211 protein-coding genes and 5 tRNA genes (2 of these 216 only partly in view) are annotated in these 230,686 nt (G+C 67.5%); 127 read left to right on the top strand and 89 right to left on the bottom strand.

The features are described 5' to 3' along the window. The 3 genes from ACFXHA_RS08705 to ACFXHA_RS08695 form a co-directional block, all read right to left on the bottom strand. Window positions 1-704 carry the 5' portion of a hypothetical protein gene (locus ACFXHA_RS08705; RefSeq protein ID WP_379354434.1) on the bottom strand. Its footprint begins 61 nt before the window's first position, so only the first 704 of its 765 coding nucleotides appear in the window; it begins with the start codon at window positions 702-704; its stop codon lies off the left edge, out of view. A 2-nt stretch (window positions 705-706) separates the two neighbouring features. Next, window positions 707-853 (bottom strand): hypothetical protein, encoded by a 147-nt coding sequence (locus ACFXHA_RS08700; RefSeq protein WP_379354432.1) that lies wholly within the window; start codon window positions 851-853, stop codon window positions 707-709. Window positions 854-1,151: 298 nt separating this feature from the next. Continuing rightward, the gene (locus ACFXHA_RS08695; protein ID WP_379354430.1) at window positions 1,152-1,970 is read right to left on the bottom strand and encodes a helix-turn-helix domain-containing protein; all 819 of its coding nucleotides are present in this window, start codon (window positions 1,968-1,970) and stop codon (window positions 1,152-1,154) included. A 196-nt stretch (window positions 1,971-2,166) separates the two neighbouring features. On the opposite strand from ACFXHA_RS08695, the gene ACFXHA_RS08690 reads away from it, so the two are divergent. Beyond that, on the top strand, window positions 2,167-3,003 hold the full coding sequence (locus ACFXHA_RS08690) for an MBL fold metallo-hydrolase (protein ID WP_379354428.1): 837 nt from the start codon (window positions 2,167-2,169) through the stop codon (window positions 3,001-3,003). On the opposite strand, the gene ACFXHA_RS08685 is transcribed toward ACFXHA_RS08690, so the two are convergent. Beyond that, window positions 2,988-3,404, bottom strand: coding sequence for a VOC family protein (locus ACFXHA_RS08685; RefSeq protein WP_379354426.1), 417 nt, complete (start codon window positions 3,402-3,404; stop codon window positions 2,988-2,990). The genes ACFXHA_RS08690 and ACFXHA_RS08685 overlap by 16 nt on opposite strands. A 115-nt stretch (window positions 3,405-3,519) precedes the next feature. Between ACFXHA_RS08685 and ACFXHA_RS08680 the strand changes: the two genes are divergently transcribed. Together ACFXHA_RS08680 and ACFXHA_RS08675 are read left to right on the top strand one after the other, a co-directional pair. Next, window positions 3,520-4,716, top strand: coding sequence for a glycosyltransferase (locus tag ACFXHA_RS08680; RefSeq protein ID WP_379354424.1), 1,197 nt, complete (start codon window positions 3,520-3,522; stop codon window positions 4,714-4,716). A gap of 75 nt (window positions 4,717-4,791) precedes the next feature. Then, window positions 4,792-5,487, top strand: a complete 696-nt coding sequence (locus ACFXHA_RS08675) for a maleylpyruvate isomerase family mycothiol-dependent enzyme (protein ID WP_379354422.1) — start codon at window positions 4,792-4,794, stop codon at window positions 5,485-5,487. A gap of 103 nt (window positions 5,488-5,590) precedes the next feature. Here the strand turns inward: ACFXHA_RS08675 and ACFXHA_RS08670 are convergent, their stop codons facing one another. Together ACFXHA_RS08670 and ACFXHA_RS08665 are read right to left on the bottom strand one after the other, a co-directional pair. Then, on the bottom strand, window positions 5,591-6,712 hold the full coding sequence (locus ACFXHA_RS08670) for an acyl-CoA dehydrogenase family protein (protein ID WP_379354420.1): 1,122 nt from the start codon (window positions 6,710-6,712) through the stop codon (window positions 5,591-5,593). A 20-nt stretch (window positions 6,713-6,732) separates the two neighbouring features. Further along, window positions 6,733-7,926 carry an acyl-CoA dehydrogenase family protein gene (locus ACFXHA_RS08665; RefSeq protein WP_379354418.1) on the bottom strand — a complete coding sequence of 398 codons (1,194 nt, stop codon included), beginning with the start codon at window positions 7,924-7,926 and terminating at the stop codon, window positions 6,733-6,735. Between the two features lie 151 nt (window positions 7,927-8,077). Between ACFXHA_RS08665 and ACFXHA_RS08660 the strand changes: the two genes are divergently transcribed. The 13 genes from ACFXHA_RS08660 to ACFXHA_RS08600 all read left to right on the top strand — a co-directional run bounded on the left by ACFXHA_RS08660 (window position 8,078) and on the right by ACFXHA_RS08600 (window position 20,816). Further along, on the top strand, window positions 8,078-8,266 hold the full coding sequence (locus ACFXHA_RS08660; RefSeq protein ID WP_040803134.1) for a ferredoxin: 189 nt from the start codon (window positions 8,078-8,080) through the stop codon (window positions 8,264-8,266). Between the two features lie 45 nt (window positions 8,267-8,311). Then, complete coding sequence (locus ACFXHA_RS08655; protein ID WP_379354416.1) at window positions 8,312-9,214, top strand: 3-oxoacyl-ACP reductase; 903 nt, start codon at window positions 8,312-8,314, stop codon at window positions 9,212-9,214. A gap of 325 nt (window positions 9,215-9,539) precedes the next feature. Continuing rightward, window positions 9,540-10,304 (top strand): MlaE family ABC transporter permease, encoded by a 765-nt coding sequence (locus tag ACFXHA_RS08650; RefSeq protein WP_379354414.1) that lies wholly within the window; start codon window positions 9,540-9,542, stop codon window positions 10,302-10,304. 4 nt (window positions 10,305-10,308) lie between these two features. Continuing rightward, window positions 10,309-11,160: an MlaE family ABC transporter permease gene (locus tag ACFXHA_RS08645; RefSeq protein WP_379354412.1), complete on the top strand. Its 852-nt coding sequence runs from the start codon at window positions 10,309-10,311 to the stop codon at window positions 11,158-11,160. A gap of 16 nt (window positions 11,161-11,176) precedes the next feature. Then, window positions 11,177-12,421, top strand: a complete 1,245-nt coding sequence (locus tag ACFXHA_RS08640) for an MCE family protein (protein WP_379354410.1) — start codon at window positions 11,177-11,179, stop codon at window positions 12,419-12,421. Beyond that, on the top strand, window positions 12,418-13,449 hold the full coding sequence (locus ACFXHA_RS08635; protein ID WP_379354408.1) for an MCE family protein: 1,032 nt from the start codon (window positions 12,418-12,420) through the stop codon (window positions 13,447-13,449). Before ACFXHA_RS08640 ends, ACFXHA_RS08635 begins: the two co-directional genes overlap by 4 nt. After that, entirely contained in the window at window positions 13,446-14,507 is a 1,062-nt protein-coding gene (locus ACFXHA_RS08630) for an MCE family protein (protein ID WP_379354406.1), read from the top strand. The genes ACFXHA_RS08635 and ACFXHA_RS08630 overlap by 4 nt, the downstream gene beginning before the upstream one ends. Continuing rightward, window positions 14,504-15,751 (top strand): MCE family protein, encoded by a 1,248-nt coding sequence (locus ACFXHA_RS08625; RefSeq protein ID WP_379354404.1) that lies wholly within the window; start codon window positions 14,504-14,506, stop codon window positions 15,749-15,751. Before ACFXHA_RS08630 ends, ACFXHA_RS08625 begins: the two co-directional genes overlap by 4 nt. Beyond that, window positions 15,748-16,986: an MCE family protein gene (locus ACFXHA_RS08620; protein ID WP_379354402.1), complete on the top strand. Its 1,239-nt coding sequence runs from the start codon at window positions 15,748-15,750 to the stop codon at window positions 16,984-16,986. The genes ACFXHA_RS08625 and ACFXHA_RS08620 overlap by 4 nt, the downstream gene beginning before the upstream one ends. After that, window positions 16,983-18,392, top strand: a complete 1,410-nt coding sequence (locus tag ACFXHA_RS08615; RefSeq protein WP_379354401.1) for an MCE family protein — start codon at window positions 16,983-16,985, stop codon at window positions 18,390-18,392. The genes ACFXHA_RS08620 and ACFXHA_RS08615 overlap by 4 nt, the downstream gene beginning before the upstream one ends. Next, window positions 18,389-19,246 (top strand): hypothetical protein, encoded by an 858-nt coding sequence (locus ACFXHA_RS08610; RefSeq protein WP_379354399.1) that lies wholly within the window; start codon window positions 18,389-18,391, stop codon window positions 19,244-19,246. Before ACFXHA_RS08615 ends, ACFXHA_RS08610 begins: the two co-directional genes overlap by 4 nt. Then, window positions 19,243-19,731 carry a h domain protein gene (locus ACFXHA_RS08605; RefSeq protein WP_379354397.1) on the top strand — a complete coding sequence of 163 codons (489 nt, stop codon included), beginning with the start codon at window positions 19,243-19,245 and terminating at the stop codon, window positions 19,729-19,731. Before ACFXHA_RS08610 ends, ACFXHA_RS08605 begins: the two co-directional genes overlap by 4 nt. Before the next feature lie 155 nt (window positions 19,732-19,886). After that, window positions 19,887-20,816, top strand: coding sequence for an oxidoreductase (locus ACFXHA_RS08600; protein WP_379355015.1), 930 nt, complete (start codon window positions 19,887-19,889; stop codon window positions 20,814-20,816). Window positions 20,817-20,871: 55 nt separating this feature from the next. On the opposite strand, the gene ACFXHA_RS08595 is transcribed toward ACFXHA_RS08600, so the two are convergent. Then, entirely contained in the window at window positions 20,872-22,353 is a 1,482-nt protein-coding gene (locus ACFXHA_RS08595; protein ID WP_379354395.1) for a trehalose-6-phosphate synthase, read from the bottom strand. A 4-nt stretch (window positions 22,354-22,357) separates the two neighbouring features. Beyond that, entirely contained in the window at window positions 22,358-22,525 is a 168-nt protein-coding gene (locus ACFXHA_RS08590) for a hypothetical protein (protein WP_379354393.1), read from the bottom strand. A 187-nt stretch (window positions 22,526-22,712) separates the two neighbouring features. On the opposite strand from ACFXHA_RS08590, the gene ACFXHA_RS08585 reads away from it, so the two are divergent. From ACFXHA_RS08585 to ACFXHA_RS08565, 5 genes are all read left to right on the top strand, one after another. After that, window positions 22,713-23,546: an alpha/beta fold hydrolase gene (locus ACFXHA_RS08585; protein WP_379354391.1), complete on the top strand. Its 834-nt coding sequence runs from the start codon at window positions 22,713-22,715 to the stop codon at window positions 23,544-23,546. A 155-nt stretch (window positions 23,547-23,701) separates the two neighbouring features. Then, on the top strand, window positions 23,702-23,944 hold the full coding sequence (locus ACFXHA_RS08580; RefSeq protein WP_019931522.1) for an MbtH family protein: 243 nt from the start codon (window positions 23,702-23,704) through the stop codon (window positions 23,942-23,944). A gap of 168 nt (window positions 23,945-24,112) precedes the next feature. Next, window positions 24,113-24,184: transfer RNA gene (locus ACFXHA_RS08575), tRNA-Thr, on the top strand. Window positions 24,185-24,314: 130 nt separating this feature from the next. Further along, window positions 24,315-25,052, top strand: coding sequence for a response regulator transcription factor (locus ACFXHA_RS08570; RefSeq protein ID WP_379354390.1), 738 nt, complete (start codon window positions 24,315-24,317; stop codon window positions 25,050-25,052). A 74-nt stretch (window positions 25,053-25,126) separates the two neighbouring features. Further along, window positions 25,127-26,530, top strand: coding sequence for a sensor histidine kinase (locus ACFXHA_RS08565; RefSeq protein WP_379355013.1), 1,404 nt, complete (start codon window positions 25,127-25,129; stop codon window positions 26,528-26,530). A gap of 60 nt (window positions 26,531-26,590) precedes the next feature. Here ACFXHA_RS08565 and ACFXHA_RS08560 read toward each other — a convergent pair whose 3' ends face one another. Further along, on the bottom strand, window positions 26,591-27,016 hold the full coding sequence (locus ACFXHA_RS08560) for an HIT family protein (RefSeq protein ID WP_379354388.1): 426 nt from the start codon (window positions 27,014-27,016) through the stop codon (window positions 26,591-26,593). A 92-nt stretch (window positions 27,017-27,108) separates the two neighbouring features. On the opposite strand from ACFXHA_RS08560, the gene purD reads away from it, so the two are divergent. Next, window positions 27,109-28,392 (top strand): phosphoribosylamine--glycine ligase, encoded by a 1,284-nt coding sequence (purD, locus tag ACFXHA_RS08555; protein ID WP_379354386.1) that lies wholly within the window; start codon window positions 27,109-27,111, stop codon window positions 28,390-28,392. Between the two features lie 60 nt (window positions 28,393-28,452). On the opposite strand, the gene ACFXHA_RS08550 is transcribed toward purD, so the two are convergent. Continuing rightward, entirely contained in the window at window positions 28,453-29,547 is a 1,095-nt protein-coding gene (locus ACFXHA_RS08550; protein WP_379354384.1) for a M23 family metallopeptidase, read from the bottom strand. Window positions 29,548-29,618: 71 nt separating this feature from the next. Between ACFXHA_RS08550 and ACFXHA_RS08545 the strand changes: the two genes are divergently transcribed. From ACFXHA_RS08545 to ACFXHA_RS08525, 5 genes are all read left to right on the top strand, one after another. Continuing rightward, on the top strand, window positions 29,619-30,779 hold the full coding sequence (locus ACFXHA_RS08545; RefSeq protein WP_379354382.1) for a pyridoxal phosphate-dependent aminotransferase: 1,161 nt from the start codon (window positions 29,619-29,621) through the stop codon (window positions 30,777-30,779). Window positions 30,780-30,848: 69 nt separating this feature from the next. Continuing rightward, window positions 30,849-31,454 (top strand): TetR/AcrR family transcriptional regulator, encoded by a 606-nt coding sequence (locus tag ACFXHA_RS08540; protein ID WP_379354380.1) that lies wholly within the window; start codon window positions 30,849-30,851, stop codon window positions 31,452-31,454. Window positions 31,455-31,574: 120 nt separating this feature from the next. Continuing rightward, window positions 31,575-32,996: an adenylosuccinate lyase gene (purB, locus tag ACFXHA_RS08535; RefSeq protein WP_379354378.1), complete on the top strand. Its 1,422-nt coding sequence runs from the start codon at window positions 31,575-31,577 to the stop codon at window positions 32,994-32,996. A 73-nt stretch (window positions 32,997-33,069) separates the two neighbouring features. Further along, on the top strand, window positions 33,070-33,507 hold the full coding sequence (locus tag ACFXHA_RS08530; protein ID WP_379354377.1) for an HIT family protein: 438 nt from the start codon (window positions 33,070-33,072) through the stop codon (window positions 33,505-33,507). A gap of 128 nt (window positions 33,508-33,635) precedes the next feature. Continuing rightward, a complete protein-coding gene (locus ACFXHA_RS08525) occupies window positions 33,636-34,595 on the top strand; it encodes an alpha/beta hydrolase (RefSeq protein WP_379354375.1) in 960 nt (319 codons plus the stop codon). Between the two features lie 96 nt (window positions 34,596-34,691). Here the strand turns inward: ACFXHA_RS08525 and ACFXHA_RS08520 are convergent, their stop codons facing one another. Next, complete coding sequence (locus ACFXHA_RS08520; protein WP_379354374.1) at window positions 34,692-34,907, bottom strand: DUF397 domain-containing protein; 216 nt, start codon at window positions 34,905-34,907, stop codon at window positions 34,692-34,694. 121 nt (window positions 34,908-35,028) lie between these two features. On the opposite strand from ACFXHA_RS08520, the gene ACFXHA_RS08515 reads away from it, so the two are divergent. Continuing rightward, a complete protein-coding gene (locus tag ACFXHA_RS08515) occupies window positions 35,029-35,238 on the top strand; it encodes a hypothetical protein (protein WP_379354372.1) in 210 nt (69 codons plus the stop codon). 3 nt (window positions 35,239-35,241) lie between these two features. On the opposite strand, the gene ACFXHA_RS08510 is transcribed toward ACFXHA_RS08515, so the two are convergent. Next, a complete protein-coding gene (locus ACFXHA_RS08510) occupies window positions 35,242-36,339 on the bottom strand; it encodes a DUF2330 domain-containing protein (protein WP_379354370.1) in 1,098 nt (365 codons plus the stop codon). Window positions 36,340-36,438: 99 nt separating this feature from the next. Between ACFXHA_RS08510 and ACFXHA_RS08505 the strand changes: the two genes are divergently transcribed. The 3 genes from ACFXHA_RS08505 to ACFXHA_RS08495 are packed head-to-tail and all read left to right on the top strand — an operon-like array spanning window position 36,439 to window position 40,695. Next, on the top strand, window positions 36,439-38,592 hold the full coding sequence (locus tag ACFXHA_RS08505; protein WP_379354368.1) for a S9 family peptidase: 2,154 nt from the start codon (window positions 36,439-36,441) through the stop codon (window positions 38,590-38,592). Window positions 38,593-38,614: 22 nt separating this feature from the next. Then, window positions 38,615-39,391 (top strand): Type 1 glutamine amidotransferase-like domain-containing protein, encoded by a 777-nt coding sequence (locus ACFXHA_RS08500; protein WP_379354366.1) that lies wholly within the window; start codon window positions 38,615-38,617, stop codon window positions 39,389-39,391. Beyond that, window positions 39,388-40,695, top strand: a complete 1,308-nt coding sequence (locus ACFXHA_RS08495) for an anaerobic C4-dicarboxylate transporter family protein (protein WP_379354364.1) — start codon at window positions 39,388-39,390, stop codon at window positions 40,693-40,695. The genes ACFXHA_RS08500 and ACFXHA_RS08495 overlap by 4 nt, the downstream gene beginning before the upstream one ends. 4 nt (window positions 40,696-40,699) lie before the next feature. Here the strand turns inward: ACFXHA_RS08495 and ACFXHA_RS08490 are convergent, their stop codons facing one another. Together ACFXHA_RS08490 and ACFXHA_RS08485 are read right to left on the bottom strand one after the other, a co-directional pair. Continuing rightward, a complete protein-coding gene (locus ACFXHA_RS08490) occupies window positions 40,700-42,265 on the bottom strand; it encodes an amino acid permease (protein WP_379354362.1) in 1,566 nt (521 codons plus the stop codon). Then, window positions 42,262-43,785: a glutamate decarboxylase gene (locus ACFXHA_RS08485; protein ID WP_379354360.1), complete on the bottom strand. Its 1,524-nt coding sequence runs from the start codon at window positions 43,783-43,785 to the stop codon at window positions 42,262-42,264. Before ACFXHA_RS08485 ends, ACFXHA_RS08490 begins: the two co-directional genes overlap by 4 nt. Window positions 43,786-43,916: 131 nt before the next feature. On the opposite strand from ACFXHA_RS08485, the gene ACFXHA_RS08480 reads away from it, so the two are divergent. The 6 genes from ACFXHA_RS08480 to ACFXHA_RS08455 all read left to right on the top strand — a co-directional run bounded on the left by ACFXHA_RS08480 (window position 43,917) and on the right by ACFXHA_RS08455 (window position 51,358). Continuing rightward, entirely contained in the window at window positions 43,917-44,828 is a 912-nt protein-coding gene (locus tag ACFXHA_RS08480; protein WP_379354358.1) for a glutaminase, read from the top strand. 69 nt (window positions 44,829-44,897) lie between these two features. Beyond that, on the top strand, window positions 44,898-46,322 hold the full coding sequence (locus ACFXHA_RS08475; RefSeq protein ID WP_379354356.1) for an APC family permease: 1,425 nt from the start codon (window positions 44,898-44,900) through the stop codon (window positions 46,320-46,322). Next, complete coding sequence (locus ACFXHA_RS08470; RefSeq protein ID WP_379354355.1) at window positions 46,319-46,783, top strand: hypothetical protein; 465 nt, start codon at window positions 46,319-46,321, stop codon at window positions 46,781-46,783. The genes ACFXHA_RS08475 and ACFXHA_RS08470 overlap by 4 nt, the downstream gene beginning before the upstream one ends. A gap of 13 nt (window positions 46,784-46,796) precedes the next feature. After that, a complete protein-coding gene (locus ACFXHA_RS08465) occupies window positions 46,797-48,179 on the top strand; it encodes a dipeptidase (protein WP_379354353.1) in 1,383 nt (460 codons plus the stop codon). Between the two features lie 243 nt (window positions 48,180-48,422). After that, window positions 48,423-50,732, top strand: a complete 2,310-nt coding sequence (locus ACFXHA_RS08460) for an MMPL family transporter (protein WP_379354351.1) — start codon at window positions 48,423-48,425, stop codon at window positions 50,730-50,732. Window positions 50,733-50,764: 32 nt separating this feature from the next. After that, window positions 50,765-51,358 carry a hypothetical protein gene (locus ACFXHA_RS08455; protein ID WP_379354349.1) on the top strand — a complete coding sequence of 198 codons (594 nt, stop codon included), beginning with the start codon at window positions 50,765-50,767 and terminating at the stop codon, window positions 51,356-51,358. Window positions 51,359-51,372: 14 nt separating this feature from the next. Here ACFXHA_RS08455 and ACFXHA_RS08450 read toward each other — a convergent pair whose 3' ends face one another. Then, window positions 51,373-52,017 carry an MBL fold metallo-hydrolase gene (locus tag ACFXHA_RS08450; RefSeq protein ID WP_379354347.1) on the bottom strand — a complete coding sequence of 215 codons (645 nt, stop codon included), beginning with the start codon at window positions 52,015-52,017 and terminating at the stop codon, window positions 51,373-51,375. Window positions 52,018-52,202: 185 nt separating this feature from the next. Between ACFXHA_RS08450 and purS the strand changes: the two genes are divergently transcribed. Continuing rightward, window positions 52,203-52,436 carry a phosphoribosylformylglycinamidine synthase subunit PurS gene (gene purS / locus ACFXHA_RS08445; RefSeq protein ID WP_328601986.1) on the top strand — a complete coding sequence of 78 codons (234 nt, stop codon included), beginning with the start codon at window positions 52,203-52,205 and terminating at the stop codon, window positions 52,434-52,436. Continuing rightward, the gene (gene purQ / locus ACFXHA_RS08440) at window positions 52,433-53,110 is read left to right on the top strand and encodes a phosphoribosylformylglycinamidine synthase subunit PurQ (RefSeq protein ID WP_379354345.1); all 678 of its coding nucleotides are present in this window, start codon (window positions 52,433-52,435) and stop codon (window positions 53,108-53,110) included. Before purS ends, purQ begins: the two co-directional genes overlap by 4 nt. On the opposite strand, the gene ACFXHA_RS08435 is transcribed toward purQ, so the two are convergent. Continuing rightward, the gene (locus tag ACFXHA_RS08435) at window positions 53,107-54,177 is read right to left on the bottom strand and encodes a substrate-binding domain-containing protein (RefSeq protein WP_379354343.1); all 1,071 of its coding nucleotides are present in this window, start codon (window positions 54,175-54,177) and stop codon (window positions 53,107-53,109) included. The genes purQ and ACFXHA_RS08435 overlap by 4 nt on opposite strands. 47 nt (window positions 54,178-54,224) lie before the next feature. Between ACFXHA_RS08435 and ACFXHA_RS08430 the strand changes: the two genes are divergently transcribed. Beyond that, the gene (locus ACFXHA_RS08430; RefSeq protein ID WP_379354341.1) at window positions 54,225-54,662 is read left to right on the top strand and encodes a MarR family winged helix-turn-helix transcriptional regulator; all 438 of its coding nucleotides are present in this window, start codon (window positions 54,225-54,227) and stop codon (window positions 54,660-54,662) included. Between the two features lie 74 nt (window positions 54,663-54,736). Then, entirely contained in the window at window positions 54,737-56,056 is a 1,320-nt protein-coding gene (locus ACFXHA_RS08425) for a M18 family aminopeptidase (RefSeq protein ID WP_379354339.1), read from the top strand. Here the strand turns inward: ACFXHA_RS08425 and ACFXHA_RS08420 are convergent. Then, the gene (locus tag ACFXHA_RS08420; RefSeq protein WP_379354337.1) at window positions 56,053-57,294 is read right to left on the bottom strand and encodes a glycosyltransferase 87 family protein; all 1,242 of its coding nucleotides are present in this window, start codon (window positions 57,292-57,294) and stop codon (window positions 56,053-56,055) included. The two genes, ACFXHA_RS08425 and ACFXHA_RS08420, sit on opposite strands and share 4 nt — an antisense overlap. Window positions 57,295-57,500: 206 nt before the next feature. Here ACFXHA_RS08420 and purL point away from each other — a divergent pair, with 206 nt between their 5' ends. Then, window positions 57,501-59,795 (top strand): phosphoribosylformylglycinamidine synthase subunit PurL, encoded by a 2,295-nt coding sequence (purL, locus tag ACFXHA_RS08415; RefSeq protein ID WP_379354335.1) that lies wholly within the window; start codon window positions 57,501-57,503, stop codon window positions 59,793-59,795. Between the two features lie 85 nt (window positions 59,796-59,880). Here purL and ACFXHA_RS08410 read toward each other — a convergent pair whose 3' ends face one another. Together ACFXHA_RS08410 and ACFXHA_RS08405 are read right to left on the bottom strand one after the other, a co-directional pair. Further along, entirely contained in the window at window positions 59,881-60,408 is a 528-nt protein-coding gene (locus ACFXHA_RS08410) for a hypothetical protein (protein WP_379354333.1), read from the bottom strand. Between the two features lie 93 nt (window positions 60,409-60,501). Continuing rightward, window positions 60,502-60,789: a YiaA/YiaB family inner membrane protein gene (locus ACFXHA_RS08405; RefSeq protein WP_379354331.1), complete on the bottom strand. Its 288-nt coding sequence runs from the start codon at window positions 60,787-60,789 to the stop codon at window positions 60,502-60,504. A gap of 77 nt (window positions 60,790-60,866) precedes the next feature. Here ACFXHA_RS08405 and ACFXHA_RS08400 point away from each other — a divergent pair, with 77 nt between their 5' ends. Genes ACFXHA_RS08400 through ACFXHA_RS08390 form a run of 3 tightly spaced genes read left to right on the top strand, consistent with a single transcriptional unit; the run spans window position 60,867 to window position 63,711 of the window. After that, window positions 60,867-62,669 carry an alpha/beta hydrolase gene (locus ACFXHA_RS08400; RefSeq protein WP_379354329.1) on the top strand — a complete coding sequence of 601 codons (1,803 nt, stop codon included), beginning with the start codon at window positions 60,867-60,869 and terminating at the stop codon, window positions 62,667-62,669. A 1-nt stretch (window position 62,670) separates the two neighbouring features. Continuing rightward, the gene (locus ACFXHA_RS08395) at window positions 62,671-63,318 is read left to right on the top strand and encodes a type II CAAX prenyl endopeptidase Rce1 family protein (RefSeq protein WP_379354327.1); all 648 of its coding nucleotides are present in this window, start codon (window positions 62,671-62,673) and stop codon (window positions 63,316-63,318) included. A 9-nt stretch (window positions 63,319-63,327) separates the two neighbouring features. Continuing rightward, entirely contained in the window at window positions 63,328-63,711 is a 384-nt protein-coding gene (locus tag ACFXHA_RS08390) for a sterol carrier family protein (RefSeq protein ID WP_379354325.1), read from the top strand. Here the strand turns inward: ACFXHA_RS08390 and ACFXHA_RS08385 are convergent, their stop codons facing one another. Continuing rightward, window positions 63,712-65,067 (bottom strand): YhgE/Pip domain-containing protein, encoded by a 1,356-nt coding sequence (locus ACFXHA_RS08385; protein WP_379354323.1) that lies wholly within the window; start codon window positions 65,065-65,067, stop codon window positions 63,712-63,714. Between the two features lie 114 nt (window positions 65,068-65,181). On the opposite strand from ACFXHA_RS08385, the gene purF reads away from it, so the two are divergent. From purF to purM, 7 genes are all read left to right on the top strand, one after another. Beyond that, on the top strand, window positions 65,182-66,747 hold the full coding sequence (gene purF / locus ACFXHA_RS08380; RefSeq protein ID WP_379354321.1) for an amidophosphoribosyltransferase: 1,566 nt from the start codon (window positions 65,182-65,184) through the stop codon (window positions 66,745-66,747). A 259-nt stretch (window positions 66,748-67,006) separates the two neighbouring features. Continuing rightward, the gene (locus ACFXHA_RS08375) at window positions 67,007-68,593 is read left to right on the top strand and encodes an ABC transporter substrate-binding protein (RefSeq protein WP_379354319.1); all 1,587 of its coding nucleotides are present in this window, start codon (window positions 67,007-67,009) and stop codon (window positions 68,591-68,593) included. A gap of 265 nt (window positions 68,594-68,858) precedes the next feature. After that, window positions 68,859-70,457 (top strand): ABC transporter substrate-binding protein, encoded by a 1,599-nt coding sequence (locus ACFXHA_RS08370; RefSeq protein ID WP_379354317.1) that lies wholly within the window; start codon window positions 68,859-68,861, stop codon window positions 70,455-70,457. A gap of 53 nt (window positions 70,458-70,510) precedes the next feature. Further along, window positions 70,511-71,551, top strand: coding sequence for an ABC transporter permease (locus ACFXHA_RS08365; RefSeq protein WP_379355011.1), 1,041 nt, complete (start codon window positions 70,511-70,513; stop codon window positions 71,549-71,551). Window positions 71,552-71,619: 68 nt separating this feature from the next. Next, on the top strand, window positions 71,620-72,564 hold the full coding sequence (locus ACFXHA_RS08360; protein WP_379355009.1) for an ABC transporter permease: 945 nt from the start codon (window positions 71,620-71,622) through the stop codon (window positions 72,562-72,564). Further along, the gene (locus ACFXHA_RS08355; protein WP_379354316.1) at window positions 72,557-74,227 is read left to right on the top strand and encodes an ABC transporter ATP-binding protein; all 1,671 of its coding nucleotides are present in this window, start codon (window positions 72,557-72,559) and stop codon (window positions 74,225-74,227) included. Before ACFXHA_RS08360 ends, ACFXHA_RS08355 begins: the two co-directional genes overlap by 8 nt. Window positions 74,228-74,326: 99 nt before the next feature. Continuing rightward, window positions 74,327-75,406, top strand: coding sequence for a phosphoribosylformylglycinamidine cyclo-ligase (gene purM / locus ACFXHA_RS08350; protein WP_379354314.1), 1,080 nt, complete (start codon window positions 74,327-74,329; stop codon window positions 75,404-75,406). Between the two features lie 258 nt (window positions 75,407-75,664). Here the strand turns inward: purM and ACFXHA_RS08345 are convergent, their stop codons facing one another. The 4 genes from ACFXHA_RS08345 to ACFXHA_RS08330 all read right to left on the bottom strand — a co-directional run bounded on the left by ACFXHA_RS08345 (window position 75,665) and on the right by ACFXHA_RS08330 (window position 78,864). Next, window positions 75,665-75,901 carry a DUF3073 domain-containing protein gene (locus ACFXHA_RS08345; protein ID WP_379354312.1) on the bottom strand — a complete coding sequence of 79 codons (237 nt, stop codon included), beginning with the start codon at window positions 75,899-75,901 and terminating at the stop codon, window positions 75,665-75,667. Window positions 75,902-76,088: 187 nt separating this feature from the next. Further along, a complete protein-coding gene (locus ACFXHA_RS08340; RefSeq protein WP_379354310.1) occupies window positions 76,089-77,051 on the bottom strand; it encodes an asparaginase in 963 nt (320 codons plus the stop codon). Between the two features lie 17 nt (window positions 77,052-77,068). Next, window positions 77,069-77,752, bottom strand: a complete 684-nt coding sequence (locus ACFXHA_RS08335; protein ID WP_379354308.1) for an MOSC domain-containing protein — start codon at window positions 77,750-77,752, stop codon at window positions 77,069-77,071. Next, a complete protein-coding gene (locus tag ACFXHA_RS08330) occupies window positions 77,749-78,864 on the bottom strand; it encodes a YgfZ/GcvT domain-containing protein (RefSeq protein ID WP_379354306.1) in 1,116 nt (371 codons plus the stop codon). The genes ACFXHA_RS08335 and ACFXHA_RS08330 overlap by 4 nt, the downstream gene beginning before the upstream one ends. A gap of 200 nt (window positions 78,865-79,064) precedes the next feature. On the opposite strand from ACFXHA_RS08330, the gene ACFXHA_RS08325 reads away from it, so the two are divergent. The 5 genes from ACFXHA_RS08325 (at window position 79,065) to ACFXHA_RS08305 (ending at window position 86,182) form a co-directional block, all read left to right on the top strand. After that, on the top strand, window positions 79,065-79,991 hold the full coding sequence (locus ACFXHA_RS08325; RefSeq protein ID WP_379354304.1) for an aminodeoxychorismate lyase: 927 nt from the start codon (window positions 79,065-79,067) through the stop codon (window positions 79,989-79,991). Between the two features lie 124 nt (window positions 79,992-80,115). Beyond that, entirely contained in the window at window positions 80,116-81,588 is a 1,473-nt protein-coding gene (locus ACFXHA_RS08320; RefSeq protein ID WP_379354302.1) for a cytochrome ubiquinol oxidase subunit I, read from the top strand. A 9-nt stretch (window positions 81,589-81,597) separates the two neighbouring features. Continuing rightward, a complete protein-coding gene (cydB, locus tag ACFXHA_RS08315; RefSeq protein WP_379354300.1) occupies window positions 81,598-82,647 on the top strand; it encodes a cytochrome d ubiquinol oxidase subunit II in 1,050 nt (349 codons plus the stop codon). A gap of 86 nt (window positions 82,648-82,733) precedes the next feature. Beyond that, on the top strand, window positions 82,734-84,527 hold the full coding sequence (gene cydD / locus ACFXHA_RS08310) for a thiol reductant ABC exporter subunit CydD (RefSeq protein WP_379354298.1): 1,794 nt from the start codon (window positions 82,734-82,736) through the stop codon (window positions 84,525-84,527). Next, on the top strand, window positions 84,527-86,182 hold the full coding sequence (locus tag ACFXHA_RS08305) for an ATP-binding cassette domain-containing protein (protein ID WP_379354296.1): 1,656 nt from the start codon (window positions 84,527-84,529) through the stop codon (window positions 86,180-86,182). Before cydD ends, ACFXHA_RS08305 begins: the two co-directional genes overlap by 1 nt. 332 nt (window positions 86,183-86,514) lie before the next feature. On the opposite strand, the gene ACFXHA_RS08300 is transcribed toward ACFXHA_RS08305, so the two are convergent. From ACFXHA_RS08300 to ACFXHA_RS08275, 6 genes are all read right to left on the bottom strand, one after another. Further along, window positions 86,515-87,192, bottom strand: coding sequence for an FABP family protein (locus ACFXHA_RS08300; protein WP_379355007.1), 678 nt, complete (start codon window positions 87,190-87,192; stop codon window positions 86,515-86,517). Window positions 87,193-87,437: 245 nt separating this feature from the next. After that, complete coding sequence (locus ACFXHA_RS08295; protein WP_379354294.1) at window positions 87,438-87,743, bottom strand: DUF1416 domain-containing protein; 306 nt, start codon at window positions 87,741-87,743, stop codon at window positions 87,438-87,440. Window positions 87,744-87,748: 5 nt separating this feature from the next. Beyond that, a complete protein-coding gene (locus tag ACFXHA_RS08290) occupies window positions 87,749-88,582 on the bottom strand; it encodes a sulfurtransferase (RefSeq protein ID WP_379354292.1) in 834 nt (277 codons plus the stop codon). 54 nt (window positions 88,583-88,636) lie between these two features. Continuing rightward, a complete protein-coding gene (locus ACFXHA_RS08285) occupies window positions 88,637-89,119 on the bottom strand; it encodes a DUF4395 domain-containing protein (RefSeq protein WP_379354290.1) in 483 nt (160 codons plus the stop codon). A 257-nt stretch (window positions 89,120-89,376) separates the two neighbouring features. Further along, entirely contained in the window at window positions 89,377-89,832 is a 456-nt protein-coding gene (locus ACFXHA_RS08280; RefSeq protein ID WP_379354288.1) for a thioredoxin family protein, read from the bottom strand. Then, window positions 89,829-90,695, bottom strand: coding sequence for an LmeA family phospholipid-binding protein (locus ACFXHA_RS08275; RefSeq protein WP_379354286.1), 867 nt, complete (start codon window positions 90,693-90,695; stop codon window positions 89,829-89,831). Before ACFXHA_RS08275 ends, ACFXHA_RS08280 begins: the two co-directional genes overlap by 4 nt. A gap of 247 nt (window positions 90,696-90,942) precedes the next feature. Between ACFXHA_RS08275 and ACFXHA_RS08270 the strand changes: the two genes are divergently transcribed. The 7 genes from ACFXHA_RS08270 to ACFXHA_RS08240 all read left to right on the top strand — a co-directional run bounded on the left by ACFXHA_RS08270 (window position 90,943) and on the right by ACFXHA_RS08240 (window position 98,513). After that, window positions 90,943-91,698 (top strand): winged-helix domain-containing protein, encoded by a 756-nt coding sequence (locus ACFXHA_RS08270; protein WP_379354284.1) that lies wholly within the window; start codon window positions 90,943-90,945, stop codon window positions 91,696-91,698. Beyond that, window positions 91,698-92,594, top strand: coding sequence for a mycothiol synthase (gene mshD / locus ACFXHA_RS08265; protein ID WP_379354283.1), 897 nt, complete (start codon window positions 91,698-91,700; stop codon window positions 92,592-92,594). The genes ACFXHA_RS08270 and mshD overlap by 1 nt, the downstream gene beginning before the upstream one ends. A 229-nt stretch (window positions 92,595-92,823) precedes the next feature. Then, a complete protein-coding gene (pstS, locus tag ACFXHA_RS08260; RefSeq protein WP_379354281.1) occupies window positions 92,824-93,939 on the top strand; it encodes a phosphate ABC transporter substrate-binding protein PstS in 1,116 nt (371 codons plus the stop codon). Between the two features lie 115 nt (window positions 93,940-94,054). Then, window positions 94,055-95,026 (top strand): phosphate ABC transporter permease subunit PstC, encoded by a 972-nt coding sequence (gene pstC / locus ACFXHA_RS08255; protein ID WP_379354279.1) that lies wholly within the window; start codon window positions 94,055-94,057, stop codon window positions 95,024-95,026. Beyond that, the gene (pstA, locus tag ACFXHA_RS08250; RefSeq protein WP_379354277.1) at window positions 95,023-95,922 is read left to right on the top strand and encodes a phosphate ABC transporter permease PstA; all 900 of its coding nucleotides are present in this window, start codon (window positions 95,023-95,025) and stop codon (window positions 95,920-95,922) included. Before pstC ends, pstA begins: the two co-directional genes overlap by 4 nt. A 12-nt stretch (window positions 95,923-95,934) precedes the next feature. Continuing rightward, complete coding sequence (gene pstB / locus ACFXHA_RS08245) at window positions 95,935-96,711, top strand: phosphate ABC transporter ATP-binding protein PstB (RefSeq protein ID WP_379354275.1); 777 nt, start codon at window positions 95,935-95,937, stop codon at window positions 96,709-96,711. Between the two features lie 185 nt (window positions 96,712-96,896). Continuing rightward, a complete protein-coding gene (locus tag ACFXHA_RS08240) occupies window positions 96,897-98,513 on the top strand; it encodes an MFS transporter (protein WP_379354273.1) in 1,617 nt (538 codons plus the stop codon). 21 nt (window positions 98,514-98,534) lie between these two features. Here ACFXHA_RS08240 and phoU read toward each other — a convergent pair whose 3' ends face one another. The 8 genes from phoU to ACFXHA_RS08200 form a co-directional block, all read right to left on the bottom strand. Next, window positions 98,535-99,206, bottom strand: a complete 672-nt coding sequence (gene phoU / locus ACFXHA_RS08235) for a phosphate signaling complex protein PhoU (protein WP_379354271.1) — start codon at window positions 99,204-99,206, stop codon at window positions 98,535-98,537. Between the two features lie 110 nt (window positions 99,207-99,316). Further along, window positions 99,317-101,275, bottom strand: a complete 1,959-nt coding sequence (locus tag ACFXHA_RS08230) for an LCP family protein (RefSeq protein WP_379354269.1) — start codon at window positions 101,273-101,275, stop codon at window positions 99,317-99,319. A gap of 179 nt (window positions 101,276-101,454) precedes the next feature. Further along, window positions 101,455-102,603 carry a tRNA dihydrouridine synthase DusB gene (gene dusB / locus ACFXHA_RS08225; RefSeq protein ID WP_379354267.1) on the bottom strand — a complete coding sequence of 383 codons (1,149 nt, stop codon included), beginning with the start codon at window positions 102,601-102,603 and terminating at the stop codon, window positions 101,455-101,457. A 72-nt stretch (window positions 102,604-102,675) separates the two neighbouring features. Beyond that, on the bottom strand, window positions 102,676-103,500 hold the full coding sequence (locus ACFXHA_RS08220; RefSeq protein WP_379354265.1) for a hypothetical protein: 825 nt from the start codon (window positions 103,498-103,500) through the stop codon (window positions 102,676-102,678). Between the two features lie 4 nt (window positions 103,501-103,504). Continuing rightward, window positions 103,505-104,278: an alpha/beta fold hydrolase gene (locus ACFXHA_RS08215; protein WP_379354264.1), complete on the bottom strand. Its 774-nt coding sequence runs from the start codon at window positions 104,276-104,278 to the stop codon at window positions 103,505-103,507. Between the two features lie 131 nt (window positions 104,279-104,409). Further along, window positions 104,410-105,393, bottom strand: coding sequence for an acyl-ACP desaturase (locus ACFXHA_RS08210; RefSeq protein WP_379355005.1), 984 nt, complete (start codon window positions 105,391-105,393; stop codon window positions 104,410-104,412). A 209-nt stretch (window positions 105,394-105,602) separates the two neighbouring features. Continuing rightward, complete coding sequence (locus ACFXHA_RS08205; RefSeq protein ID WP_379354262.1) at window positions 105,603-106,193, bottom strand: DUF937 domain-containing protein; 591 nt, start codon at window positions 106,191-106,193, stop codon at window positions 105,603-105,605. A gap of 134 nt (window positions 106,194-106,327) precedes the next feature. Beyond that, window positions 106,328-106,400 (bottom strand) — tRNA-Lys (locus ACFXHA_RS08200). 1,114 nt (window positions 106,401-107,514) lie between these two features. Between ACFXHA_RS08200 and ACFXHA_RS08195 the strand changes: the two genes are divergently transcribed. From ACFXHA_RS08195 to ACFXHA_RS08170, 6 genes are all read left to right on the top strand, one after another. After that, complete coding sequence (locus tag ACFXHA_RS08195) at window positions 107,515-108,180, top strand: TetR family transcriptional regulator (RefSeq protein WP_379354260.1); 666 nt, start codon at window positions 107,515-107,517, stop codon at window positions 108,178-108,180. Between the two features lie 92 nt (window positions 108,181-108,272). Further along, window positions 108,273-108,345 (top strand) — tRNA-Glu (locus tag ACFXHA_RS08190). 37 nt (window positions 108,346-108,382) lie between these two features. After that, a tRNA-Asp gene (locus tag ACFXHA_RS08185) sits at window positions 108,383-108,456 on the top strand. A gap of 62 nt (window positions 108,457-108,518) precedes the next feature. After that, window positions 108,519-108,595 (top strand) — tRNA-Phe (locus tag ACFXHA_RS08180). A 102-nt stretch (window positions 108,596-108,697) separates the two neighbouring features. Continuing rightward, window positions 108,698-108,865, top strand: coding sequence for a hypothetical protein (locus ACFXHA_RS08175; protein ID WP_167333406.1), 168 nt, complete (start codon window positions 108,698-108,700; stop codon window positions 108,863-108,865). A gap of 126 nt (window positions 108,866-108,991) precedes the next feature. Next, window positions 108,992-109,693 carry a polyprenol monophosphomannose synthase gene (locus tag ACFXHA_RS08170; protein WP_379355003.1) on the top strand — a complete coding sequence of 234 codons (702 nt, stop codon included), beginning with the start codon at window positions 108,992-108,994 and terminating at the stop codon, window positions 109,691-109,693. Here ACFXHA_RS08170 and ACFXHA_RS08165 read toward each other — a convergent pair. Together ACFXHA_RS08165 and ACFXHA_RS08160 are read right to left on the bottom strand one after the other, a co-directional pair. Then, window positions 109,690-111,207: an HAD-IB family hydrolase gene (locus tag ACFXHA_RS08165; RefSeq protein WP_379354258.1), complete on the bottom strand. Its 1,518-nt coding sequence runs from the start codon at window positions 111,205-111,207 to the stop codon at window positions 109,690-109,692. The two genes, ACFXHA_RS08170 and ACFXHA_RS08165, sit on opposite strands and share 4 nt — an antisense overlap. Further along, window positions 111,204-113,591: a glycerol-3-phosphate 1-O-acyltransferase gene (locus ACFXHA_RS08160; RefSeq protein ID WP_379354256.1), complete on the bottom strand. Its 2,388-nt coding sequence runs from the start codon at window positions 113,589-113,591 to the stop codon at window positions 111,204-111,206. Before ACFXHA_RS08160 ends, ACFXHA_RS08165 begins: the two co-directional genes overlap by 4 nt. A gap of 160 nt (window positions 113,592-113,751) precedes the next feature. Here ACFXHA_RS08160 and ACFXHA_RS08155 point away from each other — a divergent pair, with 160 nt between their 5' ends. Further along, complete coding sequence (locus ACFXHA_RS08155) at window positions 113,752-115,134, top strand: salicylate synthase (RefSeq protein WP_379354254.1); 1,383 nt, start codon at window positions 113,752-113,754, stop codon at window positions 115,132-115,134. 16 nt (window positions 115,135-115,150) lie between these two features. Here ACFXHA_RS08155 and ACFXHA_RS08150 read toward each other — a convergent pair whose 3' ends face one another. Both ACFXHA_RS08150 and ACFXHA_RS08145 read right to left on the bottom strand, forming a co-directional pair. Next, on the bottom strand, window positions 115,151-116,020 hold the full coding sequence (locus tag ACFXHA_RS08150; RefSeq protein ID WP_379354252.1) for an oxidoreductase: 870 nt from the start codon (window positions 116,018-116,020) through the stop codon (window positions 115,151-115,153). Between the two features lie 23 nt (window positions 116,021-116,043). After that, window positions 116,044-117,660 (bottom strand): (2,3-dihydroxybenzoyl)adenylate synthase, encoded by a 1,617-nt coding sequence (locus ACFXHA_RS08145; protein WP_379354250.1) that lies wholly within the window; start codon window positions 117,658-117,660, stop codon window positions 116,044-116,046. A 110-nt stretch (window positions 117,661-117,770) separates the two neighbouring features. Here ACFXHA_RS08145 and ACFXHA_RS08140 point away from each other — a divergent pair, with 110 nt between their 5' ends. Further along, entirely contained in the window at window positions 117,771-121,634 is a 3,864-nt protein-coding gene (locus ACFXHA_RS08140) for an amino acid adenylation domain-containing protein (RefSeq protein WP_379354248.1), read from the top strand. A 52-nt stretch (window positions 121,635-121,686) separates the two neighbouring features. On the opposite strand, the gene ACFXHA_RS08135 is transcribed toward ACFXHA_RS08140, so the two are convergent. Further along, window positions 121,687-122,358, bottom strand: coding sequence for a disulfide bond formation protein B (locus tag ACFXHA_RS08135; protein WP_379354246.1), 672 nt, complete (start codon window positions 122,356-122,358; stop codon window positions 121,687-121,689). Then, window positions 122,352-122,516 (bottom strand): DUF5993 family protein, encoded by a 165-nt coding sequence (locus tag ACFXHA_RS08130; RefSeq protein WP_379354244.1) that lies wholly within the window; start codon window positions 122,514-122,516, stop codon window positions 122,352-122,354. The genes ACFXHA_RS08135 and ACFXHA_RS08130 overlap by 7 nt, the downstream gene beginning before the upstream one ends. A 157-nt stretch (window positions 122,517-122,673) precedes the next feature. Here ACFXHA_RS08130 and ACFXHA_RS08125 point away from each other — a divergent pair, with 157 nt between their 5' ends. The 3 genes from ACFXHA_RS08125 (at window position 122,674) to ACFXHA_RS08115 (ending at window position 125,300) form a co-directional block, all read left to right on the top strand. Beyond that, window positions 122,674-123,555: an oxidoreductase gene (locus tag ACFXHA_RS08125; protein WP_379354242.1), complete on the top strand. Its 882-nt coding sequence runs from the start codon at window positions 122,674-122,676 to the stop codon at window positions 123,553-123,555. A gap of 16 nt (window positions 123,556-123,571) precedes the next feature. Beyond that, entirely contained in the window at window positions 123,572-123,934 is a 363-nt protein-coding gene (locus ACFXHA_RS08120) for a PH domain-containing protein (RefSeq protein WP_379354240.1), read from the top strand. 274 nt (window positions 123,935-124,208) lie between these two features. Next, complete coding sequence (locus ACFXHA_RS08115) at window positions 124,209-125,300, top strand: 3-deoxy-7-phosphoheptulonate synthase (protein WP_379354239.1); 1,092 nt, start codon at window positions 124,209-124,211, stop codon at window positions 125,298-125,300. 147 nt (window positions 125,301-125,447) lie between these two features. Here ACFXHA_RS08115 and ACFXHA_RS08110 read toward each other — a convergent pair whose 3' ends face one another. After that, on the bottom strand, window positions 125,448-126,029 hold the full coding sequence (locus ACFXHA_RS08110; protein WP_379354237.1) for a GNAT family N-acetyltransferase: 582 nt from the start codon (window positions 126,027-126,029) through the stop codon (window positions 125,448-125,450). Between the two features lie 117 nt (window positions 126,030-126,146). On the opposite strand from ACFXHA_RS08110, the gene sigJ reads away from it, so the two are divergent. Beyond that, the gene (gene sigJ / locus ACFXHA_RS08105; RefSeq protein WP_379354235.1) at window positions 126,147-127,076 is read left to right on the top strand and encodes an RNA polymerase sigma factor SigJ; all 930 of its coding nucleotides are present in this window, start codon (window positions 126,147-126,149) and stop codon (window positions 127,074-127,076) included. A 110-nt stretch (window positions 127,077-127,186) separates the two neighbouring features. Here sigJ and ACFXHA_RS08100 read toward each other — a convergent pair whose 3' ends face one another. Further along, complete coding sequence (locus ACFXHA_RS08100) at window positions 127,187-127,693, bottom strand: hypothetical protein (RefSeq protein ID WP_379354233.1); 507 nt, start codon at window positions 127,691-127,693, stop codon at window positions 127,187-127,189. A 295-nt stretch (window positions 127,694-127,988) separates the two neighbouring features. Continuing rightward, window positions 127,989-129,545 carry a cellulase family glycosylhydrolase gene (locus ACFXHA_RS08095; RefSeq protein WP_379354231.1) on the bottom strand — a complete coding sequence of 519 codons (1,557 nt, stop codon included), beginning with the start codon at window positions 129,543-129,545 and terminating at the stop codon, window positions 127,989-127,991. A 232-nt stretch (window positions 129,546-129,777) separates the two neighbouring features. On the opposite strand from ACFXHA_RS08095, the gene ACFXHA_RS08090 reads away from it, so the two are divergent. The 4 genes from ACFXHA_RS08090 to ACFXHA_RS08075 all read left to right on the top strand — a co-directional run bounded on the left by ACFXHA_RS08090 (window position 129,778) and on the right by ACFXHA_RS08075 (window position 134,310). Next, a complete protein-coding gene (locus tag ACFXHA_RS08090) occupies window positions 129,778-131,436 on the top strand; it encodes a DNA repair helicase XPB (RefSeq protein ID WP_379354229.1) in 1,659 nt (552 codons plus the stop codon). Window positions 131,437-131,473: 37 nt separating this feature from the next. Continuing rightward, on the top strand, window positions 131,474-132,142 hold the full coding sequence (locus ACFXHA_RS08085; RefSeq protein WP_379354227.1) for a DUF3239 domain-containing protein: 669 nt from the start codon (window positions 131,474-131,476) through the stop codon (window positions 132,140-132,142). A 60-nt stretch (window positions 132,143-132,202) separates the two neighbouring features. After that, window positions 132,203-132,841, top strand: coding sequence for a LysE family translocator (locus tag ACFXHA_RS08080; protein WP_379354226.1), 639 nt, complete (start codon window positions 132,203-132,205; stop codon window positions 132,839-132,841). Window positions 132,842-132,906: 65 nt separating this feature from the next. Next, entirely contained in the window at window positions 132,907-134,310 is a 1,404-nt protein-coding gene (locus ACFXHA_RS08075) for a M1 family metallopeptidase (protein WP_379354224.1), read from the top strand. A 2-nt stretch (window positions 134,311-134,312) separates the two neighbouring features. Here ACFXHA_RS08075 and ACFXHA_RS08070 read toward each other — a convergent pair whose 3' ends face one another. The 7 genes from ACFXHA_RS08070 to ACFXHA_RS08040 all read right to left on the bottom strand — a co-directional run bounded on the left by ACFXHA_RS08070 (window position 134,313) and on the right by ACFXHA_RS08040 (window position 141,529). After that, window positions 134,313-134,957, bottom strand: a complete 645-nt coding sequence (locus ACFXHA_RS08070; RefSeq protein WP_379354222.1) for a LysE family translocator — start codon at window positions 134,955-134,957, stop codon at window positions 134,313-134,315. 193 nt (window positions 134,958-135,150) lie between these two features. Then, entirely contained in the window at window positions 135,151-136,107 is a 957-nt protein-coding gene (locus tag ACFXHA_RS08065) for a zinc-binding dehydrogenase (protein WP_379354220.1), read from the bottom strand. Window positions 136,108-136,170: 63 nt separating this feature from the next. Then, window positions 136,171-137,358, bottom strand: a complete 1,188-nt coding sequence (locus tag ACFXHA_RS08060) for a pyridoxal phosphate-dependent aminotransferase (RefSeq protein WP_379354218.1) — start codon at window positions 137,356-137,358, stop codon at window positions 136,171-136,173. 94 nt (window positions 137,359-137,452) lie between these two features. Next, window positions 137,453-139,768 (bottom strand): helicase-associated domain-containing protein, encoded by a 2,316-nt coding sequence (locus ACFXHA_RS08055; protein ID WP_379354216.1) that lies wholly within the window; start codon window positions 139,766-139,768, stop codon window positions 137,453-137,455. A gap of 133 nt (window positions 139,769-139,901) precedes the next feature. After that, the gene (locus tag ACFXHA_RS08050; RefSeq protein WP_379354214.1) at window positions 139,902-140,099 is read right to left on the bottom strand and encodes a hypothetical protein; all 198 of its coding nucleotides are present in this window, start codon (window positions 140,097-140,099) and stop codon (window positions 139,902-139,904) included. Window positions 140,100-140,241: 142 nt separating this feature from the next. Next, window positions 140,242-140,871 (bottom strand): transglycosylase family protein, encoded by a 630-nt coding sequence (locus ACFXHA_RS08045; protein ID WP_379354212.1) that lies wholly within the window; start codon window positions 140,869-140,871, stop codon window positions 140,242-140,244. A 427-nt stretch (window positions 140,872-141,298) separates the two neighbouring features. After that, entirely contained in the window at window positions 141,299-141,529 is a 231-nt protein-coding gene (locus ACFXHA_RS08040; protein WP_379354210.1) for a hypothetical protein, read from the bottom strand. Window positions 141,530-141,714: 185 nt separating this feature from the next. Here ACFXHA_RS08040 and ACFXHA_RS08035 point away from each other — a divergent pair, with 185 nt between their 5' ends. Next, entirely contained in the window at window positions 141,715-142,167 is a 453-nt protein-coding gene (locus tag ACFXHA_RS08035; RefSeq protein WP_379355001.1) for a cold-shock protein, read from the top strand. An 87-nt stretch (window positions 142,168-142,254) separates the two neighbouring features. Here the strand turns inward: ACFXHA_RS08035 and ACFXHA_RS08030 are convergent, their stop codons facing one another. The 3 genes from ACFXHA_RS08030 to ACFXHA_RS08020 form a co-directional block, all read right to left on the bottom strand. Further along, on the bottom strand, window positions 142,255-142,890 hold the full coding sequence (locus ACFXHA_RS08030) for a DUF2771 family protein (RefSeq protein ID WP_379354208.1): 636 nt from the start codon (window positions 142,888-142,890) through the stop codon (window positions 142,255-142,257). A 16-nt stretch (window positions 142,891-142,906) separates the two neighbouring features. After that, entirely contained in the window at window positions 142,907-144,913 is a 2,007-nt protein-coding gene (locus ACFXHA_RS08025) for an MFS transporter (protein ID WP_379354206.1), read from the bottom strand. Window positions 144,914-145,087: 174 nt separating this feature from the next. Further along, the gene (locus ACFXHA_RS08020; RefSeq protein ID WP_379354204.1) at window positions 145,088-145,882 is read right to left on the bottom strand and encodes a glutaminyl-peptide cyclotransferase; all 795 of its coding nucleotides are present in this window, start codon (window positions 145,880-145,882) and stop codon (window positions 145,088-145,090) included. A 17-nt stretch (window positions 145,883-145,899) separates the two neighbouring features. Here ACFXHA_RS08020 and ACFXHA_RS08015 point away from each other — a divergent pair, with 17 nt between their 5' ends. Next, a complete protein-coding gene (locus tag ACFXHA_RS08015; RefSeq protein ID WP_379354202.1) occupies window positions 145,900-146,910 on the top strand; it encodes a DUF3027 domain-containing protein in 1,011 nt (336 codons plus the stop codon). 167 nt (window positions 146,911-147,077) lie between these two features. Beyond that, window positions 147,078-150,329, top strand: coding sequence for a sacsin N-terminal ATP-binding-like domain-containing protein (locus tag ACFXHA_RS08010; protein WP_379354999.1), 3,252 nt, complete (start codon window positions 147,078-147,080; stop codon window positions 150,327-150,329). Window positions 150,330-150,418: 89 nt separating this feature from the next. On the opposite strand, the gene ACFXHA_RS08005 is transcribed toward ACFXHA_RS08010, so the two are convergent. Further along, complete coding sequence (locus tag ACFXHA_RS08005; RefSeq protein WP_379354200.1) at window positions 150,419-151,033, bottom strand: TetR/AcrR family transcriptional regulator; 615 nt, start codon at window positions 151,031-151,033, stop codon at window positions 150,419-150,421. Window positions 151,034-151,180: 147 nt separating this feature from the next. Continuing rightward, on the bottom strand, window positions 151,181-151,423 hold the full coding sequence (locus tag ACFXHA_RS08000; protein ID WP_379354198.1) for a DUF2530 domain-containing protein: 243 nt from the start codon (window positions 151,421-151,423) through the stop codon (window positions 151,181-151,183). Window positions 151,424-151,492: 69 nt separating this feature from the next. On the opposite strand from ACFXHA_RS08000, the gene ACFXHA_RS07995 reads away from it, so the two are divergent. Then, window positions 151,493-151,930, top strand: a complete 438-nt coding sequence (locus ACFXHA_RS07995; protein WP_379354196.1) for a MarR family winged helix-turn-helix transcriptional regulator — start codon at window positions 151,493-151,495, stop codon at window positions 151,928-151,930. A 1-nt stretch (window position 151,931) separates the two neighbouring features. On the opposite strand, the gene ACFXHA_RS07990 is transcribed toward ACFXHA_RS07995, so the two are convergent. Next, window positions 151,932-152,321 carry a YccF domain-containing protein gene (locus ACFXHA_RS07990; RefSeq protein WP_379354997.1) on the bottom strand — a complete coding sequence of 130 codons (390 nt, stop codon included), beginning with the start codon at window positions 152,319-152,321 and terminating at the stop codon, window positions 151,932-151,934. Window positions 152,322-152,526: 205 nt separating this feature from the next. Between ACFXHA_RS07990 and ACFXHA_RS07985 the strand changes: the two genes are divergently transcribed. Then, window positions 152,527-154,194, top strand: a complete 1,668-nt coding sequence (locus ACFXHA_RS07985; RefSeq protein WP_379354194.1) for a hypothetical protein — start codon at window positions 152,527-152,529, stop codon at window positions 154,192-154,194. Here ACFXHA_RS07985 and ACFXHA_RS07980 read toward each other — a convergent pair whose 3' ends face one another. The 4 genes from ACFXHA_RS07980 to pdxH all read right to left on the bottom strand — a co-directional run bounded on the left by ACFXHA_RS07980 (window position 154,195) and on the right by pdxH (window position 159,446). Continuing rightward, complete coding sequence (locus ACFXHA_RS07980; protein ID WP_379354192.1) at window positions 154,195-155,403, bottom strand: GNAT family N-acetyltransferase; 1,209 nt, start codon at window positions 155,401-155,403, stop codon at window positions 154,195-154,197. A gap of 448 nt (window positions 155,404-155,851) precedes the next feature. Then, window positions 155,852-157,165 (bottom strand): citrate synthase, encoded by a 1,314-nt coding sequence (locus tag ACFXHA_RS07975; RefSeq protein WP_379354190.1) that lies wholly within the window; start codon window positions 157,163-157,165, stop codon window positions 155,852-155,854. A 188-nt stretch (window positions 157,166-157,353) separates the two neighbouring features. Then, complete coding sequence (locus ACFXHA_RS07970) at window positions 157,354-158,637, bottom strand: MFS transporter (RefSeq protein WP_379354188.1); 1,284 nt, start codon at window positions 158,635-158,637, stop codon at window positions 157,354-157,356. Between the two features lie 83 nt (window positions 158,638-158,720). Further along, the gene (gene pdxH, locus ACFXHA_RS07965) at window positions 158,721-159,446 is read right to left on the bottom strand and encodes a pyridoxamine 5'-phosphate oxidase (RefSeq protein WP_379354186.1); all 726 of its coding nucleotides are present in this window, start codon (window positions 159,444-159,446) and stop codon (window positions 158,721-158,723) included. Window positions 159,447-159,547: 101 nt separating this feature from the next. Between pdxH and ACFXHA_RS07960 the strand changes: the two genes are divergently transcribed. Beyond that, complete coding sequence (locus ACFXHA_RS07960; protein WP_379354184.1) at window positions 159,548-160,690, top strand: citrate synthase 2; 1,143 nt, start codon at window positions 159,548-159,550, stop codon at window positions 160,688-160,690. A 97-nt stretch (window positions 160,691-160,787) separates the two neighbouring features. Here ACFXHA_RS07960 and ACFXHA_RS07955 read toward each other — a convergent pair whose 3' ends face one another. Continuing rightward, entirely contained in the window at window positions 160,788-161,603 is an 816-nt protein-coding gene (locus tag ACFXHA_RS07955; protein ID WP_379354182.1) for an RDD family protein, read from the bottom strand. A gap of 221 nt (window positions 161,604-161,824) precedes the next feature. Between ACFXHA_RS07955 and ACFXHA_RS07950 the strand changes: the two genes are divergently transcribed. Next, window positions 161,825-162,694: a polysaccharide deacetylase family protein gene (locus tag ACFXHA_RS07950; protein WP_379354180.1), complete on the top strand. Its 870-nt coding sequence runs from the start codon at window positions 161,825-161,827 to the stop codon at window positions 162,692-162,694. Window positions 162,695-162,699: 5 nt separating this feature from the next. On the opposite strand, the gene ACFXHA_RS07945 is transcribed toward ACFXHA_RS07950, so the two are convergent. Beyond that, window positions 162,700-163,584, bottom strand: coding sequence for a hypothetical protein (locus ACFXHA_RS07945; RefSeq protein ID WP_379354178.1), 885 nt, complete (start codon window positions 163,582-163,584; stop codon window positions 162,700-162,702). Window positions 163,585-163,739: 155 nt separating this feature from the next. On the opposite strand from ACFXHA_RS07945, the gene serC reads away from it, so the two are divergent. From serC to ACFXHA_RS07930, 3 genes are all read left to right on the top strand, one after another. Next, on the top strand, window positions 163,740-164,864 hold the full coding sequence (gene serC / locus ACFXHA_RS07940) for a phosphoserine transaminase (RefSeq protein ID WP_379354176.1): 1,125 nt from the start codon (window positions 163,740-163,742) through the stop codon (window positions 164,862-164,864). 232 nt (window positions 164,865-165,096) lie between these two features. Continuing rightward, window positions 165,097-166,167 carry a septation protein SepH gene (gene sepH, locus ACFXHA_RS07935; protein ID WP_379354174.1) on the top strand — a complete coding sequence of 357 codons (1,071 nt, stop codon included), beginning with the start codon at window positions 165,097-165,099 and terminating at the stop codon, window positions 166,165-166,167. A gap of 250 nt (window positions 166,168-166,417) precedes the next feature. After that, window positions 166,418-167,155, top strand: coding sequence for a DUF6928 family protein (locus ACFXHA_RS07930; protein ID WP_379354172.1), 738 nt, complete (start codon window positions 166,418-166,420; stop codon window positions 167,153-167,155). A gap of 9 nt (window positions 167,156-167,164) precedes the next feature. On the opposite strand, the gene ACFXHA_RS07925 is transcribed toward ACFXHA_RS07930, so the two are convergent. Next, complete coding sequence (locus ACFXHA_RS07925) at window positions 167,165-167,482, bottom strand: DUF2537 domain-containing protein (protein ID WP_379354170.1); 318 nt, start codon at window positions 167,480-167,482, stop codon at window positions 167,165-167,167. Further along, window positions 167,479-168,282, bottom strand: a complete 804-nt coding sequence (locus tag ACFXHA_RS07920; protein ID WP_379354168.1) for a TrmH family RNA methyltransferase — start codon at window positions 168,280-168,282, stop codon at window positions 167,479-167,481. Before ACFXHA_RS07920 ends, ACFXHA_RS07925 begins: the two co-directional genes overlap by 4 nt. Before the next feature lie 92 nt (window positions 168,283-168,374). Between ACFXHA_RS07920 and ACFXHA_RS07915 the strand changes: the two genes are divergently transcribed. Beyond that, complete coding sequence (locus ACFXHA_RS07915) at window positions 168,375-168,737, top strand: FKBP-type peptidyl-prolyl cis-trans isomerase (RefSeq protein ID WP_379354166.1); 363 nt, start codon at window positions 168,375-168,377, stop codon at window positions 168,735-168,737. Between the two features lie 73 nt (window positions 168,738-168,810). On the opposite strand, the gene ACFXHA_RS07910 is transcribed toward ACFXHA_RS07915, so the two are convergent. From ACFXHA_RS07910 to ACFXHA_RS07880, 7 genes are all read right to left on the bottom strand, one after another. Further along, window positions 168,811-169,446 (bottom strand): RDD family protein, encoded by a 636-nt coding sequence (locus tag ACFXHA_RS07910; protein WP_379354165.1) that lies wholly within the window; start codon window positions 169,444-169,446, stop codon window positions 168,811-168,813. A gap of 53 nt (window positions 169,447-169,499) precedes the next feature. Continuing rightward, a complete protein-coding gene (locus ACFXHA_RS07905) occupies window positions 169,500-169,784 on the bottom strand; it encodes a hypothetical protein (RefSeq protein ID WP_379354995.1) in 285 nt (94 codons plus the stop codon). A 149-nt stretch (window positions 169,785-169,933) separates the two neighbouring features. Beyond that, window positions 169,934-171,094, bottom strand: coding sequence for a YhgE/Pip domain-containing protein (locus ACFXHA_RS07900; RefSeq protein WP_379354163.1), 1,161 nt, complete (start codon window positions 171,092-171,094; stop codon window positions 169,934-169,936). Between the two features lie 26 nt (window positions 171,095-171,120). Then, window positions 171,121-172,533 (bottom strand): sensor histidine kinase, encoded by a 1,413-nt coding sequence (locus ACFXHA_RS07895; RefSeq protein ID WP_379354161.1) that lies wholly within the window; start codon window positions 172,531-172,533, stop codon window positions 171,121-171,123. A 28-nt stretch (window positions 172,534-172,561) separates the two neighbouring features. Continuing rightward, window positions 172,562-173,269: a response regulator transcription factor gene (locus tag ACFXHA_RS07890; RefSeq protein ID WP_379354159.1), complete on the bottom strand. Its 708-nt coding sequence runs from the start codon at window positions 173,267-173,269 to the stop codon at window positions 172,562-172,564. Window positions 173,270-173,294: 25 nt separating this feature from the next. Further along, window positions 173,295-173,684 carry a hemophore-related protein gene (locus ACFXHA_RS07885; protein ID WP_379354157.1) on the bottom strand — a complete coding sequence of 130 codons (390 nt, stop codon included), beginning with the start codon at window positions 173,682-173,684 and terminating at the stop codon, window positions 173,295-173,297. 126 nt (window positions 173,685-173,810) lie between these two features. Continuing rightward, the gene (locus tag ACFXHA_RS07880; RefSeq protein WP_379354155.1) at window positions 173,811-175,937 is read right to left on the bottom strand and encodes an AMP-binding protein; all 2,127 of its coding nucleotides are present in this window, start codon (window positions 175,935-175,937) and stop codon (window positions 173,811-173,813) included. 339 nt (window positions 175,938-176,276) lie between these two features. On the opposite strand from ACFXHA_RS07880, the gene ACFXHA_RS07875 reads away from it, so the two are divergent. The 6 genes from ACFXHA_RS07875 (at window position 176,277) to ACFXHA_RS07850 (ending at window position 184,238) form a co-directional block, all read left to right on the top strand. After that, window positions 176,277-180,305 carry an ATP-binding protein gene (locus tag ACFXHA_RS07875; protein WP_379354153.1) on the top strand — a complete coding sequence of 1,343 codons (4,029 nt, stop codon included), beginning with the start codon at window positions 176,277-176,279 and terminating at the stop codon, window positions 180,303-180,305. Further along, complete coding sequence (locus tag ACFXHA_RS07870) at window positions 180,302-180,715, top strand: roadblock/LC7 domain-containing protein (RefSeq protein ID WP_029930951.1); 414 nt, start codon at window positions 180,302-180,304, stop codon at window positions 180,713-180,715. The genes ACFXHA_RS07875 and ACFXHA_RS07870 overlap by 4 nt, the downstream gene beginning before the upstream one ends. Before the next feature lie 7 nt (window positions 180,716-180,722). After that, a complete protein-coding gene (locus tag ACFXHA_RS07865; protein ID WP_033085504.1) occupies window positions 180,723-181,097 on the top strand; it encodes a DUF742 domain-containing protein in 375 nt (124 codons plus the stop codon). Continuing rightward, a complete protein-coding gene (locus ACFXHA_RS07860; protein WP_174391578.1) occupies window positions 181,078-181,680 on the top strand; it encodes an ATP/GTP-binding protein in 603 nt (200 codons plus the stop codon). The genes ACFXHA_RS07865 and ACFXHA_RS07860 overlap by 20 nt, the downstream gene beginning before the upstream one ends. Before the next feature lie 25 nt (window positions 181,681-181,705). Next, entirely contained in the window at window positions 181,706-183,283 is a 1,578-nt protein-coding gene (locus tag ACFXHA_RS07855; RefSeq protein WP_379354151.1) for a carboxyl transferase domain-containing protein, read from the top strand. Window positions 183,284-183,380: 97 nt separating this feature from the next. Continuing rightward, window positions 183,381-184,238 carry an aldo/keto reductase gene (locus tag ACFXHA_RS07850; protein ID WP_379354149.1) on the top strand — a complete coding sequence of 286 codons (858 nt, stop codon included), beginning with the start codon at window positions 183,381-183,383 and terminating at the stop codon, window positions 184,236-184,238. Window positions 184,239-184,240: 2 nt separating this feature from the next. Here ACFXHA_RS07850 and ACFXHA_RS07845 read toward each other — a convergent pair whose 3' ends face one another. Continuing rightward, window positions 184,241-185,371 carry an NAD(P)-binding domain-containing protein gene (locus ACFXHA_RS07845; RefSeq protein WP_379354147.1) on the bottom strand — a complete coding sequence of 377 codons (1,131 nt, stop codon included), beginning with the start codon at window positions 185,369-185,371 and terminating at the stop codon, window positions 184,241-184,243. A gap of 100 nt (window positions 185,372-185,471) precedes the next feature. On the opposite strand from ACFXHA_RS07845, the gene ACFXHA_RS07840 reads away from it, so the two are divergent. From ACFXHA_RS07840 to ACFXHA_RS07825, 4 genes are all read left to right on the top strand, one after another. Further along, complete coding sequence (locus ACFXHA_RS07840) at window positions 185,472-186,197, top strand: enoyl-CoA hydratase (RefSeq protein ID WP_379354145.1); 726 nt, start codon at window positions 185,472-185,474, stop codon at window positions 186,195-186,197. A gap of 41 nt (window positions 186,198-186,238) precedes the next feature. Beyond that, window positions 186,239-187,360 (top strand): MBL fold metallo-hydrolase, encoded by a 1,122-nt coding sequence (locus ACFXHA_RS07835; RefSeq protein WP_379354143.1) that lies wholly within the window; start codon window positions 186,239-186,241, stop codon window positions 187,358-187,360. A 35-nt stretch (window positions 187,361-187,395) separates the two neighbouring features. After that, window positions 187,396-187,686, top strand: a complete 291-nt coding sequence (locus ACFXHA_RS07830; protein WP_379354993.1) for an antitoxin — start codon at window positions 187,396-187,398, stop codon at window positions 187,684-187,686. A gap of 85 nt (window positions 187,687-187,771) precedes the next feature. Then, on the top strand, window positions 187,772-190,030 hold the full coding sequence (locus tag ACFXHA_RS07825) for an ATP-dependent DNA ligase (protein ID WP_379354141.1): 2,259 nt from the start codon (window positions 187,772-187,774) through the stop codon (window positions 190,028-190,030). Here ACFXHA_RS07825 and ACFXHA_RS07820 read toward each other — a convergent pair. Both ACFXHA_RS07820 and ACFXHA_RS07815 read right to left on the bottom strand, forming a co-directional pair. Further along, the gene (locus tag ACFXHA_RS07820) at window positions 190,027-190,671 is read right to left on the bottom strand and encodes a cysteine hydrolase family protein (protein ID WP_379354139.1); all 645 of its coding nucleotides are present in this window, start codon (window positions 190,669-190,671) and stop codon (window positions 190,027-190,029) included. The genes ACFXHA_RS07825 and ACFXHA_RS07820 overlap by 4 nt on opposite strands. Window positions 190,672-190,733: 62 nt before the next feature. Beyond that, window positions 190,734-191,735, bottom strand: coding sequence for an SDR family oxidoreductase (locus ACFXHA_RS07815; RefSeq protein WP_379354137.1), 1,002 nt, complete (start codon window positions 191,733-191,735; stop codon window positions 190,734-190,736). 88 nt (window positions 191,736-191,823) lie between these two features. On the opposite strand from ACFXHA_RS07815, the gene ACFXHA_RS07810 reads away from it, so the two are divergent. Together ACFXHA_RS07810 and ACFXHA_RS07805 are read left to right on the top strand one after the other, a co-directional pair. Continuing rightward, a complete protein-coding gene (locus ACFXHA_RS07810; RefSeq protein WP_379354135.1) occupies window positions 191,824-192,471 on the top strand; it encodes a TetR/AcrR family transcriptional regulator in 648 nt (215 codons plus the stop codon). Between the two features lie 35 nt (window positions 192,472-192,506). Beyond that, complete coding sequence (locus tag ACFXHA_RS07805) at window positions 192,507-193,268, top strand: dienelactone hydrolase family protein (RefSeq protein WP_379354133.1); 762 nt, start codon at window positions 192,507-192,509, stop codon at window positions 193,266-193,268. 7 nt (window positions 193,269-193,275) lie between these two features. Here ACFXHA_RS07805 and ACFXHA_RS07800 read toward each other — a convergent pair whose 3' ends face one another. Both ACFXHA_RS07800 and ACFXHA_RS07795 read right to left on the bottom strand, forming a co-directional pair. Continuing rightward, on the bottom strand, window positions 193,276-194,088 hold the full coding sequence (locus ACFXHA_RS07800) for an inositol monophosphatase family protein (RefSeq protein ID WP_379354131.1): 813 nt from the start codon (window positions 194,086-194,088) through the stop codon (window positions 193,276-193,278). Next, window positions 194,088-195,086 carry a DUF5919 domain-containing protein gene (locus ACFXHA_RS07795; protein WP_379354129.1) on the bottom strand — a complete coding sequence of 333 codons (999 nt, stop codon included), beginning with the start codon at window positions 195,084-195,086 and terminating at the stop codon, window positions 194,088-194,090. Before ACFXHA_RS07795 ends, ACFXHA_RS07800 begins: the two co-directional genes overlap by 1 nt. A gap of 139 nt (window positions 195,087-195,225) precedes the next feature. On the opposite strand from ACFXHA_RS07795, the gene ACFXHA_RS07790 reads away from it, so the two are divergent. From ACFXHA_RS07790 to ACFXHA_RS07770, 5 genes are all read left to right on the top strand, one after another. Further along, a complete protein-coding gene (locus ACFXHA_RS07790; protein ID WP_379354128.1) occupies window positions 195,226-195,429 on the top strand; it encodes a hypothetical protein in 204 nt (67 codons plus the stop codon). 194 nt (window positions 195,430-195,623) lie between these two features. Continuing rightward, window positions 195,624-195,833 carry a hypothetical protein gene (locus ACFXHA_RS07785; RefSeq protein WP_379354126.1) on the top strand — a complete coding sequence of 70 codons (210 nt, stop codon included), beginning with the start codon at window positions 195,624-195,626 and terminating at the stop codon, window positions 195,831-195,833. Between the two features lie 135 nt (window positions 195,834-195,968). Further along, window positions 195,969-198,044: an ABC transporter ATP-binding protein gene (locus tag ACFXHA_RS07780; RefSeq protein ID WP_379354991.1), complete on the top strand. Its 2,076-nt coding sequence runs from the start codon at window positions 195,969-195,971 to the stop codon at window positions 198,042-198,044. After that, a complete protein-coding gene (locus ACFXHA_RS07775; protein WP_379354124.1) occupies window positions 198,041-198,805 on the top strand; it encodes an energy-coupling factor transporter transmembrane component T family protein in 765 nt (254 codons plus the stop codon). The genes ACFXHA_RS07780 and ACFXHA_RS07775 overlap by 4 nt, the downstream gene beginning before the upstream one ends. Before the next feature lie 148 nt (window positions 198,806-198,953). Beyond that, complete coding sequence (locus ACFXHA_RS07770) at window positions 198,954-199,610, top strand: ammonium transporter (protein WP_379354122.1); 657 nt, start codon at window positions 198,954-198,956, stop codon at window positions 199,608-199,610. Window positions 199,611-199,640: 30 nt separating this feature from the next. Here ACFXHA_RS07770 and ACFXHA_RS07765 read toward each other — a convergent pair whose 3' ends face one another. Next, window positions 199,641-200,831, bottom strand: a complete 1,191-nt coding sequence (locus ACFXHA_RS07765; protein ID WP_379354121.1) for a lipase family protein — start codon at window positions 200,829-200,831, stop codon at window positions 199,641-199,643. A gap of 331 nt (window positions 200,832-201,162) precedes the next feature. On the opposite strand from ACFXHA_RS07765, the gene ACFXHA_RS07760 reads away from it, so the two are divergent. Further along, entirely contained in the window at window positions 201,163-201,801 is a 639-nt protein-coding gene (locus tag ACFXHA_RS07760; protein ID WP_379354119.1) for a YitT family protein, read from the top strand. A 25-nt stretch (window positions 201,802-201,826) separates the two neighbouring features. Here ACFXHA_RS07760 and ACFXHA_RS07755 read toward each other — a convergent pair whose 3' ends face one another. Further along, a complete protein-coding gene (locus ACFXHA_RS07755; protein WP_379354989.1) occupies window positions 201,827-203,293 on the bottom strand; it encodes a flavin-containing monooxygenase in 1,467 nt (488 codons plus the stop codon). A gap of 95 nt (window positions 203,294-203,388) precedes the next feature. On the opposite strand from ACFXHA_RS07755, the gene ACFXHA_RS07750 reads away from it, so the two are divergent. Then, a complete protein-coding gene (locus tag ACFXHA_RS07750) occupies window positions 203,389-204,453 on the top strand; it encodes an AraC family transcriptional regulator (RefSeq protein WP_379354117.1) in 1,065 nt (354 codons plus the stop codon). Here ACFXHA_RS07750 and ACFXHA_RS07745 read toward each other — a convergent pair. The 4 genes from ACFXHA_RS07745 to ACFXHA_RS07730 form a co-directional block, all read right to left on the bottom strand. Next, entirely contained in the window at window positions 204,434-205,213 is a 780-nt protein-coding gene (locus ACFXHA_RS07745) for a metallophosphoesterase (protein ID WP_379354115.1), read from the bottom strand. The genes ACFXHA_RS07750 and ACFXHA_RS07745 overlap by 20 nt on opposite strands. Before the next feature lie 134 nt (window positions 205,214-205,347). After that, window positions 205,348-206,133, bottom strand: coding sequence for an RluA family pseudouridine synthase (locus ACFXHA_RS07740; protein WP_379354113.1), 786 nt, complete (start codon window positions 206,131-206,133; stop codon window positions 205,348-205,350). A gap of 20 nt (window positions 206,134-206,153) precedes the next feature. After that, window positions 206,154-207,512, bottom strand: a complete 1,359-nt coding sequence (locus ACFXHA_RS07735; protein WP_379354111.1) for a wax ester/triacylglycerol synthase family O-acyltransferase — start codon at window positions 207,510-207,512, stop codon at window positions 206,154-206,156. Window positions 207,513-207,697: 185 nt separating this feature from the next. After that, on the bottom strand, window positions 207,698-208,408 hold the full coding sequence (locus ACFXHA_RS07730) for a hypothetical protein (protein ID WP_379354109.1): 711 nt from the start codon (window positions 208,406-208,408) through the stop codon (window positions 207,698-207,700). A gap of 194 nt (window positions 208,409-208,602) precedes the next feature. Here ACFXHA_RS07730 and ACFXHA_RS07725 point away from each other — a divergent pair, with 194 nt between their 5' ends. After that, a complete protein-coding gene (locus tag ACFXHA_RS07725) occupies window positions 208,603-209,457 on the top strand; it encodes an LLM class flavin-dependent oxidoreductase (RefSeq protein ID WP_379354107.1) in 855 nt (284 codons plus the stop codon). A gap of 15 nt (window positions 209,458-209,472) precedes the next feature. On the opposite strand, the gene ACFXHA_RS07720 is transcribed toward ACFXHA_RS07725, so the two are convergent. Further along, the gene (locus tag ACFXHA_RS07720) at window positions 209,473-209,874 is read right to left on the bottom strand and encodes a hypothetical protein (RefSeq protein WP_379354105.1); all 402 of its coding nucleotides are present in this window, start codon (window positions 209,872-209,874) and stop codon (window positions 209,473-209,475) included. A 292-nt stretch (window positions 209,875-210,166) separates the two neighbouring features. Between ACFXHA_RS07720 and ctaD the strand changes: the two genes are divergently transcribed. From ctaD to ACFXHA_RS07685, 7 genes are all read left to right on the top strand, one after another. Then, window positions 210,167-211,903 (top strand): cytochrome c oxidase subunit I, encoded by a 1,737-nt coding sequence (ctaD, locus tag ACFXHA_RS07715; protein ID WP_379354103.1) that lies wholly within the window; start codon window positions 210,167-210,169, stop codon window positions 211,901-211,903. Window positions 211,904-212,026: 123 nt separating this feature from the next. Then, window positions 212,027-212,932, top strand: coding sequence for a zinc-binding alcohol dehydrogenase family protein (locus tag ACFXHA_RS07710; RefSeq protein ID WP_379354101.1), 906 nt, complete (start codon window positions 212,027-212,029; stop codon window positions 212,930-212,932). Between the two features lie 340 nt (window positions 212,933-213,272). Next, complete coding sequence (locus tag ACFXHA_RS07705; RefSeq protein ID WP_379354099.1) at window positions 213,273-214,790, top strand: AMP-binding protein; 1,518 nt, start codon at window positions 213,273-213,275, stop codon at window positions 214,788-214,790. Between the two features lie 69 nt (window positions 214,791-214,859). After that, complete coding sequence (locus ACFXHA_RS07700) at window positions 214,860-217,721, top strand: hypothetical protein (RefSeq protein WP_379354097.1); 2,862 nt, start codon at window positions 214,860-214,862, stop codon at window positions 217,719-217,721. A 29-nt stretch (window positions 217,722-217,750) separates the two neighbouring features. Further along, window positions 217,751-218,137, top strand: a complete 387-nt coding sequence (locus tag ACFXHA_RS07695; RefSeq protein WP_379354095.1) for a hypothetical protein — start codon at window positions 217,751-217,753, stop codon at window positions 218,135-218,137. Beyond that, window positions 218,134-220,629, top strand: a complete 2,496-nt coding sequence (locus ACFXHA_RS07690) for an Hsp70 family protein (protein WP_379354094.1) — start codon at window positions 218,134-218,136, stop codon at window positions 220,627-220,629. The genes ACFXHA_RS07695 and ACFXHA_RS07690 overlap by 4 nt, the downstream gene beginning before the upstream one ends. Window positions 220,630-220,674: 45 nt before the next feature. Then, complete coding sequence (locus ACFXHA_RS07685; RefSeq protein WP_379354092.1) at window positions 220,675-222,543, top strand: protein kinase; 1,869 nt, start codon at window positions 220,675-220,677, stop codon at window positions 222,541-222,543. Here the strand turns inward: ACFXHA_RS07685 and ACFXHA_RS07680 are convergent, their stop codons facing one another. Beyond that, on the bottom strand, window positions 222,544-223,305 hold the full coding sequence (locus ACFXHA_RS07680) for an SDR family oxidoreductase (protein ID WP_379354090.1): 762 nt from the start codon (window positions 223,303-223,305) through the stop codon (window positions 222,544-222,546). Between the two features lie 121 nt (window positions 223,306-223,426). Here ACFXHA_RS07680 and ACFXHA_RS07675 point away from each other — a divergent pair, with 121 nt between their 5' ends. The 5 genes from ACFXHA_RS07675 (at window position 223,427) to ACFXHA_RS07655 (ending at window position 227,130) form a co-directional block, all read left to right on the top strand. Further along, window positions 223,427-224,269, top strand: coding sequence for a helix-turn-helix transcriptional regulator (locus tag ACFXHA_RS07675; RefSeq protein ID WP_379354088.1), 843 nt, complete (start codon window positions 223,427-223,429; stop codon window positions 224,267-224,269). Between the two features lie 27 nt (window positions 224,270-224,296). Continuing rightward, complete coding sequence (locus tag ACFXHA_RS07670; protein ID WP_379354086.1) at window positions 224,297-225,190, top strand: LysR substrate-binding domain-containing protein; 894 nt, start codon at window positions 224,297-224,299, stop codon at window positions 225,188-225,190. Window positions 225,191-225,309: 119 nt separating this feature from the next. Then, the gene (gene dmpI / locus ACFXHA_RS07665) at window positions 225,310-225,495 is read left to right on the top strand and encodes a 4-oxalocrotonate tautomerase DmpI (protein WP_036545806.1); all 186 of its coding nucleotides are present in this window, start codon (window positions 225,310-225,312) and stop codon (window positions 225,493-225,495) included. A gap of 78 nt (window positions 225,496-225,573) precedes the next feature. Further along, window positions 225,574-226,368: an alpha/beta fold hydrolase gene (locus ACFXHA_RS07660; protein WP_379354084.1), complete on the top strand. Its 795-nt coding sequence runs from the start codon at window positions 225,574-225,576 to the stop codon at window positions 226,366-226,368. Window positions 226,369-226,473: 105 nt separating this feature from the next. Beyond that, entirely contained in the window at window positions 226,474-227,130 is a 657-nt protein-coding gene (locus ACFXHA_RS07655; RefSeq protein WP_379354082.1) for a hypothetical protein, read from the top strand. 106 nt (window positions 227,131-227,236) lie between these two features. Here the strand turns inward: ACFXHA_RS07655 and ACFXHA_RS07650 are convergent, their stop codons facing one another. After that, on the bottom strand, window positions 227,237-227,827 hold the full coding sequence (locus ACFXHA_RS07650; RefSeq protein ID WP_379354081.1) for a helix-turn-helix domain-containing protein: 591 nt from the start codon (window positions 227,825-227,827) through the stop codon (window positions 227,237-227,239). A gap of 96 nt (window positions 227,828-227,923) precedes the next feature. On the opposite strand from ACFXHA_RS07650, the gene ACFXHA_RS07645 reads away from it, so the two are divergent. From ACFXHA_RS07645 to ACFXHA_RS07630, 4 genes are all read left to right on the top strand, one after another. Then, entirely contained in the window at window positions 227,924-229,024 is a 1,101-nt protein-coding gene (locus ACFXHA_RS07645; RefSeq protein ID WP_379354079.1) for an aryl-sulfate sulfotransferase, read from the top strand. 45 nt (window positions 229,025-229,069) lie between these two features. Continuing rightward, window positions 229,070-229,246: a hypothetical protein gene (locus ACFXHA_RS07640; protein ID WP_379354077.1), complete on the top strand. Its 177-nt coding sequence runs from the start codon at window positions 229,070-229,072 to the stop codon at window positions 229,244-229,246. Between the two features lie 64 nt (window positions 229,247-229,310). Next, a complete protein-coding gene (locus ACFXHA_RS07635; RefSeq protein WP_379354076.1) occupies window positions 229,311-230,297 on the top strand; it encodes a cation diffusion facilitator family transporter in 987 nt (328 codons plus the stop codon). Window positions 230,298-230,306: 9 nt separating this feature from the next. Then, a protein-coding gene (locus tag ACFXHA_RS07630) for an NUDIX domain-containing protein (protein WP_379354074.1) crosses the window boundary here: on the top strand, window positions 230,307-230,686 show its 5' portion. 94 nt of this gene lie beyond the right edge of the window; the window shows 380 of its 474 coding nt (coding positions 1-380); its start codon is at window positions 230,307-230,309; the stop codon falls past the right edge of the window.

The raw sequence follows: 230,686 nt of genomic DNA, 5'->3' as shown, positions 1-230,686 counted from the left end.
GGCGCGCCCAGGGTGGCGGTGATCGGCACGGACAGCGAGGGCGTCGCGATGATCAGGAAGCGGATCAGCACGACCGCCATGTCGGTGCCGACGGGTGGCCGGGCCGCCGTGCTCACCACGGCGTGCAGGCCGAACAGCCCGCAGTAGTAGACCGCGAGCATCGCGATGCCGTACCCCGCTGCCAGCGCCGCGTCCCGGACCGATGAGGTCGAGGTCGGGCCGAGGGCCAGCAGCGTGAACGAGATCGCGGTGGCGATCACGAAGGCGACCGCGATCGTCCACGGCACGTACTCGACGTGGCCCTGGATGCGGATCGAGGCGAAGGCCAGCACCGTGACTCCGGTCAGGCCCGCACCCATCACCACCGCGGCGAGCGCGAGGCGGATGCCACGCGGCGTCGCCCCGGCGATGATCAGGGCCAACATGACCGAGAAGCCCGACAGTGCGGAGCAGATATTGAGGGTGCCGAGGTCGTACCGGATCCGGCTGCCGCTGACTTCGACACCGAGCAGGCAGATGCACAGCGACATGGCCGCGCCGACACCGCCGAACGCGCCGCCGGCCGCGAACTGCCACAGCAGCAGCACCCGGGTGGAATCGGTGTGCCGGGCGTGGCGCAGGCAGGCCAGCGCGACCGCGGCCGAGACGGTGGACAGCATCAGCGCCAGCCCGGGCACCCAGTAGCCGAGCGCGAAATACGTCATGATCAGCGCCGGTGCTTGCTTCCGACCGGTTCGTCCTCGGGCAGCGGGCTGGTATTGCTGTGGTCGACCGTCATGATGCGGTTCGGCAGCAGGATCAGCGAAAGACCGCCCAGTGCCGCCGATGCGACGACGGCGATGATCAGAAACATGGGTTATCCCCTGCGCGCACGTTGCCCTGATGTATCCGCGGGCCGGTCCCCCCTCCTGCTCATGCATGAAGATGAACCCGGCCCGCGGACCGACCTGGCGCACAACCCCTCTGGAAAATCGAGGGATCCGGTGACCGCTGAACGATCGCCGTTGATCGGGTGGCGGGCAGAGGCTCCGCACGAACTGGCCGGTTCCCCTACCCTTGCCGCGCCACCCGAAACGGTCAAGATCGGCCACACACCCTTTCTGGGTGTCACCCAGGCTGGGTGGCCGGAAATCCCGTGCGGCTCTTGCGTTTCACCACAACACGATGTTGGAGAAGTCCGGATCATCGGTCGCCGGGTCGACATCGCGCGGGCTGAGCGTGAACAATTCGACATCGCGATCGGGGAATACCCAACGCAGGCAATCCAATTGGAAGACCGACAGTGCCCCGGTCGCCGGATCGCGGGCCACGGCGGTGTCATCGGCCATGATCTCGGGCGGGCACGGGTTGTTCCACATACGTTCGAATTCCGGATTGACCCGGCAGGCGTCCCGGATGGCGCGGACCTTCTCGGCCGCCATATTCGCCAGCGAGTACTCCTGCAGCCCGAACACCAGGCGATGCACCACAGCGTCCCAGTTGGCCAGCATCTGTTGTGCGCGTGGGTCGGTCATCATCTGCACGATCACATTGATGGGCCGGTCCGCGGAACCCAGCCGGGGGTCCAGCCACGGAAACATGCGCACGGCCCGCTGATTGGCCGCGATCACGTTGTATTCGGGCACCTGGTGCAGGAACGCGGGGCCGCGCAGATTGCGCATCACGACCAGCATGCCCTCCGACACCCCGTCGGGCGCCTCGGCGGTGACCGCCAGATCGTCCCCGGTCGCGATGGACCACAGCACCCGGCGGCGATCCGACGGCAGTTCGAACAGCCGCGCGAGCGCGTTCACGGTGGTCAGATGCGGAACCCGCTGCCCGTTCTCGATCTTCTCGTAGCCGCTGGTCGACATGTGCAGCGCATCGGCCACGGCGCGCTGGGTCATGTCGTTGCGCAGGCGTTCCCGCTTGAGGTAGGCGCCGAGCGTGATGCCGCTGCCGGCGTCGGGCTCCGGTGAATCGGCCCCCATGGTCCCTCTCCCCACTCTTCCACTCCGGTGACAGCCCTCAATTGTGGTCACCTGCCGGCGGCTGTCCAATCCTGGCCGTCCGCACCCAATCTGGGTGATCACATCCGATTGACACGTCACCCGTTCGACCAAAAACTCTTGACTGGCAACCGAATACGGCAACATCTCAGCTTTTCCGTGTGAACAGGAGTTCCTCGTGCGTGTCCATCATCTCGACTGTGGGCGGCTGCGCTCCCTGGGCGGCCGGCTACTCGGGGATTCCTCCGGCGGCCTGACCCGTGGCAACCTCACCTGCCACTGTGTGCTGATCGAACACCCGAAGGGCCTGGCGCTCATCGACACCGGGCTCGGTACCCGGGCGATCACCCACACCCGGGAATGGCTGCCCCGGCCCTGGGAGGTGCTGGCCGGGCCGGTGCCCGATCCGGAGTACACCGCGGTGGCGCAGATCCGGGCGCTCGGCTACGAGCCGGGCGACGTGCGCGATGTCATCCTCACCCACCTGGACCTCGATCACGCGGGTGGGCTCGCCGACTTTCCGGAGGCCACCGTCCATCTCTATGCGGCCGAACTCGATGCCCTCACCCAGGTGACCGGATTCGAGGCCAACCGCTACCGCAAGGCGCAGTTCGCGCACCATCCGCGCTTCCTGCCGCACGCCGAAACCGGTGAGCCCTGGTTCGGCTTCGATGCCGTGCGCGCACTGCCGGGCCTGCCCGACTCGATCCTGCTGATACCGCTGATCGGGCATTCGCGCGGGCACGCGGGCGTGGCGATCGACACCGGCGACCGCTGGCTGCTAGCGGCGGGCGATTCCTATTACGAAGCGAGCCAATTGGATTGGCGGCGACCCCGCCGTAGTCCGGGGATCGCCGCGTTGGAGACCTTCGGTCAGTCCCTGCCGGAGGAACGCCGCCGCAATCAGCAGCGCCTGCGGGAACTGGTGCACGAGCATTCGGATCGAGTGACCGTGTTCAGCGCCCACAGCCGCTCCCAACTGGAGACGTTGCAGGCGGCTCAGACGCCCGGGTAAGCCATGTAGAAGGGCTCCCACTGGTGTCCGTCGGGGTCGAGGAAGGTGCGGCCGTGCATGCCGACCTCGGCCTCCTGGGCGCGTTTATCGGGATTGACCTCCTCGGTACCGCCGGCGCGCAGGGCAGCCTCGGCGAGCTCGTCGACCTCCTGGGCCGAGGCCAGCGACAGCGCGTACAGGCCGCCGACCGCGGCTCGGGTGTCCGCGAGCGGGCGGCTGCTGAAGGTCGTGAAGAACTCGTGGGTCAGCAGCATGAGGCAGATATTGTCGTCCACCACGATGCAGGCGGCATTGCCATCGGTGAAGTCCTGGTTCACCTTCCAGCCCAGGGCCTCGTAGAACCGCTTGGAACGGTCCAGATCGGCCACCGGCAGGTTCAGGAAGATCATCTTGGTCGGCATGGCGGTTCGCCCCTGTCTCTGCGTTTCGAGTCGCACGTATATCGATGTACCGGTGGGGACGAAGCGGGTGCGGAAAAGTCATCGGTCGTGCGAGAGTGGCTGGTGGAGGTGCCCGATGAACTACAGCTACCTGGTCGCGCTCACCGGTAGCGGCGGAACCGTGCCGCCGGAACTGGGTGTGGTGCGGCGACTGGTGCGACGTGGCCATCGGGTGACGGTGCTGGCGGAGGAATCCCTGGCGGGAGCGGTGGCGGCGACCGGGGCGCGGCTGCGTCCGCGCGCGGGCGCCGGATATGCCCGCGACACCGCCGACGAAATCGATGCCGGGCGACCGGATCTGGTGCTGGCCTCCTTCTTCGCCTTCGGAGCCATGGTCGCCGCGCAGGCCTGCGAGGTGCCGTTCTCGGTGCTGGTGCCCGGCATCTACCCGCTGCCCGTGGAGGGTGGTCCGCCCCCGGGGACCGGTTTCGGGCGGGCGACCGGGCCGCTGGGCCGCTGGCGGGACCGGGTGGTGGGGTCGCTGGTACAGCGGCGCTGGGATGAGGAGCTACTACCCCGGCTCAATACCCTGCGCGCGGACTTCGGGCTGGAACGGCTGGCGCACTATCAGGATCAGGCGCAGCTGGCCCGTCGCCAGCTGGTCTTGTCCAGTGCCGCTTTCGATTTCACCGGTCAGGCCCCGGACGGGGTGCGCTGGGTGGGGCCCATCCTGGACGAACCGGATTGGGCGGGGGAGGAGCCGTGGATCCAGACCGACGGCGGTGAGCCGCTGATCCTGGTGGCGTTGTCCACCACCTTCCAACGCCAAACCGACTGTCTGCAACGGATCGCCGACGCGCTGGCCCTGCTCCCGGTGCGCGGGGTGCTCACCACCGGTCCGGCGATCGAACCGGACGCGATCAACGCGCCCACCAATGTGACCGTCCTGCGGCACGCGCCGCACAGCGCGATCATGCGCCACGCCAGCCTGGTCGTCACCCACGGCGGGCACGGCACCCTGATGAAGTCCTTCGCCGCCGACCTGCCGGTGCTGGTGCTCCCACACGGTCGCGACAATGCCGACAATGCCGCCCGGGTCCGGGCGCACCGCGCGGGAATCGGGCTGCCGCGCACCGCGACCGCGCCGCGCATCGCGCGCGCGGTCCGCCATCTGCTGCGCACCCCCGCCCACTATCGCGCCGCCGCCGAACTCGGCCGCGCCGTCCGCCACGATGCGCGCGGTGCGGCACTGCTGCACGAACTGGAACCCTCCACGGACAATCAGGACCCGGTCGCCGAGCGCATCTTCTCGCTGCGCGAACTCGAATCCTGATGTTTGGCCGAATTTCGCGCATCGCGGACGGGATATGGCTGGCACGCTGGGCTTTCGCGCCTTAGCGTGGGCCGCATGGATTTCATGGCCGTTTTGCGCGAGAAGCTGAATGAGTTCGGGGAGCTGATCACGCCGGAGGCCGATCTGGCCACGCCCGTGCCGAGCTGTGGCGACTGGACCTTCTACGACCTCGCCGACCATGTCGGGCAGGGGAACATGTGGGTGGTGACCGCGATCGCGGAGGGCCACGGCAACTACCAGGGCGAGCCCGCGCCCAAGGACCCGGTCGCCCTGCGTGACTGGTACGACCGGATCGCGAAGACGATGCTCGAATCGCTCGCGGTGGATCCGGCCACCCCGGCCTGGACGTTCACCAGCCAGCTGCCGCGCACCGTCGGGTTCTGGCAGCGCCGCCGCGCCCAGGAGACCCTCATGCACGTGTGGGACGGGCAGGACGCGCTCGGCGTGGCCGAGGAGTTCGAACCGCACCTGGCGGCCGACGGCATCACCGAGGTGTTCGAGCTGTTCGCGCCCCGCATGATCAAGCGTGGCCCGGCCAAGGAGCCGGAGGCCGCGGTCAGCGTGCACACCACCGACACCGGTGACAGCTGGACCTATGGTCCGGGCGCGCCGGTCGCCGAAATCTCCGGCACCGCTTCGGATCTGCTGCTGGCGCTGTGGGGCCGCAAGAGCCTCGACGACGCGGCCCTGACCTGGCAGGGCAACTGGGCGGCGGGCGCTCGGGTGCTGACCGGGCCTCTGGTGCCGTAAACCGTTCCCGGACAAAGAAAAACGGCGAGACGGTGGCTGGTATGGGAACCGCCGTCTCGCCGTCGGCCGCGTTTGCAGGGTCGGCCGAGTCTTGCTACTCCACTTACTCCGCGGCCAGCAGCGAGCCCAGGGCGCGCAGGTGGTCGGTCGCGCCGCCGAGCGCGAACTCGTTGTGCTTGGCGGCGGTGAAGTACTGGTTCACGATGTGGTCGCGGTCGATACCGACGCCGCCGTGCACGTGCACCACGGTGTGGGCGATGCGGTGGCCGGCGTCGGCGGCCCAGAACTTCGCGGTGTGGACCTCCGCGGTGGCGGGGAGGCCCTCGGCCAGCAGCCAGGCCGCCTGCTGCACGGCCAAGCGCACACCCTGGACGTCGATGTAGGCGTCGGCCAACCGCTGGGCCACGGCCTGGAAGCTGCCGATCTTACGGTTGAACTGCTCACGCTCGCGGGCGTAGTCGGCGACCAACTCCAGGCCCTTCTCGACCACGCCGAGCTGGGTGGCGGCCAGGCCGAGCCAGGCCCGCTCGAGCAGCCAGGTGAGGATCTCGCCGCCCTGATCGAGGGTGCCGACCAATTCGGCCGGGGCACCGGAGAATTCGACCTCGGCCGCGGGCGAGCGATCGGTGACGATCTGGTCCTCGACCCGCACCCCGGGGTGCGACGGGTCGACCAGGAAGACGGCGGGGGAGCCGTCGACGCTGGCGGACACCAGGATTCGGGTGGCCTGCGCCGCGAAGGGCACGGTGGTCTTGAGCCCGGTCAGCAGCCAGCCGTTACCCGCGATGGCGGTGGTGACCGGCTTGTCGAGCTCCCAGTTGCGCTCCTCGCTCAGCGCCGCGGTCAGAATGATCTCGCCGGAAGCGGCCTTGGCGGCCAGCTCGCGCTGGGGCGCGGAACCGAACTGCGCGAGCGCGCCCGCACCCAAGACGATCGACCACAGATAAGGCACCGGCGCGACCGACTTGCCGATCTCGCGCAGGATGGCGGTCTGCTCCAGCACGCCGAAGTCGCTGCCGCCCACCGTCTCCGGCAGGGCCGCGGCCAGCACGCCGGTCTCGGCCAGCGAGTTCCACAGCGTGTCGTCGAAGCGTACGGTCGGCTCGCCGTCGGCAGTGACATTCTTGTCGAGTTCACGCAGCCGGTCTGCGGTGACCAGCTTGCCGGTGACCTCGGCGGTGAGGCGGGCCAGATCCTGCTGCGCCTCGGTAAGAGTGAAATCCATGATGGTTACCTTGGTTTCGATTAACGCGCGGCGGCGGGCTGCTTGAGGGCGGTCATGGCGATGATGTCGCGCTGCACCTCGTTGGTGCCGCCGCCGAAGGTGAGGATCAGGCAGGCGCGGTGCATGCGCTCGAGGCGGCCGCGCAACTGCGCACCCTTCGAATCCTGGCGCAGGTAGGCCTGCGGGCCGAGGATCTCCATCAGCGCACGGTAGGACTCGGTGGCCAGTTCGGTGCCGTACACCTTGGTGGCCGAGGCGTCCCACGGGCGCGGCGCGGCGTCCCCGCCCTGGTCGGCGCGCGAGGCGATCTCCCAGTTGGTGAGCTTCAGGTATTCGACCTTGGCGTGGATGCGGGCCAGGCTGATCTGCACCCATTCCTGGTCGATGACCCGGGAGCCGTTGGCGGCCTTGGTATTGCGGGCCCACTCGGTGACCTGCGCGACCGCCAATGCCAGCGGCGCGGAGGAGGTCAGCGCGACGCGCTCGTGGTTGAGCTGGTTGGTGACCAGCGCCCAGCCGCCGTTCTCCGGGCCCACCATGTCGGAGTGCTTGACCCGCACGTCCTGGTAGTAGGTGGCGCTGGTGTCCGGCCCGGCCATGGTGTGCACCGGGGTCCAGGAGAAGCCCTCCGCCGTGGTCGGCAGGATGAACATCGAAATGCCCTTGTGCTTCTTGGCGTTCGGGTCGGTGCGGGCGGCCAGCCAGATGTAGTCGGCGTAGGCGATGAGGGAGGTCCACATCTTCTGGCCGTTGATGATCCAGTCGTCGCCGTCGCGGACCGCGGCGGTGCGCAGCGAGGCCAGGTCGGTGCCGGCGCCCGGCTCCGAGTAGCCGATGGCGAAGTGCAGCTGACCGGCGGCGATCTTGGGCAGGAAGAACTTCTTCTGCTCTTCGGTGCCGTAGTGCATGATCGTCGGCGCGACGGAGTTGATGGTCAGGAACGGCACCGGGGCGCCCGCGATGGCGGCCTCGTCGGTGAAGATCAGCTGATCCATGGTGGACCGGTCCTGGCCGCCGTACTGCTTGGGCCAGCCCAGGGCGAGCCAGCCGTCGCGGCCCATCTCCTCGACGACCTCACGGTAGACATTGCCCTCGCCGTATTCGCCGGTCTGCGCCGAAAGCGCCTGCCGCCGTTCGGGAGTGATGAGCTTGGTGAAATATTCACGTAGCTCGGCACGCAGCTGTTCCTGCTGCGGCGTGTAGGCGATACGCATGCTGTACCTCTGGCCTTCGTTTATCGGTTCAGCCGATCATCGCACGCAACTGAAACATGTTCCAGTATCGGTTCCGGTTAGGGCTACTTTGCTGTTGCACCGCGATCCTGATTGTTAGGCTCGGGCACAACCAGTGGTTAAGGAGAGAAACATGAAGGTCATCGTCGACTTCGATCAGTGTGAAGCCAACGGAATCTGCGTCGGAATCGCCCCTGACGTCTTTGATCTCGATGACGACGACAACCTGTTCGTCAACGAGGCCGAGGTCACCGAGGCCAACCGCCGCGATATCGAGTCGGCCGTCGCCCAGTGCCCCAAGGCTGCTCTGAAGCTGGTCTGAGCGGATGCTTGCCCGCCGGGTGGAACACGTTCTAGAGTCGGCCGCGTGAGCGATTCTGATGTAAGTCTTTCCGGCCGGGTTGCCATCGTCACCGGCGCGGGCGCCGGGCTGGGCCGGGCCGAGGCCCTGGAGCTGGCCCGGGCCGGTGCTTCGGTCATCGTCAACGACCTGACCGAGAACGACGCGGTGAGCGCGACCCTCGCCGACATCCGGGCGCTGGGTGTGAAGGCCGAGTTCGTCGGCGGCAGTATCGCCGAGAGCGCCACCGCGGAGGCGCTGATCCGGACCGCCGAGGAGACCTTCGGCCGGCTGGACATCGTGGTGAACAATGCCGGGATCACCCGGGACAAGATGCTGTTCAACATGTCCGACGCCGACTTCGACGCGGTCGTCGCGGTCCATCTGCGCGGGCACTTCCTGTTGACCCGCAATGCCGCCGCCTACTGGCGCGGTAAGTACAAGGAGACGGGTGCGCCGGTCTACGGGCGCATCATCAACACCTCCTCCGAGGCCGGTCTGCTCGGCCCGGCCGGACAGGCGAATTACGGTGCGGCCAAGGCCGGTATCACCGCACTGACCCTGTCGGCGGCGCGGGCGCTGGAGAGCGTCGGCGTGAAGGCCAATGCCATCGCGCCGCGGGCGCGTACCGCCATGACCGAGCAGGTCTTCTCGGCGGCTCCCGAAGAGGGCCCGGACCCGCTTTCTCCCGATCACGTCGCGCGTCTGGTGGCCTACCTGGCCTCCCCGGCCGCCGAGGCGATCACCGGTCAGCTCTTCGTCGTCTACGGCCCGATGGTGGCCCTGATGGCGGCTCCGGTGGTGGAGAAGCGTTTCGACGCCGAGGGTGAGTTCACCCGCGAGGGTCTCGCCGCGAGCCTGGGCGGTTATTTCGCCGAACGCGGTTCGGACGCTACGTTTTCCGCTTCCTCGCTGAAAGATCTCGGCTGAGGCTTACCTCAGTTTCCCTGCCGGGGTCTGTGCGTTTCTCCAGACACGCCCTCAGACCCCGGGCCTTGCGGTTGATCACGGGTTCGATCGTTGGTAGGAATGGGGATCAACTATGTGTGTCGGCTCACAGTGCGGCATACCCATGACGGTTAGGCTGGCATGAACACGTTCTCGAAACTGGACGCAGGTTCAGAAAGAACGCCAGTTCAAAACCGTCGAAAGCTTCCCGAACCATACGAGAACGTGTTCTAATCTTCGAGCGGGACCGAGATCACATTCAGATCTCGGTTGCTATCGCAAGGCAGGGGCAGGAGGAATAGCGGGAATGAATGAAGTCCTTGCCGTACCGCTGCGGGCGGTCGGAGGGTTCTTCGAACTCGCCGGCGCGGTCGCTCGCGCTGCAGTACGGCCCCCGTTCCAGCGACGGGAATTCATCGATCAGTCCTGGTTCATCGCCCGGGTGTCCATGTTCCCCACCTTGATGGTGGCGATTCCATTCACCGTCCTGGTGAGCTTCACCCTCAATATCCTGCTGCGGGAGATCGGCGCCGCCGACCTTTCCGGTGCCGGCGCCGCATTCGGCACCATCACCCAGATCGGCCCGATGGTCACGGTGCTCATCGTGGCCGGCGCGGGCGCGACCGCCATCTGCGCGGATCTGGGCGCGCGCACCATCCGTGAAGAGATCGATGCCATGAAGGTGCTCGGCATCGATCCGGTTCAGCGCCTTGTGGTTCCGCGTGTACTGGCCTCCATGCTGGTCGCCTTCCTGCTCAACGGTCTGGTGTCGGCCATCGGCATCCTCGGCGGGTTCCTGTTCTCGGTGTTCCTGCAGGGTGTGAACCCGGGCGCGTTCGTCAACGGGCTCACGCTGCTGACCCACCTGCCGGAGCTCGTCATCTCCGAGGTGAAGGCCATGCTGTTCGGACTCGTCGCCGGACTGGTCGCCTGTTACCTGGGCCTGAACGTGAAGGGCGGTCCCAAGAGCGTCGGCGACGCCGTCAACCAGACCGTCGTCTTCGCCTTCATGGCGTTGTTCGTCATTAACGTCGTGGTCACCGCCGCGGGCATCAAGTTCACGGCCCGGTGATCAGATGGCTTTCGTGATCCAAAGTCGTTTCCCGAAGGTAGCCAACCGTTTTCGGCGTTTCACCGAGGCCCTCGACTCGGTCGGCAAGCATGCGGTCTTCTACGCGCGCTCGGTCGGCTCGGTCCCCAAGGCCCTGGTGCACTACCGGACCGAGACCATTCGCCTGATCGCCGAGATCTCCATGGGCACAGGCGCGCTGGCGGTCATCGGCGGCACCGTCGTGATCGTCGGCTTCCTGACGCTCGCGGCCGGCAGCACCATCGCCGTGCAGGGCTACAGCTCGCTCGGCAATATCGGCGTCGAGGCCCTGACCGGCTTCTTCGCCGCCTTCATCAACGTTCGCATTGCGGCGCCGGTGATTTCGGGTATCGGCCTGGCGGCGACGCTGGGGGCGGGTACCACGGCACAATTGGGAGCCATGCGCGTCTCCGAAGAGATCGACGCCCTGGAGGTGATGGCCATCCGGCCCATTCCCTTCCTGGTGGGCACCCGCATGCTGGCGGGCATCATCGCCATCATCCCGTTGTACTCGCTGGCGGTCATCGCCTCGTTCATCGCCTCGCGCTTCTCGACCGTCGTGATCTACGGCCAGTCGGCCGGTGTGTACGACCACTACTTCTCGACCTTCCTGATCCCCAGCGACATCCTCTGGTCCTTCGCCCAGGCGATCTTCATGGCCATGGCCGTCATGCTGATCCACACCTACTACGGCTACAACGCCGCGGGCGGACCGGTCGGTGTCGGTGTGGCGGTAGGCAATGCGGTGCGGGCCTCGCTGATCGCAGTCGTCATGGTGACGCTGCTGATGTCGCTGGCCATTTACGGCACCTCCGGCAATTTCCATCTCTCCGGGTAGGGGCGGGACACACGACATGGTCCAACAGCAAGGCGGCGTGGTGAGCCCGATCGGTTCACCGTTCGTCGAGAAACCGAAGCCCAAGAATTACCTCGAACAGGGGTGGGTGATCCGGCTCGCCGGAGCCGGCCTGGTGCTCAGCATCGTGGCCGCGGTGGCGTTCTGCCTGGTCGCCTTCGCGGGCGGCTTCGACAACACGGTCAAGGTGACAATCGCGTCCCCGCGGGCCGGTCTGGTCATGGACAAGGACGCCAAGGTGAAGATCCGCGGCGTCGAGATCGGCCGCGTCTCCGGCATCACCGACGGGCCGGACGGTGCGCGCATCAACCTCGCTGTCGACCCGGACAAGCTGAAGATGGTGCCCGCCAACGCTTCCGTCGACATCAACTCGACGACGGTGTTCGGCGCCAAGTACGTCAACTTCATCGAACCGCAGAACCCCTCCACCGATTCCCTGAAGCCGGGTGCGGTGGTGCAGGCGGGCGCGGTGACGGTCGAATTCAATACGCTCTTCCAGCATTTGAACGATCTGCTGGCGAAGGTGCAGCCGGAGAAGCTGAACGCCACGCTGACCGCGCTGGGCACCGCCCTGCAGGGTCGCGGCGACAAGCTGGGCCAGCTCATGGTCAACAGCGACGACGTGCTCAAGAGTCTCAATCCGAGCCTGCCCGACCTGCAGCGCGATCTGCAGACCTCGGTCGGCGTCACCAACCTGTACGCCGACGTTGCGCCGGATCTGTTGCGCACCACCGGAAACGTGGCCACCACCGGCGGCACCATCGTCGACGAGAAGGACAACTTCGACAAGGTGCTGCTCAACCTGGTGGGTCTGGCCAACGACACCGGCGGCGTGCTCTCCGACAACGAGAAGGCCCTGGTGGACACTCTCGGCGTGCTGCGCCCGACCACGCAACTGCTCAACGAGTACAGCCCGGCGCTGTACTGCCTGGTCGTCGGCGCGGCCGACGCGCTGCCGGACGGCAACCGGATCTTCGGCGGCGACGGCCCGTGGGTCACGCTGAACGCCGGCTTCATGGGTGGCGGCACGCCGTACTCGTACCCGAAGGATCTGCCGAAGGTGAATGCCACCGGTGGCCCGCACTGCGAGAACATTCTCGACCGGGTGCCGGGCAGCCACTCCAACTACCTCGTCACCGACACCTCCGAGGGCGAGGTGTGGACGCCGCCGACGAGCACCAGCCTCAATGGTCCGCGGGTGTTCCAACTGCTGTTCGGCGATGTTCCGGGGGTGGGCAAGTGAAGTTCAAACCGCATGGCGCCACGGTGAAGCTGAGCATCTTCGCCCTGGTCATGGTGCTGGTGCTGGCCGCGCTCGGGGTGATCTTCAGCGAGATGCGCTTCTCCCGCTCGACCGGATACCACGCGATCTTCAACAGCTCGTCGGGCATCCTGCCCGGTGCGAAGGTGCGCATCGCCGGTGTTCCGGTGGGCTCGGTGAGCCGTGTCTCCGTGGGCAAGGACCATCTGGCGCACGTCGACTTCGACCTCGACCGCCAGTACCGGATCTACTCCGGCACCCAGGCCGCGGTGCGCTACGAGGACCTCGTCGGCAACCGCTACCTGGAACTGATGGACGGGCCGGGCACGGCCCAGGCGCTGGGACAGGGCGCGACGATCCCGCTCGGCCAGACCAAGCCCGCGCTCGATCTGGATCTGTTGCTCGGCGGCATGAAACCGCTACTGCGCGGCCTGAATCCGGACCAGATCAACGATCTGACCGGTGCGCTGCTGCAGGTGTTCCAGGGCCAGGGCGGCACGCTGGTGTCACTGCTCAACAGCGGCGGCTCCTTCAGCAAGACCCTCGCCGACCGGGATGCCCTGATCGGCAGCGTGATCGAGAATCTGAATACGGTGCTCGGCACCATCGACAAGAACAACGCGGACTTCCAGACCACGCTGACCGAATTGCAGCGGTTGGTCAGCGGTCTCGCGGCGGACAAGGATCCGCTCGGTGACGCGCTGCCCCGATTGGCCGGTGCGACAGGTGGTCTCCAGGATCTGCTGATGCAGACCCGCCCGGATCTCAAGGCGGACTTCCAGCAGCTCGGCACGTTGTCGCAGAACCTGGACGACAAGAGCGACGACGTGAACTACGTCCTGAACCTGCTGCCCGAGACCTACAAGAAGCTGATCCGGATCGGGTCCTACGGCTCGTTCCTGAACATGTTCGTCTGTGGTGCTGCCCTTATCGTGGACGCCCCCGGCGGCGGCACCACCCGGATCACCCTGCCGGGCGCTCAGACCACCGGAAGGTGTGCGGCAAAGTGAACCAACAACGCTCACCGCTGATCAATATCGGCGTCATCGGCATCGTGCTGGTGGTCTCGATCTGCTTGACCGCCTTGCAGTTCGACCGGCTGCCGTTCATCCGCTCGGGTGCCGAGCACACCGCTTACTTCGCCGACGCCGGCGGACTCCTGCCCGGCGATCAGGTGCAGGTGGCTGGTGTGAAGTCGGGCAAGGTCGAGGCCGTGTCCCTGGACGGCGCGAAGGTCAAGGTCCGGTTCAGCCTGGACGAGTCGATCGTGCTGGGCACCAAGACCACCGCGGCCATCAAGACCAATACCGTGCTGGGGCGCAAGTCGCTCGAGGTGGTGCCGACCGGTGACGGCGAGCTGCGGGCGGATCAGACGATCCCCTTGGAGCGCACCACTTCTCCGTACTCGCTCACCGACGCCCTCGGCGAGCTGGCGACGGACGTCAAGGGGATGGACACCGACCAGGTCAACAAGACCCTCGACACCCTGTCGGAAGCCTTCAGCGACACACCGGGCCCGCTGCGGTCCGCGCTGGACGGCGTCACCGCGCTCTCACGCAGCCTGAACGCCCGCGACAAGGCGCTCACCGACCTGCTCTCACACGCCCAGAATGTCACCAAGGTGCTGGGCGACCGTGCGCTGCAGATCAATTCGCTGCTGGTCGACGGGAACACCCTGCTCGGGGAGCTGGACGCCCGCCGCTCGGCGCTGAGCCAGCTGATCGTCTACATCAACGGTCTGGCACAGCAGCTGACCGGCTTCGTCAACGACAACCAGGAGCAGCTGAAACCGACGCTGGACAAGCTGAATTCGGTGCTGGCCCTGCTGATCAAGAACAAGGACAACATCGGCAAGGCGGTCGACGAGCTCGGCCCGTTCGAGGCCGCGCTCGGTGAGCAGGTCGGTTCCGGACCGTACTTCCAGGCCTATCTGGCCAACGGCGCGAGCCCGGCCCTGCAGATCCTGGTCGACTCCATGGTCTGGCCGCAGCACCTGCCCGACTCGCTCCAGAACATGCTCAACGGCGCCTTCCAAGTTCAGACCAACCCCCAGGAGCCGCCGCGATGACCGCACTTCGCAAGCTGCCGCGGTGGACCAAACTCACGGCCGTGGCCGTGGTGGTCGCACTGGCCGGGTGGCTGGTCTACGGATTCGCCTCCGATATCGGCAAGAAGCACATCACCGCGTACTTCCCCTCGACCAACGGCCTCTACGCCGGTGACGAGATCCGGGTACTGGGCGTGAAGGTCGGCCGCATCGATTCCATCGATCCCGGCAAGGACCGGGTGACCGTGAAGCTGACGGTCGACCGCGGTGTCGACGTTCCGTCCGACGCCAAGGCCGTCATCATCTCGCCGTCGCTGGTGTCGGCGCGCTTCATTCAGCTCGCGCCCGCCTACACCGGGGGCGCGAAGATGGGCGACGGTGCGTCGATTCCCGTGGAGCGCACCGCCGTTCCGGTGGAATGGGATGACATCAAGGCCGAGCTGACCAAGCTGTCCACCGCGCTCGGCCCGATCGGCGAGGACAAGCAGGGCTCCTTCGGCCGGGCGATCAATACCGCCGCCGACAACCTCGGCAATGGCAATGCCCAGGCCTTCCGCGACACGCTGAAAGAGTTGTCCAGCACGCTGAGCACGCTCTCCGATGGTCGCACCGATCTGTTCGGCACCATTCAGAACTTGCAGAAGTTCGTCGATGTGCTGTCCAAGTCCAACGATCAGATCGTGCAGTTCGGCGGCCGGTTGGCCTCGGTCTCCTCGGTGCTCGCCAGCGTCTCGACCGATCTCGGTTCGGGCCTGGACAACCTCGATTCGGCCATCGGCGATGTGAAGCGCTTCCTCGACGAGCGCGGGGGCGCGCTGACCGAGAGCGTGCAGAAGCTGTCCGACGCCACCCAGGTCCTGGCGGACAAGAAGCCTGAGCTGGAACGGATCATGCATTCCGCTCCGACCGCGCTGGCGAACTTCTACCAGCTCTACAAGCCCGCTCAGGGCACGCTGACCGGCGCGCTGGGCGCGCCGAACTTCGCGAACCCGACCGCATTCCTGTGCGGCGGTGTCGAAGCCGACCCGGTCAACGACTCGGCGCACAGCGCCGAGTTGTGCAGGCAGTATCTGGCGCCGGTCATCCAATCGCTGATGATGAATTACCCGCCGCTGCTGGTGAATCCGGCGACCGAGCAGAACGCGTTCCCGAATCAGCTCACCTACAGCACGCCGGATCTGGCCAACCAGACGCCCGCGGCCGACGGTGCGCCGGTGGCCTCGCCCAAGTCCCTCGCCGATCTGCTGACTGGAGGTGGGCGATGACCAGCCGCCGACGAATTCGCCTGGCGGGAACCGCGATCAGCCTGGTCGCGGTGTTCGGAGTGGGCGGTTGTTCCTGGGACGGGCTCAACTCGGTGTCCATGCCGGGTGCGCCGGGCACCGGAGCGGGCGCCTGGCACGTTCGCGTCCAGATGCCGAATGTGACCACCCTGACCCGTAATTCGCCGGTCATGGTGAACGACGTGGCGGTCGGCTCGGTCACCGGTATCGAGGTCGAGGGCTGGCACGCCCTGGTCACCCTCTCCCTGAACAAGGGAGTCACGTTGCCCGCCAACGCCATCGCGCGCATCGGGCAGACCAGTCTGCTGGGCTCCAACCACGTGGAGCTCGCCGCACCGACCGATCTGCCGGCGCAGGGCCGTTTGCAGGACGGGGACCTGATCCCGCTCGACCGGGCCGGGGCCTACCCGACCACCGAGCAGACGCTGTCCTCACTGTCGGTGGTGCTCAACGGCGGTGGCATCTCCCAGGTGGAGACGATCACCAAGGAACTCGACGCGACCTTCAAGAACCGCACCGATTCCATCCGGGATCTGCTGCCGCAGTTGAATCAACTGACCACCACCCTGGACAAGCAGACGGCCGACATCATCGCCGCCATGAGCGGGCTGGACCGGTTCGCCGGAGTGTTCGCGCAGCAGAAGGACGATGTCACCAAGGCCATCACCCAGATCCACCCGGCGCTGACCGTGCTCGCCGATCGCCGCGAGAACATCACCAAAACCATTACGGCACTGGGTGGTTTGAGCGACACCGTGCAGAAGGTCATCGACCAGGGCGGCGACAACCTCAAGGCGGACCTGGCCAACCTGGAGCCCGCGCTGCAATCGCTGGCCTCGACCGGCGGCAAACTCGCCGATTCGCTGCAGTGGCTGCTGTCGTTCCCGTTCCCGATCAAGAACATCGACAAGGTCATCAGGGGCGACTACATGAACCTGTTCATGACCGTCGACCTCACCGGTGCCCGGCTGGACTCGAACTTCCTCACCGGCACGCCGCTGGGCGGCAGCCTGGGCGGCGCCCAGGCCACCCTCGGCACCGGCATCACCGGCGGCAAGACCCCGCAGGGTATCGGCGATCCGCTCACCGATCCGCTGAAGACCGCGCCGCCGACGACCACACCGACCCCGAGTATCGCTGGGCTGCCGCCGATTCCGGGTCTGCCGGCCATTCCGGGCCTGACCGTGCCCGCACAGCAAGGGGGTGACGGGAAGTGAAGCTCACCAAGTTCGTCAAGGTACAGCTGGCCATCTTCTCGGTGCTGACCGTGATCGGTCTGACCGTCATGGGCGGCGACTACGTGAAGCTCCCGGCCATGCTGGGTATCGGAAGGTACGGCGTCACCGTGCAATTGGCCGCTACCGGCGGCCTCTACCCGACCGCCAACGTGGCCTACCGCGGCACCAATATCGGCAAGGTGGAGGACGTCAAACTCACCCCGGCCGGTGTGGACGCCAAGCTCTCCATCGACAGCGACTACAAGATCCCCTCCGATGTGACCGCCTACGTGAAGAGCGTGTCGGCCATCGGCGAGCAGTTCGTGGATCTGGTCCCGGTCGACAACCCCAAGGGCGGCAACCTGCACGACGGCTCGGTCATCCCGGTGGAGCAGACCAAGCTGCCGCAGGACGTCGGAGCCATGCTCGATCAGGCCGACCGGCTGCTGTCCACCGTGGCGGACACCAAGCTGCAAGAGGTCATCAACGACGCCTTCGTCGCCTTCAACGGCGCGGGCCCGGATCTGCAGCGCTTCATCGACTCGGCGTCGCTGCTGGTGCAGTCGGCCAAGGACAACACCGACGCCACCAAAGACCTGCTGGACAAGATCGGCCCGCTGCTCGACACCCAGAACCAGACCTCGGACGACGTCCGGACCTGGACCAAGGATCTCGCCGCCGTCACCGACCAACTGCGCGAACATGATCCGTCGCTGAAGGCGATCCTGCAGCAGACGCCGTCCACCCTGCAGAAGGTGAACTCGACCTTCCAGGATCTGAAGCCGACCCTGCCGATCATGCTCGCCAATATGCTCAGCGTCGGACAGGTCGGGCTCACCTATCACGCCGGGCTCGAACAGATCCTGGTCCTGTATCCGCCGCTGCTGTCGGGTCTGCTGACCGCCATTCGCGGGCCGGTGCAGTACGGCGCCATGGTCGACTTCATGCTCGGCCTCAACGATCCGCCGGGTTGCACCACCGGCTTCCTGCCGGCGTCGGAGCGACGCTCACCCGCCGACCTCTCGCCGATCGAAACCCCGGCCAACCTGTATTGCAAGGTGCCGCAGAACGCGAAGGAAGCGGTACGCGGAATCCGCAACACTCCGTGTGTCGATGTGCCGGGCAAACGCGCGCCGACTCCCGAGCTCTGCCACGATCCCAACGGCTACCAGCCCGAGGGCGACAACCCGCCGTTCGGTCAGCCGAACAAGGTGGACAACAACGGGCAGCCGCTGGACAAGCTGCTCGGCAACCAGAAGGCACCCTTCATCGCACACGAGGATCCGGGCACCGGTACCTTCGTCGGACCTGATGGTCACGTGTACCGTCGGGGAGACGTCAATGCAGATGGTTCCACCAAGGTGCCGTCGAGCTGGCAACAGCTGCTTCAGGAGCCAACGCCATGAGCGAAACCCCAGCAAATCGAAACCGCACGCGGCGACGCGTCGTCCGGCAGGCGGGCCCGCCCGTCGAGGACGACGCCACGGGCATCGAGGTCCAGCAGACCTCGCTCCCCGTGGTGAGCCCGGAGCCGGCGGTCTCGGTCAGCAAAGTGGTCGCGGATGTCGAGGCGGTCGCGGAGGTCGAGGAGGTCGCGGATGACGCGCCCGCCGCCGAATCCGTCACCGCCGAGCCGGAATTCGTGGTCGCGGTGGTCGAGGACGAGGCCCCGGCCGAGTCCATCGGGGTGCACGCCGACAGTTCCGCCGACACGCCCGCCGAATCCGAAGGCCGCGAACCGAAGTCGGCGTTCGGGCGGGCGCGGGTCGCGCTAGGCCGGGTCGGCTCGATCGCCGCGGTGGTCGCCCTGATCTCCACGCTGGTGCTGATCGGTTCGGGCGGCGTCTTCTACTACCACCAGCAGCACGCCGACGACCTGGCCGCGCGGCGCGCCGAATACGTCCAGGTCGCCAAGCAGGCGTACCTGGACATGGTCACCGTCAAGGCCGACAGCGCCGGGCCCGACCTGGACCGGCTGTTCGCGGTCGCGGGCGGCGGCCTCAAGGACGACCTCGCTGCCAACAAGGACAGCTACAAGAAGGTCTTCGAGCAGATGAAGGTGCAGTCCTCCGGCAAGATCATCTCCGCCGCCATCGAGAGCGACAGCGCCGATTCCGCCAAGGTGCTGCTGCTGGCCCAGCAGACCGTGTCCAATGCCGCGTCCAACGGTCCGATGCAGAAGGACTACCGCTTCCGGGTGACCGTGAACCGCAACAGCAGCGGCACCGTGACCGCCTCGTCCTGGGAGCTCGTGCCGTGAAGATCAATGCCCGTTCCATCATGATCGCCGTCGCCGGCGTGCTCCTCGTCGCCGCCGTGGCGGTGGGATCACTTGTCGCCGACCGCTTCTGGTCCGACCGTACCGCCGAACGAAATCGCGCTTCCGCAGCCGATTTCGCACGGGACACGGTCGAGGACCTGTTCACCTACAACTACGACTCGGCCGAGAAGGAACTCCCGAAGGTCGCCGAACGGTTGTCCGGCGCCTACCGCGATTCCTATATGCAGGTCATCAACGAGCAGGCCATCCCGGCAGCCAAGGAGAAGAAGCTCGACGTCCAGACCGTCGTGCAGGCGACCGGCGTCATCGACTCGACTCGCGACACCGCGACCGTGCTGGTGATTGCGGATCAGCGCTTCTCGAGCACCGATTCGGGCAAGGAAACCCTCGCCAGCGACCGTTTGCAGGTGAAGCTCACCAAGCACGACGACAGCTGGCTGGTCTCCGACATCAAGACCGTCTGAGGCCTCCCACGGTCTCGAATTCCTGAAACCCGACCGCCCACCGCGTGATTCGCGGTGGGCGGTCGGCTGGTACCCGGGTGTAACTCGTTCTAGGCTGCTGGGCAGAACCTCAGGATCCCCAGCACAGTCAGGATCGCACCGTGGGTAGCAAATCGATGCCGTGGACTGCGGCCGATATTCCGGATCTCAACGGGCGCACCGCGATTGTGACGGGGTGCAGTGGCGGGCTCGGGCTCGAGACGGCGCGGCGGTTGGCCGAGCACGGGGCGCGGGTGGTGATGGCGTGCCGGAATGCTGAAAGGGCCGCGGCGGCAGCGGAATCCATTCGGGAGACCGCGCCGGGGGCCGAATTGCCGTTCGTGGAGCTGGATGTCGCCTCGCTTGCATCGGTGCGTAAGGCGGCGGGGCGGATTCGTGACGACTTCGAGCGGATCGATTTGCTGATCAACAATGCCGGGACGCTCAGCCGGGAGCGGAGAGTCACCCTCGATGGCTTCGAAACAACCTTCGGCACAAACCATCTGGGGCCCTTCGCCTTCACCGGGCTGCTGCTGGATCTCTTGCGGGCCGCGCCGCACGGGCGGATCGTCACGGTCACCAGCGGGGTGCCCGCGCAGCAGGGGACCTGGCTCGGGCTCGACGATCTGACCTACGAGCGGCGCAAGTACAAGGGCTATCCGGCCTACGCGCAGTCCAAGCAGGCCAATGCCCTGTTCGCGCTGGAATTGCAGCGTCGGTTGAACGGCACCGGGGGCGAACTGATCTCGGTGCTGGTGCATCCGGGGGCCGCCGAATCCGACTTCGCCCAGAACTTCGGCCCGGTGGTCACCTTCCTGTCCCGGCCTCCGCTCAACCGGGTGTTCCGGATCGTCATGCAGAGCGTCGAAATGGGTGCGCTGCCCACCCTGCGCGCCGCCACCGACCCCGGTGTGCGCGGCGGTGACTTCTACGGGCCCACCGGCACCACCAAGGGCCACCCGGTGCCCAACGAGGCGAGCGCGCAGACCCGTGATCCGCGACTGGCCGCGGCGCTGTGGGACGAATCCGAACGACTCACCGGCGTCACCTACAACTTCGGCGAATAGTCCCGAAACGACGAACGCCCCCGGAATCGTCCGGGGGCGTTCGTGTTTCGCCGAATCAGCGACTCAGATCCGGATCCACATCGTCATCGGTGAGCAGTGCGCTGCCCGCGACCCGATCGGTGGCCAGCGCGTCGAGGAAGGCGCGCGCCCAGCGGTCCACATCGTGGGTCAGCACCTGCCGCCGCAGCGAACGCATGCGCCGGCGACGGGTGTCGCGGTCATCGTCGATCGCGCCGATCAGGGCATCCTTGACACTGTCGAGGTCATGCGGATTGCACAGGTAGGCCTGCCGCAATTCCGCTGCCGCACCGGTGAATTCGCTCAGCACCAGCGCGCCGTTGAGGCCGCCCTGACAGGCCACGTACTCCTTGGCGACCAGGTTCATGCCGTCGCGCAGCGGCGTCACCACCATGACATCGGCGGCCACGAAGAACGAGAGCAGTTCATCGCGCGGGATCGGCCGGTGCAGATAGTGCACGACCGGATAGCCCACCCGGGAGAACTCGCCGTTGATCCGCCCCACCTGACGCTCGATATCCCCGCGCATCTGGATGTACGAATCGACCCGCTCGCGGCTCGGCGTCGCCAACTGCACCATCACCGTGTCCGCCGGATCGATGCGGCCCTCGTGCAGCAACTCCTCCAGCGCGGCGAGCCGGATATCGATGCCCTTGGTGTAGTCCAAGCGGTCGACGCCCAGCAGGATCGTCTTCGGATTACCCAGCTCCGCACGGATTTTCGCGGCCCGCTCGCGGACGTCGCGACGCCGTGAGAACTCGTCCAGCTCCGTGGAGGTGATCGAGATCGGGAACGCGCCCACCCGTACGGTGCGGAAACCCACCTGCACCACACCGAGTTTCGAACGCACGCCGATATTGCCGCGCGAAGTCGGTTGCCCCGCCAGCCTTCTGGCCAGATACAGGAAGTTCTGCGCGCCACCCGGCAGATGGAAGCCGATCAGATCCGCGCCCAGCAGACCCTCGACGATCTCTGTGCGCCAAGGCATCTGCATGAACAGTTCCACCGGCGGGAACGGAATGTGCAGGAAGAAGCCGATGGTCAGATCCGGGCGCAGCATGCGCAGCATCTTGGGTACCAGCTGCAGCTGGTAATCCTGCACCCAGACCGTCGCCCCCTCCGCCGCCACCTTCGCGGTGTACTCGGCGAAACGGCGATTCACCTGCACGTACGCCTGCCACCACTGCCGGTCGTAGACGGGCCGCACGATCACGTCGTGATACAGCGGCCACAGCGTCGCGTTGGAGAAACCCTCGTAGTAGTCGGCGACCTCATCACCGGAGAGCGGGACCGGATGCAGTTCCAGGCCGTCCTCGATGATCGGATCCAGCTCGACGTCCGGAACCCCCGCCCAGCCGACCCACGCCCCCTTGTTGTTGCGCAGCACCGGTTCCAGGGCCGTCACCAGGCCGCCGGGACTGCGCTTCCAGCGGGTGCTGCCATCGGGTAGTCGCTCCAGGTCGACCGGTAGGCGGTTGGCGACGACGACGAATCCGGAACCGGAGCTGTCCGGGTGCACGGCCCTATTCGCCTCGCGTCGGAGCGATGCCCAGCATCGACAGCAGCATGCGGCACTCGTCGGCGTCCGTCGCGTACGCGGCTACCACCTTCTGCGCCTGACGAGCGGTTTCGTCGGCGAGCGGCTCCAGATCGTCGTCCGCGATGTCGTTCGCGCCGGTCTTCGCGGCCATATCGATGTCCTCTCGGGGAAGTCTGCTCTCTTCGAGGGCTCCATCGTATCTGCCAGGAAAGTCGAGCCCGTCCGCTGCTCGTATTGCGAGCCCGAACCGCAATGGTCACGGGGCGAAACATTCGGGTCCCCGATAGCTATACGGTGGACGAACGTATGAGTCGTAATACCTGATGAAGGGACCCAGCATGCCGTTGGCCACGGTGAACGGAATCTCACTGAACTACCAGGTCAAGGGAGACCGGTCACGCGGAACCGACGTCAAGGGGTCCGCGCCGCTGGTCGTCATGATCATGGGCACCGGCAGCGGCGGCCGGGTGTGGGAGCTGCATCAGGTGCCCGCGCTGGTGGCCGCCGGATACCGGGTCTGCACCTTCGACAATCGCGGCATCGCACCGTCCTTCGAGGCGGCCGGCGGCATGACCATCGACGATCTGGTCCGCGACACCGCCGCCCTCATCGAATTCCTGGGCGAGGGACCGGCTTTGGTGGTCGGGCAGTCCATGGGCTCGCGGGTCGCGCAGGAACTCGCGCTGGCCCGGCCCGATCTGGTCCGCAAGGCCGTCTTCATGGCCGGACACGCCCGGCTCGACCAGTTCCAGAAGACGCTCTCGCTCGGCGAACACGAATTCGACGCCTCCGGGATGCGGCTGCCCGCGAAATACGAGGCCGCCATCACCGCTCTGATGAACCTGAGCCCGGCCACCATGGCCGACACGCACGCCGCGCGCGACTGGCTGGACCTGTTCGAATTCACCGGTGGCCCGGCCACTCCCGGCATCCGCGCCCAGCGCCGCATGGACCACGACTTCGATCGCACCGCCGCCTACCGGGGTATCAAGGTCCCGTGCCTGTCCATGGGCTTCGCCGATGACCGCATGATTCCGCCCTACCTTTCCCGCGAGGTCGCGGATATCATTCCGGGAGCCCGCTACCAGGAGGTTCCCGACGCCGGGCACTTCGGCTATCTCGAGCAGCCGGAAGCCGTCAACAAGATCCTGCTCGAATTCTTCGCGTCCTGAACGCCCTGCCTATTCAACGAAGTGCAGGTAACCGCCCAGCGGTAACACCTGCCTTGCTAGGGTCGAATCAACGTCGGGGGCTCGTTCCATCACTGCGGTGACTGGACGATCCGTCTACGTACTCCGTACACAGCGCCAGTATCCAGTGAGGTGAAATGAGCACCAATCCCTTCGATGACGAAGACGGCCGGTTCTTCGTCCTGGTCAACGATGAGGAACAGCACTCCCTGTGGCCCGCCTTCGCCGAGGTTCCGGCGGGTTGGCGAGTCGTCTTCGGCGAGGACAGTCGCGCCGCGTGCGTCGAGTATGTCGAGAAGAACTGGACGGATATGCGTCCCAAGAGCCTGCGTGACGCCATGGCGGCGGACGACGCGGCACGTCAGGCGGCGCAGTCCTGACACCCTGCGGTTAGTCCGATACTGCGCGAACGGCTTCCGAACGCGGCCGGGTGAGGCAACCAGCCTCGACCGGCCGCGTCGCGGTCCGGTCCGTGGCATCGTTCCGACCGGGACGTCGGCTTTTCCGCGCAGCCGACGACCCCGGTTATGATGGGCACCGCAATTTCCGCCTCCTTAGCTCAGTGGTAGAGCACCGCTCTTGTAAAGCGAAGGTCGTCAGTTCAATCCTGACAGGGGGCTCGACGACGAACGCCGGTCGATTCTTCGACCGGCGTTCGTCGTGTCCGGCCGGATCCGCGACACACCCGTTCCCAGGAAACTCCCAGGGAAGGGCCAGGTTCCTCGCGGACGAGGCGCAGAATATGAGCCCATGACAGGTGTGCCCGCGCAGGTGCGTGAACCGGAGGCCAGGGTGCTCGTCGTCGACGATGAGCCCATGATCGTCGAGCTGCTGTCTGTGAGTCTCCGGTATCAAGGGTTCGAGGTCGCGAGTGCCGCCAGCGGCACCGAGGGGCTGGACAAGGCCAAGACCTTCCGCCCCGACGCGCTGATCATCGACGTGATGATGCCGGGGATGGACGGATTCGGGCTGCTGCGGCGGCTGCGGGCCGACGGGATCGATTCGCCCGTGCTGTTCCTGACCGCCCGCGACGATGTGGACGACAAGATCACCGGGCTGACCCTCGGCGCCGACGACTACGTGACCAAACCCTTCAGCCTCGAAGAGGTGGTGGCGCGGCTACGGGTCATCCTGCGGCGCGCGGGCCGCTCCGCGCCCGAGACCAAATCCTCCCGGCTGCGCTTCGCCGATATCGAACTCGACGACGACACCCACGAGGTGTGGAAGGCGGGGGAGCCGGTGTCGTTGTCGCCCACCGAATTCACGCTGCTGCGGTACTTCCTGGTCAATGCCGGGACCGTGCTGAGCAAGCCGCGGATCCTGGATCACGTGTGGCGCTACGACTTCGGCGGCGAGGTCGGCGTGGTCGAAACCTATGTGTCCTACCTGCGCAAGAAGGTCGATACCGGACCGGATCGGCTGATCCACACGCTGCGCGGGGTGGGATACGTGATGCGGGAGCCGCGCGGTAGGACGGCCAACGCGTGATCGCGGCCGCGCTGGCAGAAGGTAAAAGGGCGACACGAACCCTGCGCGGCAAGATCACCGACCGGCTCGCGGCCGTGCCGTTGCGCACCACCCTGGTGCTGGCGTTGGTCTCCCTGGTCGGTTTCGGCCTGCTGGTTTCCGGTATCGCGGTCACCTCGCTGATGCGCAATGTGCTGGTCGAACGCATCGACCGGCAGCTCTACGACGCCGCCCACAGCTGGGCCGCGCCGGGCGCGCAGCGACCCGAACCGCTGCCCACCGTGCGTGGGCGCGAACGGCCCCCGCATCTGTACTGGGTGCAGGTGCAGGACGCCGCCGGGGCGGTCACGCTGAGTCTGTCCGCGGGCGTGCAGCAGCCGTCGGTGCCCGCGGACCTGGGCAACCGGCCGCAGACCGTGGGGTCGGTCGGCGCGTCCACCGAGGAATGGCGGGTGCTGCGGACGGTCAACGAATACGGCACCAGCACCATCGCCCTGCGCATGGACGAGACGAACTCGTTGCTGGACAAGCTGATCGTGCTGCAGTTGGTGATCGGCGCGCTGGTGCTGGCGGCGCTGGCCGCGGTCGCGCGCATAGTGATCAGGCGAAGTCTGCGACCATTGCGGGAGGTCGAACGCACCGCGGCGGCCATCGCGGGCGGTGACCTGCATCAGCGAGTTCCGGTGCGCGGCACCGATACCGAGGTCGACCACCTCTCACAGTCGTTGAACACCATGCTGACCCAGATCCAGCAGGCGTTCGCCGCCACCGAGGCGTCCGAGGAGGCCGCGCGGCGCTCGGAATCCAAGATGCGGCAGTTCGTCGCCGACGCCAGCCACGAACTGCGCACGCCGCTCACCACCATCAAGGGCTTCTCCGAGCTGTACCGGCAGGGCGCGATCACCGATCCGGGCATGCTCATGGATCGCATCGAACGCGAATCCAAGCGGATGAGCCTGCTGGTCGAGGATCTGCTCATGCTGGCCCGGCTGGACGCGCAACGACCGGTGGAACGGCGGCCGGTGGATCTGCTCATGCTGGCCAGCGACGCGGTGCACAGTGCGCGGGCGCTGGCCGCCGCACAGCGACCGGACGGGCCCGAACGCAAGATCGACCTCGAAATCCGGCCCGGCCCCGGCACTCTGGAGCTGCTCGGCGACGAGGCGCGGCTGCGGCAGGTGCTGGCCAATCTGCTCAACAACGCGCTGGTGCACACCCCGCCCGAGGCGGAGGTGACGGTGCGGCTCACGCCGGCCGCGGACGAGGTGGCGATGGAGGTCGCCGACACCGGGCCGGGGTTGGATCCGGAACAGGCCGAGCGGGTCTTCGAACGGTTCTATCGCGCCGACGCCTCCCGCAGCCGGGAGAGCGGCGGTTCGGGACTGGGCCTGTCGATCGTGCAGGCGCTGGTCGCCGCGCACGGCGGCAAGGTGTCGGTGAGCAGCGCGGCGGGGGAGGGCACCGTCTTCACCGTGCGGCTGCCCCGCGAAAAAGCCTGAGGCCGGGCCGAGACGTGCTGAGGCCGGGGGCCTTGCCCCCGGCCGCCTTGCTCGGAGCTGTTACTCCGGGACGTTCGCGCCGTGGCCGAGATCGCGCAGCGCCTGCTTGATCTTGGCCTGGGCCTCGTCGAGGGATTCCTTGCTGGGTTCCGGGTTGGCGCTGGTGATGTCGAAGTTGTCGAGTTCGAAGGCCGGGAACACGTGCATGTGCAGGTGCGGCACCTCCAGGCCCGCGATGAGCAGACCGGCGCGCGGGGCGTCCCATGCCGCGCGCACCGCCTTGCCGATCTTCTGGGCCACCACATTGAGGCGAGCGAAGGTGTCGGGGTCGATGTCCTGCCACTGGTCGATCTCCTGGCGCGGTACCACCAGCGTGTGTCCCTGGGTGACCGGGGCGATGGTCAGGAAGGCGACGAATTCCTCGTCCTCCCAGACGAACCGGCCGGGCAGCTGACCGTTGATGATTGCGGAGAAAACAGAAGCCATGTACGGGAGATTACGCGGGGAACTTCGGGCTCGCCCGAACGCACAACGGACCGCTACCTCTTGCCGCGGGCCAGCCCTTTAAGCTGTCTGCCGTGCGCGTACTCGTCATCGGTTCCGGAGCCCGTGAACATGCCCTCGTCCTGGCGCTGCGGAAGGACCCGGCGGTGACCGCGGTCTACGCCGCGCCCGGCAACGCGGGTATCGCCCAGCACGCGCAGGTGCGTGCGGTCGACGCTTCCTCCGGGGCGGAGGTGACCGCGCTGGCGCAGGAGCTGGCCGCGGATCTGGTGGTGGTCGGGCCCGAGGTGCCGCTGGTGCTCGGGGTGGCCGACGCCCTGCGGGCCGCCGGGATCCCGACGTTCGGGCCGTCCGCGTCCGCGGCGCGCATCGAGGGCTCGAAGGCCTTCGCCAAGGACGTCATGAACGCCGCCGGGGTGCGAACCGCGCACAGCGAGATCGTCGATCACCCGGGCGAATTGGACGCCGCCCTGGATCGTTTCGGGCCGACCTGGGTGGTCAAGGACGACGGGCTGGCCGCCGGCAAGGGCGTGGTGGTGACCGCGGACCGTTCGGTCGCCCGCGAGCACGGCGCGGAACTGCTCGAGCAGGGGCACCCGGTACTGCTGGAATCCTTCCTCGATGGCCCCGAGGTGTCGCTGTTCTGCCTGGTCGACGGCGAGACCGTGGTGCCGCTGCTGCCCGCCCAGGACCACAAGCGCGTCGGTGACGGCGACACCGGGCCCAATACCGGCGGCATGGGCGCGTACACGCCGCTGCCGTGGCTGCCGGAGCAGACTTTGCAGGCCATCGTCGACGACGTGGTGAAACCCGTTGCGGCCGAGATGGTTCGCCGGGGCGTGCCGTTCAGCGGCCTGCTGTACGCGGGGCTGGCCGTCGGTCAGGCCGGGCCCGCCGTGATCGAATTCAACTGCCGCTTCGGCGATCCCGAGACGCAGGCCGTGCTGGCGCTGCTCGACAGCCCGCTCGGTGAGCTGCTGCACGCCACCGCCACCGGCACCCTCGACCAGGTGGCCGCGCCGCGCTGGAAGGACGGCTCGGCCGTCACCGTGGTGCTGGCCGCCGAGAACTACCCGGCTCGTCCGCGCAGCGGCGATGTCATCACCGGAGCCGAATCCACCGGCACCGGAACCGAATCCGAGGTCATGCACGCCGGTACCGCGCAGCGCGAGGACGGTGCGCTGGTCTCCGCCGGTGGGCGCGTGCTCGCCATCGTCGGCCAGGGCGCGGATCTCGCCGAGGCCCGCAAGAACGCCTACGACCGCCTGGCCGCCATCAAGCTGCCCGGCGGCCACTTCCGCTCCGACATCGGACTGGCGGCGGAAGAAGGACGCATCACCATCCCGGCCCAGGTCTGACCCGACGGTCGAAAAAGCGCCCGCCCGAACCGAGTTCGGGCGGGCGCTGTCGTATCCGCCTCAGCCGACGATGATGCCGTGCGCGGCGAGCCAGGGCTGCGGGTCCACGTGCTGGCCGCCGATGATGATCTCGAAATGCAGGTGCGGGCCGGTGGAGTCGCCGCGGTTGCCGACGCGGGCGATCTGCAGGCCGGCCGGAACGCGTTCGCCCACCGAGACCGAGAAGTCGTACATGTGGCCGTACACCGAAATGGTGCCGTCGTCATGGCGGATGCGCACCCACAGTCCGAAACCCGTTGCCGGACCGGCATCGATGACGGTGCCCGCCGCGACGGCGTAGATCGGTGAGCCGATCGGCGCGGCGATGTCGATGCCCGCGTGGAAGGTGCCCCAGCGCGAGCCGAATCCGGAGGTGAACACGCCCTTCGCGGGCAGTGCGAACCCGCCGACGCCGGGGATCACGAACCCGGGCGGCAGTGAGCTGTCCGGGGCCGGTGTCATCCACGGCTGCGGCTGCCCGGCCACCGCGGCCGCGGCCTCCGCCTTGGCCCGTTCCAGCGTCGAGGCCGCGGCCGCCGACACCACGGCCTGTTCGCGGAGATGCTCACCGTTGTTGATGGCGTCCAGATACCGCTTCGAGGTCTCGGGCGTGGCCTGCACCTGCAGCGGGAACTGCACCGGAACCCGCAGCGCCACACCGGGACTCACCGGGGCGTCGGCCGGAATCAATCCGAGTGCCCCGTCCGCGCTCGCGAACACCAGCACCGCCGCCATTCCGCCGAGGAAGACCCGATGCTGAATGCTCCACGCCCGCACCACGGGCCATTGCCGCCGCGCCTCGGCCCGCCCCCGCGCGCCCAGCTCGACCGTCTCGCCCCACGACCGCGGCCGTTCCCGCCACATTCGAATGACCCACGCCCGCACGATCGGCGCGGTGGCCCGCACCCAGGCCGCGATGTGTCCGGTGAGCGCGAGCAGGTCGCGCCCGGCCTCTCCGATGAACTCCCGGGCCCGAGACGGCCGCGGCTCGTCCGCGAGGTACGACCGCAGTCCCGGCGTATAGCTGCCCGTCGATCCGGTGCGAGCGGGGTCCGGGGTTTCGTCGGTGCCCGGCGGTGCCGGGGTGTTCCCGGTGGTTGCTGGTCCCCCCTGCACAGCGGCCTCCTCAGCCATTCGCGCGACCGTTCCCGGACAGTCGGGGGAGCGGGTGCTCTACCGTCTGTCGGGTGCGTATCGAATCTCGCCGGTCGACCATTCCACCTTTTTACGTGATGGACGTCTGGAAAGCAGCTGCTGAACGGGCCCGGACACACGGAGATGTGCTGGTGCTGGCGGCGGGGCAGCCGTCCACCCCCGCTCCGGCGGCGGTGTTGCGGGCCACCAAGGCCGCGATGGACAGTGAATTGCTGGGATATACCGAGACATTCGGGATCCTGGAATTGCGGGAGGCCATCGCCGAGCATCACCGCGGTACCTACGGGGTGTCGGTGAGTGCCGACGATGTCGTGGTGACCACCGGGTCGTCCGGCGCGTTCACGCTGCTCTTCCTGGCCGCCTTCGATCTCGGGGACACCGTGGTGGTGGCCCGGCCGGGGTATCCGGCCTACCGCAATACGCTGACCGCGCTGGGCTGCGATGTGGTGGAGCTGGATTGCGGCCCGGAGACCCGGTTCCAGCCGACCGTGGCGATGTTGGAGGCGCTGCCCGAGCCGCCGGCGGGGTTGATCGTGGCGAGTCCGGCCAATCCGACCGGCACCATGATCGCGCCCGACGAGCTGGCGGCGCTGGCCCGCTGGTGTGATGCGCACGGGACGTTGCTCATCTCCGACGAGATCTATCACGGCATCGTCTACGACGAGGAGACCGAACCGACTTCGTCGGCGTGGGAGACGTCGCGCGAGGCGGTGGTGATCGGCTCGGTGTCGAAATATTTCTCCATGACCGGTTGGCGGCTGGGTTGGATGCTGGTTCCGGAATCTCTGCGTCCGGCGTTGCAGCGCTTGGCTTCCAATATGACGGTGTGCCCGCCCGCTATTTCCCAGTTTGCGGCCGTGCACGCTTTCAGCGCCGAGTCGAAAATTGAACTGGACGGTCATGTGCAGCGCTATGCGGCAAACCGTCAGCTCCTGCTCTCCGGGCTGCCGAAACTCGGGATCACCGACCTGGCCCCGGCCGATGGGGCGTTCTACGCCTACGCGGATATTGCCCACCTGACCGATGATTCGATGCGCTGGTGCACCGAGGTGCTCGACGCGACCGGTGTGGCACTGGCCCCCGGCATCGATTTCGACACCCACAACGGCCATCACACAGTTCGCTTCTCGTTCGCCGGAGCGAGTGCCGACATCGAAGAGGCACTCGACCGGTTGGGACGCTATTTGGCCTGATCTGCCAAGCAGTTTGAACGCGGTGGGCAAAATGAACACAGCGTCGAAGATGACTGGCACGATTGCACCGTGACCACTGCGACGACTCCGAAAGGCGAACGGCGTCGCCAAGCACTGGTTTGTGCCGCCGCCGAGCTACTGCTCGAGGGCGGCTTCGAGGCGGTCCGGCACCGCTCGGTGGCCACCCGTGCGGATTTACCGCTCGCGTCGACCACCTACTACTTCGAATCGCTGGAGGATCTGATCGCCCGCGCGGTCGAATTCTCCGGCAATGCCGAACTGGATGCCATGCGCCGCCGCGTCGGTGAGGTGACGCATCGTCGCCGCGGCGCGGACGCCACCGTCGAACTCGTGCTGGATCTGTTGGTGGGTCCGGAGATTCAGGACGAGGACGCCCGCGGGCAGCTCATCGCCCGTTATGAGCGGTCGGTGGCCTCGGCCCGGCACCCGGAACTACGCGAGGTGCAGCTCCGACTACGAGCGCAGCTCGACGAGCTGCTTGCCGACGTGCTGCGCCGTTCCGACCGGATCGTGCGTGCGGAACAGGCCCGCCGCTTGGTGGCGGTCGTCGATGGGGCGGTGGTGACCGCGCTCGGTGAACTCGACCCGCAGCCTCGCCGGATGGCGCGGGTGGCGCTGCTCGAGATCATCGACATCGTCGCCCCACCGGCATAAACCACGGGGTGTCCCAAAGGCCGAGTGCGGGACAGCAAACAGGGTGTGGGCCGGGAGTTCGGCTGTGGGTGGCGATACTGGGGCAAACCGGCCGGAAACTCACCGGTAAACTGGGACAACGTGACCTTTGTGCCTAACGTCCTCGCCACTCGCTATGCCAGTCCGCAGTTGGTTCATCTGTGGTCGCCCGAGCACAAGATCGTGCTCGAGCGGCGGTTGTGGCTCGAGGTGTTGCGGGCGCAGGCCGAATTGGGGGTCGATGTTCCGGCGGGGGTCGTCGAGGATTACGAGCGGGTCATCGACCAGGTCGATCTGGCGTCCATCGCGGAGCGGGAGCGGGTCACCCGCCACGACGTGAAGGCCCGCATCGAGGAGTTCAACGCGCTCGCGGGGCATGAGCACGTGCACAAGGGCATGACCTCCCGCGACCTCACCGAGAATGTCGAGCAGCTGCAGATCCGGCTCTCGCTCGAGCACGTCTACGACCACGGTGTCGCGATCGTCGCGCGGCTGGCGGAGCGGGCGGCGCAGTACCAGACCCTGGTGATGGCGGGCCGCTCGCACAATGTGGCGGCGCAGGCCACCACGCTGGGCAAGCGATTCGCTTCCGCCGCAGACGAATTGCTGATCGGGTTGACCCGCGTGCGGGAGCTGATCGACCGCTACCCACTGCGCGGCATCAAGGGCCCGATGGGCACTGCCCAGGACATGCTGGACCTGCTCGGCGGCGACGCCGGCAAGCTGGCGCAGCTGGAGCAGAAGGTGGCCGGGCACCTGGGCTTCGCGAACGTGTTCACCAGCGTCGGCCAGATCTACCCGCGTTCGCTGGACCACGATGTGCTCTCCGCGCTGGTGCAGGTGGGCGCCGGCCCGTCCTCGTTCGCGCACACCATCCGCCTGATGGCGGGTAACGAGCTGGTCACCGAGGGCTTCCAGCCCGGCCAGGTGGGCTCCTCGGCCATGCCGCACAAGATGAACACCCGCTCGTGCGAGCGCGTCAACGGCCTGCAGGTGGTGCTGCGCGGCTACGCCTCGATGGGTGCCGAGCTGGCGGGCGCGCAGTGGAACGAGGGCGACGTGTTCTGCTCGGTGGTGCGCCGGGTCGCGCTGCCGGACGCCTTCTTCGCCATCGACGGCATGATGGAGACCTTCCTGACCGTGCTGGCCGAGTTCGGCGCCTACCCGGCCGTGGTGGACCGCGAGCTCAACCGCTACCTGCCGTTCCTGGCCACCACCCGCCTGCTGATGGCGGCCGTGCGCGCGGGCGTAGGTCGCGAGACCGCCCACGAGGTCATCAAGGAGCACGCGGTGGCCGTGGCGCTGGCCATGCGCGAGCAGGGCCGCGAACCCGATCTGCTGGACCGCCTGGCCGCCGACGACCGCATGCCGCTGGACCGTGCCGCCCTCGATGCCGCCCTGGTCGACCGCTCCGCCTTCATCGGCGCGGCGGAGGCGCAGGTCGCCGACGTCATCGCCCAGGTGCAGAAGCTGGTGGACGCCAACCCCGCGGCCGCGCGCTACACCCCGTCTCCGATTCTGTAGGGGTACAACGACTCTCGTCTCTCACCCCTGGCTCGTGCGCGAGCCGGGGGTGAGTGCGTTCTAGGCTGCGGGCATGAATCCTTACACGATCTTCTCGGACATCGTTGCCGGTCGGGCTCCTTCGTCCAAGGTGTACGAGGACGAGGATTGCTTGGCGTTCATGGATATTCGGCCGGTGACGCCCGGGCATGTGCTGGTGGTGCCGAAGGTTCCGGCGCGGAGTCTGGCGGAGTTGGATCCGGCCATGGGGGGCAAGCTGTTTCGGGTGGGGCAGCTGATCGCGGCGGGGCTGCGGGAGTCCGAGGTGGGGTGTGACGGGGTGAATTTCTTCCTGGCCGACGGGGTGACGGCGGGGCAGGAGGTGTTCCATGTGCATTTGCACGTGATTCCGCGCACTCCGGGCGACGGGTTCGGGTTGCGGGCGCGGCCGACGTCGCCGGCGCGGGCGGACCTGGATTACCTGGCCGGATCCATTCGGGGAGCATTGTCCCGAATCCCTTCCGATTCATAGCCGATCGGCATTACCATATGCGAACCGTCTGGTTTGCCAACGACACGCCATAGCCGGATTTCCCCGCGTCACAGCAGCCACTCGAGTTACTTTTGAATGCGATTGTGCTGGGCTGATGGAGGTGGGGCGTGCGTAGAAGAGTCGTTGCCGCAGCAGTTTTGGCGATTGCGGCAGGTTTGCTGTACCCGGTGGCTACGTCACCGGCAACCGCGGGCGCGGCCCAGGTGGTCCGCGTCGATCAGCTGAGCGCCACCCGCTCGGCGATCTTCATCGACTCCGCGGCCATGGGCCGCACCATCCAGGTCCAGGTCCTACATCCGGCCGGTGGCGGCGACCGTCCCAGCTACTACCTGCTCGACGGCCTCGACCCCGGTGCCAGCCAGAGCACCTGGACCAATGCCACCGACGCCGAACCCTTCTTCCAGGGTAAGAACGTGAACGTGGTGCTGCCCATGGGCGGTCAGGCCAGCTACTACACGGACTGGGCCGCCGACGACCCGAGATTCGGTCGTTATCAGTGGGAAACCTTTCTGACACAAGAACTTCCGCCCATCGTCGACGCCTACTTCGCCGGTAACGGAGTGAATGCCATCGGCGGTCTGTCCATGGGCGGCATCGCGGCCTTCGTGCTCGCGGTGCGGCATCCGGAGCTGTATCGCGCGGTGGCGGGCTACAGTGCCTGCCCCGACACCACGATCGCCCAGGGCGCGATGCTGTTCTCGATCGCCAACCGGGGCGGCAATCCGCTCAATATGTGGGGTGGGCCTGCGAGTCCCGCGTGGCAGGAACACAATCCGGCGGTGCTGACCGAGGCGCTGCGCGGCAAGACCATCTTCCTGTCCACCGGCACCGGCATTCCGGGGCCGCACGAGTTGGAGATCAAGCCGCAGCTGCCGGAGAACATCTTCTTCGGCGGGCCCATCGAATTCGGGGTGGACGCCTGCGTCACCGCGTTCGAGCAGCGGCTGCGGTCGATGAATATCCCGGCACGCGTGGAGCATTCGCCGGTGGGCACGCATTCGTGGTCGTACTGGCAGGACACGCTGCACGAGTCCTGGCCGACCATCGGTGGTGCGCTGGGGGCCTGATTACCAAGGCGAAATGACAACCCCGCTAGACGAATTGCGGTGAGCCCGGCTCGGTTCGAGCCGGGCTCCCGTGTATCAGGCTCTGCCCTGCGTGTATCAGGCTCCGGGCCGGTTGAATTCGCCGTCCTTGGCCCCGGCGACGAAGGCTTCCCACTCGCCGGGAGTGAAGATGAGGACCGGCCCGTCCGGGTTCCGGGAGTCCCGCAACCCGATGTTTCCACTGGTCAGAAAGGCGATTTCGACGCCGTCGGCATTGTCGTCGCCGCGTCGCCACACCGCGTCGGCTTCGATGACGCGATTTTTCGATTCCACTGTCGGCCTCCCCTGTGCGGCACCAGCAGTACTGGTCGGTGATGTAGATCGCAATCATCATGCCAGGGTTTGTGAGGGGTTCGGATCGGATATTCCATCTTCTGTCAGCGGAAGGAGGTGCATGGTGCGTACACCATGGTCCGCACAGCGGGCAGCTCCCATCTCCGACAGTTGCGCGGCGGTGCCGGAGCGGTTCACAGTGCAATTGGCGCAGAGCATTCTGCGGATCCATCAGAGTTGTCCGACCGACCAATGCGCTCGCCGCAAGGCGGCCGTCTTCTATCTCTACGACCAGCGCCAGGCCGTCCAGCCGCGTCGCCGGGCTCGTTGAGGGTCAGGCCCGTCCCCGGCGCACCAGTCGCCGGGCGGCGGTGAGCAAGCCCAGCGCCGGCCCGAGCAGCACGATGCCGAGCAGTATCGCGAAACCGGCTGGTATGCCCAAGAACTGGACATACTCCACCCCCCGTTGCTCCTCCCGATAGTCGACGTCGGACGCCGCCGGGGTGAAGCTGAAATCCGAGGTGATGTGCTCGGGCGACCGGATGGTGATCGTCATGGCGGTGAGGTAGTTGCGGCCGTTCGCGCTCAGTTGCCGTAGATCCGCGTCCACCGGATCGACGTGCCCGGTGAAGTAGGTGTTCGTCACCTGGCTCATCATCTGGCTGCTCGAGTCGTCGGGATCATTGCGCTCGACCTCGTGTGCGCCGAGAACGTAGATCCGGACCGTCTCGGCGGCGGTCGCGGCACTGGACATCCGCATGGGATAGACCTCGTGGTCGGCGGCGAAGGTGAGCCGTACCGGATCCAGTGCGCCGTTGAGGGCGGCGGTCGAGGTGAGCCGCATGGCCACGAACGACCAGCCGCCGTCCAGATACGGCTGCAGCGTGGCGATCACCGCGTCGCGCATCTGATATCCGTTGTCGGACAACCACTTGCGAATGCCGGTGAGGTCGCCGCCGGTGAAGGTGGTGGCCTCCATCGGGCCCAGCTGTACTCGATCGAGCACCGTGGGCGCGCCCGCCTCCGCCGCGCCGGTCGGCGCGGCGGATTCGGCGGCGCCACCGAAGGAGAAGAAGTCGAGGTTGAAATTCCCGAACCACTTGCGTTCGGTGACGACCTTGGGCGCGGACAGGCGCTCGAGCTCGGTGAAGGTGCTCGCGTTCCCCAGCGTCACGGTCGCCGGTGCGGGTGTCGGCACGATCAGCGCGGCCTGCTGCCCGGAAGCCTGCAGGCCCAGCCGCATATCGATGGTCTCGTGTTGTCCGTCCCAGGCCACCAATGCGGTCTCGTCGGCGACGCGCCCGTTGTCTCCGGGCTGCCAGGCCGCCCCTCCGCACGCACACGCGTAAGCCGGTGTAGCCAAACCGATTCCCCCCGCACCCGCGACGATCCCGAGGACCGCCAGCAGGCGCGCTGCCCTACGCAACAGCATGTCCGCAGATTAGCCCGGCTCTCGGCGCCGCGCGCGGGAGTTTTCGTCACCCGCCGGGTCGGGGATCGGCGGTGGTGGTTCGCCACTAACGTGGTCCCCATGGCTTTGGACAGTGGAAGCGCGACCTCAGTAAGCGGCGACGTGGTGGCGCCGATCGCCAAGCGGGTGCCGAAGGAGCGCGTGCACCACGGGGACGTCTTCATCGACGAGTACGAATGGCTGCGGGAGAAGAAGGATCCCGAGGTCATCGCGTATCTCGAGGCGGAGAACGCCTACACCGAGGCGCAGACCGAGAAGCTGGCGCCGCTGCGGGAAAAGATCTTCGAGGAGATCAAGAGCCGGATTCAGCAGACCGACTTGTCGCTGCCGTTCCGGATGAACGGCTATTGGTATTTCATTCGCACGTTCGAGGGCAAGCAGTATTCGGTGCAGTGCCGCTGCCCGATCGCGGATCCGTCGGACTGGACTCCGCCGAGCCTGGAGCCCGGCGTCGAGGTTCCGGGCGAGGAAGTCGTCGTGGATGCGAACGAACTGGCGGAGGGGCACGAGTTCTTCTCGCTGGGGGTATCGACGGTCAGCCGGGCGGGGGATCTGCTGGCCTACGCGGTGGATACCGTCGGCGACGAGCGGTACACGCTGCGCATCAAGAATCTGCGGACCGGTGAGCTGCTGGCCGATGAGATCCCGAATGTCGCGGGCGCGCACTGGGCAGAGGACGGCCTGCACCTCTTCTACCTGACCTTCGACGAGGCCTGGCGGGCCGACAAGGTGTGGCGGCACCGGCTGGGCACCGACTTCGCCGACGACGTGCTGATCTTCCACGAGGAGGATGAGGCCTTCTCGGTCGGAATCGGGTCCACCCGTTCGAAGCAGTTCCTGGTGATCTTCACCGGTTCGAAGATCACCGCCGAGGAGTGGATTCTCGAGGCGGACAACCCGACCGGCGAGTTCCGGGTGCTGATGCCGCGCCGCGAGGGCGTGGAGTACTCGGCCGAGCACGCCGTCATCGGCGGCGAGGACAAACTGCTCATCCGGCACAACGACGTGGTGGACGGGGTGAAGGCGGTCAATTTCGTCCTGGCCGAAGCGCCACTGTCGGACCCGTCGAACATGACCGTGTTGATCCCGCACCGCGATGATGTGCGGCTCGAGGATATCGATGCCTTCTCCGACAAGCTGGTGCTGAGCTACCGCAAGGAAGCGATGCCGCGAGTCGCGGTCTGGCCGTTGACCGCCGACGGTTACGGCGAGCTGCGCGACATCGATTTCGACATGGAGCTGTATTCCGCCGGGCAGGGCGCGAACATGGAGTGGGAACAGCCGCTGCTGCGCATCGGGGTGGTGTCCTACCTCACGCCCGCCCGCGTCTTCGACTACGTGCCGGCGACCGGAGAACTGTTGCTGCGCAAGGAACAGAAGGTGCTTGGCGATTACAACGCCGACGACTATGTGCAGCAGCGGGATTGGGCGGTCGCCCCCGATGGCACCCGGGTGCCGATCTCGCTGGTGATGCGCAAGGACGCGGCGGCGGGCCCGAAGTCGTTGCTGCTCTACGGGTATGGCTCCTACGAGGCCGCGATGGACCCGTCCTTCTCGGTGTCGCGGCTGTCGCTGCTGGACCGCGGCATGGTGTACGCGGTGGCGCACGTGCGGGGTGGCGGTGAGATGGGGCGGCTGTGGTACGACCACGGCAAGAAGCTCGAGAAGAAGAACACCTTCACCGATTTCATCGCGGTGGCACAGCATCTGGTGGACACCGGGGTGACCGCGCCCGATCGGATGGTCGCCGAAGGAGGCAGCGCGGGTGGCCTGCTGATGGGCGCGGTGGCCAATATGGCTCCCGAGCTGTTCACCGGCATCCTGACCAATGTCCCGTTCGTCGACCCGTTGACCTCCATCCTGGATCCGAACCTGCCGCTCACCGTCACCGAATGGGACGAGTGGGGTAATCCCTTGGAGCACAAGGACGTCTACGAGTACATGAAGTCCTACGCGCCGTACGAGAATGTCGAGGCCAAGGACTACCCGGCGATCCTCGCCATCACCGGGCTCAACGACACCCGCGTGCTGTATGTGGAACCGGCGAAGTGGGTGGCCAAGCTGCGCGCCACCAAGACCGGCGATGCCCCGCTGCTGCTGAAGACGGAGATGAGCGCGGGCCACGGCGGTGTCAGTGGCCGCTACGAGCAGTGGAAGGAAATCGCGTTCGAATACGCGTGGGTCGTCGACACCGCGGGTGCCGGTGACAACTAGCTAGCTAAACCGTGGCTACCATGTGAACGACAGTCAGGTGATCTCCTCGGCGAGAGGCGGATTCATGCTCGGTCACGTGGTAGCCACCGGCGCGGGCCGGGCGATGATGGATCGGCGCGGCGATCCGCTGCACGATTTCATCCTCGGCCTGACCGGCAAACCCCGCCCGCGGGTGCTGTTCCTGGGCACCGCCACCGGTGACAATCCGGACTACACGGTCAGCTTCTACGAGACCTACAACTCCGATCGGTGCGCGCCTTTTCACCTGCGCCTGTTCTCGCGCGGCATTACCGATCTGCGCGAATACCTCCTGAGCATGGACGTGATCCACGTCGGCGGCGGCAATACCGCCAATATGCTGGATGTCTGGCGACGCCAGGGCGTGGACGTGCTGCTGCGTGAGGCATGGGAGAACGGCGCGGTCATGACCGGCGGCAGCGCGGGCGCGATCTGCTGGTTCCAGGGCGGCACCACCGACTCCTTCGGGCCGACGCTGCAGATCCTGCCGGAGGGGCTGGGCCTGCTGGCCGGCAGTTGCTGCCCGCACTACGACGCCGAGGATCAGCGGCAGCCGCTCTATCACCGGGCCATCCAGAAGGGCGAGCTACCACCGGGTTACGCCATCGACAATATGGTCTCCCTGCACTTCCACGGCGCGGAGCTGGTCGACGCGGTGAGCTCGAATGTGCACGGCCGGGCCTGGACGGTCGCCGCCGAGGGGGACCGGGTGGTCGAAACTCCCATCCCGGTCCGGCATCTGGTGAGCACGGGCGGGCCGATGACGGGACCGAGCACATGATGATGGCCGTCGAAGGCGCGGTCGTCATCCTGGCAATCCTGCTGGGTGTGCGTACCGGCGGCGTCGGGATCGGCGCGTGGGGTCTGGTCGGATTGCTGGTGCTGGTCTTCGGATTCCACGTGAAGCCGGGCAACCCGCCCGTCGACATCATTCTGATCGTGATGACGGTGGTGACCGCGGCCTCGGTGATGCAGACCGTCGGCGGCACCGACTGGATGGTTCGCCAGGCCACCCGGGTGATCATGAGCCGCCCGAAGGCGGTGGTGTTCCTGGCCCCGGCCATGTCATTCCTGTTCACCGTCGGCGCGGGCACCGGGTTCATCTACTATGCGCTGCTGCCGGTCATCTACAGCGTCTCCTACAACCAGAAGCTGCGCCCCGAACGGCCTTTGGCGATGGCAGCGGTGGCCTCGCAGGCCGGGATACTGGCCAGCCCGGTGTCGGCGGCCACGGCGTCGCTGGCGGTATTGCTGGAGCCGCACGGCTTTCCGCTCGGCAAGATCCTGTTGGTGACCTGGCCCGCGTGTATCGCCGGGCTGTTCATCGCGGCGCTCGTCGAGACCCGGGTGGGTAAGGAGCTGGCCGACGATCCGGAGTTCCAGCGGCGGCTGGCCGAGGGGCACATCACGCCCCCCGAACCGATCGATCTGAACGCGAAACTGCCTGCCGCCGCCCGCAATTCGGCGCTCATCTTCCTCGGTGGGGTGCTGCTGGTGGTGGCCATGGGCCTGTTCTCCCGGCTGCGGCCGGTGGTGGGCGGCGATCGGGTCAGCGTCATCACCACCATCGAACTGGTGATGGGCCTGGTGGCGGTGCTGATCTTCCTGATCTGCAAGGCCGATCCCGCCCAGGTGCCCAAGCAGTCCATCTTCGGTCCCGGCATCGTGGGCGCGGTGGCGGTGCTGGGTCTGGCGTGGCTGGCCAATACCTTCGTGGCCGAGAATCACCAGCAGATCGAGCATTCGCTGGGGCAGGCGGTGAGCGATCACAAGTGGCTGTTCGCGGTCGCGCTGGCGGTGGTGGCCATGCTGACCACCAGCCAGTCGAGCACCACGCAGGCGATCGTGCCGATCGGTGTCGCCCTGGGCCTGTCGCCGGTGGTGATCACCGGCATGTGGCCCGCCTGCCAGGGCATGTACATCCTGCCCGCGAACGGTTCCCAGATCGCCACCGTCGCCATGGATCAGACCGGATCCACCCGGATCGGCCGGTTCGTGCTGGACCATTCCTTCCAGCTGCCCAACACCATCTTCATGCTGGTGGCGATCGCAGTCGGACTACCGTTGGGCGCGCTGGTCGGCTGAGCGGTTATCCGGTGGTGCTCAGATGTGAGGTGTCGGCGCTGGGGCCCAGCGCCTTCGCCTTCACATCGTCGGGCGGAATCCACGACGGCTTCTTCATGCGTTCGATGACCAACGGCACCGCGCTGAACACGATGGCGCCGCCCGCGACCAGGGCGATATAGGTACCCGGATTGCCGATCGGCAGCTGCGACGGCGGCACGAAGGCCAGCACGAACGCGAAAGCCACTGCCAGGAAGCCGATTCCGGCGAAGAGCCACATGCCCACCGTGCCGCCCGGAATCTTGAAGGCGCGCGGCAGATCCGGCTGGGTGTAGCGCAACCGGATGGCGGCCGCGTACATGAACATGTAGATGATCAGGTACAGGCTCACCGCCATGGCCGAGATGAGGAAGAACGCCGAACTCACGTCGCTCATGAACAGATAGATCGAGGACAGCGCCGTGACGATGATGCCCTGGATGATCAGGATATTGACCTGCACGCCACGGTTATTCACCTTCTGCAGCACCGGCGGCAGCATCCCGTCGTGCGCGGTGGCCAGCACACCGCGGCTGGGTCCGAGGATCCAGGCCAGCACGCCCGCCAGCGCGCCGTAGGCGATGAGCGCGGACAGGATACGCACCGGCCAGGTGGAGTGGATCATCTCGGTGAATCCGGCACTGAAGGCGTCGAAGACGCCGGTGTTCAGGTCGATCTTGCTGTAGGGCACGATGCCCGCGACCGCCAGCGCGCCGAGGGTGAAGATGCCGAAGGCCACGCCCGCCGCGATCATGATGGCGACCGGGTAGCCCTTGGCCGGATTCTTCAACTCCGTCGAGTGCACGCCCTGCGATTCCACCCCGGCGAAATTGAGCAGAATGCCCGCCAGGAACGACAACCCGGACAGTCCGACGAGGTAGGGGAAGAACCGTGGCGAGTCGTGGCCGTCCTGCACGACCGTGACCGCGGCGTCGTGGGTGTGCTGCCAGCCGATCGAGTGCCCGGTGGAAATCCACCAGACGAAGATGATGACCAGGATGATGCCCGGCAGCGCGGTGCCCGCCAGGAAGCCCCAGCGGGTCACCTTCAGCGCGAACTGATTGCTGACGAACGCTACACCCGTGCACAGCCAGAAGGCCGCGATGGCGAAAATGCCCACATAGATATGGTTTTGGGCGAGATCGGGCCGGTCGAAGGCGAAGGCCACACCGGCGGCGGCGAAACTCATGCCGGTCGGATAGAACACGATCACCTGGATCCAGGACAGGAAGATGATCGCGAAGCCGACCTTCTTGCCGAACGCCCCGCTGATCCACGCGTACAGGCCACCGGCCTTGTCCGCGTACATACTGCCGAGTTCGGCGGCCACCAGCCCGGCGGGGATCAGGAACAGCACGGTCGAGAAGCCGATGTAGAAGAACATCGTCATCTCTTCCTTGGCCATCATGGGCAACCCGCGCAGGCTGGTCACGATGGAGGCGGCGGTGGTGAAGCCGAGCGCTGACACGGTCAGATATTTGACTCCCGCACTGCTTTTCGCCGGGGTGGCGGTGGCAGTACCGGTCGCGGCCGAACGCTCGGCCGCGGTCACTTCTTGCCGCCCTTGGACTTACCGGCGGTCTTGGCCTTCGCGGCGCTCTTGGGCGCGGCCGCCTTGGTCGCTGCAGCCTTGGAAGTAGTTGCCTTGCCGTTGTTTTCGGGCTTTCCGACCGCCTTCCGCACCGGCTTCGCCTTGGGTGTGGGCACCACGGCGCGTGCGTTGTGCGGGAAGCCGCCCGCTTCCTCCTGGGTGAGCGGCACCGTCATCGGGTGCTTGCACAGCACATTCAGGCTGCGGTCCAGATCGGCGAGCAGCAGGTCGGCCATGTCGATGGTGAAACCGTGGCGCAGCACCGCGCGCATGATGGTCTCGTCCTCGCGGTCGGCGGGCAGCGGGTAGGCGGCGATGAGCCAGCCCCGAGTGCGCAGCCGGTCGGACAGGTCGTAGAGGCTGAAGTCCTGGCCCTTGGCCAGCTTCCACGAGACGGCGGTGATGCCGTGGCGCGGGTCGGCGTCGTGAATCATCTCGAACCGGCCGGTCTCGGCAATGCCCTTGGCCAGGTGCTGGCTCGCGGTGTAGATGGCGGTCTGCACCTTGCGGTAGCCGGGACGGCCCAACCGGATGAACTCGTAGTACTGGGTGACGGCCTGCCCGCCGGGGCGGGAGAAGTTCAGATTGAACGTCGGCATATTGCCGCCGAGATAGTCGACATTGAAGATGAGATCGTCGGGCAGATCCTCCTTCGTGCGCCAGATGGCCCAGCCCGCGCCGAGCGGGGCGAGGCCGGTCTTGTGGCCGGAGGCATTGATCGACTTCACGCGCGGAAGCCGGAAATCCCAACAGATTTCGGGTGCGCAGAAGGGTGCGAGGAACGCGCCGCTGGCCCCGTCGACGTGAATGGGAATGTCGAGGCCGGTCCTGGCCTGCAGCTCGTCGAGGGCCTTGCTGATGCCTTCCACATCCTCGAACAATCCGGTGAAGGTCTGGCCGAAGGTGGGCACCACCATGATGGTGTTCTCGTCGCAGTAGGCGGCGACATCGTCGGGGTGCATGGTGTACCGCTCGCCGCGCAGCGGGATCTGCCGGATCTCCACATCGAAGTAGCGCGCGAACTTCTCCCAGCACACCTGGACCGGGCCGCACACGAAGTTGGGGACGCCCTTGCCACCGCGCTTGCGCCAGCGGAACTTCGCGGCCAGCCCGCCTAGCATGGCGGCCTCGCTGGAACCGGTGGTGGAGGTGCCGAGAGTCCCCATCGGATCGGGGGAGTTCCACAGGTCGGCCAGCATGTGCACGCAGCGCTGCTCGATCTCGGCGGTCTGTGGGTATTCGTCCTTGTCGACGATGTTCTTGTCGAGGCACTCGTTCATCAGCCGCCGCGCCTGGTCGTCGACCCAGGTGGTGCAGAAGGTGGCCAGGTTCATCCGGGAGACGCCGTCGAGCAGCAGTTCGTCGTGGATGATCTGGTAGGCGACGGTCGGGAAGATCTCGCTGTCGGGGAATCCCCGGTGCGGCGCGGCCCGTTTGATGCCGGGCATCGCGAAGACGTCGTCGGGTTCCAAGGCGGTCATGCGGCCTCCGATCGAAAAACGGCAGGGGTTTGCCGAGGTGATGGTAGCCAGATACCCATGATCGAAACTGGTTCTGCAAGCTACCGTTTCGTAATCAAGAGATAGTTGCTGAACGGTTACTATTCAGCCTTATGGACTATCAGCATGTCATAGAGCAGGTGATGTCCGCCACGAAGCCGCACCTCGGGGAAGGTGCGGTCGCCGATTACATTCCCGGCCTCGCCAAGGTCGATCCGCAGCAGTTCGGATTCGCCGTCGCGACCGTGGACGGACAGCTCTACACCGGCGGTGACGTGGATGTTCCCTTCGCCATCGAGAGCATTTCCAAGGCCTTCGCGCTGGCGCTGGTGCTCGGCCGCAAGGATTCCGACGTCTGGAAGCGAGTCCGGCGCGAGCCCTCCGGCATGGCCTTCAACGACCTCATCGAATTGCAGTTGGAGAACGGGATTCCGCGCAATCCCTTCATCAATGCGGGGGCCATCGTGGTAGCCGATCAACTGCTGGCCGACACCGGCGATGCCGTGAACGCGCTGCGGGATCTGCTCAGGGCGGAAACAGGGAACTCGACACTCGAGGTCGACAGCGTCATCGCCGAATCGGAACTGCGCACCGGCGACCGCAATCGGGCCATCTCCTACCTGATGTCCAGCTTCGGAAACATGCGCAACCCGGTGGATCTCGCACTGGACCACTACTTCCGGCAGTGCTCGTTCAGCATCACCTGCGCCGAACTGGCCAAGGCGGGCCTGCTCATCGCCCGGCACGGGCTGCGCGCCGACGGCAGCCGCCTGCTCGCCCGCGAGGACGCCCGCCACATCACCGCGCTCATGACCATGTGCGGAACCTATGACGGCGCAGGCGAATACGCGTATCGCATCGGCCTGCCCACCAAGTCCGGCGTGGGCGGCGGCTTGCTGACCGTGGTTCCGGACCAGTGCTCGGTGGCGGCGTGGGGGCCCGGGCTCGACGCCAAGGGCAATTCCGCCTCCGGCGGGGTCGCGCTCGAGGCGTTCGTGCGGGCGGGCAAATTCTCGGTCTTCTGACTCGCCGCGCCACGGATTCGCCTGGCGCTGAGTAGTTCTCGATTGTCGACGGTTCGGAAAGGATCGGTGATGACCGGCACGGTGACCAAGGCGGCGACCGCCACCAAATACATGTCGTGGGTGACGCTCGCGCTCATGACCACCTCCTCGGTGGCGAGTCTGCGCGCCGCGCCGACCATGGCGGTCTACGGTCTGGCCTGCGTCTTCCTCTATCTGCTGCCCGCGCTGCTGTTCCTGCTGCCGACCGCGTTCGTGGCCGCCGAGCTGGCCTCGGGCTGGACCGGCGGGGTGTACAAGTGGGTGGGGGAGGGCCTTTCGCAGCCGCTGGGGTTCCTGGCGGTGTGGTGTCAGTTCGCCATGACCATCTTCTATTACCCGAGTCTCTTGGCTTATGTGGCAAGCACTTTCGCCTACATCATCAATCCGTCGCTGGCCGCCAACGGGACCTATGTGGCCATCGTCATCATCACCATCTACTGGGTCGCGGTGTACGTGTCCTCGCAGGGCACCAAAACCGTTGCGGGACTGTCGAGTATGGGTCTCATCATCGGGACGCTGATTCCCGGGGCGCTGCTGGTGATACTCGGATTCGTATTCCTGGCGCAGGGCAATCCGTCCGCCGCGCCGATGGACAGCGGGCACCTGCTCCCCGCCTGGACCGGCCTGGCGAGCCTGGTGCTCATCGTCAACAACTTCCTGTCGTACGCGGGCATGGAGATGAACGCCGTGCACGTGTCGTCGCTGAAGGATCCGGGCAAGGAATACCCGAAGGCCATGGCCATGGCCGTCGGCCTGGTGCTGCTCATCTTCATCGTGCCCGCGGTGGTGATCAGCTGGGTGGTGCCGTCGAAGAACCTGAGCCTCACCGCCGGCGTCATGCAGGCGTTCGACGGGTTCTTCAGCCACTTCCACATCGGCTTCCTGACCCCGGTGCTGGGCATCATGCTGGTGGCGGCGGCGCTGGGCGGCATGCTCACCTGGCTGGCCGGGCCGTCCAAGGGGCTGCTGCTGATCGGGCGCAAGGAAGGCTATCTGCCGCCCATCCTGACCCGGATGAACAAGCATGGCGTGCAACAGAACATGCTGGTCGCCCAGGGCATCGTGACCACTCTGCTGGCGTTGCTCTACGCCTTCATCCCCGACGTCTCCAGCGCCTACTGGATCCTGTCGGTGATCACCACCCAGGTGTATCTGATCATGTACGTGCTCATGTTCGTGGCCGCGATTCGCCTGCGCCGCAACCAGCCCGACCATCCCCGCGGGTACAAGGCTCCCGCGTTGGTGGCCCTGTGCGGGCTCGGCACCGCGGCCTCCATCGCGGCCTTCCTGATCGGATTCGTGCCGCCCTCGCAGTACGGCAACGGCAATGCCCTGAGCTACGTGCTGCTCATCGGTGCCGGAATGGGCGTGGTCGGCCTGCTCATCCCGTACCTGTTCTTCCGATTCCGCAAGCCCGGCTGGAAGATCGACGTTCCGCAGGAGGCGCTGGCATGAGCGACGGATTCGATTTCGAGGGCGCGCCCGAACGCGCCCGGCGGCTGGTCTACATCTCGGTGGCCGTGGTGCTGGTGGCGCTCGCGGTGGGCGGGGCCATCATCTTCAAGCGGGACCACTCCAGCGACGAGGCGCTGCGCAAGGCGCAGGTGCTGCAATCCCGTTTGGTGGCAGCGGGTTTCGACGCACCGGACCCGCAGGTGATCGCCGATTCGCTGGGTGAGGACGGTGGGCTGGTGTGCTCCGACCCGTCCTCTCCGCTCATCAAGGCCCGCTACAACGAGGCCATCAGCAATGGCGCGTCCGGGCCCGGGAGCCGGCCCGTCATCGCCGACACCGATGTCTTCACCGCCACCTCGCTGGCCATCGAGACCTATTGCCCGGACAAGCTGGCCGCCTATCTGGAAACCACCGGTCACCTCAAAAGGGGTGGCACGCTGAAACCCGATACCGCCAAGTGATCAGGAGGACCTCATGACCACAACCGCAGGGGTGCGGGAGGATTCGAAGGTGGCCGCGCTGCGCGCCGCCGTCAAGGAACTCATGCCGCGCGCGAAGAGTGATCTCACGCAGCTGGTTTCGTTCAAATCCGTCTACGACGCCCGGCAGTTTCCGATCGAGGAGTGCGAGAAGACCGCGCAGTGGGTGGCCGACGCCTTCGAGGCGGAAGGACTCACCGACGTGGGCCTGCACAAGACCCCCGACGGCAGCAATGCCGTGGTGGCGCGCAGCAAGACCCCGGCGGGCAAGCCGACGGTCATGCTCTACTGCCACTACGACGTGCAGCCGCCGCTCGGCGACGACGCCTGGAAGACCCCCGTCTGGCAGCTCACCGAGCAGGACGGCCGCTGGTACGGACGCGGCGCGGCCGACTGCAAGGGCAATATCGTCATGCACCTGACCGCGCTGCGCGCACTGCGCAAGGTCTACGGCGACGACTTCCCGGTCGGGCTGGTGCTGGTGTCCGAGGGCTCCGAGGAACAGGGCACGGGCGGCCTCGAGGAGTTCGTGCCCGGCAATGTGGACCTGCTGCGCGCCGACACCCTGCTGATCTGTGACTGCGGCAATTTCGAGGTCGGCGTCCCGACCTTCACCCAGACGCTGCGCGGCAATGTGAACGTGCTGGTCACGGTCGAAACCCTGTCCGGCCCCATGCATTCCGGCATGTTCGGCGGTCCGGCTCCGGACGCGCTGGCGGCCATGATCCAGCTGCTGGGCACCCTGCGTGACGCCGACGGCAACACCACCGTCGACGGCCTGCGCAACGATCAGGTGTGGGACGGTCACGACTACCCGTCCGCTCAATTCCGTTCCGACGCCGGAGTTCTCGACGGTGTGGACCTGATCGGCGGCGGCCGGGTGGCCGATATGCTCTGGGCCCGACCGGCGCTCACCGTCCTCGGCATGGATGTCCCGCCCGTGGTCGGTTCCTCGGCGGCCATCCAGCCGAAGACCCGCGCCCGCCTCAACCTGCGCATCCCGCCGGGCATCAAGCCCGACGACGCACTGAAAGCCCTGACTGCACACCTGAAGTCGCACGCCCCCTGGCACGCGAAGGTGACCGTGGAGACCGAGGCCACCGGCTCCCCCTTCGTCGGCTCCACCGACGGCCCGGCCCGCAGCGCCATGGAGGCGGCCATGCAGGCCGCCTACGGCCGCCCCGCCACCACCGAGGGCCAGGGCGGCTCCATCCCGCTGTGCAATGTCTTCGCCGACACCTACCCGCAGGCGGAGATCATGCTCATGGGCGTCGAGGAACCCAAGTGCCTCATCCACGCCCCCAACGAAAGCGTCGACCCCACCGAGATCGAGAACATGGCCCTCACCGTGGCCCTGTTCCTCGCCTCCTACCGTTGACGCTGGTGGGAGATCCTTTTTCACAATTCCACCGCTAATCTGTCGCAAACAGTGAAGTATGAACTGGTCGGATCGTCGGTATCTCGACATTTCCCTCCAGCTCGCGCCGCCGGGTGGTGCCTCGACCTGCCCGGCGGTGCGGCCCCAAATCCGCTGCCGCTTGCTTCGATGGCAATTCGATAGCAAACTCGGGTACCGGTAGTACGAAGACCACAGCACGCCCGGCGACCGCTAGGAGAGCTCGTGTCCGTCTATCTGTACCGGTGGGGCAAGTTCGCGTATCAGCGGAAGTGGATTGTGCTGCCGGTCTGGCTGATCCTGTTCGTCGTGCTCGGCATCCTCGGGATCGCCCTCCAGAAGCCGATGAGCAACTCTTTCGACATCCCGAACCTGCCGTCGGAGCGGGCCAATCAGATTCTCGACAAGCACTTCCCGGGCATGTCGCAGGCGTACAAGTTCGACGCGGTCACCGGCGTGTACGTGATCGGCGCACCGGCCGGCACCAAACTCACCTCGGACGAGAACCGGCAGGCGCTCGACGGGCTGGTGCAGAAGCTCAACGAGCTCGGCATCGTCGACCACACCAAGCCGCTCGCCTCCCCGCTCGTCTCGGCCGAGCAGATGGGCTGTCTCACCGGCGACCGCAATGCCCGGGACTTCGTGAGCAAATGCAGCAACGCGCCGCTGAACGTGCTCAACCCCGATGAGCCCGATACCGTCGCCGTGCTCAGCGTGCCGTTCACCATCAAGGATTTCGGGGCGATCACCGCCGACGACCGCAAGGCCGCCTACGACGTGGCCGACGACGCCCGCACTGCCGGGCTCACCGTGGAGCTGTCCGGCACCATCGCCATGGAACAGACGCAGCCGAGCGGTAAATCCGAGATGGTCGGCATGGCCTTCGCCTTCGTGGTGATGATCGTCTGCTTCGGTGCGATCGTCGCGGCCTTCGTGCCGATCATCACCGCCGTCGTCGGCCTCGGCGCGGCCACCATGATGATCTTCCTGGGCACGTCCTTCCTGGACGTCCCCAGTTTCACCACCTTCCTGGCGTCCATGATCGGTATCGCGCTGTCCATCGACTACGCGCTGTTCATCGTGTCCCGCTACAAACATGAACTGTCGGTACAGGATTCACCCGCCGAGGCAGCGGGCGTGGCGCTGGGCACGGCCGGTTCGGCCGTCGTGTTCGCCGGTCTGACCGTGATCATCGCCCTGGTCGGGCTGAGCATCGTGGGCGTGCGGTTCCTGACCTTCATGGGTCTGGGCGGTGCGATCGCGGCCGGTTTCGCCGTGCTGGTGGCGCTGACGCTGATGCCCGCGCTGCTCGGCGCGTTCGGTGGCTCCATCTTCAAACCGAAGTTGCCGCTGGTCGCCCAGGGTGACCCCGAGGACGACACCCAGGTCACCAATGGCGTGCGGGTCGCCCGGGTGATCGGCCGGGTGCCCGTGCTCACCCTGATCCTGAGCATCATCGTGCTGGGCCTGATCGCCGCGCCCGCCACCCACCTGCAACTCGGCCTGCCCGGCGAGGACAGCCTGCCCAAGACCTCCACCGCGCGCAAGGCGTACGAGCTGCGCACCCACGGGTTCGGCGCGGGCAGCAATGGCGTGCTGCAGGTCGCGGTCGACCTGTCGAATGTCGCGCCCGATCAGCGCCAGGCCGCACTCACCGCGCTGCACGACAAGCTCGCCGCGTACTCGGATATGAACTACGTGACCGATCCGGTGCTGAGCCAGGACGGGCAGGGCGCGCGGTTCGAAGGCGTGCCGAAGACCGGACCGAACGACCAGAGCACCAAGGACCTGGTCCGGGACGCCCGCGATGCCGAGGCGAAGCTCAATGCCGACTACGGCATGCAGTACGGAATCACCGGCACCACAGCGATTTACGCCGATATCGACCATGTGCTGCTGGGCAAGATCGTGCCCTATCTGGCCATTGTGGCGGGCGCGGCCTTCCTGCTGCTGATCGCCGTATTCCGTTCCGTCCTGGTGCCTTTGACCGCGGCGCTGGGCTTCCTGCTGTCCATGGCCGCCACCTTCGGCGCGACGGTCGCCATCTTCCAGGACGGCAAACTCGGCATCATCTCCGAACCGCGGCCGATCATCAGCTTCATGCCGATCATGTTGATCGGCTTGGTCTTCGGCCTCGCCATGGACTACCAGGTGTTCCTGGTGACCCGCATGCGCGAGGAGTTCGTGCACGGGCAACCGCCGAAGGAAGCCATGATCAAGGGCTACCACCACGGCGCGCGCGTGGTGACCTCCGCCGCGGTCATCATGATCTTCGTCTTCGGCTCCTTCATGATGGAGCCCGACATCAGCGCCAAGTCCATGGGCTTCGCCCTGGCGGCCGGTGTCTTCTTCGACGCCTTCCTGGTCCGCATGGTCCTCATCCCGTCTCTGCTGGTGCTCATGGGCAAGTGGGCGTGGTGGATCCCGGCCTGGCTGAGCAGGATCGTGCCGGATATCGACGTGGAGGGCGCGCGCCTGCGCGAGATCCAGGCCCGGGAGGCCGAGGCGGGGCAGGAAGAGGTACTTACACGTTGACAATGCATGGTGCTCTGTAAAGACTCCTGAGCGTGCGCGACAGCAGTCATTTCCAGTGGTATGTCATCCCGTTGCTGCTGGTGGTCATCTACATCTATGCGACCGAGGTCGAGCGCCGGAACTGGAACGTGCTGTTCGCCGGGCTGGCGCTGTGGGGCATGGACTGGTTCAACGAGATCTGGAACTCGCTGGTCTTCCACGCCACCGGCCGTGCGCCCGTGTGGGGCACCAGCGGGCCGACGGCCTATCAGATCCTCATCGGCCTCAATATCGAGATCTGCTTCATGTTCGCCATCATGGGCGTGGCGGCCGCGAAGATGCTGCCGCCCAAGGAGACCCGCATCTTCGGCCTCCCCAACCGTCCGGTGCTGATCGCCGCGAACTCGGCCGCCGCCGTGGGCGTCGAAGTCCTGCTCAACAAGGCCGGCGTCCTCACCTGGGACTGGTCCTGGTGGCACGCCAGCTTCCCGTACCTGATCTGGCTGATCGGCTACGTCCCGTTCTTCATCGCCTGCTTCTGGGTGCATGATCTACCCACCGTGCGCTCGAAAGTCCTTGCCGTGGGCGCGATTCTGGGCATCGACGCCCTGGCCCTGCTGGTCTTCGGTTCGCTCGGTTGGCTGTAATGCGCTCGGAATGATCAGAATTCGGCGTGGTCCTCGGGTTCTATGATCTTGAATTCGGTATTCGCGGGCCCCATTTCGTTCAGGCGACCGAAATAGATGCCCTGCGCTTCGGGGACGATGATGCCGTAGTGGATGGGGAAGGCGACGCGGGGATTGACGGCCCGGAGGTAATCCACCGCCTCGCTCATTCGCATCCAGGGTGCGACCGCGGGAATGGCGAGTACGCCCACCGGAGTGGGCGGTACCCACAGGGAATCTCCGGGATGCACGAGTTGTGCCGGATCCTCCGGGGTGCCGAGTTGGAAAACGGTGTTGTCGATGACGGGGATTTCGGGATGAATGACCGCGTGCCGGCCACCACCGCCGGTTATCTGGACATCACCGACTTTTAGGACATTTCCGGCATAGACGGCTTCCCAGGGTTCACCGCGCTGCTGCGCCGTCTGCGGATCCGACAGCAGCCTGGCCTGGGGATTGGCGTCGATGAGCGCCTGGATCCGATTCGGGCAGATGTGGTCCGGATGTTGATGGGTGACCGCGATGGCGTCCAATCCGGTGATGCCCTCGAAACCGTGCGAAAAGGTGCCCGGATCGAAAAGAACCCGGATGCCGTTCATCTCCACGAGAATGCAGGAATGTCCGAAATGGGCTATGCGCATACGTAACCGTAGCTCCGTCCAAGCCGCAGTGCCTGGACTCCGGCCGAGCTTGGAGGTTCCGCTGTGTCGGCGGCCACAACCGGCTTGCCCCGAAGGTTGGGCGCGTAGCCATAGCAACTAGTCTGAGCAGCGAACCAGCCCGGCTTTCTCGTGCCGGGCCCGCCCCACCAGCTGAGGAGCAACGCGTGGCACGTGTCGTGGTCGAGGTGATGCCGAAGGCCGAGATCCTGGACCCCCAGGGGCAAGCCATTGTCGGCGCGCTGGGGCGTCTCGGACATCCCGGTATCTCGGATGTGCGGCAGGGCAAGCGATTCGAGCTCGACGTGGATGACAATGTCACCGACGCCGACCTGGAGAAGATCGCCGAATCGCTGCTGGCCAACGTCGTGATCGAGGACTGGAAGGTCGTCCGGCTGTGAGCGCTCGCATCGGTGTCATCACCTTCCCGGGCACGCTCGATGATGTCGATGCGGCCCGCGCGGTGAAACTGGCCGGGTCCGAGCCGGTTTCGCTGTGGCACGCCGACGCCGACCTCAAGCAGGTCGACGCGGTCGTGGTCCCCGGTGGCTTCTCCTACGGCGACTACCTGCGTGCGGGTGCCATCGCCTCCATGGCCCCGGTCATGGGCGAGGTCATCAAGGCCGCCCAGGGCGGCATGCCGATCCTGGGCATCTGCAACGGTTTCCAGATCCTGTGCGAGGCGGGCCTGCTGCCGGGCGCGCTGACCCGCAACGAGGGCCTGCACTTCCTCTGCCGCGACCAGTGGCTGACCGTCGAACAGACCGATACCGCCTGGACCTCGCGTTATGAGAAGGGCGCGCAGATCCTGGTGCCGGTCAAGAACGCCGAGGGCCGCTTCCAGGCCTCCGAGCAGGTGCTCGACGAGCTCGAGGGCGAGGGCCGCGTGGTCTTCCGCTACGCGGGCGGCAACCCCAACGGCTCGCAGCGCGACATCGCGGGCATCACCTCGGCCAACCGCCGGGTGGTCGGCCTGATGCCGCATCCGGAGCACGCCACCGAGCCGCTCACCGGCCCCAGCGATGACGGCCTGGGTCTGTTCCTGTCCGTGCTGGACAGCCTCGTCTCGGCTTAAATACCGTCCAGAATCTCGAAGTCGACGCCGCCCGCCCTGGCCATCCAGGTCGGGCGGATCGCTTGATTGCCCTCGAAACCGACCTCACCCCAAGGGGTTTCGATGACGGGCCGGTCCGCGACCGCTCGCTGGATGCGCCGCACATCCATCGATCCCGCCAGCTCCGCCATCCCGCGCAGCGTGTGAATGGCCTCGTAGCTGGTATTGCTGAAATTGGTGAGCGAGGGCGCGAACCAGCCGTGCAGCTTGTGATACCGGTCCAGCCGCTCCCGATCGTGCGGCCCGTTGACGAAGAATCCCGACGGCACGAACAGATTGTGGTTGGCCCCGCCGCCCGCGGCCAGCAGGACGTTCTCATCCACCGCCGGACTCACCCGCACCTGCTGATCCGACCGTCCGGTCCGGGAGAACTGCAGGTTGAAGCGCGCGACATCGGCCCCGACCAGCAGCACGATGATGCCGTCGGCCTGATCCAGTAGCGGATCACTCAGGAACCGCCGGAAATCGCGGGTTCCCATGGGCACGAACATCTCCAGCGGAATCAGTTCCGGATCCAGCAGCGTGGCCCGGATGGCCTGCGCGGTGCGCCGCGGCCACACGTAGTCGTTGCCGATGATCGCCCAGCGTCGCGCCTCGAAGGAACGCTGCAGCCAGTCCAGCGCGGGCAGGATCTGATGCCCCGGATCGGCGCCGATCATGAACAGCCCGTCGGGCGCGGCCGCATCCGATCCCTCGTGGTCGGTGGCGAAAAGATAGGGCACCCGGCCCGCCGTGACCTGCTCCACCGCCCGCCGCACCGCCGAGGTGTGCCAGCCGGTCACCGCGGCCACCATGCCCGTCGCCAGCAGCGCCGATACTTCTCCGGCCACCACGTGCGGTTCCCGCCCGCCGTCAATGTGGGTGACGCGCAATTCCCTTCCCAGAATTCCGGCACCGGAGTTGATTTCCGACAACGCCAAAGAAATGGCGGCCTCACAGGAAGGTGCGAAGATTCCACCCGGACCTTGCTGGGGAACTATGTTGATGATCTCGAAGATGTTCTCGGGATTCCCGTCGAACGGGGACATCGGTTACCCTTCCCCTGGTTCAAGCGGTTTTCTGACGGGCGGGAAATATGGCGACAATTCTAGGTGGATTTTCCACCTTGCATGGAGCCCTCCGGGCGGCCGAACGGAGTTGGCTTCGTCACCTGGATGCCGCTCTGTGTGCGCGCCGACTCACCGCGGATCAATGGTGCATGCTCGCGAATCTGTCCGCTGACATCGGCATCACCATGAGCGAGCTGGCCGGCCGCACGCAACTGCCGCCGTCCTCGGCGACCCGCCATGCCGACCATCTCGCCGAGCGCGGCCTCATCTTCCGGGTGGCCGCCGCCGACGACCGGCGTCGCATTCTCATCGGACTGAGCCGTCGCGGTGAGGAACTCGTCGAGGAGGTGCGGGCCGAGGAGGCGCGCGCCGAGGCCGAAATGCGCCGCAGTCTCGGAAGTGACGATTACCTGGAGCTGGTCCGCCTGCTCGGCCGCGTCGCCGAAGCGCCCCTGCCGGAGTAGGCAACCGCCGTTGCCGGAGTGGGCAACGCGAGTCCCCGGGTCGATCTGAGCCGCGGGTGCTTAGGATCGTGCACATGCCCGTTGCCGAGACCACCGCGACCGCCGCCGGACTGTGCGAATTCATCGACGCGTCCCCGTCGCCGTTCCACGTGTGCCGCACTGTCGCAGCGGAACTCGACGATCACGGCTTCACCCGCCTGTCCGAGGCGGCCGCCTGGCCGTCCAGCAGCGCGGGCCGCTACTACGTGGTGCGCGGCGGATCCCTGGTGGCCTGGGCCGACGGCGGGCCGGGCGCGAACCCCGGGTTCCGCGTCGGGCAGTCCACCCCGTTCCGGGTGGTCGGCGCGCACACCGACAGCCCCAATCTGCGGGTGAAGCAGCATCCGGATCTGGCCTCGGCGGGCTGGCAGCTGGTCGGGCTGGAACCCTACGGCGGCGCCTGGCTGAACTCGTGGCTGGACCGCGATCTCGGCATCTCCGGCCGGTTGTCGGTGCGGGACGGAAATGTGGTGCGGGAGCGCCTGATTCGCATCGACGAACCGATCCTGCGGGTGCCGCAGCTGGCCATCCACCTGTCGGAGGATCGGCGCGGGGTGCAGCTGGATCCGCAGCGGCATGTGAACGCGGTCTGGGGGATCGGCGGCGAACCGCGCTCGTTCATGACGTTCCTGGCCGAACGCTGCGGCATCGAAGCCGACGCCATCCTCGGCTGGGAGTTGATGACCCATGATCTGGTGCCGTCCAAGCTGATCGGCCGTGATCTGGATCTGGTGAGCGCGCCCCGGCTCGACAATCAGGTCACCTGCTACGCCGGACTGCGCGCCTTCCTGGCCGCCATCGCCGAACCCGGTGCGGCGGTGCCGGTGCTGGCCATGTTCGACCATGAAGAGGTCGGCAGCCAGTCCGACCGCGGCGCGCAATCCGAACTGCTGCCCACCATGCTGGAGCGCATCGTGCTCACCCGTGGCGGTGGCCGCGCCGAATACCTGGCGGCACTGGCCGGTTCGATCTGCGCGTCCGGCGATATGGCCCACGCGACGCACCCCAACTATCCGGAGCGGCACGAGCCCGCGCACCGCATCGAGGTCAACGGCGGTCCGGTGCTGAAGGTCAACCAGAACCTGCGCTACGCCACCGACGCCACCGGCGCGGGCGCGTTCGTGCTGGCCTGCGCCCAGGCCAAGGTGCCGGTGCAGCGCTACGTCCACCGCGCCGACCTGCCCTGCGGATCCACCATCGGCCCGATGACCGCGGCCCGCACCGGCATGCCGACCGTGGATGTCGGTGCGGCCCAGCTGGCCATGCACTCGGCCCGCGAAATGATGGGCGCCGCAGACGTTCCCGCCTACGCCTCCGCGCTGGCCGCGTTCCTCACGCCCGAAGCGACGCGCTAAGCGTCGACCCGGTCCGTGGCGGGGCGGTACATCAGTGCCGCCACCACGAAGGCCCCGAACGTGAACAGCACATAGCTGTTTCCGATGAGCTGCTGCCACCAGTTCCAGGTGAGTTCGCGATCGCCGTTGTGCGGGAGCAGCCACATCGGGCCGATGGCGAACATGACCACGGCCAGCCCGACCGCGCTCAGGAACCACGGATTGCGGCGGCCGCGGGCGACGGCGTCGGCGGCCACCAGCAGGGCGGGCGCGACCCACACCCAGTGGTGCGACCAGGAGACCGGCGAAACCAGCAGCACCGCAGCGGCATTCACCATCAGGGCGGCGACGGTCTCACCGTCGTCCAGCAGGCGCTTCATCCACATCGCGGCCAGCACGATGGCGATCACCGACAGGATCAGCCACAGCACCGTCGACACCGAGGTGGAGTAGCCGAGCCGGAATACGAAGCCCTTGATGGACTGATTGCCCGCGTACCAGGGCGGTCCGATGCGGCCGGTGTCCGACAGCGTGTGGAACCAGTACTGCACCGAATCGTGCGGGAAGATCGCGAATCCCACCAGGACCGCGCCGAAGGTCGACGCGATCAGGGTGAGCGCGCCCTTCCAGTCCTTGCGCAGCAGGAAGTAGAGCAGGTAGCCGCCGGGGGTCAGCTTCACCGACACCGCGATGCCGATCAGCATGCCGCGCGGCCAGAACGGCTTGCGCGCCAGGCAATCCAGCGCCACCGCCGCCATCAGTACCAGGTTGATCTGCCCGAACCCGTAGGTCTCGCGAATCGGTTCCAGCAGTTGCAGCAGACCCACCGCGCCGATGACGATCGCGATTCGGGTGGGCCGGGGCAGGAACGGCCGCAGCCGATCCAGCACCAGCCACAGCGTCACCGCCAGCGACGCGAGCGACACCAGCAGCACCGCCCACTCGGCGACGGCCAGCGGCATCAGCGCCAGCGGCGCGAAGAACAGCGCGGCCAGCGGGGGATAGGTGAACGGCAGCCCGATCCCGTAGACCGCGGGCATCGGCCCGTACAGGTCCCGCCCGTCCAGCCAGGCCCGCGCACCGTTGCGATACACCCGTAGATCGATGTATCCGTGCCACTTGGTCACATAACTGATCACCGCGGACACCGCGAACAGCGCGACCGCCAGCATCAACAGCTTTCGCTGCTGTGCAGTCAGCTTTCCCGGTGTGGGCATGGCTTTATCGGTCGGATCCGCGACCCCGGATCGATCGTTCACCGGCTCAGAGTAGCCGGTACCCCGTCGCGGTCGGTTTCATGGGCGCGGGTGTGTGAACCTACGAAGAAAGTGGTCTCGAACACAGCGACAGCCGGGGTAAAGCACGAAAACGCAGGCAATTAGACTCCGTTCGTATATCTCGCCGACTTCCAGCAACGCCGGCAATCGCTCTCGACCTGCCCGGCCGAAAGGACTCTGGTATTCCCGTGACCAGCCACGTCGACACGGTCAGCAACGCCGCGGCCACCTCGGACCACCCGCAGCCCTACAAGGAACTCGGCCTCAAGGACGACGAGTACGCCCGGATCAAGGAGATCCTCGGCCGGCGTCCCACCGACGCCGAGCTGGCCATGTACTCGGTGATGTGGTCGGAGCACTGCTCCTACAAGTCCTCGAAGGTGCACCTGCGCTACTTCGGTGAGACCACCACCGAGGAGATGAAGGCGTCGATGCTCGCCGGTATCGGCGAGAACGCGGGCGTGGTGGACATCGGCGACGGCTGGGCGGTGACCTTCAAGGTCGAATCGCACAACCACCCCTCGTACGTGGAGCCCTACCAGGGTGCGGCCACCGGCGTCGGCGGCATCGTGCGCGACATCATGGCCATGGGCGCGCGCCCGATCGCGGTGATGGACCAGCTGCGCTTCGGCGCGGCCGATCACCCGGACACCCGGCGCGTGGTCGACGGTGTGGTGCGCGGCGTCGGCGGTTACGGCAACTCGCTGGGCCTGCCGAATGTCGGCGGCGAGACCGTGTTCGACTCGTCCTACCAGGGCAATCCGCTCGTGAACGCGCTGTGCGCGGGCGTCATGCGGGTCGAGGACCTGCACCTGGCCTTCGCCTCGGGCGAGGGCAACAAGATCATTCTCTTCGGTGCGCGCACCGGCCTCGACGGCATCGGCGGCGTGTCCGTGCTGGCCTCCGACACCTTCTCCGGCGACGAATCCGGTTCCGGCCGTAAGAAGCTGCCGAGCGTGCAGGTCGGCGACCCGTTCGCCGAGAAGGTCCTCATCGAGTGCTGTCTCGAGCTGTACCACGCCGGACTGGTCGTCGGCATCCAGGACCTCGGCGGTGCCGGACTGTCCTGCGCCACTTCCGAACTGGCCGCGGCCGGTGACGGCGGCATGCTCATCGACCTGGACCAGGTCCCGCTGCGCGCCGCCAATATGACTGCCGCCGAGATCCTTTCGAGCGAGTCGCAGGAGCGCATGTGCGCGGTCGTGACGCCCGAGAACGTGGACGCCTTCATGGCCGTCTGCAAGAAGTGGGATGTCAACGCCAACGTCATCGGTGAGGTCACCGACGGCGACCGCCTGCTCATCACCTGGCACGGCGAGACCGTGGTCGACGTGCCGCCGCGCACCGTCGCCCACCAGGGCCCGGTCTACGAGCGCCCCGTGCAGCGTCCCGCGGATCAGGATGCGCTGAACGCGGATTCGGCCGCCGCCCTCAATCGGCCCAAGACCGGTGACGAACTGCGCGCCACCCTGCTGAAGATGCTGGCCAGCCCGCAGCTGTGCTCGCGCAAGTGGATCACCGAGCAGTACGACCGCTACGTGCGCGGCAACACAGTGCTGGCCGAGAACGCCGACGCCGGTGTCATCCGCATCGACGAGGAGACCGGCCGCGGCATCGCGCTGGCCACCGACGCGTCGGGCCGCTACACCAAGCTGGACCCCTACACCGGCGCGCAGCTGGCGCTGGCCGAGGCGTTCCGCAATGTCGCCGTCACCGGCGCGGTCCCGAAGGCCGTCACCAACTGCCTCAACTTCGGTTCGCCGGAGGATCCGGGCGTCATGTGGCAGTTCCAGCAGGCCGTGCGCGGCCTCGCGGACGGCTGTGCGGCGCTGGGCATTCCGGTCACCGGCGGCAATGTGTCCTTCTACAACCAGACCGGCCAGACCGCCATCCTGCCGACCCCGGTGGTGGGCGTGCTCGGCGTCATCGACGATGTGCACCGCCGCATCCCGACCGGCCTGGGCACCGAGCCGGGCGAGACCCTGATCCTGCTCGGCGAGACCCGCGACGAGCTCGACGGCTCGATCTGGGCGCAGGTCGAGCACGACCACCTCGGCGGCCTGCCGCCCAAGGTCGACCTCGCCCGCGAGCAGCTGATCGCCGACATCCTGGTGTCGGGTTCGCGCGACGGCATGGTCTCCGCCGCCCACGACATCTCCGAGGGCGGTCTGATCCAGACCGTCGTGGAGGCCGCGCTGGCCGGCGAAACCGCCTGCCGCATCATCATTCCCGAGGGTGCGGATCCGTTCGTCACCCTGTTCTCCGAGTCCGCGGGCCGTGTCCTGGTGGCCGTGCCGCGCTCGGAGGAGACCCGCTTCAGCAAGATGTGCGACGCCCGCGGCCTGCCGTGGGTGCGCATCGGCGTGGTCGACGACGGCTCGGACTCGGTCGAGGTGCAGGGCCAGTTCACCGTCAAGCTGGACGAACTGCGCGCCACCCACGAGGCCACCCTCCCGGCCCTGTTCGGCAACTCCGACCACTGATCGGGTAGCGCCACACACGACGAAGCCCGCCGAATCCGGTACTCCGCGTATCGGATTCGGCGGGCTTTCGCGTGCTCGGGTACTACTACGAGAGGCTGCCCAGCAGCGGGCCGATGACCGGAATCGAACTCGCGCTACCGGTTCCGCCCGTGGCGGCGGGGGTCGGCGTGCAGCTGGCCCCGGCGGGAGCGGTCTGCACGACGTTGATGTCGGCGAGCATGTCGTCGACGATCGCGTTGGGGCCCTTCACCGAGTCGTAGGCGTTCGCGTTGAGGGTGGTGGCTCCCGCGTAGGTGGGCGTCCATTTCACGGTCATGCCCTGGCCCGCGACGTAGGGCACCGTATCGATGACGACGAGGCCACCCTCCGGATACGTAGCCCATCCGAACTGGATGTCCGCGTAGCCCGACGCTTGGGCCATGAGGGCCGTGGCATCGGCGGCGGCCAGTGTGATCGTGTACGTGGTGCCGACGCAGTAGGCCGTCGAAGGCTGCAACTGCAAGGTGTTGACCACTCCTGCGGAGGCGGTCGAGGCGGTCACGATCGTGGCCACCCCCGCCGCCGCCAGCGCAGCGAACCCGACACTCGATCGACCGAGGACCGACATTTTCATACTTGGCTACCCCATTTGTGCAAGCCCCTCGTCTATCAAAGGGGTCGAGGCAGCTTAGCCAGCCGGTGGACACTCCGTCAGTGAATCGGGACTTCAGTTGATCTTGAACGGATCGTGCTCGGCCATCAGCTTTTCCATCCGGGCCTCGTCGATGCGGTGCGTGACTTTCGAGGACTCATGCTGATCGCGAATGACTTTCGCGAGAGTGAAGCAGCTGCTCACCAGGAACAGCGTTGCCATCAGGAGGAATCCGCGCTGCCACATATCCAGGGGCAGGTAGGCGATGCCGATTATCAAGGCGGAGAAGCTGATTCCGAAGGCGATCATGGCCTGAGCCAGAAACGCGGTGGTGCTCTTGTTCTGGGCGTTCGGGGTGCTCATGGTCGTCGATTCTGTCGACGCGCCCCCATGATCGACCGAGTACAACTACTCGAGCACCGTGGGTAGATACTTGACCGGTGCCCGAACCCGTCGACGCTCTGACACGGTTGCGCACGCGGGGCACCGTGCTCTACGCGCGCGGCGTGGTGGCGTACCGGAAACTGTTCCGGCGCGGGTGGGGTCGCAAGGTCGCGGTATTCGCGCGGCAGGTCGAGGACATCATCGACCTCAATCACACCGGGCTCGTGGTCGCGACCATCTTCTTCGCCTGGTCGGTGACACCGTCGCTGGTGCCGCGCGACTGGCTGTTCCAGGGCTTGATCTCCGGCATCAACGCCGCCATCGGGTACGGCGTCGGCTGTGTGTTGCAGTGGTTGTTCCGCAAGTGGATTCGGCCGCGCATCAAGCTCGAGACGCCGCCCGAATGGGTGCGGTACCTGGCCAAGGTGATCGTGGTGATCGCCTGTGCCCTGGTGGCCTATTACATGCTCGTGCTCTCGGCCGACTGGCAGCGCGAGATCACCACGCTCATGGACATGGAGGGCACCACCCGTGCCGCGTACCTGCGCACGGGCGGACTGAGTTTCGCGGTCGGGGCGCTCGTGGTGGCCGTCTACCGGACCGCGCGCGCGGCCGTACGTCTCACGGCTCGGCTGCTCAGCCGGTGGGTGCGGGTGCCACCCGCCTTCGCCCCCGCCCTCGGCGCGCTGCTGCTGACCGTGCTCATCGTGACCCTGTTCAACGGTGTCGCCACCCGCGCCTTCTTCGCGGTCGCCAACTCGGCGTTCAGCGTGCGCAACGACAAGATGACCCCGTACGCCGTGCAGCCCACCAAACCCGAGCGCTCCGGCAGCCCGGCGTCGCTCGCCAAATGGGAGACCCTGGGCTCGGAGGGCCGCTGGTTCGTCTCGCACGGGCCCGACCCCATGCTGATCAGCGCCGTCACGGGAAAGCCCGCGCGCGAACCGATCCGGGTGTACGTAGGGCTGCAATCCGCGGGACAGGACACCACCGAGGAAGACCTGGCGGTCGCCGAACTCGACCGCACCGGGGCCTTCGACCGCAAGGTGCTGGTGCTGGCCACCACCACCGGCACCGGCTGGGTGAACGGGGAAGCCGCCGCCGCACTGGAATACCTGTGGGGCGGCGACACCGCCATCGTGGCCTCGCAGTACTCGTATCTGCCCAGCGTGCTGTCGTTCCTCGCGGACCGGCAGAAGGTGGCGATCAACGGCCGCAAGATGTTCGACGCGATCTACCGGCGCTGGGAGCAGAAGCCGGCGGACCATCGGCCGAAACTGCTGGTATACGGCGAATCCCTGGGCTCGCAGGGCTCGGAGTCGGCCTTCGACGGCCTCGCCGACCTGCGCTCCAAGGTGGACGGCGCACTGTGGGTGGGCCCGCCCAACTCGAATCGCCTGTGGCAGCAGTTCGTCCAACGCCGCGACCCCGGCACCCGCGAAGTGGACCCCATCTACGCCGACGGTCTGGTGGTCCGATTCGCCGCCACCGCTGCCGATCTCGGCAAACCCTCCCCGGACTGGCGCAAGCCGCGCATCGCCTACCTGCAACACCCCTCCGACCCCATCGTCTGGTGGTCCTCGGATCTCATCTTCTCCCAACCGGATTGGCTCTCCGAACCCCGAGGCGCGGACGTCTCCCCGCAAATGCGCTGGTGGCCCTTCGTGACCTTCTGGCAGGTGGTAGCCGACCTCACCAACGCCCAAGGCGTCAGCGACGGCCACGGCCACCGCTACGGCTCCCTCGTCCTCGACGGCTGGGCCGCCATAGCCGCACCCCCGGACTGGACCCCCGAACTCGGCGAACGCATCCGGGTCCAGATCGAACTGGCCGAAGCCTACGAACGAGCGGTCAAATAGCGTGCGCGCCAAAGCCGTTGCCGCGACGGCGCTCCCGCTGCTGTGGAGCAACCGCGTCCTGCCCGCGCTGAACCTCGATATTCGCGGCCGAACCGCCGCGAACACGGTGTTCGCGCTCGCGTACACGGCCGCGTTCCAGGGCGCGCCGAACTGGCTGTCGCTGCGCGGTTTACGCGCCGGGGCCATCGCGGGCGGACTGGTGCTCTCCGGATACGCGGCGGCCCTTGCCATTCCGGCCACCCGCCGCCACCTGGCCGGGCTCGAGGATCGCGGCCCTGCCGTCCACACCGTTGAATGGACCGCCCTGCACATCCCCGGCGGCACGGTCCTCACCGAGGAACTCGTCTACCGCTCGACGCTGACCCCGCTGCTCGAACAGTCCGCCGGGGAGGCCGGAACCGGGCTCGGCGCACTTGTTTTCGGCCTCTCCCATGTCCGTCCCGCCCGGGCCGCGGCCGATCCCATTGCGGCCACGGTCGCCCTCACCACCGGCGCAGGCCTGCTCTTCGACCGGCTGCGCCGCCACACCGGCAGCGCCACCGCCCCGGCGCTCCTGCACCTGGCTCTGAATGCAGGTGGCGCGTTGGCCCCGCGTCTCGCTCGTCGCCTTCGAGACCAGCCGGACGGTTCCGTCGGGGGTCGGCGGTAGCCTCGCGGGATGGCGCGAGGTGCGGTGAATCCGGCGGAGGTGCGGGCGGCTGTCGCCGTGGTGGGGGAGTGGTTGCGGGACGAGTCGGTGGAGAAGCCGGGGCGGGCCGAGATCGCGGCTGCGGTGCGGGGGACGGCTCGGGCGTTGGCGGGGGATGCACCGGGGCATTCGGTGGAGGTGCGGGTGCCGCCGTTCGTGGCGGTGCAGTGCATCGAGGGGCCCAGGCATACGCGGGGGACGCCGCCGAATGTGGTCGAAACCGATGCTCGGACTTGGTTGTTGCTGGCCACCGGGCTGCTGGGGTTCGAGGCCGCTGTGGAGTCGGGGGCGCTGAGTGCGTCCGGCAACCGGGCGGGTGAGGTGGCCCGCTGGCTGCCGATCGTGCCGCTCTAGCTAGGCGTCGGCGGGTTTGGCGTGTTTGCCGCCGCGGGTCGAGAGGTCCAAGGGCTTGCGTTCCAAGCCTTTTCGGTCGTAGAAGCGGGTGATGAACAAGCCGCCGATCACGCCGATGGCCAGGCCCAGCACCGCCATCCAGACGCCGCGGGTGAGACCGGCCTGGCCGTCACCGTTGAAGTAGAGGATCGAGCGGGTGCCCAGGAACACCTGGTGCATGGGCTCGAACTTGGCCAGCCAGCCGAAGTACTTGGGAGTGGCCTCGATCGGGATGGTGCCGCCCGAGGAGGGCAGGCCCAGGATGACGAAGATGATCAGGTTGATGATCAGCCCGGAGGTGCCGACCGCCGCCAGCATCGAGGTGCAGGTGAAGCCGACCGCGATGATCACGAAGGCGCCGTAGAGGAACAGCAGCAGCGGTTTATCGAGGGGCATGCCGAGCGCGGACGCGATGCCCAGGAACGCGCCCGAGACCGCCAGTGCCATCACCGCCACCGCCGACCACTTGATCAGCAGGGTCTTCAACCGTGAGATGGACGCGCGCGGATAGTGCACGGTCCAGGGACCCCATTCGGTCGGCAGGAAGCCGAGGGCCGAATCGATGAGCTGGTGGATGATCATCGCCCCGACCATGCCGATCAGCAGGAGCAGCAGGCTGTAGAAGAAGGCGGTCAGGCCCTCACCGGAACCGCCGGGCAGCGGCCGGAATTGGCTGACCGTGATGTCCAGCGGCTGCGCCAGCACCAGCCGGGTGGCCGCGGTCAGCTCGGTCGGGGGCGCGCCGGGCGGCGGCGCCAGTTGCGCCTTCACCTGTTCGGTCAGCTGCTTCCCGACCTGGGCGTCCACCTGGGTGAGCGCCTGTTCGCCGAACTTCTGCACCACCGCGGTGGCGAAAGCGCCGGTGCGCGGATTGGTCTGGAGGATGAGCTCCGGTTTGGTGATGTCGCCGGGCACCACACTGCCGACCCCGAGAATGCCCAGCCGCTTGGTGAAGTCGTAGGGAATGATGATGGTGCCGTAGACCTGCGCCGACTGCATGCGCAACTGCGCCTCGTTGATACCGAGCACCTGCAGGTTGATCTGATCCGACGGCACCGCCTTCTGCAGACCATCGGAGACCTGATCGCCGAAATTGACGTGCTTGCCGCCGATATCGTCACCGACATCCTGATTGACCAGCGCGATCGGGAAGTCGTGCAGATTCTTCTCCGGATCGACCACATAGTCGAGGTACATCACGCCCAGCAGCGAGGCCAGCAGAGTCACGACGATGATGGGGAATGCCCACCTGATCGGGCTCAAATGCCGGCGCGGGGGCGAGGGTTCCGTGCCCCCGGTGGTCTCGGTGCTCGTCACGGTCGAACGCTAACAGCAAACGTCACGCCATCTCGGTTATCCCAACGGTGGGTTGCCTTGCGGTTACCCGTAGAATGGCTCACGCCCCCAGCCCGCCGAACAGGGAGCAAACTGGTGTCTCTCCCCCCCGCTGCCACCACCCCCGACCAAGACGAGAACGAACCGCGCGAAGAGTGCGGCGTGTTCGGAGTCTGGGCGCCGGGCGAAGATGTGGCAAAGCTCACGTATTACGGACTTTACGCATTGCAGCACCGGGGTCAGGAGGCGGCGGGTATCGCTGTCGCCGACGGTTCTCAGGTGCTGGTCTTCAAGGATCTCGGCCTGGTGAGCCAGGTCTTCGACGAACAAACTCTGGCAGCCATGCCCGGCCACGTCGCCGTCGGCCACTGCCGTTATTCCACCACCGGATCCACCACCTGGGAGAACGCCCAGCCGATCTTCCGCACCACCGCGGTCGGCACGGGAATCGCCCTGGGCCACAACGGAAATCTCGTCAATACCGCGGAACTGAGTGCGCGCGCACGGGAACTCGGCCTGGTCACCGGCCGGCTGGCGGGCACCATCGCCGCCACCTCCGACTCGGACGTGGTCACCGCGCTGCTCGCGCACGCCGCGGCCGACAAGAGCATCGAGCAGGCAGCCATGGAGTTGCTGCCGACGCTGAAGGGGGCCTTCTGCCTCACCTTCATGGACGAGCACACGCTCTACGCCGCGCGTGATCCGCACGGCGTGCGTCCACTATGTTTGGGCCGCCTCGATCGTGGCTGGGTAGTTGCCAGCGAGACGGCGGCCCTCGACATCGTCGGCGCGTCCTTCGTGCGCGAGATCGAACCGGGCGAGCTGCTCGCCATCGACGCGGACGGCGTGCGCTCGCTGCGCTTCGCCAACCCGACCCCCAAGGGCTGCGTCTTCGAATTCGTCTACCTGGCCCGCCCCGACTCGACCATCTCCGGTCGTTCGGTGCACGCGACCCGCGTGGACATCGGCCGCCGCCTGGCCGCCGAGCATCCGGTCGAGGCCGACCTGGTCATCCCGGTGCCGGAGTCCGGCACTCCGGCGGCCGTCGGTTACGCGCAGGGTTCGGGTGTGCCCTACGGTCAGGGTCTGATGAAGAACGCCTATGTGGGCCGCACCTTCATCCAGCCCAGCCAGACCATCCGCCAGCTCGGAATCCGGTTGAAGCTCAACCCGCTTCGCGAGGTCATTCGCGGTAAGCGGCTCATCGTGGTGGACGACTCCATCGTGCGCGGCAATACCCAGCGGGCCTTGATCCGCATGCTGCGCGAGGCGGGCGCGTTGGAGATCCATGTGCGGATCGCCTCGCCGCCGGTCAAGTGGCCGTGCTTCTACGGCATCGACTTCGCCTCGCCCGCGGAGTTGATCGCCAACGGCGCGGGCCCCGACGGCATCGAGGGGGACAGCCTCGACGAGATGGTGGACGGGGTGCGCCGCTCCATCGGCGCGGACACCCTCGGCTACATCTCCATCGACAGCATGATCGCCGCCACCGAGCAGCCGCGTTCGCGCCTGTGCTCGGCCTGCTTCGACGGCGAGTACCCGATCGCGCTGCCCGCCGAATCGGCGATCGGCAAGAACGTCCTCGAGGGGATGCTCTCGGGCGCGACCGAGTCGGCGTTGCTCGCCGACAATGTCAATGCCTCGGCGTTGAGCCGCCCGTAATACCAGCAGTTTTCGGTGCCCGTCCGCGTAATCGCGGGCGGGCACCGTGCTTTTCCCGCCCTGAACAGGGAAATCCTGTGGCGCAGTTGCGCCATCGGCGTCTGCGCGCGGATGGCGCGATTTATGTACCGATTGTCCAGAAACGCAACACTCCGGTTATAACCGGTCGATACTGTGCCCAGCCAAGAGATGTCCACCGCGGCGCGGCGGGCCCGTGACCCGGCCGCCGCCGCTGCGTGTTCGAGAGCAAGGGCAGTACATGCGCGCGAAAAGAATTGCGGCAGTCGGGTTCGCCGGACTGGCCGTGTTTGCGATAGCCGGATGTGGTTCCGGGAAGACGGGTGGCGGCGGAGGCGGCGCCGGCATCCTGGTCGGCACCACCGACAAGGTCACCTCACTCGATCCGGCCAAGGCGTACGACAATGGTTCGCTGTTGGCCGAAACCCAGGTCTACCAGTTCCTGATGAATTTCCCGGCGGGTGACGCCACCCCGAAACCCGATGCGGCCGACAAGTGCGGGTTCACCTCCCCGACCGTCTACAGCTGCACCCTCAAGCCGGGCCTGAAGTTCGTCAACGGTGATCCGCTCACCGCCAAGAGCGTGAAGTTCTCCTTCGACCGCATGGTCAAGATCGACGACCCGCAGGGTCCGAAGGCATTGCTGGACAACCTCGCCAGCACCGACGCCCCCGACGACAAGACCGTCAACTTCACGCTGAAGCAGGCCAACGACCAGACCTTCCCGGCCATCCTGCCCACCCAGGCGGCGGCCATCGTGGACGAGAAGGTGTTCCCGGCCGACAAGGTGATGGCCGACGAGGACATCGTGAAGGCCAAGCCGTTCTCCGGCCCGTACACGATCTCCAGCTACGACAAGAACAAGCTGGTGGAGTACAAGTCGAATCCCGACTACAACGGCCTGTTCGGCAAGCCCAAGTCCGACACCGTCACGGTGAAGTACTACGCCGAGGCATCGAACATGAAACTCGATGTGCAGCAGGGCAATATCGATGTCGTCTGGCACACGCTGTCCCCGACGGACCTGGACTCGCTGCGCAATGACAGCAAGGTGACGGTGCATCAGTCGCCCGGCGGCGACACCCGCTACATCGTGTTCAACCTCAACACCCAGCCCGGCGGCAACCCCGCGCAGAAGCTGGCCGTGCGCAAGGCCGTGGCCACCGCGATCGACCGTGACGCGCTGGCTTCCAGCGTCTTCAAGGGCACCTGGTCGCCGCTGTATTCGCCTGTCCCCAAGGGTGTTCCGGGCGCCACCGAGGCACTGAAGGATATCTACGGGGCGAAGCCGAACAAGGACGCGGCCGCCAAGTTCCTCGCCGACTCGGGGATGGCCACCCCGGTCGAACTGAACCTGCAATACACCACCGAGCACTACGGCTCCGCCAGCTCGGAGGAGTACGCGGCGATCAAGAACCAGCTCGAGGCCACCGGGCTGTTCAAGGTGAACCTGCAGTCCACCGAGTGGGTCGCGTATCAGAAGGCGCGTTCCTCCGACGGCTACCCGGTCTTCCAGTTCGGCTGGTTCCCGGACTATCCGGACGCCGACGACTACCTGCGCCCGTTCTTCACCGAGGACAACTTCCTGCGCAACCACTTCGGTGATCCCAAGATCACCGCGGAGCTGAATGCCGAACTGACCGAAGGGGATCCGGCCAAGCGGGCGACCGTGCTGGCCACCCTGCAGCACGATCTGATGGCGGACTACCTGCCCATCGTGCCGTTGCTGACCGGTAACCAGATCGCGGTGGCGGGCAAGGATGTGCAGGGCGTGGATTCGACGTTGGATCCGTCCTCGAAGTTCCGTTTCGGTGTGCTGAGCAAATAACCGGCGTCGGGTCCGTCCGTCGCTTCGGGCGGACCCTTCGGTTGGTAGTTATGCACTGCGGCTGGAAGTTATCCAGTTCAGAAAGTTGTTCACCGAAGTTTCAGCTGGTTATAACCAGTTTCGGTAGCTCTCGTTTTATACATCTGTACCCCGGCAACACAGAGGCAACAAACCGTTACTACGGTGCGCCGAGACACATCACGCTATGGCGGTGTGACGTCCGCGATCCGGACCGGCACCGCCCGAGTTTCGAGAGATGAGCACTATGGGTTCGAAGACGAACCGGGCGAGGACCTTCGCCGCGGTCGGCATGGCAGGCATCGCACTCGTCGCCGCGGGCTGCGGCTCCGGACGCACCGGAGACTCCGGCGGCAGCGCGGGAATCACGGTCGGCACCACGGACAAGATCTTCTCGCTGGATCCGGCCCTGGCCTACGACAACGGCTCCCTGCAGGCCGAAACGCAGATCTACCAGACCCTGTTGAACTTCGCGCCCGGCAAGACGGTCCCCGAACCGGACGCCGCGCAGAAGTGCGGATTCGCCTCGCCGACCGTCTACAGCTGCACGGTCAAGCCGGGCCTGAAGTTCGCGAACGGGAACCCGCTCACCGCGGCGAGCGTGAAGTTCTCCTTCGACCGCATCCTGAAGATCAACGATCCCAACGGCCCCGCCTCGCTGCTGGGCAATCTGGACCACACGGACGCGCCGGACGCGCAGACCGTCAACTTCACGCTCAAGGTCGCCAACGATCAGACCTTCGCCTCGGTGCTGCCGAGCCAGGCCGGAATCATCGTGGACGAGAAGAGCTTCCCGGCCGACAAGGTGCTCGCCGACGAGGACGTGGTCAAGACCAACGCCTTCTCCGGCCCGTACACCATCACCAGCTACGAGAAGAACAAGCTGGTCCAATACAAGGCCAACCCGGGCTACGACGGCCTGTTCGGCAAGCCCCGCAACGACGGCGTCTCGGTCAAGTACTACGCCGAGGCCGCCAACCTGAAGCTCGATGTGCAGAACGGCAATATCGATGTCGCCTACCGGAGCCTGACCCCGACCGACATCGACTCGCTGCGAAACGACAGCAAGGTCACCGTGCATGAGGGGCCCGGTGGAGAGCTGCGCTACATCGTCTTCAACATGAACACCATGCCCGGCGGCACCCCGGCCCAGAAGCTGGCCGTGCGCAAGGCAATCGCGTCGAGCGTCGACCGTGACGCGCTGGCGACCGGTGTTTACAAGGGCACCTACAAGCCGGCCTTCTCGTCGGTGGTGACCGGCGCGACCGGCGCGACCGAACCGTACAAGGACATCTACGGGGCCAAGCCCAACAAGGACGCGGCCGCCAAGTTCCTGTCCGACGCCGGGGTCGCCGCGCCGGTCACGCTCAACCTGCAGTACAACTCCGACCACTACGGCGGCTCCTCCTCCGAGGAGTACGCGGCCATCAAGAACCAGCTCGAAGCCACCGGGCTGTTCAAGGTGAATCTGCAGTCCACCGAATGGGTTTCGTATCAGGATGAACGGGTGAAGGACTCCTACCCGCTCTACCAGTTCGGCTGGTTCCCGGACTTCCCGGACGCCGACAACTACCTCACCCCGTTCTTCGCCCCGAACAACACGCTGCAGAACCACTTCGAGGATCCGAAGATCAACGCCATGCTGACCGCCGAGACCACCGAGGTGGACCCGGCCAAGCGGGCGGACATCCTCAAGCAACTGCAGTTCTCGCTGGCCAACGATCACCTGCCGATGCTGCCGCTGCTGGCCGGAACCAATATCGCGGTCGCGGGCAAGAACGTCGCGGGCGTCGCCGACACCCTCGACCCCACCTTCAAGTTCCGCTTCGGTGTGCTGAGCAAGTGACGGCCATCGACGAGACGGGCGGGCCGGAGACGGCCCGCCCCGCGGGAAAGTGTTTGCGCGGCAGCAGTTCCCGCTACAGTGCGCTGCTGCGTTACCTCGGGGTGCGAGCACTGCTCATCATCCCGACCACCTGGATCCTGGTGACCCTGGTGTTCTTCCTCATGCGGGTGATCGGTGACCCGATCAGCGCCGCCATGGGCGGACGCCTGAGCCCCGCGCAGATCCAGGAACGCAAGGAGGCGGCCGGGCTCAACCGGCCCATCCTCACCCAGTACTGGGAGTACCTCTCGGGACTGCTGCGCGGCGATTTCGGCCGCTCCCAGGACAATCGGGCCATCAGCGACGTCATCGTCACCTACGGCGCGGCCACCCTGGAACTCGTGTTCTGGTCGCTCATCGTGGCCTTCGCGGTTGGCGTGCCGCTGGGCAGATACGCGGCCACCAAACGAGATTCGGCCCGCGACGTGAGCCTGCGGCTGTTCGCCATCCTGGTGTACGCCGCACCCGTGTTCTTCGTCGGCCTGCTGCTCAAGCTGATCTTCTCGGTCAAACTCGGTTGGCTGCCCGTTGCCGGACGGGCCAGCACCAATGTCGAGTTGCAGCTGCAGCACGTGTCGCCGAAAACCAACATCATGATCGTGGACGCCATCCTGTACGGCGACACCAGCTACATCGTCGACGTGCTGAAACACGCTGTGCTGCCCGCCATCGCGCTCGGCCTGCTCACCGCGGGCGTATTCCTGCGACTGGTGCGCATCAACCTGATCCAGACGCTGCGCTCCGGGTATGTCGAAGCCGCCCGCGCGCGTGGCCTTTCCGACCGCGTCGTCACCGGGCGACACGCCTTCCGCAACGCCCTCATCCCGGTCGTGACCGTGATGGGCATGCAGATCGCCATGATGCTCGGCGGCGCGGTCCTCACCGAAACCACCTTCGAATGGAAGGGATTGGGCTACCAGCTCGCCTCCTACCTGCAAGCCCGCGACTTCATCGCGGTGCAGGGCATCGTGGCGTTCATCGCGATCGTGGTGGCCGTCATGAGCTTCCTGGTGGACCTGATCGTGGCGATGATCGACCCGAGGGTGAGGTTCTGATGACGGTCATCGAAACGGGCGTCGAGGCGCCCGTCCCGCCCGCCCGCAACAAGTGGCACATCCCCGGAATGGGGTTGGTGCGCATGACCTCCGGGCTGCAGCGGATGACGCTGCTGCTGGGGCTCGCACTGGTCGCGGGCTTCATCCTGGTCGCCATCTTCGCGCCGCTCATCGCGCCCTACGGGTTCGCCCAGAGCACCGCCGACGGCGTCGATTTCGTGCGCCAGCAGGCCCCTTCGGCGGCGCACTGGTTCGGCACCTCGGTACGTGGCGAGGACGTGTTCTCCCGCGTCATCTTCGGTGCGCGTACGGCACTTTCGGTGATCGCGGTCTCGCTGGTGCTGTCGCTGTTTGTCGGTGTGCCGCTGGGACTCGTCTCCGGCTACCTCGGTGGCTGGGTGGACCGCATCCTGGTGCTGTTCATGGACGCCATGTACGCGTTCCCGTCGCTGCTGCTGGCCATCGTGGTGTCGATCGTGGTGTCGGGCGGGCAGTCGTCGAGCTTCGGCGGCATCCTGTCGGCGGCCATCGCCATCACGGTCATCTTTGTGCCGCAGTACTTCCGGGTGGTGCGCAATGCCACCATCTCGGTGAAACAGGAACCGTACGTGGATGCCGCGCGCGTCACCGGCGCGTCCACCACGCGAATCCTGTTCCGGCACATCCTCGCCAATGTCACCCAGTCGCTGCCGGTGCTCATCACCCTCAACGGTGCGGAAGCGATTCTGACGCTGGCGGGCCTCGGGTTCCTCGGCTTCGGCATCGAACCCACCCAGGCCGCCGAATGGGGCTACGACCTCAACAAGGCGCTCTCCGATGTCTCCAACGGCATCTGGTGGACCGGCGTCTGGCCGGGCGTCGCCATCGTGCTCGTGGTGCTCGGCATGACCCTCGTCGGCGAGAGCCTCAACGAGGTGCTCAACCCGCTGCTGCGCACCCGCCGCGTTGCCACCGCACCCGCGGCCGTGGAAGCGGACCCCACCGAATCCCCGAAGGAGGCCGACAATGCCTGAACCCGTCCTGTCCTTCGAGGGTCTGACCGTCTGCTTCGCCACCGATGCCGGATCGGTCACGGCCGTGAACGACGTTTCCTACCAGGTGTATCCGGGTGAGGTCTTGGCCGTGGTCGGCGAATCCGGCTCCGGCAAATCGGTGAGCTCCCGCACCGCCATGGGCCTGCTGCCGCCCACCGCCAGCGTGAACGGCACCGTCGTGCTCGGCACCAAGGCCGTCACCAAGATGAGCGAGCGGGAACTCACCGCGCTGCGCGGCGGAGCCATCTCCATGGTGTTCCAGGAGCCCGGCGCGGCCCTGGACCCGCTGTTCACCGTCGGCTTCCAGATCGGCGAGGCGCTACGCGCCCACTCCGGAATGAAGCGGAAAGCCGCGCGCGACAAGGCGATCGAACTGCTGCGCGCGGTCGGGCTGCCCGACCCGGAGGCGCGGGTGGACTACTACCCGCATCAGCTCTCCGGCGGCCAGAAGCAGCGCGTGGTGATCGCCATCGCCATCGCCTGCGAACCCAAGGTGATCATCGCCGACGAACCCACCACCGCCCTCGACGTCACCGTGCAGGCCGAAATCCTGGAACTACTGCGGGATCTGCGCGACCGCATCGGCGCGGCCATCGTCCTCATCACCCACAACATGGGCGTCGTCGCCGACCTCGCCGACCGCGTGGTGGTGATGCGCGAGGGCCGCATCGTCGAAGAAGCCAAGGTGGACAAGCTCTTCAGCGACCCGCAGCACGAATACACGCGTGCCCTGCTGGCGGCCGTGCCGAAACTGCATGTGCTGGAGACGGCGAAAACCATCGTGCGCGAACCGGTTGCGGCCGACGCCGAAACCGTCCTCGAGATCTCCGACCTGGTGGTGGAATTCCCCGCCCCGCTCGGCCGCCCCACCTTCCGGGCGGTCAACGAGGTCAGCCTGACCCTGCGCCGCGGCGAAACCCTCGGCCTGGTCGGCGAATCCGGATCCGGCAAATCCACCATCGGCCGCTGCGTGGCCGCGCTGCAACGCCCCACCGCGGGCAGCGTGCGGGTCCTCGGCACCGATATCGCGGGGCTGTCCGAACGCAAGCTGCGGCCGCTGCGCCGCCGCTTCGGGTTCGTCTTCCAGGATCCGGCCACCTCCCTCAACCCGCGCCTCACCATCGGCGAGTGCGTGGCCGAACCGCTGCTCGTCCACAAGGAGGCCAAGGGGCAGGCCGCGCGCGATCGCGTCCGCCACCTCCTCGACGACGTGCAACTGCCGGCCGGGGTGGAAAACCGCTATCCGCACGAGCTCTCGGGCGGTCAGCGGCAGCGCGTCAGCCTGGCGCGGGCCCTGGTGCTGAATCCGGACCTGCTGGTGGCCGACGAACCCACCAGCGCCCTGGACGTCTCCGTCCAGGCGCGGGTGCTCGAGCTGTTCGCCGAACTCCAGCGCGAATGCGGCTGGGCGTGCCTGTTCATCAGTCACGATCTCGCCGTGGTGGATCAGCTCGCGGATCGGATCGTGGTGCTGCGCAACGGGACCGTCGTCGAACAGGGCGACAATGACGACATACTTCGCCGCCCCCGCGAGGAGTACACCCGTCGCCTGGTCGCGGCCGTCCCCGTCCCCGATCCGGTCGAACAGCGTCGGCGACGCACCGAAACGGCCGCCCTGTTTGCGGAGGTCGGCACGGTATGACACCGGTCAGGCACCGTAGCGGGTGCGGGGCCGTTATCCGCTTCCGGTACCGTGATCAGGCATCTATCCACCCGATTCGGCTTGGAGCTCTCCCCGACAATGACTGAACAGACCCCCAGCGGTGCCGGTGCCTCCTACGCGGCGGCAGGTGTCGATATCGAGGCCGGTGACCGCGCAGTCGAGTTGTTCGCGCCGCTGGCGAAGAAGGCAAGCCGCCCCGAGGTTCAGGGCGGACTCGGCGGCTTCGCAGGATTGTTCGCATTGAAGGGTGGCTACAAGGAGCCCCTGCTCGCGGCCTCCACCGACGGCGTCGGCACCAAGATCGCCGTCGCGCAGGCCCTCGACAAGCACGACACCGTCGGCCTCGACCTGGTCGCCATGGTCGTCGACGATCTGGTCGTCTGCGGTGCCGAACCGCTGTTCCTGCAGGACTACATCGCCGTCGGCAAGGTGGTCCCGGAACGGGTCGCGCAGATCGTCTCCGGCATCGCCGAGGGTTGCGTCATCGCCGGCTGCGCCCTGCTCGGCGGCGAGACCGCCGAGCACCCGGGCCTGATGGGCGCCGACGACTACGACCTGTCGGCCACCGGTGTCGGCGTGGTCGAGGCCGACGCCGTGCTCGGCCCCGACCGGGTCCGCCCGGGCGACGTCGTCATCGGCATGGGCTCCTCGGGCCTGCACTCCAACGGCTACTCGCTGGCCCGCAAGGTGCTGCTCGACATCGACCGCATGTCCCTCACCGGGCACGTGGAGGAATTCGGCCGCACCCTCGGCGAGGAACTCCTGGAACCCACCAAGATCTACGCCAAGGACTGCCTGGCCCTGATCGCCGAAACCGACGTGCGCACCTTCTGCCACGTGACGGGCGGCGGCCTGGCCGCCAACCTGGCCCGCGTGCTCCCCGCCGGCTTGGTCGCCGAACTGGATCGCGGCACCTGGAACCCGGCCCCGGTCTTCAAGATGATCGCCCAGCGCGGCCGCGTCGAGCGCGCCGAGATGGAGAAGACCTTCAACATGGGCGTCGGCATGGTCGCCGTCGTCGCCCCCGAGGACGCCGACCGCGCCCTGGCCGTCCTCACCGCCCGCCACATCGACTGCTGGACCCTCGGCACGGTGAAGAAGGCCAAGGACATCGACTCGGCCCGCACGGTCCTCGTCGGAGACCACCCGCGCTTCTAGCGCGCACAGCACTCGGCCCCGGTCACTCGCAGGAGTGACCGGGGCCGTTCTGTATGTCCGAAACATGGTGTGGCGCGGCCGATCCCACGCATCGATCCCGCGCACCATGAATACACGAATGAACGTCCCGCCCGATGGTGAGGACGGAACGCTCAGTGCTGTTGGCTAACCTTCAGCATCGCTGTGCTTCTTGGCTCGAGACGACGTGCTAAAGGGGGAAGCCCAATGGCCTCCCCCTGCAATACGTCGAAATCCGAGTCAGCGACGCCAGTCGTCGTAGCTGTCTTCTTCTTCCCAGCTCGTCGACCGCGATTCGCTCGCGTCATGCTCTTCGGAAAGCACACCACTCCGTTGTGTGTCGGACGCACCACTCCGTTGTGTGTCGGAGGGCGCCGCCAGCTCACGCTGAAGACTGGTGAAGTCGGTCGACGGCGAGCTGTACTTGAGCTCCCGTGCAACCTTGGTCTGCTTTGCCTTAGCCCGGCCACGGCCCATGGCTGACCCCCTCGCGTCACTGCGGGGCGGCCTGGGGTGGGTTTGGCGGCCCCGTTCGAATTAATACTCTTCCTGACGAACACTTTAGCGTGTGTCTGGGCGTCGCGCTTCCAGGAGTGGGGGATAAACGTCCGGAGGCCCGGCGCACCGGAGTGCGCCGGGTGTGGAAAAGCCCGCCGACCGGGGACTACAGCGCGCCGGGAATGGCGCGGATGATGCCCACCCGGGCGGCTCCGCCGAGTACCGCGGGCGCTGCCAGCTCGGCGTGCGCATCGGTCCACGGCACGCCCATACGCTGGAGAATCGCGAGGGTCAGCGGAAGTCGCGCGCGATCCGCGCCGTCATCGATCTTGTAGGCGAAGGCCGAACCGTCCGGCAGCGCGCCGGCGTGCACGCCGTCCGCGCCGATCTTGCAGACCAGTCCCGGGGTCGCGGTCATCACTCGAAAATCTGGTCCGTCCGTGCCGGAAATCACTCGCGGATGCGCGCGAATCGCGTCCGCGACACGACGTTCCGGGCTACCTTCCGCGCCCGTGGCGAAGCTCGCGTAGGCGCGCGCCAGATTCACCAGCGAAACCGGCACGATCGGCAGGCCGCAACCGTCGATGCCCAGATCGGTCTCCGGCTCACCGGTCACATCGGCGACCGTCTCCAGCACCGCCTGCTGCAGCGGATGCCCGACCTCCAGGTAGCCGCGGGTGGGCCAGTCGTTGATCTTGCAGGTGGCCAGCATGGCGGCATGTTTGCCGGAGCAGTTCATGAAGATGCGGCGGGCGGCCTTGGCGCGGTCGGACCCGGCCAGCACCTGGGCCCGGGCCTGCTCGTCGAACGGCAGATCCGGCGGGCACTCCAGGTCGTCCTCGGTGAGGCCGAAGCGATCCAGCAGTCGCGTCACCAACGCCACATGGTCGGGCTCACCGAAGTGCGAGGCGGTCGAGATGGCCAGCTCGGCGTCGTCCAGCGGTTCGAAACCGTTGCGCAGCAAGGTGAGCGCCTGCATGGGCTTGTTGGTGGAGCGCGGGAAGATCGGGCCGTGCACCGCACCCACCTCCACCAGCGGGTCACCGTCCGGCCGCAGGATCACCGCCGACCCGCGATGCACGCACTCCCGGAAACCGGAACGCACCACCTCGACGAGATCCACGCTCATTCCTGCGTTCCCTTCGGTCATCGGTCGGCCGCCGCGGTGTGCCGGCGACGGTGACGGTCGATCTGCATGCGCACGTCATCGGAGATGGTCGGCTCGGATTCCAGCAGGGTGTCCAGTCGCTCCGGGTCGGTGCCGGTGAACAGGTCGCGCACGGTGACGCCGTGCGCGGGCACGTGCACCACCCGCACCTCATCACCGGCGGCGATCGCGCCCTCGGTCAGCACCCGCAGGTAAGCACCCGTATCCGCTTGCACGGTGAAGCGTTTCACCCACTGCGGCTCGCCGGTGCGCCACTGGAAGGTGGAACACGGGACGCGCGGCGCGGAGACCTCGAGCAGGGTGTCGCCGATGCTCCAGCGCTCACCGAGCACCGCGTCACTGACGCGAAGACCGGACAGACGCAGGTTCTCGCCGAACCAGCCCGGCGTCAGCTCGCGGCCGAGTTCCCCGGCCCAGCGGGCGGCGTCCTCCTCCGCGTAGGCGTAGACGGCTTGATGGGAGCCGCCGTGATGCTCGGTGTCGCAGACGTGATCGCCGTCCAGGCCGAGCGTGCGGACCGGAACCCGGTGCGGCACCGGACGTTTGTCGATGGCGGTGCGGCCCACCTTGCTGGACTTCGCGGGCACCTCGACCTCGGCGTGCAGCACGCAGACGGCCAGCACGCGGCCGGTGTCGTGCAGCCGCGAAGCGGGGGCACTCATCGGCCGCGGAGCTTCTCGACGGCCAGCCGGCCCGCCTGCGGTTCGTCGTGGGATGGCACCGAATCCGGGTCGATGGCCGCCGCGCACGGGCCCGCGGTGAGTTCGGTGTCGACCGGGATATTGCGCTTGATCAAGGCCAGCGCGATCGGGCCGAGTTCGTAGTGGTCGATCACCGTGCCCAGCACGCCGACCGCGCGACCGCCGGCGGTCACCGGATCACCGGTCGCCGGACGGGAATCCGCGGAACCGTCCAGGTGCAGCAGCACCAGATGCCGGGGCGGCTTGCCGAGATTGTGGACGCGGGCCACCGTCTCCTGACCGCGGTAGCAGCCCTTGTTCAGGTGCACGGCACCGTGTTCGGCGGGACCGCCGATCCAGTTCACCTCGTGTGGGATGGTGCGGTCGTCGGTGTCGAGGCCGAGGCGGGGACGCAGTGCGGCCGTGCGCAGCGCCTCGAAGGCCCACATGCCCGCGGCCGTCGCGCCCGCGTCCCGCAGCTTCGTCCACCAGGTGGCCAGTTGATCGCGGGGGATGAGCAGGTCGAACGAGTCGGCGGTGGGCCAGGGCATGCGGCGCAGGAAGCCGCCGCCGGGCAGCGGCACCGCGCGGTAGGTCTCGGGAAGGGCTGGGACACCCAGGGTTTCGATGAGGTCGGTCGCGGCGGGGCCCAACAGGCTCAGTACCGCATGGTCATTCGCGGCGACGGGCTTGGCGTCGGCCCAGAAGACCATCTTCTGCAGGAAGCTCAGCAGGTCCGGGCCGCGCTCGGCCTCGGTGTCGATCCACTCGGTGCCGTCGAGGTCGGTGAGCACGAAATGGTTGAGGACCCGGCCGTTGAGATCGAGGTCCAGATTCTCCGCGGAATCCCCGTCTCGCAGATCGGCGATGGCCTGACTGGAGATGGTGTGCAGCCAGGTCAGGCGTTCCTTGCCGGTGATCGCGAGCACGAACCGGTGGGAGCGATCCACCACCGCGACCCGCTCTACCGCCGCGCGCTGCTCGCCGAACGGATCGCCGTAGTGCCACGCGACCGTGGCATCGGGTGACCCTGGCAGCCCCGCGACAGCCCCTGGAACTTGCAGAATCGGACTGGGCGTTACCGAGGAGGACACACCCCCACCCTATGCCAACCCGCACGATCGGCTCGTCCGCCTCTACGGGACCTTTGCGTGGCGGCACTCGGTGTCGCTGCCGCGCCGGTTGGCTCTTGTGCGTCGGGGGCGGGGTGGGCGGTCGGTTGCCAGGTGGCTTGACGAGGTTGGCGGCGCGGTTGAACCCACCGCGACGGGCCATCTGTCATAGGGTCGATCGCATGGTGGAACGGGTTCTGGTGACTCTTGACGGCGCGATCCGGGATCCGGACGCGCCGTTGTTGTATGCGGACGATATCGGTGCGCTGCGCGGCGACGGCATCTTCGAGACCGTGCTGGTGCGGGATGGCGTGCCCTGTGCGCTGGAGTTGCACCTGGCCCGGTTGCGGCGGTCCGCGGAGGCGCTGGACCTGCCCGCGCCCGATCTCGAGGCGTGGCGGTTCGCGGTGGAGATGGCGGCCGAGGAATGGGGGAAGGAGCGCGAGGGGGCGCTGCGCATGATCGTCACCCGGGGGCGTGACAGCGATCACGGCTCAGGTAGCGAACGATCAGCTAACAAGAGTGGAGCCCTGGCCGGGGCCGAACCCGCCACTACCGGTTACGTTTTGGTGGTTCCGGTGCAGGAGCGCGTGGAAAAGGCTCGTACCGAGGGTGTTTCGGCGATCACACTCTCGCGTGGCATCTCCGTCGATCTCGCGCAGAACGCGCCGTGGCTGCTGCTGGGTGCCAAGACGCTGTCCTACGCGACCAATATGTCGGCGCTGCGTTTCGCCCAGCGCATGGGTGCGGACGACGTCATCTTCACCAGCACCGAGCATCGGGTGCTGGAAGGGCCGCGGTCGACGGTCGTGGTGCAGCGCGACAACGAACTCATCACCCCGCCCGCGCGAAATGGCGTGCTGCCGGGCACGACTCAGCGCGCACTGTTCACGCAGGCGGAGAAGGCGGGCTGGGACTGCCGCTACGAGCCGCTGTTCGTCGCCGACCTGATCACCGCGGACGCGGTGTGGCTGCTGTCGTCGGTGACGCTGGCCGCGCGGGTCAATTCGCTCGACGGGCTGCGCATGTCCGCGCCGGAGAACGCGGGCGAGATCATCGAGATGGTGAATCGGGGTATCGCACTGCCGGGGAGTCTCGCCGACTGGTGAACCCGGCGTGTCCGTCACATTCCGGCAAATTTCTGGCACGCTGTGGCGAGGCATACGTTGATCTGAGCTTCCGCAGGCGTACTGTCTGTTACTACGTCATGTCGTAGACAGGCAGGGAGGTCGGATGAGCGTCGTAGATCTGGCGCGATGGCAGTTTGGAATTACCACCGTCTATCACTTCATCCTGGTGCCACTCACCATCGGCCTCGCACCGCTCGTCGCGGGCATGCAGACCGCCTGGGTGATCACCGGCAAGGAACAGTGGCTGCGGCTCACCAAGTTCTTCGGGAAGCTCTTCCTGATCAACTTCGCCCTCGGCGTCGCCACCGGCATCGTGCAGGAATTCCAGTTCGGCATGGGCTGGAGCGAATACTCCCGCTTCGTCGGCGACGTCTTCGGCGCACCGCTGGCCATGGAGGCGCTGGTCGCCTTCTTCATGGAATCGACCTTCCTCGGCCTGTGGATCTTCGGCTGGACCAAACTGCCGCAGAAGGTGCACCTGGCCTGCATCTGGCTGGTCGCCATCGGCGTCAACGCGTCCGCGTACTTCATCGTCGCCGCCAACTCGTTCATGCAGCATCCGGTCGGCGCGGAATACAACCCCGAGACCGGACGCGCGGAACTGCACAGCATCTGGGCGGTGCTCAGCAACAACACCACCCTCGCCGCCTTCCCGCACGTGGTGGCCGGATCCTTCCTCACCGCAGGCACTTTCGTGGCCGGCATCGGCGGCTGGTGGATGGTGCGCAACGCCCGCAAGGCCAAGGCCGAGGGCACCGAGGCACCGCTCGAGGACGCCCGCACCATGTGGCGGCCCGCCGCACGCATGGGCCTGTACGTGGTGCTGGTCGCCTCCGTCGCCCTCATCATCACCGGTGACACCCAGGGCAAGCTCATGTTCAAACAGCAGCCCATGAAGATGGCCTCGGCGGAATCGTTGTGCCACACCGAAACCGACCCGGACTTCTCGGTACTGACCATCGGTACCCACAACAACTGCGACAGCGTCGACCACGTCATCAAGGTGCCGTACGTGCTGCCGTTCCTGGCCGAGGGCAAGTTCAGCGACGTCACCCTGAAGGGCGTCAAGGACCTGCAGGTCGAATACAACGAGAAGTACGGCATCGGCGACTACCGGCCCAACCTGTTCGTCACCTACTGGTCGTTCCGCGCCATGATCACCTGGATGGCCGGCTCGATCCTGTTGGCGCTGGCCGGATTCTGGGTCACCCGCCGCGGCCGCGTGCCGGATCAGACCTGGTTCAGCTGGCTTTCGCTGATCGCGATCGCAACGCCGTTCCTGGGCAATATCTCCGGCTGGATCTTCACCGAGATGGGGCGTCAGCCCTGGGTGGTGGCACCCAATCCGACCGGTGATCAGCACATTCGAATGACCGTGCAGCAGGGCGTCTCCGGCGTCTCGCCGGGCACGATCCTCACCTCGCTGATCGTGTTCACGCTCTTGTACGGCCTGCTGGCCATCGGCTGGTTCTACCTCATGCGCCGCTACGTGATCAACGGACCGGAACAACCCGCCGACGACGACACCCCGAAGATGACCGGGGAGCCCGTCGAGAAGCTTTCCTTCGCCTACTAGGAGCCGAGGATGAGTCTCCCTGAATTCTGGTTTCTACTGATCGCGGTCCTGTTCACCGGCTACTTCGTGCTGGAGGGCTTCGACTTCGGCGTCGGCATGCTCATGCCCATCCTCGGGCGCGGCGACGAAACGAAGAAACGCGTGGTGCTCAACACCATCGGGCCGGTGTGGGACGGCAACGAGGTGTGGCTGCTCACCGGTGGTGGCGCCATGTTCGCGGCCTTCCCCGAGTGGTACGCCAGCCTGTTCTCCGGGTTCTACCTGGCGCTGCTGCTCATCCTGGTCGGGTTGATCGCGCGGGCCTGCGCCATCGAATGGCGCGGCAAGATCAACGATCCGCGCTGGCGGGTCTGGTGCGATATCGGTATCGGGCTCGGGTCCTGGATCCCGGCGCTGGCCTGGGGTCTTGCCTTCGCCAACATCGTGCGGGGCGTGAAACTCAACGCGCACAAGCAGATCGACGGCAATCTCTTCGACCTGCTCAACCCGTACGCGCTGCTGGGCGGGCTGACCACGCTGCTGCTGTTCATGCTGCACGGCGCGGTGTTCATCGCCCTCAAGACCGGCAACGAGGTGCGCGACGACGCCCAACGGCTGATCCGGATGCTGTTCGTGCCCACCGCGGTCGTGGTGGCCGCGTTCGGGATCTGGACGCAGCTCGCCTACGGGCACGGCTGGACCTGGATTCCGTTGGTGCTGGCCGTGGTCGGACTGCTGATCGCGGGCTTCGCCGCCAGCCAGGGGCGCGACGGCTGGGCGTTCACCGGAACCGCCATCACCATCGCGGCGGCCACCGTGCTGCTGTTCGGTGCGCTGTTCCCGAACGTGCTGCCCTCCACCATCAATGACGCGTACAGCCTCACCGTGGACGGGCGGAACGGCACCAAGTCGGCGTCCTCCACCCACTACACGCTGGTGGTGATGAGTTGGGTCGCGGTCGCCATGGTCCCGGTCGTGCTGTGCTACCAGGCCTGGACGTACTGGGTGTTCCGCAAGCGGCTCACCATGGAGCAGATCCCCGCGCCGATCGGGCTGCCCATGGAATCCGCGAAGAGCTGAACCGAACGAAACAGGCAGGGCTGAACGAGAACGGGCGTACCGGCGTGACACCCGGTACGCCCGTTCTTTCGCAGAGGAGATCGACCATGGCAGGACCGGTGGACCCGCGACTGTGGCGGCACGCCCGCTCGGCACGCAGGTATCTCGGAGTGAGTGTGGGGCTCTCGCTGGTCACCACCGGCGGCATCGTCATCGCGGCGCTCGCTTTGGCGCGGGTGCTGGCGGGCGTCATCACCCAGCCGGACCAGCGGCGGATCAGTTCCTGGACCGTCGAATTGGTGATCTTCACCATCGCGGTCCTGTGCCGGGTGACCGCCACCTGGTGGCAGTCCCGCCTCGCCCACCGGGCAGGCGCGCAGGTGGTCGCCGAACTCGAGACCGCCGCCCTCGACGCCGGAGCCCACCTGCCGCCCCGCGAATTGGAAAGCCGCCGCACCGAACTCGCGGTAGTGGTCGGCTCCGGACTCAGCGGCCTGCGCGCCTACCTCGCGGGCTACCTGCCCGCCCTCATCCTGACCATGCTGGTGCCGCCCATCGTGCTGGCCGTCATCGCGGTCCACGACTGGGTCTCCGGCCTGATCATCTTCATCACCCTGCCCCTGATCCCGATTTTCATGATCCTCATCGGGCTGCTCACCCAGGGCAAGTCCGCCGACACGTTGGCGGCGACCACGCGGCTGTCGGATCAACTCCTGGACCTGTTCGCGGGCATGCCCACGCTGCGTGCCCTCGGCCGCGAGACCGGCCGCACCGGCAGTGCAGGAGCAGCGGGTAGCACTGCGGCGAAGGATGATTCGCCGCGCAGCATGGCGGGCCGGGTTCGCGAGCTCGGCGACGCCCTGCACAAGCGCACCATGTCGGCCCTGCGCCTGGCCTTCCTGTCCTCCATGGTGTTGGAGCTGCTCGCCACCCTGTGTGTTGCGCTGGTCGCGGTCTCCATCGGCATGCGACTGGTATTCGGCTACATGGGATTGCACGCCGGACTGCTGGCGCTGATCCTCGCCCCGGAGGTCTACCTCCCGCTGCGCGCCGTCGGCGAACGCTTCCACGCCGCCCAGGACGGAATGGCCGCGGCGGAAAAGGCTTTCGCGGTCATCGACACAGATCCGGACGCCGAATCCGAAGATGCCCACCCGGAGACCGCACGCATCCCGATGCCGAACCTGCACGGGCACATCGACATCCACGATCTGACAGTCGCCGCCCGCGACGGCTTCGCCCCCGACGCCCTCTCCGTCACGATCCGCCCCGGCGCGGTCACGGTCCTGACCGGCCCCAACGGCTGCGGCAAATCCACCGCCCTGCAAGCGATCCTGGGCCTGATCACCCCGACCGCCGGTGAAGTACTGATCGACGGCACCCCGGTCCCCGACCTCGACCCCGACGACTGGTGGTCCTACATCGCCTGGCTGCCCCAACGCCCGGTCCTCCTCCCCGGCACCCTCCGCGACAACCTCGACCTCCTCGGCCCACCCGCCGGACCAGCCCACCTCGAAGCCGCCTGCACCGCAACGGGGTTCGACACCGTCCTCGCCGACCTCCCCGACGGCTGGTCCACCGTCCTCGGCACCGGCGGCACCGGCCTCTCCCTCGGCCAACGTCAACGCCTCGCCCTCACCCGCACCCTGGCGGCCCCCCGCTCCATCCTGCTCCTCGACGAACCCACCGCCCACCTCGACGACGCCAGCGAGGCAACGGTTCTCGCCGCCCTGGTCGAGCGCGCCCGCGCCGGCGCCACGGTCGTCGTGGTGGCCCACCGGCCTTCAGTGCTGGCGATCGCCGACCACATCATCGACGTCCACGCCACCCCCACCCCGGACGATCCACATGCCGCTAAACCGGTATCGCCGTCCAATTCGATGATCGAGGTGCCGGTCTGATGAAAGAGCTACTGGCTGATTTTCGGCGGATTCGGGAACTGCTCGAGCTTTCGCGGGGGCGGATGGCGTTGTCGGTGGGGTGGGGGGTGCTGGCGCTCGGGAGTGGGCTGGGGTTGGCGGCGTTGGCGGCGTGGTTGATTGCGCGGGCTTGGCAGATGCCGCCGGTGTTGGATTTGAGCATTGCCGTGGTGACTGTTCGGGCGCTGGGGATTTCGCGGGGGCTGTGCCGGTATCTGGAGCGGCTGGCCACGCACGATGTGGCGTTGCGGGCCATGAGTACGGCGCGGACGAGCACCTATCGGGCGCTCGCGGGGGCCGATATCTGGCGGCCGCGGCGGACCGGGGTGGTGGCCGGGCCGGAGGATGAAGCGCGGCAAGGGGATCCGACGCAGCTGCGGCGGGGTGAACTGCTCGGCCGGGTGATGAACGATATCGACGACCTCGGGGCCGTCGTGGTGCGGGCGTTCGTGCCGATCGCGGTCGCGGTGATCCTGTCGCTGCTGGCCGTCGGCCTGCTGGCGAGTATTTCGGTGCTCGCGGCGGTGATTCTGGCGGTGGCCCTGGGGGTTTCGGGGATCATCGCGCCCTGGCTGTCGGCGCGCGCGGCCCGCGAGGCCGAGTTGGCGGTGCGGGCGGACCGCACCGAGTTCACCGCCGAGGCGCTCACCGTGCTCGACCACGCACCCGAACTGCGGGTCGCGGGACGGCTTTCCACGGCGATCGACGCGGCCGGCGCGGCTGGGCAACGGGCCGTCGCCGCCGAGGATCGGGCGGCGGCACGCAGTGCGTGGGCCGCCGCCGTGCTGCCGCTGTCCATCGGTGCGAGCGTGCTGGGCTCCCTGCTCATCGGAATCGTGCTGTACGGCACCGGAACCCCCATCGCCACGGCGGGCTTCCAGACCGTCGCGCCCGGCGGCATCACTCCGATGGCGTTCACGGTGCTGGTACTGGTACCGCTGTCGGCCTTCGAAGCCGTGGCCGTCCTCCCGGCGGCCGCGCAGGCGCTCACCAACGGGCGCGCGGCGCTGCGCCGGCTCGATCGGCTGGAACGCGGCGAATCCGAGACCGTCACACCCGATCTCCCGGCCCTGCCGCCGGGCCGCCGCATCGCGGTGGTCGGTCCCAGCGGCGCGGGCAAGACCACCCTGCTCATGGCGTGGGCCGGGCTGTTCGATACGCCCCGCCCGGGCGTCACCTTCTTCGCCGAGGACGCGCACCTGTTCGGCACCACCGTGCTCGAGAACCTCCGCGTGGCGCGCGGCGGCATCACCGCCGCGGAGGCCGAATCAGCCTTGCGCGCAGTCGGAGCGGGGGAGTGGCTGGACTCGCTGCCCGACGGTGTCGACACCGATCTGGTCGGCGGGGCCGCCGCGGTCTCGGGCGGTCAGCGCCGCCGTCTCCTTGTGGCCCGCGCCCTGCTCTCCCCGGCCCGCGTACTGCTGCTGGACGAACCGACCGAGCATCTGGAGGCCGAGGCTGGAGCCGAACTGCTGCGCCGCCTGCTCGACGAATCCGACGGCCTGGTCGATCGCGACCGCACCGTGGTGGTGGTCACCCATCAGCTGCCGCCGGACGCCATGCCCGACACCATCGTTCGCGTCGCGCCGAACTCAACGATCACCATTGACGCCTTATTCCCCACAACGCCTGTCTGACCTGCCATTTCGCAGTCCGAGAAAATGCGTTGCCGCGTCTGACTCATCCGACTAACTTCGTTCTTACACAGGAAGGAGGTGGTTCGAGAATGATTTCTAGGACGCGTGAGGTGGCTGCCAGCTAGGCGCTACCGCTGCAATCGGATTCCTGATCGCGCGAGCCCTCGCGAATCCACGGCAGTCACCCGGCCCCCGAGTTACGGTCTGTCCTGACCGGATCCGCGTGAGAGTTGCATCTCCGCAGATATGACTCGGGGGCCGTACCCGTTTCAGAGCCTGGACATGAAAAAGCCCCGTACGACCGACAGGTCGACGGGGCTTCGTTGAATCTCTTACCCGATGTACCGCTGCAACCGCGCCGAGAGCCGCGGCTCCAAAGCGCCATCCGCGGCGATGCGTTCCTCGACGTAACCCAGATCGCCGCCCTCGACAATCCCGTAGAGCCGCTTCGCGCCGCCCACCACGATGCCGGACTGGCTGCGGATCACCACGTCGGTGGCCAGCTCCCAGGAGGACTGGGTGAGCGCCTGACCGTAGAACAGCTCGACAATGCCGGAGGAATGCGTGAGCAGCAGCTCCAGCACCTCATCGTCACCGTCGATGCCGACCCGCCAGAAACCGCTCTCGCGCAGATCCGGACCCGCGAACTCGCCCTTGGCATCCAGCTTCCAGGAGCGCGACTCCCAGGTCAGATAGTCGCCGCCGTCATGCGAGACGATGATCTGCTGACCGAAGCGGTAATCGCCGGTATCGGGTTCGTTGCCCTCACCCTCGCCACGCCACACCCCGACCAGGGGTAGCAGCGCGAGCATGGAGGAACTCAGATCCGGGCCCAGCCGCAGATTCGCGGTGTCCACGGGCAACGGAAGACCCGGGAGCGTCGGAACATTCATCGCTCCGGTCGACTTGGCACGCTCGGCCGCCTCGGCGACCGCCTGGTCACCGCTGCGCCTCGTGCCGTCGTCGTGGCGAACGATCGGCGTCGTCGAGGACGCCGATCCATTGGCCACTCCGTTTTCGATGTTCTCGTGGGCCGGTTCTGTCACGACTCGGTGAACAGCCGGTAGAGGACGTACAGACCGAACCAGGCGATCAGCACGGAGACGAGAACCAGCAGAATCTCGAAGGTAAGCACCACGTCTCGGAGTCTAATCCCACCACCGAGATCACGTGAAAACGACCCCGGGAAAATCTTGTGCGAATACGAGAACGGCCCCGGGATCATGAATCCCGGGGCCGTTCTTGATGTTTCGACTTACTTGGCGACGGTGACGTCCACGTTGTGGATGCCGTTGCCCTCCGGCGACACCTCGACGGTGCCGTTGCCGGACGCCGACAGCGCGCGGATGGTCCACGAGCCCGGCGCGGCGAAGAAGCGGAAGTCGCCGGTGCCCGAGGCCACGACCTCGGCGGTGAAGTCGCCGTTGCCGTCGAGCAGGCGCACGAACGCGCCGCCCACGGTGTTGCCGTCAGCGGACAGGACGCGGCCGGTGATGACCGTCTCCTTCTCCACGTCGACGCCGGCGGGGATGGCCTGTCCCTGGGTAGGTGCAGCACACATATTGATTACGCTCCCAACTCGATCGGTGCACCGACGAGGGAACCGTATTCGGTCCAGGACCCGTCGTAGTTCTTGACGTTCTGGTGGCCCAGCAGCTCCTGCAGCACGAACCAGGTGTGCGAGGAACGCTCGCCGATGCGGCAGTAGGCGATGGTCAGCTTGTCGCCGTCCAGACCGGCCTCCTTGTAGATCTCCGCCAGCTCGGCGTCGCTCTTGAAGGTGCCGTCCTCGTTCGCGGCCTTCGACCACGGCACGTTGATGGCGGTCGGGATGTGGCCCGGACGCTGCGACTGCTCCTGCGGCAGGTGGGCCGGGGCCAGGATCTTGCCGGAGAACTCGTCGGGCGAACGCACGTCGACCAGGTTCTTGGCGCCGATGGCGTCGATGACCTCGTCACGGAACGCGCGGATGGACAGGTCCTGCGCGGAAGCCTTGTACTCGGTGGCCGGACGGACATTCACGTCCTTGACCAGCGGGCGGCCGTCGAGCTCCCACTTCTTGCGGCCACCGTCGAGCAGCTTCACGTCCTGGTGGCCGTAGAGCTTGAAGTACCAGTAGGCGTACGCCGCGAACCAGTTGTTGTTGCCGCCGTAGAGCACCACGGTGTCGTCGTTGGCGATGCCACGCTCCGACAGCAGCGCGGAGAACTGCTCCTGGTTGACGAAGTCGCGGCGAACCTGGTCCTGCAGGTCCTTCTTCCAGTCGAGACGCACGGCGCCCTCGATGTGGCCCAGGTCGTAGGCCGAGGTGTCCTCGTCGACCTCGACGAGGACGACGCCCGGAGTGTTCAGGTTCTCTTCGACCCAGTCTGCGGAGACCAGGACATCGGAGCGAGCCATGTTGTTCCTTTCGATGCGGTGCCGTGGGAAGGCGTTGCGTTCGTTGGTTGAGGGTTATACAGAGGAGTTGGAGGTCGACGGCGTGCGGAACCGCGCGACGAGCGGATAGATCTTGCAGCCCAGGCAGATTCCGAACGCCGCGTTCAGGAAGGCCGCGAACAGGGCGAAACCGGTGAAGATCGCGCCCACCACGACACTGCCCGCCGCGAACCCGAGCACACCCAGCACCGCGAAGGCCAAGCCCACCAGCTGCGCGAACCGCAGCGGCGCAACCGGTTCCAACTCGGACGGCGCACCGATGCGCGGCAGCACCGCGGCGGCGTAGATCCGGCCGTACGGGCTACGACGCGGGCCGTAGGCGGCACCCAGCCCGAACACGATGGCCTGCAAGGCCAGCAGCACGGTGGCGGCGGGGACGGAGAAGACGGCGACGATCAGGACGAGGGCCAGCACCGCGGTGGTGATCCAGGCGGCGAAACGCGGGCCGCGGACATCGACCTGACCGGTGGGTAAGGCAGTGGGTGAGGGGTTCGACATGGGAGTACTCCTGCGCTGAAGGTGTATTGGCCAGATCGCCGGAGGATCGGAAACGATCTCTCGACAGCGGGGACAACTCCGGTCGGCGACAGAGGAATACGAAAGGCCGACCGGCTAGCGGCACAGGCAGCAACAACCACCGAGCCGGCACAGGTCTACCGTGCGGCGTCGGGTGAGCATCAGCTCGCGGTTGGATTGCACGAGAGGGAGTTTACCCAATTTTCGGGGGAAATTGGACCCGGGGTTCGTAATGCTGGTCACTCAGCGCCGTCGGAAACCGACAAAGAGGTCAATGACGTGCGCAGATCCGCCGCCTTCGGGACACCGGAGATCCGGAAGCGTTCCAATCCTCGAGAATCCAATACGAAAGTGGTCGGCAGCGAGAGCACATTCAGCTCCCGGGCCAGCTCCGGATTCGCGTCGATGTCGACCTCGAGATCCAGCGGTGCGGCAACGTCGGCTGCCTCGGCCAGCTCCGCCACCACCGACCCGACCACCCGGCGCACCGCCGCGCACGGGCCGCACCAGTCGGCGGAGAAATGCAGCACGGTCGGCCGCCCGGGCATCACCCCGGCCGCGGCCAGCAGCGCGGTCCGGGCCGACTCGGGCTCGGCCACCGCGCTCGCCCGCACCCGGCCCTCGTTGCGGCGCACCAGGATCCCCACCACGGTGGCCACCACCAGCACCCCCGCCCCGATGGCCAGCGCGATCACGACTGCAGCCGATCCAGATCGACGGTCACATTGCGCGCGGTGCCCTCCACCACGATCTGCCCGCCGATGGCCTCGACCTTGGTGGGCATGATGCCGAAGGGCATGTTCTTGATGTCGATGGTGTGGGTGAAGCGGGCCAGCACCGCGGCCCGATCCTGTTCGGGAATGACGGTCGGCTCGGTGTCGGCGTCGCCCTGCAGATCCCGCCCGGAGATGGCGGTCGCGGTGACCTGCACCTGATTGCCTTCGAGCTTCAGCTCGGCCAGTACGTGGACCTTCTTGGTGGTGATCTTCTCGCCGCCGTCGCCGCGCTGGTCGGGGATCTGTACCGACAGCGCCGGGTCGGTATCGGGGGTGACGGGCACGAAGCCCTCGAGGATGACCGCACCGGTGGTGGTCACGCCGGTGCCGCCGGAACCGCCGGAGCCGTCGGACTTGTCGGTGGGCGGGCCGAAGACCTGCAGGCCCTGAATATTGAACATGCGGCCCAGTTCGGCCGGTTCGATGCGGACTCGCGAGAGCACCTCGTCCACCGGCACCCGGCCCACATTGCCGTCGATGAGATTGCGCATCGACACGCGGGTGCCGCGCAGATTCGCCTCGACGGTGATCTGGCCCGGGATGTCCGGCCGCAACACGCGGGCGCGGACGTCCACGCTGCTGTACTTGCCGTCGAGCGCCTGGATGACGAACGGGTGTCCGATCGACTCGTGGAAGGTGATCTCCGGGTCGGCACTCAGGTCCGAGCCGGTTCGCAGCAGTCGCGACACCCGGTACTCGGAGTAGGCCGCAACTCCGAAATCGAGCAGCACGGCCAGCCCTGCCAAGCAGAGCAATCCGATGAGGAGCCTCCGGAAACGCATAGCCTGCACCCTAATAGGGAGGCGGGTTGTTATCGGTGGTCGCGGTACGACACGGGCAGGTCGCGGACCGGTGAAATGGAAATGAAGAGGGAGTAGACCGGACCAGTCGGTTGCCTCGGTGGCCGCGAATACGAGCCTGTCGGTCCCGACACGCTAATGTAGGCAGCGATTACCTGTGATGACCTGCATGGGGTAGTGGCCGACAGTGCGGTAGCCACACACATGCCAGATGGGATGGAGGGCCCCCATGGAGCTGCTCCTGCTGACCTCCGACCCCAACCCCGAGGCGGTGCTGCCGTCGCTGGCGTTGCTGCCACACCATGTGCGGCCCGCGCCGACCGAGGTGGCGTCCCTGCTTGAGGCAGGTTCCGCCGATGTCGCGCTGGTCGATGCCCGCACCGATCTGGCCGCCGCGCGCGGCCTGTGCCGGTTGCTGGGTAGCACCGGTTCCTCGGTGCCGGTGGTGGCGGTGCTGACCGAAGGCGGCCTGGTCGCGGTGAACGCGGACTGGGGGCTGGACGACATCCTGCTGCCCGGTACCGGACCCGCCGAACTGGACGCCCGGCTGCGCTTGCTGGTGGCCCGCAACGGCGGTGTCGCCAGCCCGGAGAACACCGGCAAGATCACGCTGGGTGAGCTGGTGATCGACGAGGGCACCTACACCGCCCGTCTGCGCGGTCGCCCACTCGACCTGACCTACAAGGAGTTCGAACTCCTCAAGTACCTCGCGCAGCACGCGGGCCGGGTCTTCACCCGCGCCCAGTTGCTGCAGGAGGTGTGGGGTTACGACTTCTTCGGTGGCACCCGCACCGTGGACGTGCACGTGCGACGCCTGCGCGCCAAGCTGGGCAGCGAGTACGAATCGCTGATCGGCACGGTCCGCAATGTCGGCTACAAGGCGGTCCGTCCGGCCCGTACCACGGGTAAGGGTGGTGAGGCGGTCAGCTTCCCGGACGCCGAAGGCGACGACTCCGAACTGACGACGGCGAACGGCACGATCTGATGACTTCCTGGACCGACCGGCTGCCCTCCGAGACAGCCGCGGCGGTGCGGGCGGTGCTGGCGCGGGCCGCGACGGCCGACGGGGTCGACGCGGTGTCGGAGCAGGCCGTGCTGTCGCTCGGAAACGATTCTCCCGCACGCCATCTGGTGGACATCCGGGACGGCGTGGTGACCGGGTACGCGAATCTCGTTCCCGCGCACGGGGAGCACCCGGCGATGGCGGAGGTCGCGGTCGATCCGCGGGCCCGTGGGAACGGCATCGGCGCTGGTCTGGTGGCTGCCGCACTGGCGGCCGGCGGCCCGGACGCCCGGATCTGGGCACACGGTGATCTGCCGCCCGCGCGGGCCGTCGCAGCCCGGTTGGGCCTGTCCGTTTCGCGTGAATTGTGGCAAATGCGGCGGGAATTGGCGAACTCCGAGCTACCGGAGTTGACCGTGCCGGACGGTCTGGAATTGCGCACCTACGCGGGGCCTTCCGACGATGCCGAACTGCTGCGCGTGAACAACGCCGCCTTCTCCTGGCATCCCGAACAGGGCGGCTGGACCGAGTCCGATATCGCCGCCCGCCGCGCCGAATCCTGGTTCGATCCCAAGGGTCTGTTCATCGCGATCGACCCCGCCGATCCGGACCGCATTCTCGGATTCCACTGGACGAAGGTGCATTCCGAGGAAACCCCGCCGATCGGCGAGGTCTACGTGGTCGGCATCGACCCGCAGGCGCAGGGCCGCGGCCTCGGTCGGCTGCTCACCCTGGCCGGTCTGCACTACCTGAAGGATCGCGGCCTCGACGCCGTCCTGCTCTACACCGAGGGTGACAACACCGCGGCCGTCCACACCTACACCCGGCTGGATTTCACTCGATTCCACATCGACGTCGCGTACTCCGGCGCGCCGTAAATTCCGCTCGGCAACAGTGCGGCTAATGTCACACGACGTGCGCCGCAATCTGGGCGGTGTGTTCATCTCCAGTTCACCTACCCAGGTCCAACTGTCAACCAGCCACCCCTACGTTGCAATTGGGCCGCGAACCGCTGCCCGGTGCGCTAGTTCGCAGCGAACAGCCGCCTTCGCGCCCGTCCGACCGTTGAGGGGTTGGACGTGCAACGTGATTCCCCCGGAGGAATTGGTGAATCTCAAGCGCAGCAGCGCCCTGCTCGGTGTGTTGGCCGCGGCCGGTGCCCTTACCCTGACCGCGTGCGGCTCTGACAACAACGGCACCAACGGTGCCGCCAAGATCGACGTCGCCTGTGGTGGCAAGACGTCGCTCAAGGCCAGTGGCTCCACCGCCCAGAAGAACGCGATGGACCGTTTCGTCGCCGCGTACCAGGCCAACTGCTCGGGTGCCAAGCTGGATTACACCGGCTCGGGCTCGGGTGCCGGCGTGAACGACTTCATCGGCAACCAGACCGATTTCGCGGGTTCCGACTCGGCGCTGGACCCCACCAAGGGTGAGACCGACAAGGCTGCCGCGCGTTGCGCCAGCCCGGCGTGGAACCTGCCCGCCGTCTTCGGCCCGATCGCGGTCGCCTACAACGTCCCCGGCATCGACAACCTGGTTCTCGACCCGCCGACCATCGCGAAGATCTTCTCCGGTGACATCACCACCTGGAACGACACCGCGATCAAGGCGCTGAACGCGAACAACGCCGACAAGCTGCCCTCGGACAAGATCGGCGTGATCTTCCGCTCCGACGAGTCGGGCACCACCGACAACTTCCAGAAGTACCTGACCGCCGCCGGCGGCTACACCAAGGGCGCCGGCAAGGCGTTCAACGGTGGCACCGGTGAGGGCGTCAAGGGCTCGGACGGCACCTCGGCCGCGGTCGCGAACACCAAGTTCACCATCACCTACACCGAGTGGTCCTTCGCCAAGGCGCAGAAGCTGTCCACCGTGCGCGTGCTGACCACCGCCACCTCGAACGACCCGAAGCCGGTCGACCTCACCACCGAGACCGCCGCCAAGGCCGTCGACGCGGCGAAGGTCAAGGGCGAGGGCAACGACCTGGTGCTGGACAACACCTCGATCTACAAGCCCGCCACCGGTGGCGCTTACCCGATCATGCTGGCCACCTACGAGATCGTCTGCTCGAAGTACGGCGACGCCGACACCGCCAAGGCTGTCAAGGCGTTCCTGACCTCGGCGGTCGGCAACGGTCAGACCGGTCTGGCGGACGCGGGCTACGTGCCGCTGCCGGACGCGTTCAAGACCAAGCTCACCACCGCGATCAACGCCATTTCCTGATCGCCTGATCGAAAAAACCACGATGACCGTGCACGACGAAGCTGCATCCTCGGGTCTGTCCGTTTCGACCGACCCGAGGGATGACCGTGCCCAAACGCCGGGGGATACTGCGCTGATGCCGACCGATCCCAGCACCAAACCGGCCGCGGGGCGCGGCGCACCCACCAAGTTCGGCGCGGAGTTCGCGTTCCGTTCGGCGGCCACGGCCGCCGGCGGGATCATCGTCGCCGCCATTGCTCTGATCGCATTGTTCCTGTTGATCAGGGCATGGCCCTCGATCATGGCGAACAAGTCGAACTTCTTCACCACCACCGAGTTCAACGTCAAGGACGACAACAACCTGCACTTCGGCATCAAGGACCTGTTCATGGTCACGGTGCTGAGCTCGTTGTTCGCGCTCGCGATCGCGGTGCCGATCGGTGTCGGTATCGCGCTGTTCCTGACGCAGTATTCGCCGAAGGTGCTGGCGCGGCCGTTCTCGGCCATCGTGGACCTGCTGGCGGCGGTGCCGTCGATCGTGTTCGGTCTGTGGGGATTCCTCGTCGTGGCTCCGAAGCTGAGCCCCTTCGAGGATTTCCTCAACCAGCACCTGAGCTGGTTCTTCCTCTTCTCCAACGGCAATGTCAGCATTGCCGGCGGCGGCAATATCTTCACCGCGGGTGTGATTCTCGCCGTGATGATTCTGCCGATCATCACCTCGGTCAGCCGTGAGGTCTTCGGTCTGACCCCGCGCACGCACATCGAGGCGGCGCAGGCGCTGGGCGCGACCAAGTGGGAAGTGGTGCGGTTGACCGTGCTGCCCTTCGGCCGCTCGGGTGTGATCGCCGGTTCCATGCTCGGCCTGGGCCGCGCGCTCGGTGAGACCATCGCGGTCCTGATCGTGCTGCGCACCTCGACGAGGGCGGGGAGCTGGACGCTGTTCGACGGCGGCTACACCTTCGCCTCCCGAATCGCGGCCTCCGCTTCGGAATTCAGCTCCAAGCTGCCGACCGGTGCCTATATCGCCGCCGGTTTCGTCTTGTTCGCTCTGACGTTCGTCGTCAACGCATTGGCTCGGCTCGCGGCGGGCGGGAAGGTGAACGGATGACCGCCACACTCGACAAGCCGATCAAGGCCCCGACCTTCCGGCATGTCAGCTTCGGCCGCCGGATCAAGAACAACATCGCCACCGGCGTGGTCTGGACCTGCTTCGGTGTCGCCCTGGTTCCGCTGCTCTGGGTTCTCTACATCGTGATCCAGAAGGGTGCCGTCGCGCTCACTCGTTCGGGCTGGTTCACCAAGTCGCAGAACGGCGTACTGCCCGACTCGCACGACGGCGGCGTCTATCACGCCATCTACGGCACGGTTGTTCAGGCGGGCATCGCGGCCGTGATCGCGGTGCCGCTGGGCATCATGGCCGCCGTCTTCCTGGTCGAGTACGGGCGTGGCTGGCTGGCCAAGACCACGACCTTCATGGTCGACATCCTGGCCGGTGTGCCCTCGATCGTGGCCGCGCTGTTCATCTTCGCCTTGTGGATCGCCACCCTCGGTTTCAAGCAGAGCGCCTTCGCCGTATCGCTGGCCCTGGTGCTGCTGATGCTGCCCGTGGTGGTCCGCTCCACGGAGGAGATGCTCAAGCTGGTGCCGGACGAATTGCGTGAGGCCTCTTACGCGCTCGGCATCCCGAAGTGGAAAACCATTGTGCGGATCGTCATTCCGACCGCCGCCCCGGGCATGATCTCCGGCATGCTGCTGGCCGTCGCCCGTGTCATGGGTGAGACCGCGCCGGTGCTGGTGCTGGTCGGCTACTCGAAGGCCATCAACTTCGATGTCTTCAACGGCAATATGGCCTCGCTTCCGCTGCTGATGTACCAGGAGCTGTCGAACCCGGAGGCCGCGGGCCGCGAGCGTATCTGGGGTGCGGCGCTGACCCTGATCCTGATCATCGCGCTGCTGTATGCCGCAGCCGCTCTGGTCAACAAGCTGCTGACGCGGAACCGATAGAAGGAAAGACTGATGGCCAAGCGAATTGACGTCAAAGACCTCAATATCTACTACGGCAAGTTCCACGCCGTCGCCAATGTCGGTCTGACGGTGCTGCCGCGCAGCGTGACCGCTTTCATCGGTCCGTCCGGCTGTGGCAAGTCGACCGTGCTGCGTGCGCTCAACCGCATGCACGAGGTGACCCCGGAGGCCCGCGTCGAGGGCGCGGTGCTGCTCGACGGTGAGGACATCTACGGCGCCCAGGTCGATCCGGTCGGCGTGCGCCGCACCATCGGCATGGTGTTCCAGCGGCCGAACCCGTTCCCCACCATGTCGATTCGCGACAATGTGGTGGCCGGGCTGCGGCTGCAGGGCATTCGCAACAAGGCCAAGCTGGACGAGGTGGCCGAGCAGTCGCTGCGCGGCGCCAACCTCTGGAACGAGGTCAAGGACCGGCTGGACAAGCCGGGCGGCGGCCTCTCCGGTGGTCAGCAGCAGCGTCTGTGCATCGCGCGTGCCATCGCGGTGTCGCCGGACGTGCTGCTCATGGACGAGCCGTGTTCGGCCCTGGACCCCATCTCCACGCTCGCGATCGAGGATCTGATCACCGAGCTGAAGAAGGAGTTCACCATCGTCATCGTCACCCACAACATGCAGCAGGCCGCGCGTGTGAGTGACCAGACCGCCTTCTTCAACCTGGAGGCGCAGGGCAAGCCCGGCAAGCTGATTGAAATCGACGAGACCGAGAAGATCTTCTCGAACCCGTCGCAGAAGCAGACCGAGGACTACATCTCGGGTCGCTTCGGATAAACAGACTCTCCGGCGTCTACGACCCCTGCCTTTTGGCAGGGGTCGTTTCATTTGTGCAGGTAGTAGTGCATAAGCGGCTGCTGTGTGGCGTCCGTCATATGGCTGCGCGGTGATTGTGTGCAACCGTTCGTCACAGTTAGTCTGACCTCAATGGTAAACCGATCGGTTTAGTAAGGAGGTGTCGGATGACTGTCTCAACGGCGAGCCTGGGATCCGGAACGACCGCGGCCGGATTGTCGCAGCGGGCGAAGGTGGCGGCGCTGGTCGCGATCTGTCTCGCGGAACTGCTTGTGGTCCTGGACAACACGCTGGTCAATGTGGCCCTGCCGTCCATGGCCGTAGAACTGCAAGCCGATATGAGCGGCCTGCAGTGGATCGTGGACGCGTTCACGCTGGCCTTCTCCGGCCTGCTGCTGGCCATGGGACACCTCGGCGACCGGTACGGGCGGCGGCTGTTCATGATCATCGGCCTGAGCGGTGTGGCGGTCATGTCCGCCGCAGGCGCGCTGTCGTCCGGACTCGGGCAGGTCATCGCGGCCCGCGCGGGCATGGGCGTCTTCGCGGCGGTGGTCTTCCCGGCCACGCTGGCCCTGCTCACCAATATCTTCACCGCTCGGCGTGAGCGGGCCGCGGCCATCGCGCTGTGGACCGCCATGGCGGGCATCGCCATCGCCATCGGCCCGACGGTGGGCGGCTGGCTGCTGCAGTACTTCTCCTGGCACTCGGTGTTCTGGATCAATGTTCCGGTGGCGCTGGTGGCCATCGCGGCGGTGCTGGTGACGGTGCCGGAATCCCGTGCGGCGCACGTGGATCGGCTCGACCGGGTAGGCATCGTGCTCTCGCTGGTCGGCGTGACCGCGCTGGTGTGGTCCATCATCGAGGCGCCCAAGCACGGTTGGCTCGCAACCGAAAGCCTTGCGGGCTACCTGCTTTCGATCATTCTGCTGGCCGCGTTCGTGGGCTGGGAACTGCGTACGCCCACGCCGGTGCTGAATATGCGGCTGTTCCGCAATCGCCGCTTCGCGTTGCCCTCGCTGGCGATCACGGTGTCCTACTTCGCGGCCTTCGGCTTCCTGTTCCTGATCACCCAGTACTTCCAGGGCGTGAAGGAGCTGTCCCCGCTCGAATTCGGCATCCACTCACTGCCTTTCGCGGTGGCGGTCGGCTTCGGTGCACCCATCGCCACCCTGCTGGCCCAGCGGGTGGGCACGACGGCCATGGTGGTTTCGGGGCTGCTGATCCTGGCGGTGGCCATGTACATCGCGGGTAGGACCACCGTCGACACCGCGTATGTGGGGCCGGTGGTGGTGTCCATGATCCTGATGGGGCTGGGATTCGCCATCGTTCAGGGTCCGGCGACCGAATCCATCATGGGCGCGGTGCCTTTGGAAGAGGCGGGCGCGGGCTCGGCGGTCAACGACACCACGCGTGAGGTGGGTGGCGCGCTCGGGGTGGCGGTGCTGGGTTCGGTGATGACGTCCATCTACACCAGTCATATCGCCGATCGGATCGGCGCGATTCCCGCGCAGATCATGAACGCGCAGCAGAAGGAATTGGCGAGCAATACGCCGATCAGCATTATCGGGGTAGTGAAGGCCCCGGTGAATCCGTTGCTCGCACAGGCGAAGACGGATCTGATCCACGCCATGAAGGTCGCGGCCATGCAGGGTTCCACAGTCGCGTCGTACATCGCGGTGGGTGCCCTGGTGGTATGCGCGGCCATCGTGGCCGCGACGCTTCCGTGGCGGGTGGAGAAGGGTGAATCGTTCCTGATGGGGTGGCGCGAGTCCGACGAGGACTGACGCCACCACCGAGGGGGAGAGCTAGATGCTCTCCTTCTCGGAATCCGGGTCGGGCGGCAGCACGCCGGTGACCAGGAAGACCACGCGGCGGCCGATCTCGACGGCGTGGTCGGCGAAGCGCTCGTAGTAGCGGCCCAGCAGCGCCACGTCGACGGCGGCGGCCACGCCGAACTGCCAGTCGCGGTCCATGATCAGCGTGAACAGGTGCTTGCGCAGGTCGTCCATCGCCTCGTCGTCGTCGGTGAGCTTGGCGGCCCGCTCGGGATCGCGGGACTCCAGCACCTCCTTGGCGGTGGCGCCCATCTTGACGGCGACGCGGCCCATTTCGGCGAAGTAGCTGTTGACGGCCTCCGGCACGGCGTGGGCCGGGAAGCGGCGGCGGGTCATCTTGGCGACGTGCAGCGCGAGCACGCCCATCCGGTTCACGTCGGCGACGATCTGGATGGCGCTGACCACCTGCCGCAAATCACCGGCGACCGGGGCCTGCAGGGCGAGCAGCGCGAACGCCTTCTCCTCGGCGAGGGTGATCATCTCGGCGATGCGGTCGTATTCGCTGATCACCTGCTCGGCGAGCTCGAGATCGGCACTGAGCAGGGACTGGGTGGCCCGCTCCATCGCCGATCCGGCGAGCCCGGCCATGCCGCCGAGCAGATCGGCGAGCTCGGCCATTTGTTCGTTGTAGATGACACGCATAGGTCAAGACATTAGTGCGCACCGCTGACCAAGTCACCAACTGCGGGTTAACCGTCGGTGCCGGTCGGTTCCAGCAAAGTCACCGCAGTTCCGCTGAGTGGGACCGGTTCTTACTTACACAGGTCGTCGGCGGCGTTGACGTGCTCCAGATCGGACGGAAGTGTGACCGGCGCCGCACTGGGCCCGCCGGAGTCCGTCGGCGTGTCGGGCAGGGCCTGACCGAAGGCGGTGGGTGCTTTCACCGTGCCCGCGAAGTCGGCGCCCGCGACCACCTCGACAATGCTGCCGAGTCCGGTCGCGGGTTCGAGCGTCGCGCCGGGGATGGCGCTGGCGACGGTGGCGGCCTCGGCTTCGTGTCCGGCGGAATAGCGGACCTTGGTCTTGGCGGAGGTGCCGTCGGCGTAGTTGCCGGTGCTGTAGATCTGGAAGCCCTGATTGGCCAGCTTGGTCGCGGTGGTCCCGGCGATGCCCGCCTGGCCGGACCCGTTGGACACCTGTAGCGACACCGTGCTCGGATCCACCGCCAGCAGTTTGGGTTTGGCGGTGGGCGCGGCGCTGGTGGTGGCCGGCGCCTCGGTCTTCTTCTCGCCGGGCAGCGGCTGATCGTCGATGACGGCCCGGAAGATGGCCTTGATATCGGATTCGCGCGGGATCTCGTTGCCGTACGAAGTGGTGCCGGCGGTCGGGACGGTCAGGAAGGTGATGGCCCCGGCCTGCATCTTCTGCATCGAACGGCCCAGTGTCAGTAGGTCTTTGGTGGTGACGTTGTCCATGAAGGAGTGCTGGGCGAAGGCGTTGATGAACCCGTTGAGCTTGCCCGGGTCGAAGAGCACCTTGCTCGACAGCGCGCTGCGCAGCAGTGAGGACAGGAACCGCTGCTGCCGGTTGATCCGGTCGTAGTCGCTGCGTTCCTCGCCGTAGACGTGCCGGGCGCGCACGTAATCCAGTGCGGTGGAACCGTTCACGGTCTGCTTGCCGGGTGTGGTGAGCACGGTGCCGAGGATCTCGTCGACGAGCGGCTTGGTGGTGCACACCTCGACGCCGCCGACCACGTCGACCATGGATTCGAAGCCGGAGAAGTCGATGCCGACGAAGTGGTTGATCTTCAGGCCGGAGAGTTTGGTGATCACCTTGGTCAGGCATTTCGGCCCGCCGAGGGCGTAGGTGGCATTGAGCTTGTCGCCCACGGCCCCAGGGTATTTCGAGCCGTTGTAGGCGGCCTTGTCGTTGTCCCAGCCTTCGCAGTCGGGCCGGGTGACGTCCAGGTCGCGGGGGAACGATACGGCGACCACGCGCGCCCGGTTGGCGGGGATGTTCACCAGCATGACGGTGTCGGAGCGGGCGCCCTCGGCGTCGTCGACGCTGCCGGCGCCGAGGCTGCCGTTGGCGCCCGCGCGGGTGTCGGTGCCGACGATGAGGAAGTTCTCGTCGCCGGTCTGCCCGTCGGCGTCGACCACGTCGGTGTTGTTGTCGTCGAGGGCCGAAACCTGCTGGAAGTTACTGTCTTTGGCCTTCAGGTAGCTCCAGCCGCCACCGGTGACAACGAGCGCGACGACGGCGATCACCGCGAGGCAGGCGCGCCCGGCGAGGGCGAGGCGGCGGTTGCGGCGTCGGCGGGCCGGTGAGATCCGTTTGGCCGGTTCGGTTCCCACCGGCGCGGGTAGCGCGGTGGTGGGGTAGTCGGCGGGCGAGGTGACCTTGCGGCTCAGCAGTGCTTTGGCGCGCTGGGCGGCCGGGGTCGGTTTGACGGGCGCGTCCGGGGGCGGGGTGGCCGCGGTGACCGCGGGCAGTTCCTCGGTGACGGGGTCGGTGCTCGGGTCGGCGGGGCGCACGGCCCGATTGCTGCCGGTGCCGGGCGCGTTGGCGACGCGGCGCAGATGGCTGGTGTCGCGTGCGGCGCGCGGGGTGCCGGTGGCCTGGGACTCGTTGGCGGCCACGGGGTTCGGTGGTGTGGGCGGCGCGGTGGACTCCGCGTCGACCCGGTCCACGAGGTCCTGTACCGAGATGGGTCGCTCCCAGGGGGCGCGACCTCCGGAGCGTGGCGTCCGCCCGTACCGATCGTCACCCACCAACGAACCTCACTTCGCTCTTGATACCGATCGCCATGATAACGATTTCGCCACGGTGAACCACTCGAACGTATGTCCACCACAGGTGGGGAAGCTTTGCGCAAGTGTGCCAGGGTGTCGGCGCTACGCCCGGGAGCTGCGCCGGGCGTCGTCCGGATCGAGAGCGGAAAGGGCGGGTATCAGCCGCCGCTGTGCATGACGTCGGCGGCGGTCGGCACGGTCGCGTCCTCGGGATCGTCGAGCCAGCCGTCGGGCAGTGCCACCTTGGTCTGCGGCGAACCCTGCCGCCCGCGCGGGCCGAGCGCGTCCTCCGGGAACGGCACCTCGGGATCGAGCTGCCCGACCAGATCGCCGATCTGGTTCAGGCTGGTGACGGTGGCGAACTTGCGGCGCAGCGCCGAACCCACCGGGAAGCCCATCAGATACCAGGCCATGTGCTTGCGGATATCGCGCATCGCCTTGTCCTCGCCGTCGTGCTCGACGAGCAGGGCGGCGTGCCGGTAGAGGATCTCGCCGACCTTGCCGAGGGTGGGGCCCGCCGGGATCGGCTCGCCGCGCAGGGCGGCGCTCAGTTCGCCGAACAGCCAGGGGCGGCCCAGGCAGCCGCGGCCGACGACTACGCCGTCGCAACCGGTTTCGGCCATCATGCGCAGGGCGTCGTCGGCGCTGAAGATATCGCCGTTGCCGAGCACCGGGATGCTGGTGACGGTTTCCTTGAGCCGGGCGATGGCGCTCCAGTCGGCCTGCCCGGAGTAGAGCTGCGCCGCGGTGCGGGCGTGCAGCGAAACCGCCGCCGCGCCTTCGGCTTCGGCGATGCGCCCGGTGTCGAGGTAGGTGTGGTGCTCGTCGTCGATGCCGATGCGGAACTTGAAGGTGACCGGGACATCGCCTGCGGCCGCGACCATTTCGCGCACGATGTCCCGGAACAGCCGCCGCTTGTAGGGCAGTGCCGACCCGCCGCCGAGGCGGGTCACCTTGCGTACCGGGCAGCCCAGGTTCATGTCGATGTGGTCGGCCCAGCCCTCGCCGACCACGATGCGCACGGCCTCGCCGAGGGTCTTGGGGTCGACGCCGTAGAGCTGCATGGACCGCGGCGATTCGTCGGGTCCGAAGGCCATCATGTTGAGCGTTTTCTCATTGCGCTCGACGATGGCCCGCGCGGTGATCATCTCGCACACATAAAGCGAAGTGTCGCTGCCGAATTCCCGGCACAGGGTCCGGAACGCGACATTGGTGATGCCCGCCATGGGCGCCAGCACCACGGGCGGGTCGAGCGGGTAGGGCCCGATCCGCAACTCGGTCTTGGGGGCGTCCAGCGAGGTAGTCACGCCGTCAAGTCTCTCATTCGCGAGGCTGGGCCCAGAGCCGCATACCCCGCGCAGTGCCCCCGGTCACACGGGTCACCACACGTGCAGCCCGCGTCGCCGCACCACGGCGACCGCGATCAGGCTGCCGAGCAGCCACACCGCGAGCCCGACGCCGAGGTGGATCGCGCCGCGTGCCTCGCCGGACATGGTGCGGCCGAGGTGATAGCCGAGGATGGCGCGCTGCTCGCCGTCGATCGGGCGCACGAAGTAGTACAGCCCGTAGGGCAGGACCAGATGCGTCAGCCAGGGCACGGTGCTGCGCCACTGCCACCTGGCGATCCAGCGTTGCCCGAGTGCGCGGGGCCGGACCGCGAGCAGTACGGACACGATATTGCCGACTCCGAGCCAGGCCAGGATGGGCAGCGCGACATCGGCGACCGAGACGCCGGTGCGCTGCATGGTCGGGTGCACGCTGGTCTTCATGGTGAGCGCGGCCGTGGCCAGCAGGGTCGGCAGTCCGACGATGATCAGCAGCGCGAGGTTCTTTACGAGCAGGATCCGGTGCACTCCGAGCCCGGCAGCCAGGCTGAGCCGGGTCCGGTCGGCGTCCACGCCGAGCACGTTGGTGGTGGTGACGTCGGCCAGCACGAAGGTCGCGAAGTAGACGCCGACGAGCACGCCCCAGCCGTGCCGGTGCAGGGTCAGCGGTGAGACGAGCAGAAACAGCCCGGACAGCACCACATTCGCGCCGACGCCTTCGAGCCACAGCGCGGGCGGCGTGAACGACCAGCGCACCTCGCCCGCGACCTGCCGCCACAGCGGTTGTCCCGCGCCGATCGGCCGGGGCGCGGGGTGGCGGCGTTCGGTGTGGAATTGGGTGCGGGCGCGTTCGCGTGCCGCGACCAGGGTGCCGCGCATCGGTTCACTCCAGCGAGTCGACAAAGGCGCCAATCCGAGCGGCCACGACGTCGGGTAGTCGTCGCGGAAGATGGTGGCCACCCCCGCTGAGCAGTTCGATTCGGGCACAGGGCAACTGCGTGCTCAGGGCGTGGGAGGTGGAGATCGGGACGACCTTATCGGCCGGATCGGCGAGGATCAAGGCCGGAATCCGGATCTCGGTGAGTCGGTCCGTCCACCGATCCAGCGTGTCGAACAGTTCGCGCTGTTCGGTCAGGAAACTGCGCCACACGTGGCCGTGCCGGTGGTGCACACCCGCCAGCAGGTCCAGGGCGGCGGGCGTGAAGAGCCGGGACGGGTTGTGGTCGCGGCCTTTTCGAGCCAGCCACGGCAGCACCGACCAGGCGGTCACCGCGAAGGCTTCGCCCGCGACGGGCGCGGCGAGCAGTTCGTCCCAGGCGGACAGGCAGCCGGGTCCGACGCTGGCGACCAGCACCAGCCCGCGCACCCGCTCCGGCGCCAGCAGCGCGACCGCCAGGGCCACGGCTCCGCCGTACGAATGTCCCACCAGCACGGCGTTTTCGATGCCGTCGCGGTCCAGCCGCGCGAGCAGCCAGCGCGCGTTGTCCTCGATGGACCCCGCCGGATCCGGATTGTCCCCGTACCCCGGCCGATCCACCGCCAGCGCCGTGACCGTGCCCGGCAGCCGGGCGCTGACCGTGTCCCAGTCGGACCGATCGCCCGGTTGCCCGTGCAGCAGCACCACATTCGCGGTACCGACCCGGGTCTCGAGGCTCATATCTCCATATTCGCTTCACCACTACCGGCAGGACTGGGGGTCTCCGGTGAGGTTCCTGTGAGTCGCTCGGCGGCAGAGACAAGGCCCCTGAGGATCGAAATCCTCAGGGGCCGTGGTTCTTGTCTGTGCGGCTAGCTTCCGGCCGAAGCCAGTTCCTTTTCGCGCTTGGCGGCCTCGCGGGCCAGCATCTTGTCGCGCTGCTCTTCGAACTTGATGACGTCCTTGCCCAGCTTCTCCAGGAAGAGGCCGAGGCGTTCGCGAGTCTCTTCGCCGCGGGCGGTGAAGTCGTCGCGCTCGAAGATGCGCCACTTCTTGAGGACCGGGTTCACCACCTCTTCGAGGTGCTGACGTAGGTCGTAGATGCCGTGCTTGGCCATCAGTACGCCGTTGCGGCGGAAGTTGGGCATTCCGGCGCCGGGCATCTGGAAGTTCTCCAGGATGAGGGTGATGGCCTCGAGGGTCTGGTCGGGCGAGAGATCCAGGGCCGCACTGCACATGTTGCGGTAGAAGATCATGTGCAGGTTCTCGTCGGCCGCGATGCGCTGCAGCATGCGGTCGGCGATGGGGTCGTCGCAGACCCGGCCGGTGTTGCGGTGGCTGACGCGGGTGGCGAGTTCCTGGAAGGTCACGTACGCGACCGAGAACAGGAAGCCGGCGTTGTCGAGGCTCTCCAACTGCTCTGTGGGAGACGCGAATCCGTTGGTCATGTGGATCATGCGGGCCTGCTCGAGGGCGACCGGGTCGACGCCGCGGGTGACGACCAGGTAGTCGCGCATCACGATGCCGTGCCGGTTCTCCTCGGCGGTCCAGCGGCCGACCCAGGTGCCCCAGGCGCCGTCCTGGGAGAAGTTCTCGGCGATCTCACGGTGGTAGGACGGCAGATTGTCCTCGGTGAGCAGGTTGGTGATCATGGCGGCCTTGGCGAGCTCGCTCAGCTTCGACTGTTCGGGGTTCCAGTCGACGCCGCCCATGGCCGCGAAGTTGCGTCCTTCGTCCCACGGCACGTAGTCGTGCGGGTGCCATTCCTTGGCCAGGGAGAGGTGGCGGTTGACGTTCTCCGCGGCAACCGGCTCCAACTCCCGCAGTAGCTCGAGTTGAGTCAGATCCTTTGCCATATACATGCCCTTCGTGTCGTGCGTCATGCTGTCGTACCCTCGCCGGCCTGCCGCCGCGGCCCATACCTTACGTGACCGTAGGGTGATGTGAAACTCACATGCGCAGCATTGCGGTGTTGGTGAGAGATGTCATAAGCGACGGCCCACAGCGACGGGTCTATCGCTGTGGGCCGCAGTTCGTTAGCCGCACATCACCTTCGATTGTGCGGTCACTTCTTGCCGAGCAAACCGCCCAGCACATTGCCGAGGACGTTGCCGGCGTTCTGGCCCATGGCCTTGCCCAGGATGTCGCCCAGGCCGCCACCCTTGTTTCCACCGGTGGCCCCACCGAGCAGGCTACCGAGAATGTCACCGATGCCGCCGCCACCGGATTCGGCGGCCGCACCGCCGCCGCCACCGCCGAGGGCCTTCTTACCCAGGTAGGCCAGCACGATCGGGGCGAGCATCGGCAGCAGCTTGCCCATCAGATCCTGGCTGATGGCACTGCCGCCGACATTGCCGAGAGCGCTGATCACCGTGTTCTTTTCGGCGCCGAAGGTCTGATCGACGATCTGACTGCCGCCTGCGGTATCCACCTGGTCGATGTCGACCCCGCCGTCGAGTAGAGCGTGCGGCTGGTTGGCGACTTCGTTCTCCAGATTCAGGCCGGTCTCGGGGTTGCCGGCCTGTGCCTGGAATCCGCCGAGTAGCACGGGGACGGCCGCGGTGATCGCCGTCTTGGCGGTCGCCTCGTCGACGCCGAGCTTCTCGGCGATCTGCGAGACGGGGACTTGAGAGAGCAGGTCATCAAAGGAAGTCATGAACTCCGCCTGTGGTGATGGATCCCGGGAAAAGCTCTACTCAGGTCACGGTAGGTGAAATCCGGACAGATTGCCACAGATTCGCGGATGTGGCGAGGGGCCCGGCGGTATGATTCCGGGCCCCTCGCGCAGAGTGCCCCCACCAGGGCTCGAACCTGGGACCTGCGGATTAAAAGTCCGTAGCTCTACCAACTGAGCTATAGGGGCTTGCGAGACGTCAGCTTAATGTGCGGACCCCGCAACTGTTAAATGAGTATCCGATTGTGCTCTGGCAGATGATGTTTGCGCAGGTCATGCGGGTTTAGCCGGGGCCGGGCGCGGCGTGGGGGCCGAGCCGGGGCCGGGGCAGGGATGACGCGATGTGCCGTTGGGGTGACGGGTCGTGCCGATCGGGATCGCTTGGGGAGTCGCGGGGGTGTGTTTGGGGGGACGATGTGGCGCTGTGAGGGTGCGGACCGGTCGGTGCGGCACCGCGAGTAGGTGGACCCGGGGGACGGCAGGGGTCGGCGCGGAGTGTGGGTGGGGTGCGGAGGTGGTGTGGTGCTGTCGCGCCCGCCGACGCCGGGGTGTCCACCGCCCGATCGATTCGACGGCTCCGGGTGAGCGGGCGCTGATTGCCGGTATCGCGGGGTCCGGCAATCGCCTTGCCACTCAGTTTGTTTCGCCGGGCCGGAGTGCGAATATCATCCAATGGTGATGCGTGGCAAGCTTTTTGGGGCAGGGGGTGCAGGCCGGCCGGGACCTTCGCGGATGCGGGGGTGTCGGCCGCTCGGTGATGCGGTGTCAGAGCGGATGTCGCATACGGCAGTGATCGAACTGCCGAACATCGATGGGATATGGGCGAATTCGTCGTTTCAGGCCAAACGTCCATACGATTGCTGGGAAATTGCGGTTTTAGATAGGGGGTGTGCTGGCTAACTGACTCTCCGGTACACCTCACGCTGGGTGCGCTTACCGGGTACGGTGACCGACTGGTGAATTCCCGAAGAACCGGGATTGCCCCGGCGGCACGGGATTCGGCTTATCGTTGATGTGCCCGAACGTGGTCGCGACCGGTCAGGCTGATCGCGGCTCCATCACATGAAGCTGCGGGGAGGCGGACCGATACGACGTGATCGCCCGGGTGCGCACCCCCTGCGGTGCACCCGGGCGGGAAAAACTATACCAGTTGGTGTGTTTCAAGTTTTTCGCGCTTTTTCGTACCAAAGGTTTGGTAATTCGGGGTGTAGCCCCATTTGAAGTATTTGAAAGACACGTAACTTTGCGTCGAGGCCGGGAAGCCGGTCGGCGACGGTTAGCTAGCTTCGGAGGCGTTTCGAGCATGGCACGGCAACAGGAGCGGGCCCGCCGGACACGCGCGGCGATCATCAGGTCCGCCGCCGTTGAGTTCGGGAAGAGCGGCTATGCCGCTGCATCGCTCAACCGCATATTGGAAGGCTCCCGGGCGACCAAGGGGGCCATGTACTTTCACTTCGACTCCAAGGAGGACCTGGCGCGCGCGGTTCTGGAAGCGGCGGTCGACCGCTATCGGGTATCCACCGAAAGGTGGCTCGCCAGAACCGATCTCGGTCCACTCGACGTGCTGCACGGCATGATCGACGAGATCGCGCTGCGGCTGGAGAACGACATCATCATCCAAGCCGAGTTCCGGCTCATCATCGAGCCGGAGTTCTATCGAGATATTCAAGCCGGCGGTGGTCGCATTCTGGGCCGTGCCATTCGGCAGCTCGCCGTGAAGGCCACGGAGCACAAGCAATTGCGCGCCGACGCCGACCCGGACCGCTTCACCCGGACCCTGGCGGCCGCGTTGGCGGGTCAGCGTTATATCGCCGATGTGCTGGCAGGTCCGGCGGATCTGCGTGCCCGGTTCGCCGAGGCGCTCGAGGTGATCGTGGATGCCACCGCGACTCCCGAGTGGATCGAGGAGTTCCGGCGCGTGGGCTGGCGGGTGTCCGCGAAGCTCGAAGATCTCAACTTGGGACTCTGACCAGCTGATTTGGGAATAACGCGGAGCCTGTCATAAGCTATCTCCGCTCCCAACGGAAGCCGTTGAGCAAACGGTCCGGAGAAATCCGGCGGGCCCCCTTCGTCTAGCGGCCTAGGACGCCGCCCTTTCAAGGCGGTAGCGCGGGTTCGAATCCCGTAGGGGGTACAACGGTGGAAACACCGTTGTAGGAGCACAGTAGCAAGGCCCTGTGGCGCAGTTGGTTAGCGCGCCGCCCTGTCACGGCGGAGGTCGCGGGTTCGAGTCCCGTCAGGGTCGCAAGACTTCTCGTAACCAGGAGAAGTGAGTACAAAGTTTGGCATTCGAATCGGGTGCCTTTCGGCCAGGTAGCTCAGTTGGTACGAGCGTCCGCCTGAAAAGCGGAAGGTCGCCGGTTCAATCCCGGCTCTGGCCACCAGTTCTGAGAGACCCCCTCCATCGGAGGGGGTCTTTCGGCGTTCCGGGGGTTCTTCGCGTGTTTTCGAGCTGCTGCTTCTGATCTTGGTGCCATGCTGGATTCATGGCTGACGATCAGTGGTACTACTGCCTCAAGCATCATCGGGCCGAGCAGGGAAAGCAGCATTGGTTCGCCGAACGCATGGGCCCGTATCCCGATAAGGCGACAGCCGAGCGGGCGTTGGATATTGTGCGAGAACGAAATAGGCGCTCGGACCAAGAAGACTCCTGACGCCTGGGTGATGGGGGTGAGCGCGCCTGCTCGGTGCGCTCACGAGGCACTCAGGTGGACCAGGTACGGTTTCGGTGCCAGAAAACGACCAAGCGGGAGGGTAAAGCCTTGAAGGTCACCGTGGTGGTGCCGACCTACAACGAGCGGGAGAACCTGCCGGTGGCGGTGGAGCGGCTGACCGCGCTACCGGTGGCCGACCTGCACGTGCTGGTGGTGGACGACAATTCGCCCGACGGCACCGGTGAGGTGGCCGACAAGCTGGCCGCCGACCTGCCGAACGTGGTGAGCGTCCTGCACCGCACCGAGAAGGACGGCCTGGGCCGCGCGTACATCGCGGGTATCACCAAGGCGCTGGACGAGGGCGCGGACGTCGTCATCCAGATGGACGCCGATCTGTCGCACCCGGCCGAGGTCATTCCGGCCATGCTGGAGAAGCTGGAGACGACGGACGCGGGCGTGGTGCTCGGATCCCGTTATGTCCCCGGTGGTTCCACCGCCGCGGAGTGGAAGTGGTACCGCAAGGCGCTCTCGGCGTGGGCCAACTTCTACGTGAATATGATTCTGCGCCTGGGCGTCAAGGACGCGACCGCCGGCTTCAAGGCGTGGAAGGCGGATACGCTGCGCGCCATCGATGTGGCCTCGATCAAGTCGAACGGTTACTCGTTCCAGGTCGAGATGAACTACCGGACGGTCAAGAAGGGCATCGCCATCGCCGAGGTGCCGATCCGCTTCGAGGAGCGCACCCTGGGCGCGTCCAAGATGAGCCTGAAGGTGCAGCTGGAGTCCGCGGCCATGCCGTGGAAGCTGCTGTTCGGGCGGGCCGTCTAACTTTTCGGCCAGTGGAGCAGGGTGTCGACGAACAGTTGACGGACCTGCTCTGCGTGCGCGTCCAGGTCGGCCGGGTCCCAGCCGCCGACATCGATCGGCGGTAGCACGGCCACGTCCACGTGGCCCTTGCGGATGACGGCCGAGTTGCGCCAGGCGATTTCACCGGCATTGCGGATCACCACCGGAATGACCGGCACCCCGGCCTGGATGGCGATGTGGAACGCACCCTTCTTGAAGGGGCCCACGCGCGGCGTGAGCGAGCGGGTGCCCTCCGGTGCGATGACCACCGACAGTCCGCCGCGCAGGGTTTCGACGACCGGTTCCAGGGCGGCCTTGGCGGCCACCGTGTTCGCGCGATCGATGAAGGTCACCTCGACGAATCGCATGAGGGGACCGAAGATCGGGTTCTTGGTGATCTCGCGCTTGGCGACACCGGTGAATCCGGTGCCGAGCACCTCGGCCAGCACCACGATGTCGAATTGGCTCTGGTGGTTGAAGATGAACACCGCCGGGCGCGGGGCGCGGGTGTGCTCGGCCCCGGTGACGCGGATCTTCACCCCGGTGCCGCGCAGGGTCGAGTCGGCGGCGTGGGTCATCATCGAATCCGCCATCTGGCGACGCTGTTTGGTGTGCGCCTTGGCGGCGACCCCGAACAGCGCCCCACCGAGCAGCCCGGTCAGCCCGGTCAGGGTGCGGATGTAGTCGGTGGCCCGGGGTGACTGCCGGGGCCGGAAATGCAGCACCGGCCAATCCTTTTCGGCGGCCTCCAGCACCACCCGCGGATCCGGGTTGACCGCGACCGGGTGTCCGACCGTCTGCAGCAGCGGCAGGTCCGCGGCACTGTCGGCGTAGGCCCAGCTCTGTGTCAGGTCGAGATCGTGGGCGATGGCGAAACGGCGGACCGCGTCGGCTTTGCCATTGCGCCACAGTGGCTTTCCCTCCACGTGCCCGGTGAGGACGCCGTCCTGCACGGCCATGGCGGTGGTCAATACATGCTGGATCGAGAGCTCGTCGGCGACCGGCCGCACCTGGTAGCGGGTGACCGAGCTGACCAGCACCAGGGTGTGCCCGGCGGCCTCGTGCTCGCGCACCAGCCGCCAGGCCTCGGGATAGATGTGCCCGTACACGCTGTGCGCGAAGATGTCCCGGCCGATCTCCTCGAGGTCGGCTTCGCTGACGCCGGCCCAGCCGTACATGACGTTCTGCAGGAAGCGCTCGTATTCGCCTTCGCTGCGGGCTCCGCGAATGCTGCCCAGCAGCCCGGCGGTGAGCGCGCCCTGGGTGCTGCTGCGCCGCAACAGCCGTCGCGGCCACGGCGGCGGGTTGAAGCCGTTGACCACGGTCCCGCCGAAGTCGAAGACGGCGGCGATGCGCGGCCCCTGCGGTCCGGAGCGCACCGCGGCGAGGGCCTCGTCGAGCTCCATCGCACCGACGGGCCGCTGGGTGACGCCGACGCCGGGCCGGAGCGGCAGCGTGGGACGGCCCGCCGCGACTCCCCGGACCCGGTGTGTCACAGCGCTTCCAGCCGATTGGAGGGGTCGAGGGTGGCGGCGCGGGAGATGCGCGCGCCGATGGCCCGCAGTTCGGCGGCGAAGCGGGCGCGGCGGGCGGCCAGGTCCGCGGGATCCTCGGTGGCGTTGAGCAGTCCGTGGTTGTCGGCGAGTTTGACCGCGCTGCCGAACAATTCGGAGGACACCGATTCCGGGCTGTGCAGCCGTTGTTGCAGCAGCATCTGTTTGCCGACGTGCAGGCATTCGTCGATGAGGGCCTTGCGGTCGACCTCGAGGACGGGGTCGCGGGCGGCGAGCCGTTCGGCCACCACCAATTGCGCGTCGAAGAACGAGCGCAGCACGCGGTGCGCCATCATGAATCCGGATTCGGCCAGCTTGGCCAGGATTTCGGAGCCGACGGTGCCGGCCGCGGTGCGGCGGTGCCATTCCGGGTCGACCAGCAGCATCTCGGTGGTGAGCTGAGCAGTGAACTCGGCGCGTTCGGGGAAGAAGAACTCGAATTTGAGCAGGTCCCGCAGCCGGTAGGCGGCCTCCCACCCGGTTCGCAGCTGATCGCCCTCGGGCGCTTCGACGGCACTGAGGATGGCCAGTTCGAGGATGGCGCGATTGACGAACCAGTGCACCGCGCTGTTGCGATAGAACGCGGCCTCCAGGTGCGCTCCGGCATTGATGGCGTACACCGGTTCCAGGCCGCCGCGATAGACGGTCACCACCTTCGCGATGGCCAGCTGCTCGAGCACCACCGCCAGTCGATGATCCTCACGCAGCGTGGCAATTTCGCCGTGCGGCAGGTGCCGGTTCTCGACGTAGCCGAGCACGGGCTCGATGGCGGTGCGCAGTTCGCGGCGGGTGAGGGCGCGTTCGTGCACGCCCAGCAGGACCAGGGTGGTGAGCGCGTTGACGGTGACCGGGGTGACGTCGTTGATGCCGACCGCGACCTCGAAGGCCAGCTGCTGCACGGCGCGATGCTCGAGTGCGGCCAGGTGCTCGAGTTCGGAGTTGTCGTCGTCGGCCGGAATCGGGTGTGCCGTCAGTGGATCCCCGTGCACGGCCAGCCGGTCGCGCGCCGAGAGCGGGGTCCCGAAGCGGATGTACACGTGCCCGGCGGAGTGCTGCTGGTTGCGCACGTAGCGGGCCAGCCAGGCCAGGCCCTCGGCCTGCTTGCTGCCGCCGGTCTGCTCGTCGGCGATGGCGCCGATCTCGTTGAGCCGCTCGTAGGTGATGGAGACGGGCACCAGCATGACGTCGTCGATGCGTTTCGAACGCAGTGCGGCGGCAAGGTAATTCAGCAGTCCGTAGCGGGGCGGGCGGAGCTTGCCGGTGCGGGTGCGGCCGCCCTCGAAGTACCACTCCAGGTTGAAGCGTTTGGCGAGCAGGTAGGCGAAGTACTCCTCGACGACGGCCTTGTACACCTCGTCGTCGCCGAAACTGCGGCGGATGAACACGGTTCCGGTGCGCCGCGCGATCGGCCCGATCGGCCAGAACTTGAGATTGGCCCCGCCGACCACGTGATTGGGCGGGAAGTCGTTGCGCGCCAGGATGTCCCCGAGCACGAAGGCGTCCACGTAGGAGCGGTGCGAGGGCAGGAACACCAAGGGGTAGCGCCGGTTGAGGGTGCGCAGCCGGTCCAGCCCGCTCAGGTCGGAGTCGACCTTCCAGGTGGAGGCGTGCACGGGCCGCATGGCCTGGGTGAACAGGTCCGACACCAGTCGCGACTGGGCGGCGACGAGTTCCCGCAGCCCCTTCTCCGCGCGCCGGTAGACCTCCCGCGACGCCAGGCCGGTCGCTTCGGCGATGGCGTCGAGCCGCCGCAGGAATTCCGGTGAATCGAGGATCTCCTCCACCACCAGCCGCGGCACCTTGTACCGGTCGCCGATGACCGCGCGTTCGGCGCGTTCCAGGGCGACGATGCCCGCGCGCACGATGGCCCGCCCGAAAGTGCCGGGGGCGGCGGCGGATCCGGGATTGTTGGCGCGCAGCTCGCTGAGCCGGGCGGGCTGTCCGGTCAGTACCAGGTGCCGGTCGGGGGCCTTACTGAGCAGCCGCCGCTGCATGAGCCGGTTCGGTTTGCGGGGGTTGGTGAGGGTGACCAGATCGCTGAAGGTGGTGCGCCGCACGCCGTCTCGCTCCGGTGGCAGCCACAGCACGCGGACCGGCACCACCAGCGGGTCGTCGCTGCGCCCGACCAGCCGGTCGGTGACGGCCACCGGGTCGAGGTCGATCTGGGTGACGGGTGCGGTGGTGCCGAACTCCTGGGTGATGCCGCCCTCGGCGAGCCAGTGTCCGACGAGTTCGCGTTCCACCGGTGAGGTGGCGTCGACGAGTGCGACCACGGAATGCGGAGCGGTGAGCGCGGCCTCGGGGAGCCGGCTGTCATGATCGAGCATCTTCGTTACCTCCGCATGAGCCGCTGATCTCCATTGAATCCCAAACGCGCGCGGCGGGATGGGAGGTCGCGTAATTAGCCGGTCGGGGCGGGGGTTTCAGGGCGGCCGGGGGCTGCGTGATCGAGGTCGCGATCGAGCCTTGCCCACATCTAGGAAGGTAATGCTAACCTCACTCAACAACTTAGGTAAGCATAACCTTGGAGGTCTGGTGTCGGTCGCTGACGAACGGGTACGGGTCGCGGGGGAGCAGCGGTGGGGCGAACACGTCACCGATCCGGTCGCGGCGGTCTCCGCGCTGGCGGCGGCGGATCGCTTCGGTGAGTACGTGGTCTACGAGCGGCCCGGAACCTGGGTGTTCGCGGCCGACCCGATCGGCGGGGTCGAGCTCGACGCCAACGAGCTGCGGGTGAGCTGGGACGGGCACACCACCGCGGGCCCGTGGACCGGCAGCCCCGCGCAGGCCGTCGACCGGGCGCTGGCCGGACTGCCGGTGGGCGACCGGAACGCCTACGGCTGGATCGGATTCGAGTTCTGCGCCTGGTCGCTGGGCGCGACCGAGCATGTGCATCCCCGGGCGACGCTGGCGCACTTGATGATTCCGCGCATCGAGGTGCGCATCGACGCGTCCGGTGTCCGGGTGTCGGGTGCCACGCCCGCCGAAACCGGCGATATCCACGCGTTGATCGCCGCCGCCCAGCAGACCGCTCCGGCGGTGGCGCATCCGGTGGACGTCACCGTGGATCCCACCGGATACCGGGATCGGGTCGCCACCGGCGTCGCCGAGATCGGGGCGGGCAAATACCAGAAGGTGATCCTGTCGCGGAAGGTGGAACTGCCCTTCGCGGTGAACATTCCGGCCACCTACCGGCTGGGGCGCATGCACAACACGCCCGCGCGCTCGTTCCTGCTGCGCCTCGGCGGACTCGAGGCCGCGGGCTTCAGCCCCGAACTGGTGGCGGCCGTGGACGACGACCGCGTGGTCACCACCGAGCCGCTGGCCGGGACCCGGGCCTTCGGGCGCGGCGACGAGGTCGATACGGCGGCGCGCGCCGAGCTGGTCAAGGACCCCAAAGAGATTGTCGAGCACGCCATTTCCGTGCAGACCTCGTTCTCGGAGATCGCCGCCGTCGCCGAGCCGGACACCACCGCGGTCTCCGACTTCATGGCGGTGCGCGAACGGGGCAGCGTGCAGCATCTGGCCTCGACGGTGCGCGGTCGCCTGGCGGCGGACCGCAGCCCGTGGGACGCGCTCGAGATGCTGTTCCCCTCCGTCACCGCCTCGGGCATCCCCAAGGCCGCCGGCGTGGACGCCGTCTTCCGCCTCGATCACGACCCGCGTGGGCTGTATTCCGGTGCGGTGGTCACGGTTTCGCCCGACGGCGCGCTGGAGGCGACGCTGGTGCTGCGCGCGGTCTATCAGACCGGCGCGGGCGCATGGCTGCGGGCCGGCGCGGGCGTGGTCGGCCAATCCCGGCCGGAGCGGGAATTCGAGGAGACCTGCGAAAAGCTGGGCAGCGTAGCGCCTTACGTGGTGCGCGCCTGAGAAACCCGGCGTGGGGTCAGACGCGGAATTCCACGCCGGTCAACCGCTCGGACAGCTCCCAGAGCTGCCGGGCGGTTTTCTCGTCGTGGGAGGCGGCGTTGGATCCGACCCGGGTCGGATTGCCGCGCCAGTTGAACCGGTCCGGGCCGTAGTAGCCGCCGGGCTCCACCTCGGCGGTGGCCGCGTACAGCGTGGGCAGCGCGCCCATCTCGGCGCTCTGCGCGATCAGGCGATTGCCGAGCCCGACAATCTGTTCCAGCACGTTCTGCGTCTCGCCGCTGATCTCGGTGGCCGCGTAGCCGGGGTGCGCCGCCACCGCGAGCTTGTCCGAGCCGGTGAGCGTCAGCCGCCGCTGGAGCTCATAGGTGAACAGCAGCATGGCCAGCTTGGATTGCGCGTACGCGCCGAAGCGGGAGTAGGCGCGCCGCTCCCAGTTCAGATCCTCGAGATCGATGCGCCCGATGAAGTGGGTGATGCTGGAGGTGTTCACGACACGGTGTGAAATCCGGTCCAGCAGTAGGCCGGTCAGGGCGAAATGCCCGAGGTAGTTGGTGCCGATCTGCAATTCGAAGCCGTCGGCGGTCGCGCGCTTGGGCACCGCCATCACGCCCGCGTTGTTGATGAGCACGTCGGCCCGTTCGACGGTGTCGGCGAAGGCGCGCACCGAGGTCAGATCGGCCAGATCCAGTGCCCGGATGTGCACGTCCCCGGGCATGGTGCGGGCCACCGCCTGCGCCTTGATCTCATTGCGGCAGGCCATGATCACCTGCGCCCCGGCGGCGGCGAGGGCCCGCGCGGTGGCCTCGCCCAGGCCGCTGGTGGCGCCGGTGACGATGACGATCCGGCCCGTCTGATCCGGAATGTTCGCTGTGTTCCACCCGCCCATAGATGAACTCTATGACGAGTGCGTCAGATACGCGCGGCGAGGGCCTTCTTGTCGATCTTGCCCACGGCCGTGACCGGCAGGAAGTCGGCCTGCCGCAGCACATCCGGCAGCTTGTAGGTGGCCAGGCCGCGCGCCGTCAGGAAGGTCTTGATCTCCGGCAGCGACGGTAGCTCGCCCGTGGTCACCAGAACGACGCCGACCTTCTCGCCCAGAGCGGGGTCGGCCAGGCCGACGGCGGCGGCGTGGCGGACGCCCGGATAGGCGAGCAGATGCTCCTCGAGTTCGTCGCAGGAGATGTTCTCACCGCCGCGATTGATGACGTCCTTGATGCGGCCCGACACGATCAGATGACCGCTGGGCAGGCGGCGGACCAGATCGCCGCTGCGGTAGAAGCCGTCGGGGGTGAAGGCGCGCGCATTGTGTTCGGGGGCACGGTAATAGCCGCGCAGCGTGTAAGGGCCGCGGGTGAGCAGCTCACCCTCCTCGCCGTCCGGGACGTTGTGGCCGTCCTCGTCGACCACCCGGACCTCGTCGGCGGGTGACAAGGGGCGGCCCTGGGTGGTGCAGACCAGATCGTCGGAGTCCGTGGCGCGGGTGTAGTTGAGCAGGCCCTCGGCCATGCCGAACACCTGCTGCAGCCGCACGCCCAACGCGGGCGTGACCTCGCGGGCGTTCACCTCCGCCAGCTTCGCGCCGCCGACCTGCAGCAGGCGCAGCGAGGACAGGTCCGCGTCCTCCCATTCGACTGCCGCGGACCACAGTTGGGCCAACGGCGGCACCACGGCGGTGACGGTGACTCGGTGGCGTTCGATGGCGGCGAAGGCGCTCTCCGGGCTGGGATCGGTCACGAAGGCCATCGCACCGCCGGTGGCCACGGTGCCCAGCACGCCGGGGCAGGCCAGCGGGAAGTTGTGGGCGACAGGGAGAGTCGCGAGATAGACGTCGTCCGGGCCGAGTTCGCAGACCTCGGCGCTGGCCTTCGCGTTGTAGGTGTAGTCGTCGTGGGTGCGGGCGATCAGCTTGGGCAGGCCGGTGGTGCCGCCGGAGACCAGCATGAGTGCGATATCGGTGGGATCGACCGGTGGCAGGGAATCGCCGTCGGCGGGAATCGAATTCAGGTCGGTGAACGGGCCTGGATCGCCCAGGATCAGCACGTGCCGCAGGGTGGGTACGCGTTCGCTCACCTCCGCGGCCAGGGTGCGGTAGTCGAAGTCGCCGAGGCGGTCGGCGGCCACGTACGCGACGGCGCCGGAAAGCCTTGCCAGATGCTCGATCTCGGCGCGCCGGTGGGCGGGGAGGGTGAGGACCGGAATGATCCCGGCCCGCAGCAGCCCGAACAACATCGGGATGAACTCGGCGACGTTCGGCAGCTGCACCACGACCCGGTCGCCCGGCCGGATGCCGAACGCGAGGAAGCCGTGGGCCATTCGGTCCGCCGCCCGATCGAGTTCGGCATAGGTGGTCGTGGTGTCACCGAGCAGTGCGGGCCGATCGGGCCATGCCCGGGCCGTGTCCCGCAGGAGTTCACCGAGCGGCCGGCCCGCCCAATAGCCCGCCGCCCGGTATTGCTCGGCGAGGTCGGCGGGGAACGGGACGAAGCCGTCGCGGTGGTCCGTGGCGGCGGTTGCATGCGATGTCACAGCTCTGACCTCTAGCTAGTAAGGGTGGCCTTGCAAAGGTTAGGCAACCCTATCTCAGTCGGCTACGCTGCTGTCCAAGCACATTCCTCGAACAAGGAGTACCAGCGGAAATGGAGTCACCCCAGAGGTCTTCGGCGAGCATCGCCCGGGACGAGATCCGCGCCGCCATCGCCGGTCACCTCACCCTCGACCCGTCCGCCATCGGCGACCACGACGACCTCATCCAGCTCGGCCTGGACTCCATCCGCACCATGAAACTGGCCGGCGCCTGGCGCAAACGCGGCCTGGCCGTCAACTTCGCCCAACTCGCCGCCGAACCCACCCTCGCCGCCTGGCACCGCCTCCTCGGCGGAGTGGACGAGCAGGCTCCGGCGACCGAGCCGACCGGCCACCGCGCGGACCGGGCTTACCTGGATGCCATGTCCGGGGCGAATCACGTGGCCACGCACGTTGATTCGGCACCCGCCGCCGCAATCGACAGCCTGGGCGCGGAGGCCGGTGGCGCGACTCGGGCCGGTGGCCACGACGACGGGAGCCCTTTCGCGCTGGCCCCGATGCAGCACGCGTACTGGGTGGGGCGGTCCGCGGGGCAGGAGCTGGGGGCGGTCGCGGCGCATCTGTATGTCGAATTCGACGGGGCCGGTGTGGATCCCGGGCGCCTGGGAGCTGCGGTCGAGGCGCTGGTGCGGCGGCATCCCATGCTGCGCACCCGGTTCCTGCCCGACGGCACCCAGCAGACGCTGGAGCGGCCGGGCCGCGAGGTGTGGAGCGTCACCGATCTGCGGGCGGCCGACCCGGAGTCCGTGGAGCGGACGCTGGAAGCATTGCGGGACAAGCGCATCCACCAGCTCATGGCGGTCGAGGACGGGCAGGTCATCGACATCGCGCTGACCCTGCTCCCGGACGGCCGCTCCCGGCTGCACCTGGATGTGGACATGCTCGCGGCCGACGCCATGAGCTACCGCATCTTGGTGGCGGATCTGGCCCGGCTCTACCACGGCGACCAACTGCCACCCCAGACCTACACCTTCCGGCAGTACCTCGCCGAACACGCCGGTCCCGCACCAGAACACGCGGCTGACCGCGAATGGTGGCAGGCGCGTCTTCCCGAGCTGCCCGGCGCACCCGAACTTCCGCGCTCGCACCAGGCGGCCCGTGCGCCGGCGAATCCGGCCCGGATGGTGGCACCGGACGCGAACGCGGTGCCTGGCGCGGGAGTGGTGCCGGGCGCGACCGGTGGGCGGACCGAGGTCGACGGCTCGGGCGCGGTTCGAGGCCCGGCGTCACCGGCCGCCGCATCCGTGGATGAACCAGGGTCGGCGAGTGATTGTGCGGCGCGGACCATCCGCCTGCATCGCTGGCTCACTCCGGAGGCCAAGGCGCGCATGTTCGCTGCCGCTCACGAGCGCGGGATCACGCCGGCCATGGCGCTGGCGTCGGTGTTCGCGGAGACGATCGGGGGGTGGTCGGCGCAGCGGCGGTTCCTGCTGAATCTGCCGTTGTTCCATCGGGAACCGGTGCATCCGCAGGTGGATGGGGTGGTCGGGGACTTCACCTCCTCGGTGCTGCTCGAGGTGGATGTCAGTGAGCCCGCCACGGTCACCGAGCGGGCCCGCGCACTGCAGCGGGAATTGCACGCCGCTGGAGCGCATTCCGGCTACAGCGGTCTCGAGGTGCTGCGCGATCTCGGCCGCCTGCGGGCGGAACCGGTGTTGGCGCCCATCGTCTACACCAGCGCCATCAACCTCGGCGAACTGTTCGCCGACCAGGTCACCGCGACATTCGGCGACCCGGTCTGGATCATTTCCCAAGGGCCGCAGGTGCTCCTGGACGCCCAGGTCACCGAGGTGCGCGGCGGCATCCTGCTGAACTGGGACGTCCGCTCCGACGCCTTCCCTGCCGACCTGGTCGAAACCATGTTCACCCGCTACATCGACGCCGTCCTGCGCCTGGCGGGTCTCGACGAGCTCGCCGTGGCTGACGTAGCGGCGAGCCCCACACCCGCACAGCATTTCGGTGGCGCGGGGTGGGATGCGGAAGCGGCGGTGCGGATTCCGGTGGAGCAGGCGGTCGTTCGTGCCCGGGTGAACGCCACCGACGGCGAGGTCACCGGGCGTGCCCTGCACAGTGGGCTGTTCGATTTCGCCGCCGCGAATTCCGGTGCGCCCGCCATCATCTGGGAGACGGGCGCGGTCGAACCCGTCGGAGGTGCTGCCTTCGAGACACGAGTATTCACCTACGGTGAGCTGGCCTCGGAGGCGCTGGCCGTGGCCGGTGCACTGCGGGCGGCCGGGGTGCGGCCGGGCGATGCGGTCGCGGTGCAGTTGCCGAAGGGGCCGGATCAGATCGTGGCTACCGCGGGCGTGCTGGCGGCGGGTGCCGTGTATGTGCCGATCGGGTTCGATCAGCCCGCTGCGCGGCGCGCGGAGATTCTGCGCACCGGCACGGTTGTAGCGGCCGTCACCGGCGGTGCTGAGGTTCCCGAGGTGCGGACCGTCGTGCTGAGCGATGCTCGGGTGTATCCGGAACCGTTGGCGGAGGCGGTGATTCCCGATCCGGAGGCCGTTGCCTACGTGCTGTTCACGTCGGGTTCCACCGGGAAGCCCAAGGGGGTCGAGGTGCCGCATCGGGCGGCCATAAACACCATCGACGATCTGAACGAGCGGTTCGGGATCGGCGCCACGGATCGGGCACTCGCCTTGTCGGCGTTGGAGTTCGATCTGTCGGTGTACGACATCTTCGGCATGTTGAGTGCCGGGGGCGCGGTCGTCGCGCTGGATGAGGGACAGCGCGGCGAACCGGGCCGCTGGGTGGAGATGATTCGGCGGCACCGGGTTTCGGTGTTGAACTGTGTGCCGAGCCTGCTGGATATGGTGTTGGAGGCCGCCGCCGGAACACCGCTGGACAGTCTGCGAATGGTCATTCTCGGTGGCGACTGGGTGGATGTGGCGCTGCCGGGGCGGCTCGCGGCGGTCACGCCGGAATGCCGGTTCGCCGGATTGGGTGGGGCCACCGAGACGGCCATCCACTCCACGATCTGCGAAGTCGTGAATGCCGAAGTGCCGCAGGAATGGTCGGCGGTTCCGTACGGGACGCCGCTGCGCAATGTGCGCTGCCGGGTGGTCGGGCCGTCGGGGCAGGACTGCCCGGACTGGGTGACCGGTGAGCTGTGGATCGGCGGGGCGGGGGTGGCCGCCGGGTATCGCGGCGACGCCGAGCGCAGCGCGGACCGGTTCGTCACCCACGAGGGCCTGCGCTGGTACCGCACCGGGGATCTCGCGCGCTACCTGCCGGACGGCTGCCTGGAATTCCTGGGCCGCGCCGATCATCAGGTCAAGATCCGCGGCTACCGGGTGGAACTCGGGGAGGTGGAGAGCGTGCTGCGCGGCCTGCCGGGCGTGCGGCACGCCATCGCGTCGGTGATCGGCACGACGGCGCCGAAACTCTCGGCCGTGGTGGTCGCCGAGGAGGGTGTCGAGCTCGAGGTGGCCGCGCTCACCGACGCCGCAGCGAATCTGTTGCCCGCCTACATGATTCCGAGCCGGGTAGAGCTACTGGCCGAACTGCCCTTCACCGGCAATGGCAAACCGGACCGGAAGGCCATCGCGACCCTGCTGGCCGCGGGCGAGCGAGGCGGCGAATTCCGGTCTCCCCGAACCGATGTCGAGCGCGCCGTGGCCGACATCGTGGCCACCGTCCTGGGCCGGGACCGGGTCGGCCTGAGCGACGACTTCTTCGCCCTGGGCGGCGATTCCGTGCTCGCGACCGCCGTCGTCGCCCGGGTGCGGGACTGGCTCGACGCTCCGGACACGGTGGTGGCGGACTTCTTCGCCGCCCGCACGGTCGAGGGCCTGAGCTCGCGGCTGCTGGACCGTGAGCGGCGCGCAGGCACTCCCGAACGCCTCGACGAGGTGGCTCGTCTCTACCTCGAGGTGGCCGCCATGTCCGACGACGAGATCCTCGCCCTGTCCTGAAAAGCACGATCCCCGCGCCCTTTTCGCCGGGCGCGGGGATCGCGAGCGTTGCTCAGTGGTCGGCGGGCAGGACGCAACCGCCGTCCAGAATGCCGAGATCGTGCAGCAGCTGGTAGCAGGCCGGGTCGTCGGGCAGCACCCAGTGGAAGCCCTCCAGGAAGAACGTCGCCACCAGGTTGATGGCGATCACCAGCCCGAGGAAGCCGATCGCCAGCATGCCGATGCCGCGATGCGGCCCGGTGGTCGGAATGGTCTCCGAGGCTGTTTCGTGCGAGAACGCCAGCACTACACCGATTGTCGTGATCGCGGCGATGAACAGGACGAACGCCCACACGTACAGGTGCAGGCCGAGTACCGCGCCGCCATAGCCCTTGTCGCCGGGCAGGATATGCAGCATGGTCTGCCGCCACGCGGTGAACCCGCCGCCGAAGCAGGCCACGATGGCCAGACCCCAGCCCATCATGTAGTCGCGTCGCACCATGGTTCCGGTCATGGCCTTGCGCACGATGTACGCGCCGCCGAGCGCGGCCAGCATCATGAAATAGCGCTGCAGCATGCACAGCGGACACGGGTAGTCCCAGGTGCCGAATTGGACGCCGAGGCCGCCGCAGACGACGCCGGTCCAGCCGACGATGAAGATCACCGCCAGCCAGTACTGGACCTGGCCGAGGACCCCGCCGCCGCGGGAGGTTCCGGTGGTCTCGGAATCGGTGGCGGTCACCATGTCAGCCCCAATCCGAGGCCGCTGGTGATGTGATACTTCAGCAGCCCGGCGCACAGCAGGGCCACGATCCACCAGGCCGCCAGCACGCGCTGTCGGGATCCCGGTTTCCAGATCAAGTACAGAACGCCGAGCAAACCCGCGAGTATCAGCGTGTCCATAGCGCCGGACGCTACCGGCTGTGCAGGTCAAAGGGGTTTAAGGCGAAGCGGACACGCCGCGCCCGGCCACCGGACCGAGTGCGGGCAAACAGCGAGACGGTGGCCGGTTCCCGCCGACACCGGACGGGCGTGCCCCCGCGCCCCTAGACTCGACCCCGTGAGCGGCTGGGACATCTCCGACATCCCCGATCAAGCGGGCCGGACGATCATCGTCACCGGCGCCAACAGCGGGCTGGGCGCGGTCACCGCGCGAGCGCTCGCGGGCGCCGGCGCGAAGGTGATCATGGCCTGCCGCAATGAGGTCAAGGCGCGCTCGGTGGCCGACGAGATCGGGCCGAACGCTCAGGTCCGTCGGCTGGATCTGGCCGATCTCGCCTCGGTGCGCGAGTTCGCCGACGGCATCGACGGCGCGGATGTGCTGATCAACAATGCGGGCGTGATGGCGGTGCCGCTCAAGCGCACCGCGGACGGCTTCGAAACCCAGTTCGGCACAAACCATCTCGGCCATTTCGCGCTGACCGGGTTGCTGCTGGACAAGATTCGCGACCGGGTGGTCACGCTGTCGAGCGGCATGCACGCCATCGGCCGCATCGATCTCGAGGACCCGAACTGGGAGCGGCGCTCGTATCAGCGCTGGGCCGCCTACGGGCAGTCCAAGCTGGCCAATCTCATGTTCGCGCGGGAACTGCAGCGCCGCTTGTCCGCCGCCGGATCGGCGAAGGTGTCGGTGGCCGCGCATCCCGGTTACGCCGCCACCGACCTGCAGGGGCACACCGAGTCGCTGTACGACACGCTCATGTCGATCGGCAATCGGATCTTCGCGCAGAGCGCCGAAATGGGTGCGCTGCCAAGCCTGTTCGCGGCGACCGCGGAGGTCGAGCCGGGTGGTTTCTACGGGCCGACGGGATTGCGCGGCATGCGTGGCTATCCCGGGCCGAGTACCTCCACCGCCGCCTCCAAGGACGAGGTGACCGCGCGGCGGTTGTGGGAGCTCTCCGAACAGTTGACGAAGATCAGCTACCCCTTCGTGCGCAAATAGCCGGGAGCCGGGAGACATGAACATTCCGATCGACCGGCGCGACCAATACGACAAGATCGAGCAGGGTCTGCTGCCCGGTGAGCAGATCCTGGCGGTCTACGACGCCATCGGCGTGGGCACCGGATTCCTCGGGCTCACCGATCGGCGGGTCATCATTCAGGACAACTCGTTCGTCGGGAAGAAGATCGCCATCACGAGCATCCCGTACGGGCGGATCGCGAGCGTCAGCATCCTGACCAACAAGTCGTTCGCGGGACAGTTCTTCTCCTCCGGGCACATTGCGATCAGCACCGGGCATCACACCTACGAGGTGGAGTTCCGCGGCGACGAGAAGACGCGCCACGTGCACGACGTGATCCTGCACTACATCCTGCGCTGAGCTACTCATTTCCCGTGGCGCTGAGCTGGGGTATCTCAGCATCCGGGACGCGATTCCCAGTGATCGTGGCGCACGCCACAGGCGCGAATCGGGATCTCTGGTACTGTCCGAGCCATGCAGCGTGTGTATTTCTGGTTTAGCCAGCCGGCCCCGAGTGGGTCGCGCGGCGCTGACCTGCGCTGACATCCTCCACCCCGAGCCGGACGAAAACAGACCGGCTCCAAGGGAATTCGAAGCGAGATTCCGCGGGTCGGCCTGAGAACAGGAACCCCCGATGACCAGCATCGATCTCGACAAACACGCCGATCTCGACGATCAGCGCACGCTCAGCGTCAGCCCGCTGAGCTCGCCGCGTGAGATTCGTGCCGCCCATCCCATCGACGACACCCTCGCCGACATCGTGCGCGCCGGCCGCAAGGCCACCGTCGATGTCCTCAACGGCGACGACGACCGCCTCATGGTGATCGTCGGACCGTGCTCCGTGCACGATCCCGAGGCCGCCATCGACTACGCCCGCCGCCTCGCCGCCAAGGCCGCCGAACTCGACGACCGCCTGCACATCGTCATGCGCGTCTACTTCGAGAAGCCGCGCACCACGCTGGGCTGGAAGGGTCTGATCAACGACCCGCACCTGGACGGCAGCTTCGACATCAACACCGGCCTGGACCTGGGCCGTCGCCTGCTGGTCGACATCACCGCGCTCGGCCTGCCGGTGGCGTGCGAGTTCCTGGATCCGATCACCCCGCAGTACATCGCGGACCTGGTCGCCTACGGCGCGATCGGCGCGCGCACCGCGGCCAGCCAGGTGCACCGGCAGCTGTCCTCGGCGCTGTCCATGCCGGTCGGCATCAAGAACGGCACCGACGGTGACGTGCAGGTCGCCGTCGACGGCGTGCGCGCCGCGGCCGCCTCGCACGTGTTCCCCGGCACCGATCTGGACGGGCGTTCCGCGCTCATCCGCACCGCCGGCAACCCGGACTGCCACGTCATCCTGCGCGGCGGCTCCAACGGCACCAACTACGACGCCGCCTCCTGCGCGGAAGCCCTACTGCGCCTGGAGAAGTCGTCGCTGGCGCAGCGCCTGGTGGTGGACGCCTCGCACGGCAACTCCAACAAGGACCACAACAAGCAGGTGGATGTCGTCACCGATATCGCCGACCGCATCGCGGCGGGCGAGCACACGGTGGTCGGCCTGATGATGGAATCCTTCATCGTCGCGGGCCGCCAGGACCTCACCCTCGGGCACTCGGAGGAGCTGACCTACGGCCAGTCCATCACCGACGCCTGCATCGACTGGGACACCACCGCCACCCAGCTCGAGCGGCTCGCCGACGCCGTCACCGCGCGCCGCAACGGCCGCGGCTAGGCCCGGAAATCCCCTGACCCGCACCCACTCGTAGCGAGTTCGTCTCGCGCTGAACGAGTCCGGCGTGCACACTGAGTTCGGCCCACACCCAGTCCGGCGGGTGTGGGCCGAACTTTTTCCCGGCCGCGGCCGCGGCACCGGTTTGGCTCAGACGCCCGGGGGCCAGTTCGGGCCGGGCGTCGAGGGATCCGCGCGCAGCCGTCCCGCCACCCAGATGTCGCGGCGGGTGCCGCGCTGCATGCCGCCGCCGCGGATCAGGCCCTCGAAGTGGAAGCCGCTGCGGCGGGCCACCGCGGCCGAGGCGTGATTGCCCGTGAAGGCACGCCATTCCACCCGTTCGAAGGCCAGTGCGGCCGGATCCAGCGCGGCGGCGGTGACCAGTTGGGCGGCGCGGGTCATCAGGCCGCGACCGCGGGCGGTGGGGGAGAGCCAGAAGCCGATCTCGGCCTGATTGTCGTCGCGGCGCGGATAGAGCGGACTCAGGCCGATCATGCCGACGACCGGGCCGCCGTCACCGGGACGCAGCGCCCAGGTGGGACTGCGGGTGGCCCAGCCCGGACCGACGATGTCGTAGATGAATTTCTCCGCGTCGGCCCGGTGATAGGGGACCGGCATGGTGGTCCACGCGCCGATGGAAGGTTCCTGGCACAGGGTGGTGATGGCGTCGATATCGGAGACGGCCGGCGGCGACAGCCAGACCGCGCCGTCGGAAAGGAATTCCGCGTCCATGCGGTCATGCTGTCACGGAAACGGGCGGGGGCGCACGGTCTTTCCCGCCGGCATTCGGGCCCCGATCGCACCGCCCGGTCGCAAGGGTGTCACCGGGCGGTCGTAGGATCGGGGGCGATGGTTGCCGCTCTTCTTGCCGACTTGTTCGAAACGCATCGGTCGCATCTGCTCTCGGTGGCCTACCGGCTCACCGGCAGCGTCAGCGACGCCGAGGATGCCGTGCAGGAGAGCTGGCTACGCCTGTCGGTGGCCCGCCAATCCGAGATCGAGGATCTGCGGGCCTGGCTCACCACGGTGGTCAGCCACATCTGCCTGGATCGGCTGCGCAGCGCCGCGGTCCGGCGGGAAAAGTATGTGGGGCAATGGCTCCCGGAGCCCATCGTCACCGCGCTCACGCCGTCGAGCACCCCGGATCCGCTCACGGCGGTGGTGCGCAAACAGGAATTCCGTTTCGCCGCAATGGTGGTGCTGGATACCCTCACCCCGCCGCAGCGTGTGGCCTTCGTCCTGCACGACGGCTTCGCGGTGCCGTTCGGCGAAATCGCCGATATCCTCGGCATTTCCGCCGACGCGGCACGGCAGTTGGCGACCCGGGCCCGCAAGGCCGTGGCGGCAGCGCCCGCACCGGTCACCGATGACGAGCACAGTGCCGCCGTGCAACGCCTGCTGTCCGCGCTGGCCGCCGGCAACGTGGATGCCATTGTGGCGGCACTACATCCGGATATCCGCACCGTAGGCGACGGTGGAGGCGTGGTGTCCACCGCCATCAATGTGGTTGCGGGCGTGGACAAGAACGCGCGCCTCTGGATGGGCCTGCGGCGCAGGTTCCGACTCTTCGACCCCGACTACGTCGGACCGGCCCGCGTACTCGAACCGGTCCTCGTCAACGGCCAATGGGGCATCCTCGCCCACGAATTCGCCTCCCACGAGGGCCAACCGGGCAGCCCGCCGCGCGTCTACGGCTTCACCGTCCGCGACGGCCGGGTCTGGGGCGTCTACGACGTCGTCAACCCGGCCAAGTTGAAGGGCATTCGAGTACCGCACTGAGTGATCCTTCGAGTACCGCACTGAGTGATCCGGGGGTATGGGGGGCGGAGCCCCCATAAACGCCCCTGGGGTTTCAGGGGCGAAGCCCCTGAGAGTCCCGAGAGTTGGTTTTACTTCTTGGGGTCGCCGAGGCAGAAGGTGGTCTTCGGTTCCGGGACGGTGCGGAAGGCGATCGTGGTGGCGGTGTCGCAGGCGAATTCGTCGGCCTGGCCGTCGATGCGCTTGAGCACCTTGAACGAGGCCTCGGGGGCCGTGCACGCCACGAACTTGTAGCCGGTGGTCTGGCTCTCGTTGTAGCAGGAGCCTTCCTTGAAGTTCGGGCTCAGGCACAGGAAAGCGACGGTCTTGTTGCCGCCGTCCTTCTCCTCGTAGGAGGTCTGCTGGTCCTGGCAGGTGGCGGTGGCGTCGAAGACCGCGGCCACCTTGTACACGGCCTTTTCGCTGGAGCAGTCGATCGGCGTCGTCTTGGAGTCGGACTGCGACCCCTCGATGACGTTGATGCAGTCACCCACCTTGGACTTGGCGGTATCGGACTTGCTGGAATCCTTCAGCATCGAACAGCCGGATACGGCCAGCACGGCCACGGCCACCGCCACGAGGGCGAGTACGAGGCGCACGAGAGTCCTCGTTCCTGCGAACTTCACTAGCGAAAACCTTTCTCACCGAACAGTTCACGGCTGTGAACGCGGTGAGAATACCTCGTCAGTGCAGCATGGACAGTCCGTGCATCGCCAGCAGCGACATGTTGATGAGGAGTACGGGCAGGGCGCCGAGGAACGTCAGGCTGAGTGTGTTCACTGTCTTGCCTCTCGATCGGAACTATTTTGGGCGCACGTCCAAAACTGTGCACTCGCTGTGTGTCGTTTCCCGTCGATGGCTCGTTACACAAAGCACGTCAACGGGTTTCGCGGATCAGCCCGCCGAGCCGGAGCCGGAACCCGAGCCCGATCCGGAGCTCGAACCGGACCCGGAACCGCTGTCCGCCGAGCCTGTCCCGATCGGGCCACTCGGCACGGTTGCGCCTTTCGATCCCGGCCGATTGACGTAGACGGTGACCGGCGTCGAGGCGTCCGCCTGCACCGTCACCACCCGCGCGCCCGGCGCGGAGGTGACCCGGCCCCCGTCGACCCGCACCGCATACCCGTCCGGGTAGTGCAGATCGGACACGTAGATCTCGGTGACCCCGGCATGCGGGGTGTAGCGGTAGGCGAAATCGCCGGTGTCCGGATCGAAGATCATCCGGCCGGGCGTGCCCGCGGTCGCCCGCGGATAGGTGCGCACCAACTGCTTGCCGATATCGCCGAGGAACGGATCCGGTTTCGGACCGCTCGGCCCGAAACTCGAGGCGTAATGCCAGTACTGCCAGCTCACGAAGCGGTTGTCGGCATTGACGAGGGTATTGCGCAGCACGCTCGCGTCCCCGTCACCGAATTCGGTGACCAGCGTAGGCAGGTGGGTGCGGGCGGTGAAGGCGTCGATATTGCCCCAGGTCTTGTCCTGCTGCGCCGGGCACAGGCCGCGCAGGAAGCCGGGCAGGCCCGAATAGATGGTCAGCTGGCTGGGAATGCAGTAGTCGTGCGGCGCGAACGCGATATCGGGCGCGCTGATCGGCGGATTCTTGCCCAGGTTGGTGGGCATGGTCTCGTTCCAGGTGACATTGGGTTCCCACAGCACCATCAGGTCGCCGTTGCGGCCCCGCACCGCGTCGGTCAGCTTCTGCATGGCCGCTTGATATTTGACATCGAAGCCGGGGCACCCGTTCGGATAGCAGGACAGGAAGGCCGATCCCGGCCACGGCTCGTTGAGCAACTCGATGCCGAGCGCGCCCGGGTGGCCGCTCACCCGCGCCGCGAGCGCGCCCAGCGCGTCGCCCAGGTAGTCGAGCACTCCGTAGGTGTTGTTCCAGACCTCGTCCCAGCCCTGATTCATGCTGGGCATCAGGTAGAACAGCGGGAAGCCCACATTGGGTTCACCGGCTCCGGGCCGGGCGTGAATGGCCCATTCCGGAAAGCCGTTGCCGCCCCACACCTTCGACAGGCCGTCCTGATGGTTGTCGAGCAGGGTGTGAATCCCGTACTGCGCCAGGGTGTCCACGACTCCGGCGATCCGGTCGAGGTAGGCGGTGTCGATGACGCCCTGGGCCGGCATCAGGCCGTCGAACGAGACGCCGAGGCGGACCGTGTTGAATCCGTGCCGTGCGAGCAGGGCCGCGTCGTCGGCGGTGAGGGTGAAACCGTCGCCGGGTTCGATGTAGGGCGGTTCCTTGTCGACATTGTTGACCCCGTGCAGCACCACGGTGCGGCCGCTGTCGTCCACGAACCGGGCCCCGTCGGTGTGGATCCGCTCGATGCCGCTGTCGGCCGTGGCGATCCCGGGCGTGGGCAGTGCCACGGTGAGCACCGCCGCGAGCGCCGCGCCCGCGAATCCTCCGCCGCGTTTCCATCGATTCCGGGCTGTGTTCCTGCGCATTGCCATCCCTGTTCAGTGCAATCAGATCAAGTGTCCAAATGGACGTCTGTCCAAGTTTGGGTGATCGTAGCCACAGAAACTCGGGTCTTGACCGTTTTCGTGGAATCCAATGCCCTCCTGACCGGCCGAAACCTCCGCTCTCAGCGAAAAGGATGCAGGTCACGTGGCCTTGTCGGTCGGTTCCTGGAGAATGGACCAGGCTCATTCGAGCCGAACAAGCCAGGAGGTGCTCGTGACCGACGGTCCACTCATCGTGCAGAGTGACAAGACCCTGCTGCTGGAGGTCGATCACGAGTCGGCCAATGCCGCTCGGCAGGCCATCGCGCCGTTCGCGGAGCTGGAACGCGCGCCCGAGCATGTGCACACCTACCGGGTGACCCCGCTGGCGCTGTGGAACGCGCGCGCGGCCGGGCACGACGCCGAGCAGGTGGTCGACGCCCTGGTCAACTTCAGCCGGTACGCGGTGCCGCAGCCGCTGCTGGTCGACATCGTCGAGACCATGGCCCGCTACGGACGGCTGCAGCTGATGAAGCATCCGGCGCACGGGCTGGTGCTGGTCAGCCTGGACCGCGCGGTGCTGGAAGAGATCATGCGGCACAAGAAGATTCAGCCCATGCTGGGCGCGCGCATCGACGACGACACGATCATCGTGCACCCGTCGGAGCGCGGGCGGATCAAACAGATGCTGCTGAAGGTGGGCTGGCCCGCCGAGGATCTCGCGGGCTATGTCGACGGCGAGGCGCATCAGATCGACCTGGACTTCGAGTCCAGCGAATGGCATCTGCGCGACTATCAGGAAATGGCCGTCGACTCCTTCTGGGCGGGCGGATCCGGCGTGGTGGTGCTGCCCTGTGGCGCGGGCAAGACCATGGTGGGCGCGGCGGCCATGGCCAAGGCGAAGGCGACCACGCTGATCCTGGTCACCAATACCGTGGCCGGGCGGCAGTGGCGGCGCGAACTGCTGGCCCGCACCTCGCTGACCGAGGACGAGATCGGCGAATACTCCGGGGAGCGCAAGGAGATTCGGCCGGTCACCATCGCGACCTATCAGGTGGTCACCCGCAAGACCAAGGGCGAGTACCGGCATCTGGAGTTGTTCGACAGCCGCGACTGGGGTCTGGTCGTCTACGACGAGGTGCACCTGCTGCCCGCGCCGGTCTTCCGGATGACCGCGGATCTGCAGTCGCGTCGCCGGTTGGGCCTGACCGCCACCCTGGTGCGTGAGGACGGCCGCGAGGGTGACGTGTTCTCGCTGATCGGCCCCAAGCGCTACGACGCGCCGTGGAAGGACATCGAGGCGCAGGGCTGGATCGCGCCCGCCGACTGCGTCGAGGTGCGGGTCACGCTGACCGATGCCGAGCGCATGGCCTACGCCACCGCCGAACCGGAGGAGCGCTACAAGCTGTGCTCCACCGCGCGCACCAAACTGCCGGTGGTGGAGGCGATTCTGGCCAAGCACAAGAATTCGCCGAGCCTGGTGATCGGGGCCTACCTCGATCAGCTGGATGAACTGGGTGAGCATCTCAATGCCCCGGTGATTCAGGGTTCCACCCGCACCAAGGAGCGTGAGGAGCTCTTCGACGCCTTCCGGCGCGGGGAGATTCCGGTGCTGGTGGTGTCGAAGGTCGCCAACTTCTCCATCGACCTACCCGAAGCGTCTGTGGCCGTACAGGTTTCGGGCACCTTCGGATCGCGGCAGGAGGAGGCGCAGCGGCTGGGGCGGCTGCTGCGGCCCAAACACGATGGCGGGCAAGCTCACTTCTATTCGGTGGTCGCGCGTGACACGCTGGACGCCGAATATGCTGCGCATCGGCAGCGTTTCCTTGCGGAGCAGGGGTATGCCTATCGCATCACCGATGCAGACGACCTGCTGGGGCCGACGATAGGATAAGTGGAGGAAGAGCCTCCATAAGGCGGGAGGGACGCACGTGCGGCGCTTCGAATTCACGGTGGACCGTGAGCATGCCCGAGCGGTCAACGAGGTCGTCGCATACCTGCGTCGGCTTCGGATCTGGGCATATACCGCGGCCATCGCCCTCGGGCTGGGTGTCGCGTTCCTGGTGTGGGTGAACCATCCGTGGTCGTGGCTGCTGGCGGTGGCATTCCTGCTGGCCGCGGTCACCGCCCTGTTCATCGGGTACTGGATGCCGCATCGCGGGCGGGTCGACAAGCTGTACGCGGCGGGCGACCTGGTGCCCGCGGTGGTGTCGGAGACGCACGGCAACGGGGCGACCCTGCTGGCGCTGGTCGACCTGGCCAAGCCCACCGCGCAGGGGCCGCGCTACGCGCTGGTGACGCGCACGGTCCGCTCGCTACCGGGCCATCGGGCCCGCGCGGGGGAGCGGGTGCCCGCGGTGACCGTGCGGGTGGATCGCGCGCCCGGCCCGGTCGGGGATCTGTGGCAGACGGTGAGCGCCATGCCCATCGCCTGGGGGACCCGGGATCTCAACATCATCGAGCGGGCCCGCGGGTTGATCACCGAGGTCGAGTGGAAACTGCTGACCGACAACCTCGATCTGGCCGACAAGGTGCGCGGGGCCGACGCCAAGCGGCTGCTGCTCGACCCGCAGCAGCTGCCGGAAGAGCTGCGCGGCTGAGCCTTTCGCGCCGACGGAATTCCAGGCGACAGGTCTCGCTCCGGGAAATAGAATGATCGGATGATTCCCGCCGCGAACTTGCTGGCGTTCCTCATCGCCTCCATAGTCATTGTCATAATCCCCGGTCCCGGTGTGCTTTTCGTCATCGGCCGGGCGCTCTCCTACGGGCGGCGCGCCGCGCTGCTCTCGGTCATCGGCCACTCCCTCGGGGTCCTGATCATCCTCGGACTGGTGGCCGCCGGGCTCGGCACCATCCTCGCCGCCTCGGCCATCGCGCTCTCGGTGGTGAAACTGGCCGGCGCGCTGTACCTGATCTACCTGGGCATCCAGGCCTTCCGGGAACGGCGTTCCCTGCGTGAGGCGTTCGAGGCCAAGCTCGAACCCGTCGACAACCGCCGCGCCATGCGGCAGGCCGTGCTGGTCGGGGTCACCAACCCCAAGGCGATCATCTTCTTCTCCGCCGTGCTGCCGCAGTTCGTGGCGCCCAAGGTGGGCGCGGTCCCGCTGCAGATGCTGCTGCTCGGGGCGATCTTCCTGGGCGTCGCGCTCATCTCCGACTCCGTCTACGCCCTGCTGGCCGGCACCGCGCGGGAATGGTTCGCGCGCTCGCCCAAGCGGCTGGAGGCGGTCGGCGGCGCGGGTGGTGTGATGATCATCGGGCTGGGCGCGAGCGTCGCCGTGTCGGGCAGCACCAACTGAGATACCCGCCGATTAGCATCGGCGAGACGGACATCGGCACCGACGACAAGGGGTGGTAGGAACGCATGAGGGCGAACTGGCGGTACATGGTGGTGGGGGCGGTACTGCTGGTGGGCGCGAATGCGGCTCCAGCGCAGGCGGATTCGGGTGATCCCTTCGCGGGCGCGCCGGGAGCGGGTGATCCCTACTATCCGATGGACGGCAATGGTGGCTACAACGCGAGCCATTACGACGTCACGATCTCCTACGACCCCCCGTCGCATCAGCTGACCGGGTCGACCCGCATCGACGCGACGGCCACGCAGGCGCTGCGGACGTTCAACCTGGATTACAGCGGGCCGCAGATCTCCAAGGTGACGGTCAACAACCTGCCTGCCTGGTTCGATCGCACCGACGAGCACGAACTGGTCGTGACACCCCTGATTCCGCTGCTGCCCGGGCTGCCGTTCACCGTGCAGGTCGACTACGCGGGCCCGGTGACCGGCACCGACGGTGAGGGCTGGGTGTTCTCGCCCAGCGGCGGGGCCTTCGTCGCGGGCGAACCGCATTCGGCCAGCAGCTGGTATCCGCTCAACGACATCCCCACGGACAAAGCGACTTTCACGCTGCACGCCACCGTGCCGCAGGAGTGGGAGGTGATGTCGGGCGGTGACAAGGTGTCCGACACCGTGTCGGGTGCGAATCGCACCGTCTCCTGGGAGATGCGGCAGCCGGTGATCGGCTATCTGACCACCATCGCCATCGACAAGTTCGAATTCCTGGAACAGCGGCGCGCCAATGGAACCCAGCTGTTGAGTGCGTTCGCGCCGGACGCGTTGAAGGCCAAGGACATCGAGTCGCGGCTGCCGGAGATCCTGGACTTCCAGGAGGAGCTCTACGGCCCCTACCCGTTCGATGTCGCGGGCGGCATCTTCGTCGACACCGATCTGAATTTCTCGCTGGAGACCCAGTCGCGGCCCATCTACGCGCCCTGGACCGACCTGGACACCGTGGTGCACGAGGTCACCCACCAGTGGTGGGGCGATTCCATGTCGGTCAAGCAGTGGTCGGATGTCTGCCTGAACGAATGCTTCGCCAGCTACACCGCCGACTACCTGTGGCCGGAACGCAAGGACGGCAAGGACGTCGACGCCATGTACCGTGACACGGTCGCGAAATACCATGACGATCCGAAGTTCTGGCAGATCGCGCTGCAGAATCCCGGCAAGGGCAGCGAATTCACCTCGGTGTACTACCGCGGGCCGCTGTTCCTGCACGCATTGCGCCGGACCATGGGTGACGACGCCTACTTCCCGGCCGTGCGCGACTTCGTGATGGCGCACAAGTACGGCAACGCCTCGATGCCGGAGTTCCGCCAGTTCATGCAGACACGCACACCGCACGACCTGACGGGATTCTTCGCCGCCTGGCTGGACCGGACCGACCGGCCTGCCGACGAATTCCTGTACCCGGGCTCGCTGCGCTCCTGACCTCAGGCCGGGAGCGGGCGGGTGCGGTCCGACAGCACCAGGGCCGCCATCGCGCCGAGGACGGTACCGGTGACCAACCGCTGGGCACGCAGCCAGAGCGGCCGTCTCGCCAGGAAGGTCGCGATCGCTCCCGCGCTGAGCACGATGAGCCCGTTCATGACGACGGCGATGCTGGTCTGCACGCCACCCAAGATCAGGCTCTGCAACCAGACCCGTCCGTGCGCGGGCACCACGAACTGCGGAATCAGTGCCATGTACAGCACGGCGATCTTCGGATTCAGCAGGTTGGTGACCAGCCCCATCGTGAACAGCCGCCGCGTCGAATCCGGGGGCAGCTCGATCGGGGCGAACGGCGAAACGCCGCCCGGCCGCAATATCTTCCACGCCAGATAAAGCAGATAGCCCGCCCCCGCCACCTTCAACGCCAGATACAGCGCGGGCACCATGGCGAACACCGCGGTGATCCCGACGGCGGCCGCCACCATGTAGGTCCCGAATCCCACCGCCACACCCGCCAGCGACACCAGCCCGGCCCGCCGCCCCTGAGAGATGGTCCGCGACACCAGATACATCATGTTCGGCCCCGGCGTCAGCACCAGCACCAGTTCCGCCGCCGCAACTCCCAGCACCGCAGTCGTTTCAATCACGCGCCCAATTCTCCGAGCCGCGACTGATTCCTGTCGCGGGCCACTTGCCACCTAGTGGACCGCCAACCACCTGGTGGACCGCCAGCCACCTGGTGGACCGCCACATCGAATGCCATCCCAGCACGCCGGAATAACGAGGTGAGGCGTTGCCGGAATGGCGAGGTGGGGCGCTGCCGGAATGGGGGATCGGGCGTCAGTTGCCCAGGGTTAGAACGGCTTTGCCGCGCAGGGTGCGGGATTCGATGGCTTCGAAGGCTTTCGGGGTTTCGGTCCAGTCCAGGGTGAGCCCGATGTCCGGGGTGAGGCGGCCGTCGGCCACCAGGTTGGCCAGAATGGCGAGATCTTCGCCGAGGGTGTCTTCCGGGACGGGGCTGATGAAGCCGACGATGTGGGCGTTCCAGCCCTGGGCGTAGAAGTCGGCGAGGCGGAGTTCGGCCGCGCCGCCGAGGTTTCCGTACCAGGCGAGGTGGCCGCCGGGGGCCAGGCGACGCACGGCCGGGGCGGTGAGGTCGCCGCCGATGCCATCGAGGACCAGGTGGAAGGGGCCCAGTGCCGGATCCTCGAGGGAGGTGACGGCGTGGTGGGCACCGAGCGAAAGCGCGTCGGGGATGCGTTCCGGGCGGCTGACCAGTGCGGTCACGGTGGCACCGGCCGCCACGGCCAACTGGACCGCGAACTGGCCCACTCCGCCGGTGGCTCCGGTGATCAGGACCTGGCGGCCCAGCAGTGCGCCACCCACCCGCACGGCCCGCAGCGCGGTGATGCCCGCGATGGGCAGTGCGGCGGCCTGCTCGAACGACACCGAATCCGGCAGCACCGCAACGCGTTTCACCGGCACCGGGATGCGCTCGGCCCAGCCTTCCCAGTCGAGGTAGCAAACCACGCGCGCACCGACCGCGGGCCCGGACCCGTCGGCGGCCGCCGCGACCACCACCCCGGCCACATCCTGTCCCGGCCGCCAGCCGTCGGGCCGCCGCCGGATCAGATTGAGCTCGTCGTGATTGATGGCGAAGGCCCGGACCTCGACGATCACTTCGTCCGGTCGCGGCTGCGGCTCGGGCAGATCGGTGGCGAGGCGCAGGCCCGCGGGACCGGAGGGGTCGGTGAGGTAGCCGAGCATGGGGTGTCCGTTCGTCTCGTGGTGCGACAACGGCTCACAACCGTACGGCCCGCCGGATCATTCCGCAGCGCGCGAGTATCCGCCGGGCAACTGTCAGCCGAGAGCCTCCACCGTGTGCCCGGCCCGCAGGCGGCGGACACCCTCGGCGATCGTCTCCTCCTTCTTGCAGAAGGTGAAGCGCACCAGGTGATTCCAGGCGGCCTTGTCATCGGCGAACACACTGACCGGGACGGCCGCGACCCCGAGCCGTGCTGGGAGTTCACGGCAGAAGTCGTAGGCGTCGCTCGCGCCGAGCGGCGTGATATCGGCGCACACGAAATAGGTGCCGTCGCTGCGCTTCACCCCGAATCCGGCCTCGGCCAGCGCGGCCGAGAGGCGAAGTCGCTTCTCCGCGAGGGTGTCCCGCAGCGCCGCCACCCACTGCTGCTCCTTGTTCAGGGCGTGCGCGATGGCGGGCTGGAAGGGGCCGCCGCCGACGAAGGTGAGGAACTGCTTGGCCGCCAATACCGCGTCCAGCAGCGGTGCGGGCGCGCACGCCCAGCCGATCTTCCAGCCGGTGACGCTGAACGTCTTTGCCGCACTGGAGATCACGATGGTGCGCTCGAACATGCCGGGCAGCGTCGACAGGCTGATGTGCTCGTGCCCGTCGAAGGCGAGATGCTCGTACGCCTCGTCGGACATGACGTAGAGGTCGTGCTCGATGGCGATTTCGGCGATGGCGGTGAGATCGGCCCGCGAGAGTACGGTGCCGGTCGGGTTGTGCGGCGAATTCACCAGCAGCAGGCGGGTTTTCGGGGTGATGGCCGCGCGCAGGCTGTCCAGATCGAGGGCGAACCCGTCGCCGTCGGCCACCAGCCGCGCGGTCCGGCGATTCGCCCCCGCGAGGGCGATGGCGGCCGCGTACGAGTCGTAGTAGGGCTCGATCAGCACCACGTCGTCGCCGGGTTCGACGAGTCCCAGCACGGTCGCCGCGATCGCCTCGGTGGCCCCGACCGTGACCAGCACCTGACTGTCCGGGTCGTAATGGGTGCCGTAGCGTCGCGCCCGATCCGCCGCGATGGCCTGCCGCAGCGCGGGCACGCCCCGCCCCGGCGGGTACTGGTTGAACCCGTCGGCGATGGCCTGCCGCGCCACCTCGAGCATGCCCGCCGGACCGTCACTGTCCGGGAACCCCTGACCGAGATTGACCGCACCGTGGCGGACGGCCAGTTCGGTCATCTCGGCGAAGATCGTCGAGGCGAACGGCTGCAGACGGGCGACGGTCGGAATGCGGGACGGCATGACCGGAGGATAGTGAATCGGGCGGCCCTGGTCTCGAACGGGCACGGCTGTCGCCCGTCGAGGACCTCGTCACGGGTTCGACTCCGGGCGATTCCTATTCGACCAGCGCGACCGAGGCGATGCGGTGCAATGTGAAGTGCCGGACCGCGCCCGTAACCGGATCCAGGGCGTCGAGCTGCCCGCCACCCACCTTGAGCGGTTCCACGACTCGCTGCGTGGCGACACCCGACGCGTCCACGTAACCGATGTGGACCGGGCGGCGGGTGCGGGCGGCGAGTTGCAGCAGATTCAGGGTGGCGACGGTGCTGGTGCGCGAGCCGTCCGACCGAACCGCCTGTCCGGGGCGGGCATTGGCGGCCCGCTCGCCCGAGCGCAGTTCGGCCACCAACGATTGCAGCTGCTCGGTGCTCGGCGGGTTGGGCCGCCAGGCCGAGCGCTGCTGGGGCCGGGCGGGCAGCCGGGCCCCGCGCGGACGCAGATCGACGATGGCGCCCGAGGAATCCTCGCCCGCCGGGCTGAATCCGGCCGCGCGCAGGCGTTCCAGCACTTCGCCCAGCGATGCCTGGGAGATCGCGACGGTCGGCGCGACCGCGCGCAACGCGAGTTCCCCGGCCACGGGTGCGGCCAGTACCTCGGCCAGCAGCGCCGGATCCTCGCTGCGCACGAAACTCTGCGCCATCCCCGCGCGCAGGCGGCCGTGGCGGCGGGCCACATCGTCGATGAGATACGACAGCGACTGCGGGACCGGCGTGCGGGAATGGGTGAGGAACAGATTGTGCAGTTCCGCGGCCGTGGCGCCCGCGTCCAGGGCGCGGCGCACCGACAGCTCGCTGACCCGGTACACCGTTGCGGCACCGGCCGATTCGATATCGGTGACCAGTTCGATCCGATCCCGCAGCTCCGGGGTGAGCGGGCCGGGCGCGATCACGGTCAGATCGGCCTGCACCAGCACATGATCCACCGGGGCCGGCAGCGCGATCGCCATCTCGGCCTCGGCGTCCTCCGGGCTGCCGTGCAGCAGGGCGCGGCCCGCCGAGGTCACCGCGCCGCGCGCGACCAGGCCCAGCGTCGCCGCTTCCGCGAGGGTGCTTTCCACCGCTTCGAGCCGGTAGTGCCGTCGCCGGCGGGGTTGCCGCCAGGCCAGGACCCGGCCCAGGTCGGTGGCGGAAACCTCGGTGCCGGGCGGGAATTCGGCGAGCAGTTCGAGCAGGGCGTGCCGATCGCGGACGGCGTGCACGGTGCGCAGTTCGGCCGACAGCGCGGCCAGCGGTTTGTCATTGGCGTCGCGCAGACCGATCATCCACGGGAACCGGTCCAGCTCCAGCCATGCCTGCGCGAGCACCACCCAGCGGCGTGGCGGTACCACCGCGAGCCAGGCGTCGGAGGTGGTGGTGGGGGTCCAGTAGTCGTCGGTGCCGTCGCCCTCGGGTGCGGGTTCGGGGGTGCCCTTGTCGAGCAGCCGTGCCGCGACGAGGATTTCGGCCAGCAGGCCCAGCCGGTTCTCGTCGATACCGGTCTGTTTGGCGACCCGGCGCAGCTCACGCACCCCGAGACCGCCCGAGCGCAGCACCGGGGCGGGCACCCGGGCCAGCACCTCCAGCACGGAGGCACTGTGCCGCAACAGTTCTCCCACCTCGCCCGCGGCCGTGGCATTGATATCGGCGGGGGCGTGCTTGGTGGTGCCGGGGCGCGGGGCAACGAGCGCGTGCGGATCGGTGACCGGCTCGTTGCGCAGCAATTGGCCGACCGCCACCGGCAATTCGACGGTCTCCTCGTCGATCCAGTTCAGTAATCGACGCGCCAGCAGTCGCTGCACCGGCCGGTCGTCCGGGGTGCCGGGCGCTGCGTCGCGGGTGCGGCCGCGCGGGCCGGTGGTGGCCAGCTTGTCCAGCAGCGCGCGTTCCTGCGGCGTGGATTCGGCCAGCGCGGCGGCGATTTCGGGTTCGGTGAGCGCGTCCGGCAGTTCGGTGGTGCTGCCCAGCGGCCAGGGCAGTGCCTCCTGGGCGGCGGGGCTCAGCCGCAGGCCGGTGTCCGGGCCCCAGACCAGGGCGCGGGTGCGCAGTTTCTGTAGCGCGGCATTGACGGTGGCCGCCGGGACGCGATCCGACAGCAGTTTGCGCAGTGTCTTGGCGGGCAGCGGCGCGCCGTGCCGGCCGTCCGCGGCACCCTGTACCACCAGGGTTTCGATGATCGCGAGATCGAGGGTGTCGAGCTCGTCCGCGGCCCGCAGCACCGAGGCGCGCTGTTCGGTGCGCGCGGCCAGCACCGCCATCGAGGCGGGCAGTGGGACGGCGAGATCGGGCCGCAGCTCCAGCAGCGTGACGAGGTCCTCGTCGGCGCGCTTGGAAAGCCATTCGGCCAGTGTGAGATCGGCGCGCGCGGCCGCCGACTTGGATTTGGTTTCGGTCACTTCACCCGATCCAGGGCACACAAGTGTGCGGCCGCCGCGGAGACCAGGCGGGCAACGATGCCTGGAGTCGATTGCGCGGCGGCCGCCCGGAAACGAGCGCCGTTAACCGCATGGTTGTCGGTCGAGCGTCGGATCAGCGGTTGACGACGGTGTGCGGGTGCACGTAGGGCAGCTGATCGGCCGGAAGCGGGAACTCGAGGTCCTCGCCGTACGGGGACAGTCCGCCGGAGCGGCTCGACGAGAGCTCGGTGACCGCGTGATCGCCATTGGCCATCTCCGGCCAGCCGTTGTCGACATAGGGTTTGTTCGATTTGTTCACCACGCCGCTCATTCTGGCATGACCCCCACAAGACCGCCCGCTCCGGCACCCGGAAGTTTGCTCCGGGCACGGCGTTCCGCCAGCTACCCGAAATCACGAATGCCCCGCGTCGTCATTGACGCGGGGCATTCATGGGGAGGGAACGTGGGGTTGCCTACTGGGGGAGCAGGCCCTTGTTCGCCTCGAAGAAGTTCACGATGGCCGGGTCGAGATTGTTGTTGGCCTTGGTGGCGTTGAGGAAGTCCAGGGCGGGCTGGGGGATGTTCACACCCTGCGACTGGGCGACCGCGATGGCGCGGTCCACAGCCTGGAAGACGTCCTGGTTGGCGTTGGTGCCGCCGCCGGGGCCGGCCTGCTGCGGGGCCCACTGCGGGGTCTCGGAGGCGGCGGGCGCGGGGGCGCTGCGCGGGGTGGAGCCGCTGGTCAGTCCGAGGCTCGAGGAGCAGGAGGGCCATGCGCCCCAGCCCTGCGTCGCGAGGACCTTCTCGGCGACCGCGATCTGCTGCTCACGGGTGGCCTGGTTGGCGGTGGGGGCGTATTCGCCGCCGCCGGAGGCGTTCCAGGTGCCGGGCGAGAACTGCAGCCCGCCCTGGAAACCGTTGCCGGTGTTGATGCCCCAGTTACCGCCGGCTTCGCACTGTGCGAGGCGATCCCAGTCGGAGTCGGGTGCCGCGCTGGCGTTACCTGCCATGGCCACTCCGGCGCCGCCGAGGGCGATGCCCGTCAGGGCAACCTTGGCGACGGTGCGGCCGGTGTTGGTCGGCTTGCGATGGCGTCCACTCATTTTCGGGTCTTTCCTCTCGTACGCGCCTTCGAGGATGACTACCGGGGTCGAACTGAGAGGTCGTCCGGCCCGGCGCACGTGATGTGCGCTGTCCTCGTCTTCGCCCCTGATTCCAGTTGGGGGTCCGTACCCGCGGGGCGAAGTTCGGTGCGGCGGGCCGGTGGCGCCGGGCTGACCCGGCTGGTGGTGAACATTACGGCGACTCCCGTGAAAAGTCTCCATTTGGTAACCGTCGTGTCTGTCCGGGTCGCTAACCGGCGCAAGGGGTTCCGGATGGCTTCTTCGCAGGTGGTCACGGCGAGTCTCCGCCGATAGGGGTCTGTCACCGCTTCGTGACCTTCTCGTTATGTGACGAAGATCACAGGCATGCTCGGGTAACGAACGGGGCAATCCCGGTGTCGGCCGGTCGCTCCCCGCGCGGGTTGTTCTAGCGCGCCCGGCGACCGGACAGGAGCGCGAACACGATCGCGAGCAAGAACCCGAGCGGCGCGCACATGGCGAGCAGGTACAGCCACAGCCCCGGCTTCGAATCGGTCAGCCCGGCCACGCCGAAGATTGCGACAACAGCCAGCAATCCAATCGTGAACAGGCCCAAGGCGATATAGAGCAGCCAGCCCGCCGAACCGCGCGGCGACTGCTTGGAAGAGGTGTCGGACACCTCCAGACCGTAAAACTCATGTGCTCGCGCTATTCACACCGGGGTAGACTCGGGGACTATCGCGTCCTGCATAGCTGTGTGGGGCGCGTTCTTTTCGCAAACGGAAAGGTTGCGGGTGTCACTACATCCGTGGCCACTACTTGTGCCCGGCGAGCCCGGGCTTGAATGACGAACGGGTGAGCGCAGTGCCGACCGGCAAGGTGAAGTGGTACGACGTCGAAAAGGGCTTCGGCTTCCTTTCCCAGGATGAGGGTGAGGACGTCTATGTTCGATCGTCGGCGCTGCCCGATGGTGTCGAGGCGCTCAAGCCGGGACAGCGAGTGGAATTCGGAATGGCCGCGGGACGCCGTGGCCCGCAGGCGCTTTCGCTGAAGCTCCTGGAAACCCCGCCCTCCCTGCGCGAGGAGCGCGGCGAGCGCGGTGGCCGGGGTGAGCGCGGAGACCGCCGCGGCGGGCGCAACGACGCTCCGATCAACCGCAAGGAACCCGAAGAGCTGCACGGCCTCATCGAGGACATGATCACGCTGCTGGAAACCAAGGTCCAGCCGGATCTGCGGCGCAACAAGTACCCGGATCGCAAGATGTCCCAGCGCATCGCCGAAGTGGTGCGCGGCGTGGCAAGGGAACTCGACCACTAGGTCGCGGCCGCGAGGATGAACGAAAGAACCCCGATGACTTCGGTCATCGGGGTTCTTTGATTCGAAAGGTGTTCGCGGCCGGACGTTCTACGCCATGGTGGCGACGGACCAGGCGGTGTGCGGAACCTGGCCTTCCTCGCCGGTCTGCGGGTCTCGCCACAGGATGGGCACATCGATCTCCACGCCGATCAGCGTCAGCTGCACCGAGGGTGCGGCGGGCTTGTTCAGGAACTTATGCCCATCTGCCGTCACGTACAACGCCGAAGGGATCGTGATGGCGGTCGTGCCCTGGGCGTAGTCGTCGTGCTCGATGGAAGTCGGGCGCAAGGGTTTGCCATTGGGCAACCGGTACACCACCGATCCCATCCAGGGCGCGTCCGAGATCTCCTTGGGGAACGACAACTGCAGCGGCAAGCCGGGTTTCACCGGCAACTCGGCGGGCACGCCAGTGCGGCAGCCTGTTCCGCCGGTGGCGCAGGCGATGTCGTCGGGCAGATCCAGCAGCTCGGCCGAGGGCAGAGTCCGGCAGTCCTGCATGCGCACATTGCAATCCCAGTACGGCGCGATCGTGATCGATTTGCCGTTCGCGTACGCGGTGATCTGGACTTCCGGCTTGTCGGCATGGCGTACGGCGACTGTGACCACGGCGGCCACGGCCGCCACGAAAACCAGCAGTGCCGCTCCTACCAGGGCGACGATCGTGCGGGTTCGGGTTTGGCTCACCGGGATGTCCTGTCCGTCATGTGGTGGATTCACCCGCGCCGTGCGCGGCGGGGATCTCCTGCTTGGCGTGCTGAGGTCGGTTACCGCCCAAACCGGGCAGTAGCGAATGCCCACGGTAGCTGACCACGGTCTGGATCAAGCCGAGCGCCATGATGACCGAGACCACGGCGAACCCCTTCCACCACATGGTCGGCATCCACAGGGTGGGCAGCAGCACGCCGAGCGCGCCGCCGAGCACCCACGCCAGCTGCAGCACGGTCTCGGAGCGGCCGAAGCCGGAGGCGACGGACTCGGGCGGCAGGTCGTCTTGGATCGCCGCGTCCAGCGACACCTTGGCCAGCGCGCTCGCGCCGGCCGCGATCAGGGTGGCGACGGCCGCACCCAGCAGGCTGTCCAGGACGGCCGCGGCGACCGCGCTGCCGACGCAGGCGATGGTGCAGAGCAACACGATCAATTGCGGGCGGCCGAGTTTCATGCGGGCGCCCGTGGCGTTGCCGGCGAAGTTGCCGATCGCCGCGGCCGCGCCCACGACGCCCAGCATGGCGATCTGCTGCACGCCGTGATGCCCGGTGGTCTTCACCACGAACGCGACATAGAAGGTGAGGAAGCCGGTCAGCACGCGCACCGTGCTGTTGCCCCACAGTCCCGTCACCACCGAACGGCCCAGCGGCTGACGGCGTTTGGTCGGCGGCACCGTGGCGGCCTGGCCCGGGTCCAGCACCTCCGTGTGCGCGTCGTCGCCGTGATAGCCGAAGGTGGCGGGCACCTCGCCCTCGGTGTTCTCCACCCATGACGGGATGCGCAGGCTCAGGAACGCGCCCGCGGCGGCAAGCGCGGCCGCGAAGAGCAGCGCGCCGGTCGAGCCGGTCACATTGGCGATGAGCGCGGCCACGCCGCCCGCGCACAGGGTGCCGCCGACCAGGCCGAACACGGTGAGCCGGGAGTTGGTGCGCACCAGGTCGATTCCCGGTGGCAGCACACGCGGGGTGACCGCGGACTTCAGCACCGAGAAGGACTTGCTGAGCACCATCATGCACAGCGCCAGCGGGTACAGCGCCCAGTTGTCGATATTGAAGATCAGCAGGCCCGCCACCAGCACGCGGATCGCGAACGATCCGGCGAGGGCGATCCGGCGGCCGTGCTGCAGGCGGTCCAGCATCGGGCCGATGACCGGTGCGATCACCGCGAACGGGGCGATCGTGATCACCAGGTACAGCGCCACTTTGGTGACGGATTCGGCGGTCGCGCTCGCGAAGAACAGGGTGTTGGCCAGGGCCACCGCGATCGCCGCGTCGGTCGCGAAGTTCGCCATGGTGGCGTAGACGAGCGCGGTGAGACCCGACTCCTCCGCGCCGTCGGCCTTGGCCGCGCGCTGGAAGGTCGCGAATCCGCTCTGCGTCAGCTCGATACTGCGCCGCGCCGCGACCCGGGTGACGGTCAGCTTGCGGGGCGGTTTGTGCAGGCCTGCGGTGTCATGGGCGTCCGTCCCGGATTCGGGCGAATGCGCTTGCGGATGTGCCCCTTCCGCGTGTCGCGGGTCGGTGTACGAGTCCCGATCGTGGTCGGGCCGGGTCGGATACTGCTCGCGGCGGGCGGGCGGCGCGGATTCCGGCTCGTAGCGGTGCCCGTGCCCGTGGTCCGGGGTGTGCCCGGACTCCGCGTCATAGCGCACCCGGCGCGTGGTGCCGAAGTCGTTGGGCTGCTGCCAGGTTGCCGGTTCGCTCGGCGCGTCCGTCGGTGAGCGGGTCTCGTACGGCCTGGTCGGCGGGTTGCCGGGGTCGGCGGCCTCGCCCTTGCCCTGGCGGCGACGCGCCCAGCGCGAGGTGCGCCCGGTCGAATCACCACCCTGGTCGCGCGCGGATTCGGCACCGCCGCGCTGGGATTCGCCGCCGCCGCGCGGGGCTTCGGCACGGCGGCGGGTGAGGAATTCCGGCACTTCGGGCTCGTTGGAGGCAGGGTCGGGTCGCCGGCCGGCGCGGTTCGCGGGCGGATAGCGGTCGTACCCCGGGTGCCTGTCGATCATGGGGGAGTCCTCGTCGCCCCAGCGACCAGGGTCGGCACCGGGGTCACGGGGAGGAGTCACGCCCCCAATTCTTGCAGTGCTGCGGGTCGGCGGCTGCACTACCGCCGGTGTGGGCCGCCACAACTTCCGTTCGGAACCGGTATCCGGGCCGGTCGGAACACGGGTGCGCGCACGTCAAGCCGGGACGAAACGAACTTCGTAGGAGGTCGGCCATTTCTTGCCGGTGAGCAGGAAGTGGTCGGTGCCGGGGAGATGGGTGATGCCGTTGAGGACATCGGAGTCGGGGGTGCGGGCGCTGGTCGGTAGGAGCCCGGAGGCGTCGATGCTGTCGAGCACCTCGCCGGTGTCGGGGTTGATGCGCAGGATGGTGCTCGAGGGCCAGGCATTGGCGTAGACGGAACCGTCCGGTGCGCAATCGAGTTCGTTGAGCTTCACGTCTTTGTGGCTGGTGAGCGCGGTCTTGCCGGTGATCGCGAAGGTCTGCGGGTCGCGGAAGGCGAGGGTCGCGCTGCCATTGCTCATGACCACGCGATTATCGCGGGTGCACAGCCCCCAGCCCTCGCCGTCGAAGTGGGTGCGTCGGATCTCGGTGAGCGTGGCCGGGTCTCGTGCGATGGCGATGCCGTCCTGGTAGGTGAGCTGCCAGAGCAGGTCGCCGACCTTGGTGATGCCCTCGCCGAACAGGGGCGCGGGCAGTTCAGCCCGGGCGAGTTCGGCCCCGGTGGTGAGGTCGGTGGCCCGCACCCAGGACTGTCCGGACAGCCCGGTGCTCTCGTATAGAACCGAGCCGTCTATTTCTAAGCCCTCGGTGAACGCGCCCGGATCGTGCGGCCGTGTGGCGACGACTTCCACGCGCAGCTTCGGCGTGTTGTCGCTGCTGGTGCAGGCCATAGCGGTGGCGGCCAGGGCCAGGGCCGTGGACAGGATGATCGTGGCGGCCGCTACCGGTGCACGCTGTTTGCGCTCCATACGGCAAAATGTAGGACGTGAGCGCGGTTGGAGTTTCGGAGTCCGGTGTGCGGCCCATCCTGGCGGAGGCGGTCGGGCTGGCGCGCCGCGCGCTCCTGGATCTGGAACCGATCGGAGTGGGCGCGCATCTGGGCGTGACCGCCGAGGACGAATCCTCGGCGACCCACCACTTCGCGGCCACCCTGCCCGGCTATCACGGCTGGCAGTGGGCGGTCGTGGTGGCGGCGCCGCCGGAGGCCACGGTTGTCACGGTGAGCGAGTCGGCGCTGCTGCCCGGCCCGGAGGCGCTCGTCGCCCCCGATTTCATTCCGTGGGAGCAGCGCATCCGCCCGGGCGATCTCGCGCCCGGCGATCTGCTGGCCCCGCCGCTCGGCGACCCGCGCCTGGTGCCCGGCTATGTGGCCACCGGCGACCCGGTCGTCGACGAGGTCGCGCTCGAGCTGGGTCTCGGTCGTACCCAGGCACTTTCCCGTGAGGGCCGGGAGGAGGCCGGTGATCGCTGGTTCTCCGAATACGGCCCCGACACCGACATGGCCCGCGCCGCACCGTCCACCTGCGGCCTGTGTGGCTTCTATGTGCCGCTGGCCGGTGCCCTGCGCGCCGCCTTCGGCGTCTGCGCGAATGCCATGGGCGCCGACGGTCACGTCGTGCACATCGCCTACGGCTGTGGCGCGCATTCGGATGTGGTGCTGCCCAGCGGCAACGGCTCCCCGCTCTACGAGGCGTACGACGACGCGGCCGTGGATCTGATCCCGATCGCCGAGCTCCGCCCGGAAATCGCCACCCCCGCTCCGGAATCCGCTGACGCGACTGCCGAGGCCACGGCCGAGGTCGCCGACACGGCCGAGGCTGCCGAGGTCGCAGCCGAGGTGGTTGAAGTGGCACCGGTGGTCGCGCCCGTGACGTCGGTGGACGATGACGCTGTCGCGCTGTTCGAGGTGCCGGATCCGGATGCGGTGTACGACGATGCCTGGGCCGTGACCGCGGTGCGGGTGGAGCCCGAGTCGGGGGCTTCGGAGGCGCGCTGAGGCGCGGTGGCGTAACCTGCCGCGGCGTCGTGAATTCGCGTGGCAGTGGCGATTTTCGGCGGATTCGTGTCGGAATTCTGTGAAATGACCGGATGCTTGGCCTTGGCGTGCCTGAAAACCGGTCGGCATGCCAAAAAACCGTGGTGCGGGAAGGGATGTAGGGCGTGATCGCGACCGATCTGGGGGATCCGTTCGGGACCGAGGCATTGCGGGCCGGGGTGGTGGCCGCGTGGCGCGGATCGCCCACCCGGCTGCGGGAAGATGCCGCGACCGAGGCCGACCTCGTGCGGGCGGGCTATCGGGACCGGCTGCTGACCGAACTGGCGCAGAACGCCTCCGACGCCGCGCTCAAGGCCGCGGTGCCCGGGCGGGTCGCGGTATGGCTGGACGGCCGGACCCTGCATATTGCGAATACCGGTGCACCGCTGGATGTTTCGGGTGTACACGCGCTGACGGCGCTGCGCGCCTCCGGCAAGACCCTGGACCCGTCCGAGGGTGCGTCCGTCGGCAAGTTCGGTGTCGGCTTCACCGCGGTGCTCACCGTCTCCGACGAGGTCCAGGTGCGCTCGACTGCCGGATCGGTGCGCTTCTCCCGGGCCGAGACGTGGGCGCTGCTGGGTGCGCAGGGCATCGAGATTCCCGAGACGCCGGACGGTTTCGAACCGCCCGCACTGCGGCTGGCCTGGTCGCTCGAGGAGCGCCCCGCGACCGGTTTCGACACCGAGATCGTGCTGCGGCTGCACGAGCATGTGGACACCGTCGCCCTGCTCGCCGAGATGCGTTCGGAGGCGGCCGATCTGCTGCTGGAACTGCCGGTGCTGCAGAGCATTCGCATCGGTGACGACGAGATCTCCAGTGCCACGCAGGAACTCGAACACGGATTGACCGAATTCCGGGTCACCGACTCGAATTCCGGTGAGCGCGTGTGGTGGCAGTTCCGCACCGAGCGGGCCCGCTGGCTGCTGCCGGTGCGCGACGGCCGGCCTGTCGCCACCCACCCGGACGTGCTGCGCGCCCCCACCCGCTCCGACGAGGAGCTGTCCATCCCGGCCCTGCTCATCGCCGACATCCCGATGCAGCCCGACCGTCGCCGGCTGCTCCCCGGTGCCCGCCTGACCGAACTGGCCACCGGCTACGCCGATTTCGCCCGCGCCCTGCCGCCCCGCGACCGCCTGGTCCTGGTCCCGCTCCCCGGCTTCGCCCGCAGCGAGGCCGACAGCGCCCTGCGTGAGGCCCTGATCGCCGAACTCCGCGACAACGAGTGGCTCCCGGTCCTGCTCGCCCGCCCGGACTCCGGCCCCGAAACCGTCTCCGCCCCGGTCGATTTCGATGCCGAGTTCGGATACGTGGACGCGAGCGGCAACGCCGATGACGCCGCCGCGGTGGTCGCGTCTCCGGACGAGTCGGCGGCCGAGGAACTCGCCGATCTCGCGTCGAGCGGCCCGGAGGAGGCTTCCGGCGCGGCCCGGGCCGCCGCCAAGGCCCGCCCCACGCGGCCCGAACAGGACACCCTGCCGCTGTGGGACCTGCCGGAGCAGGACGAATCGCCCTACGGCGCAGTCGAACCCCATGACGCGATCGGCCCGCACGACGTGGTCGCGACCTTCGGCGCGGACGACGGCGCGAAAGTGGATCTCGGCTCGGACGCGTTCGCGGAATCCACCCTGGGGATGGATGTGGATGAATCACCGAACACCGAATTCGGTGCGACGGTCACGCATCCCGACAGCGCGGTCTTCGATTCGCGCGGGCCCGTGGCCTCGCCGCGGCGGGCCTCTGTATTCACCGGCGCGACCACGGAACTGGCCGATCTGCTGGCGGATATGGTGGGGCCGCTGGTGATTCCGGAATTGTCCGGGCGGGCGTACGCCGATGCGCTGGCGGTGCTGGATGTGCATCGCATCGGGCTGGCGCGGATCGCGGAGCTGTCGGGCAGCCTGGAACGCGAACCGCAGTGGTGGTATTCGCTGTACGACGCGCTGGATTCGTTTGCGACCGACCCGCTGTCGGTGGAGGAACTGGGCGCGATCGCCGTGCCGTTGACCGACGGCCGGTTGGTGACCGGTCCGCGCACCACCGTGCTGGACAACCGGCTGGAGTCGGCGGTGCCGGTGCACTGGGCGCGGCTGGTACACCCGGAGGCCGCGCACGAGCTGCTGGGGCGGCTGGGCGCGCGGCCCGCCACACCGGAGGATCTGCTCAACGATCCCGGCTTGCAGGCCGCGCTGGAGGACGATCCGAGCGATCCCGACACCGTCGACGCGGTGCTGGGTCTGGCCGCGCACGCCCTGGTCGCCCCCGGCACGCTGCCGACCTGGCTGGGTCTGCTCGAATTGCCGGATGTCGCAGGCGAATCGACGCCCGCCGACGAACTGCTGCTGCCCGGCGCGCCGCTGGACCGGGTGCTGGTCGCGGATTCGCCGTTCACCACCGTGGACGCCGACGTGCTCGAGCGTTACGGCCCGGAAGCCTTGCGCGCCATCGGTGTCGGCTGGGGTTTCACCCTGGTGACCGAATCGGATCCGACCGGCCCGGACCATCACCTCGACGACGAGGAAACCTGGTGGGACGGCCTGACCGACGATCCGGCCGAACTGATCGCCGTGCGCGACCTGGACCTGGTGGACGACGGTGAATGGCCGGAAGCCTTGCGGCTGTTGCTGTCCGACGCCGCCACCCGCCCGCTGCTCGCCGACCGCGACGGCTACACCGCGTGGTGGCTGCGCCAGCACGCCCACATCGACGGCATCCCGCTGGGCCTGATGCGGCACCCCGACGACACTCTGTTCGCGGGCCTGCTCCCGCAGCTGCCGGGCTTCGACGCGAACGATCTGCGCGTGCTGCGCGGAGTGCTCGCCGATCCGGAGGTACTCACCACCGCGCTCGCCGAAGAACTCCTCGACGCCCTGGCGGATCCGGCCAGAATGCCTGCGCCCGAATCGATTTCGCAGACCTACGCACTGCTGGCCGAGGCGCTGGAATCCGGCCGCCTCGACGCCGGTGAGCTGGTGCTGCCGGGACAGGTGCGCGCCTTGTCCGGTGAGGTGATCCCCGCCGCCGACGCACTGGTGCTGGACCGCCCGTGGCTGGGCCCCGCGCTGCCGGTGGACCGGCTGGTGGTCGGTGACCTGGTGACCGCGAATTCCCTTGCGACACTGCTGGATCTGCCGCTGGCCTCGGAGGCCGTCACGGCCGAGGTGGCGAGCAGCGGCCGCCGGACCAGCTGGGCGGCCGAACCGCTGGGCGTGCTGTTGCGCATGCAGTTCGACTTCACCACGCCGTCGGGCGAACTGGAGGTGCACGACGAGCTGCGCGTACGGCTGACGGGTGCCTACGAGGCCACGGTTTCGGTGGCGTGGTGGCGGGAGGGCGACATCACCCACGTTCAAGCGCAGCCGCAGAACTTCTCGCGCCGTTGAGGATTCGCGCCTGCACCTGACAGGTGCGGTGAGATAGGTTCCGGCGCGGGCGTCTCGATTGCCCGCGCCGGAGGTGAATGAGGCCCGGGTCAGGCCGAGTGGGCTGCCACGGTGGTGGCGAGGATGTCCAATTGTTCCCGGACGGCGGCGCTGTCGTTGTCCACCAGCCACCGCAGCACGATGCCGTCGATGGTGTTGAGGATGAATCGGGACAGGGTGCCGACCGGAACGGTCCACTGGGTGCCGGTGGCCTCGCGCGCGTGCTCGCAGACATCGGCGACGGTGGAGTCGTTGAAGGTGTATTGCTCGCGTGCGATGGCGAGTTTCGCCGGTGTGGCTTCGCCTTCACGCAATGCGTAGGTGGTGGTTTCGTAGGTGAGTAGCTGGCGTTCCGGGGTGGCTTCGATGTTGAGCCACATGAGTTCCAGGCCAGCGCGCACCAATTGTTGAAGCGCTTCTTTTCCGGTTCCGACGTCCTGCCATACCGCTTCGTTGGCATCGACGGAATCACGCAATTCCATCGAGAGCGCCTTGACCAGCTCGGTCATCAGCTGATCTTTGTTTTCGAAACAGTAATGCACCACACCAAGGGAAACACCGGCTGCCTGGGCTACATCGCGCGTGGTAACTCCTGCCACGCCCTTCTTTTCGGCAAGGCCGATGGCCGCCTCGATAAGGTGGGCCCGTCGTTCTTCGACGCTCAATCGGGAGGACACTCCAGGGAGTTAAGCGTCCGCGACGCGTGCAGTCAATTCGCACGCTCCGCAAGTTCGTTTTCCGTTGCCGGTCTGGACCATCGGTCTGCCCGGCATTCCAGACATTCGTTACGCCAAGGCGGAGTTTGTAAAGACTCAGTCCAAGCCGAGCTGCGCGCCTTTGTCACCACGGCGTGCGCCCCGGCGCTGAATGGCGAAGATCGTGTAGGCGAGTAGCCCGACCACCAATCCCATCAGACATACCGGGCGCGCGGTCGCCCAGGCGTCATTCGCCCACACCGCGATCGTCGCGATCAGGAAACCGATCGTGCCCACGGCCAGCACGGGACGCGGGTCGGTGAAGCGCGGGGGAATCTCCGGCACAGGCGGCGTGGTCACCCCATCAGAGTAGTGGGCCGCACGCGAACAGCCGACTCGTACGCGAGCGGTCCCGTATCGTTTGCCTCTGTGACAACGCCTTCCGACATTCGAGCGCTCGCCGGTGAACTTTCGCTGGCGGTGGTGCGCTTGACTCGGCATCTGCGGGGCCGGCGGGCCGATGCCCAGATTTCGCTGACCCAGCTGTCCGCGCTCGCCACGCTGAATCGGGAAGGCGCCATGACGCCGGGCAGCCTGGCCGCCAAGGAGCGGGTGCAGCCGCCGTCCATGACCCGGGTCATCGCGTCCCTGTCGGAATTGGATCTGGTGGAACGCAATCCGCACCCGACCGACGGGCGGCAGATCATCGTGTCGCTCTCGGCGGCCGGGCGGGCGCTGATCCAGGACGAGAACCAGGCCCGCGAGGCGTGGATGACCGATCAGCTCTCCAGTCTGAGCGTCGACCAGGTGAAGGTGCTCACCGAGGCGGTCGGCATCATGAAGCAGATCGTCGACGAGTCGGAATAACTCAGTAGGCGAAACGCCGGTCGCTGTCGACGATTTCGCGCCCCAGGGGGAACAGCGAGACCGGGATCAGCTTGAGATTGGCCCAGGCGAACGGGATTCCGATGATGGTGATCGCGAGCGCGATGCTCGTCATCAGGTGACCCAGGGCCAGCCACCAACCGGCCACGATGATCCAGATGATATTGCCGAGCATGGAGCCCACGCCCGCGCTCGGCTTCTCCACGGCCTCGCGGCCGAAGGGCCACAGCACGAAGTTGGCGATCCGGAACGACGCGATGCCCCACGGGATGGTCACGATCAGCACGCAGCAGATCAGTCCGGCGATCACATAACCGATGGCCATCCAGAATCCGACGAGCACGAGCCACAGGACGTTGAGAATCAGCTGGATGGGTTTCACGCACTCCAGCATGCCAGCGCCGCGCCGCCGCCCACCACCGGGAAAACCCTGACTTCACCCCGGGGGTCCCTCACCCGTATCGGGTGAAATGGCGAAATTGCCCGTTTCGTGAAACGGCTCACTGTTAATCTCTCGCTATCTTGACTCGCCCAGCTCTAACTCTGTTTTCCCCTGTGTGAGAAATCGGGAGCGCATCTTGAGCAAGACAAAGCGACTATCGATCGGCGCGTTGGCGCTGGTTCTGGCGGCGGCCGGTGCACTAACCGCCTGTAGCAGCGACAAATCCTCCGACTCGGGATCGACGACGACCACGAAGAGCGGCGGTGGCAACGATTCCGGCACACCCCGCAACCCCTATCTCGCCGCGGATAAATACGCGGTAACCCATCTCGACCCCGCACAGAGCGACAACTTCGCTGATCCGGTGCCACGCGGCACCTTCCACATCGACCCCGCCCAGATGCCGCGGGTGCCGGGCGGTCCGGTGAACATCATGACCCTGGCCTCGCCGGTCGCCGACCACTGGTGGGTCGCCTCGACCGCGGGTCCACGCTATGTCGATTCGGCCGACGGCGGTTTGAAACAGCTTGCCGCACTGGATACCCCGGGTACCGCGCCGCTGCCCACCGAGTCCCTGGACAAGGTGCTCGACCAGCAGTTCTCCGATACCGGCCAGATCGAGTCGGCCATCGCCCAGGACTGGGGCGGGATGAACTGGCAGCGCCTCACCAATGGCGTCTACACCATGGTGGACAAGGACAATCACCTCTACTACGCCAACCAGAACGCCGACCTGCTCGTCTTCGGGCTGAAGAACAAGGACCGGCCCGAGGACGGCATCGAGGTCGTCGCCCAGCGCGACTTCAAGCCGGTGCTCAGCACCGCGATCACCTCGCTCGGCACCCCCGAGACGCTGGTCGGGGTGGACATGACCTACGACGGGCACGTGGTGGTGCTCGCCTCCCGCGATATCTTCGTGCTGAATCGGGACCTGACCGGCGACCCGCAGCAAATTCGCATCGGCGACGACGAGACCGTGTCGAACTCCATGTCCATCGATCCCGACGGCGGCATCTACTTCGCCTCCGACAAGGTCATGCGCAAGGTGGTGTGGAAGGACGGCAAGCTCTCGACCGATGAGGCCGATGGCGCCTGGTCCTCGCCCTACGATTTCGGACGGCAGCCGCCCGCAGTGAAGTTCGGTACCGGAACCGGCTCCACCCCGACCCTCATGGGCACCGACAAGGACAAGGACGAACTGGTCGTCATCACCGACGGTGCCGACCACATGAAACTGGTCGCCTTCTGGCGCAACAAGATTCCCGAGGGCTTCCAGCAGAAGCCGGACACCAAGTCGAACCGGATCGCCGATCAGATCGGGGTGACCGCCGGACTGCCCGATCCGCTGCCGGAGTTCATCCAGTCCGAGCAGTCCGTCGTAGTGAACGGCTATGGCGCGTTCGTCGTCCAGAACATCGGTGCGGGTGGAGAACCCGACCGCCTGGTCGACGTGCTGGCCAACGGGCCGGTCGCCGAGCCGCCGCACGGCATGCAGCGCTTCGAGTGGGATACCGCGGGCCACAAGTGGAATTCGGTGTGGGCGCGCGGCGACGTCGTCTCCACCTCCATGGTTCCGGCGGTGTCCACGACCTCGGGCATGGTGTTCGTGAACGGTTACAGCAAGGCCGACGGCTGGGAGGTCACCGGTCTGGACTGGAAGACCGGAGAAACGGTGCATCGCACCATCTTCGGCCAGTCCAACCTCGGCAACGGCGCCTATGCCATTGTCGAAGCCTTCCCCAACGGTGACCTGCTGTTCAACAGCGTCGGTGGCCCGTTCCGCGCCAAGATCTCCGGCAAATAATCAGAAGAACCAGCCGAGCTCCGCGTCCCGATCCGAGGCGAACGCCTCGTCGAAGGCGCGGAGCTTTGCTGTGTCTTTCGCCTGAATCCGGTTGGCGGCGGCGAAGACCCGGGCCTGGTACGCGCCGAAGTAGAGGCTGCCGAGTACATCGATGCCGAGTTCGATATCCGGCGTGCGGTCGGTGCGCTCGCATTCCGCGAGGCCGTCGCGCACCCGCAGTGCGAAACTGCCGCCCGCGTCGCGGAACGGATCGTCCACGGACAGCACCACATCCAGGTCCCGCTGGTAACTGCGGGCGGTGAGGGCGGCGGGGACGTCCATGACGCGGGTCCACAGGCCGTCGTGGCGGCCGGTCACCCGGATCAGACGCGGATCGGTGACCAGCCAGGGGAGGGGATCGTGGTCGCCGATCTCGGCTTCGATGGTGTGCACCAGATCCAGGCTCAACAGCACTCGCCACAGCGCGACATGCGCTTCGGGCGTGATGGCGCGAAATTCCCGGACGGTGGCGGTGTTCTTGTCATCCGAACCCCAGGAGCGGCGCAGGATCGCGTAGCCGTCCGCGTGCGCCAGGAAGAACAGGGGTGAGTTCTCCTCCTGCTGGATCGAGTCCGCGAAAACCCGCTGTTGCCAGCGGGCTTCGGGCCGGGCCTGCGCACCCGGGACCAGCCGCCGCCAGCGGTCGTAGATCTCGGGCAGCACGGTCTTGGCCTCGGCGAGTGAAATCACCTGTACGCCACCGGGATCCGGGGTGGTGGAGCGGAATTCGGCCTTGCGACCGGGAATCGAGACGTCATTGACCGCCACGGTCGGGCCGTAGCCGAAACGACCGTAGATGGTGCCTTCGCTGGCGTAGAAGATGGTGAGGGGTAGTCCCTCGGACTCGGTGCGCGCGTGCATCTCGGTGTAAAGGTCACGCAGGATGCCGCGTCGCCGATGCGTCGGTGCGACCACGACATTGGTGACACCGGATGCCTGCACGGTGCGCCCGCCGGGAACCGTGAGCGTCATGACGCGGTCGTTGGCGTGGCCGACGATGCGGTCGCCGTCCACGGCGACCAGGGCCCGATCGGTGGGAAAGACCTGAGAGCCGTATTCCAGATCGGCCGGGCCGACCCGCGAGCCGAAGCAGAGTTCCGAAAGCCTGATGATCTCCGGTCGCTCATCCGCCCGCGCCGAACGCACGGTCAAACCATTCGTCGATGCCATGCCTCGAACATCCCACGAATTTCGGGTGTCCGCACCCCGATTTTCTCCGGTGCCACCTGCCGCCCCCGCCGCGGTAGGTGACACCGGAGTTCGGGTCTCTTTCCCCCCTGCCCCCGTTCCCCCCTCGGATCCCCGTTCCCCCGAACGTCCCCCGGATCCCTGTTCCCCCCGATTTCCCCCCGGTGTTCCCCCGTCCCCCGGATCCCCCGATCCCCCCGCTCTCGGTTCCCCCGAACCGTTTACGAGTCCGTCAGTGCTCCGATGTTTTCCTGCCTTCCCGTATGTCCCTGCGGCCCATACTGTTTCGGCCCCCGTGTGTTCGTTTCCCGCTTACAGGAACAAGATTGCCGTGCCCGGCCATCAAGATCCTTAACAAGTCCTTGCAACGAAAAACCCCGCCCCACGAGGTGTGGGGCGGGGTCTCCGGAGTATCTCAGCCGAAAGCGGCTCAGCGACCGTTGATCTCGACGTAGTCGCGCTCACCGTAGCCGGTGTAGATCTGGCGCGGACGGCCGATCTTCAGCGGCTCGCGGTGCATTTCCCGCCAGTGCGCGATCCAGCCCGGCAGCCGGCCCATGGCGAACAGCACGGTGAACATGCGGGTCGGGAAGCCCATGGCGCGGTAGATGACGCCGGTGTAGAAGTCGACGTTCGGGTACAGGCGACGCTCGATGAAGTACTCATCGGTGAGTGCGGCCTCTTCGAGGGCCTTGGCGATGCCGAAGAGCTGATCGTCGCCGCCCAGCTTGGCCAGGATGTTGTCGGCGTGCTGCTTGGCGATGGTCGCCCGCGGGTCGTAGTTGCGGTAGACGCGGTGCCCGAAGCCCATCAGCTTCACGCCGTCTTCCTTGTTCTTGACCTTGCGGATGAACTCCTTGACGTCACCGCCGTTGGCCTTGATGTCGTCGAGCATCTCCAGCACGGCCTGGTTGGCGCCGCCGTGCAGCGGACCCCAGAGCGCGTTGATGCCACCGGACACCGAGGTGAACAGGTTGGCGTCGGACGAACCCACCAGGCGCACGGTCGAAGTCGAGCAGTTCTGCTCGTGATCGGCGTGCAGGATGAGCAGCATGTCCAGCGCGGCGGCGACCTCGGGGTCGACCTCGTACGGCTCGGCCGGGAAGCCGAACGTCATCCGCAGGAAGTTCTCCACCAGCGACAGCGAGTTGTCCGGGTAGAGGAACGGCTGACCGACCGACTTCTTGTAGGCGTAGGCCGCGATGGTCGGCAGCTTGGCCAGTAGTCGAATCGTGGAGAGCTCGACCTGCTCGGGATCGCGCGGGTCCAGCGAGTCCTGGTAGTAGGCCGACAGCGCGTTCACCGCGGAGGACAGCACCGGCATCGGGTGCGCGTTGCGCGGGAAGCCGTCGAAGAACCGCTTCAGGTCCTCGTGCAGCAGGGTGTGGCGACGGATCCGGTCGGTGAAGTCGTCGAGCTGGGCCTGCGACGGCAGCTCGCCGTAGATGAGCAGGTAGCTGACCTCGATGAAGGTCGAGCGGCCGGCCAGCTGCTCGATCGGGATCCCGCGGTAGCGCAGGATGCCCGCCTCACCGTCGATGTAGGTGATCGCCGACTTGGTCGAGGCGGTGTTCATGAAGCCGGGGTCGTAGGTGGTGTACCCGGTGCTGGCCAGCAGCTTGCCCAGGTCGATCCCGTCGTTGCCCTCGACGGCCTTGGCGACGGTCATCGGGTACTCGCCGCCCGGGTATTGGAGTACCGGCTTGGCGTCGTCGTCGACGTTGATGATGTTCTCAGCGGGCACGGAAGGATCCCTCTCAGGCTTGTAACCGTAGGCACCGGACGCGGTCGGCGCGCGATGCGCTTGACTCAACGCTAGCCGCTGTCCACAACGCCCGACTAATGAGGGTGGCTCTTTGCTACCTCACAGTCACATCGTTCGCAGGTGAGACTAGCGGCAGTCATGTGCTATGCGCATGAACACCGAAAAGCTCAGGCGAGCTGGACCTCCGAATGCGCACGTGCCACCCGGTATCGCACGAATGCCGGGAACGCCACGGCCGCGATCATCATGCCGATCACGACCAGGACGCCACCGCCCGCCGCCGCTGCAGCAGTACCCACGGCCGCCGCCGCGAAACCGTGCGCAACATCACCGATGCGCGGTCCACCCGCCACGACAACGATGAACACGCCCTGCAGCCGGCCACGCATCTCATCGGTCGCCACCGACTGCAACATGGTGGTACGCAAGGCCGCCGAGAACATGTCCACGGCACCGCCGAAAGCCAGGCAGGCCAGCGCGATCCAGAGCGCGAGCGTCACGGTCAGCCCGTGCCCGGCCAGGCCCACGGCCAGACCGAACCCGACCATGCCCGCACCCCACAGCACGATGCAGACCACCACGGCCAGACCCTGCCGACTCACCCGCGTCAGCCAGCCCGAGAACACGCCGCCGAACACCGCGCCCACCGACATGGCCGCGAACAGCAGGCCCAAAGCGGTTCCACCGGAAGCGGAATCACCGAAACTGTCCTGCGCGATCTGCGGGAACAGGGCACGCGGCATGCCGAACACCATGGCCACCACATCCACCGCGAAGGAGGCCAGCAGGATCTTCTGGGTGGCCAGATAGGCGAAACCGTCGAAGACCTCGCGCAGGCCCGCGCGCCGGGACTCGCCGTGCGGCGGGATGGGCGGCAGCTTCCAGATGGCCCACAGCGTGGCCAGCAGTGCGACGGAATCGATCAGATACAGCGTGGACAGGCCCGCGAACGGAATCAGCATGCCCGCCAGGACCGGTCCCGCGATCGCGCCGAACTGCATGACCGTCATGCTCAGCGAGTTGGCGGCCGGGAGCTGCTCGGGCGGCAGCAGGCGCGGGTAGATGGCGCTGCGCGCGGGCTGATTCATGGCGAAGAACGCCTGCTGCACCGAGAACAGGATCAGCACCAGCCACGGATTGTTCAGCCCGGCCGCGGCCTGCGCCCAGAAGGCGAGGGAGGTGATACCGGTGCCCGCGCTGGTGATGAGCAGCATCTTGCGGCGGTCCATGGCGTCGGCGAGCGCACCGCCCCAGAGGCCGAAGACGATGAGGGGGATCAGGCCGAAGAGTCCGGCCAGGCCGACATACGAAGAGCTGTGGGTGATGTCGTAGAGCTGTTTGGGAACGGCTACGACGGAAAGCTGCGCTCCGATGACGGTGACGACGCCGGTGGTCCACAACCGGCGGTAATCAGGATTCCGTAATGGAGTTATGTCGGCGAGCAGCTTCACCGACACGACATTAGCCAGGCGAAACAGTGCTTGGCTATCAGTTTTGGGCCGATCATCCCATCATTTGGAAGTGAAATATCTCATCAAGGCTGGAGCCGTTCGATTTTCATGGCCGACACGTCCGTGTTACCCGGTTCCAAGGTGACCTTGATGCGGTTGTGCATGCGGCTGCGGCGGCCCTGCCAGAACTCCACCGACTCCGGCTGGATCTGGAATCCGCCCCAGAACGGGGGCACCGGGATATCGGCCACCTCCGCGAAGCGGTCGGACGTCAGATCCATCTGCCGATCCAGATCCGCCCGTGAGGCAATGGGCCGCGACTGCTCCGAGGCCCACGCGCCGAGCCGCGAGCCGCGCGGCCGGGACTGCCAGTACACCTCGGTCGCCTCGACCGGCACCCGGTGCACCGGGCCGCGCACCGTCACCTGGCGGCCCATCGCCTGCCAGACGAAAGTGGCCGAGGCATAGGGGGTTTCGGTGAGCTGGCGGCCCTTGAACGATTCGTAATTAGTGTAAAAAGTCACACCCTCGGGAGAGAGCCCCTTGCACAGCACGGTTCGCGAGGACGGCTTCGGCCCGGACTCGGTGAGTTCGACGGTGCTCAGCACCATGGAATTGGGATCGGTCAGGCCCGCGCCGGTGGCGTCTTCGATCCAGTTGCGCAGCAACGGTTCCCAGCCGTCGGTCAGCCAGGTCTCGTCGAGGTCGGTTTCCCGGCCCGGATGATTGTCGCCCTGATCGACTCCGTACTCGACCCGCAAGGCCGCGATGTCAAGGTCCTCAGTGGCGAATTTCTCCTGGTCAACCATGGGGCAGACGTTACTCCGCGGTAATGCTCGCGTTAAGCTCGCAAATGATCGGCGTGGCTGCCCAAGGATCGGGCAGCCCGATTTGCAAGGAGAGTCACAACATGACTGCCAGCGCTGCGGTACCCACCAATGTCGTCCCGGACGGCTTCGTGAGCGGTCTGGAGGGCGTGGTCGCCTTCACCACCGACATCGCCGAACCCGACAAGGACGGCGGTGCACTCCGCTACCGCGGCGTCGACATCGAGGACCTCGTCGCGAATCGGGTCACCTTCGGTGATGTCTGGGCCCTGCTCGTGGACGGCGAATTCGGCCGCGGCCTACCGCCCGCCGAACCCTTCCCGTTGCCGATCCACACCGGCGACGTGCGCGTGGACGTGCAGGCCGGGCTGGCCATGCTGGCCCCGATCTGGGGCTACCAGCCGCTGCTCGACATCGACGACGACACCGCCCGCGAGAACCTCGCGCGCGCCTCGGTGATGGCGCTGTCCTACGTCGCCCAGTCGGCGCGCGGCATCTACCAGCCCGCCGTGCCGCAGGCCAAGATCGACGAGGCCACCACCATTACCGAGCGGTTCATGACCCGCTGGAAGGGTGACCCGGACCCGCGCCACGTCGAGGCCATCGACGCCTACTGGGTGTCGGCCGCCGAGCACGGCATGAACGCCTCCACCTTCACCGCCCGCGTCATCGCCTCCACCGGCGCGGACGTGGCGGCCTCGCTCTCCGGTGCCATCGGCGCGATGTCGGGCCCGCTGCACGGCGGCGCTCCCGCCCGCGTGCTGCCCATGATCGAAGCCGTCGAGAAGACCGGCGACGCACGGGGTCTGGTCAAGGGCATCCTGGACCGCAAGGAAAAGCTGATGGGCTTCGGGCACCGCGTCTACCGTGCCCAGGACCCGCGCGCCAAGGTGCTGCGCGAGACCGCCAAGCGCCTCGACGCCCCGCGCTACGAGGTCGCCGCCGCACTCGAGCAGGCCGCCCTGGCCGAGCTGCGTGAGCGTCGCCCCGATCGCGCCATCGAGACCAATGTCGAGTTCTGGGCCGCCGTGATCCTGGACTTCGCCGAGGTGCCGGCGCACATGATGCCCGCCATGTTCACCTGTGGCCGCACCGCCGGCTGGTGCGCGCACATCCTCGAGCAGAAGAAGCTGGGCAAGCTGGTCCGCCCGGCCGCCATCTACACCGGCCCGGCCCCGCGCCAGCCGGAGACGGTGTCGGGCTGGAACCTGGTCTCGCACAAGTAGATCGAGTGAAATAGCGATGGCCCCCAGCGGAAACCGCTGGGGGCCATCGTTTTTACGGGGTTTCAGGGGGAACCCCTGAGAGCGCCCGAGAGTTGGGCTAAGCCTTGACGACGGTGGTGTTCACGATCTTGTCGGCGAAGGTCTGCTTCTTGTCATCCCACAGCGGCCAGAGGAAGCCGATGTAGCAGGGCAGCGCATCGATGATGTGCAGCAGCTTGCGGCCGATCGCCAAACCGAAACCGACCGGCTGCCCGTCGCTTTCGCGAATCAGCTTGATACCGACGGTCTTCTTGCCGATGGTCTGACCGGTGGTGCCCTCCATGTACGCGAAGTACAGGAAGCCGCCGATGCCGATCACGACGGCCAGCAGCATCAGGATGTAGCCGAAGGCGTTCATCCCGCCGCCGGTGCAGTTGACGTCGTAGCTGGTGCTGGTGGTGCACTCCACCTTCGAGGTGCCCGCGGCGCCCGCGATGAACTCGAGGATCCAGGCGGGCACACCGATGATCAGGGTGTCGATCAGGTACGCGCCGACTCGCGCGCCCCAGCTCGCATACTGTGCCCCGTATCCCCCGAACGGAGCATAGGCGGGCTGCGGTGCGCCGAACGCGGGTTGCTGCGGGGCGCCGTAGGCCGGCTGCTGGGGAGCGCCGTAGGACGGCTGCGCGTCGTAGGCGGGCTTGGGGGCCTCGTACCCGGGCTGCGGGGCGCCGTACGCCGGCTGCTGCGGGGCGCCGTAACCAGGCTGCGGCGCACCGTAACCGGGCTGGGGAGCGCCGTAGGCGGGCTGCTGGGGAGCGCCGTAACCGGGCTGGGGAGCACCATAGCCGGGCTGATCGGCGGGCGGGTAGCCGTATCCGGGCTGCTGCGGCTGTTGCGGCTGCTGCGGATAGGGGTTGTTCGGGTATGTCATTCGATTCCTTGCAAAGGGTTGATTCGGTCGAGCAGGCTACAGTCTGGGGCAATTCGGCCGATGGCATGAACTCGAAGCCGCCTCCACCGTGAATCCTGCGGTCGAACAGTGGATTACAACAGCCCCAACAACCGTGGTGAACCGGTTGCCGGACCGCGACGGTTGAAACAAACCTGATTCAGGTCCTGGCCTATGAGATCGGATTCACATAACCTGCATCGGTGCTCGACGCAGGACTTTCCAGGCGCGGCCTCTTCGCCGCGGGTGCGGCGCTCGCCGCAGGCCTCGCCACCGCCGGATGCGGCGTGGCGAGCGGTAATTCGTCCGATCGCATCCTGGAACCGCCCCGTGGCGGGGCCGATGCGGCCACCGCGCCCGCACGCTTACCCTTCTCGGCCGCCAATCCCGACGCGGTCGCGGCCAAGCACGCCGGGCAGCAGCCGCAGGCGTGGGGCACCGATATCGACGGCATCATCTCCGGATTCAATGCCACCGGTAAGCAGTTCGCGGTCACCTTCGACGCCTGCGGCGGACCCGGCAACAACGACATCGACGAGAACCTGCTGGCTTTCCTGCAGGCGCAGCAGATCCCGGCCACCCTGTTCCTCAACAAGCGCTGGATCGATGCCAATCCGGCGCGTGCCACCCAGTTGGCGAGCAACTCGCTCTTCGAGATCGGCAATCACGGGACCGCGCACTGCCCGCTGTCGGTGACCGGCCGCGCCGCCTACGAGATCAAGGGCACCGCGTCCGCGCAGGCCGCGGTGGACGAGGTCTGGGGCAATCATCAGCGCATCGCCGCGCTCGTCGGTCACAGCCCGCGGTTCTTCCGGGCCGGCACCGCCCATTACGACGATGTGGCCGTGGCCATCGTCAAGGAGTTGGGCGAAACCCCGGTCGGTTATTCGGTCAACGCCGACTTCGGTGCGACCGCGACCTCGGCCCAGGTGCAGCAGAACATGACCGCCGCCAAGTCGGGCGGTATTTCGCTGGCCCACATGCACCGCCCCAAATCCGGCACCGGGGCAGGCATGCTCGCCGCCCTGCCCGTGCTGAAGGCCAATGGCTTCCAGTTCGTTCACCTGCCCTAGCGCGGTCACGCCTCCCGGGAGGCGGCCCAATCGACGGCCACGGATTCGCCGCGGTCGACGGTGAAGAAGGCCACCTCCAGGTGGCGGCCCAGGTCGATCAACTCCATGGCGGACAACGGGACCGGCTGCACCACCCGCACCCGCCACGGGGTCGGCTCGTCCCAGGCGCGCAGTTCCAGATCCAGCCGCAGCACCGGATCGTCGCGCCCGGTGTAGTCGGCGGCCACCGGCGTGGCGGCCAGCACGGTCGCGCGGGCGCGTCGCCCATCGGCCAGGATCTTGGCGATATTGGTGCGCGAAGTCTCCTCGGGCGCGGGCAGATACAACACCACCCGATCATGATCACCGGGATCCACCCGGCAGCACACGATGTCCCCCGGCTGCATCCATTCCCGATCCGCCGCGTTCACCCGCTGCCGCACCCGCGTCTCGTACGCATGCCGATCCTCGAGCTGAACCCGCACCCAGAACTGCTGCCCGGGCTCGACCGCATCCAATTCGCGGCTCTCCGCCCGCCTTTCGGCCGCGGCCCGGGCATCGACCCGCTTCTCGGCCCGAGTCCGAATATCGGCACGGGCGTCCAGGGCGGGCGTCGAATCGGGCTGGGCGGGTGGGGGTTTCGCGGAGCTGCGGACGCTGAGAATGGTGGCGGTGCCCTCGGTGCCGTGCATGAGGAGTTCGCGGCGGGCGGCGTCGTCGAGGGTGGGGCCGCGCCGGGTGAGGCCGCGGGAACCGAATTGGGAGGACAGGCGGGCGAGCAGGCCGAGGGGCGGGCGGGGCAAGGGGTCTTGGCGGCGATGCGACGGTCCGGGCGGCGGGGGCATGCTGGGGGCGGAAGCGGGCGGCAGGTCGGGGGTGGTGCTCGGTCGCTCGTGTGCGGCCATGTCCATGGCGGTAAACCGTAATGGGTGTGTGGTTCGTGCCACAGCGATACGCGCCGTTTCCGGCGGGGCGAAACAAGGGACGCCAAACGTGGGGGTCGGAAGGTTTTTCAGGGCCGGACCCCCTCGCGTACACGGGTGATAGCACCTTTACCCTTGTCGCCATGACCTCTGCTTTCCCGACCATCCCCGACGATCTCAAGCCCGCCGATGGACGGTTCGGGTGCGGCCCTTCCAAGGTCCGCCCCGAGCAGCTGCAGTCCCTGGTGGATACCGGCGCATCGGTGTTCGGCACCTCGCACCGCCAGAAGCCGGTCAAGGACGTGGTGGCGCGGGTGCGCTCCGGTCTGCGCGAATTGTTCTCCCTGCCCGACGGTTACGAGGTCGTGCTGGGCAATGGTGGCACCACCGCGTTCTGGGATGCCGCCGCCTTCGGTCTGATTCGCGAGAAGTCGCTGCACCTGAGCAACGGTGAGTTCTCCTCGAAGTTCGCCTCGGTCGCCAAGGGTAACCCGTTCATCGGTGACCCGATCGTGGTCAAGTCGGAGCCGGGCGACGCCCCCGAGCCGACCTCGGACCCCTCGGTCGACCTGATCGGCTGGGCCCACAACGAGACCTCCACCGGTGTCGCCATTCCGGTGTCGCGTCCGGCGAACTCGGACCACGCCCTGGTCGCCATCGACGCCACCTCCGGCGCGGGCGGCCTGCCGGTGAACATCGCCGACACCGACGTGTACTACTTCGCCCCGCAGAAGTGCTTCGCCGCCGACGGTGGTCTGTGGATCGCGCTGATGAGCCCCAAGGCCCTGGAGCGCGTCGAGGAAATCAAGAACTCGGGTCGCTGGACGCCGGAGTTCCTGTCGCTGCCGATCGCGGTCGACAACTCCACCAAGGACCAGACCTACAACACCCCGGCGCTTGCCACCCTGTTGCTGTTCGCCAACCAGATCGAATGGCTCAATGGCAACGGCGGTTTGGACTGGGCCGTGAAGCGCACCGCCGATTCTTCCTCGCGCCTGTACTCGTGGGCCGAGACCAGCGAGTTCGCGACGCCGTTCGTGCAGAACCCGGCGCTGCGCTCGCAGGTTGTCGGCACCATCGACTTCGCCGACACCGTGGACGCCGCGGCCGTCGCGAAGGTGCTGCGCGCCAATGGAATCGTGGACACCGAGCCGTACCGGAAGCTGGGACGTAACCAGCTGCGCATCGGCATGTTCCCGGCCATCGACCCCGAGGATGTCTCGCAGCTCACCCGCTGCATCGACTGGGTCGTCGAAAAGCTTGGCTGATCAGTAAAAACAGCACCGGTTCACGGTTTCTTCACGATCAACGAGGGACCGTGAAATCGGTTTCGCCACTGAGGCGAATCGCTCACACTAATGCGGCGCGGAAGTCTGGGAACAGATTTCCGCGCCGCGTGTCTTGCCCCATGATTAACAGAAGTGCACTACTGTTCCAGAACGTGGGCGGTGTCGCGAGCCTAGCTATAGCTGTGAGGGACGCAGCGAACAGGAGGTAACGGTGCGTGAACTTCGAGTGATCGGATTGACGCCCGATTCCACGCACATCGTGTGCATCGATACCGAGAGCGGCCAGAAGTACCGGCTCGCCGCCGATGACAAACTGCGCGCCGCTGCCCGCGGAGATCTTGCCCGATTCGGCCAAATCGAGATCGAGACGGAAGCGACGATGCGCCCACGCGATATCCAGGCTCGTATCCGCGCCGGTGCCTCGGTGGAGCAGGTCACCGAAGAGTCCGGCATGCCGCTCTCGCGCGTCGAGCGTTTCGCGTATCCCGTTCTGCTGGAACGCGCCCGGGCCGCCGAGCTGGCGCAGAAGGCGCACCCCGTCCGCAATGACGGTCCCGCCGTGGAGACCCTGATCGAGATCGTGTCGGCCGCCTTCGCCGAGCGCGGCCACAATATCGAGGTCGCGGAATGGGACGCCTGGAAGGACGAGAAGGGCTACTGGGTGGCCCAATTGCAGTGGCAGGCGGGCCGTTCCGTGATCGCCGCGCACTGGCGCTACCAGCCGGACGCGCACGGCGGCTCGGTGGTTCCGCTCGATGACCCCGCCTCGGATCTGATCGACCCGGATTTCGGGCGCGCACTGCGCGGCCTGGCGACCATCCTGCCGGATCAGAACGACGTCGCCGTGGAAGAGGCCCCGGTGGCCCCCGCGCCCGCACCGCGTGAGGAGCGCGCGGCCGACTACGATTCCGCGCCCGCCCGGGTCGCCAAGCAGGCGAACTCGGAGGACTACTTCGAGCAGCGCGCCGCCGTCGGCGACGGCACCGTACCGGTGGTGACGGCGACCGCGACCGCGGCTCCCGCGCAGACCCCGGCGCCGGCTCCGGCCGCGAAAGAGCAGCCCGCTCCGGCGGTTCCGGCCACCCCCGCGCCGGCCGCCCCGACGGCTCCCGCGACCCCGCAGGCACCGGCCGCCGAGGCGCCCGAGGTCGCCGCGGAACCGGCTCCGGCGCCCGCCGCGAAGCCGAACGCGCAGAAGGCGAATCGCGCCAAGCGTGGTGGCAAGGCCCCGATGCCGTCCTGGGAGGACGTGCTCCTAGGGGTTCGCAGCTCCGGCCACTGAGCCATTCGCGATCTTTCGGTTGCTGGGCCATTCGCGATCTTCGGTTGCTAGCGGATTGCCGCTAGCATTCCGTTCTTCGGCGCGCCGGGAAACTACGTCGGCAACAGCGACATTCGGCCGCTCGCCGGGGTAGATTCAATTCCGTTGGCGGTCATTGCCGGGCCGATGCGCGTCGACGCCGACGTTCGGCCGCCTAGTATTGCTCAAAGTTAGCTAGCTTGTGTGCAATGACTAGAGGGAGGTGACGTCGATGCCATCAACGGTCTCATCCCTGTGGTACGTCGACGCCCCCGATCCGGTGGCGGTGCTGCGCGAACACCCGGGCCCCGACCCGGACGCCGCTTTCGCGCTCGCCAAACAACTCAACCCCGACCGCGATGTGGTGCCCGCCGCGTCCGGCACCATGAAGGTGTGGGCCGGGCCCGACCCCGAATCCGTCTACATCGGTTGCTATCCCGGCGTCACCGTCGTGTGCTCCACCCAGGCCGCCCTGCCGCGCCCGACCAAACTGCCGGAGCTGCTGGTACGTCCGCTCGCCTCCGAGGCCACCTACCTCATCTCCTACGACCTGTCGCTGGGCTGGGGCGCGTTCGCCTATTGGGAGCGTGGCGAATTCCGCCGCTCCTTCAGTGCGACGCGGGTCAATATCCTCGAGGACGAGGGCATGCCGCGGGTGTGGGAGCGGCCGCACTGGGCGGGCGAATACCCCATCGAACTCGCGCCGGGGGAAATGCCCGATCCGCAACTGCTGCCGTTCGATCCGCCCGATTTCGCCGATGCCGCCAATCAGGAATGGCTCGGATTCCGCTACCGCGGCAAGGTTTCCGGGGATGCGCTGACCGCCGAGGAGATAGAGGTGTGCGGGTTCTCGCTGTTCCCCAAGGGCGAAGCGCCCAAGCTGCTGGAACCCGAGGTCGCGCCGCCCGCCGAACCCGACGGCAAGCGCGGCCTGCTGCGCTGGCTACGCGGACGTGACCGAGTTTCCTGACCGGACGGCTCAGACGGTATCGACGCCGGGGAGCAACGCGAGCAGCAGGGCGAGCCAAGCCAGCACCACACCGATGCCCAGACCCGCGATCACCCAGCGGGTCACCGGCGCGAACCGCCAGCGCCACGCGGTCGGCGCGGCACCGCCCACCGCGATCAGATTGACCACCACCGACAGCGCCGGATGCACCTGGGCCAGCGCCGCTCCGAAGGCGTAGACGCCCGCCGTGGTCAGCGCGGCCACCAACACCACGGTGGCGATCCCGGTGCCCCACGGGGTCGGTTCGGAATAGCCGTAGCCATAGGGTCCGTCGGGTGGATGGCTCACTGGGTCCGCACTCTCTCGTAGAAGGCCATGGCGGCCGCGGTCGCCACATTAAGCGAATCGGTGCCCGGCGTCATCGGGATGCGGGCACGAATGTCGCTGGCCCGCATGGTCTCCTCGGTGAGGCCGGGGCCCTCCGCGCCGAGCAGCAGGGCGACCCGGTCGCCGGTCATGGCGGTGGCCAGGGTGTCGGCCTTCGGGTTCGGGGTCAGTGCGATGATCTGGAAACCCTTGTCGCGCAGCAGGTCCAGGCCGTCCGGGAAGGGCGGCAGCTGGGCGAAGGGGACGCGCAGCACGTGCCCCATGGAGACGCGCACCGCGCGCCGGTACAGCGGATCCGAGCAGCGGTCGCCGAACAGCACGGCGTCCGCGCCCAATCCGGCGGCATTGCGGAAGATCGAGCCGATGTTCTCGTGATCGTTGACACCCTCCAGCACGGCCACCGTGCGCGCCTGCGCCAGCACCTCGTCCACGGTGAGTTCCCGCGGCCGATATGCGCCCGCCAGCACGCCCCGATTCAAATGAAATCCCACCACCTGCGCCATCACCTCGGCACTCGCCTGGTAATACGGAATATCGACTCCGCCGAGCTCTGCTTCGAGCGCTTCATATCGGCGTTCGACACCCAGCAGCGCGAACGGCGGGAACCGTGAAGCCAGCATTCGTTGCACGACAACGACACCCTCGGCGATCACCAAACCTTTGCCGCCGGGCAGGTCGGGACGCCGATCGGCATTGTTGAGATCACGGAAATCGGCGACCCGCGGATCGGCGGGATCATCGATATGGATTACTTCGGCCATCGACCCAATTCTGCCTCCGCTGCGGTCGGGCGTTTCTTCGGGGCTTAAGGTGATCGAGACCCCGATCCCGATCGAACTGAAGAGGACAGCCCATGAGCAGCAAGCCGGAAATCGAGTTCCAGGACGGCCCCGCCCCCGTCGAGCTCGTGATCAAGGACCTCGAAGTGGGCACCGGTGCGGAAGCCAAGCCGGGCGACAACGTGACCGTCCACTACGTGGGCGTCGAATACGACACCGGCGAGCAGTTCGACGCCTCCTGGGACCGCGGCGAGTCGATCACCTTCCCGCTGCGCGGCCTGATCCAGGGCTGGCAGGACGGCATTCCGGGCATGAAGGTCGGCGGCCGCCGCCAGCTCACCATCCCGCCGAAGCTGGCCTACGGCGAGTCGGGCGGCCACCAGCTCTCCGGCAAGACCCTGGTCTTCGTCATCGACCTGGTCGACGTCCTGAACTGACGCACCGCGTCTGAACAGACAAACATGCCCGCCCGCACTGAAAAGTGCGGGCGGGCATGGTGTTTCGTAGGGCTCAGACCTTTACCACGATGCTGCTGATGATCTTGTCGGCGAAGGTTTGGCGCTTGGCGTCCCAGAGCGGCCAGAGCCAGCCGAGGTAGCAGGCCAGGCTGTCGACGATGTGGCAGAGCTGGCGGACGAAGGCCATGCCGAAGCCGAGGGGCTGGCCGTCGGCCTCGCGGATCAGCCTGATGCCCAACATCTTCTTGCCGGGTGTCTGGCCGGTGGTGCCCTCCATATAGATGAGGTACAGGCTGCCGATGAAGGCGATGGCCGCGCCGATGAGGATGAGGACGAGCCCGCCCGCCGACAGCCCGCCCGAGCACGAGGTGCTGTAGGAGGTGTCGGTGGAGTCGGTGACGCAGTCCGAGTTCTTGAATCCGATGGCGAAGCCGATGCCGTAGAAGATGGCCGCGGGCACGCCCACGATCAGCCGGTCGATGATCAACGCGCCGACCCGCGCACCCCAACTGGCGTACGGCTGTGGGGGAAAGGCGTTGTAGCCGGGCGGATACCCGCCGGGCTGACCGGGATACCCGCCGGGCTGGCCCGGATATCCGCCGGGCGGCTGCTGGCCGAATCCCGGTGGCTGCTGGCCGTAGCCGGGCTGTTGCGGCTGTTGCGAGTAGGGATCGTTGCCGTATGTCATCGGATCCTCCCCAGGGGGATGCGGGGGTATTGCCCCCCGCATTGTCTCCCGAATTACGAACCTACGACGGCATTCATGATGGTTCCGCCGCTGGTGGCGACCGCACCGCCCATCATGGCGTTGGCGATCATCTTGGGCGAGGCCGAGCCGCCGCCCCACTTCTCCCAGGCGAAGCGCCCGCCGCCGTACGTGATCGCCGCGACTCCGGACATCTGGGTGAACCAGGTGAAGTAGTGGAACATCTTCATCATCTTGTCGGCCATGGGCGGGGTTTCCGAGGTGGGATTGCCCATCTGGGCCAGAACAGTGCCGTACATGTCGTGCGCGGCCATCAGCATGCTCACGATCGTTTCCTCTCCGGTACCGGGGCGCTGGGTGAAGCCAGGGAGCGGTTAGAGCGGACGAGATTCTGAAACGGGTCGATTAGAGCAATTCGGGCACAGTTTAACCCGGTGAACCGCCGATTGTTGCCAATTGTTTGCGAACGTTATTCGCGAATGATGTCGACGGGGTCGCTCAGGGCTGCTGAAATGGCCACTTGCTGCGGCACTCCGAGCTGGGGGAGTGCGCCGAGTGCCTGATTTGTCTGATTGCCCAGGACTTTCGTGACCGACTGCAACTGCGTCACGCCGCCGGTGAGCGCCTGGAGGGCCGCTGTCAGCTGGGTGCCCGCCTGGTCGGCGATGGTCGGAATCTGTTTTGCCAGTCCCGCACCCTGATTCAATTGCGCGCTCGCGTCGTTCAGCTTGCCCGCGGCATCGCGCAGCAGCTGCCCCACCTTGGTATCCGGAGTGACCTGCGTGCCGGTCAGATTCGCGAAGCCGCTCAACTGGGCATCGGCCTGATTGGCGATGTTCTGCAAGGCCTGCAACTGGATGATCACATTTGCCAGCTGGGGATCATTCGCGAACGGCAGCGCCTGCAACAGCGGCACCACGAGATTCAGCCCGCCCGACAACGCACCGGCCGACTGGGCGACCTGCCCCATGGTGACACCGGTCGAATCCAACGCCGTGGCAAGCTGATTCGCCTGCGTGGTCGCGGCCGACAGAGTGCCGTTGAGGGCGTCGATGCCGGAGGTCAGCTGCCCCGCACCGGCTTTCGCCTGATTCAGGAAATCCATCATCTGATCTGCCCCGCCCGAGAACTGCGACGCACCGTCGGCGGCCGCCTGCACACCCGCGCTCAACAGCTGCGAGGTCCCCGCGATCTGCGAGACCTGCAGACGCGCGGTGTTCATGGTCGAGAACAGGGTGTCCAGCCCGGCCGCGCTGATCTTCTTGGTCACCTCGTTGACCGCGTCGTTGACCAGATTCGCATCCGCCCGGCGGTGCGTGGCCACCGTGACCTGCGCCTTCTTCGGCTGCGCGGTGGCCAGCGACTTGATGTCGGCGGTCAGATCCGCGGGCAGGGTCACCACCGCGGCGTAATCCTTGGTGTCGGCCTCGGTCACCACGTCCCAGTGCCGGTTCGTGCTGTCCTGCAGCTCCTTCGCGATGCGCGCGCCCAGCGGCCCGCTGTCATGGCTGACGAGCGCGACCGCGGTCGGCGACGAGCGCAGCCGCAGGACGCTGGTGGTGCCCGCGGTGACCGCGGCGGCGAGCAGCAGGACGATCAGGACCCAGCGGGTGCGTTTTCCGAACACCATTCAGACCGTAGAGGTCTCCCATGGCGCTACCTCTGATGGTTGTCTGAGAGTTCGGTAAAGACCGGCCGGTCCGGCAATTCCAGCACCAACCGCGCGCCACCCAGCCTACTGTCCTCGAAATAGGCTCGGCCACCGTGCAATTGGGCCTGCTGCGCCACCAGCGCCAAACCCAGCCCGGAGCCGCCCTTGGCGGCCTGACTGCCGCGGAAGAATCGCTCGAACACCGCGGATCGCTCGTCGAAGGGCAGCCCGCGGCCGTTGTCGTCGACCGCGATCACGATGAACCCGCCCGGCCGGCGATGCGCGGAGACGACCGCCTCTGTCGCCCCGCCGTGCTTGGCCGAATTGGTGAGCGCATTGTCGACCGCCAGCCGCAGCCCGGTGGGCAGTCCCCGGGTGATCAGTTCGGCGTCGGTGTCGATGTACACCTTCAACTGCGGGAAGTGCCGCATGGCGTCGTGTGCGGCGGTATCGCAGAGTTCGGCCACATCGGTGACCACATGGTCGCGCTGATTGGTGAGGTCACCGGCGGCGAGCCGTTCCAGCGCGGCGAGGGTGGTCTCCACCCGATTCTGGCCGCGCTGCAGGTCGGTCAGGATCTCGCGGCGCTGCTCCTCGTTCAGATCCAGCGTGCTCAATACCTCGAGGTCGGTGCGCATGGCGGTGAGCGGAGTGCGCAGTTCGTGCGCGGAGACGGCGGCGAAGTCGCGGGCGGTCTCGAGCGCGGCGGCGGTCTCGGCCTGCGCCCGGTCTACGTGCTCGAGCATGGTGTTGACCGCTTCGGCCAATTTATCGGCCTCTTTCACGCCGGAACCGTCCATGGCCAGCGGGGTGCCCGGTTCGCCGCCGGGACCGCGCTCATCCAGCGCCCGGGTGAGTTTCACGATCGGCCGCACCGCGCGCCCGCCGAACAGCCAGCCCAGTCCGGCCGAGGCGGTCACCGCCAGCGCCGCGGCCAGGTACACCCACTGCCGCTGCTCATGGATGGTCTGCTCGGTCTGATTGGTCGGAATGCCCAGGGAGACAACACGTCCCGCCGGTTGCGCCTCGGTGGTGGTCAGCACCCGATAGGTGCTGCCGCCGACATCGACGGTGGCCCGGCCGACCGGCAACGGCGGCAACTGCACGGCCGTGCTGGCCAGGGAACCGTCCGCGAAGCGCACGGTCAGCGCCATTTCCTTGTTGGGCGCCAGCAATTCGACCACATTGACCGCGAAGACCGGCTGGATGAGCACCAGCCGCGACACCATCGTCAACTGCTCATCGGCCTGCGCCATATTGCTGCGGCCGATCGCGTAGATGGTGATCCAGCTCAGAATCGCGACGATGATGGTCGCGCCCAGCGCCGCCGCGGCGGCGACACGCAACCGCAGGGTGTAGGACCAGCGGCGGCCGGCGACCCGCTCGCCTCGCTTGAAAGCGCCTGCCGCCCACCTCATTCGGGATCCCAGCATTCGGGAGCCCACGTCATTTGGGTGCGCGGAGCACGAACCCCACGCCGCGGATGGTGTGCAGCAGTCGCGGACTGCCGTCGATCTCCAGCTTGCGGCGCAGATAGCCGACGAAGACGTCGACCACATTGGTGTCGGCGGCGAAGTCGTAGCCCCACACCAGTTCCAGCAGCCGCTCCCGGCTCAGCACCACCCCGGCGCTGCGGGCCAGCGTGGACAGCAGTTCGAATTCCCTTTTGGTGAGCTCGATCTCGACGCCGTTCAACAGGGCGCGATACCCGGCGACGTCGACCTCCAAGGGCCCCACCGTGATCGCGCCCGGAATGGCGGAGGCGGGCACATCGGTGCGCCGCCGCAGCAACGCCTTGATCCGCGCCACCAGTTCGGCGAGGACGAACGGCTTCACCAGGTAGTCGTCGGCCCCGGATTCCAGGCCGGCGATCCGGTCGTCGACCGAACTGCGCGCCGACAGCACGCAGATCGGGACTTCGTTGCCCATCGCCCGCAGCGCGGTGACCACGCCCGCGCCGTCCAGCACGGGCATGTTCATATCGAGAACGACCGCATCCGGGGCGGATTCGTTGACGCTGCGCAGCGCCGCCGCCCCGTCCCGGGCGATCACCACCCGGAAGCCCGAGAGCCGGAGCCCGCGCTCGACCGATGCGAGGACGTCCTCGTCGTCATCGACAACCAGGACTGTAGGTACCTCGCTGCGTTCGGCCACGGTCTCCATTCTGGCAGCCGTGACCTCAGTAGTTGTTGCAGACGTCGGCGACCTGCTGGATCGTGGCGGCGATCCCACCGGCACGCGGGTCGGAAGCGGCCTGGTTGGCGGCGTCCGGGTTGTCCGCGAGGTACTGGTCGACCTCGGCCTTGCGCTGCTCCGGACTCTGATCGAACTTGGCCTTCAATTCGGCCTTGGTGTCCGGGTTCTGATCCAGCATGGAAGCCAGCGCCGGGGCCTTGGCGTGCAGGGCGGCATCCACCTGGGCGAAGCTGCAGGTCGAATTCAGCAGCGGCGCAACCAGATCCGCGGGGGAGGCGGACGCGGTGGCGGGGGCGAGAGCGAGGGCCACGGCGGCGACCGCACCGGCTCCGAAGAACACTCCGGCACGGCGATTACGAACGAAGCTCATCATCAGCCTTTCTGTACCCGGCGACTGCCGAGTTTCGGCTGCGGACCTGACGATCCGCGCCCGCCCGACGTTAAACCACCCGGTTGGGACGACGATGAGCGCTCTATGAAAGAACTCTGAGGGCTGTTCTCAGGAGGTCGGAGCGGTCGGATCCGCCGCGGTCGTATCGGCTTCGGCGGGATCGATCCGGCGGATCGGCATGGTCAGGGCGGCGGCGGCATCGGCGGCGGCGATGCTCTCCTTGTCCTCCATCAGGGTGACCGCGTCGCGGATCTGCTTTTCCAGGGTGGGCAGCATGGCGGCGTCGTCGATGGTGGGCGGGACCTCGTAGGAGTCGCCCGCGGCGATCTGGCGCATGGTGCGGCGCAGGATCTTTCCCGAGCGGGTCTTGGGCAGGGCGGTCACCGCGACCACGTCGTAGAGGGTGGCGATGGCGCCGACCCGTTCGCGGACCCGGTCGATGATCTCCGCACGCAACCGTTCGGGCTCCATGTCGACGCCGGTCTTCAACACCACGTAGCCGATCGGGCGCTGGCCCTTCAGCTCGTCGGGGATGCCGACCACCGCGGTCTCGGCGACGGCCGGATGCCCGGAGATGGCCGCCTCGATGCCGCCGGCCGAGAGCCGGTGACCCGCCATATTGATGACGTCGTCGCTGCGGCCGAGGACGAACAGGTAGCCGTCCTCGTCGAAGAAGCCGGAGTCGCCGGTCAGATAGTGGCCGGGATAGGCGGAGAGATAGGAGCGCTCGTAGCGGGCGTCGTCGCGCCACAGGGTGGTCAGTGTGCCGGGCGGCAGCGGCAGCCCGATGACGATGTTTCCTTCTGTATTAGGGGCGACCGCATTGCCTTCGGAATCCAGCACCCGCAACCGGTAACCGGGCACCGGCACGGACGCGGAACCGGCCTTGATCGGAAGCTGCTGCAGCCCGAGCGGATTGGCGCAGATGGGCCAGCCGGTCTCGGTCTGCCACCAGTGATCCACCACCGGGCAGTCCGGATAGTCCGCGAGCAGGGTCTCCACCGACCATTCGTAGGTGGCCGGATCCAGCCGCTCGCCCGCGCAGAACAGGGCCCGCAGCGAGGACAGGTCGTGCCGGTGCGCGGTGGCCGCATCCGGATCGGCGCGCCGGATGGCCCGCAAGGCGGTCGGCGCGGTGAACATCACGTCCACCTTGTACTCGTCGACCAGCCGCCAGAAGGTGCCCGCGTCCGGTGTCCCGATCGGCTTGCCCTCATAAAGAATGGTGGTCGCGCCGACCAGTAGCGGTGCGTACACGATGTACGAATGCCCCACCACCCAGCCGATATCGGAGGTGGTGAGCATGGTCTGCCCCGGGGCGACCTCGTAGATATTGCGCATGGACCAGGCCATCGCGACCGCGTGCCCGCCGTTGTCGCGCACCACGCCCTTGGGTTTCCCGGTGGTCCCCGACGTATAGAGGATGTAGAGCGGATCGGTGGCGGCCAGCGAGACCGGCTCGGCCGGTTCGGCCCCGACCTGCGCCTCGTCCCAATCCAGCCAGCGGGCGGCGATGCTCTCGCTGGAGGCGGGCAGATATTCGGTGGCGGCCTGCTCGGCGGGAAAACGAATGGTGGGGAAGCCGTCTCGCTGCTTGACCAGCACCGTTCTCGGGGCGGTGGTCTGCGCGAGATCGAGGGCGGCCAGCACGATGGGCGGGTATTCGATGCGGCGGCCGGGTTCCAGCCCGCCCGACGCCGTGATAATCAGCACAGGTTCGGCGTCGTCGATGCGGGCCGCGAGTTCGTGGGCGGCGAAGCCGCCGAAAACCACCGAGTGCACAGCCCCGATGCGGGCGCAGGCGAGCATCGCGACCACGGCTTCGGGAATCATCGGCATATAGATGACAACGCGGTCACCGGTCTTGACGCCCAGTCGCAGCATGGAACCGGCAAATCGGGCGACTTCGTCGAGCAGTTCCCGATATGTGTAGATCCGCCTGGACCCGGTCATAGCCGAGTCGTATATTAGGGCCGGTTGTTCGGCGCGACCCCCCTCCTGACCGCCGGAAGTGCCGTCCGGAGTTGTGATCTCGCGCACATGGCGATCCAGGGCGTTGTAGGAGGTGTTGAGGCGAGCGTCGGGAAACCACCGCGCCGTCGGACGGGCCGCGGTATCGAGAATCTGGGTGGGAGGCACATCCCAGCTGATGGCATCGGCCGCGGTGCGCCAGAACTCCGAGGGATCGACCAGGCTCAGCTGATACGCCGGTCGGTACTCGTGCTTCGCGTTCAACCCGGTGACTCCCTAGCTCCGCCTGTTGTCCTTGAGATGCGCTGAGATGCCCGCCTCGATAGATCGACCTGATTGTGGCAGACTTCACGCGACGTCCGGGCGGACGCCGCGACCTTTGATTTTGCCTGCAAATGGCTGGTCAGCGAGCGGTGGTTGCCAAGAGGTCACACAAGAAGTTATTGATCCGTTAGAATCGCATGTCACATATTTCGGCCGTCATGGACGCAATTTCTCGGCCAGCCGCCGTTCTCGGTCAGCTCCGTCTGACGGGCCAAGCGTGCGATCGCGGAGGCTCGCTGATGGCGCGTGGCTGGGGCCAGTTTGGAAAGTGAGTGGGAGATGCGTGACGCCGCTAGGTCCGGCAGCAATAAGCGCTGGGCGCTGAGCAACTGGGACCTGCGATGGAAGGTTACGGCGGTCCTCGCCGTGCCGCTGTTGGTCGCCGTTGTACTGGGAGCGTCCAGGATCTCGGCGGAGTTCGCCGACTCCAGCCGACTCTCCACGGCGACCGACCACGTCGGGGTGATCCCGGCGATCACCGGTCTCAGTGCTGACGCGGCGCAGGTCGCGGGTGGACAGATGGTCATGCTGGGCCCGACCCAGTCGCTGACCTCCGACCCCGAGCTCGCGCAGTTGGACACCGCCATCTCCTTCGCCGAGAAGGCCTCCTCACGGCTGAGTGACCTGCCCAGTGCCCGTCAGGCGCTGGACGAGATGATTCTGGGCGCCAAGAAGATCCGGGCGCAGGGCCTGGCCCCCTCCTCCTCGATTCCGGACACCGTCGCGGCGGTCGAACGCATTCGTGGCAACAGCGTCAAGACCGTGGAAAACATCGTCTCGACCGTCGCCGACAAGTCCGTGGACCAGTCCAAGCTGCGCCTGGTCGACTCGCTGAACTCGCGCTGGATGCTGTTCAACGAGGTCGCCGGCATGGCCGAGGCCCTACGCAACAACCCGAAGGATGGCCTCAAGGACATCCAGATCGGCGTCAATACCGAGCGGCAGATGCTCGCCGTGCTCGCGCATCGCTTCCAGGACGGCGACCAGATCATCGCCGACCTGCAGCGCGGTGCCGACACCCGCGTGCAGCTGGTCAACGGCCCGCAGGCGCAGGCCGGTCAGCTGCCGGTGGCGGAGTTGAAGGATTCGCTGGTCGCGAGCATCAACAGCTATCAGACCATCGCCACCAACGCGACCAAGGACATCGTGTCGCGAGTGGACGAGCTGGCCTCGACCGCGCGATCGGACGCCATCCGCTACTCGATCATTGTCATCGCCACCATCCTCGGCGCCATGGCGCTGGCCGTGTTGATCGCGCGCGCGATGATCGTGCCGCTGCGCCGTCTGCGCCTGGCCGCCCTGCGCGTCGCCGAGTACGACCTCGGTCAGGAAGTCTCCGCGCTGCGTGAGGGCGCCGACCCCGAAGATGTGCCGCTGGAACCGATGCCGGTGCACACCGACGAGGAAATCGGTCAGCTCGCGCGCGCCGTCGACGATATCCACGGTCAGGCGCTGCGCCTCGCCGCCGACCAGGCCGCCATGCGTACCCAGGTCAACGACATGTTCGAGACCCTGGCCCGGCGCTCCAAGTCCCTTGTCGACCATCAGCTCTCGCTCATCGAGGCGATGGAGTACGACGAGAAGGACCCGCGCCTGCTCGAGAACCTCTTCCGCCTCGATCACCTGGCCGCCCGTATGCGGCGTAATGGTGACAACCTGCTCATTCTGGCCGGTACGAAACAGCGCCGGACCAAGTCCGCGCCGGTCGAGATCGCCGACGTGCTGCGTGCCGCCATCTCCGAGGTGGAGGACTACGAACGCGTCAAACTGGGTGCGACCCCGCGCGGTTCGCTCGTCGAGCCCGCCGCCTCCGACCTCGCGCACCTGTTCGCCGAGCTCCTGGACAACGCGCTGCGCGCCTCTCCGCCGGAGACCGACGTCAAGTTCACCTTCGCCCAGGCCCACGATCAGGGTCTGCTGATCGAGGTCGCCGACCGCGGTATCGGTATGCCCCCGGCCGAAATGGCCGAGATCAACCGGCGACTGGAGGCCGTGGCCGAGGTCGGCCCGGACACCGCACGCCACATGGGTCTGTTCGTGGTCGGCCGCCTGGCCGAGCGCCACGGCCTGACCGTGCGCCTGCGCCCCACCTTCGACACCGCCCGCGACCCGGGTGTGACCGTCACCGTGCACGTGCCCAAGCCGCTGATCGTGTCGGCGGGCGGGCCCATCTCGGTGCCGCCGCAGCCGCAGGACGCGCCGCAGCGCCCGCAGCCGGCTCCGGCCGCGCAGGGCGCGGGCAACCAGTCCGGTGCCGCGGCTTCCATGCAGATGCGCGCGGTCACCCGCACGGCGACCGGCAATGTCATGGTCACCGTGGATCCCGGTGTGAGCGGCCCGATTCCGGCGGGTACGGCGGCTCCGGCCGGCCCGGCCCCGGCCGCGGCCAGCGCCTCGACCGGACTGCCGACCCGCCAGCCGGGCGCGCAGGTGCCGGGCGGTCTGCCCACGCGCCAGCCGGGTGTGAACGGACCCACCGTCAAGCACACCGTGTCCGCCCCGGGCGGCGCGAGACCCGGTGGCCTACCCCAGCGTGATCCGGGTGCGCACGGTCCGGCCGGACCTGCCGCCCAGCCGGGTGCGAATCTGCCGCAGCGCGGTCCGGGCGAGGGTCCGGCAGCGCCGCGAGGCGGCCTCGCCGCCAATATGCTCAAGCGTCAGGGTGCTCCGGGCGGCATGCCGCCGCGGCCGGGCGCCCCGGGGGAGCCGGGACCCGCGCAGCGCGGACCGGGCCAGGGGAATCTGCCGCAGCCGGGTCAGTCCGGTGCGATGCCGCAACGCAATCCGTCCGTCGGCCTGCCGCCGCGCGATGGTGCTCCGGGTGGTCTGCCGCAGCGTGATTCGGCCTCGGGTGGTCTGCCCACCCGCCAGCCGGGTGCCAATGGTGCGCCGGGCCGGGAGTCCGGTTTGGGTCAGCCGCAGCGTCCGGCCGCCCCCGGCGGCCCGGGTGGTCTGCCGCAGCGTGATCCGGGTGCCAATGGCGCTCCGGGCCGGGAGTCCGGTCTGGGTCAGCCGCAGCGTGGCGCGGATTCGGGTCCGACCCGTCGCGACCCCGCCGCCGGTGGCCTGCCCCAGCGCGATGCCGCCCCGGGTGGTCTGCCCCCGCGTGATGCTGCCCCGGGTGGTCTGCCGCAGCGTGATGCCGCTCCGGGTGGTCTGCCGCAGCGTGATTCGGCCTCGGGTGGTTTGCCCCGCCGCGAGCCGGGTGCCAATGGTGCGCCGGGTCGGGAGTCCGGTTTGGGTCAGCCGCAGCGTCCGGCCGCCCCTGGCGGCCTGCCGCAGCGTGGAGTTCCCGGGCCGCGAGATGGGTCCAACGGTCTCGCCGCACAGCAGGATTCGGACAAGCCGGGTCTGCCGCAGCGTGACGCCATTCCGCCCCGCGATGGTGGTCTGCCGCAGCGCGACGGTGGCTTGCCCCAGCGTGAGGGGATTCCCCCGCGCGACGGTGGTCTCCCGCAGCGTGGTGCCGCCGCCAACGGTGGTCTGCCGCAGCGCAGCGCTCCGGGCTCGGATCCGTTGTCGGGCGGCCTGACTCAGCGTGATCCGCTGTCCGGTGGACGGGATCCGCTGTCCGGTGGCTTGCCGCCGCGCGGACCGGGTGGCTTGCCGCAGCGTGATAACGGCCTGCCGTCGCGTGACTCGGGTAATGGTGCGCCGCAACGGGAATCCCTCGGTGGTCTCCCGCAGCGTGCGCCCAAGCCGGATCCGTTGTCGGATCCGTTGCCGCAGCGGGATCCGCTGGGCGGCCCCCTGCCGCAGCGCGGCCTCAACGGTCTCCCGCAGCGGGATCCGGGTTCGGTGCTGCCGCAGCGTCCGAATCCGATTCCGGGAGTCGGCCTGCCGCAGAACGGTTCCGACGGTGTCAAGGAGCCCGGACGCCACAGCTTCCGTTCCAATCCGCAGAAGGCGGCCTCGTTCTTCCAGACCCGGCTGCAGCCGGCGGAGGACGGCGCCGACCCGATCATGGGCGGCACGCCGATTTTCGCGGAGATGATGTCGGCGTGGCTCTCGGACCCGAATGCCGATCGTTCCCAGGTGGCCTCGTCCTTCGAGTCACCGGGTGATGAGGGCTGGCAGGCGGCTCAGCGGGCCATCGAGGTCACCCCGGACAAGCGGACGGCTGCCGGTCTGCCGCAACGTGATCCCGGTAACCGACTTGTGCCCGGCGGTGTCAACGGAAACGCTGACAAGGCGGCCCACCGAGACCCAGAATCCATCAGGTCAAGTCTGAGTCGTCATCAGCAGGGCGTCCGGGATGGCCGCGCGATGAAAGCTATGAACCTAACCGGAGATAAAGGAGACCGATGAACCCCGATCTAGGTGGTACGAAGCGTCAGCTGGATTGGCTGGTTTCGAATTTCGCCAATGAGGTTCCCGGCGTTGCGCATGCGGTCCTGGTATCCGCTGACGGCCTGCTGATGGCCGCGAGTGCGCAGCTGCCCGTGGACCGCGCCGAACAGCTGTCCGCGGTGACCGCGGGGCTCGCGAGCCTCTCGGTGGGTGTGTCGAACTTGTTCGAGGGCGGCACCGTGTTGCAGTCGGTGGTCGAGATGGAACACGGCTACCTGCTGCTCATGGCTGTCGGCGATGGCTCTTACCTGGCGGTGCTCACGAACACCTCGTGCGACATCGGCCAGGTGGGCTACGAGATGGCGTTGTTGGTCGAGCGAGTGGGCCAGACAGTCCAGGCCACACCTCGCGTCACGATGGGTTCCTGATGGCGGGATGGACATAGACAACGAACGCGTTGGGAGCGCCGAACCGAGCCTGGTTCGCCCATATTCACTGACGGCCGGTCGCACCCGGCCGAAGGTGGAGCTCGCCCTGGAGGCGCTCGTCGCATCGCATCCGGTCGCCCTCGAGCGGCAGTTCGAACTCACCAATATCGAGACGTCAATCGTGGAGTTGTGCAGAGAATCGCCGTCGGTTGCCGAAGTAGCCGCGCGCCTGGGCATTCCGCTCGGTGTGGCGCGGGTGCTGGTCGCCGACCTCATCGATGCCGGACACGTGCGGGTATCGGCGACATTGAAAGACGATTCCAGCGACGATGAACGTCGCGAGCTGATCGAAAGGGTTCTCAGTGGACTCCGGCGTATTTGATTCGACGACACAGGTCGACACGCGCACCAGCAAGCCCACGTCGGCCAAGATCGTCGTGGCCGGTGGTTTCGGTGTCGGCAAGACCACCCTGGTCGGTGCTGTGTCGGAGATCGTTCCGCTGCGCACCGAAGCTTTGGTGACCAATGCGAGTGTCGGCGTGGACTCCCTGACCGGGGTTCCGTCGAAGGCCACCACCACGGTGGCCATGGACTTCGGCCGTATCAGCCTGGCCGATGACCTGGTGTTGTATCTGTTCGGTACGCCCGGCCAGTACCGCTTCTGGTTCATGTGGGACGACTTGATCAAGGGTGCCATCGGCGCGGTGGTGCTGGTCGACACCCGCCGGTTGGAGGACAGTTTCGCGGCCGTCGACTACTTCGAGGCGCGCAACCTACCCTTCCTGGTGGCCATCAACGAATTCGATGATGCGCCACGGTATCCGGTCGAGGACATCCGCCAGGCCCTGGCGGTGCCCGCGGACGTGCCGATCCTCTCGATCGACGCCCGTCGCCGGGAACCGGTGAAGCAGGCCCTGGTCGCGGTCACCGAGTACGCCCTGCGCAAGGTCGTGCAGGGGTACTGAACACACCCGGCCCCCGACGTCGGCGATGGCGACGTCGAGGCCGGTTAAGCTCGCGCCCGTGAAGATCTCGGCGCGGGAGCTGCTCGGCGAACTGCTCGATCCTGGTTCCTTCGTGAGCTGGGATCGGCCACCGGTCGTCGTCGCGGCATCGCCCGAGTATCGAGCGGACATGCTGGCTGCCGTGGCGACTGCGGGTACCGATGAAGCGGTGCTCACCGGGGAGGGGTTGCTGCGCGGACGGCGGGTTGCCGTGATCGCGTGCGAGTTCGCCTTTCTCGCGGGTTCGATCGGGGTGGCCGCGGCCGAACGCATCGTGTCGGCGGTGGAGCGCGCCACCGAGCTGGGTCTGCCGCTGCTCGCCTCACCGACCTCCGGTGGTACCCGAATGCAGGAGGGCACAGTCGCTTTCGTGCAGATGGTGAAGGTGGCGGGGGCCATCGCGGTGCACAAGGCGGCGGGGCATCCGTATCTGGTGTACCTGCGCGATCCCACTATGGGCGGGGTGTTCGCCTCGTGGGGATCGTTGGGGCACATGACTTTTGCCGAGCCGGGCGCGCTGGTCGGGTTTCTCGGGCCGCGGGTGTACAAGGCCCTGTACGGCAAGAAGTTCCCCGAGGGTGTGCAGACGGCCGAAAACCTTTATCGCAGTGGGGTTATCGACGGTGTCGTGTCGGTGCCGATCTTCCGCCGGATCGCGCATCGGGTACTCACGGTGTGTTGCGACGGTCCGTCGCCCCTGCCCGAGAACACCGGCGGCCCAACGCCACCCGGGCGCGGATCGTTCCTGGCGGGTCCGCAGGAGCGCAGTGGTCCGGCCGTGCTGGACACCGTCGAGGTGCATGCCTGGCAGACGGTGCTGATCTCCCGGCGCGCCGATCGGCCCGGCATTCGCGAACTGTTGCGGCACGTCACGGATCGGGTTCCGTTGTCCGGCACCGGTCAAGGCGAGGCCGATCGCACGGTCGTGCACGCGCTGGCCCGCTTCCGGGGCCAGCCCTGCGTGGTCTTCGGTCATGATCGTGCCGGGCAGTCGCCGGAGCACACCATGGGCCCGGCGGCGTTGCGGGAGGCCCGCCGCAGCATGCATCTGGCCGCCGAGCTGCGAGTTCCGCTGGTGCTGGTGATCGACACCGCGGGCGCGTCGCTGTCGCGGGAGGCGGAGGAGCGCGGTCTGGCTCCCGAGATCGCCCGGTGCATCGCCGATCTCGTCACCCTGGACACGCCGACGGTGTCGGTGCTGCTGGGGCAGGGCAGTGGCGGTGGCGCGCTGGCGCTGCTGCCCGCCGATCGAGTGCTGGCGGCGGCCAATGGCTGGCTGGCCCCGCTGCCGCCGGAGGGCGCCAGCGCCATCGTGTACCGCGATACCGGTCATGCCCCGAGATTGGCTGCCGCGCAGCGTATCCGGGCGGTGGACCTGGAGGCCGACGGCATTGTCGACCGGATCGTGCACGAATACCCGGACGCGGCCGAGGAGCCGGTGGACTTCGCGCAGCGCATGGTCGGCGCGATCGCGGAGGAGTTGGCGGCCCTGGCCGCGCTGCCCCTGGAGAATTTGGTGAGCCAGCGTCATCGCCGCTACCGCCGACTGGGTTTGCCGGAGTGATCGAGCCAGGCTCCGGGACGTAATTCGGGCCACATCCGGCACCGTCAGGCCAACGCTAGAAATTAGCTGTGGCTGGATGGCTGCTACGGTCGGAGTGGTGACTTATCGGTTCGAGACCAGCCAGATCCCGGCAATTGTGCTCAGCGACGGTCAGGTCATGCCGAAGCTGGGCTTCGGTGTGTACAAGGTCGTCGGTGACGAGGCGGTCGGCACCATTTCGACGGCCCTGGAGCTCGGTTACCGCAGCATCGACACCGCCTCGTTCTACGGCAACGAGGAAGAGGTGGGCCGCGCGATCCGCGAGTCCGGTCTGCCGCGCGACCAGGTCTTCGTCACCACCAAACTCTGGAACGCCGATCACGGCTACGACGCCACGCTGCGCGCCTTCGACGAGAGCAACAAGCGGCTCGGCCTCGACACCCTCGACCTGTTCCTGATTCATTGGCCGGTGCCGTCGGCGGATCTGTACGTCGACACCTTCCGGGCGCTGCAGGCGCTCAAGCGGCAGGGCCGGGTGGTCTCGATCGGCGTCTCCAACTTCACCCGCGCGCACCTGGAACGCGTGATCGGCGAGACCGGCGAGGTTCCGGCGATCAATCAGGTTGAGCTGCACCCGTATTACGCGCAGTCGGAGTTGCGGGCGTTCCATGCCGCGCACGGCATCGTGACCGAGGCGTGGAGTCCGCTGGGACGTGGCGCGGAGTTCAATGATTCGGTCATCATCGGCCTGGCCGACAAGCTCGGCCGCACGCCCGCGCAGATCATCCTGCGCTGGCACATGCAGCTGGGGAATGTGGCCATCCCCAAGTCCATGACGCCCGCGCGGATGGCCGAGAACCTGGCGGTCTTCGACTTCGAGCTGACCGGGCGCGAGATGACGCAGATCGCCGGCATCGACAAGGGCGGGCGGCAGGGTGCCGACCCCGACGTGATGGATATGGACGCGCCCGCCTGAGCTCAGACCGCCGCGTGCGTGGGTAGGCCCAGGTAGGAAGTCAATTCGACGGCGGCAGCGCGACCTGCGCGGTTCGCACCGATGGTGCTCGCGGAGGGGCCGTAGCCGACCAGATGAATGCGGGGGTCGGCGTCGACCTGCGTCGCCAGGTGGCCGGCCATCTTGATGCCGCCGCCCGACCCGCGTAGTCGTAGCGGCGCCAGGTGGTCGAGGGAGCTGCGGAAGCCGGTGGCCCACAGGATGACGTCGGCGCGCTGGAAAGTGCCGTCGGCCCAGCGGATTCCGTCGGGTTCGATCCGGTCGAACATGGGGCGACGGTCGAGCACGCCCCGCGCCTGCATGGCCTTGACCCGCGGATCCTCCCGGAGGCCGGTCACCGAAACCACCGAACCGGGTGGAAGTCCTTGCCGCACACGGTCTTCCACCATGGCAACGGCCGCGCGGCCCTCCTCGGCCGCGAATGCTCCACGGCGGAAGACGGGTTCGCGACGGGTCACCCAGGTGGTCGTCGTGACCTGCGAAATCTCATCGAGCAGTTGGACGGCCGTGATTCCACCGCCCACCACGACCACGTGTTTTCCGTCGAATTCCATTGCGGTGCGGTAATCGTGGGCGTGCAGTTGGCGGCCCGCGAAGGTCTCCGCGCCCCGGTAGTAAGGAATGAACGGCTTGTCCCAGGTGCCGGTCGCGTTCACCAGGCCGCGCACCTTGACCGTCTCGCCGGGGCGGATCTCCGCGTGCAGCAGCCCGTCCACTTCCTCGTTCGGGCAACTGGCGGCGGTGGCGCGGTCGCACACGACGGTGACCGACACCGGCCGGTGCACCCGCAGATCGAAGCGCTCCTCGTACAGCGCGAAGTAGTGCGGTACGGCCGTGGCCGCCTGTGCGTTCTCCGCGCCCGCGGGCAGCGTCTCCTCGAAGGGCATGCCGGGAAGATCGTGCACCCGGTTGACGTTGCTCAATGTCAGTGAAGGCCACCGGAACTGCCACGCTCCACCCGGTGCGGGTGAGTGGTCCACGATGAGAAAATCGTGCTCCGCCCGCAAACCGAGGCGGTGCAGGTGGTAGCCGACCGACAGTCCGGCCTGCCCGGCACCGATTACGAGGATGTCGACATCGGGTGTTGCGGTCACCGACCCGACGGTACGCCCACTTAGAGTGAACGCTGATCATGGCTAGGTAGCGCAGGTGAGTTGCACAGTGCAGGTAAGTGGCACAGTGGGGAAGGGACAGATGCTGGGAATCAGCCGCGATGGCGAGGTCGTCACCATCGAACTGCAGCGTCCGGAACGCCGGAACGCCCTGAACGAGGAGCTCATCGGGGAGCTGCGTGCGGCCCTCGAGGAGGCCGCCACATCGGCGCGGGTGATCGTGCTGACCGGTCAGGGGCCGTTGTTCAGTGCGGGCGCGGATCTGGACGGCGTGTATTCGGACAATTTCTTGAACGGCCTGCTCGACATGCTGCGCACCATCGAGACGATCCCGGTGCCGGTGATCGCCGCGATCAACGGTGGCGCGTTCGGCGCGGGCGTGCAACTAGCCCTGGCGTCGGACCTACGGGTCATGACGCCGGATTCGTTCGTCGCGGTTCCGGCCGCGAAACTCGGTATCTCCGTTGACCGTTGGACCGTGCGGCGGCTGTCGAACCTGATCGGTGCGGGTCCGGCCCGCACCATTCTGCTGGGCGCGGAGCGGGTCTCGGCCACCGACGCCTACCACTTCGGATTCGCCAACAAGCTCGGCACGCTGGCGGACGCGCAGGCCTGGGCCAAGCAGATCGCCGAGCTCGCGCCGCTGTCGCTGCGGCATCTGAAGCTCGTCTTCAATGACGACGACACCCGCGGCCCCGACACCCGCGAGCAGACCGCGGCCCTGGACGCGGCGTGGCGCAGCGACGACGCGCAGGAGGCGCGCGCGGCTCGCCGGCAGAAGCGGGCCGCGAAGTTCGAGGGCCGATGAACGGGGAGCGCGTGGCCGCGAAAACGCGGAAACTGGTGGGTATGGCAGCGGGTGCTTTCGGTATTTCCTGGTTGGTCCGGGCGGCGTGGGGGATTCCCTCCGCCATGGGCGCGTCCATTTCGGCCATCGCGCCGACGGCGCGCGGCGCGACCACCTATCGCGATCGGCAGTTCCACAACACCGAGCCGAGCAGTCAGATCACCGGTTCGCCGGTGGAGCTGATGTATCAGCTGGTCACCCAGCGCAACAACGGCCGCCCGGCGGGCGAGATCCCGCTGGTGACACCGGAGTTGCCCGCGCAGGCCGGGGATCTGGCGGTCACCTGGTACGGGCACGCCACCTGCCTGGTGGAGGTGGACGGATATCGGGTGCTGGCCGATCCGGTGTGGAGCGAACGGGTCTCGCCGTCGCAACTGGTGGGCCCGGCCCGGCTGCATCCGGTGCCGTCGCCGTTGTCGGCGCTGCCGAAGCTGGACGCGGTGCTCATCTCGCACGACCACTACGACCATCTCGATCGTGACACCGTGGTCGGTCTGGTGGACAGTCAGGATTGCGTGTTCATCGTGCCGATCGGCATCGGCGCGCACCTGCGGCACTGGGAGGTGCCCGAGCAGCGCATCGTCGAATTGGATTGGGCCGCTTCGGTTTCGCTGTCCGAACTGGAGCGCGATCATGGTGACGGCACCGATCTGACGATCACCTGCACGGAGGCGCGGCACTTCTCCGGGCGTGGGCTGGTGCGCAACACCACGCTGTGGGCGTCGTGGTCCATCGCCGGTCCGACCCGCCGCGTCTATTTCGGCGGCGACACCGGCTACACCAAGGCGTTCGCGGAGGCGGGCGCGCGGCTGGGCCCGTTCGACCTGACCCTGCTGCCCATCGGGGCCTACGACCGGCACTGGCCGGACGTGCACATGAACCCCGAAGAGGCGGTGCGCGCCCATGCCGATCTGTGTGTCGGCGATCCGGGTTACGGGCTGTTGGTGCCGATTCACTGGGCCACCTTCAATCTGGCCTTCCATGGCTGGTCGGAGCCGGTACGCCGACTCGTGGACGCGGCCAACGCGGCCGGGACACGCATCGCCGTGCCGAAGCCGGGACAGCGGATAGATCCCATTGGACTCCCACCACGGGATACCTGGTGGGAAGATGTTCGCCAATAACGGACCGAGATTGAAGGAGCAGAGCTGTGAGTCTCATGGACACGCTCAAGGGCTTGGTCGGCAAGGGCAAGGAAGTGGCGGCCCAGAACGCCGAGAAGATTGAGCAGGCGGTCGACAAGGCCGGCCAGGTGATCGACGAGAAGACCGGGGGGAAGTTCTCCTCCCAGATCGACAAGGGCGCGGAAGCGGTCAAGAACGCCATTCCGACCGACGCGGCCGCCGAGGCTCCTGCCGAGTCCGCACCCGCCGAGGCGGCGGCCGAACCCGCCCCGGAGCCGGCAGCGGCCCCGGAACCCGCTCCCGAAGGCGACAAGCCTGCGGAGTAGTAGCACCGGGCTTTCCACGGGCCGTTCGGGAGTGGCGGATCTCCGCCGCTGACCCGAACGGCCCGTTGGCTTCTAAACTGCTGGGATGGGTTCCCGGCGCGATTTCGGGGGTATCGAGGTTGGGCTGACCAACCTCGACAAGGTGCTGTACCCGGCCACCGGGACCACCAAAGGCGAAGTCATCGACTATTTCACGGCCGTCGCCCCGGCCCTGCTGCCGCATATCGCCGAGCGGCCGGTGACCCGCAAGCGGTGGCCGAACGGGGTGGACGAGCAGTCGTTCTTCGAGAAGAACCTGGCCGAGCACGCGCCGAAGTGGTTGGAGCGCAGAACGGTTCAGCATTCCGACCGGCCGGTCACGTACCCGATCATCGACAGCCTGGCCGGGATGGCGTGGCTGGGGCAGCAGGCGGCGCTGGAACTGCATGTGCCGCAATGGCGTTTCGCCGGTCCCGAGGTCGGGGACATCACCCGGCTGGTGTTCGATCTGGATCCCGGGCCCGGGGCCGGGCTGGCCCAGTGCGCGGAGGTGGCGCTGATCCTGCGGGACGTGGTGCACGAGGTGGGGCTGTCGGCCTTCCCGGTCACGAGCGGTTCCAAGGGGATTCACGTCTATGTGCCGTTGGATCGGCGGCTCGGGCCGAACGGGGCGTCGGCGGTCGCCAAACAGGTCGCCACCAATCTGCAGCAGCTGCGGCCGGAACTGGTGACCGCGACCATGGCCAAGTCGGCGCGTGACGGGAAGGTGTTCCTGGACTGGAGTCAGAACAATCCGGCCAAGACCACCATCGCGCCGTATTCGCTGCGCGGGCGCGCCGAGCCGTGGGTGGCCGCGCCGCGCGCCTGGGAGGAGATCGAGAAGCCGAAGAAGCTGCGGCACTTGCGCTTCGACGAGGTGCTGCGCCGCTGGCAGCGCGACGGCGATCTGCTCGTGGGACTGGATGAGCCACTGCCGCAACCGGACTCGCTCGACACCTACCGCTCCCTGCGCGACCCGCACCGTACCCCCGAACCGGTGCCGCCGGGCCCGCCCACCGCCGGGCCGGGGGATCGGTTCGTGGTGCAGGAGCATCACGCGCGGCGGCTGCACTGGGATGTGCGGCTGGAACGTGATGGGGTGCTGGTCTCCTGGGCCGTGCCCAAGGGCCCGCCGGTCGATACCGGCGAGAACCGGCTGGCCGTGCACACCGAGGACCATCCGATGGAGTACCTCACCTTCCACGGTTCGATCCCCAAGGGTGAGTACGGCGGTGGCGAGATGACCATCTGGGATACCGGCACCTACGAGACCGAGAAGTGGCGCGACGACGAGGTCATCGTGCGGTTGCACGGGCAGCGGCTCGACGGGCGGTACGCGCTGATCCAGACCAATGGCAATCAGTGGCTCATGCATCTGATGAAGGATCAGTCGCGGCCGGAAGGCAATGGGGCGAAACCGGTTTCGGTACCGCGCACCGCCGCACCGATGCCGCGCGGGCTCACGCCGATGCTGGCCACCGCGGGTGACGTGACGACCCTCGACGCCGAGGGCTGGGCCTTCGAAACCAAATGGGACGGGTTCCGGCTGATCGCCGAGATCGACGACGGCGCCGTGACCCTGCGCAGCCGCGCCGGGCTCGTGGTCACCGGAAAATACCCGGGCGTGGCGGTGCTGGGTGACGAATTGGCCGGGCACAGTGCGGTTCTCGACGGTGAGGCCGTCGTCTTCGACGATCACGGCGGCGCGAATCTCGGTCTGCTGCGCGAGGATTCGAAGCGGGCGGTGTTCCTGGCCTTCGATCTGCTGTACCTGGACGGCACCTCGCTGATCCGCAAACGTTACGACGACCGGCGACGGGTGCTGGAAGCCCTGGCGGCGCAGGCTCGTTCGCTGATCGTGCCGAAACAGCTGGCGGGTTCGGGCGCGGAAGCCCTGCGCTACAGCCAGGAACACGGCATGGAGGGCGTGGTCGCCAAGCGCCGGGATTCGATCTACCTACCGGGGCGGCGCGGGCAGTCCTGGGTCAAGACCCGCAACTGGCGGACGCTGTCGGTGGTGGTCGGCGGGTATCGGCTTTCGGAGGTGCGGCAGTTCGCCTCGCTGCTGGTCGGGGTGCCGCACGAGGGGGAGCTGTACTACCTGGGCCGGGTGGGGACCGGCTTCAGCGAACAGGAGATGAGCGAGCTGGCGGCTCGCCTGCGCCGCCTGGAGCGCAAGACCAGCCCGTTCGGCAATGAGCTCACCGCCGACGAGCGCAAGGACGCGATCTGGGTGCGCCCCGAGCTCACCGGCACGGTTCGTTTCATGAACTGGACCGAGACCGGACGCCTGTGGCATCCGGCCTGGATCCCCAGCACCGATTAACTCGTCTTCTTCAGCAGCGGCACGATGGTGTCGATATCGGTGACGAGGGCGTGCCCCTGGAATTCGAAATCGTCCCAGGCGCGCTGCTTTCCGGGTTCGTCACGCCCGCCGACCCCGTCCTTGATCACGACCGGCAGGAAGCCGAGATCGGTGGAATGCGTGACGGTCGGCGCGATGCCGATCTCGAGCGCCACCCCGACGATGGCGTACGCGCCGATGCCGAGATCACGCAGTGTCGAGGCCAGGGGAGTGCCCTCGAAGGCGGACATCGAGGTCTTGTCGAAGACCACCTCGCCCTCCTGCGGCTGCAACTCCGGGACCAGATGGAATCCGGGTGTGTCGCGTTGCAGGATGGGCACGACCGCATCGACGGAGTCGGCCCCCTGCCAGGTCATGGCCATGCGGAGCGCGAAGCCGCCCATGAGTCGCTTGGGCAGGAAGAAGTGCCGCAGGAAGATCACCGGATAGCCGCCGCGTCGGGCCGCGTCGACCACCTTCGCGACCCGTTCGGTGATCTGCGGCCCGTCGTCCAGTTGCCCGAGCACCCCGACCTGCATGTCGTACACGATCAGCGCCATTTTCTCCGGTGCGCACACATCCTCGAGTGTCTCCGGAATCTCGAGCCCGTTCCCGTGCCGCATAAGCCCTCCGCAATCGTCCTCTGCCCCACCCTCTTTCGCCCCACCGTACGCGCGCCCCAGGATCAGGCGGCGCGGGTCCTGGCTGCGCCGGGGTCGGCGACGAGCCCGAATTCGATGAGGCTGGCGGCGGTGTCGAGGAGGGTTTCGGCGACCGGGCGCTGGTGCCAGCCCAGGTCGCGTTCGGCCTTGGCGGCGCTGAGGTTCGCACCCCGGCCGAGGAAGCGGGCCGCGAGGCGGGCATCGGGATTGAAGCGGGCGACCAGGCGGATGAGCCAGTCGGGCAGGACCCGGGTGGAGACGCGGTAGCGCTGCGCGAGGATCTCCGCCATGGCGGGGAAGCTCACCTCGGGTCCGGCGCAGATGTAGCGGCTGCCGGCGGCCTCGGGGACCTCCATGGCCAGTCGGTGGGCGACGGCCAGATCGCGGACGTCGACGGTGGCGAAGTTGAGCCGGGGCACGCCGGGCATGTCACCGGCCAGCACGGTGCGAATGCCCCCGACCGAGGTGCCCGCCTCGGCGCGCAGGACCGGGCCGATGATCATGCCCGGATTGATGACGGCCAGTTCGGTTTCCGGGTGTTCGGCCGCGAAATCCCAGGCGGCGCGCTCGGCCAGGGTCTTGCTCTTCTGATAGGCGTCGCACTGCGCGGTGTCGGACCAGTCGGCCTCGGTGAGCAGGTGGCCCTCGTTCCCGACCTCGACCGCCGCGATGGAGGAGGTGACCACGACCCGGGCGACCCCGTGCGCCGCCGCCGCGCGCAGTACCCGCAGCGTGCCGTCCACGGCCGGGCGGACCAGTTCGTCCTCGTGCTCGGGTTCGGCGGAGGGGAAGGGGGAGGCGGTGTGCAGCACGTAACGGCAGCCGGCGACGGCGTCGGCCCAGCCCGCGTCCGACCCGAGATCGGCCTCGACCAATTCCAGGCCGGGTAGCACCGCGGCTACGTCGGCAGCGCGCGCGGCCGAGCGCACGGTGCCGCGCACCCGGTAGCCCTGGCTCAGTAGTTCTTGAATGACATGGCCTGCGACGAAGCCGGAAGCGCCGGTGACGAGAACGAGATCGGACATGGGCCGTACCCCAATCTGAGCAGTGTTTAGAATCTGAACAATGTATAGATTGCGAGGCCGTGAGCCGTCAACCCCTTACGCTCGACCCATGCCGCCGACCAAGGACCGCTATCACCACGGAGACCTCCGCGAGGAACTACTGCGCGCCTCCCTGCAGCTGATCGAGTCCGAGGGCCTGGCGGCTGTCAGCCTGCGCAAGGTCGCCCGCGAGGCCGGTGTCAGCCCCGGTGCGCCCTACCACCACTTCGCCGACCGGGCCGCCCTGATGTCCGCCCTCGCCGCCCGCGGCTTCGAAATCCTGGGCGCGGCAATGACTTCCGCTTGCGAGGCCACCACCGATCCGCGCGCCGCCCTGATCGCCATGGCCACCGGCTACGTCGACTTCGCCCGCGACCACGCCGCCTACTTCCGAATCATGTTCCGCCCCGAGCTTTCCCAGCCCGAGAAGCATCCGGACACCGAGGCCGCGGGCGACGCCGCCTTCGCCGTCCTGGAATCCGCCGTCGCCGATGCGGTCGCCTCCGGCTTCCTCCCCGCCGCCGACGCCGAAACCATGGCCCTCGCCTGGTGGTCGCTCGCCCACGGCATGGCCGCCCTCACCGTCGACGGCAAATTCGCCCTCCGCGCCACCCAATCCGGCACCACCCCGGCCGCCCTCACCGCCCGCATCACCGGCATCTTCGCCGACCTCATCGACCGCGGTGCCGGGGACCGCGGCGGGTCCGGAGTTGGGTAGTGTTCGAAAGATCCAACGTGGCAGGAGGATTCGAAATGTCCGCAGTGCACGGTGAATCGGTCGAGATCACGACACCCGACGGTGTCGCCGACGCCTATGTGACCCGCCCCGACGACGGCGCGCCCCATCCGGGCGTGCTGGTGATCCAGGACGGTTTCGGTTTGCGGCCCAGCCTGCGCGCGCTGGCCGATCGCATTGCCGCCCACGGCTACACGGTGCTGTTGCCCAACGCCTTCTACCGGCACGGTCCCGCCCCCGTGGTCGAACTGCCGGAATTCATCGACCCGTCGGAGCGCCCGGAGATCTTCCAGCAGGTCTTCCCGATGATCCGCGAACTCACCACCGACCGCCTGCGCGCCGATGCCGGCGCCTACCTCGGCTGGTTGGCGGCCTCGCCCTTCGTCACTCCCGGCAAGGTCGGCGTCACCGGTTACTGCATGGGCGCCCGCCTCGCGGTCGTGACCGCCGGTCTGTTCCCCGACCGCGTCGGCGCGGTGGCCGGGTTCCACGGCGGTCCCCTCGTCACCGACGCCCCCGACAGCCCCCACCGCCTGGCCGAGAACATCACCGCGGAACTGTATTTCGCGCACGCGGGCGAAGACCAGCACATGACTCCCGAGCACATCGCCGACTTCGACAAGGCCCTCACGGCGGCCGGTGTCAGCTTCCGCACCGAGACCTACGCGGGCGCTCAGCACGGCTACACCCAGGCCGACACCTCCGCCCATGATCCCGAATCGGCCGAACGCCACTACCGCGAGCTCTTCGCCCTCTTCGATCGCGCCCTGCGCGGCTGACGTCCGGCTACGCCTGCTCTACGCAGTCGGCCGCCTGCTGGACAAGCTCCAGCAAGGCGGCCGAAATCAACGGTGCGGCCGCGATTGTATGGGCCGCGGTCAGGCTGTGCGGCGCACCATTCGAGTCGGTGACGACCGCCCCGCTCTCGCGTGCGATCAATACCCCCGCGGCGGTATCCCAAGGCTTGTTCGTCAACAGCACACATGCGTCGATGCGTCCTTCGGCGACCCACACCAGATCCAGTGCTGCCGAGCCGAACATACGAACCCGCTCGACCTGATCGGCCAACCCGGCTGTCACCGCAAGCCTTACCCGATTCTTCGCCGCAGCCTCGGCTCCGACACCGTAATCGCCGATGGAAACGATTGCCCGAGACAGAGCACCGGTGCCACGGTGGCGTATCGGACGACCGTTGACGAAGGCCCCGCCGCCTTCGGCCGCGTAATACTCGAGCGCAAGAAACGGTGCCCCGACCACGCCGATAACCGGAGTTCCATCGCGCACCAGTGCAAGGGATACCGCGCAAAACGGTAGGCCGTGAATGAAGTTCGACGTCCCGTCGATGGGATCGAGTACCCAGCACAAGTCCGGCACGCGGTCTTCGAGACCACCGGGCTGAGCTTCCTCACCCAGAAATCCGATCTCCGGCGTCTCGTCGGCGAGATGAGTGCGCACTGTCGCCTGAATCAGGATGTCGAGTTCGGTGACGAAATCACGATCGCCCTTGGCCTGCACAGCCCCCGGTTCCGACGTACTCAACAGCTTGCAGCCGAGCGCTACTGCGGAACGGGCGACATCCAGGAGAACCGCATGCTCCATTATTCGTTGGACTCCTCACGGGCATCCGCCCACATGGACTCGAAAACATCCGCGAAGGTGTCGAAAATCCCCGGCACGCCGGACTTGCGTGCCACGAATGCCGGGGAATCGATCCCCCTCGCGGTCGGCAGATACGGTTGCATCACACAGACATTCGTGTTGACGATGGTGATGTTGTATCGGAGCGGCGCGTCGTAGGTACGCAAGGCAATCGAACCCGTTGCCCTGTCGGGAACTCGCAACCGCAGCCGACGGAGGGTCCGCATATTCAGATCCGTCAGACTGGTGAGAACTCCGGGCGGATGCCCCTCCTCGCGTTCCCGAAGCCGGATGTGGGTGCCGCTCGGTTCCAGGAACAGGCATCTGAGGTGTGCCCCGGATTCCACCAGTCCGAGTATGTCGGCGTCAGAACACTGCTGACACAGTAGGTTCAGTGACAGCCCCACCATGTCGATTCGACGTGCCTCCTTGAACAGCTCCTGTGGCGGCAGCGCGCGCAGGAATTCCATCCGATTGGGAAACACGGCCTCGATGTCCGCGACATCGGATCGGCAGTCGACCTTCGCAGCCGACTGCGGCCGCGGAATCGGCGGTGCCAGAGCGCTGACAGGGCCCGAATACTCTTCGAAGAGTTCGTCTATCGACCAGTCCGGGAACATCGCGTGCAAGATTCGACGGTGGTGCGGATAGGGAAGAGTGGTCAACTCTCCCGCCAACCATCGGTAGAACTGCGCCTTCTTCGGGCCGCACCCCACCAACTCGGGGTCGAGCCGCTTCGCAAACCGGTCGTATTCCCGATTGAACACGGTGACAGTCTGCAGATGACGTTGTTGCAGTAAAGCTTTCAGAACCGTACCCACAGAGCCGCCTCGGGATGAAGTACCGGTGATCTGCGGAAATCCTACCCTCGCGAGGAGACATGGAAGAGACATTCCTGTCGAGCAAGAAGCCTCAGCGGGGCCGCGCCGAGACCGCTGCGCCAGCGACGCTGTTTTCATGGCATCGAAACCGATCGCGCTGGGCTATCTTCGCCGGGACGTCAGCGGGCCCCGCCAGGAATGGGATGCGTGTCGAATCCGTGGTCTGGCAGTCCGTCTCGGGTACTCGATGACGAGACTCGTGATGTTCACGGACGTCATGGCGAATCCGATCGATGGATTGATCGCGATCGCCACCAGAAGTCGCGCCGAGGCGGTGATCATCCCCTCGCTCGACCATGTCGGCGGCAGCGCTCCCGCCGCGCTGGTGGCAGTGGCAGACCTGATCACTGTCGATCCGCATGAAACCTTCGCGCGCTGGATCATTCCGCCGGACGCGCCCTGCGAGATGAGGATCCGTTGACAGCGATGCCGGCGTCGTTGCGTCCACCGAGAACGGATCTCGACGTGGGCGTCCGGTGCTACCTCGGATTACGGCGATTCGCCTGCGAGACCGGCATTCCGTACGAGCGGTTACAACGCTGGCGGCTGAACGGCCCGGTGTGGGTCCCCGACCCTGTCGTCACCGTCGGCCGATGGCCGGGATGGCCGCTCCCGATGATCGAGCACTGGCGGCCCGATCTGATCGCGGGCTGCGGACCCGTGCCGTTCCGGTGGCCGGAGCCCACGATTGTTCACGTCGACACCACGGCGATGTGTCGCGACCATGCCGTCAGCCCGGCCGGTCTCTGGCTGCGGATCCGGCAGGGGCAAATTCCCGAACCCGTGGTCTGGGTTGATGGCAAGCCGGGATGGGCTGTTCGGTGAGGTCACCTGTGGTCGGCGTGTCCGGACTCTGTGGAGATGTTGAGAGGTAGCGGTGGGGAGGGGTAGGGACACGGCAGACTGGTAGGCGTGACCGATTCGTACCGGATTCGCGGCGGCGTGGCCGACCAGGCCGGCGTGGCCCGCGCCGGGAGAAGTTCCGAGGGGGCGCTACCTACGGGGGCGTTGCGGCCGATCGAGCTGGCGGCGGGAGCCGTGCTCGGCGGGGCGACCGTGGGGCTGGTGACGCTCGGGTCGTTGGTGCCGTTCGCGGCGGCGCTGCAACTGGTGGCCGCGGTGCCGATGGGACTGCTCGCGCATCGGCACCGGTTCCGGGCGCAGCTGGCGACCACCATCGCGGGGACGCTGGTGACGTTCGTGGCGGCGGGTCTGCTGCCCGCCGAGAACCTGGTCGGGGTCGCGGTGATCGGCGGGATCATCGGGACGGTCAAGCGGCGGCGTGGCGGTCTACCCGCCGTGGTGGGACTCTCGACGCTGGCCGGGACCGTGATGGCGGCCCTGACCGTCGGAATGCTGCTGGCGCTCGCGCAGTCACGGCACCTGATGTTCGACAACATCCGCAATCTCGCCAAGGGTGTGGAAAACCTTGCGGCGCGGCAATCCGCGCTGGAACCGATCGGCCGGTTCGCGGCGAGCAGCACCGACACCGTGCTGCATTGGTGGTGGGCCTTCGTAGGCGGCGGCATCATCGCGGCCATGCTGGTCAGCGGGGTGTTCTCGTGGTTCGTGCTGGGTTCGGTGCTGGATCGGCTGGCCTGGCTGCCCGGGCGTGACGACCTGCTGGACGCGCCCGCCGACGACCGGCCGGTGGCGCCACTGCCGGTCACCTTGCGGCAGGCCGGTTTTCGCTATCCCGAGGCGCGCACCGACGCCTTGCAGGGCATCGACCTGACCATCGAGGTCGGGGAATTCGTGGCGATCGTGGGCCACAACGGTTCCGGGAAGTCCACGCTCACCAGGCTGCTCGCGGGCCGACCGCCCACCTACGGCACGGTCACCCGGCCGGGCGCGGCGGGACTGGGCGTACGCGGCGGGACGGCGATGGTGTTGCAGCGGCCGGAAAGTCAGACCCTCGGCGTGCTCGTCGCCGACGACGTGGTGTGGGGGCTGCCGACCGCGGACGCCGCCAATGTGGATATCGACGGCCTGCTGGCCGAGGTCGGGCTGGCCGGGATGGGCGGGCGCGAAACCTCCACCCTGTCCGGCGGCCAACAGCAACGACTCGCGGTGGCGGCCGCACTGGCCCGCCGCCCCACGCTGCTGCTCGCCGACGAGGCCACCTCCATGATCGATCCCGAGGGCCGCCGCGACCTGGTGGCCCTGCTGGCCGACCTGCCGCGCCGGCATCCGATGGCCGTCGTCCTGGTGACCCATCACGAGGCCGACGCGGCCGCCGCCGATCGCGTGATCCACCTCCAGCACGGCCGCACCGTCGACCACCTGCCCGCCTGGCCGCGCCCCGTGCGCGATCCGCGGCGTCGGCCCATGGGCGACCCGGTACTCGAATTACAAGGCGTCTCACACACTTACAACCGCGGCACCCCGTGGGAAGCGCCCGCCCTGCACGGCATCGACCTGACCGTGCGGCGAGGCGAGGCGCTGCTCATCGTGGGCGGCAACGGTTCCGGCAAATCCACGCTGGCCTGGATCATGGCCGGGCTGACCGTCCCGTCCGCGGGCACCTGCGAGCTGCGGGACTTCACCCGAACCCGCCCCGTGCACAAGCGAATCGGGGCCGTGCAGTTGGCCTTCCAGCATTCCCGGCTGCAGTTGCAACGGCAGAGCGTGGGCGAGGAGATCGAGGACTGGGGCGGGAGCGGCACCTACGCGGTCGCCAAGGCCCTCGATGCCGTGGGCCTGGACCGGGCCCTGGCCTCCCGGTCGGTGGAGAAACTCAGTGGCGGCCAGGCCAAGCGGGTGGTGCTGGCGGCGATCGTGGCCGGGCACCCGCAGGTGGTGGTGCTCGACGAGCCGCTGGCCGGACTCGATCCGGAGGGGCGGGCCGGAGTGGTGGAATTGCTTGCCCGGCTGCGGGATTCGGGTCTGACCCTGATCGTCATCTCGCACGACGTGGCCGACATGTCTGCGGTGTGCGACCGCACCGTGCACCTGCGCGACGGGCGACTGGTCGAAAACGACTCCTCGGCAACGGAATACAGCCCGACCCACGATATCCGCGGAGGCGTTCGATGAGCAGTGTGGTCCTGCGCGAGGTACCCACCGACAGCCCGGTGCATCGACTCTGGGCCGGTACCAAGATGATCGGCGTCTTCGTCTTCAGTCTGCTGCTGATGTTCATCCCGTCCTGGTGGCTGCTGGGCTTGGCCACCCTGTTCCTGGTCGCGGTGTTCGTGCTGGCGCGGCTGCCGCTGGGCACCCTGCCGCGCTTCCCGTGGTGGCTGTGGGTCGGCATCGCCATCGGCGCGGCCATCAACGCACCGGTCGGTCTGTCGGCGCTGGTGCGCTACGCGCAGGTGGTGCTGTTCGGATTCCTGTTGCTCGGCTCGTCGTTCCTGGTCGCCTGGACCACGCCGATGGGCGCGGTCGCCCCGGCACTGGCCAAACTCGGTGCGCCGCTGAAGCGGATCGGCTGGACCCGCCACGGCGTCCGGCACGCGATCCCGGTGGACGAGTGGGCGGTGGTGGTGGCGTTGACGCTGCGCGGGCTGCCGCTGCTGCTGGAGGAGATGCGGATCCTGCGCGCGGCCCGCCGGTTGCGACCCAAGGATTCGCTGGTGCAGCGCGCGGTCGAGAATCCACTGGTCGACATTCTGACCGCGAGCATGGCGGTGTCCTCGCGGCGCGCGGCCGAACTGGGTGAGGCCATCACCACCCGCGGCGGCACCGGCGAATTGACCGCCCGCCCGGGCGCTCCCGGCCGCGGCGACCTGGTCGCGCTGTTGGTGTTGAGCTTGATGTGCGCCCTGGGTGTGGGTGTCGAACTGCTGTTTTAACGGCGCTCGAGCCGAAAATTATTCGGTTTGTCGGTACTACGCGCTACGGTGATGGGCAGTAGAACGCGTTGCTGAACGCGACAGGGGCTCGCTGGTTCACAAAGGGGGGAATTCTTTCGGCCGAGCCCTGTGTTGCCACGAAAACCTGATGAAGATTGGAAGACCCATGATGCTGCGCAAGTTCACCGCAGTCGCCGCGCCGATTGTCACCGCGGTCGCCATCGCCGGAGCCGGTGTGGCTCACGCGGATTCGACCGTTCCGGACATCGGCTACCAGAGCCAGCTGGTCGGTAACACCGTCGTCACCACCCTCACCAACGGCAGCTTCGAGCTGGCCGGCGGGGATGTGAACATCAAGGACGCCACCGGCGCCACCGTGCTCAGCCTGCCGCTCGCCTTCGAGCAGGACGGCCTCAGCTACCCGCTGCCGAGCAATGTCAGCGCGGACGGCGCGACGCTGAGCATGACGGCGGTCAAGGATGTCGCCGCGGCCACGCCGGTGCTGCATCCGGTGGCCTCGCTGAATGAGAACCAGCTCGCCATGCAGGCGTTCAACAGTCAGTTCGGCATGGCCACCGTGATCGGCAGCTTCGTCGGCCTGGCGGTCGGCGCGGCCATCGGCGCCATCGGATTCCTGGGCGGCGCTTTCGGTTTGGCGACGGTACCGCTCGCCGCCGGTCTGGGCGCGGTCATCGGCACCCTGGCCGTGGGCGGCCCGGCGCTGCTCATCGCCGGTGTCGACCTGATCAGCACGCTGACCGCCGCGCCCGGCACCACCAAGTGGGCCCAGCCGGGCGACCACTGATCCCAGAGGCGTCGGGTGCACCGTGCTGAGTCATCGCACGGTGCACCCGGCAACCACCGGGACGCCCGCGAAGCGGTCGGACAAGTAGTTCATCGCACCCCACGCTTCCACGATGGCGGCCGGATTGTGGCCGGGGATGGCGGAGTGCACGGCGGTCAGGTTCGCGCCCAGCGCGCAGTAGCGGTCGACCAGGGCGCTGAACCCGGCCGACGGGATCACGTCGTCATTGTTGCTGTGGTACAGGTAAAGCGGCACGTCCGGGGCCCAGCCGCCCAGCTCCTGATGGTTGGTGGCCGCGAGGAATTCCGGGCTGCCGAGGATGTCTCCGACCGCGGAGTAATCGTCGACGTGACCGTACAGATGCCGTGACACCAGATCGCCACCGCAGGCCGTGGCCTCCGACGCCTGCAAGGCGTGGCCGCTGTCGTTGAGATCATCCGCCAGACCGGTCCCGGAATCATTGCGGGCCAAGGCGAGCAATATCAGCACTGCCAGCCCGGCCTGATAGCTGCCGTCCACGCCGCGCGCGATGGCGGGGATATTCGTCGGCACGCCGCCGGAGGTCACGCCCGCGAACCGGAGTTCGGGCGCATAGCTCGCGCGCAACTGCATGGCCCATAGCGTGGCGAACGCCCCGCCCGAGTAGCCCCACGCCCCGAGCGGGCTGGCCTCGGTGATACCCAGCGGCGCAAAGGATTTGGCGGCGCGCACGCCGTCCAGGACGGCCCGGCCGGAGTTCACGCCGTCGAAGAAGCGGGACTGCGGGCCTTCGTAGTCGGAGACCACCACGGCCCAGCCGCGGCGCAGCGCTTCGGCCAGGAAGGGCACGTCGAGCAGGGTGGTCGCGATCGAGAAGTCGCGGCCCCCGCCCAGCGCGAACGATGGCGCGCACCGGGTTCCGAGGCTGTCCTCGGCGATCTGATACGACAGCAGCGGCCGATCCCCGGGTCCGGTCCACGGGGTCAGCGGGGACATCACGGTCGCCATATCGGCGGCCGCGGCCCCGGCGGAGTCGGTGGTGCGGTACTGCACCTGCCAGCCCGCCACCGGGAGTGGGAGCCCGAAGACGGCGATCGACCGGGAGCCCAGGATCGCGCCATTGTCGAACTCCCCCAACGAGATCGGGGCAGCGTAGAACGGATCGTCATCGGGGTACGGGATGTCGGCGCGGGTGCCGGGTATGGCGACCGCCGCCGCCAGCACAGCGACCGCTCCGATCAAACCGACGCGCCACCAGTGCCGAATTCCCTTCGCGCACTCCGTATTCGCCCGCGTGTGTGCCCCGAACCATGCGCCATCCCGCCGCATAACGCCCTCCAGCGTCGAATAACCCGACGCTCCAGACCACGGACTCGCACATCGCGCCGATAAGAACGTCGGCGCATCGGAGCATCAAAATTACTGCCCGGTCCGGTCATCGGTCAACGACGTCCCGCGCGTCGTAACTACGGCGTTGCGCGGTTTCTAGTACGAAAGAATATATCCAGCTACAGGTCCAGAGTTTTACAACTGGCTCTACCGATTGCATACCAGTTGCCCGCATGCTCGGTGCATGCTGCTGCGCCGCCTTGTCGCCCTCTACGTCGGACTCTGGCTGTACGGGTTCTCCATGGCCGTCATGATTCGCGCCGCGCTCGGCTTGGATCCGTGGGACGTTTTTCACCAGGGCGTGGCCGGGCAAGTGCCGTTGAGCTTCGGCACGATCGTGGCCATCACCGGCGCGGTAGTGCTGCTGGCCTGGATTCCCTTGCGGCAGTGGCCCGGTCTGGGCACGGTCAGCAATGTCGTGGTCATCGGCGTCTCGGTGGACGCCGGCCTGTGGCTGCTGCCGGAGTTGCAGGGCCTGCCGTTGCGGATCGGAGCCATGGGCGCCGCCGTGATCCTCAACGCGATCGCGACGGTGCTCTACATCGGCGCGGGCATGGGACCGGGACCGCGAGATGGCTTGATGACTGGCCTGGTTCGGCGCACCGGCAAACCGGTCTGGCTCATTCGCACCGGACTCGAGGCAACGGTGCTTTCCGTCGGCTGGATTCTCGGCGGCAGCGTAGGCGTGGGCACGCTGGTGTACGCGTTCGGGATCGGGCCACTGATCCAGCTCATGATCCCGTTCGTCGACCGGTATCTGCCGGGATTCCACGAGGAGAAGGCGGACGAATCCCAGCCTGCTTCCGAGTCGATGGCAGCCTGAAGAGTTCGAGATCGACGGGCTGCCGCTATTGGCGAGTTCCTGGGCTCGGCTCGGTGAAGGTGTAGTCCGGGAGGTGGAGTTTGCGGGTGCGGCGGCGGTAGCTGCGGGTGGTGCCGGGCCAGTTGTTGGTGATGCGGCCGGACGGGGTGCGGTACCAGCTGGTGCAGAAGTTCCAGGGGGTGCGGGAAAGGCGTTGCTGGAGGGCCTCGTTGAAGGCTTGTTCGGTTTCGGGGCGGACCTCGAGGGCGCTGCCGGGGCGTTCGGCGAGGAGTTGGACGGCGTGGCGGATGTAGCGGGCCTGGGATTCGATCATGTAGATGATGGAGCCGACGCCGAGGTTGGTGTTGGGGCCGTAGACCATGAACATATTGGGGAATTCGGGGACGGTCAGGCCCAGGTAGGCGTGCGCGCCGCCGTCCCACACCGCGCCGAGCGCACGGCCGCCGCGGCCACGGATCTGCATGGGCCACAGGAATTCCGTGCCCTTGAAGCCGGTGCCGTAGATGATGACGTCGGCCTCGTGCAGGACGCCGTCGGCGGTGCGGACGCCCTCAGGGACGATCTCGCTGATCGACGTGGTCTCGACCGTCACATTCGGTTCGCACAGCGCGGGGTAGTAGTCGTTGGAGAACAGTCCGCGTTTGCAGCCGATCGGATAGTCGGGGGTGAGTTTGGCGCGCAGCACCGGATCGGTGACCTGCTCCTCGAGATGGTTTTCGGCGATGCGCGCGACCGCGCGCACGATGCCGGGGAACTCGACCAGTCCGAGCGCCACGAATTCGGCGATGGCCCACCACGAGAAGCGTTCGGCCACCGGCATTCCCGGAATCGCGACCAGGACGCGCTGGTGCACCGGCTTGTAGTCGGTGTCGAATTTGGGCAGCACCCAGGCGGCGGTGCGCTGGAAAACCGTCAGTTCCGCGGCCCGCGGCTGGATTTCGGGAATGTACTGGATGGCGCTGGCCCCGGTGCCGATGCAGGCCACCCGCCGGCCGTCGAGTTTCACCTCGTGATCCCAGCGCGCGGAGTGGAAGGACTCCCCGGCGAAGCGTTCGATGCCGGGAATCGGTGGCATGGCCGGTCGTGACAGCTGCCCGACCGCCGATATCAGCACATCGGCGGTGCGTTCCACGCCGTCGGCGGTGCGGACGGTCCACTGTCGAGTGGTCTCGTCGTAGTCGGCGTCGGTCACCTCGGCCCCGAACACGATGGACTCGGACAGCTCGTGCCGGGCCGCCACCGCGCGCATGTAGTCCCAGATGTCCTCGCGGGTCGAATATCTCTGCCGCCACCGGGGTTTGGGTTCGTGGGCGAACGAGTACAGCGGTGACGGCACATCGCAGGCTGCCCCGGGATAGCTGTTCTCCCGCCACACCCCACCCAGGTCGGCCGCCTTCTCCAGGATGGTGAACTCCCGGAAACCGTTGCGCTGCAGTTCGATCGCCATGCCGAGCCCGCCGAATCCGGCGCCTATGATGATGACCGACGGCATTGTGGTGCTCCTCACATAGCAGACTCCTCTCACTGTAGGAGCGAGGCCCGGATTTGGTGGGCGACCTGATCGAGAATTTCGGCCATAATCGGGGGATGGGCACCGTGCAGGAGGCGAGCATCCGGGATTGGGATTTCCCCCGTGGCGTGGCGAGCGCCGCGCTCATGGTGGGCTTCGCCCGTGAGCACGGCGTGCAGACCGCGCGCATGCTGCACGGCAGCGGCCTCACCGACAAGCAGCTCGCGGATCCGGACGCGCAGATCGACGCGCACACCGAGCTGGCCATCATCCGGAATCTGGTGCGGGAGCTGGGGGTGCGGCCGAACCTGGGGCTCGAGGTGGGGCGGCGGTATCGCATCTCCACCTTCGGCATCTTCGGATTCGCCTGTGTCAGCAGCCCCACCCTCGGCGAGGCCATCGCCTTCGCGCTGCGCTTCCTGGAGCTGAGTTTCACCTTCTGTATTCCGGCGGCCCGCTGGCAGCCCGGCGAATTCGTGGTCCACGACGAGCGGGTGCCCGCGGATGTGCGGCGCTTCCTGGTGGAGCGGGATGTGACGGCCATGCATCAGGTGCTGTCGGATCTGCTCGGCCGCCGGGTCGAACTGCTCCGCGCCGACTTCGACTTCCCCGCCCCGGCGAACCTGGATCTCTACACCGAAATCTACGGCCTGCCGCCACATTTCGAGCAGCCGCACACCATGTTCACCTTCGATCCGGCGCTGCTGGAGCAGCCGCTGCCGCAGGCCAACGACCACACCTGGGCCATGTGCCTGGCCCAGTGCCGGGATCTGGTCTCCCGCCGCCGCGCCCGCACCGGGATCGCGGCGGAGGTGCGCGGGCGGCTGGTCCCGCGCGGGGGCGTGGACGGGTTCGCGGTGCCGCCCGGAATCGACACGGTGGCAAGGGATCTCAATATGAGCACCCGTACCCTGCGCCGGCACCTGGACGCGGCGGGCACCAGCTACCGGCAGTTGCTGGACGAGGTGCGCCGCGCACTCGCGGAGGAAATGCTCACGGCCACACCGCTATCGGTCAGTGATGTGGCGATCCGGTTGGGCTACGCGGAAGCGTCCACCTTCATTCACGCCTTCAAGCGATGGACCGGCACCACGCCATCGGTGTACCGGCGCGGTGCCGCGCTCACTCCGCCGGTTCGCTGAGTTTGCCGCCCATGGCGATCGGGCGGAACATCGACAGCAGCCCGGTGTCGGTGATCGAGTGGAACACCAGCGACGGGTCCGGCGCGAAGTCGATCGGCACGTGTCCCGGTGCGCGCGTTTCCCATTCGCAGCCGATGGTGGAGGAGACGCTGGGCGCGACGATCAGCGGTTTGCCCGCGAACAGCGTCATCAACCCGGCGTGCACATGGCCGGTGAGCACGGCCGCGATGCGCGCATCGCCGGCCACGATCTCGGCCAGGCGTTCCGGATTGGTCAGCCGGATCGGGTCCACGACGGTGGACTGCACCGGCACCGGCGGGTGGTGCATGGCGATCAGGACGGTGTCGTCGGCGGCGGTCTGCGCGAGCGCGTCCTCGAGAAAGGCGTAGGTCTCGTCGTCGAGGCGGCCCTCGGGCTTGCCGGGAATGCTGGAATCCAGCAGCACGACGGTCACGCCGTCGCCGCGGTGCACAGTGTTGATGGGCGCGTAGCCTGGGTCCTGGTCGAAAAGGATCTGCCGCATATTGCCGCGGTCGTCGTGATTGCCGGGCAGTACGAGTACCGGAATCTCGGAGGTGAAAGCGAGGCGGGCCTGCCGGTATTCGTCGAGTTCACCCTCGTCGGTGATATCGCCGGTGACCAGGATGAAATCCGGTCGCTGCGGCAGCTCGGCGAGAAATCCCATCACCCGTTCGGCGCGTTCGACATTGCGGGCGCCCATATTGAAATGGGTGTCACTGAGCTGAGCCAGCAGAACCATCGGCGTTCGCTTTCTGTGAAGGGCCGCAACGTTGCGCCCGGCTGTGCCGCCGCACCGCGGTCACCTCATTGAGGCTAAATGACCTGCCCCGATGTGGATCGGTGAGACCCGCCACGCAATATAGCGAACGGGCATCAATGTGTGGCCGGCAATGACCGGTCCATGAGTTCGCTTGCGCTGCTCAATAGTTGCTGCGGCTTGTCGGTGAGTGTCACCGCACCCGGTTGCCAGAAGTCCGCTCCGGGTTCCGCCTCGAGCTCCAGTACACCATTCGGACGCCAGGGTGCGTCGAGGGTCAAACGCCACGAATGCAGATGGGTGCGCGGAAATTCGCCGGAGCGATCGAAGAGCGGATCGCCGACGATGGGGTAGCCGATCCAGGCCAGGTGCACGCGAATCTGATGCCGCCGCCCGGTGATCGGGCGCAGCGCCAGCACGGTGTGCGACCCGGTACGGGCGACGGTGACGAATTCGGTGACCGACGGATAGTTCTTGCCCGCGAGCACATCCGAGGCATCGACCAGCCAGGTGTCACCGGCGCGCTGAATCGTCTCCCGGGGCGCGGCGATCCGCACCCGGTTCTTGCGACCGACACTCAACGGCAGGTCGATGACACCACTGTCGGGCAGGTCGACGCCCGAAACGACCGCCAGGTACGCCTTGCGCACCGTGCGCTTGTTGAACTGCCGGGTGAGCGGCCCGTGCGCGGACAGCTCCCGGGCCAACAGCACCAGCCCCGAGGTCACCTTGTCGATGCGGTGCACCGGGTACAGCGTCTCGCCCTGTGCCGCCGCCATTTCCACGATGTCGGTGTCGTGGCGTTCCCCGGTCACCGAGATGCCGGCGGGCTTGTTCAGGGCCAGCACCGCCTCGTCCTCGAGGATCAGGCACTGTTCGCGCAGTTCGGGCCACTGGATCACGGGCCCAGCCTAGTGAGGGGTCAGGCGGTCGCCTGCTCCAGCTCGGCCAGACCCGCTTCCAGGTAGTCGATCATGCGATCCAGATCCGGCACGGTGCGACGGCAGCCCACCAAGCCGAAATCGAGGTTGTCGCCATTGGTGGTCAGCGTGATGTTCATGGCCTGCGATTCGAAGGGAATCGAGAGCGGATAGTTGGCGTCCAGCCGCGCGCCCTGCATGTAGACCGGTTTCCGGGGTCCCGGCACATTCGAGATCACCAGGTTGAAAGGCATGCGCGGCAGTGCTTCGAAGCCCGGTAGTAGTGACACCCCGAGCGGCGTCATCAGGGCGGCCGACAGCAGCATGGCCTCGAGTTTCGGCAGCTGCGTGAACACCTGCTTGGCGTCGCGCATGGAGGTGCTGATGGCGTTGAGCCGCTCCACCGGATCGGCGAGGTGGGTGCCGAGGTTGGCCAGGCAGGCCGCGACCATATTGCCTTCGGAGGTGTCGGCTTCGGCATTGCTGCGAATGTTGACCGGCACCATGGCGATCAGCGGTTCGTCGGGCAGCGCGTCGCGCTCGAGCAGGTAGCTGCGCAGCGCCGCCGAGCTCATGGCCAGCACCACATCGTTGACCGTGGCCCCGGTGGCGGTCCGCACGGTATTGATCCGCTCCAGCGGCCACGACCGCACCGCGATGCGCCGGGCGCCGCCGATGGAGGTGTTGAAGATGGTGCGCGGCGCGGTCATCGGCATGGTCAGCCGGCCTTCGATCGCACCCCGCAGCGGCGCGGCGATCGATCCGGTGGCACGCAGGATCCGCGGTACCGACTTGCGTACCTGCGCCCACGGGCTCTCGGGTTCGACGCTGTCGTCGCGCGGCACCGGCGGGGTGCCCCACGGCACCGACAGGTTGGTGTCGAGCGGATCGTCGGTGAGGGTGCGCTGCAGCAGCCGCATCGCGGAGACGCCGTCGATGAGGGCGTGATGCATCTTCATGTAGATGGCGAAGCGGCCGTCGGACAGGCCCTCGATGAGCCGGCCCTCCCACAGCGGCCGGTGCCGATCCAGCAGGATGCCGTGCAGGCGCTCGGTGAGATCCAGCAGATCGTCCATCCCGCCGGGCGCGGGCAGGGCGGAGCGGCGCAGGTGGTAGCCCAGATCCACGGTCTCCGCATGCGACCAGGCCAGGCTGGAGAAACCGCCCAGCAATCGGCTGGGCCGCCGCCGGAAACGAGTGCGCACCTCGGTCTTCGCGGACATGGCCGCGAAGAGTTCATGGGTGTAGTCGGGGCCCGCGTCGGCGGGCGGCTCGAACAGCTGCAGGCCGCCCACGTGCATGGGGTGTTCGCGGGATTCGATGGCCAGGAAGATGGCGTCGAGCGGATTGAGAAGATCCATGGGAGTCGCCTAAACCGGGTGGGCAGGGTTGAACCGGACGGCAAGAGATCTGCCCGAAGTTGATGACGGGTGCGGCGACACTGCCCCCCGCTGCGTGAACGTGAATCAAGTTATCACTCTATGCGATTCGCCCGCAGCGAATGAGCGAGAGCAAACCCCCAGCAGGCTTGCTGTCCGGCTGCCGACTAGGAGGCCCGGCGGGCCTGTTCCCGCTCGGCCCCGGTGCGCGAGGCGAAGCTCATGGCGACGGTGGTGCGGCGGCCGTTCACGAAGGGATGCACCCGGTGCAGCGTGGTGTCGGCGCGCATCAGGTACAGGTCGCCCGGATGCAGCTCCCAGGAGTGAATCGGGTTGCGGGTCAACGTCCGGTACACGTCGTCGTGGTCCCAGTCGCGGTGGGTGTGGGCGACCGTCTGCACGAAGCCCCCGTCGGCCAGCGGCGGGCACTCCACCACCAGGACGAGGGCGAAAGCGTAGTCGTCCCAGTGCCATTGGCCGGCGACATCGTCGTGATGCAGGCGGCTGACCCGGTAGCGGCGGTCGTCGGTGCGGGCCAGCACGGGCTCGGCGGCGATCAGGGAGAGGTTGTGCCGCAAGGGTTCACAGTCGTAGAGCGCCGGGATGCAGGCGGCGTGCGCGGCGACCTCCGGCTCGGCCAGCTCCACCTGCTGCCGTGCCGCGCCCTCGCCCTCCGGGAGCAGTTCACCCCACTGCCGATGGTGGTCGAGCAGGCCCAGCGCCTCGGCGGCCAGCACCCGTTTGACGCGATGCGGCAGCAGGAAGCTCAGTCGTGCTATTCCGGTCTCCGCCAACCGGTTCCGTGCGTGCGCCAGGGCGGAGGGCTCCACCGCGCGCAGATGTTTGTGGGCCGACTCGATCGTGCTGTGAACCTGCACCGCGCACGTCCCTTCGAAAAGACCGCCCCCCACCCGGGAGGGCCCGCCTCTGATTGTAATTCGTTGCCCGGCAACGACTATGGAATCGGATTGCCGGTTGATCACGATCTGAAACGTGGGCGGCCGCACGGAATCGCCGAATCGACGCGTAATTGCCCTACCGGACCGGGCCACGCGGTAACTTGATATTCGCTATGGCGGATTACGGGCATGAGCTGAGGTTCGGGATCTTCGTTCCGCCCGAGGCGGCGCGCGGGCGTTCGCTGCTGCGCCTGGTGCGCCAGGCCGATGAATCCGGGCTGGAAGTGCTGGCGGTGCAGGACCATCCGTATCAGCCCGCCTTCCTGGACACCTGGACCCTGCTGTCCTTTCTGGCCGGTGTCACCCGCAATCTGACCCTCATGCCCGCGGTGGCGAACCTGCCGCTGCGCCCGCCCGCCGTGCTGGCCCGCAGTGCCGCCAGCCTCGACCTGCTCAGCGGCGGCCGGGTCGAACTCGGCCTGGGTGCGGGCGCGTTCTGGGACGCCATCGAGGCCATGGGCGGCACCCGCCGCACACCCGGCCAGGCGCTCACCGCACTGCGCGAGGCCGTCGGCGTGCTGCGCGCCCTCTGGGGCGAGGGTGAACGCACCCATCTGCCCGGCGACTTCTACCCCCTGCGCGGTGCGAAACCCGGTCCGCCCCCGGCACATCCGATTCCGATCTGGCTGGGCGTCTACGGCCCCCGCGCCCTGCGCATGACCGGCGAACTCGCCGACGGCTGGCTCGGCAGCGTCAGCTACGCCCCACCGGAGAACCTGTCCGCCCTGATGTCGGCCATCGATGCCGGCGCCCGCGAATCCGGCCGCATCCCCGCCCTGATCCGCCGCGCCTACGTCATCGACCCGACCATGACCCCACCCCAGCTCACGGATCTGGCCCTGTCCCAGGGCATCAGCGAATTCCTGCTACCCGTCGACCCGGACGGTGAGGGGCCGGTTCATCACTTCGTCTCGGAGACCGTTCCAGCGGTCCGGTCTGCGGTGGCGGCTGCTCGCGCCGGGCACTGACGCTGCCCCTGAGAGTTATCGAGCCCCGAAGAAGCGGTTGTGCATGATCTGGCGCAGCGGTGAGAGGATGCCGTCGAAGCTGACCCGGTCCGCGCGCACGGTATGCATGCTGATGTCCCCGCGCTTGGGATCCTCGCAGATCACCCGCAGTTTCTTGGTGCTCCCGTGCCCGCTGCCCAGGGTCAGCGTGACCGACCCGTCGGAGCCCACGGTGCCCCACGGACCGCTCAGGTCGGCGGCCGCGATCTGACATTTGTTGTCCGGTTTCTCCCCGGAGACCCGAGCGCTGATCTCGGAGCGGCCGTGAATCACGGCCTTGGGTTCGTCGGTGGCGGTGGCGGCGCCTGCGGCGAGCAGGGTGCCGAACGCGCCGACCACGGCGACGGTGGCAATCCTGGTGCGCAGTGATCGAGACATGGTTCTGATAGTGAATCGCGACTTATGAGGTTTTCGTGACGTCGTCGGATGAACTGAAGTTGAATAACGCGTCAAAATTGTTTGCGGCCGGTCTGTTTCACCGGACGTCGAGCGATCCCCCACGGTCGAAAACCCTAGCGGATCCGCCACCGCATGCAATCTTCCATTTCGATCCCGCTACTGGTGATGCGGAGTGTTTTCCGCGAAGATCGATTTGCTGTAGGTACGCTGTGCGCCGTTCTATGTGCCCCGATTGGTAGAGCTGGACGGAACCCCTCCCGAGGAGGATGTGGTGACAGCAGTTGCTCCAAAGCCCGAACGCGATCTCGAGTGGGCCCGGCCGTTCCCGGCGCGAAGTGGCCCCAAGGGCTCGTTCATCTACAAGGCGATCACCACGACCGACCCCAAGATGCTCGGGATGATGTACCTGACCACGGCCATCACCTTCTTCCTGATCGGTGGCATCATGGCGCTGCTGATGCGCGCCGAGCTGGCCCGGCCGGGCATGCAGTTCCTCTCCACCGAGCAGTTCAACCAGCTCTTCACCATGCACGGCACGATCATGCTGCTGTTCTATGCCACGGCGATCGTGTTCGGTTTCGCGAATGTGGTGCTGCCGTTGCAGATCGGCGCCCCCGATGTCGCCTTCCCGCGCTTGAACGCCCTGAGCTACTGGCTGTACCTGTTCGGCGCGAGCATGGCCACCGGCGGCTTCCTCACCCCGGGCGGCGCGGCCGACTTCGGCTGGACCGCCTACACGCCGCTGTCGGACATCGTGCACTCGCCGGGCGTCGGCGGTGACCTGTGGATCCTGGGCCTGGCGGTCTCCGGTCTGGGCACCATTCTCGGTGGCGTCAACATGATCACCACCGTGGTCTGCCTGCGCTGCCCGGGCATGACGCTGTTCCGCATGCCGGTGTTCACCTGGACCATCCTGGTGACGAGTTTCCTCATCCTGGTGGCCTTCCCGATCCTGACCGCCGCGCTGTTCGCGCTGGCCTACGACCGGCACCTGGGCGGGCACATCTACGACCCCGCCAATGGCGGCAGCATCCTCTACCAGCATTTGTTCTGGTATTTCGGGCATCCCGAGGTGTACATCATCGCGTTGCCGTTCTTCGGCATCGTCTCGGAGGTGTTCCCGGTCTTCAGCCGCAAGCCGATCTTCGGTTACACCACGCTGGTGTACGCGACCTTCGCCATCGCGGCGCTGTCCATCGCGGTGTGGGCGCACCATATGTATGCCACGGGAGCCGTTCTGCTGCCGTACTTCTCGTTCATGACCTTCCTCATTGCGGTTCCGACCGGTGTGAAGTTCTTCAACTGGATCGGCACCATGTGGCGGGGGCAATTGACCTTCGAGACGCCGATGCTGTTCGCGGTCGGCTTCATCGTGACGTTCCTCTTCGGTGGTCTGTCGGGTGTCATCCTGGCCTCCCCGCCGATCGACTTCCACGTCTCCGACTCGTATTTCGTTGTCGCGCACTTCCATTACGTGCTGTTCGGCACCATCGCCTTCGCGACCTTCTCGGGCATCTACTTCTGGTTCCCGAAGATGACCGGTCGCATGCTCGACGAGCGCCTGGGCAAGTGGCACTTCTGGACCACGTTCATCGGCTTCCACACCACGTTCCTGGTGCAGCACTGGCTGGGCAACAAGGGCATGCCGCGTCGGTACGCCGATTACCTGCCGGAGGACGGATTCACCACGCTGAACACCGTTTCCACGATCGGTTCGTTCATTCTGGGTGCGTCGATGCTGCCGTTCGTGTGGAACGTCTTCAAGTCCTACCGCTACGGCGAGGTCGTGACCGTGGACGACCCGTGGGGTTATGGCAACTCGCTGGAGTGGGCGACGTCCTGCCCGCCGCCGCGGCACAACTTCTACGAGCTGCCCCGGATCCGTTCGGAGCGTCCGGCTTTCGAGCTGCACTACCCGCACATGGTGGATCGCATGCGCGCCGAGGCGCATGTGGGCTGGGGCTCGAAGCATCACGCGGTGGTGGAGCACGAGAAGGCCAGCACCTAGTTCATCCCGCACTCCGCGCGGCGGTCGTCTTCGGACGGCCGCCGCTTCTTTTTGGGCTTGACACAATTAATGGAACGGAGCTAATTTTAGGACCGTAACAAGTTGAGTCGAAAGGTCGTAGCAGTGCACAAGATTCAGTTCTCCGGTAGCCGCCCCGTCATCGCCGAGGTGGCCGAGCCGATCCCCGGCCCGGGGCAACTGCTGGTGCGCACCGAGCTGGTGGGGGTGCACGTCGGCCTGCTGCGCATGCTGCAGCGCGGTGACGGCGGGCCCGATGGCGGCGAGATCGTCGGCAGCGTGGTGGCGGCCGGACCGGACCTGCCCGACTGGGTCGGGAAGCGGGTCGGGGGTGTGGTCTTCGAGGGTGCGTATGGCGAATACGCCCTCGCCATGCCGCAATTGGTGTCCGAGATCCCGGCCGGTGTGTCTGCCGCCGATGCGCTGACCCTGGTGCGCGGTGGTGTCATCGCGCTCGGTCTACTGCGGACCGCGTGCTTTACCGCCGGTGAATCGGTCCTGGTGACCGGTGCGGCCAGTGGAGTCGGCCATCTTGCCGTGCAGCTGGCAGCGACCCTGGGCGCGTCCCGCGTGATCGCGGCCGTCAGCACCGGCGACAAGGCCGATTTCCTCCGCGAGTGCGGCGCGGACGGGGTCGTCACCTACGACGAGACCTGGACCGAGAAGGTGGATATCGTGCTCGACGGCGTCGGCGCGGACATGGTGCAGCGCGGTGTGGAAACCCTTGCCCCGCATGGCCGTCTGATCGCATTCAGCGCGTACGGCGGCAGCGTGGACGCCAATACCCTGCTCGGCGAACTCAAGACGGTCACCGGCTTCTCGATAGGCCTGCTCAGTCGCACCCGTACCGACCTGCTCGACGCCTGGCGCGCCGAGCTGTGGGAGCTGCTGGCGGCGGGCCGGATTCGACCGCGCCACACCGTCTTTCCGCCGGCGGAGATGGCGGCCGCGATCGATCTCGTCGCCACCCGCCGCAATCTGGGTCGGGTCGCGGTCCGTCTGGCCGGATAGTTACCGCGCGGTTGGGGCAAATGACCGATACCGCCGCGCGGATGCGCCGACTACGGTTCGATACCGGAAGCCGGTCTCACCGTCCGGCTTCCGTGCCCGGACTCCCTCTCCGGGCTTGCCGGCCACTGCCCGGCCCGGCAACGGAATCGGCCCGATGCGGATCTCCTGTCCGCATCGGGTCGCCTCGAGCACCTGACCACATAACGCCTGGTCATTCGTCCATTTGCGGCACGCTCGGAATAGCAGTGGACTTGCTGTCTCGGTGCTGTACTGTCCGCATTCGGAGCGCGAAACCGCCGCGTTCCGGCGCAATCCGCAGGTCTCGACTTCGGGAGGGACAATGCTCGCCGATTCTCCGGATGTTTGCGATACCGCACCGGGCTTCGCTGGCCGCACCGCCGAGTCCGCCGTCGGCGACTCCGCCGACTGGCAGCGGCAGCTACGGAAATGGAACGACACCAGCTCGGCCGTCGCGCTGACGCTGCCCCAGCTGCTCACCCGGGCCGCCTCCTACGATCCGGAGGCCGCGGCCGTGGTGTGCGGTGGCGTCGCCCTCACCTACCGGGAGCTGGCCGAGCGGGCGAACCGGCTGGCGCGCAGCCTCATCGGCGCGGGCATCGGCCCCGAGGACGTGGTCGCGGTCGCCCTGCCCCGCTCGCCGGAGTGGGTGGTGGCGGTCTGCGCGGTCGCGCACGCCGGGGCCGCCTTCCTGACCGTCGACCCGGACGCGGCACCCGTCCGCATCGCCCCGATCCTGGCCGATTCCGGTGCGGTCGCCGGGATTACCACCGAGCTGCGGCGGGACCCGCTGCCCGCCTTGGCCTCCGGCGCCTGGCTGCTGATGGATCCCATCACGCGGCCGGACCGGTCCGACGAGCCCGAACTGCTCGACGCGCGAGCGCGTGTGCTGGTGGCCGAGGGCGCGACCGCACCGTTGCGCCGGACCAGCGGCGAGAGCGCGCCCGGCGCGGCCGGTGTCTGGTCGGCGCCGCTGGCGGCCCCGGTCACCGACGCCGAACGGGTGCGGCCGCTGCGGCTGGAGCATCCCGCCTACGTCGTCTATCCGCCCGAGTCGAGCGGAATCATGCGGGGCGCGACCATCACTCACGCCGGACTGGCCAACCTGGTGGTGACCCAGGCGCAGCGCTGCGACTCCGATCCGGATGCCCGGGTGCTGGCCGCCGCCGCCCCCGGCCGTGACACCGCGGTCTGGGAGCTGTTGCTGGCCTTGGCCTCCGGGGCGACGCTGGTGGTGGCCCCGCCCGGCCCCTATGCGGGCGCGGATCTGTACGAGCTGATGACCGACGCCGCCGTCACCCACGCCGTGCTGACGCCGCATATCCTCGCCACCCTGCCGAGCGCCGAGCCGCTGCCGCAACTGCGGCTGCTGGCCACCACGGGCGCGGCCTGCCCGGCCAAACTCACCGGAATCTGGTCGTCCGGCCGCTCTTTCGTGAGCGGTTACGGCTGGCCGGAGGCGGGCCTGTGCGCCACCATGAGCCGCCCGCTCGACGCGGTCGCCCCGCACGCGGCCGTCTCCATCGGCGGACCGGTGGTGGGGACCCGCTGCTACGTGCTGGACGAGAAGATGAACCCGCTACCCCCGGGCGTACTGGGCGAAATCTATGTGGCCGGTGCGGGTTTGGCGCGCGGTTACCGGCATCGGCCGGGCCTCACCGGGGCCCGCTTCCTGGCCGACCCGTACGGCAATCCGGGCGACCGCATGTTCCGCACCGGCGAGTTGGGCTGCTGGCGCGGCGACGGGGAACTCGACCATCACGGACGGCTCGGGTCGGCGCCGATCGGGCAGCCGGCGGCACCTCGATTCTCACGGGCGGGATCGCCGGGCGCGTTGTAATGTTTTGGTCCGGAGGGCCGCGTAAGCGGCAGGGACGGGCCATAACATGGGGACGTGGGGGAGTACTCGGTGAGCACACCAGACGAGTCGTCGAAACGCGCCCGCCTCGAGTTCTCGGCCGCCTCGGGGGATCCCAAGGCGATGCACGACCTCGGCTATCTGTTCGAGACGGCGACGCCACCCGAACGCGACGAGGCGCGCAAATGGTACGAACTGGCGATTGCCGCCGGGTACACCGACGCGTACTTCAGGCTCGGCTATCTGCTCAATGACAGCGTGGCGCAACAAGATCAGCTGACCGCGATCGGCTGGTATCAGAAGGCCGCCGCGCACGGCGACCGGATCGCCATGTTCAACATCGGCATCCTCAGCGAGTACCGGCTCGCGCCGCCGGACTACCCGGCCGCCCGGCACTGGTACGAGCAGGCGGCGAACGCCGGGCATACCAACGCCTACTACCGCCTGGCCTACATTCTCGAGCAGCGGGTGACACCGCCCGACCGCGTCGGTGCGCGGCACTGGTACGAGAAGGCCGCCGAAACCGGCGATGCCCGCGCCACTTTCAATGTCGGCTACCTGTACGAGACCGACGATCCGCCGAACTATCCCGCGGCGACGCAGTGGTACGAGAAGGCGTCCGCGGCGGGCTACGAGAACGCCGACTACGCGGTCGGATTCATGCTCGACAAGCGCATCACCCCGCGCGACGTGGCCGCCGCCCGGCGGTGGTACGAGAAGGCCGCGGCGCACGGCGACGCCCGCGCCTTCTACGCCTTGGCCGAATTGGCCGAGAAGGACAACGATCCGATGACGCTCGTGCTGTACGAGCGGGCCGCCGCGAACGGCAGCGCTTCCGCGATGAACTGGCTCGGCCACCACCTGTGGATGCGCTCGTCCGGGCGCAACGCGGCCGCCGCCACCGCCTGGTTCGAGCGCTCGGCCGCCAACGGTTTCGCCATGGCGAAGTCCAATCTGGTGAAGATCGGGGTGGCGCCGGCGCCCCCGGAGGGCCAGACCCCGGTCGTGCCTAGCATCCGGCCCGAGATCGTGCCGGCCCCGGCCGCCCTCGGTCTCACCGCGTCCGAGACGCCAACCGGAATCCGCGCGGAACTCGACGCCGTCATCGACGATTCGCCGTACCGGCACAATGCTTTCCGCCTGTCCGGCCTGCCCACCGATGCGAACGGACGCCTGCTGCGCAAGCGGGTTACCGAGATCGACGCGACCGAACGGCTCGGCGTGCCGGTCGCGGCCGCGACCCTGCTGCCCGTGCCGTTGCCGCCCGAGCCGGGCGAGGTGAAGGCGGCCCTGAACCAGTTGCGCGAGCCCAACCATCGGCTGGTCCAGGAACTGTTCTGGCTCTGGCCCGAGCGCGACGGCGCGCCGATCTCCGGCGACCTCGATGCGCTCGAACGCACCTGGCTGGCCCGGCTGCCGGACGCCACCGCGGCCCACAATCTCGCTGTGCTGCGCCACATCCAGGCGCTGGAATCGCCGCGCGGCGCACACGCCGAGACCTGGCTCGACGCACTGACCGCCTGGGACATCGTGCTCGGCGCGCCCGACGCGTGGGCGTGGCTGCGCGCGCGGACCGAGGCCATCGGCGACGACCGTTCCGGCACCGCCGCATTGGCGGAACTGCGCGCCGCCCTGCCCGCGGCCCTGCTGCACCTGCACGCGAACCTGATCGTCCGCGCGGCCGTGACCGGCGATCGCAAATCCGCCGAACTCCACCTCGACGTGCTCACCCGCTTCGCCGACCAGATCAAGGGCCGCTCCGGCAGTTTCGACGCGGCGACCGTCGACAGCGTGCGCGATGCCGCGGTCCGGAAGCTGGCCGCGCACACCCGAACCCTGTCCGACGACGCCTCCCGCGCCATCAAGAGCGCGCCCAAGGACGCGGGCGCGACCGCCGAGCGCCTGCTCGACAGCGCCAAGCTCCCGCTGCTGGTCATCGACGGCCTGCGCCCGGTCACCGACCCGATCGGCAGCGGTGCGCACGACGACCTGGTCCGCATGGCGATCGCCTGCGACGTCGCCCAGTTCAACGAGACCCGTTCGGTGGCAACGAGTCTGAACATCCTGGAGCGGATCGGGCCGCTCGCCACCACCCCGTCGATCCGGGACCGGCTGGCGGTGGAGTGGGCGGCGACCGCGGGCAGTCAGATCGCCGGACTGTGCGCCGCGGCCCGCGACAAGACCGACGGCGATCCGAAACAGGGTCTGCAGCTGGCGCGGGAACTGCTCGAGGACACCCGGATCCCGCTGGCGCGCATGCGTTCCGCACCCAAGCCCGACGAGGAGAACATCGGCCGGGCCTCCGACCGGATCGCCACCGCCGCCATCAACTGCGTGGTCGGGTATTTCAACGAGACCAGTGAGCTGGCGGCCACGGCCGAACAGCTGGACCGGATCCGTCCGCTGGCGGTGGGCGCGGAAGCGCTGGAATACCTGCACAACCAGGACAAGGTGCTGGCCGGTATCCGGGCCAAGCGGGACGAGGCGAAGCGACTCGTCGACACCTGCTGGTTCTGTGAGCGGCGGACCAAGGTCGAGGCCGCGCAGTATCGGGTCGGGTTGCACAACAACGTGACTCGCCAGGGCAATGTCCGGCGGTGGAACTCGCTGCACGTCGATGTGCCGCGCTGCCAGGAGTGCAAGAGCGCTCACGCTCCCGGCGCCGCGATCTCAGCGCTGGCGAGATTCTTCGGCGTGATCGCCTCCATGGCCCTGTTCTTCGGGTTACTCGGCGGCCTGTTCAGCGAAGGCCACCCGGCGTCGGCGTTCGCGACCGCGGGAGTCGGTCTCGTGGTCGGCATCGTTTGCATCATGGCGATATCGGCCAACAAGGAGGCACCCGATCGTGCCCATAAGTATCCGCGTGTAGAGCAACTGCTGGCCGAGGGCTGGAGCAGGGGCGAACGGCCGTAACGGCGACTGGCAAGGGGAGAGCGAAAAGCATGCAGGACAAGGATTTCCACCCACTGCTGGTGGATCTCGCCACCGGTGTCTGGCGGTTGAGCGACAAGCTGGGCACAGATTCGGAGGGCCTCGTCGAGGATCCCGTCAAACTGCTGAAATCCATCACGCGGCAGGTGAACTCACTCTCGCAGGCGCTCACCGATGCCGGGGTGGTGGTGCAGAGTCACACCGGTGATCGCTTCGACGCCGGCCAGTCGGTGGAGGTGGTGGCGTTCGCGCCCTCGCAGGCGGTCACGTGTGAGATGGTCTCCGAGACCATCACCCCGACCGTGTACATCGACGGCCAGCTCTCGCAGCGCGGCCAGATCATCGTCGCCGTGCCGGAAAATGGGACCGGACAGGCTGTTTCGGAGGTGCTGCGATGAGCCGTACGACCATCGACTTCGGTATCGACCTGGGCACCACCAACTCCGCCGTCGCCGTGCTGCGCGGCGTCGAGGCCGAGGTGATCAAGAACAACGAGGACGCCGACACCACCCCCTCGGCCGTCTGGATCGACAAACGCGACAAGCTGCGGGTCGGGCGGGCCGCCAAGGAGCGCAGCGAATCCGACCCGGACAACACCGCCGCGGAATTCAAGCTGCGCATGGGCACCGCCCAGGAGAAGGTCCGGTTCGAGGCCAGCGGCCGCGAACTCACCCCGCCGCAGCTGTCGGCGGAGGTGCTCAAATCCCTGCGCGCCGATGTGGCGCAGCGCCTGGACGAGGACATCGAGGCGGCCGTCGTCACCGTGCCGGCCGCCTTCGATATGAGTTCCTGCGAGGCCACCCGGATCGCGGCCGAGGCCGCGGGCCTGCGCTTCGCGCCGCTGCTGCAGGAACCCACCGCCGCCGCGCTGGCCTACGGTTTCCAGTCCGCCGACGAGAACGCCCGCTGGCTGGTCTACGACTTCGGCGGCGGCACCTTCGACGCCGCGGTCATCCAGTTGCGCGACGGCGAGTTCACGGTGCTCAATCACCGCGGCGACAATCATCTGGGCGGCAAGCTGATCGACTGGCTCATCGTCGAGGAACTGCTCATCCCCGCGGTGCGCGACGAATTCGGGCTGCCCGATCTGTCCCGCGGCTCCGCGCGCTGGCGGCCGGTGGTCAACAAGCTGAAGCTCAATGCCGAGAAGGCGAAGATCGCGCTGTCGCGCGGTTCGTCGGCCGATATCGAAATCGATCTGGACGACGGCACCGGCCGCCAGCGCTTCGAGTTCTATTACGAGCTGCAGCGCGCCGATGTGGAACGGCTGGCCGAGCCGCTGCTCACGCGTTCGGTGAACCTCTGCCGCAAGGCGCTCGAGGAGGCGCGGCTCGGGGCCGGTGACATCGCCAAGCTGATTCTGGTGGGCGGCCCGACCCTGTCGCCGTACCTGCGCGAGCATCTCGCCCATCCCGAGCGCGGGCTGGGCATCCCGCTGGACTTCAGCCAGGATCCGATGACCGTGGTCGCCCGTGGCGCCGCGATCTTCGCTGGGACACAGCGCATTCCGGGCGGGGAAGCACCGGTGGCCGCACCGGGCGGCTTCACCGTCCAGCTGGAGTACGCGCCCGCGGGCCCAGATCCGGAACCGCTGGTCATCGGCCGCATCGCCGCCGCGGACGGCAGCGCGCCCACCGGGCTCACCGTCGAGCTGGTCAACCCGGGGGCGCGGCCGCCGTGGCGCAGCGGCAAGGTCGCGGTCGCCGACAACGGCGTGTTCAGCACCACGCTGTGGGCGCAGCCGGGCGCCGCGAACACCTTCGAGATCGAGCTCGTCGACACCAGCGGCCGACGTCGCGACCTCACCCCGAACACGCTGACCTACACCATCGGCGCGGTGGAAACCCAACCGCCGCTGATCCATTCGCTCAGTGTCGGGCTGGCCGACAACACCACCGTGCGCCTGATCGACCGCAACACCCCGCTGCCCGCTCGCGCGCGCAAACGGCTGCGGACGACCACGGCGGTGCATCACGGCGGCGGCAAGACCGGCCTGATCCGCATCCCGGTGCTGGAGGGCGAACACGCTCGCGGCGACCGCAACAGCACCATCGGCCGCCTCGACATCACCGCCGACCAGATCGAGCGCAGCATCCCGGAGGGCAGCGAGATCGAGGTGACGCTGGAGATCGACGCGTCCCGGATCATGGTGGCGCGCGCCTACATTCCGTATCTCGACGCCGAATTCGAGAACGTCATCGACCTGCACACCGAGACCCTGCCCGACGTCGCCGACCTGCGCCGCCAGACCGAGCGGGAACTGCAGCGGCTGGCCGAGGTCAAGAAGCGCCACGGCGATATCGGCACCGTGAATTCCGGTGTGCTGCTGGCCCGCATCGACGACGAGAACACCGTCCTCGACACCCAGCAGCTGGTCGAGGCCGCCGCCGCGGATCCGGACGCGGCGCTCGCCGCCCAGCAGCGGCTGCGTGACCTGCGGGCCGCCATCGACGAGGCCGAGGACGAACTGCAGTGGCCGAGTCTGGTGGTGCGGGCCAAGGAGACCGTCGGCTATGTCCGGCGGGCGGTCACCGAACTGGGCGACGAGGTCTTCCGCCGCCAGTTCGACCAGCTCGAGGTTCAGGTGCGGGACGCGATCGAGAGCCGCGCGGCCGACCTGCTGCGCCAGCGCACCGCCGAACTGCACTACCTGTGGCGGCAAATCCTCGATCACACCGGCGAATTGCCGATCATCATCTTCGAGAGCTTCGCCCGCGACCGCAACGAGATGATCGACCTGCGGCAGGCGGACCAGCTGATCGAGGAGGGGCACGCGGCGGTGCGGGCCCGCGAGATCACCCGCTTGCGGGTGATCAACGCCCGGCTGCGCCAGCTGTTCGAGGAGCCGCCCGTCGAGCCGGACCCCTTCAGTACGATTCGCAGCGCCTGAGCGCGGGAACCGTCGAATTCGGCTGAGCCAGTAGGAGGTTGTGCGGTGAGGCCCGGAATCGGACCCGGCGGAATATTTGCCGGGTTCCGCATAGTCCGGTGGCTGGGTGCGGGCGGCATGGGCGAGGTGTTCCTCGCCCACGACCGCACGCTGCCGCGCCATGTCGCGCTCAAGGTGCTGACCGAGCAGGCCGGTCGCGACGCCGAGTTGCGGGCGCGCTTCCTGCGCGAGGCCGATATCGTCGCCCGGCTCGACCACCCCAATATCGTGACGGTGCATGCGCGCGGGGAGGAGCACGGACGGCTGTGGATCGCCATGGGATTCGTCGACGGCACCGACGTCGAGCGGGCGCTGAATCACGGCCCGCTCGATCCCGGCCGCGCCCTGCGCATCCTCACCGCGACGGCCGACGCCCTGGACTGCGCCCATGACGCGCGCGTCCTGCACCGGGATGTGAAGCCCGCCAACATCTTGCTGACCTCGGGTCCACGGGAACGGGTGGTGCTCACCGATTTCGGGATCGCCAAGTCGGTGGAGGAGAGTTCCTCGCTCACCCAGAAGGGCGACGTCCTGGCCAGCTTCCACTACTCGGCACCGGAACGACTGGACGGCACCACGTCCGGTGATCGGGCCAGCGACATCTACTCGCTGGGCTGCACACTGTTCCACATCCTCACCGGGCGCAGGCCGTTCGACGACACCGGGATCGCGCAGCTCATCTACGCGCACATGTATCAGCCGGTGCCGTCCGCCCGCGCCGCCAACCCGGTGCTCCCGGCGGCGTTGGACGCGGTGATCGCCCGGGCACTGGCCAAGAATCCCGCGGATCGCTACCGCACCTGCGAGGAACTCGCCGCCGCGGCCGCCGCCGCCTTCACCGCACCGGCCCCGCCGGTGACCGTGCTCAACACCGGGCCCGCCGTCCACCTCGTCGACCCGGCCGGCCCGCTGCCGACGATCTCGGCGGCGATCACCGCCGCCGCACCCGGCGACACGATCCTGATCTCACCGGGTGTGTACCGCGAAGCGCTGACCCTCGACAAAGTGTTGCGGCTGACGACTTCCGGTCCGCGCGACGCGGTGGTGATCAGTGCCGGGGACCGCGACACCATCACCTGCACCGTCGCGGGTGGCACGCTCGAATCGCTGACCATCGTGCAGGACGGTCAGGGCGCGTGCGTGTCCGTGCACGACGGCGGCGACCCGACCGTCCGGGACTGCGTGATCCGCGGCGGCGGCAGCGGCATCTCCGTCTTCGACGGCGGCCGAGGGACGTTCGAACGCAACGAGATCCACGGCACCGACAATTGGCGCAAGCGGGCGACGGTGCCCGTCGTCGTGCGCAGCGGCGCGAATCCGACCTTGCGCGCCAACACCATTCGGACGGGCGACTACATCGGCATCCGGATCACCGAGGGTGCCACCGGATTGTTCGACAGCAATACCATCCACTTCGGCGACGGCGCGAGCGATACCGACTGGCCGGCGGTGTGTATCGAATCCGGTGCCCGTCCGACCGTGGTGGGCAATACCATTCACGATCCCGACCAGCGGCGCAACGGCCGTCCGGAAGGCGTGATGGGCAGCCCGTTCGGGATCGTCTACATCGCCGACGAGACGACCGGTGGCCTGCTCGAGCGAAATATCGTGCACGCGCATGGCGACACCGTGGCCGTCGTCGTCAAGTACGGTGCCGCCCCGACCTTGCGGCACAATACGATTCGCGGCGGCAGCATCGGCATCCTGATGGACGGCGAACACACCGGCGGCCTGTTCGAGGAGAACCAGCTCACGGGAATCCGGGAGGCGGCCGTCCGCATCACCCGGCACGCCGCCCCGACCCTGCGCGGCAATATCATTCGCGACAACTCCGGCCACGGCGTGCACGTCGCCTCCGGTGAGACCGGCGGCTGATCACGCCTGCTGGGTCGGCAGGATGATCGCCTGACGCAGGTTCACGCGCGCCGGGCGACTGGTGGTGTAGGCGATGAGGTCGGCGATGTCCTCGGGCTGCAGCGACTCCATGAACTGGAACATGCCGTCCAATTGGCCGCTGAGTTCGGCATTGTCGACGTGGTTGCCGAGCTCGGTGTCGGTCAGGCCGGGCTCGATATTGGTGACCCGGACCTTGCGCGGACCGAGTTCGGTACGCAGGGTCGCCGACAACTGGGTGATCGCCGCCTGCGTCGCCCCGTACACCGCGTAGCTGGGGAACGGCACGTGCGCGCCGATCGAGGAGATATTGACCAGGTCGGCGCTGCGGCCCGCGTCGGCCGCGGCCAGCAGGTCGGGGACGAAGGCGCGGATCATGCGCAGCCGCCCACCCACATTGGTCTCCAGCATCCGGGTCCACTCGTCCTCACGACCGTCGGTGATCGGGTTGGGCAGCATCACGCCCGCCGAGTTCACCACCAGATCCACCGGCCCGAACGCCGCGTGCACGGCCTCGGCGGCCGCGGTGACGCTCGCGGAATCGGTGACGTCCACGGTGACCGCCAGCGCGGTCCCGCCCTCCGCCTCGATCTTGGCGGCCAGGGTCTCCAGCCGGTCGGCCCGCCGGGCCAGCAGCGCCACCCGGGCCCCGTTGCGGGCCAGCAGCAGTGCGGTGGCCTCGCCCATGCCGCTGGCGGCTCCGGCGATGACGGCGGTCCGGCCGGTCAGGTTCTCGTAGCTCATGTCCGAAAGCTCCTTCGCTGTGTTGCTTGTGAACTCATCCTGCAAGCGCGCGAAGGGCCCAGCGAGGGCACCGGTTTTCCTGGGTCTGGCAGTACCAGGATGGTTTCGTAGGCTGGTTGCCATGCAGACCGACCTCGGCGATTTCCTCCGCTCCCGCCGCTCCCGCATCCGTCCCGAGGACGCGGGCCTGCGCGAATACGGCCGCCGCCGGGTCCCGGGCCTGCGCCGCGAGGAGGTGGCGCAACTGGCCGGCGTCAGCGTCGACTACTACATCCGCCTGGAACAGGGCCGCGGCAAACATGTCTCGGACGCGGTGCTCGACGCGGTCGCCCGCGCACTGCGCCTGACCGATCCCGAACGCCTGCACCTCTACGCCCTGGCCCGCCCGAACGGCACCGTCGACGCCCACCCCACCACGACCACCGGCGTCTACCGCGACACCCTCCGCCCGGGTGCCCGCCTCATCCTCGACGCTCTCACCGCCCCCGCCTTCATCCTCGGCCGTCGCATGGACGTGCTGGCCTGGAACGCCATGGGCGACTTGGTTTCCGGCTTCTCCCGCGTCCCCGACGCCGAACGCAACCAGGCCCGCTACCTGTTCCTGGAACCCGCCGCCCCCACCTTCTACCCGGACTGGGAGGCGGTGGCGGCCGAAACCGTCGCCTACCTCCGCCGCGACGCGGGCCTGCACCCGGCCGACCCGGAGACCGCCGCCCTGGTCGAGGAACTCACCTCCCGCAGCCCGGCCTTCCGCCGCCACTGGGCCGCCCACCCGATCAAGGAAAAAACCTTCGGCGCCAAGCTGATCCACCACCCCGAGGTCGGCCCCCTCGACCTCGGCTACGAAACCCTGCTGCTCCCAGGCGATCCCGACCAACTCCTGGTCGTCTACACCGCCCCACCCGGCTCTCCGGCCGCCGCGGCCCTGTCGCGCCTGGCGGAACGGCACTCCGTCAGCGTGTGAGCGTGGCCGTGATGTTTGGATGCATCTGTGGAATTGCGTCAGTTGCGGTATTTCGTGACCGTTGCCGAGGAGCTGCACTTCGGCCGAGCCGCCGCGCGGTTGCATATCGCGCAGCCCGCGGTCAGCCAGCAGGTACAGCGGTTGGAACGGGACCTGCGAGTGCAGTTGCTGGACCGGTCGCCGCGACGAGTGCGGTTGACCGAGGCGGGATTGCGGTTCCTGCCCGCGGCGCGGGCGGTGCTGGCGGCGGCGGATCAGGCGCGGGCGAGTGTGGCCGACCTTGCCGGTGGACGAGCCGAGCTGTTCCGGCTCGGGACGGTGACCGGGTTGGGCGAGCGCTTGGACGCGGTGCTGGATGCCTTCGCCGAGCAAGCGCCGCAGGTGCAGGTCGAACTGGTGGCGGTGCCGGTGCGGGATCGGCTGGCGCAGGTGGCCGACGGGCGGCTCGACGCGGCGTTCGTGCGCTCACCGGAACCCGACGAGAGTCCGGAGCTGGATTTCCTGCCCGCCTGGGATGATCCGCTGGTCGTGGCGCTTCCGGCTAAACACCCGCTGGCGCAACAGGATTCGGTCCAGCTGACCGATCTGGGCCCGATCCCGCTGCGGCTGACCGAGCGGCGCAACCATCCCGCCCTGGTGGATCTGGTGCTGAACGCCTGTGTGCGTGCGGGTTTCGAGCCGACGCCCGCGCCCACCTCCACGACACTGCAGGACACGCTGGCCGCCATCGGTGCGGGCTCACCCATGTGGACGGTGGTCTACGAGTCGAATGCCCGGCAGGTGCACAACTCACGTGTCGCCTTCCGGCCGTTCGCGGATCCGGGAATGAGTCTGCCCATCGCGCTGGCGGTGCGCGCGGATGCCGCCTCGCCGAATCTGCGTCTGCTCGGGGCGCTGCTGGTCGAGCCCACTTCACGATAAGGATCGCTTATCGCTGCGCTCGCGACCTGCCCATTGGTCGGGGCGCGGAATTCCGGTGAACTGTTCTCAGGCCGCCGAAACGGCCGATATCCCAGCAGTTTTCACCGAGGAGAAGCATCATGCCCATCGTCACCGTGCAGCAGGGTCCCCGCACCGTCGAACTGAAGCGCGACCTGGTGCGCCGCATTACCGACGCCTTCGTCGACGCCTACCAGATCCCGGCCGAGGCCGTGCAGGTCTGGATCCACGAGACCCCCGCCGACAGCTGGGGCACCGCCGGCCGCCTCACCGCGGACGGCAAGTAGCCGGTCCTCGCCTGACAGCGGACTGCCAGACCGGGCAGTCACGCTGTCGGCCACCGACCTGTCGAGAACGGAACTCCCATGCCTTTCGCACCCGTCACCCTGAGCAATGGCCCCAGCACCGTCGAATACCTGGTCACCGGAACCGGTCCCGGCGTGGTGCTGGTGCACGGCACCTTCGCCCATGCCGAGGCCAACTGGGCGGAGTTGACCGCCGAGCTGAGCGAACGCTTCACCGTGGTGGCCCCCAACTACGCCGGCGCCGGAGCCACCACCGCACCCGACGCGGTGACCGTGGACGACCTGGCCGCGCAGGTGCTGGCCGCCGCCGACCATGCCGGGCTGACCACCTTCCAGCTGGCCGGGCATTCCCTGGGCGCGGTGACCGCGGCCACGCTGGCGGCTCGCCACCCCGATCGGGTGGAATCCCTTGTGCTGCATGCACCCTGGGCGGTCACCGGGACCCGCGCGGCCGCACTGTTCGACCTGTGGCAGCACCTGCTGCGCACCGATCTCGACGCCCTCGCCCGGCTGCTGCCGTTGACGGTGCTGCGCCCGGAAACCCTCTCCGGGTGGAGCACCGAAGTTTTCGAGCAAACCGTGGCCGCCTTCGCCGGTCTGCTCGATCCGCGTCAGGCGGTCCAGGTCGCCGCGGACCGCTCGGTCGATATCCGGGACCTGTTGCCCCGCATCGCCGCCCGCACGCTGGTACTGGGCAGCGCCTACGATCAGGTCGTTCCGATCGCCGAGCAGCGCGAGGTCGCCGATGTCATTCCCGCCGCCGAGTACCTCGAGTTCGAGGCCGGGCACGCGCTGCCGCTCGAGGACGGGGCCGGTTTCACCAAGGCGATCGCGGCGTTCTTCGACCGGAACTGACCCAAGACCGACCATCCGGTACCAAGAGATTTCGGGGCAGTTCCAACCCGATATCGACTGGGTATGCATGCAGGTAGAGCCAGTTTTTGGTGATAAACCGGCAGTATGACAGAGGATGTCGGCAGCGACGCCGTACCGACGGCGGCGGGACGCTCGGTGGAATTCTGGGGCTATTGCATGTGGGGCCTCGCGGGGCTGGCGATCGCCGTGTCCGAACTCGCTTCGGTGTTCAAGTTGGCGAGTTGGCCGACCATCTCCAATACGGTCGGGCACCTGGAGACCCAGCACTCGTGGGTCCGGCTGATCGTGGTCGCGGTGATCGTGCTGCTCGCCTATTACGCGGTGCCGCAACTGGCCACCGCGCCCGAACCGGTCGTGCAAACCGTCGGGGGCCGCACCCTCACCGTGAACGGCCGTGTGATGAAGGCGGATTCGCGGATCACGCTGCTGGGTGCGGGCTACCTACTGGCGGCCGTCGGGACCTACGTCTTCGGGGTGCTGTTCGCCGCGGCCGATCGAGGCATGCATCCGCACTCGTATCTGGGCGCGTACGTGCTCTACGGTCTGATCGCGCTCATGTGGGTGATCGTGCCGAGCATCCTGGCCATGTTCTTCAGCCGAGATGTCCCGTTCCCCACACTGTTTCGCACCGTCGGCTATCTGGAGCGCCGCGCACACCCGGTCGCGGCGATCCTGCTGGCCGGACTCGTGGTCCTGCTCATCCACCTGGCCTTCTATCCCTGGCCGGTGGTCGCCAACTGACTACTTGCGGCCGCGTAGCACCAGGAACGCCGCATAGGCGGCCCCCGCCAGGCCGACGACCACGACAACGCCGATAGTGCTGAGAATTGGGTCCACCCTTGCGATTCTAGGCTTTTCGATGCGGGCGGCGACGGATCGCCAGCGTGTCGGCGACCGACACGAGCAGTGTCGTGGTCTGCGGCGTGTGCGCCCACCAGCGATGGGCGACCCCGCCCGCGCAGTAGAAGGTGTCCCCGGCCGCCAGCTCGTGCTCGGTGCCATCCGCCACCACACTGATCGCGCCGCGCACCACATAGATCAATTCATCGTTGGCGTGGGTGAATTCGCGTTCGCCGTGCGCCGCGCCGCCGGTGAATTCCAGCGCGCGCAGATCCCGTTCGCCGTGCACGAGCGAACGCACCGACCCGTCGGCGGCCCCGGATTGCGGCAGCCGGGTATCGTCTCCGGCCCGCACCACCGGTGAGCGCGGCGCCTCGTCGGCGTCGGCGAGCAGCTCGGTCGCGGTGCAGCCCAACGCATCCGCGATGCGCTGCAAGGAGCGCAGGCTCGAATTGCTGTGCCCGTTCTCGAACTGACTCAGGAAAGACTGTGACAGCTCGGTCATTTCGGCCAGCCGCGCCAGGGTCAGTCCGGAGTCGAGCCGCCGGGTGTGCACGACCTGCCCGAGTCGCCGCCAGCGGTCATGAGAGTCAGCCATTGCGCACCTTTCCGGATTTGCCTCGAGCCGATTGGAAACCTTCAGCCCGGCTCCAATCTACTGAATATTCAGTGAGTCTGAATATTTGGAGGAACAGTGGAGCAGAACACCCTCAAGCGCCGGGGCATCGGACTCATCGACAGCGACCCGGAGCTGGCCTTTCCCGGCTACACGTTGTACGCGCCGCTGGCCGGGAACGGCCGCGTCGACCTGGTCGATCTGGCCGGGGAGAGCGTGCACCGCTGGCAGTTGCCCCACCGTCCCGGCCGGCACGCCCGGCTGCTGCCCGACGGCAGCCTGGCCTACAACGGCGCGACCCTGGCGGCGGGCGTGCTGTTCCCCATGTGGCGCAAGTACAGCGGCGGTTCACTGGGCAAGTACGCCCCCGACGGCACCCTGCTCGCCGAACACCGCGACGACCTGCAGCATCACGACGCCCACCACTACGACGACGGGCGCATCCTCTACACCGCGGTCGAACCGCTGACCGGCGCGGCGGCGGCTCGTATTCGCGGCGGTGTCCCGGGCAGTGAGGCGGACGGTGTGGTGTGGGCCGATGTCATCCGCGAGGTGGCCGCCGACGGCACCCTGCTGTGGGAGTGGCAGGCCGCCGTCCATCTCGACCCGGAAGACGCTGTGCTGCAACCGCATTACTGGCGCGAACACTGGCCGCTCATCAACAGCGTGTACCCGCTCGACGCGAACACCGTGGTGGCGAGCCTGCGCAGCGTGTCGGCGGTCATCGTGATCGACCGTGGCACCGGCGAATACCGGCTGCTCGCCGATCGCGGCACGGTCGCGCAGCAGCATCACGCCACCCCGGTCGGCGACGGCCGAATCCTGTTGCTGGACAACGGCACCTTCCGCACCGGCGAATCGGTGACCTACAGCCGCGTCCTCGAGATCGACCTGGCCACCGGCGAACCCGTGTGGACCTACCAGGATTCGCCGCGTGAGGCGTTCTTCACCCCGTACATGGGCGGGGCGCAACGGCTGGCGAACGGCAACACACTCATCACCGAGGCGGCGTTCGGGCGGATCTTCGAGGTGACCCGGGAGCGGCGGATCGTCTGGGAGTACGTGGTGCCGTCGTTCACCGAGTACCCGGATGCCGATACGGCCGCGGTCTTCCCGGGCGTCTCCAATGCCATCTTCCGCGCCTACCGGTATGCCGCCGAGGAGATCCCCTGGCTGTAGCGCGGCGCGCATGACTGATCATCCAAACAGGCGTATGCAGGACATATGGGTCGCCATCCGCAGCGGACGCCGCTCTACGGGGCGTTGATGCTGGTCGGGGTCATGCTCACCGGACTGTGGGTCCGGGACTGGCCCTGGCTGTGGCTGCGGGCGATCGGCTTTACAGCGCTGTTCCTGATTGCCTGTGCGGGGTTCCTCATGACCTTCCGGGATCTTTCCTAGGCTGAATATTGCATACATAGCGATTCATGCATATGGTGTTCGTCGGGCACTACCAAGGAGGGTTATGGGCGGGCATACGCACGAGCACGGACACGATCACGGGCACTCGCACGGTGCGACCGCGGACAGCGATAAGCGCTGGCTGGGCGGCGCGCTGGCGGTGATCGTGGTGTTCCTGCTCGGTGAGGTCGTGGTCGGCCTCGTCGCGGGATCACTGGCGCTGCTGTCCGACGCCGCGCACATGTTGACCGACGCGGCCTCGATCGTGTTGGCGCTGTGGGCGATCCGGCTGGCCGCCAGGCCCGCCGAGGGTCGCATGACCTACGGCTGGAAGCGCGCCGAGATTCTTTCCGCCCAGGCCAACGGCCTGACCCTGCTGGGCCTGGCGGCCTGGCTCACCTACGAGGCGATCCGTCGCCTCATCGACCCGCCCGACGTGACCGGCGGCCTGGTGCTGGTCACCGCCCTGATCGGCATCGTGGTGAACGTGCTGGCCAGCTGGATGATCAGCCGCGCCAACCGGACCAGTCTCAATGTCGAGGGCGCGTACCAGCACATCCTCAACGACCTGTTCGCCTTCATCGCCACGGCCATCGCCGGTCTGATCATCATGCTCACCGGTTTCGCCCGCGCCGACGGCATCGCAACCCTGATCGTGGTGGTGCTCATGGTGAAGGCCGGCGTCGGCCTGGTCCGCGCCTCGGGCCGAATCTTCCTAGAGGCCGCACCCGCCTACCTCGACCCGATCGAGATCGGCCGCGAAATGGCCGACGTCGACTCGGTGGTCGAGGTCCACGACCTCCACATCTGGGAAATCACCTCCGGCGTCCCGTCCCTCTCCGCACACATCCTGGTCGCCCCCGGCGCCGACAGCCAAGCCGTCCGCGCCTCGGTAGCCCACATGCTCGCCGACAAACACCACATCGACCACGCCGTCCTCCAGGTCGACTTCACCGACCACGACGAATGCCCCGAAGACGACCACGACCACGAACCCCACTGCGCCGAACCCCACGGCCCGGTCCACCGCAAAACCATCAGCACGAATTGAACTGCAGCCATGGGCTCGAGGCGTGACTACTACCGGGACCCGAACGCGCCCAAGCCGAATTCGCTGAAACCGGGTGGGTCAGCGCTGGTCGTGGACGAGCTCGGTCGGGTGCTGATGCAGCGGCGTGGTGACTCGGGGAATTGGTCGCTGCCCGGCGGGATCATGGAAGTCGGGGAGACCCTCGAGCAGTGCGTGATCCGGGAGACCTTCGAGGAGACCGGGCTGGATATCGAGATCACCGGTCTGCTCGGCATTTACACCGATCCGGAGCACGTTATCGAGTACTCGGACGGGGAAGTCCGGCAGGAGTTCGCCGTCGTCTACAACGGCCGGGCGGTGGGTGGTGAGATCCGGGTCTCGCACGAGTCCACCGAGGTTCGGTTCATTTC

Source organism: Nocardia sp. NPDC059240 (genome assembly GCF_042753865.1).
Taxonomy (GTDB): domain Bacteria; phylum Actinomycetota; class Actinomycetes; order Mycobacteriales; family Mycobacteriaceae; genus Nocardia.
The sequence above is the reverse complement of the archived record's forward strand: the minus strand, read 5'-3'. Positions and strand labels throughout refer to the sequence as shown.

Bases quoted from the DNA above. Each gene is read 5' to 3' on its own strand.
- ACFXHA_RS07735 (WP_379354111.1), bottom strand. From the start codon at position 207,512: ATGGATCTTCTCAATCCGCTCGACGCCATCTTCCTGGCCATCGAATCC.
- ACFXHA_RS08060 (WP_379354218.1), bottom strand. From the start codon at position 137,358: ATGCCGTCCCGCATTCCGACCGTCGCCCGTCTGCAGCCGTTCGCCTCG.
- ACFXHA_RS08160 (WP_379354256.1), bottom strand. From the start codon at position 113,591: ATGCTCGATCATGACAGCCGGCTCCCCGAGGCCGCGCTCACCGCTCCG.
- ACFXHA_RS08275 (WP_379354286.1), bottom strand. From the start codon at position 90,695: ATGCGTTTCCGGAGGCTCCTCATCGGATTGCTCTGCTTGGCAGGGCTG.
- ACFXHA_RS07905 (WP_379354995.1), bottom strand. From the start codon at position 169,784: ATGCTGATGGCCGCGCACGACATGTACGGCACTGTTCTGGCCCAGATG.
- dmpI (WP_036545806.1), top strand. From the start codon at position 225,310: ATGCCCATCGTCACCGTGCAGCAGGGTCCCCGCACCGTCGAACTGAAG.
- ACFXHA_RS07855 (WP_379354151.1), top strand. From the start codon at position 181,706: ATGGCGACGTCGAGGCCGGTTAAGCTCGCGCCCGTGAAGATCTCGGCG.
- ACFXHA_RS07900 (WP_379354163.1), bottom strand. From the start codon at position 171,094: ATGGTGTTCGGAAAACGCACCCGCTGGGTCCTGATCGTCCTGCTGCTC.
- ACFXHA_RS07835 (WP_379354143.1), top strand. From the start codon at position 186,239: ATGGCAGCGGGTGCTTTCGGTATTTCCTGGTTGGTCCGGGCGGCGTGG.
- ACFXHA_RS07865 (WP_033085504.1), top strand. From the start codon at position 180,723: ATGGACATAGACAACGAACGCGTTGGGAGCGCCGAACCGAGCCTGGTT.
- ACFXHA_RS08045 (WP_379354212.1), bottom strand. From the start codon at position 140,871: ATGAGTGGACGCCATCGCAAGCCGACCAACACCGGCCGCACCGTCGCC.
- ACFXHA_RS08620 (WP_379354402.1), top strand. From the start codon at position 15,748: ATGACCAGCCGCCGACGAATTCGCCTGGCGGGAACCGCGATCAGCCTG.
- ACFXHA_RS08670 (WP_379354420.1), bottom strand. From the start codon at position 6,712: ATGGATTTCACTCTTACCGAGGCGCAGCAGGATCTGGCCCGCCTCACC.
- ACFXHA_RS08240 (WP_379354273.1), top strand. From the start codon at position 96,897: ATGACTGTCTCAACGGCGAGCCTGGGATCCGGAACGACCGCGGCCGGA.
- purM (WP_379354314.1), top strand. From the start codon at position 74,327: ATGACTGAACAGACCCCCAGCGGTGCCGGTGCCTCCTACGCGGCGGCA.
- ACFXHA_RS08095 (WP_379354231.1), bottom strand. From the start codon at position 129,545: ATGCGCAGGAACACAGCCCGGAATCGATGGAAACGCGGCGGAGGATTC.
- cydB (WP_379354300.1), top strand. From the start codon at position 81,598: ATGAGTCTCCCTGAATTCTGGTTTCTACTGATCGCGGTCCTGTTCACC.
- ACFXHA_RS08215 (WP_379354264.1), bottom strand. From the start codon at position 104,278: ATGAGCCTCGAGACCCGGGTCGGTACCGCGAATGTGGTGCTGCTGCAC.
- ACFXHA_RS07680 (WP_379354090.1), bottom strand. From the start codon at position 223,305: ATGAGCTACGAGAACCTGACCGGCCGGACCGCCGTCATCGCCGGAGCC.
- ACFXHA_RS07660 (WP_379354084.1), top strand. From the start codon at position 225,574: ATGCCTTTCGCACCCGTCACCCTGAGCAATGGCCCCAGCACCGTCGAA.
- ACFXHA_RS08430 (WP_379354341.1), top strand. From the start codon at position 54,225: ATGGCGACAATTCTAGGTGGATTTTCCACCTTGCATGGAGCCCTCCGG.
- ACFXHA_RS07810 (WP_379354135.1), top strand. From the start codon at position 191,824: ATGCCGCCGACCAAGGACCGCTATCACCACGGAGACCTCCGCGAGGAA.
- ACFXHA_RS08685 (WP_379354426.1), bottom strand. From the start codon at position 3,404: ATGCCGACCAAGATGATCTTCCTGAACCTGCCGGTGGCCGATCTGGAC.
- ACFXHA_RS08495 (WP_379354364.1), top strand. From the start codon at position 39,388: ATGATGATGGCCGTCGAAGGCGCGGTCGTCATCCTGGCAATCCTGCTG.
- ACFXHA_RS07635 (WP_379354076.1), top strand. From the start codon at position 229,311: ATGGGCGGGCATACGCACGAGCACGGACACGATCACGGGCACTCGCAC.
- ACFXHA_RS08340 (WP_379354310.1), bottom strand. From the start codon at position 77,051: ATGAGCGTGGATCTCGTCGAGGTGGTGCGTTCCGGTTTCCGGGAGTGC.
- ACFXHA_RS08510 (WP_379354370.1), bottom strand. From the start codon at position 36,339: ATGCTGTTGCGTAGGGCAGCGCGCCTGCTGGCGGTCCTCGGGATCGTC.
- ACFXHA_RS08610 (WP_379354399.1), top strand. From the start codon at position 18,389: ATGAGCGAAACCCCAGCAAATCGAAACCGCACGCGGCGACGCGTCGTC.
- ACFXHA_RS08480 (WP_379354358.1), top strand. From the start codon at position 43,917: ATGGACTATCAGCATGTCATAGAGCAGGTGATGTCCGCCACGAAGCCG.
- ACFXHA_RS08050 (WP_379354214.1), bottom strand. From the start codon at position 140,099: ATGAGCGGCGTGGTGAACAAATCGAACAAACCCTATGTCGACAACGGC.
- ACFXHA_RS08020 (WP_379354204.1), bottom strand. From the start codon at position 145,882: ATGGAGCGCAAACAGCGTGCACCGGTAGCGGCCGCCACGATCATCCTG.
- ACFXHA_RS07825 (WP_379354141.1), top strand. From the start codon at position 187,772: ATGGGTTCCCGGCGCGATTTCGGGGGTATCGAGGTTGGGCTGACCAAC.
- ACFXHA_RS08515 (WP_379354372.1), top strand. From the start codon at position 35,029: ATGGTGCGTACACCATGGTCCGCACAGCGGGCAGCTCCCATCTCCGAC.
- ACFXHA_RS08485 (WP_379354360.1), bottom strand. From the start codon at position 43,785: ATGACCGCCTTGGAACCCGACGACGTCTTCGCGATGCCCGGCATCAAA.
- mshD (WP_379354283.1), top strand. From the start codon at position 91,698: ATGACTTCCTGGACCGACCGGCTGCCCTCCGAGACAGCCGCGGCGGTG.
- ACFXHA_RS08585 (WP_379354391.1), top strand. From the start codon at position 22,713: ATGCCGTTGGCCACGGTGAACGGAATCTCACTGAACTACCAGGTCAAG.
- ACFXHA_RS07980 (WP_379354192.1), bottom strand. From the start codon at position 155,403: ATGGCATCGACGAATGGTTTGACCGTGCGTTCGGCGCGGGCGGATGAG.
- ACFXHA_RS07725 (WP_379354107.1), top strand. From the start codon at position 208,603: ATGGCGGATTACGGGCATGAGCTGAGGTTCGGGATCTTCGTTCCGCCC.
- ACFXHA_RS07720 (WP_379354105.1), bottom strand. From the start codon at position 209,874: ATGTCTCGATCACTGCGCACCAGGATTGCCACCGTCGCCGTGGTCGGC.
- ACFXHA_RS08580 (WP_019931522.1), top strand. From the start codon at position 23,702: ATGAGCACCAATCCCTTCGATGACGAAGACGGCCGGTTCTTCGTCCTG.
- ACFXHA_RS07895 (WP_379354161.1), bottom strand. From the start codon at position 172,533: ATGAGGTGGGCGGCAGGCGCTTTCAAGCGAGGCGAGCGGGTCGCCGGC.
- ACFXHA_RS08600 (WP_379355015.1), top strand. From the start codon at position 19,887: ATGCCGTGGACTGCGGCCGATATTCCGGATCTCAACGGGCGCACCGCG.
- ACFXHA_RS07655 (WP_379354082.1), top strand. From the start codon at position 226,474: ATGACAGAGGATGTCGGCAGCGACGCCGTACCGACGGCGGCGGGACGC.
- ACFXHA_RS07840 (WP_379354145.1), top strand. From the start codon at position 185,472: ATGCTGGGAATCAGCCGCGATGGCGAGGTCGTCACCATCGAACTGCAG.
- serC (WP_379354176.1), top strand. From the start codon at position 163,740: ATGACCTCTGCTTTCCCGACCATCCCCGACGATCTCAAGCCCGCCGAT.
- pstB (WP_379354275.1), top strand. From the start codon at position 95,935: ATGGCCAAGCGAATTGACGTCAAAGACCTCAATATCTACTACGGCAAG.
- ACFXHA_RS08360 (WP_379355009.1), top strand. From the start codon at position 71,620: ATGGGGTTGGTGCGCATGACCTCCGGGCTGCAGCGGATGACGCTGCTG.
- ACFXHA_RS08650 (WP_379354414.1), top strand. From the start codon at position 9,540: ATGAATGAAGTCCTTGCCGTACCGCTGCGGGCGGTCGGAGGGTTCTTC.
- pstC (WP_379354279.1), top strand. From the start codon at position 94,055: ATGCCGACCGATCCCAGCACCAAACCGGCCGCGGGGCGCGGCGCACCC.
- ACFXHA_RS08195 (WP_379354260.1), top strand. From the start codon at position 107,515: ATGGCACGGCAACAGGAGCGGGCCCGCCGGACACGCGCGGCGATCATC.
- ACFXHA_RS07955 (WP_379354182.1), bottom strand. From the start codon at position 161,603: ATGACATACCCGAACAACCCCTATCCGCAGCAGCCGCAACAGCCGCAG.
- ACFXHA_RS08425 (WP_379354339.1), top strand. From the start codon at position 54,737: ATGCCCGTTGCCGAGACCACCGCGACCGCCGCCGGACTGTGCGAATTC.
- ACFXHA_RS07820 (WP_379354139.1), bottom strand. From the start codon at position 190,671: ATGCGGCACGGGAACGGGCTCGAGATTCCGGAGACACTCGAGGATGTG.
- ACFXHA_RS08130 (WP_379354244.1), bottom strand. From the start codon at position 122,516: ATGGACACGCTGATACTCGCGGGTTTGCTCGGCGTTCTGTACTTGATC.
- ACFXHA_RS08465 (WP_379354353.1), top strand. From the start codon at position 46,797: ATGACCACAACCGCAGGGGTGCGGGAGGATTCGAAGGTGGCCGCGCTG.
- ACFXHA_RS08210 (WP_379355005.1), bottom strand. From the start codon at position 105,393: ATGGCAAAGGATCTGACTCAACTCGAGCTACTGCGGGAGTTGGAGCCG.
- ACFXHA_RS08355 (WP_379354316.1), top strand. From the start codon at position 72,557: ATGCCTGAACCCGTCCTGTCCTTCGAGGGTCTGACCGTCTGCTTCGCC.
- ACFXHA_RS08700 (WP_379354432.1), bottom strand. From the start codon at position 853: ATGTTTCTGATCATCGCCGTCGTCGCATCGGCGGCACTGGGCGGTCTT.
- ACFXHA_RS08695 (WP_379354430.1), bottom strand. From the start codon at position 1,970: ATGGGGGCCGATTCACCGGAGCCCGACGCCGGCAGCGGCATCACGCTC.
- ACFXHA_RS07800 (WP_379354131.1), bottom strand. From the start codon at position 194,088: ATGGAGCATGCGGTTCTCCTGGATGTCGCCCGTTCCGCAGTAGCGCTC.
- ACFXHA_RS07690 (WP_379354094.1), top strand. From the start codon at position 218,134: ATGAGCCGTACGACCATCGACTTCGGTATCGACCTGGGCACCACCAAC.
- ACFXHA_RS08405 (WP_379354331.1), bottom strand. From the start codon at position 60,789: ATGAGCACCCCGAACGCCCAGAACAAGAGCACCACCGCGTTTCTGGCT.
- ACFXHA_RS08285 (WP_379354290.1), bottom strand. From the start codon at position 89,119: ATGTCGAACCCCTCACCCACTGCCTTACCCACCGGTCAGGTCGATGTC.
- ACFXHA_RS08475 (WP_379354356.1), top strand. From the start codon at position 44,898: ATGACCGGCACGGTGACCAAGGCGGCGACCGCCACCAAATACATGTCG.
- ACFXHA_RS07790 (WP_379354128.1), top strand. From the start codon at position 195,226: ATGGCGAATCCGATCGATGGATTGATCGCGATCGCCACCAGAAGTCGC.
- ACFXHA_RS07650 (WP_379354081.1), bottom strand. From the start codon at position 227,827: ATGGCTGACTCTCATGACCGCTGGCGGCGACTCGGGCAGGTCGTGCAC.
- ACFXHA_RS08290 (WP_379354292.1), bottom strand. From the start codon at position 88,582: ATGGCTCGCTCCGATGTCCTGGTCTCCGCAGACTGGGTCGAAGAGAAC.
- ACFXHA_RS07875 (WP_379354153.1), top strand. From the start codon at position 176,277: ATGCGTGACGCCGCTAGGTCCGGCAGCAATAAGCGCTGGGCGCTGAGC.
- ACFXHA_RS07745 (WP_379354115.1), bottom strand. From the start codon at position 205,213: ATGGTTCTGCTGGCTCAGCTCAGTGACACCCATTTCAATATGGGCGCC.
- ACFXHA_RS08530 (WP_379354377.1), top strand. From the start codon at position 33,070: ATGAATCCTTACACGATCTTCTCGGACATCGTTGCCGGTCGGGCTCCT.
- ACFXHA_RS08570 (WP_379354390.1), top strand. From the start codon at position 24,315: ATGACAGGTGTGCCCGCGCAGGTGCGTGAACCGGAGGCCAGGGTGCTC.
- ACFXHA_RS08560 (WP_379354388.1), bottom strand. From the start codon at position 27,016: ATGGCTTCTGTTTTCTCCGCAATCATCAACGGTCAGCTGCCCGGCCGG.
- ACFXHA_RS08150 (WP_379354252.1), bottom strand. From the start codon at position 116,020: ATGGGCGGGTGGAACACAGCGAACATTCCGGATCAGACGGGCCGGATC.
- ACFXHA_RS08305 (WP_379354296.1), top strand. From the start codon at position 84,527: ATGAAAGAGCTACTGGCTGATTTTCGGCGGATTCGGGAACTGCTCGAG.
- ACFXHA_RS07870 (WP_029930951.1), top strand. From the start codon at position 180,302: ATGAACCCCGATCTAGGTGGTACGAAGCGTCAGCTGGATTGGCTGGTT.
- ACFXHA_RS08220 (WP_379354265.1), bottom strand. From the start codon at position 103,500: ATGCGCGGCACCCTGGTCGCGGCACGCGAACGCGCCCGCACCCAATTC.
- ACFXHA_RS08390 (WP_379354325.1), top strand. From the start codon at position 63,328: ATGGCGCGAGGTGCGGTGAATCCGGCGGAGGTGCGGGCGGCTGTCGCC.
- ACFXHA_RS08295 (WP_379354294.1), bottom strand. From the start codon at position 87,743: ATGTGTGCTGCACCTACCCAGGGACAGGCCATCCCCGCCGGCGTCGAC.
- ACFXHA_RS08140 (WP_379354248.1), top strand. From the start codon at position 117,771: ATGGAGTCACCCCAGAGGTCTTCGGCGAGCATCGCCCGGGACGAGATC.
- ACFXHA_RS08345 (WP_379354312.1), bottom strand. From the start codon at position 75,901: ATGGGCCGTGGCCGGGCTAAGGCAAAGCAGACCAAGGTTGCACGGGAG.
- ACFXHA_RS07755 (WP_379354989.1), bottom strand. From the start codon at position 203,293: ATGCCGTCGGTCATCATCATAGGCGCCGGATTCGGCGGGCTCGGCATG.
- ACFXHA_RS08025 (WP_379354206.1), bottom strand. From the start codon at position 144,913: ATGATCGACAGGCACCCGGGGTACGACCGCTATCCGCCCGCGAACCGC.
- ACFXHA_RS07920 (WP_379354168.1), bottom strand. From the start codon at position 168,282: ATGGCCGAAGTAATCCATATCGATGATCCCGCCGATCCGCGGGTCGCC.
- ACFXHA_RS08075 (WP_379354224.1), top strand. From the start codon at position 132,907: ATGAGGGCGAACTGGCGGTACATGGTGGTGGGGGCGGTACTGCTGGTG.
- ACFXHA_RS07775 (WP_379354124.1), top strand. From the start codon at position 198,041: ATGAGCAGTGTGGTCCTGCGCGAGGTACCCACCGACAGCCCGGTGCAT.
- ACFXHA_RS08270 (WP_379354284.1), top strand. From the start codon at position 90,943: ATGGAGCTGCTCCTGCTGACCTCCGACCCCAACCCCGAGGCGGTGCTG.
- phoU (WP_379354271.1), bottom strand. From the start codon at position 99,206: ATGCGTGTCATCTACAACGAACAAATGGCCGAGCTCGCCGATCTGCTC.
- ACFXHA_RS08645 (WP_379354412.1), top strand. From the start codon at position 10,309: ATGGCTTTCGTGATCCAAAGTCGTTTCCCGAAGGTAGCCAACCGTTTT.
- ACFXHA_RS08660 (WP_040803134.1), top strand. From the start codon at position 8,078: ATGAAGGTCATCGTCGACTTCGATCAGTGTGAAGCCAACGGAATCTGC.
- ACFXHA_RS08135 (WP_379354246.1), bottom strand. From the start codon at position 122,358: ATGGTGACCGCCACCGATTCCGAGACCACCGGAACCTCCCGCGGCGGC.
- ACFXHA_RS08335 (WP_379354308.1), bottom strand. From the start codon at position 77,752: ATGAGTGCCCCCGCTTCGCGGCTGCACGACACCGGCCGCGTGCTGGCC.
- ACFXHA_RS08505 (WP_379354368.1), top strand. From the start codon at position 36,439: ATGGCTTTGGACAGTGGAAGCGCGACCTCAGTAAGCGGCGACGTGGTG.
- ACFXHA_RS08375 (WP_379354319.1), top strand. From the start codon at position 67,007: ATGCGCGCGAAAAGAATTGCGGCAGTCGGGTTCGCCGGACTGGCCGTG.
- ACFXHA_RS07805 (WP_379354133.1), top strand. From the start codon at position 192,507: ATGTCCGCAGTGCACGGTGAATCGGTCGAGATCACGACACCCGACGGT.
- ACFXHA_RS07815 (WP_379354137.1), bottom strand. From the start codon at position 191,735: ATGTCCGATCTCGTTCTCGTCACCGGCGCTTCCGGCTTCGTCGCAGGC.
- ACFXHA_RS07910 (WP_379354165.1), bottom strand. From the start codon at position 169,446: ATGACATACGGCAACGATCCCTACTCGCAACAGCCGCAACAGCCCGGC.
- ACFXHA_RS08120 (WP_379354240.1), top strand. From the start codon at position 123,572: ATGAACATTCCGATCGACCGGCGCGACCAATACGACAAGATCGAGCAG.
- ACFXHA_RS08205 (WP_379354262.1), bottom strand. From the start codon at position 106,193: ATGACTTCCTTTGATGACCTGCTCTCTCAAGTCCCCGTCTCGCAGATC.
- ACFXHA_RS08665 (WP_379354418.1), bottom strand. From the start codon at position 7,926: ATGCGTATCGCCTACACGCCGCAGCAGGAACAGCTGCGTGCCGAGCTA.
- ACFXHA_RS08110 (WP_379354237.1), bottom strand. From the start codon at position 126,029: ATGGACGCGGAATTCCTTTCCGACGGCGCGGTCTGGCTGTCGCCGCCG.
- ACFXHA_RS08450 (WP_379354347.1), bottom strand. From the start codon at position 52,017: ATGCGCATAGCCCATTTCGGACATTCCTGCATTCTCGTGGAGATGAAC.
- ACFXHA_RS07785 (WP_379354126.1), top strand. From the start codon at position 195,624: ATGATCGAGCACTGGCGGCCCGATCTGATCGCGGGCTGCGGACCCGTG.
- ACFXHA_RS08320 (WP_379354302.1), top strand. From the start codon at position 80,116: ATGAGCGTCGTAGATCTGGCGCGATGGCAGTTTGGAATTACCACCGTC.
- pstA (WP_379354277.1), top strand. From the start codon at position 95,023: ATGACCGCCACACTCGACAAGCCGATCAAGGCCCCGACCTTCCGGCAT.
- ACFXHA_RS07770 (WP_379354122.1), top strand. From the start codon at position 198,954: ATGAAGATTGGAAGACCCATGATGCTGCGCAAGTTCACCGCAGTCGCC.
- ACFXHA_RS08115 (WP_379354239.1), top strand. From the start codon at position 124,209: ATGACCAGCATCGATCTCGACAAACACGCCGATCTCGACGATCAGCGC.
- ACFXHA_RS07945 (WP_379354178.1), bottom strand. From the start codon at position 163,584: ATGGACATGGCCGCACACGAGCGACCGAGCACCACCCCCGACCTGCCG.
- ACFXHA_RS08175 (WP_167333406.1), top strand. From the start codon at position 108,698: ATGGCTGACGATCAGTGGTACTACTGCCTCAAGCATCATCGGGCCGAG.
- ACFXHA_RS08590 (WP_379354393.1), bottom strand. From the start codon at position 22,525: ATGGCCGCGAAGACCGGCGCGAACGACATCGCGGACGACGATCTGGAG.
- ACFXHA_RS07695 (WP_379354095.1), top strand. From the start codon at position 217,751: ATGCAGGACAAGGATTTCCACCCACTGCTGGTGGATCTCGCCACCGGT.
- ACFXHA_RS08080 (WP_379354226.1), top strand. From the start codon at position 132,203: ATGATTCCCGCCGCGAACTTGCTGGCGTTCCTCATCGCCTCCATAGTC.
- ACFXHA_RS07830 (WP_379354993.1), top strand. From the start codon at position 187,396: ATGGACACGCTCAAGGGCTTGGTCGGCAAGGGCAAGGAAGTGGCGGCC.
- ACFXHA_RS07795 (WP_379354129.1), bottom strand. From the start codon at position 195,086: ATGAAAACAGCGTCGCTGGCGCAGCGGTCTCGGCGCGGCCCCGCTGAG.
- ACFXHA_RS08410 (WP_379354333.1), bottom strand. From the start codon at position 60,408: ATGAAAATGTCGGTCCTCGGTCGATCGAGTGTCGGGTTCGCTGCGCTG.
- sigJ (WP_379354235.1), top strand. From the start codon at position 126,147: ATGGTTGCCGCTCTTCTTGCCGACTTGTTCGAAACGCATCGGTCGCAT.
- pdxH (WP_379354186.1), bottom strand. From the start codon at position 159,446: ATGGTTGACCAGGAGAAATTCGCCACTGAGGACCTTGACATCGCGGCC.
- ACFXHA_RS08370 (WP_379354317.1), top strand. From the start codon at position 68,859: ATGGGTTCGAAGACGAACCGGGCGAGGACCTTCGCCGCGGTCGGCATG.
- ACFXHA_RS07885 (WP_379354157.1), bottom strand. From the start codon at position 173,684: ATGATGAGCTTCGTTCGTAATCGCCGTGCCGGAGTGTTCTTCGGAGCC.
- ACFXHA_RS08470 (WP_379354355.1), top strand. From the start codon at position 46,319: ATGAGCGACGGATTCGATTTCGAGGGCGCGCCCGAACGCGCCCGGCGG.
- ACFXHA_RS07705 (WP_379354099.1), top strand. From the start codon at position 213,273: ATGCTCGCCGATTCTCCGGATGTTTGCGATACCGCACCGGGCTTCGCT.
- ACFXHA_RS07750 (WP_379354117.1), top strand. From the start codon at position 203,389: ATGGGCACCGTGCAGGAGGCGAGCATCCGGGATTGGGATTTCCCCCGT.
- cydD (WP_379354298.1), top strand. From the start codon at position 82,734: ATGGCAGGACCGGTGGACCCGCGACTGTGGCGGCACGCCCGCTCGGCA.
- ACFXHA_RS08675 (WP_379354422.1), top strand. From the start codon at position 4,792: ATGGATTTCATGGCCGTTTTGCGCGAGAAGCTGAATGAGTTCGGGGAG.
- ACFXHA_RS07760 (WP_379354119.1), top strand. From the start codon at position 201,163: ATGCTGCTGCGCCGCCTTGTCGCCCTCTACGTCGGACTCTGGCTGTAC.
- ACFXHA_RS07960 (WP_379354184.1), top strand. From the start codon at position 159,548: ATGACTGCCAGCGCTGCGGTACCCACCAATGTCGTCCCGGACGGCTTC.
- ACFXHA_RS07640 (WP_379354077.1), top strand. From the start codon at position 229,070: ATGGGTCGCCATCCGCAGCGGACGCCGCTCTACGGGGCGTTGATGCTG.
- ACFXHA_RS08435 (WP_379354343.1), bottom strand. From the start codon at position 54,177: ATGTCCCCGTTCGACGGGAATCCCGAGAACATCTTCGAGATCATCAAC.
- ACFXHA_RS08625 (WP_379354404.1), top strand. From the start codon at position 14,504: ATGACCGCACTTCGCAAGCTGCCGCGGTGGACCAAACTCACGGCCGTG.
- ACFXHA_RS08155 (WP_379354254.1), top strand. From the start codon at position 113,752: ATGCTAACCTCACTCAACAACTTAGGTAAGCATAACCTTGGAGGTCTG.
- ACFXHA_RS07675 (WP_379354088.1), top strand. From the start codon at position 223,427: ATGCAGACCGACCTCGGCGATTTCCTCCGCTCCCGCCGCTCCCGCATC.
- ACFXHA_RS08680 (WP_379354424.1), top strand. From the start codon at position 3,520: ATGAACTACAGCTACCTGGTCGCGCTCACCGGTAGCGGCGGAACCGTG.
- ACFXHA_RS07930 (WP_379354172.1), top strand. From the start codon at position 166,418: ATGCCATCAACGGTCTCATCCCTGTGGTACGTCGACGCCCCCGATCCG.
- ACFXHA_RS08325 (WP_379354304.1), top strand. From the start codon at position 79,065: ATGGTGGAACGGGTTCTGGTGACTCTTGACGGCGCGATCCGGGATCCG.
- ACFXHA_RS07915 (WP_379354166.1), top strand. From the start codon at position 168,375: ATGAGCAGCAAGCCGGAAATCGAGTTCCAGGACGGCCCCGCCCCCGTC.
- ACFXHA_RS08640 (WP_379354410.1), top strand. From the start codon at position 11,177: ATGGTCCAACAGCAAGGCGGCGTGGTGAGCCCGATCGGTTCACCGTTC.